General features: G+C 39.2%; 256 protein-coding genes, 1 tRNA gene, 1 pseudogene and 3 riboswitches (2 of these 261 only partly in view). Of the genes and pseudogenes, 222 read left to right on the top strand and 36 right to left on the bottom strand.

Features of this window, described 5'->3' with window-relative positions; translation table 11 throughout:
• The 10 genes from M3196_RS03325 to M3196_RS03280 form a co-directional block, all read left to right on the top strand.
• Positions 1-561, top strand: partial view of a DUF4912 domain-containing protein gene (locus M3196_RS03325; RefSeq protein WP_251320829.1) — the 3' portion only. It extends 81 nt beyond the left edge of the window; only the last 561 of its 642 coding nucleotides appear in the window; the start codon falls outside the window, past its left edge; it ends in the stop codon at positions 559-561.
• An 11-nt stretch (positions 562-572) separates the two neighbouring features.
• The gene (locus tag M3196_RS03320; RefSeq protein ID WP_251320828.1) at positions 573-3,371 is read left to right on the top strand and encodes a 1,4-alpha-glucan branching protein domain-containing protein; all 2,799 of its coding nucleotides are present in this window, start codon (positions 573-575) and stop codon (positions 3,369-3,371) included.
• Positions 3,371-5,782: a sugar phosphate nucleotidyltransferase gene (locus tag M3196_RS03315; RefSeq protein ID WP_251320827.1), complete on the top strand. Its 2,412-nt coding sequence runs from the start codon at positions 3,371-3,373 to the stop codon at positions 5,780-5,782. Before M3196_RS03320 ends, M3196_RS03315 begins: the two co-directional genes overlap by 1 nt.
• A gap of 2 nt (positions 5,783-5,784) precedes the next feature.
• On the top strand, positions 5,785-7,767 hold the full coding sequence (locus M3196_RS03310; RefSeq protein ID WP_251320826.1) for a glycoside hydrolase family 15 protein: 1,983 nt from the start codon (positions 5,785-5,787) through the stop codon (positions 7,765-7,767).
• 100 nt (positions 7,768-7,867) lie between these two features.
• Entirely contained in the window at positions 7,868-8,017 is a 150-nt protein-coding gene (gene rpmG, locus M3196_RS03305; RefSeq protein ID WP_066242361.1) for a 50S ribosomal protein L33, read from the top strand.
• Between the two features lie 161 nt (positions 8,018-8,178).
• Positions 8,179-8,736 carry a 5-formyltetrahydrofolate cyclo-ligase gene (locus tag M3196_RS03300; RefSeq protein WP_251320825.1) on the top strand — a complete coding sequence of 186 codons (558 nt, stop codon included), beginning with the start codon at positions 8,179-8,181 and terminating at the stop codon, positions 8,734-8,736.
• Position 8,737: 1 nt separating this feature from the next.
• Positions 8,738-9,526: a DUF92 domain-containing protein gene (locus tag M3196_RS03295; RefSeq protein WP_251320824.1), complete on the top strand. Its 789-nt coding sequence runs from the start codon at positions 8,738-8,740 to the stop codon at positions 9,524-9,526.
• The gene (locus M3196_RS03290) at positions 9,511-10,131 is read left to right on the top strand and encodes a molybdenum cofactor guanylyltransferase (protein WP_251320823.1); all 621 of its coding nucleotides are present in this window, start codon (positions 9,511-9,513) and stop codon (positions 10,129-10,131) included. The genes M3196_RS03295 and M3196_RS03290 overlap by 16 nt, the downstream gene beginning before the upstream one ends.
• Before the next feature lie 76 nt (positions 10,132-10,207).
• On the top strand, positions 10,208-10,384 hold the full coding sequence (locus M3196_RS03285; protein ID WP_251320822.1) for a hypothetical protein: 177 nt from the start codon (positions 10,208-10,210) through the stop codon (positions 10,382-10,384).
• A 1-nt stretch (position 10,385) separates the two neighbouring features.
• Entirely contained in the window at positions 10,386-11,114 is a 729-nt protein-coding gene (locus M3196_RS03280) for an HAD family hydrolase (RefSeq protein WP_251320821.1), read from the top strand.
• Here M3196_RS03280 and M3196_RS03275 read toward each other — a convergent pair.
• Positions 11,095-11,958: a hypothetical protein gene (locus M3196_RS03275; protein ID WP_251320820.1), complete on the bottom strand. Its 864-nt coding sequence runs from the start codon at positions 11,956-11,958 to the stop codon at positions 11,095-11,097. The two genes, M3196_RS03280 and M3196_RS03275, sit on opposite strands and share 20 nt — an antisense overlap.
• Positions 11,959-12,062: 104 nt before the next feature.
• Between M3196_RS03275 and M3196_RS03270 the strand changes: the two genes are divergently transcribed.
• The 6 genes from M3196_RS03270 to M3196_RS03245 all read left to right on the top strand — a co-directional run bounded on the left by M3196_RS03270 (position 12,063) and on the right by M3196_RS03245 (position 19,578).
• Positions 12,063-13,106 carry a M42 family metallopeptidase gene (locus tag M3196_RS03270; protein ID WP_251320819.1) on the top strand — a complete coding sequence of 348 codons (1,044 nt, stop codon included), beginning with the start codon at positions 12,063-12,065 and terminating at the stop codon, positions 13,104-13,106.
• A 97-nt stretch (positions 13,107-13,203) separates the two neighbouring features.
• On the top strand, positions 13,204-14,667 hold the full coding sequence (locus tag M3196_RS03265; protein ID WP_251320818.1) for a spore germination protein: 1,464 nt from the start codon (positions 13,204-13,206) through the stop codon (positions 14,665-14,667).
• 110 nt (positions 14,668-14,777) lie between these two features.
• Positions 14,778-14,969, top strand: a complete 192-nt coding sequence (locus M3196_RS03260) for a YqgQ family protein (RefSeq protein WP_251320817.1) — start codon at positions 14,778-14,780, stop codon at positions 14,967-14,969.
• A gap of 13 nt (positions 14,970-14,982) precedes the next feature.
• A complete protein-coding gene (locus M3196_RS03255; RefSeq protein ID WP_251320816.1) occupies positions 14,983-15,942 on the top strand; it encodes an ROK family glucokinase in 960 nt (319 codons plus the stop codon).
• A gap of 334 nt (positions 15,943-16,276) precedes the next feature.
• Positions 16,277-18,163, top strand: a complete 1,887-nt coding sequence (locus tag M3196_RS03250; RefSeq protein ID WP_251320815.1) for an LTA synthase family protein — start codon at positions 16,277-16,279, stop codon at positions 18,161-18,163.
• Between the two features lie 221 nt (positions 18,164-18,384).
• Positions 18,385-19,578: a M14 family metallopeptidase gene (locus M3196_RS03245; protein WP_251320814.1), complete on the top strand. Its 1,194-nt coding sequence runs from the start codon at positions 18,385-18,387 to the stop codon at positions 19,576-19,578.
• A 48-nt stretch (positions 19,579-19,626) separates the two neighbouring features.
• Here M3196_RS03245 and M3196_RS03240 read toward each other — a convergent pair whose 3' ends face one another.
• Complete coding sequence (locus tag M3196_RS03240; RefSeq protein WP_066242324.1) at positions 19,627-19,812, bottom strand: DUF2759 domain-containing protein; 186 nt, start codon at positions 19,810-19,812, stop codon at positions 19,627-19,629.
• A gap of 110 nt (positions 19,813-19,922) precedes the next feature.
• Positions 19,923-20,315, bottom strand: coding sequence for a hypothetical protein (locus M3196_RS03235; RefSeq protein ID WP_251320813.1), 393 nt, complete (start codon positions 20,313-20,315; stop codon positions 19,923-19,925).
• Between the two features lie 77 nt (positions 20,316-20,392).
• Here M3196_RS03235 and M3196_RS03230 point away from each other — a divergent pair, with 77 nt between their 5' ends.
• Positions 20,393-21,025, top strand: coding sequence for an MBL fold metallo-hydrolase (locus M3196_RS03230; RefSeq protein WP_251320812.1), 633 nt, complete (start codon positions 20,393-20,395; stop codon positions 21,023-21,025).
• 3 nt (positions 21,026-21,028) lie between these two features.
• Positions 21,029-22,114, top strand: a complete 1,086-nt coding sequence (locus M3196_RS03225) for an SAM-dependent methyltransferase (protein ID WP_251320811.1) — start codon at positions 21,029-21,031, stop codon at positions 22,112-22,114.
• A 40-nt stretch (positions 22,115-22,154) separates the two neighbouring features.
• Here M3196_RS03225 and M3196_RS03220 read toward each other — a convergent pair whose 3' ends face one another.
• A complete protein-coding gene (locus M3196_RS03220) occupies positions 22,155-22,403 on the bottom strand; it encodes a DUF2626 domain-containing protein (RefSeq protein ID WP_066242314.1) in 249 nt (82 codons plus the stop codon).
• Positions 22,404-22,585: 182 nt separating this feature from the next.
• Here M3196_RS03220 and M3196_RS03215 point away from each other — a divergent pair, with 182 nt between their 5' ends.
• A complete protein-coding gene (locus M3196_RS03215; RefSeq protein ID WP_066290907.1) occupies positions 22,586-22,975 on the top strand; it encodes a Spx/MgsR family RNA polymerase-binding regulatory protein in 390 nt (129 codons plus the stop codon).
• A gap of 38 nt (positions 22,976-23,013) precedes the next feature.
• Here the strand turns inward: M3196_RS03215 and M3196_RS03210 are convergent.
• Positions 23,014-23,088: transfer RNA gene (locus M3196_RS03210), tRNA-Gln, on the bottom strand.
• Positions 23,089-23,211: 123 nt separating this feature from the next.
• Here M3196_RS03210 and comGA point away from each other — a divergent pair.
• The 9 genes from comGA to M3196_RS03165 are packed head-to-tail and all read left to right on the top strand — an operon-like array spanning position 23,212 to position 27,931.
• Positions 23,212-24,321, top strand: coding sequence for a competence type IV pilus ATPase ComGA (gene comGA, locus M3196_RS03205; RefSeq protein ID WP_251320810.1), 1,110 nt, complete (start codon positions 23,212-23,214; stop codon positions 24,319-24,321).
• On the top strand, positions 24,269-25,303 hold the full coding sequence (comGB, locus tag M3196_RS03200; protein WP_251320809.1) for a competence type IV pilus assembly protein ComGB: 1,035 nt from the start codon (positions 24,269-24,271) through the stop codon (positions 25,301-25,303). Before comGA ends, comGB begins: the two co-directional genes overlap by 53 nt.
• 13 nt (positions 25,304-25,316) lie before the next feature.
• A complete protein-coding gene (comGC, locus tag M3196_RS03195) occupies positions 25,317-25,631 on the top strand; it encodes a competence type IV pilus major pilin ComGC (protein ID WP_251320808.1) in 315 nt (104 codons plus the stop codon).
• A gap of 28 nt (positions 25,632-25,659) precedes the next feature.
• Positions 25,660-26,070: a competence type IV pilus minor pilin ComGD gene (gene comGD / locus M3196_RS03190; RefSeq protein WP_251320807.1), complete on the top strand. Its 411-nt coding sequence runs from the start codon at positions 25,660-25,662 to the stop codon at positions 26,068-26,070.
• On the top strand, positions 26,054-26,374 hold the full coding sequence (locus M3196_RS03185) for a hypothetical protein (protein ID WP_251320806.1): 321 nt from the start codon (positions 26,054-26,056) through the stop codon (positions 26,372-26,374). The genes comGD and M3196_RS03185 overlap by 17 nt, the downstream gene beginning before the upstream one ends.
• Positions 26,301-26,792 (top strand): ComGF family competence protein, encoded by a 492-nt coding sequence (locus M3196_RS03180; protein ID WP_251320805.1) that lies wholly within the window; start codon positions 26,301-26,303, stop codon positions 26,790-26,792. Before M3196_RS03185 ends, M3196_RS03180 begins: the two co-directional genes overlap by 74 nt.
• Positions 26,792-27,172, top strand: a complete 381-nt coding sequence (gene comGG, locus M3196_RS03175; protein WP_251320804.1) for a competence type IV pilus minor pilin ComGG — start codon at positions 26,792-26,794, stop codon at positions 27,170-27,172. The genes M3196_RS03180 and comGG overlap by 1 nt, the downstream gene beginning before the upstream one ends.
• A gap of 2 nt (positions 27,173-27,174) precedes the next feature.
• Positions 27,175-27,690 carry a shikimate kinase gene (locus tag M3196_RS03170; RefSeq protein ID WP_251320803.1) on the top strand — a complete coding sequence of 172 codons (516 nt, stop codon included), beginning with the start codon at positions 27,175-27,177 and terminating at the stop codon, positions 27,688-27,690.
• 52 nt (positions 27,691-27,742) lie between these two features.
• Positions 27,743-27,931 (top strand): YqzE family protein, encoded by a 189-nt coding sequence (locus M3196_RS03165; RefSeq protein ID WP_251320802.1) that lies wholly within the window; start codon positions 27,743-27,745, stop codon positions 27,929-27,931.
• A gap of 377 nt (positions 27,932-28,308) precedes the next feature.
• Here M3196_RS03165 and M3196_RS03160 read toward each other — a convergent pair whose 3' ends face one another.
• Both M3196_RS03160 and M3196_RS03155 read right to left on the bottom strand, forming a co-directional pair.
• On the bottom strand, positions 28,309-29,085 hold the full coding sequence (locus tag M3196_RS03160; protein ID WP_251320801.1) for a YqhG family protein: 777 nt from the start codon (positions 29,083-29,085) through the stop codon (positions 28,309-28,311).
• Positions 29,054-30,751, bottom strand: a complete 1,698-nt coding sequence (locus M3196_RS03155; RefSeq protein ID WP_251320800.1) for a DEAD/DEAH box helicase — start codon at positions 30,749-30,751, stop codon at positions 29,054-29,056. Before M3196_RS03155 ends, M3196_RS03160 begins: the two co-directional genes overlap by 32 nt.
• 117 nt (positions 30,752-30,868) lie before the next feature.
• Positions 30,869-30,954: riboswitch (glycine riboswitch) on the top strand.
• 174 nt (positions 30,955-31,128) lie between these two features.
• Here M3196_RS03155 and gcvT point away from each other — a divergent pair.
• From gcvT to gcvPB, 3 genes are read left to right on the top strand one after another with little or no spacing between them, the layout of a single operon-like run.
• Positions 31,129-32,229, top strand: coding sequence for a glycine cleavage system aminomethyltransferase GcvT (gcvT, locus tag M3196_RS03150; protein ID WP_251320799.1), 1,101 nt, complete (start codon positions 31,129-31,131; stop codon positions 32,227-32,229).
• Positions 32,230-32,253: 24 nt separating this feature from the next.
• Positions 32,254-33,618: an aminomethyl-transferring glycine dehydrogenase subunit GcvPA gene (gene gcvPA, locus M3196_RS03145; protein WP_251320798.1), complete on the top strand. Its 1,365-nt coding sequence runs from the start codon at positions 32,254-32,256 to the stop codon at positions 33,616-33,618.
• Complete coding sequence (gene gcvPB / locus M3196_RS03140; protein ID WP_251320797.1) at positions 33,594-35,057, top strand: aminomethyl-transferring glycine dehydrogenase subunit GcvPB; 1,464 nt, start codon at positions 33,594-33,596, stop codon at positions 35,055-35,057. The genes gcvPA and gcvPB overlap by 25 nt, the downstream gene beginning before the upstream one ends.
• 44 nt (positions 35,058-35,101) lie before the next feature.
• Here the strand turns inward: gcvPB and M3196_RS03135 are convergent, their stop codons facing one another.
• On the bottom strand, positions 35,102-35,479 hold the full coding sequence (locus M3196_RS03135; protein WP_251320796.1) for a rhodanese-like domain-containing protein: 378 nt from the start codon (positions 35,477-35,479) through the stop codon (positions 35,102-35,104).
• A 149-nt stretch (positions 35,480-35,628) separates the two neighbouring features.
• Between M3196_RS03135 and M3196_RS03130 the strand changes: the two genes are divergently transcribed.
• From M3196_RS03130 to M3196_RS03105, 6 genes and pseudogenes are all read left to right on the top strand, one after another.
• Positions 35,629-36,465 (top strand): lipoate--protein ligase family protein, encoded by an 837-nt coding sequence (locus M3196_RS03130; RefSeq protein ID WP_251320795.1) that lies wholly within the window; start codon positions 35,629-35,631, stop codon positions 36,463-36,465.
• Positions 36,466-36,825: 360 nt separating this feature from the next.
• Positions 36,826-37,614 (top strand): annotated as a pseudogene (locus M3196_RS03125) (ribonucleotide reductase N-terminal alpha domain-containing protein); the annotation flags it as partial.
• Positions 37,615-38,555: 941 nt separating this feature from the next.
• The gene (locus tag M3196_RS03120; protein ID WP_251321713.1) at positions 38,556-40,286 is read left to right on the top strand and encodes a vitamin B12-dependent ribonucleotide reductase; all 1,731 of its coding nucleotides are present in this window, start codon (positions 38,556-38,558) and stop codon (positions 40,284-40,286) included.
• 101 nt (positions 40,287-40,387) lie between these two features.
• Entirely contained in the window at positions 40,388-41,425 is a 1,038-nt protein-coding gene (gene splB / locus M3196_RS03115; RefSeq protein ID WP_251320794.1) for a spore photoproduct lyase, read from the top strand.
• A gap of 110 nt (positions 41,426-41,535) precedes the next feature.
• A complete protein-coding gene (gene mntR / locus M3196_RS03110; protein ID WP_251321712.1) occupies positions 41,536-41,952 on the top strand; it encodes a transcriptional regulator MntR in 417 nt (138 codons plus the stop codon).
• 86 nt (positions 41,953-42,038) lie between these two features.
• Positions 42,039-42,968 carry a patatin-like phospholipase family protein gene (locus M3196_RS03105; protein WP_251320793.1) on the top strand — a complete coding sequence of 310 codons (930 nt, stop codon included), beginning with the start codon at positions 42,039-42,041 and terminating at the stop codon, positions 42,966-42,968.
• Positions 42,969-42,971: 3 nt separating this feature from the next.
• On the opposite strand, the gene M3196_RS03100 is transcribed toward M3196_RS03105, so the two are convergent.
• Complete coding sequence (locus M3196_RS03100) at positions 42,972-43,340, bottom strand: SA1362 family protein (protein ID WP_251320792.1); 369 nt, start codon at positions 43,338-43,340, stop codon at positions 42,972-42,974.
• A 19-nt stretch (positions 43,341-43,359) separates the two neighbouring features.
• Positions 43,360-44,304, bottom strand: coding sequence for a DUF1385 domain-containing protein (locus M3196_RS03095; protein ID WP_251320791.1), 945 nt, complete (start codon positions 44,302-44,304; stop codon positions 43,360-43,362).
• A 191-nt stretch (positions 44,305-44,495) separates the two neighbouring features.
• Between M3196_RS03095 and M3196_RS03090 the strand changes: the two genes are divergently transcribed.
• From M3196_RS03090 to M3196_RS02950, 29 genes are all read left to right on the top strand, one after another.
• Positions 44,496-45,011: a YqhR family membrane protein gene (locus M3196_RS03090; RefSeq protein ID WP_251320790.1), complete on the top strand. Its 516-nt coding sequence runs from the start codon at positions 44,496-44,498 to the stop codon at positions 45,009-45,011.
• Between the two features lie 77 nt (positions 45,012-45,088).
• On the top strand, positions 45,089-45,541 hold the full coding sequence (gene aroQ, locus M3196_RS03085) for a type II 3-dehydroquinate dehydratase (RefSeq protein WP_251320789.1): 453 nt from the start codon (positions 45,089-45,091) through the stop codon (positions 45,539-45,541).
• Positions 45,542-45,543: 2 nt separating this feature from the next.
• Positions 45,544-46,617 carry a M24 family metallopeptidase gene (locus tag M3196_RS03080; RefSeq protein ID WP_251320788.1) on the top strand — a complete coding sequence of 358 codons (1,074 nt, stop codon included), beginning with the start codon at positions 45,544-45,546 and terminating at the stop codon, positions 46,615-46,617.
• A 19-nt stretch (positions 46,618-46,636) separates the two neighbouring features.
• Entirely contained in the window at positions 46,637-47,194 is a 558-nt protein-coding gene (gene efp / locus M3196_RS03075; RefSeq protein ID WP_251320787.1) for an elongation factor P, read from the top strand.
• A gap of 394 nt (positions 47,195-47,588) precedes the next feature.
• On the top strand, positions 47,589-48,518 hold the full coding sequence (gene spoIIIAA, locus M3196_RS03070; protein ID WP_251320786.1) for a stage III sporulation protein AA: 930 nt from the start codon (positions 47,589-47,591) through the stop codon (positions 48,516-48,518).
• Positions 48,518-49,030 carry a stage III sporulation protein SpoIIIAB gene (gene spoIIIAB / locus M3196_RS03065; RefSeq protein ID WP_251321711.1) on the top strand — a complete coding sequence of 171 codons (513 nt, stop codon included), beginning with the start codon at positions 48,518-48,520 and terminating at the stop codon, positions 49,028-49,030. Before spoIIIAA ends, spoIIIAB begins: the two co-directional genes overlap by 1 nt.
• 15 nt (positions 49,031-49,045) lie before the next feature.
• Positions 49,046-49,252, top strand: coding sequence for a stage III sporulation protein AC (gene spoIIIAC, locus M3196_RS03060; RefSeq protein ID WP_066290831.1), 207 nt, complete (start codon positions 49,046-49,048; stop codon positions 49,250-49,252).
• A gap of 13 nt (positions 49,253-49,265) precedes the next feature.
• Positions 49,266-49,655, top strand: a complete 390-nt coding sequence (spoIIIAD, locus tag M3196_RS03055) for a stage III sporulation protein AD (protein ID WP_066290828.1) — start codon at positions 49,266-49,268, stop codon at positions 49,653-49,655.
• 32 nt (positions 49,656-49,687) lie between these two features.
• The gene (gene spoIIIAE, locus M3196_RS03050; RefSeq protein ID WP_251320785.1) at positions 49,688-50,848 is read left to right on the top strand and encodes a stage III sporulation protein AE; all 1,161 of its coding nucleotides are present in this window, start codon (positions 49,688-49,690) and stop codon (positions 50,846-50,848) included.
• Positions 50,849-50,861: 13 nt separating this feature from the next.
• The gene (gene spoIIIAF, locus M3196_RS03045; RefSeq protein ID WP_251320784.1) at positions 50,862-51,485 is read left to right on the top strand and encodes a stage III sporulation protein AF; all 624 of its coding nucleotides are present in this window, start codon (positions 50,862-50,864) and stop codon (positions 51,483-51,485) included.
• Positions 51,482-52,126 carry a stage III sporulation protein AG gene (spoIIIAG, locus tag M3196_RS03040; RefSeq protein ID WP_251320783.1) on the top strand — a complete coding sequence of 215 codons (645 nt, stop codon included), beginning with the start codon at positions 51,482-51,484 and terminating at the stop codon, positions 52,124-52,126. Before spoIIIAF ends, spoIIIAG begins: the two co-directional genes overlap by 4 nt.
• Positions 52,127-52,129: 3 nt before the next feature.
• Positions 52,130-52,642 (top strand): SpoIIIAH-like family protein, encoded by a 513-nt coding sequence (locus tag M3196_RS03035; protein WP_251320782.1) that lies wholly within the window; start codon positions 52,130-52,132, stop codon positions 52,640-52,642.
• Positions 52,643-52,946: 304 nt separating this feature from the next.
• On the top strand, positions 52,947-53,450 hold the full coding sequence (gene accB / locus M3196_RS03030; protein ID WP_251320781.1) for an acetyl-CoA carboxylase biotin carboxyl carrier protein: 504 nt from the start codon (positions 52,947-52,949) through the stop codon (positions 53,448-53,450).
• Positions 53,451-53,462: 12 nt separating this feature from the next.
• Entirely contained in the window at positions 53,463-54,821 is a 1,359-nt protein-coding gene (accC, locus tag M3196_RS03025) for an acetyl-CoA carboxylase biotin carboxylase subunit (protein WP_251320780.1), read from the top strand.
• Positions 54,822-54,838: 17 nt separating this feature from the next.
• Complete coding sequence (locus tag M3196_RS03020) at positions 54,839-55,243, top strand: Asp23/Gls24 family envelope stress response protein (protein WP_251320779.1); 405 nt, start codon at positions 54,839-54,841, stop codon at positions 55,241-55,243.
• 287 nt (positions 55,244-55,530) lie between these two features.
• Positions 55,531-55,926 (top strand): transcription antitermination factor NusB, encoded by a 396-nt coding sequence (gene nusB / locus M3196_RS03015; protein WP_251320778.1) that lies wholly within the window; start codon positions 55,531-55,533, stop codon positions 55,924-55,926.
• 22 nt (positions 55,927-55,948) lie between these two features.
• Entirely contained in the window at positions 55,949-56,812 is an 864-nt protein-coding gene (gene folD, locus M3196_RS03010; protein ID WP_251320777.1) for a bifunctional methylenetetrahydrofolate dehydrogenase/methenyltetrahydrofolate cyclohydrolase FolD, read from the top strand.
• Positions 56,812-58,170: an exodeoxyribonuclease VII large subunit gene (gene xseA, locus M3196_RS03005; RefSeq protein ID WP_251320776.1), complete on the top strand. Its 1,359-nt coding sequence runs from the start codon at positions 56,812-56,814 to the stop codon at positions 58,168-58,170. The genes folD and xseA overlap by 1 nt, the downstream gene beginning before the upstream one ends.
• Positions 58,163-58,405 carry an exodeoxyribonuclease VII small subunit gene (locus M3196_RS03000; RefSeq protein WP_251320775.1) on the top strand — a complete coding sequence of 81 codons (243 nt, stop codon included), beginning with the start codon at positions 58,163-58,165 and terminating at the stop codon, positions 58,403-58,405. Before xseA ends, M3196_RS03000 begins: the two co-directional genes overlap by 8 nt.
• On the top strand, positions 58,402-59,283 hold the full coding sequence (locus M3196_RS02995; RefSeq protein WP_338082922.1) for a polyprenyl synthetase family protein: 882 nt from the start codon (positions 58,402-58,404) through the stop codon (positions 59,281-59,283). Before M3196_RS03000 ends, M3196_RS02995 begins: the two co-directional genes overlap by 4 nt.
• Before the next feature lie 701 nt (positions 59,284-59,984).
• The gene (locus tag M3196_RS02990) at positions 59,985-60,581 is read left to right on the top strand and encodes a hypothetical protein (protein WP_251320774.1); all 597 of its coding nucleotides are present in this window, start codon (positions 59,985-59,987) and stop codon (positions 60,579-60,581) included.
• Between the two features lie 20 nt (positions 60,582-60,601).
• Complete coding sequence (gene dxs / locus M3196_RS02985) at positions 60,602-62,500, top strand: 1-deoxy-D-xylulose-5-phosphate synthase (protein ID WP_251320773.1); 1,899 nt, start codon at positions 60,602-60,604, stop codon at positions 62,498-62,500.
• Positions 62,497-63,315 (top strand): TlyA family RNA methyltransferase, encoded by an 819-nt coding sequence (locus tag M3196_RS02980; RefSeq protein WP_251320772.1) that lies wholly within the window; start codon positions 62,497-62,499, stop codon positions 63,313-63,315. Before dxs ends, M3196_RS02980 begins: the two co-directional genes overlap by 4 nt.
• A gap of 112 nt (positions 63,316-63,427) precedes the next feature.
• Positions 63,428-63,877, top strand: a complete 450-nt coding sequence (gene ahrC, locus M3196_RS02975) for a transcriptional regulator AhrC/ArgR (protein ID WP_251320771.1) — start codon at positions 63,428-63,430, stop codon at positions 63,875-63,877.
• Positions 63,878-63,900: 23 nt separating this feature from the next.
• On the top strand, positions 63,901-65,592 hold the full coding sequence (gene recN / locus M3196_RS02970) for a DNA repair protein RecN (protein WP_251320770.1): 1,692 nt from the start codon (positions 63,901-63,903) through the stop codon (positions 65,590-65,592).
• A gap of 135 nt (positions 65,593-65,727) precedes the next feature.
• Complete coding sequence (gene spoIVB, locus M3196_RS02965) at positions 65,728-67,014, top strand: SpoIVB peptidase (RefSeq protein WP_251320769.1); 1,287 nt, start codon at positions 65,728-65,730, stop codon at positions 67,012-67,014.
• A 279-nt stretch (positions 67,015-67,293) separates the two neighbouring features.
• The gene (spo0A, locus tag M3196_RS02960; protein ID WP_251321709.1) at positions 67,294-68,091 is read left to right on the top strand and encodes a sporulation transcription factor Spo0A; all 798 of its coding nucleotides are present in this window, start codon (positions 67,294-67,296) and stop codon (positions 68,089-68,091) included.
• A 573-nt stretch (positions 68,092-68,664) separates the two neighbouring features.
• A complete protein-coding gene (locus M3196_RS02955; protein ID WP_251320768.1) occupies positions 68,665-68,922 on the top strand; it encodes a hypothetical protein in 258 nt (85 codons plus the stop codon).
• A complete protein-coding gene (locus tag M3196_RS02950; protein ID WP_251320767.1) occupies positions 68,915-70,864 on the top strand; it encodes an insertion element protein in 1,950 nt (649 codons plus the stop codon). Before M3196_RS02955 ends, M3196_RS02950 begins: the two co-directional genes overlap by 8 nt.
• Before the next feature lie 135 nt (positions 70,865-70,999).
• Here M3196_RS02950 and M3196_RS02945 read toward each other — a convergent pair whose 3' ends face one another.
• Positions 71,000-71,581, bottom strand: a complete 582-nt coding sequence (locus M3196_RS02945; RefSeq protein WP_245823605.1) for a TetR/AcrR family transcriptional regulator — start codon at positions 71,579-71,581, stop codon at positions 71,000-71,002.
• Positions 71,582-71,781: 200 nt separating this feature from the next.
• Between M3196_RS02945 and M3196_RS02940 the strand changes: the two genes are divergently transcribed.
• Positions 71,782-72,492 (top strand): SDR family oxidoreductase, encoded by a 711-nt coding sequence (locus M3196_RS02940; protein WP_251320766.1) that lies wholly within the window; start codon positions 71,782-71,784, stop codon positions 72,490-72,492.
• Positions 72,493-72,821: 329 nt separating this feature from the next.
• Here the strand turns inward: M3196_RS02940 and M3196_RS02935 are convergent, their stop codons facing one another.
• Entirely contained in the window at positions 72,822-73,058 is a 237-nt protein-coding gene (locus M3196_RS02935) for a DUF2627 domain-containing protein (protein WP_251320765.1), read from the bottom strand.
• A gap of 203 nt (positions 73,059-73,261) precedes the next feature.
• On the opposite strand from M3196_RS02935, the gene M3196_RS02930 reads away from it, so the two are divergent.
• From M3196_RS02930 to M3196_RS02890, 9 genes are all read left to right on the top strand, one after another.
• Positions 73,262-75,256 carry a sigma-54 interaction domain-containing protein gene (locus M3196_RS02930; protein WP_251321708.1) on the top strand — a complete coding sequence of 665 codons (1,995 nt, stop codon included), beginning with the start codon at positions 73,262-73,264 and terminating at the stop codon, positions 75,254-75,256.
• Positions 75,257-75,385: 129 nt separating this feature from the next.
• Positions 75,386-76,297: a phosphate butyryltransferase gene (yqiS, locus tag M3196_RS02925; RefSeq protein ID WP_251320764.1), complete on the top strand. Its 912-nt coding sequence runs from the start codon at positions 75,386-75,388 to the stop codon at positions 76,295-76,297.
• A 12-nt stretch (positions 76,298-76,309) separates the two neighbouring features.
• Positions 76,310-77,410, top strand: coding sequence for a branched-chain amino acid dehydrogenase (gene bcd / locus M3196_RS02920; protein WP_251320763.1), 1,101 nt, complete (start codon positions 76,310-76,312; stop codon positions 77,408-77,410).
• Positions 77,411-77,437: 27 nt separating this feature from the next.
• On the top strand, positions 77,438-78,550 hold the full coding sequence (buk, locus tag M3196_RS02915; RefSeq protein ID WP_251320762.1) for a butyrate kinase: 1,113 nt from the start codon (positions 77,438-77,440) through the stop codon (positions 78,548-78,550).
• Between the two features lie 21 nt (positions 78,551-78,571).
• Entirely contained in the window at positions 78,572-79,993 is a 1,422-nt protein-coding gene (gene lpdA / locus M3196_RS02910) for a dihydrolipoyl dehydrogenase (protein ID WP_251320761.1), read from the top strand.
• A gap of 13 nt (positions 79,994-80,006) precedes the next feature.
• Complete coding sequence (locus tag M3196_RS02905; protein WP_251320760.1) at positions 80,007-80,999, top strand: thiamine pyrophosphate-dependent dehydrogenase E1 component subunit alpha; 993 nt, start codon at positions 80,007-80,009, stop codon at positions 80,997-80,999.
• A 14-nt stretch (positions 81,000-81,013) separates the two neighbouring features.
• Entirely contained in the window at positions 81,014-81,997 is a 984-nt protein-coding gene (locus M3196_RS02900; RefSeq protein WP_251320759.1) for an alpha-ketoacid dehydrogenase subunit beta, read from the top strand.
• 18 nt (positions 81,998-82,015) lie between these two features.
• Complete coding sequence (locus M3196_RS02895) at positions 82,016-83,332, top strand: dihydrolipoamide acetyltransferase family protein (RefSeq protein ID WP_251320758.1); 1,317 nt, start codon at positions 82,016-82,018, stop codon at positions 83,330-83,332.
• A gap of 164 nt (positions 83,333-83,496) precedes the next feature.
• Entirely contained in the window at positions 83,497-83,934 is a 438-nt protein-coding gene (locus M3196_RS02890) for a BrxA/BrxB family bacilliredoxin (RefSeq protein WP_251320757.1), read from the top strand.
• A 185-nt stretch (positions 83,935-84,119) separates the two neighbouring features.
• Here the strand turns inward: M3196_RS02890 and M3196_RS02885 are convergent, their stop codons facing one another.
• A complete protein-coding gene (locus tag M3196_RS02885; RefSeq protein ID WP_251320756.1) occupies positions 84,120-84,551 on the bottom strand; it encodes an NUDIX domain-containing protein in 432 nt (143 codons plus the stop codon).
• Positions 84,552-84,678: 127 nt separating this feature from the next.
• Between M3196_RS02885 and M3196_RS02880 the strand changes: the two genes are divergently transcribed.
• From M3196_RS02880 to M3196_RS02860, 5 genes are all read left to right on the top strand, one after another.
• Positions 84,679-85,464, top strand: coding sequence for a transporter substrate-binding domain-containing protein (locus M3196_RS02880; protein WP_251320755.1), 786 nt, complete (start codon positions 84,679-84,681; stop codon positions 85,462-85,464).
• A 21-nt stretch (positions 85,465-85,485) separates the two neighbouring features.
• A complete protein-coding gene (locus tag M3196_RS02875) occupies positions 85,486-86,145 on the top strand; it encodes an amino acid ABC transporter permease (protein WP_251320754.1) in 660 nt (219 codons plus the stop codon).
• Positions 86,138-86,851: an amino acid ABC transporter ATP-binding protein gene (locus M3196_RS02870; RefSeq protein ID WP_251320753.1), complete on the top strand. Its 714-nt coding sequence runs from the start codon at positions 86,138-86,140 to the stop codon at positions 86,849-86,851. Before M3196_RS02875 ends, M3196_RS02870 begins: the two co-directional genes overlap by 8 nt.
• Positions 86,852-86,961: 110 nt before the next feature.
• Positions 86,962-87,936 (top strand): aromatic acid exporter family protein, encoded by a 975-nt coding sequence (locus tag M3196_RS02865; protein ID WP_251320752.1) that lies wholly within the window; start codon positions 86,962-86,964, stop codon positions 87,934-87,936.
• A 41-nt stretch (positions 87,937-87,977) separates the two neighbouring features.
• On the top strand, positions 87,978-88,472 hold the full coding sequence (locus tag M3196_RS02860) for a L,D-transpeptidase (RefSeq protein ID WP_425310983.1): 495 nt from the start codon (positions 87,978-87,980) through the stop codon (positions 88,470-88,472).
• Between the two features lie 51 nt (positions 88,473-88,523).
• On the opposite strand, the gene prli42 is transcribed toward M3196_RS02860, so the two are convergent.
• Positions 88,524-88,616, bottom strand: coding sequence for a stressosome-associated protein Prli42 (prli42, locus tag M3196_RS02855; protein ID WP_251320750.1), 93 nt, complete (start codon positions 88,614-88,616; stop codon positions 88,524-88,526).
• A 187-nt stretch (positions 88,617-88,803) separates the two neighbouring features.
• Between prli42 and M3196_RS02850 the strand changes: the two genes are divergently transcribed.
• The 7 genes from M3196_RS02850 (at position 88,804) to M3196_RS02820 (ending at position 96,637) form a co-directional block, all read left to right on the top strand.
• Complete coding sequence (locus M3196_RS02850; protein ID WP_251320749.1) at positions 88,804-90,444, top strand: acyl-CoA mutase large subunit family protein; 1,641 nt, start codon at positions 88,804-88,806, stop codon at positions 90,442-90,444.
• Between the two features lie 22 nt (positions 90,445-90,466).
• Entirely contained in the window at positions 90,467-91,312 is an 846-nt protein-coding gene (mce, locus tag M3196_RS02845) for a methylmalonyl-CoA epimerase (protein ID WP_251320748.1), read from the top strand.
• 2 nt (positions 91,313-91,314) lie between these two features.
• The gene (locus tag M3196_RS02840; RefSeq protein ID WP_251320747.1) at positions 91,315-92,862 is read left to right on the top strand and encodes an acyl-CoA carboxylase subunit beta; all 1,548 of its coding nucleotides are present in this window, start codon (positions 91,315-91,317) and stop codon (positions 92,860-92,862) included.
• 18 nt (positions 92,863-92,880) lie between these two features.
• Positions 92,881-94,014, top strand: a complete 1,134-nt coding sequence (locus M3196_RS02835) for a M20/M25/M40 family metallo-hydrolase (protein WP_251320746.1) — start codon at positions 92,881-92,883, stop codon at positions 94,012-94,014.
• A 193-nt stretch (positions 94,015-94,207) separates the two neighbouring features.
• On the top strand, positions 94,208-94,705 hold the full coding sequence (locus M3196_RS02830; protein ID WP_251320745.1) for a MarR family transcriptional regulator: 498 nt from the start codon (positions 94,208-94,210) through the stop codon (positions 94,703-94,705).
• 82 nt (positions 94,706-94,787) lie between these two features.
• Positions 94,788-95,966, top strand: a complete 1,179-nt coding sequence (locus tag M3196_RS02825) for a DNA polymerase IV (protein WP_251320744.1) — start codon at positions 94,788-94,790, stop codon at positions 95,964-95,966.
• A 17-nt stretch (positions 95,967-95,983) separates the two neighbouring features.
• Entirely contained in the window at positions 95,984-96,637 is a 654-nt protein-coding gene (locus M3196_RS02820) for a phosphatase PAP2 family protein (protein WP_251320743.1), read from the top strand.
• 155 nt (positions 96,638-96,792) lie between these two features.
• On the opposite strand, the gene namA is transcribed toward M3196_RS02820, so the two are convergent.
• The 3 genes from namA to M3196_RS02805 all read right to left on the bottom strand — a co-directional run bounded on the left by namA (position 96,793) and on the right by M3196_RS02805 (position 98,927).
• Positions 96,793-97,818, bottom strand: coding sequence for an NADPH dehydrogenase NamA (namA, locus tag M3196_RS02815; protein ID WP_276531222.1), 1,026 nt, complete (start codon positions 97,816-97,818; stop codon positions 96,793-96,795).
• A gap of 54 nt (positions 97,819-97,872) precedes the next feature.
• Positions 97,873-98,637, bottom strand: a complete 765-nt coding sequence (locus tag M3196_RS02810; protein ID WP_251320742.1) for a glycerophosphodiester phosphodiesterase — start codon at positions 98,635-98,637, stop codon at positions 97,873-97,875.
• Positions 98,638-98,747: 110 nt separating this feature from the next.
• Positions 98,748-98,927 carry a hypothetical protein gene (locus tag M3196_RS02805; protein WP_251320741.1) on the bottom strand — a complete coding sequence of 60 codons (180 nt, stop codon included), beginning with the start codon at positions 98,925-98,927 and terminating at the stop codon, positions 98,748-98,750.
• 137 nt (positions 98,928-99,064) lie between these two features.
• Here M3196_RS02805 and M3196_RS02800 point away from each other — a divergent pair, with 137 nt between their 5' ends.
• Positions 99,065-99,403, top strand: coding sequence for a DUF3889 domain-containing protein (locus M3196_RS02800; protein ID WP_251320740.1), 339 nt, complete (start codon positions 99,065-99,067; stop codon positions 99,401-99,403).
• A gap of 2 nt (positions 99,404-99,405) precedes the next feature.
• Here M3196_RS02800 and proC read toward each other — a convergent pair whose 3' ends face one another.
• Entirely contained in the window at positions 99,406-100,224 is an 819-nt protein-coding gene (gene proC / locus M3196_RS02795; protein WP_425310970.1) for a pyrroline-5-carboxylate reductase, read from the bottom strand.
• A 345-nt stretch (positions 100,225-100,569) separates the two neighbouring features.
• Here proC and M3196_RS02790 point away from each other — a divergent pair, with 345 nt between their 5' ends.
• Both M3196_RS02790 and M3196_RS02785 read left to right on the top strand, forming a co-directional pair.
• Entirely contained in the window at positions 100,570-101,547 is a 978-nt protein-coding gene (locus tag M3196_RS02790) for an MBL fold metallo-hydrolase (protein WP_251320738.1), read from the top strand.
• Positions 101,544-102,335 carry an SDR family NAD(P)-dependent oxidoreductase gene (locus M3196_RS02785; RefSeq protein WP_251320737.1) on the top strand — a complete coding sequence of 264 codons (792 nt, stop codon included), beginning with the start codon at positions 101,544-101,546 and terminating at the stop codon, positions 102,333-102,335. The genes M3196_RS02790 and M3196_RS02785 overlap by 4 nt, the downstream gene beginning before the upstream one ends.
• Before the next feature lie 73 nt (positions 102,336-102,408).
• On the opposite strand, the gene M3196_RS02780 is transcribed toward M3196_RS02785, so the two are convergent.
• Positions 102,409-102,609, bottom strand: coding sequence for a YqzH family protein (locus M3196_RS02780; RefSeq protein WP_251320736.1), 201 nt, complete (start codon positions 102,607-102,609; stop codon positions 102,409-102,411).
• 167 nt (positions 102,610-102,776) lie between these two features.
• Here M3196_RS02780 and M3196_RS02775 point away from each other — a divergent pair, with 167 nt between their 5' ends.
• Both M3196_RS02775 and M3196_RS02770 read left to right on the top strand, forming a co-directional pair.
• Positions 102,777-104,030 carry a DNA polymerase thumb domain-containing protein gene (locus tag M3196_RS02775; protein WP_251320735.1) on the top strand — a complete coding sequence of 418 codons (1,254 nt, stop codon included), beginning with the start codon at positions 102,777-102,779 and terminating at the stop codon, positions 104,028-104,030.
• 12 nt (positions 104,031-104,042) lie between these two features.
• Complete coding sequence (locus M3196_RS02770; RefSeq protein WP_251320734.1) at positions 104,043-104,372, top strand: YolD-like family protein; 330 nt, start codon at positions 104,043-104,045, stop codon at positions 104,370-104,372.
• 45 nt (positions 104,373-104,417) lie between these two features.
• Here M3196_RS02770 and M3196_RS02765 read toward each other — a convergent pair whose 3' ends face one another.
• Positions 104,418-105,149, bottom strand: coding sequence for a ZIP family metal transporter (locus tag M3196_RS02765; RefSeq protein ID WP_251320733.1), 732 nt, complete (start codon positions 105,147-105,149; stop codon positions 104,418-104,420).
• A 127-nt stretch (positions 105,150-105,276) separates the two neighbouring features.
• On the opposite strand from M3196_RS02765, the gene M3196_RS02760 reads away from it, so the two are divergent.
• Complete coding sequence (locus M3196_RS02760) at positions 105,277-106,665, top strand: N-acetylmuramoyl-L-alanine amidase (RefSeq protein WP_425310969.1); 1,389 nt, start codon at positions 105,277-105,279, stop codon at positions 106,663-106,665.
• A 100-nt stretch (positions 106,666-106,765) separates the two neighbouring features.
• Here the strand turns inward: M3196_RS02760 and M3196_RS02755 are convergent, their stop codons facing one another.
• On the bottom strand, positions 106,766-107,014 hold the full coding sequence (locus M3196_RS02755; protein WP_251320731.1) for an HPr family phosphocarrier protein: 249 nt from the start codon (positions 107,012-107,014) through the stop codon (positions 106,766-106,768).
• A gap of 90 nt (positions 107,015-107,104) precedes the next feature.
• Between M3196_RS02755 and M3196_RS02750 the strand changes: the two genes are divergently transcribed.
• Positions 107,105-107,758, top strand: coding sequence for a TVP38/TMEM64 family protein (locus M3196_RS02750; RefSeq protein ID WP_251320730.1), 654 nt, complete (start codon positions 107,105-107,107; stop codon positions 107,756-107,758).
• A gap of 9 nt (positions 107,759-107,767) precedes the next feature.
• Here M3196_RS02750 and M3196_RS02745 read toward each other — a convergent pair whose 3' ends face one another.
• Entirely contained in the window at positions 107,768-108,028 is a 261-nt protein-coding gene (locus tag M3196_RS02745; protein WP_251320729.1) for an HPr family phosphocarrier protein, read from the bottom strand.
• Positions 108,029-108,364: 336 nt separating this feature from the next.
• Between M3196_RS02745 and M3196_RS02740 the strand changes: the two genes are divergently transcribed.
• Complete coding sequence (locus M3196_RS02740; protein ID WP_251320728.1) at positions 108,365-108,703, top strand: iron-sulfur cluster biosynthesis family protein; 339 nt, start codon at positions 108,365-108,367, stop codon at positions 108,701-108,703.
• Between the two features lie 24 nt (positions 108,704-108,727).
• On the opposite strand, the gene M3196_RS02735 is transcribed toward M3196_RS02740, so the two are convergent.
• Positions 108,728-109,633, bottom strand: coding sequence for a hydroxymethylglutaryl-CoA lyase (locus M3196_RS02735; RefSeq protein ID WP_251320727.1), 906 nt, complete (start codon positions 109,631-109,633; stop codon positions 108,728-108,730).
• Positions 109,634-109,779: 146 nt separating this feature from the next.
• Here M3196_RS02735 and M3196_RS02730 point away from each other — a divergent pair, with 146 nt between their 5' ends.
• From M3196_RS02730 to M3196_RS02710, 5 genes are all read left to right on the top strand, one after another.
• Positions 109,780-110,973 carry an acetyl-CoA C-acetyltransferase gene (locus M3196_RS02730; RefSeq protein WP_251320726.1) on the top strand — a complete coding sequence of 398 codons (1,194 nt, stop codon included), beginning with the start codon at positions 109,780-109,782 and terminating at the stop codon, positions 110,971-110,973.
• Positions 110,974-111,116: 143 nt separating this feature from the next.
• Complete coding sequence (locus M3196_RS02725; RefSeq protein WP_251320725.1) at positions 111,117-111,809, top strand: CoA transferase subunit A; 693 nt, start codon at positions 111,117-111,119, stop codon at positions 111,807-111,809.
• Between the two features lie 15 nt (positions 111,810-111,824).
• Complete coding sequence (locus M3196_RS02720) at positions 111,825-112,478, top strand: CoA transferase subunit B (RefSeq protein ID WP_251320724.1); 654 nt, start codon at positions 111,825-111,827, stop codon at positions 112,476-112,478.
• Positions 112,479-112,491: 13 nt separating this feature from the next.
• Positions 112,492-113,808, top strand: coding sequence for a short-chain fatty acid transporter (locus M3196_RS02715; RefSeq protein WP_251320723.1), 1,317 nt, complete (start codon positions 112,492-112,494; stop codon positions 113,806-113,808).
• Between the two features lie 18 nt (positions 113,809-113,826).
• The gene (locus M3196_RS02710; protein ID WP_251320722.1) at positions 113,827-114,999 is read left to right on the top strand and encodes an acetyl-CoA C-acyltransferase; all 1,173 of its coding nucleotides are present in this window, start codon (positions 113,827-113,829) and stop codon (positions 114,997-114,999) included.
• A gap of 198 nt (positions 115,000-115,197) precedes the next feature.
• Here M3196_RS02710 and M3196_RS02705 read toward each other — a convergent pair whose 3' ends face one another.
• Positions 115,198-116,112 carry an aldo/keto reductase gene (locus M3196_RS02705; RefSeq protein ID WP_251321706.1) on the bottom strand — a complete coding sequence of 305 codons (915 nt, stop codon included), beginning with the start codon at positions 116,110-116,112 and terminating at the stop codon, positions 115,198-115,200.
• A gap of 100 nt (positions 116,113-116,212) precedes the next feature.
• A complete protein-coding gene (gene mciZ, locus M3196_RS02700; RefSeq protein WP_251320721.1) occupies positions 116,213-116,347 on the bottom strand; it encodes a Z-ring formation inhibitor MciZ in 135 nt (44 codons plus the stop codon).
• Between the two features lie 96 nt (positions 116,348-116,443).
• On the opposite strand from mciZ, the gene M3196_RS02695 reads away from it, so the two are divergent.
• From M3196_RS02695 to M3196_RS02590, 22 genes are all read left to right on the top strand, one after another.
• Positions 116,444-116,992 carry an NUDIX hydrolase gene (locus tag M3196_RS02695; RefSeq protein WP_251320720.1) on the top strand — a complete coding sequence of 183 codons (549 nt, stop codon included), beginning with the start codon at positions 116,444-116,446 and terminating at the stop codon, positions 116,990-116,992.
• A complete protein-coding gene (locus M3196_RS02690) occupies positions 116,976-118,178 on the top strand; it encodes an endonuclease Q family protein (protein ID WP_251320719.1) in 1,203 nt (400 codons plus the stop codon). The genes M3196_RS02695 and M3196_RS02690 overlap by 17 nt, the downstream gene beginning before the upstream one ends.
• Before the next feature lie 72 nt (positions 118,179-118,250).
• The gene (spoIIM, locus tag M3196_RS02685) at positions 118,251-118,889 is read left to right on the top strand and encodes a stage II sporulation protein M (protein WP_251320718.1); all 639 of its coding nucleotides are present in this window, start codon (positions 118,251-118,253) and stop codon (positions 118,887-118,889) included.
• A 117-nt stretch (positions 118,890-119,006) separates the two neighbouring features.
• A complete protein-coding gene (locus M3196_RS02680) occupies positions 119,007-119,477 on the top strand; it encodes a Fur family transcriptional regulator (protein ID WP_251320717.1) in 471 nt (156 codons plus the stop codon).
• Between the two features lie 277 nt (positions 119,478-119,754).
• Positions 119,755-119,982 carry a YqzK family protein gene (locus M3196_RS02675; RefSeq protein WP_251320716.1) on the top strand — a complete coding sequence of 76 codons (228 nt, stop codon included), beginning with the start codon at positions 119,755-119,757 and terminating at the stop codon, positions 119,980-119,982.
• 11 nt (positions 119,983-119,993) lie between these two features.
• Positions 119,994-120,884: a site-specific tyrosine recombinase XerD gene (xerD, locus tag M3196_RS02670; RefSeq protein ID WP_251320715.1), complete on the top strand. Its 891-nt coding sequence runs from the start codon at positions 119,994-119,996 to the stop codon at positions 120,882-120,884.
• Between the two features lie 113 nt (positions 120,885-120,997).
• On the top strand, positions 120,998-122,182 hold the full coding sequence (gene deoB, locus M3196_RS02665) for a phosphopentomutase (protein WP_251320714.1): 1,185 nt from the start codon (positions 120,998-121,000) through the stop codon (positions 122,180-122,182).
• Between the two features lie 19 nt (positions 122,183-122,201).
• A complete protein-coding gene (locus M3196_RS02660; protein WP_251320713.1) occupies positions 122,202-123,014 on the top strand; it encodes a purine-nucleoside phosphorylase in 813 nt (270 codons plus the stop codon).
• Between the two features lie 100 nt (positions 123,015-123,114).
• On the top strand, positions 123,115-124,419 hold the full coding sequence (locus tag M3196_RS02655; protein ID WP_251320712.1) for a pyrimidine-nucleoside phosphorylase: 1,305 nt from the start codon (positions 123,115-123,117) through the stop codon (positions 124,417-124,419).
• 392 nt (positions 124,420-124,811) lie between these two features.
• Positions 124,812-125,978, top strand: a complete 1,167-nt coding sequence (locus M3196_RS02650; protein WP_251320711.1) for a D-alanyl-D-alanine carboxypeptidase family protein — start codon at positions 124,812-124,814, stop codon at positions 125,976-125,978.
• Positions 125,979-126,093: 115 nt separating this feature from the next.
• Positions 126,094-126,444, top strand: a complete 351-nt coding sequence (gene spoIIAA / locus M3196_RS02645; protein WP_251320710.1) for an anti-sigma F factor antagonist — start codon at positions 126,094-126,096, stop codon at positions 126,442-126,444.
• 1 nt (position 126,445) lies between these two features.
• On the top strand, positions 126,446-126,886 hold the full coding sequence (gene spoIIAB / locus M3196_RS02640) for an anti-sigma F factor (protein WP_251320709.1): 441 nt from the start codon (positions 126,446-126,448) through the stop codon (positions 126,884-126,886).
• A gap of 12 nt (positions 126,887-126,898) precedes the next feature.
• Entirely contained in the window at positions 126,899-127,657 is a 759-nt protein-coding gene (gene sigF / locus M3196_RS02635; protein WP_251320708.1) for an RNA polymerase sporulation sigma factor SigF, read from the top strand.
• 122 nt (positions 127,658-127,779) lie between these two features.
• Positions 127,780-128,400 carry a stage V sporulation protein AA gene (locus M3196_RS02630; protein WP_251320707.1) on the top strand — a complete coding sequence of 207 codons (621 nt, stop codon included), beginning with the start codon at positions 127,780-127,782 and terminating at the stop codon, positions 128,398-128,400.
• Entirely contained in the window at positions 128,390-128,812 is a 423-nt protein-coding gene (locus tag M3196_RS02625; protein WP_251320706.1) for a stage V sporulation protein AB, read from the top strand. Before M3196_RS02630 ends, M3196_RS02625 begins: the two co-directional genes overlap by 11 nt.
• Before the next feature lie 19 nt (positions 128,813-128,831).
• Positions 128,832-129,287, top strand: a complete 456-nt coding sequence (gene spoVAC / locus M3196_RS02620) for a stage V sporulation protein AC (protein ID WP_251320705.1) — start codon at positions 128,832-128,834, stop codon at positions 129,285-129,287.
• Between the two features lie 12 nt (positions 129,288-129,299).
• A complete protein-coding gene (spoVAD, locus tag M3196_RS02615; protein WP_251320704.1) occupies positions 129,300-130,316 on the top strand; it encodes a stage V sporulation protein AD in 1,017 nt (338 codons plus the stop codon).
• A 1-nt stretch (position 130,317) separates the two neighbouring features.
• Complete coding sequence (gene spoVAE, locus M3196_RS02610) at positions 130,318-130,668, top strand: stage V sporulation protein AE (RefSeq protein ID WP_251320703.1); 351 nt, start codon at positions 130,318-130,320, stop codon at positions 130,666-130,668.
• Between the two features lie 2 nt (positions 130,669-130,670).
• Complete coding sequence (locus M3196_RS02605; RefSeq protein WP_276531217.1) at positions 130,671-131,279, top strand: stage V sporulation protein AE; 609 nt, start codon at positions 130,671-130,673, stop codon at positions 131,277-131,279.
• The gene (locus M3196_RS02600; protein ID WP_251320702.1) at positions 131,230-132,708 is read left to right on the top strand and encodes a spore germination protein; all 1,479 of its coding nucleotides are present in this window, start codon (positions 131,230-131,232) and stop codon (positions 132,706-132,708) included. Before M3196_RS02605 ends, M3196_RS02600 begins: the two co-directional genes overlap by 50 nt.
• Positions 132,709-132,776: 68 nt before the next feature.
• Positions 132,777-132,953, top strand: a riboswitch (Lysine riboswitch).
• A gap of 93 nt (positions 132,954-133,046) precedes the next feature.
• On the top strand, positions 133,047-134,369 hold the full coding sequence (lysA, locus tag M3196_RS02595) for a diaminopimelate decarboxylase (protein WP_251320701.1): 1,323 nt from the start codon (positions 133,047-133,049) through the stop codon (positions 134,367-134,369).
• Between the two features lie 68 nt (positions 134,370-134,437).
• Positions 134,438-134,872: a peptidylprolyl isomerase gene (locus M3196_RS02590; protein WP_251320700.1), complete on the top strand. Its 435-nt coding sequence runs from the start codon at positions 134,438-134,440 to the stop codon at positions 134,870-134,872.
• Between the two features lie 153 nt (positions 134,873-135,025).
• Here the strand turns inward: M3196_RS02590 and M3196_RS02585 are convergent, their stop codons facing one another.
• Complete coding sequence (locus M3196_RS02585; RefSeq protein ID WP_251320699.1) at positions 135,026-135,538, bottom strand: DUF309 domain-containing protein; 513 nt, start codon at positions 135,536-135,538, stop codon at positions 135,026-135,028.
• A 134-nt stretch (positions 135,539-135,672) separates the two neighbouring features.
• Here M3196_RS02585 and M3196_RS02580 point away from each other — a divergent pair, with 134 nt between their 5' ends.
• The 17 genes from M3196_RS02580 (at position 135,673) to M3196_RS02500 (ending at position 151,504) form a co-directional block, all read left to right on the top strand.
• Complete coding sequence (locus tag M3196_RS02580) at positions 135,673-136,413, top strand: segregation/condensation protein A (protein WP_251320698.1); 741 nt, start codon at positions 135,673-135,675, stop codon at positions 136,411-136,413.
• 6 nt (positions 136,414-136,419) lie between these two features.
• Positions 136,420-137,013 (top strand): SMC-Scp complex subunit ScpB, encoded by a 594-nt coding sequence (gene scpB, locus M3196_RS02575; RefSeq protein ID WP_251320697.1) that lies wholly within the window; start codon positions 136,420-136,422, stop codon positions 137,011-137,013.
• A gap of 12 nt (positions 137,014-137,025) precedes the next feature.
• Positions 137,026-137,385, top strand: a complete 360-nt coding sequence (locus tag M3196_RS02570; RefSeq protein WP_251320696.1) for a hypothetical protein — start codon at positions 137,026-137,028, stop codon at positions 137,383-137,385.
• Positions 137,386-137,832: 447 nt separating this feature from the next.
• Positions 137,833-138,912 (top strand): type III polyketide synthase, encoded by a 1,080-nt coding sequence (locus M3196_RS02565; RefSeq protein ID WP_251320695.1) that lies wholly within the window; start codon positions 137,833-137,835, stop codon positions 138,910-138,912.
• Between the two features lies 1 nt (position 138,913).
• Complete coding sequence (locus M3196_RS02560) at positions 138,914-139,468, top strand: isoprenylcysteine carboxyl methyltransferase family protein (RefSeq protein WP_251320694.1); 555 nt, start codon at positions 138,914-138,916, stop codon at positions 139,466-139,468.
• 80 nt (positions 139,469-139,548) lie between these two features.
• On the top strand, positions 139,549-140,718 hold the full coding sequence (locus M3196_RS02555) for a D-alanyl-D-alanine carboxypeptidase family protein (RefSeq protein ID WP_251320693.1): 1,170 nt from the start codon (positions 139,549-139,551) through the stop codon (positions 140,716-140,718).
• Complete coding sequence (locus M3196_RS02550) at positions 140,712-141,305, top strand: nucleoside recognition domain-containing protein (RefSeq protein ID WP_251320692.1); 594 nt, start codon at positions 140,712-140,714, stop codon at positions 141,303-141,305. Before M3196_RS02555 ends, M3196_RS02550 begins: the two co-directional genes overlap by 7 nt.
• Positions 141,306-141,839, top strand: a complete 534-nt coding sequence (locus M3196_RS02545) for a spore maturation protein (RefSeq protein WP_251320691.1) — start codon at positions 141,306-141,308, stop codon at positions 141,837-141,839.
• 93 nt (positions 141,840-141,932) lie between these two features.
• The gene (locus M3196_RS02540; RefSeq protein WP_251320690.1) at positions 141,933-142,679 is read left to right on the top strand and encodes a pseudouridine synthase; all 747 of its coding nucleotides are present in this window, start codon (positions 141,933-141,935) and stop codon (positions 142,677-142,679) included.
• A 54-nt stretch (positions 142,680-142,733) separates the two neighbouring features.
• Entirely contained in the window at positions 142,734-143,258 is a 525-nt protein-coding gene (gene resA / locus M3196_RS02535; RefSeq protein ID WP_251320689.1) for a thiol-disulfide oxidoreductase ResA, read from the top strand.
• A 12-nt stretch (positions 143,259-143,270) separates the two neighbouring features.
• Positions 143,271-144,875: a cytochrome c biogenesis protein ResB gene (gene resB, locus M3196_RS02530; RefSeq protein ID WP_251320688.1), complete on the top strand. Its 1,605-nt coding sequence runs from the start codon at positions 143,271-143,273 to the stop codon at positions 144,873-144,875.
• 35 nt (positions 144,876-144,910) lie between these two features.
• Positions 144,911-146,095 (top strand): c-type cytochrome biogenesis protein CcsB, encoded by a 1,185-nt coding sequence (gene ccsB, locus M3196_RS02525; protein ID WP_251320687.1) that lies wholly within the window; start codon positions 144,911-144,913, stop codon positions 146,093-146,095.
• 157 nt (positions 146,096-146,252) lie between these two features.
• Positions 146,253-146,969, top strand: a complete 717-nt coding sequence (locus M3196_RS02520; RefSeq protein WP_251320686.1) for a response regulator transcription factor — start codon at positions 146,253-146,255, stop codon at positions 146,967-146,969.
• The gene (locus tag M3196_RS02515; protein WP_251320685.1) at positions 146,966-148,753 is read left to right on the top strand and encodes an ATP-binding protein; all 1,788 of its coding nucleotides are present in this window, start codon (positions 146,966-146,968) and stop codon (positions 148,751-148,753) included. Before M3196_RS02520 ends, M3196_RS02515 begins: the two co-directional genes overlap by 4 nt.
• A gap of 109 nt (positions 148,754-148,862) precedes the next feature.
• Positions 148,863-149,045: riboswitch (cobalamin riboswitch) on the top strand.
• Between the two features lie 440 nt (positions 149,046-149,485).
• Positions 149,486-149,890 carry a DUF4430 domain-containing protein gene (locus M3196_RS02510; protein ID WP_251320683.1) on the top strand — a complete coding sequence of 135 codons (405 nt, stop codon included), beginning with the start codon at positions 149,486-149,488 and terminating at the stop codon, positions 149,888-149,890.
• Positions 149,862-150,410 (top strand): ECF transporter S component, encoded by a 549-nt coding sequence (locus M3196_RS02505; protein WP_251320682.1) that lies wholly within the window; start codon positions 149,862-149,864, stop codon positions 150,408-150,410. The genes M3196_RS02510 and M3196_RS02505 overlap by 29 nt, the downstream gene beginning before the upstream one ends.
• Before the next feature lie 281 nt (positions 150,411-150,691).
• A complete protein-coding gene (locus M3196_RS02500; RefSeq protein WP_251320680.1) occupies positions 150,692-151,504 on the top strand; it encodes a histidinol-phosphatase in 813 nt (270 codons plus the stop codon).
• 113 nt (positions 151,505-151,617) lie between these two features.
• Here the strand turns inward: M3196_RS02500 and serA are convergent, their stop codons facing one another.
• Together serA and M3196_RS02490 are read right to left on the bottom strand one after the other, a co-directional pair.
• Positions 151,618-153,192: a phosphoglycerate dehydrogenase gene (gene serA / locus M3196_RS02495; RefSeq protein WP_251320678.1), complete on the bottom strand. Its 1,575-nt coding sequence runs from the start codon at positions 153,190-153,192 to the stop codon at positions 151,618-151,620.
• Positions 153,193-153,385: 193 nt separating this feature from the next.
• Positions 153,386-153,634, bottom strand: a complete 249-nt coding sequence (locus M3196_RS02490; RefSeq protein ID WP_251320676.1) for a ferredoxin — start codon at positions 153,632-153,634, stop codon at positions 153,386-153,388.
• Positions 153,635-153,865: 231 nt separating this feature from the next.
• On the opposite strand from M3196_RS02490, the gene M3196_RS02485 reads away from it, so the two are divergent.
• The 5 genes from M3196_RS02485 (at position 153,866) to M3196_RS02465 (ending at position 157,876) form a co-directional block, all read left to right on the top strand.
• Positions 153,866-154,936 (top strand): helix-turn-helix domain-containing protein, encoded by a 1,071-nt coding sequence (locus tag M3196_RS02485; protein ID WP_251320675.1) that lies wholly within the window; start codon positions 153,866-153,868, stop codon positions 154,934-154,936.
• Positions 154,914-156,416: a RecQ family ATP-dependent DNA helicase gene (locus tag M3196_RS02480; RefSeq protein ID WP_251320673.1), complete on the top strand. Its 1,503-nt coding sequence runs from the start codon at positions 154,914-154,916 to the stop codon at positions 156,414-156,416. Before M3196_RS02485 ends, M3196_RS02480 begins: the two co-directional genes overlap by 23 nt.
• The gene (locus tag M3196_RS02475) at positions 156,413-157,015 is read left to right on the top strand and encodes a CPBP family intramembrane glutamic endopeptidase (RefSeq protein ID WP_251320671.1); all 603 of its coding nucleotides are present in this window, start codon (positions 156,413-156,415) and stop codon (positions 157,013-157,015) included. Before M3196_RS02480 ends, M3196_RS02475 begins: the two co-directional genes overlap by 4 nt.
• Positions 157,016-157,021: 6 nt before the next feature.
• Positions 157,022-157,321, top strand: coding sequence for a hypothetical protein (locus M3196_RS02470; protein WP_251320670.1), 300 nt, complete (start codon positions 157,022-157,024; stop codon positions 157,319-157,321).
• A gap of 102 nt (positions 157,322-157,423) precedes the next feature.
• Positions 157,424-157,876: a DUF2663 family protein gene (locus M3196_RS02465; RefSeq protein WP_251320668.1), complete on the top strand. Its 453-nt coding sequence runs from the start codon at positions 157,424-157,426 to the stop codon at positions 157,874-157,876.
• Between the two features lie 2 nt (positions 157,877-157,878).
• On the opposite strand, the gene M3196_RS02460 is transcribed toward M3196_RS02465, so the two are convergent.
• Positions 157,879-158,094 carry a hypothetical protein gene (locus M3196_RS02460; RefSeq protein ID WP_251320667.1) on the bottom strand — a complete coding sequence of 72 codons (216 nt, stop codon included), beginning with the start codon at positions 158,092-158,094 and terminating at the stop codon, positions 157,879-157,881.
• A 175-nt stretch (positions 158,095-158,269) separates the two neighbouring features.
• Here M3196_RS02460 and M3196_RS02455 point away from each other — a divergent pair, with 175 nt between their 5' ends.
• The 6 genes from M3196_RS02455 (at position 158,270) to M3196_RS02430 (ending at position 164,384) form a co-directional block, all read left to right on the top strand.
• Entirely contained in the window at positions 158,270-159,016 is a 747-nt protein-coding gene (locus M3196_RS02455) for a metallophosphoesterase (protein WP_251320666.1), read from the top strand.
• A 68-nt stretch (positions 159,017-159,084) separates the two neighbouring features.
• Positions 159,085-159,996 (top strand): MerR family transcriptional regulator, encoded by a 912-nt coding sequence (locus tag M3196_RS02450; protein ID WP_251320665.1) that lies wholly within the window; start codon positions 159,085-159,087, stop codon positions 159,994-159,996.
• Positions 159,997-160,097: 101 nt separating this feature from the next.
• A complete protein-coding gene (locus M3196_RS02445; RefSeq protein WP_251320664.1) occupies positions 160,098-160,688 on the top strand; it encodes a genetic competence negative regulator in 591 nt (196 codons plus the stop codon).
• A gap of 167 nt (positions 160,689-160,855) precedes the next feature.
• Positions 160,856-161,773 carry a D-alanine--D-alanine ligase family protein gene (locus M3196_RS02440; protein WP_251320662.1) on the top strand — a complete coding sequence of 306 codons (918 nt, stop codon included), beginning with the start codon at positions 160,856-160,858 and terminating at the stop codon, positions 161,771-161,773.
• 241 nt (positions 161,774-162,014) lie between these two features.
• Positions 162,015-163,298 (top strand): Glu/Leu/Phe/Val family dehydrogenase, encoded by a 1,284-nt coding sequence (locus M3196_RS02435; protein ID WP_251320661.1) that lies wholly within the window; start codon positions 162,015-162,017, stop codon positions 163,296-163,298.
• Between the two features lie 99 nt (positions 163,299-163,397).
• Complete coding sequence (locus M3196_RS02430; protein WP_251320659.1) at positions 163,398-164,384, top strand: YpdA family putative bacillithiol disulfide reductase; 987 nt, start codon at positions 163,398-163,400, stop codon at positions 164,382-164,384.
• 166 nt (positions 164,385-164,550) lie between these two features.
• Here the strand turns inward: M3196_RS02430 and M3196_RS02425 are convergent, their stop codons facing one another.
• Positions 164,551-165,519 (bottom strand): asparaginase, encoded by a 969-nt coding sequence (locus M3196_RS02425; RefSeq protein WP_251320658.1) that lies wholly within the window; start codon positions 165,517-165,519, stop codon positions 164,551-164,553.
• Between the two features lie 91 nt (positions 165,520-165,610).
• Here M3196_RS02425 and prsW point away from each other — a divergent pair, with 91 nt between their 5' ends.
• From prsW to M3196_RS02215, 43 genes are all read left to right on the top strand, one after another.
• Positions 165,611-166,291 (top strand): glutamic-type intramembrane protease PrsW, encoded by a 681-nt coding sequence (gene prsW / locus M3196_RS02420; protein ID WP_251320657.1) that lies wholly within the window; start codon positions 165,611-165,613, stop codon positions 166,289-166,291.
• Positions 166,292-166,410: 119 nt separating this feature from the next.
• Positions 166,411-167,244: a spore cortex-lytic enzyme gene (sleB, locus tag M3196_RS02415; protein WP_425310968.1), complete on the top strand. Its 834-nt coding sequence runs from the start codon at positions 166,411-166,413 to the stop codon at positions 167,242-167,244.
• A gap of 20 nt (positions 167,245-167,264) precedes the next feature.
• Positions 167,265-168,614 carry a germination protein YpeB gene (gene ypeB, locus M3196_RS02410; protein WP_251320656.1) on the top strand — a complete coding sequence of 450 codons (1,350 nt, stop codon included), beginning with the start codon at positions 167,265-167,267 and terminating at the stop codon, positions 168,612-168,614.
• 108 nt (positions 168,615-168,722) lie between these two features.
• The gene (locus M3196_RS02405; protein ID WP_251320655.1) at positions 168,723-169,385 is read left to right on the top strand and encodes a flagellar brake protein; all 663 of its coding nucleotides are present in this window, start codon (positions 168,723-168,725) and stop codon (positions 169,383-169,385) included.
• Between the two features lie 42 nt (positions 169,386-169,427).
• Positions 169,428-169,613 (top strand): DUF5359 family protein, encoded by a 186-nt coding sequence (locus M3196_RS22170; protein ID WP_425310967.1) that lies wholly within the window; start codon positions 169,428-169,430, stop codon positions 169,611-169,613.
• A gap of 133 nt (positions 169,614-169,746) precedes the next feature.
• On the top strand, positions 169,747-170,421 hold the full coding sequence (gene cmk, locus M3196_RS02400; protein ID WP_251320654.1) for a (d)CMP kinase: 675 nt from the start codon (positions 169,747-169,749) through the stop codon (positions 170,419-170,421).
• Between the two features lies 1 nt (position 170,422).
• Positions 170,423-171,004 (top strand): lysophospholipid acyltransferase family protein, encoded by a 582-nt coding sequence (locus tag M3196_RS02395; RefSeq protein ID WP_251320653.1) that lies wholly within the window; start codon positions 170,423-170,425, stop codon positions 171,002-171,004.
• A gap of 82 nt (positions 171,005-171,086) precedes the next feature.
• Positions 171,087-172,226 (top strand): 30S ribosomal protein S1, encoded by a 1,140-nt coding sequence (gene rpsA / locus M3196_RS02390; protein WP_251320651.1) that lies wholly within the window; start codon positions 171,087-171,089, stop codon positions 172,224-172,226.
• Positions 172,227-172,319: 93 nt separating this feature from the next.
• Positions 172,320-172,925, top strand: coding sequence for a YphA family membrane protein (locus M3196_RS02385; RefSeq protein ID WP_251320650.1), 606 nt, complete (start codon positions 172,320-172,322; stop codon positions 172,923-172,925).
• A 145-nt stretch (positions 172,926-173,070) separates the two neighbouring features.
• Positions 173,071-174,384, top strand: a complete 1,314-nt coding sequence (der, locus tag M3196_RS02380) for a ribosome biogenesis GTPase Der (protein ID WP_251320649.1) — start codon at positions 173,071-173,073, stop codon at positions 174,382-174,384.
• 9 nt (positions 174,385-174,393) lie between these two features.
• The gene (plsY, locus tag M3196_RS02375) at positions 174,394-174,975 is read left to right on the top strand and encodes a glycerol-3-phosphate 1-O-acyltransferase PlsY (protein WP_251320648.1); all 582 of its coding nucleotides are present in this window, start codon (positions 174,394-174,396) and stop codon (positions 174,973-174,975) included.
• A gap of 20 nt (positions 174,976-174,995) precedes the next feature.
• The gene (locus M3196_RS02370) at positions 174,996-176,021 is read left to right on the top strand and encodes an NAD(P)H-dependent glycerol-3-phosphate dehydrogenase (protein WP_251320647.1); all 1,026 of its coding nucleotides are present in this window, start codon (positions 174,996-174,998) and stop codon (positions 176,019-176,021) included.
• Between the two features lie 111 nt (positions 176,022-176,132).
• On the top strand, positions 176,133-176,393 hold the full coding sequence (locus M3196_RS02365) for a stage VI sporulation protein F (RefSeq protein WP_077364014.1): 261 nt from the start codon (positions 176,133-176,135) through the stop codon (positions 176,391-176,393).
• Between the two features lie 408 nt (positions 176,394-176,801).
• Entirely contained in the window at positions 176,802-177,002 is a 201-nt protein-coding gene (locus M3196_RS02360) for a DUF2768 domain-containing protein (RefSeq protein WP_251320646.1), read from the top strand.
• A gap of 14 nt (positions 177,003-177,016) precedes the next feature.
• Positions 177,017-177,727 (top strand): hypothetical protein, encoded by a 711-nt coding sequence (locus tag M3196_RS02355; protein ID WP_251320644.1) that lies wholly within the window; start codon positions 177,017-177,019, stop codon positions 177,725-177,727.
• Between the two features lie 259 nt (positions 177,728-177,986).
• Positions 177,987-179,465 (top strand): stage IV sporulation protein A, encoded by a 1,479-nt coding sequence (gene spoIVA, locus M3196_RS02350; protein ID WP_251320643.1) that lies wholly within the window; start codon positions 177,987-177,989, stop codon positions 179,463-179,465.
• Positions 179,466-179,787: 322 nt separating this feature from the next.
• On the top strand, positions 179,788-180,060 hold the full coding sequence (locus tag M3196_RS02345) for an HU family DNA-binding protein (RefSeq protein ID WP_066290474.1): 273 nt from the start codon (positions 179,788-179,790) through the stop codon (positions 180,058-180,060).
• Between the two features lie 285 nt (positions 180,061-180,345).
• Positions 180,346-180,912, top strand: a complete 567-nt coding sequence (gene folE / locus M3196_RS02340) for a GTP cyclohydrolase I FolE (protein ID WP_251320641.1) — start codon at positions 180,346-180,348, stop codon at positions 180,910-180,912.
• Positions 180,913-180,927: 15 nt separating this feature from the next.
• Entirely contained in the window at positions 180,928-181,146 is a 219-nt protein-coding gene (gene mtrB, locus M3196_RS02335; RefSeq protein ID WP_188402039.1) for a trp RNA-binding attenuation protein MtrB, read from the top strand.
• 187 nt (positions 181,147-181,333) lie between these two features.
• Positions 181,334-182,041 (top strand): heptaprenyl diphosphate synthase component 1, encoded by a 708-nt coding sequence (locus M3196_RS02330; protein ID WP_251320640.1) that lies wholly within the window; start codon positions 181,334-181,336, stop codon positions 182,039-182,041.
• 4 nt (positions 182,042-182,045) lie between these two features.
• A complete protein-coding gene (locus tag M3196_RS02325; RefSeq protein WP_251320639.1) occupies positions 182,046-182,750 on the top strand; it encodes a demethylmenaquinone methyltransferase in 705 nt (234 codons plus the stop codon).
• A 16-nt stretch (positions 182,751-182,766) separates the two neighbouring features.
• Positions 182,767-183,630 (top strand): UbiA-like polyprenyltransferase, encoded by an 864-nt coding sequence (locus tag M3196_RS02320; RefSeq protein ID WP_338082920.1) that lies wholly within the window; start codon positions 182,767-182,769, stop codon positions 183,628-183,630.
• On the top strand, positions 183,627-184,217 hold the full coding sequence (locus M3196_RS02315; protein WP_251320638.1) for a UbiX family flavin prenyltransferase: 591 nt from the start codon (positions 183,627-183,629) through the stop codon (positions 184,215-184,217). Before M3196_RS02320 ends, M3196_RS02315 begins: the two co-directional genes overlap by 4 nt.
• Before the next feature lie 6 nt (positions 184,218-184,223).
• A complete protein-coding gene (locus M3196_RS02310; RefSeq protein WP_251320637.1) occupies positions 184,224-185,051 on the top strand; it encodes a menaquinone biosynthetic enzyme MqnA/MqnD family protein in 828 nt (275 codons plus the stop codon).
• Between the two features lie 22 nt (positions 185,052-185,073).
• The gene (locus M3196_RS02305; protein WP_251320635.1) at positions 185,074-186,039 is read left to right on the top strand and encodes a polyprenyl synthetase family protein; all 966 of its coding nucleotides are present in this window, start codon (positions 185,074-185,076) and stop codon (positions 186,037-186,039) included.
• Between the two features lie 89 nt (positions 186,040-186,128).
• A complete protein-coding gene (gene ndk / locus M3196_RS02300; RefSeq protein WP_066290459.1) occupies positions 186,129-186,572 on the top strand; it encodes a nucleoside-diphosphate kinase in 444 nt (147 codons plus the stop codon).
• 136 nt (positions 186,573-186,708) lie between these two features.
• Positions 186,709-187,482 carry a CheR family methyltransferase gene (locus tag M3196_RS02295; protein ID WP_251320634.1) on the top strand — a complete coding sequence of 258 codons (774 nt, stop codon included), beginning with the start codon at positions 186,709-186,711 and terminating at the stop codon, positions 187,480-187,482.
• 373 nt (positions 187,483-187,855) lie between these two features.
• The gene (gene trpD / locus M3196_RS02290) at positions 187,856-188,884 is read left to right on the top strand and encodes an anthranilate phosphoribosyltransferase (RefSeq protein ID WP_251320633.1); all 1,029 of its coding nucleotides are present in this window, start codon (positions 187,856-187,858) and stop codon (positions 188,882-188,884) included.
• A complete protein-coding gene (gene trpC, locus M3196_RS02285) occupies positions 188,874-189,650 on the top strand; it encodes an indole-3-glycerol phosphate synthase TrpC (RefSeq protein ID WP_251320632.1) in 777 nt (258 codons plus the stop codon). Before trpD ends, trpC begins: the two co-directional genes overlap by 11 nt.
• Positions 189,634-190,284 carry a phosphoribosylanthranilate isomerase gene (locus M3196_RS02280; RefSeq protein WP_251320631.1) on the top strand — a complete coding sequence of 217 codons (651 nt, stop codon included), beginning with the start codon at positions 189,634-189,636 and terminating at the stop codon, positions 190,282-190,284. The genes trpC and M3196_RS02280 overlap by 17 nt, the downstream gene beginning before the upstream one ends.
• A complete protein-coding gene (gene trpB, locus M3196_RS02275) occupies positions 190,262-191,470 on the top strand; it encodes a tryptophan synthase subunit beta (protein ID WP_251320630.1) in 1,209 nt (402 codons plus the stop codon). Before M3196_RS02280 ends, trpB begins: the two co-directional genes overlap by 23 nt.
• Positions 191,463-192,269, top strand: a complete 807-nt coding sequence (trpA, locus tag M3196_RS02270; RefSeq protein ID WP_251320629.1) for a tryptophan synthase subunit alpha — start codon at positions 191,463-191,465, stop codon at positions 192,267-192,269. Before trpB ends, trpA begins: the two co-directional genes overlap by 8 nt.
• 15 nt (positions 192,270-192,284) lie before the next feature.
• Positions 192,285-193,388 (top strand): histidinol-phosphate transaminase, encoded by a 1,104-nt coding sequence (gene hisC / locus M3196_RS02265; RefSeq protein WP_251320628.1) that lies wholly within the window; start codon positions 192,285-192,287, stop codon positions 193,386-193,388.
• Between the two features lie 243 nt (positions 193,389-193,631).
• Positions 193,632-194,504 (top strand): hypothetical protein, encoded by an 873-nt coding sequence (locus M3196_RS02260; protein WP_251320627.1) that lies wholly within the window; start codon positions 193,632-193,634, stop codon positions 194,502-194,504.
• A gap of 38 nt (positions 194,505-194,542) precedes the next feature.
• Positions 194,543-195,796 (top strand): tetratricopeptide repeat protein, encoded by a 1,254-nt coding sequence (locus tag M3196_RS02255; RefSeq protein WP_251320626.1) that lies wholly within the window; start codon positions 194,543-194,545, stop codon positions 195,794-195,796.
• A gap of 90 nt (positions 195,797-195,886) precedes the next feature.
• On the top strand, positions 195,887-196,438 hold the full coding sequence (locus tag M3196_RS02250; protein WP_251321702.1) for a ReoY family proteolytic degradation factor: 552 nt from the start codon (positions 195,887-195,889) through the stop codon (positions 196,436-196,438).
• A gap of 142 nt (positions 196,439-196,580) precedes the next feature.
• Positions 196,581-197,045: a YpiF family protein gene (locus M3196_RS02245; RefSeq protein ID WP_251320625.1), complete on the top strand. Its 465-nt coding sequence runs from the start codon at positions 196,581-196,583 to the stop codon at positions 197,043-197,045.
• A gap of 120 nt (positions 197,046-197,165) precedes the next feature.
• Positions 197,166-197,669, top strand: coding sequence for a ubiquinol-cytochrome c reductase iron-sulfur subunit (locus M3196_RS02240; protein ID WP_251320624.1), 504 nt, complete (start codon positions 197,166-197,168; stop codon positions 197,667-197,669).
• A 3-nt stretch (positions 197,670-197,672) separates the two neighbouring features.
• Positions 197,673-198,344 carry a menaquinol-cytochrome c reductase cytochrome b subunit gene (gene qcrB, locus M3196_RS02235; RefSeq protein WP_066241815.1) on the top strand — a complete coding sequence of 224 codons (672 nt, stop codon included), beginning with the start codon at positions 197,673-197,675 and terminating at the stop codon, positions 198,342-198,344.
• Between the two features lie 48 nt (positions 198,345-198,392).
• The gene (locus M3196_RS02230; protein ID WP_077364055.1) at positions 198,393-199,160 is read left to right on the top strand and encodes a menaquinol-cytochrome c reductase cytochrome b/c subunit; all 768 of its coding nucleotides are present in this window, start codon (positions 198,393-198,395) and stop codon (positions 199,158-199,160) included.
• Between the two features lie 57 nt (positions 199,161-199,217).
• Positions 199,218-199,784, top strand: a complete 567-nt coding sequence (locus tag M3196_RS02225) for a DUF1405 domain-containing protein (RefSeq protein ID WP_251320623.1) — start codon at positions 199,218-199,220, stop codon at positions 199,782-199,784.
• A gap of 81 nt (positions 199,785-199,865) precedes the next feature.
• Positions 199,866-200,660 carry a sporulation protein YpjB gene (locus tag M3196_RS02220; protein ID WP_251320621.1) on the top strand — a complete coding sequence of 265 codons (795 nt, stop codon included), beginning with the start codon at positions 199,866-199,868 and terminating at the stop codon, positions 200,658-200,660.
• Between the two features lie 84 nt (positions 200,661-200,744).
• The gene (locus tag M3196_RS02215; protein WP_251320620.1) at positions 200,745-201,425 is read left to right on the top strand and encodes a zinc metallopeptidase; all 681 of its coding nucleotides are present in this window, start codon (positions 200,745-200,747) and stop codon (positions 201,423-201,425) included.
• 142 nt (positions 201,426-201,567) lie between these two features.
• Here the strand turns inward: M3196_RS02215 and M3196_RS02210 are convergent, their stop codons facing one another.
• A complete protein-coding gene (locus M3196_RS02210) occupies positions 201,568-202,440 on the bottom strand; it encodes a YitT family protein (protein ID WP_251320619.1) in 873 nt (290 codons plus the stop codon).
• Positions 202,441-202,517: 77 nt separating this feature from the next.
• On the opposite strand from M3196_RS02210, the gene M3196_RS02205 reads away from it, so the two are divergent.
• The 18 genes from M3196_RS02205 (at position 202,518) to M3196_RS02120 (ending at position 218,877) form a co-directional block, all read left to right on the top strand.
• A complete protein-coding gene (locus M3196_RS02205; RefSeq protein WP_425310966.1) occupies positions 202,518-202,931 on the top strand; it encodes a nucleotide pyrophosphohydrolase in 414 nt (137 codons plus the stop codon).
• Entirely contained in the window at positions 202,924-203,727 is an 804-nt protein-coding gene (dapB, locus tag M3196_RS02200; RefSeq protein WP_251320617.1) for a 4-hydroxy-tetrahydrodipicolinate reductase, read from the top strand. Before M3196_RS02205 ends, dapB begins: the two co-directional genes overlap by 8 nt.
• Before the next feature lie 11 nt (positions 203,728-203,738).
• Entirely contained in the window at positions 203,739-204,155 is a 417-nt protein-coding gene (gene mgsA / locus M3196_RS02195; RefSeq protein WP_251320616.1) for a methylglyoxal synthase, read from the top strand.
• A complete protein-coding gene (gene bshB1, locus M3196_RS02190) occupies positions 204,152-204,844 on the top strand; it encodes a bacillithiol biosynthesis deacetylase BshB1 (RefSeq protein WP_251320615.1) in 693 nt (230 codons plus the stop codon). The genes mgsA and bshB1 overlap by 4 nt, the downstream gene beginning before the upstream one ends.
• A gap of 10 nt (positions 204,845-204,854) precedes the next feature.
• Positions 204,855-205,985 (top strand): N-acetyl-alpha-D-glucosaminyl L-malate synthase BshA, encoded by a 1,131-nt coding sequence (gene bshA, locus M3196_RS02185; RefSeq protein ID WP_251320614.1) that lies wholly within the window; start codon positions 204,855-204,857, stop codon positions 205,983-205,985.
• A gap of 5 nt (positions 205,986-205,990) precedes the next feature.
• A complete protein-coding gene (locus M3196_RS02180; protein WP_251320613.1) occupies positions 205,991-207,175 on the top strand; it encodes a CCA tRNA nucleotidyltransferase in 1,185 nt (394 codons plus the stop codon).
• The gene (locus tag M3196_RS02175; RefSeq protein ID WP_251320612.1) at positions 207,172-208,146 is read left to right on the top strand and encodes a biotin--[acetyl-CoA-carboxylase] ligase; all 975 of its coding nucleotides are present in this window, start codon (positions 207,172-207,174) and stop codon (positions 208,144-208,146) included. Before M3196_RS02180 ends, M3196_RS02175 begins: the two co-directional genes overlap by 4 nt.
• A 234-nt stretch (positions 208,147-208,380) precedes the next feature.
• Positions 208,381-209,220 (top strand): 3-methyl-2-oxobutanoate hydroxymethyltransferase, encoded by an 840-nt coding sequence (gene panB, locus M3196_RS02170; RefSeq protein ID WP_251320611.1) that lies wholly within the window; start codon positions 208,381-208,383, stop codon positions 209,218-209,220.
• Positions 209,217-210,101 (top strand): pantoate--beta-alanine ligase, encoded by an 885-nt coding sequence (panC, locus tag M3196_RS02165; RefSeq protein WP_251320610.1) that lies wholly within the window; start codon positions 209,217-209,219, stop codon positions 210,099-210,101. Before panB ends, panC begins: the two co-directional genes overlap by 4 nt.
• The gene (gene panD / locus M3196_RS02160) at positions 210,086-210,469 is read left to right on the top strand and encodes an aspartate 1-decarboxylase (protein WP_251320609.1); all 384 of its coding nucleotides are present in this window, start codon (positions 210,086-210,088) and stop codon (positions 210,467-210,469) included. The genes panC and panD overlap by 16 nt, the downstream gene beginning before the upstream one ends.
• Positions 210,470-210,514: 45 nt before the next feature.
• Positions 210,515-213,331, top strand: a complete 2,817-nt coding sequence (dinG, locus tag M3196_RS02155; protein ID WP_251320608.1) for an ATP-dependent DNA helicase DinG — start codon at positions 210,515-210,517, stop codon at positions 213,329-213,331.
• A 140-nt stretch (positions 213,332-213,471) separates the two neighbouring features.
• Positions 213,472-213,642 (top strand): YpmA family protein, encoded by a 171-nt coding sequence (locus M3196_RS02150; RefSeq protein WP_251320607.1) that lies wholly within the window; start codon positions 213,472-213,474, stop codon positions 213,640-213,642.
• A 12-nt stretch (positions 213,643-213,654) separates the two neighbouring features.
• The gene (locus tag M3196_RS02145; protein ID WP_251320606.1) at positions 213,655-214,140 is read left to right on the top strand and encodes a DUF5590 domain-containing protein; all 486 of its coding nucleotides are present in this window, start codon (positions 213,655-213,657) and stop codon (positions 214,138-214,140) included.
• A gap of 20 nt (positions 214,141-214,160) precedes the next feature.
• On the top strand, positions 214,161-215,351 hold the full coding sequence (locus tag M3196_RS02140; RefSeq protein ID WP_251320605.1) for a pyridoxal phosphate-dependent aminotransferase: 1,191 nt from the start codon (positions 214,161-214,163) through the stop codon (positions 215,349-215,351).
• 69 nt (positions 215,352-215,420) lie between these two features.
• Positions 215,421-216,713: an asparagine--tRNA ligase gene (asnS, locus tag M3196_RS02135; RefSeq protein ID WP_251320604.1), complete on the top strand. Its 1,293-nt coding sequence runs from the start codon at positions 215,421-215,423 to the stop codon at positions 216,711-216,713.
• 156 nt (positions 216,714-216,869) lie between these two features.
• A complete protein-coding gene (locus M3196_RS02130) occupies positions 216,870-217,583 on the top strand; it encodes a DnaD domain-containing protein (RefSeq protein WP_251320603.1) in 714 nt (237 codons plus the stop codon).
• Positions 217,584-217,646: 63 nt separating this feature from the next.
• The gene (nth, locus tag M3196_RS02125; protein WP_251320602.1) at positions 217,647-218,306 is read left to right on the top strand and encodes an endonuclease III; all 660 of its coding nucleotides are present in this window, start codon (positions 217,647-217,649) and stop codon (positions 218,304-218,306) included.
• Positions 218,307-218,520: 214 nt separating this feature from the next.
• Positions 218,521-218,877 carry a YpoC family protein gene (locus tag M3196_RS02120; RefSeq protein WP_251320601.1) on the top strand — a complete coding sequence of 119 codons (357 nt, stop codon included), beginning with the start codon at positions 218,521-218,523 and terminating at the stop codon, positions 218,875-218,877.
• 275 nt (positions 218,878-219,152) lie between these two features.
• On the opposite strand, the gene M3196_RS02115 is transcribed toward M3196_RS02120, so the two are convergent.
• The 3 genes from M3196_RS02115 to M3196_RS02105 form a co-directional block, all read right to left on the bottom strand.
• Positions 219,153-221,726, bottom strand: a complete 2,574-nt coding sequence (locus tag M3196_RS02115) for a transglycosylase domain-containing protein (protein ID WP_251320600.1) — start codon at positions 221,724-221,726, stop codon at positions 219,153-219,155.
• A gap of 75 nt (positions 221,727-221,801) precedes the next feature.
• Positions 221,802-222,425 (bottom strand): Holliday junction resolvase RecU, encoded by a 624-nt coding sequence (recU, locus tag M3196_RS02110; RefSeq protein ID WP_251320599.1) that lies wholly within the window; start codon positions 222,423-222,425, stop codon positions 221,802-221,804.
• 194 nt (positions 222,426-222,619) lie between these two features.
• On the bottom strand, positions 222,620-222,865 hold the full coding sequence (locus tag M3196_RS02105) for a glutaredoxin family protein (protein WP_251320598.1): 246 nt from the start codon (positions 222,863-222,865) through the stop codon (positions 222,620-222,622).
• Positions 222,866-222,993: 128 nt separating this feature from the next.
• On the opposite strand from M3196_RS02105, the gene M3196_RS02100 reads away from it, so the two are divergent.
• The gene (locus M3196_RS02100; RefSeq protein WP_251320597.1) at positions 222,994-223,950 is read left to right on the top strand and encodes a DUF2515 family protein; all 957 of its coding nucleotides are present in this window, start codon (positions 222,994-222,996) and stop codon (positions 223,948-223,950) included.
• A gap of 42 nt (positions 223,951-223,992) precedes the next feature.
• Here the strand turns inward: M3196_RS02100 and M3196_RS21940 are convergent, their stop codons facing one another.
• A complete protein-coding gene (locus tag M3196_RS21940) occupies positions 223,993-224,127 on the bottom strand; it encodes a hypothetical protein (protein ID WP_276531208.1) in 135 nt (44 codons plus the stop codon).
• 215 nt (positions 224,128-224,342) lie between these two features.
• On the opposite strand from M3196_RS21940, the gene M3196_RS02095 reads away from it, so the two are divergent.
• The 4 genes from M3196_RS02095 to M3196_RS02080 all read left to right on the top strand — a co-directional run bounded on the left by M3196_RS02095 (position 224,343) and on the right by M3196_RS02080 (position 227,087).
• Positions 224,343-224,852: a MerR family transcriptional regulator gene (locus M3196_RS02095; protein ID WP_251320596.1), complete on the top strand. Its 510-nt coding sequence runs from the start codon at positions 224,343-224,345 to the stop codon at positions 224,850-224,852.
• Between the two features lie 64 nt (positions 224,853-224,916).
• Positions 224,917-225,282, top strand: coding sequence for a YppE family protein (locus tag M3196_RS02090; protein ID WP_251320595.1), 366 nt, complete (start codon positions 224,917-224,919; stop codon positions 225,280-225,282).
• 51 nt (positions 225,283-225,333) lie between these two features.
• Positions 225,334-225,873 carry a hypothetical protein gene (locus M3196_RS02085; protein ID WP_251320594.1) on the top strand — a complete coding sequence of 180 codons (540 nt, stop codon included), beginning with the start codon at positions 225,334-225,336 and terminating at the stop codon, positions 225,871-225,873.
• Positions 225,870-227,087, top strand: a complete 1,218-nt coding sequence (locus tag M3196_RS02080; protein WP_251320593.1) for a DEAD/DEAH box helicase — start codon at positions 225,870-225,872, stop codon at positions 227,085-227,087. The genes M3196_RS02085 and M3196_RS02080 overlap by 4 nt, the downstream gene beginning before the upstream one ends.
• A 133-nt stretch (positions 227,088-227,220) precedes the next feature.
• Here the strand turns inward: M3196_RS02080 and M3196_RS02075 are convergent, their stop codons facing one another.
• Complete coding sequence (locus M3196_RS02075) at positions 227,221-227,997, bottom strand: LysM peptidoglycan-binding domain-containing protein (protein ID WP_251320592.1); 777 nt, start codon at positions 227,995-227,997, stop codon at positions 227,221-227,223.
• Between the two features lie 236 nt (positions 227,998-228,233).
• Here M3196_RS02075 and M3196_RS02070 point away from each other — a divergent pair, with 236 nt between their 5' ends.
• The 5 genes from M3196_RS02070 to M3196_RS02050 all read left to right on the top strand — a co-directional run.
• On the top strand, positions 228,234-229,151 hold the full coding sequence (locus tag M3196_RS02070; RefSeq protein ID WP_251320591.1) for a rhodanese-related sulfurtransferase: 918 nt from the start codon (positions 228,234-228,236) through the stop codon (positions 229,149-229,151).
• A 64-nt stretch (positions 229,152-229,215) separates the two neighbouring features.
• On the top strand, positions 229,216-229,479 hold the full coding sequence (locus M3196_RS02065; protein ID WP_251320590.1) for a hypothetical protein: 264 nt from the start codon (positions 229,216-229,218) through the stop codon (positions 229,477-229,479).
• Positions 229,476-229,847: a phosphatase PAP2 family protein gene (locus M3196_RS02060; RefSeq protein ID WP_338082935.1), complete on the top strand. Its 372-nt coding sequence runs from the start codon at positions 229,476-229,478 to the stop codon at positions 229,845-229,847. Before M3196_RS02065 ends, M3196_RS02060 begins: the two co-directional genes overlap by 4 nt.
• Before the next feature lie 64 nt (positions 229,848-229,911).
• Positions 229,912-230,100, top strand: coding sequence for a hypothetical protein (locus tag M3196_RS02055; RefSeq protein ID WP_251320589.1), 189 nt, complete (start codon positions 229,912-229,914; stop codon positions 230,098-230,100).
• A 163-nt stretch (positions 230,101-230,263) separates the two neighbouring features.
• A protein-coding gene (locus M3196_RS02050; protein WP_251320588.1) for a metalloregulator ArsR/SmtB family transcription factor crosses the window boundary here: on the top strand, positions 230,264-230,686 show its 5' portion. It continues 360 nt past the right edge of the window; 423 of the gene's 783 nt are visible here — the first part of the coding sequence; its start codon is at positions 230,264-230,266; the stop codon falls past the right edge of the window.

The following is a 230,686-nucleotide window of genomic DNA, read 5'->3' as shown; positions in this document are numbered from 1 at the left end:
AAAGTTCAGTACCGCTGGAATAAATACCGGCAGCAGCAATCACCGCCCTCAGAAATCTTTGCTCCACCAGTAGAAATTAAAAAAGATAAGTGGTCAATGCCTTATGAATATAAGGAAGCTAATGCTTGTCTGATCCCCCACACACATGAAAGCTTGTATGTTTACTGGAGTTTCTCAAACTCTATCAAGAACATGGCAGAACATCATTTCCGCACAAAGTGGGAAGAACTCCCGAACGTTTTAAAACTTTATGATGTTACAGATATCATCTTTTATGGTCATAACGCACACAGAACATTTGAAGTGGACCTTCCTCCAATGACTAACAACTGGTTTATTCATTGTTTAGAACCTGACAGAACATATATTGCAGATATAGGAACTCGTACTTTTGATGGCAGCTTTTTTACGTTGCTTCGTTCTAATCCAGCTGAAACCAGTGCAGCTGAAATGAGTGATACTTACGATGAAAAGTTAGAACGATGGAAACACCAGGAAGTTACTCAGCCTGAGTGGCTTGAGAATTTTTCGACTTATTCATACTATCAAAAAATCAGATAGGAGAGTACACGATGTCTAACGGGTATTTCGCATTAGTTTTGCACGCTCACCTTCCTTATGTGAGACATAAAGAAGCAAATCGATTAGAGGAAAGATGGGTTTTTGAGGCACTGACTGAGACATATATCCCGTTATTATGGGTTCTCGAAGAACAGCCTGAATCTTTATCCTGGACCTTATCTTTTTCCCCTCCACTACTTGAACTGCTGAATGATCCAGTCATTCAAAAAAGATATTTAGAACATCTCGACCTAACATTAAAACTTATCAAAAAAGAAAAAAATCATTCCAAAATCAAACACGAAAAAGAGGTTATCGCTTTTTACGAAGACCGGTTTAAAAAGATCATGCAAACGTACCAGCAGTATGATTGCCAAATGATAAAAGCTTTTAAAACGTATAGGGATGAAGGGAAAATCACTTGTATTACGTCTGCTGCGACACATGCTTTTCTCCCATATGTTCAAACAGAACAAGGATTAAAAGCACAGATACTTGCAGGTATAAATACGTACGAAAGATATTTTGGTGAAAAGCCTACTGGATTTTGGCTTCCGGAATGTGCTTACTCGCCTGGAATAGATAAAGTTTTAGCCGATGCAGGAATCCGCTATACATTTGTAGATGAGCAAACCGTTTTAAAAAGCAAACCCCTTCCACGTAAAGGGATCGGTGCACCCGTTTATTCGCCTCATGGAGTAGCGTTATTCCCGCGAAATCAATTTATTTCAGAAACGATATGGAACTCCTCAGTCGGATATCCGGGTGACAACGATTATCGAGAGTTTTACCGTGATGTTGCTTATGAGCGGGATTATGAATATATTAAAGGATTTATCCACCCTGAAGGGATTCGGATAGACTCCTCCTTGAAATATTGGCGTATTACAGGTGATACCGAGAAAAAAGACTGGTACAACAGAGTACGAGCCGTGGAAAAAGTTAAACTGCATTCCTTTGATTTCAATAATCGCATCGATGAATATTTACATAACAACGAACAATCTTATCCTCCTCAACTAATAACAGCACCTTTTGATGCAGAACTCTTTGGACATTGGTGGTTTGAAGGACCAGAATTTTTAAAGCAAGCCATGGTGGTTTCAAGTGAACAAAACATTAGCTGGATAACACCTCAAGAATTCCTATACAGACATTATCAAGACCTCGAAACCGTCAGACCTGCCTTTTCTACATGGGGCAAAAATGGAACAGGCGAAGTGTGGTTAAATGAAACAAATGCATGGATGTATCGTCACTTGCATTATTGTGAAAAGAAATTAGTTGAACTAGCAGCCAATCTCTCAAAAGAAAAAGTAAACATTGTGATTGAACGGTATGCAAACCAAATGGTAAGAGAATGGATGCTTGCTGCAAGTTCAGACTGGGCGTTTATCGTTGAGGGGAATAGTGCTGCCCATTATGCAAAAGAAAGATTTCAAGAACATATTGAAAGATTTCATGCTTTACGACTGTCCATTCAAAACGGCAGTTTTAACGTTAACGAAATTTCAGATTATGAAAACGAATACCCATTTATCCCAATGGATTTATGGCCATTGTTTAAAAACCAGCATGATCTTTACGTAGAAAATCAGTATAAGAAACAACAAACTAAGGGGAAGAAAATTTTAATACTTTCTTGGGAATTTCCACCGATGGTAGTAGGCGGGCTCTCAAGACATGTTTTTGATCTTTCGCGAAAATTAATAGATTTAGGTCATGAAGTATACGTTTTAACTTCATCAGTTGAGGGTTACCCGGATTATGAAATCAATAATGGCGTACATGTTTACAGAATTGCAGGAAAGCAGCCAGCATTTGATTCTTTTTTCCACTGGACCGGCAGCTTGAATTTTGCAATGGCAGATTATGCTGCTGAACTATCAAAAAAGATACATTTTGATTGTATTCATGCCCATGATTGGCTCGTATCAGTTGCTGCATTAGCTATAAAAAGTGAATTGAATATTCCTTTGATTACAACGATCCATGCAACTGAGCATGGCAGAAATAATGGAATTACCTCCCCGCTTCAATATGAGATCAATCAAAAAGAGTGGGAACTCATGGATGGTTCTGATTCTTTAATCGTTTGCAGTACGTACATGAAACAAGAACTCGTGGAAGTGTTTCAAATACCAGAAGATAAAATCACAATTCTGCCAAATGGAATTGACCCTGATCAGCTTGTGATCAAATCACAGAAAAATATGGACTATCACAATCGTCCGCATAACGAACTCTTATTATTTTCTGTAGGAAGAATCGTAAAAGAAAAGGGCTTTCAGACTATTATTGAAGCTGCAGAGATCTTAAGAAACAAAGGACTTCAAGTTAAATTTGTTATAGCAGGCAAGGGTCCATTACTGGATGAGCTTAGAGAAATGGTTAAACAGAAACAATTAGATAACTATGTATACTTAGCTGGTTTTGTGAGTGATGAAGAGAGAAACGAGTGGTTTGCAAAAGCCGATGCTGCTTTATTTCCAAGTCACTATGAGCCATTTGGAATTGTTGCTTTGGAAGGAATGGCGTCAGGGAAACTAACAATCGTCTCAGATACGGGTGGATTGAAAGAAATAATAGATCATGAGACAACGGGTCTGAAAGTCTATCCTAATGATCCGCATAGTATCGTTTGGGCAGTGGAGTATATGCTTGCTAATCGTGAACACTGCAAAGAAATGGCTAGAAAAGGAGAAGAAACAGCTAAAACTGTGTTTAGCTGGGATTCAATTGCAGAAAGAACGGCTGATCTATACAACAAAATTCACAATAAAACAGCGAAAGTAGGAGGAATGGTGTAATGAAAGGTGTAATCATGGCTGGCGGAAAAGGAACTCGCTTAAGACCTCTTACATGCAACTTGCCAAAACCGATGGTGCCCATGCTTCACAAACCAGTTATGGAATATGGCATCGAGTTATTAAAAAAGTATGGAATAACTGATATTGCTGTTACAGTTCACTATCTTCCTGATGCTATCAAGAATTATTTTGGTGATGGCCGTGATTTTGGTGTAAATCTTCATTATTTTGTTGAAGACACTCCTCTGGGTACTGCGGGGTCGATTAAAAATGCTGAGGAGTTTTTAGATGAGCGGTTTATTGTGATAAGCGGTGATGCTTTGACTGATTTTAACCTTGAAAAAGGCATCCGTTTTCATGAAGAAAAAGAATCTCTTGCAACCATCTTTATGAAACAAGTGGAATCACCTCTCGAATATGGTGTTATCATGACAAACCAGGAAGGAAAGATTATCCGATTCTTAGAAAAGCCAAGCTGGAATGAGGTCTTCAGCGATACCGTAAATACGGGGATCTATGTGCTCGATCCTGAAGTTTTTCAATTTATCGAAAAGGATGTACCTGTAGATTTCAGTAAAGATCTTTTTCCTTTATTAATGAAAGAAAATGAAAATTTGTTCGGATATCAGGCTGAAGGATACTGGTCTGACATCGGAAGTCTACAGCAATACCGGCAGTCTCACTATGATATGCTAAACGGACTTGTCAATCTTCCTATTGCAGGCATGGAGCATGAACCAGGCATCTGGATCGGCGAAAACGTTTTTATTGAAGAAGGAGCAAAGATTGAGGGTCCAGTAAGTATTGCAGATGGAGCTGTGATCCGAAAGGGAGCTCACGTTGGTAAATTATCCGTTGTCGGAAAGAACAGTGTTGTGAGTTCTGGAAGCTCTTTAAAAAAGACTGTACTATGGAATGATGTTTTTGTAGGTGATCAATGCGAGCTGAGAGGTGCAACGATTGCAAATGGAACAAAAGTTGAGAAAGATGCTTCTGTTTTTGAGCATGCAGTAGTCGGTAATCATTGTACGATCGGGAGAAATGCAACGTTAAAACCAGATGTGAAAATTTGGCCGGAAAAAGAAATCTTCGAAGAAGCCCTTGTTCATACATCAATCGTTTGGGGGAAAAAAGCAACGAAATCGTTGTTTGGCTCCCGGGGCGTTTCAGGCATAGCTAATGTTGAAATCACTCCTGATTACATCGCGAGGCTAGCTTCTGCATACGGAGCGGTTCTTCCGTACGGTTCTCAAATTCTGATCGCAAGTGATTCACATGATTTTTCTGTGATGATCAAGCAATCCTTCATACAAGGACTTCATTCTTCAGGTGTGCATACAGTTGATATTAGCCCGACGGTTGCACCAGTTGTCAGATTTTCGATTGAAGAAGAACGGTTGGAAGGCGGGGTTTATGTCCGTTTCTCAAACCGTACAGGCGAAAAACAATTAATGGTTGAGTTTTATGATAAGAAAGGCTTGCCGATTCATTCTGATCTTGAAAGAAAGATTGAAAATGCTTATTGGCAGGAAGATTATAGACGTGCATCGTTTGACCGGATCGGAAAAGGCGCGGTTCAGACAAACAAGCATGAAGATTATATCTCTGCGCTGCTCGAAGAGATTCAGGAAAAAAGAATACAAGAGGCAAAATTCAGAGTAGTCGTTAACTACAATCATCAGCCATATTTAAATTTTATCCCGAATTTATACAATCGTCTTAACTGTGAAATTCTTACGGCCCCTTATCAGACAAAGCCTGAAGAGATGGCTTCATTTGTAAGAGTAACGAACGCAAATATCGGAGTTCTAATCGGTGAGGCAGGGGAAACGCTTCGGCTTATTACAGAAACAGGCGAAGTTTTAGATGAAGAAACAATGCTTGCTCTTTATGTGTTCACGGCATTTTCACAAGGTAAGCAAAAAGAGATGGCTATCCCTGTATATGGTTCTTCTGCATTAGATTCGATCGCAGAACGATTAAAAGGTAAGCTGATTCGTACCAAAGCTAATCCGCGCTCTATTATGGAGGTTGGGGAAGGAGTACTTAATTATCAATACGATGCACAATACGCATTTGTTCATATTCTGGAAGTGATGGCGATGCAGCAAATAACACTATCGGAACTGGTTAAAATGCTTCCAGATGTTCATATACTGAGAGAATATGTTCCTTGTCCGAAAGATAAAAAAGGACGTGTGATGCGCAGATTAATGGAAGATATTCGGGATAATAATGTAGAACTGCTTGATGGAATAAAAGTTTTCCATCCTGAAGGCGGCTGGACACTTATATTACCTGATGTAGAACAACCTGTTTTTACGGTCTATTCTCAAAATACAAACCCTGAACAAGCGAAGCAGGCTGCATCACAGTATATCGAAAAAATACAGTTGTATCAGCAGGTGTAAATATGCCAAGACACTTAGTTTTAGGTAATGGAAATTTACTAATCAACTTAGACCAGTTTTTGCAGATCAGAGACATCTACTTTCCCTATGTTGGTCAGCAAAATCATGTTCAAGGGCATGTAAACCGATTAGGAGCCAGTATAAATGGCTCCTTTTCTTGGCTTTCTTCAAAAGAATGGGTGATAGAACCTGGTTATCACACTGATTCGTTAGTCACTCAATCTTTTGCCAGAAATAAAAATGAAGGCGTTTGCCTTAAGATAGAAGACGCCGTGCACCAGCGCGAGAATATGTTTATGCGACGTATAAGCATCATAAATGAAACGGACGAGGAAAAAAGTATAAAGCTGTTCTTTCATCAGGATCTTTCTATTTATGAAACTGAAGTTGGTGATACGGCTTATTATGATCCACATAAATCTGTCATTATCCATTATAAAAAGAATCGGTATTTTTTATTTCATGCTTCTTTTGATGGGAAAGGGATTGATGAATACACGACGGGGATTAAGCGCTTCTTAAGTGCTGAAGGGACATGGAAAGATGCTGAAGACGGTCATCTTCATGTGAATCCAATCGCACAAGGATCTGTTGACAGTACCTTTTCGGTCACGGGAGTTGTTCCTCCGCATGAAACAAGAAGTGTCTATTATTCATTGACAGTGGGGAAAAGCAGGGAAGAAGTATATTCTTTGTTTGATTATCTGATGGAAATTGGTCCATCGTTAACTCTTGATAAAATAGATGTTTATTGGAGAAGATGGGTTAATAAAACGAAGATTAATCCTTGCAACTTATCTGATGAGCTGCTTGATCTTTACAACCGGAGCCTTCTAATTGTAAGGACACAGACGAATGAGAACGGCTATATTATTGCTGCAAATGACTCAGATATCCAACATTATAATCGGGATCATTACAGCTATATGTGGCCGAGAGACGGTGCATTAATTGCTGCAGCCGTTGCAAAAGCCGGTTTTCATGGAATGGTGAAAAATTTTTACCGTCGCTGCGCAGATGTTTTAACGAAAGAAGGTTATCTCCACCACAAATATAACCCTGACGGTTCGATTGGATCTTCCTGGCATCCGATGATTGATAAAGATGGAACGAGCCAGCTGCCTATACAGGAAGATGAAACGGCACTTGTATTATGGGCATTCTGGGAGCATTATAAAGAAACAGGCGATATTGAATTTGCACAGTCGCTTTACCGTTCCCTTGTGCGGCCGAGTGCCAGATTTTTGCTTCAATACATGCATGAAGAACTCGACCTTCCGCTGCCATCTTATGATCTCTGGGAGGAGCGAAGGGGCATATTTACGTTTACCGCTAGCAGTGTATATGGCGGTTTAATGGCCGCTTATTCATTCGCCACGCTTTTTGGAGAAGATGATCGGGCGGAACGTTATAGAAACGGCGCTGAACGTATAAAAGCAGGGATGGAAAAACATCTTTATGACGAAGGTGCAGGCAGGTTTATCAGGGGGATCTACTTATTAGACGATAACGCCTATAAAAAAGATTTTACGATGGAATCCAGCATGTTTGCTCTTTTTGCGTTCGGTGTATTTGCAGCAGATGATGAAAGGGTAATACGCACGATGCAGCATATGGAAGAGGAATTATGCATCAAAACGAATGTTGGAGGAATAGCAAGGTATACGAATGACTATTATTTTCAGCAAACACACGAAGTTGCAAGCGTTCCGGGAAATCCTTGGCTGATCTGCACGCTTTGGGTTGCAAAATGGTATATTCAAAGTGCCAAATCAATGATTGACTTAGAACGACCTCATGAAATTTTACGGTGGGTTCAGCAGCACAGTTTTTCAACGGGTGTTTTGCCGGAACAGCTCCATCCTTATACGGGTGAAGCATTATCCGTTGCTCCTTTAACTTGGTCCCATGCTACTTATCTCGATGTTTTAAAAGAGTATACGGCTGTGTATCAGAAACTTTCGCAAAACTCTCTTGCTCGTTAGTTAAGAATTTGTTATCATGTTAAAGTATGGTTTAATAGAGAATAATGACTGTTAGTAACCATTAATATGTACTTTGGTAAAGATGTGGAGGGAAACAACAATGCGTGTAAACATTACTTTAGCTTGTACTGAAACTGGTGATCGTAACTACATCACTACTAAAAACAAGCGTACAAATCCAGACCGTTTAGAGCTTAAAAAATACAGCCCGCGTTTAAAGAAATACACAGTTCACCGTGAAACGAAGTAATTTCACATAAGAACGCCTGACTCCCATAAATATGAGGAATCAGGCGTTTTTTCATATATACATATTTTTTTAACCTGATCAATGATCTGCTTATTTTTTTGTGCCAAATAACTCACATGCTATGATGAACGTATAAACTTCAATATCACGAGGTGTTTGAAATGACTAAAACTGAATGGCGAAAGAGGATAAAACAATTATTAATTTCAATGGATGAAAACAACCGAAGAATGAAGAGCGAAAAAATAGCAGCACTTTTATTCAAAACAGAACAGTGGCAAAAATCAAGATGTATTGGAATTACAGTTTCAAGAAATTTTGAACTAGACACTTCACTTATTATTAAAAAGGCATGGGATGAAGGGAAAACGGTCTCGGTTCCAAAGTGCTATTCTGCTGATAAAAAAATGGAGTTCAGAGAAATGAAATCCCATGATGATCTTGAGAATGTATATATGGATCTTTACGAACCCATTCTTGAAAAAACGAAATTAATATCAAAAGACCAAATTGACCTACTTATAGTACCAGGTTTGATTTTTGATAAGAAGGGATACAGAATTGGATACGGAGGCGGCTATTATGACCGCTTTTTACAGGGTTATCAAGGTTCAACCGTATCTATTGCGTTTGAGTTTCAAACTGCAGAGGAATTGCCGCATGAAGATTTTGATATTCCAGTAGATAAAATTATGACTGAAAATGGAAATTTCATTTAAAATGGGAGCGGTAATCATTACGGGAATTGCCTTAATCTGTATACTTTCCGTTATTTACAGGTTCCTTTCCATAAATGGGAGTATAGCAGCTTTTTTTACAGGCGCAGTTATCTGTTACTCATTTCAATGGCAAGGGTTGATTGTATTAGGTTTTTTCTTTCTGACTTCCTCTCTTCTGACGAAATGGAAGAAAGAAAGGAAACAAGACCGTAATGCTTCTTCCGAAGAAAAGAACGGCCGTACTGCAGGTCAAGTTTTTGCAAACGGAGGCGTTGCGCTCCTTGCTGCAATAGGTGATATTTGGTCTGCAGATTCGATCTGGCTAATCATGTTTTGCGCAGCATTCGCAGCCGCTACAGCCGATACGTGGGCATCTGAGTTGGGGATTCTTTCAAGATCAAAACCATTTCATTTAAAAGAATGGAAAAAAGTTGAGCCAGGTCTTTCGGGTGCTGTTTCATTCTTTGGAACATCAGCTGCCATATTAGGAGCAGGATTAATAGGCGCAAGTTATTATTTTCTTTACCCTGCTGCATCCATTCCTGTAACCATTATTATTATCTTTTCTGGTTTTATGGGTAACTTTGCAGATACACTTTTTGGGGCATGGTTTGAGCAGAAGTATTATTGTCATATTTGTAAAACAGAGACTGAGAGCAAATGGCATTGTAAAAACAAAACCGAAAAGATATTCGGTTTGTTTTGGGTGACTAATAATGTTGTAAATTTTAGTTCAACAGCCGTTGGTGCGTTAATTGCAGGAGGATTATACATATGGGTAATAAACTGAATTGTTCAGGGATAATTTTGGCGGGTGGAGAATCCAGACGTTTTGGAAGTCCTAAAGCACTTGCGGAATTTGAAGGCAAAACATTTATTGAACACTCAATTGAAACATTAGCATCCTTTACAGATGAAATTTTAATTGTCACTCGAGAAGAGTTAAAAAAACCTTTAACGAAATTTAGCTCCCATCAAGTACGTATACTAACGGATGCAGATCGATATAAAGGTAAAGGGCCATTAGCGGGAATTTATACAGGGATGATAAACAATAAATCAGAATACTATTTAGTTTCGCCGTGTGATATGCCTTTAATGAATAGCAACATGTATGTCAAATGGCTAGAGGCTGCTCAAAAAAACAACTTTGATTGTGTTATTCCAGTTTTAAACGGCAAGATATATCCGTTAAATGGAGTCTATAAAATAACATGTATGGCTGATATCATTTCTTGTTTGCGTAGTGATGTTTACAAGGTGCTTAAGCTCGTAGAAAGAAAAAAAACAAAATACATGAAAGTTTGCAGAGATGAAGAACCCTATTTTAAAAATGTGAATACACCTAATGAGCTGATCGGTATTAAGGAGGCAGATTGCCCAAGACATGTATAATGAATTTTTTTGCCCGACTTGTTTACGAATAAAATAGCCTCTAAACACAGAAAGTATAAGCAAGGAGGTTTTAAATATGAAAGGATTTATGATTAAAGGATTTCTGATATTCCTTGCTGTCATACTGGGCTATCGAATGCGTTATCGTTTATTAAACATGGCGTTAGGCCAATCGTTTATCAGACGTTTTGTAGTGGGAAGCGCGATGTCATTCCCGGGAATGCGTTCTAAAATGATGGATGAACTAATCTGACATGAGCGTTCTACAAAGAAAAGCTTTCTATTTTGATCTAGACAATACGTTGTTCGATTATGAAGCCTCCTTTAAGCAGGCTTCTTTATTTGCTTTTAAAGCTGTAATTTCTCCTCTTTTAATACAGCCTGTTAACCCTGAATTATGGTATAAGGGATATAAAAAATATTGTGATTTGTATTGGACGGAATATGAAAATGGTTTATTAACACGTCAGGAATATCAAACAAAACGACTTTTTTCTTCATTAATATTAATGAAAATACAATCGTTTGATAACGTTCTAGTGAGTAATTACCAAAAACAATGTGAAGAAAAAATTCCATCCTTTGTAAAACCATTTCCCTGGATAAAAGGTATAGTTGAATCATTATACAAAAATGGTCATGATGTTGGAATTATCTCCAATGGAGGATCTACGCTGCAAAGAAAGAAGCTTAAAATGCTGGGAATACCCTTCCCGCATGAAAGAATTTATATTTCATCAGAAATTTCCTTAGCAAAACCAAATACTGATATATTTAAATACGTTCAAAGACGGTGCAGCAGTAGTGCATTTTACTATATTGGCGATTCATTAAGCTTTGATATAAAGCCGGCAGTAATGGCAGGATGGACAGGGATTTGGTGGAATCCTACCAAACATATGCCGCCTAGTATAGGTGGAAACATATATAGCTGCTCTTCAAGTGAGGAGTTAAGGAATGTACTTATGAAATGTATTGAATAAGCTGTATGTTTTCTCCTGTAGATGTTTGAAAGAGAACAAATAAGTGTGTTTTATCTTTGCTTAATAAAATGAATGGCATGGAGCTTCCTATTGGGCTTACTTTTTGCCCAGATTTCGTTGTAATGTTTATAAAATAATTTTTATAAAGTCCTTCCCAAAGCTTTCCGATAATTTCCTGACTTTTTTGTTGATCAAATCCAGGCAAGGCTTTTTCATTGTAGCCAGTCAGTGATTGAAGCGAAATAATGTGGAAGTTATCCCGGTTTATCTGATAATAATTTGTAAGCTGATTTAATGCGTTTTGAAGGTATTGGTTTGTTTCCTGGTCCAGTGCGTTTTTCAGGCGCCGCTCTGCCGCACTCTTAGGAGTTTTAATACCTGAAAAATAACTATTTATTTTTAAAGTATAGAGTAAGTCGTTACTCATCTTTTGTACGGACCGGTACTTTTCTTCATTTATATGAATTTCGCCTTGATGATAAGTAATAGTCTCCCATAGAGCCGGCTTATTTCCTTTTATATTTTTCTCCAAATCAATCTCTTTTGCAGAAGTCTTCCATTCCGTCATTTTATTTGTAAGTTTACCGTTTTCATAAATCATAGCGATGTCTTGTCTTAAATAAACACTTTCAGAAGACTCGGATTCAACTTCCCACTCCAATTCGTAGCTTGAAGGTGTTCCCTTGTTAAAAGTGAGGGATGTATTTGCTTCTGTAAATGAAAAAGAATTGTCTATCGGGAAAAACGTTATACTTTCCCGGGCTTCTTTTTTAATAAACGGCTGGTAGATGATACCTATTACAAGTATAATTATCAATATATAGATTGAAATTTTCCACTTCATTTCACTGTGCCTCCTCTAGGACAAACTGGTTCCTAAATTGTATGCGCTGTCAGCAAAAATAGAAGATGGAAATATGAAAATCGAAGTGTTGAGAGGAGAAAAAAATGGAAATTCAAACAAATGAAATTGTTGGATTTATTAAAGAACTGGTTCATATTCCAAGTCCTTCAGGAAACACAGAAGCTGCCATCCAATATATGAAGGTGTTCTTTGAAGAGCAAGATGTACCTTACAAACTTACGAAAAAAGGTGCGATTCTAGCTACGATTCAAGGTGAAGATGATTCCAGACACCGATTATTGACAGCTCATGTTGATACACTCGGTGCTATGGTCAAAGAAATTAAAAGTGACGGCCGTTTAAAACTGGATAAAATAGGCGGTTATTATTGGAACACAGTTGAAGGTGAATATTGTACGATACATACTTCAAAAGGGAAAAAATATTCAGGTACAGTGTTGATGCATCAAACAGCTGCACATGTATACAAAGGAATGAATGATCTAAAACGTGATGAAAAAAACATTGAGGTTAGAGTTGATCAAGAGTTACATTCTAAAAAGGATGCAGAAGAGGCAGGAATTTCTGTAGGAGACTTTGTTTCTTTTGCACCTAGATTTGAAGAAACAGAGAGCGGCTTCGTGAAATCACGCCATTTAGACGATAAGGCCAGTGTCGCTATACTGATGCATCTTGTGAAAGAAATTAAAAAGTCGTCTTTACATTTACCTTTTACGACACACTTCTTAATTAGTAATAATGAAGAGATCGGTTATGGTGGAAACTCAAACATTCCAGAGGAGACTGCTGAATATTTGGCAGTGGACATGGGTGCGATCGGAGATGGTCAATCCACTGATGAATATACAGTGAGCATTTGCGCAAAAGATTCTGGCGGCCCGTATCATTTTGGATTGCGCAAGCATCTGGTTGAATTGGCTGAAAAGAATAACGTTGAATATAAGGTTGACATATACCCTTATTACGGCTCGGATGCAACCGCTGCTATAAGAGCAGGAGTAGACGTTGTTCATGGATTGATTGGTCCTGGAATTGACGCTTCACACGCTTTTGAACGTACACATATTAAATCACTGGAACATACAGCAAAACTCATTAAAGCTTATTTGCAGTCACAGCTCGTATAATAAAATTAATCCCGGCCATTCGGCTGGGATTTTCTTATTATACAGGTATGAAAAGAAGGAAGAAAGTGAAGGATGATAGGCAGAGGAGTGGTGAAAAATGTCATATCTGCCTAAAAAACAACCTCTTTCAACCAATTTTGACGAAAATGTGCAATATATGAAGAAACAATTAGGTGTTGATATCAGTTTTGACTGCATCCATCTTGATCTAGAATACGCAGGCAGAAGAATGGCGTTATTCATGGTCGATGGATTTGTAAAAGATGAAATTCTACACTATCTAATGAAACTGCTCGCAGACCTTGAGCCAGAGCAATTAGATCCCGATCCGTTGTTGAGATTGATGAAAACATATATCCCTTATGTTGAAATATCGAAATCAGATGATCTAAACCAGGGGATTGACTGGGTACTCAGCGGACCTACAGTTCTTCTTGTTGAGGGAGTTCCTGAGATTATTCAGATCGACGCAAGAACGTATCCTGTTCGGGGACCAGAAGAACCTGACGTAGAGCGGGTAGTAAGAGGAGCAAGAGACGGTTTTGTTGAAACCATTATATTTAATACCGCTTTGACCAGAAGAAGAGTTCGTGACAGGTCATTGCGCATGGAGTATTTGAGTATCGGAAGGCGTTCTAAAACCGATATTTGTATTTCTTATATTGAAGACATAGCGGATCCGCATATAGTGGGACGCATAAAAGATTCTCTAAAAAAAATTGATACAGACGGTCTCCCGATGGGTGAAAAAACAGTAGAAGAATTTATATGCGGAAGGCATTTGAATCCTTATCCTTTAGTTAGATATACAGAACGGCCTGATACAGCAGCTGTACATCTGTTTGAAGGGCATGTTCTTGTGTTTGTGGATGGTTCACCTTCTGTTCTTATTACTCCAACTACTTTTTGGCATCATCTTCAACATGCAGAAGAGTACCGTCAAAAACCAATCGTTGGCGCATATTTAAGATTTGTCCGATTTCTGGCAGTCTGGATTTCCATTTTTCTTTTGCCCCTTTGGTATTTATTGTCGACTAATAAAGAATTGCTGCCATTCAATTTATCTTTTATTGGACCTGAGGAGATCGGAGTTGTTCCACTCTTTCTGCAGTTTATCATCATCGAATTAGGAATGGATATGCTTCGTATGGCTACAATTCATACGCCGACCTCGGTATCAACAGGACTGGGACTTGTATCTGCTATCGTGATCGGTCAAGTTGCTATAGAAGCAGGTTTGTTTGTGAACGAAGTTGTTTTATATATAGCGATAGCCGCGATAGGAACTTTTGCAACCCCTACTTATGAGCTGAGTTTAGCTAACAGATTATTGCGTCTTGCGCTATTAACGTTAACAGCACTATTAGGGGTTCCGGGGTATATCATCGGATTTACACTCGCCGTTCTTTTCTTTGTATCGTTTAAATCTTTTCATATTCCTTATTTGTGGCCTTTTATCCCGTTTAACTATAAAGCGATCAGAGATGTAATATTCAGAATACCCATGCCATTGAAAAACAGAAGACCAGTTGTCCTGCATCCTAAAGACCCAGATCGTTAATCATTTAAAGCAGCCGGAATAAACCAGGCTGTTTTTTTTATGTATAAAAATATGTGCAAAGGCTTGCATTCAAACCCGGAATATTTGTTATAATGACGTAGGTGATAGAATTGAAAACAATGTATGACATACAGCAGTTATTAAAAAGGTTTGGAACAATTATTTATACAGGAAATCAAGCTGCGGATTTAGAATTAATTCAAGAGGAAGTTCGTGAATTATACAATCAAAAACTGATTGATGTAAACGAATACAAAACGGCAATTCTAATTATTCGTGCAGCACACAATAAATTACAATAGAGGATGAAGCATAATGGAAAAATGGCTGGTAGGTGTAGATTTAGGCGGAACGACAATTAAAATAGCATTTATTACCTTTGATGGACATATTGTTGCTAAGTGGGAGATCCCGACAAATATATCAGAGGATGGTAAACATATCGTTAAAAACATTGCTGAATCTATTTTTGCTAAATTAGAGCAGCTTGCTGAACCGCGCGGAAAATTAGCGGCAATGGGAATGGGAGCCCCTGGCTTTATTGATATGAAAACAGGATTTATCTATCATGCCGTTAATATTGGATGGAGAGACTATGCCTTAAAAGATGAACTTGAAAAAGCTACAGGTCTCACTGTTACTGTCGACAATGACGCAAATATTGCAGCTATAGGTGAAATGTGGCGCGGAGCTGGAGACGGAGAAGGAAACCTTCTTATGGTAACACTAGGAACAGGTGTTGGTGGCGGAATTATTGTTAATGGTCACATTATCCATGGGACGAATGGAATGGCTGGTGAAATTGGTCATATTACATCCATCCCTGAAGGCGGTGCATCGTGTAACTGCGGAAAAACTGGATGTATCGAAACCATCGCTTCTGCTACTGGTATAGCAAGAATTGCAAAAGAAAAAGTTTTACATGATCCATCTTCATCTCTGTATGAAATTTTAAAGAATAAAGGTGAACTGAAAGCAAAGGATGTTGCTGAAGCAGCCGAAAACCGAGATCATGCAGCAATAGACACTCTTAACGAAGTTACATTTCATTTAGGACTCGTAATCGCAAATCTTTCTAACGGTATTAACCCTGGAAAAATTGTTATCGGGGGAGGAGTTTCAAAAGCGGGCAGCACACTAATGTCTAGACTTGAAAAGCAATTTAAGCGATTTGCACTTCCACGAGTGGCAGAGGGAGCAACTCTAACTGTAGCTACTTTAGGCAACGATGCTGGTGTAATCGGAGGAGCTTGGTTAGCAAAACACAACCTTTAATTATTATTTGAAAATAGAGAGCCACCTTTAAGTGGTTCTTTCTTTTTTTGAAACTTTTTCGGCAGAGGTTCGTCTAATTGTTTATGGATTAAAAAAAAGGGTAAAACTAATATAGTTTTGTCGTCCTATTTGTCAGAATCTTGAAATAGTACGTTAGGGTATTGAATTCTTGTGCAAAACGAGTTAATATACTCTTTATGTAATCCTTAAGTTAAGGTTTTGTAAATGGTAATTTACATTCCAGATGGATACAGGCGGATATGAAAGAGTATAAAATAAACATTTCAAAAGTGACAGCACAGAGTTCTTTTTGATTGAGGAGGTCAGAGAACATATGAAAGAAAAAATGAAACAAGCTTTTGCTGACTATAAGTTTTTCTTTATTGCAATGGCTTTATTATGGGCTAAAACGTATATCGTATATAAAACAGCATTTGAATTGCCTATGGACAACAAAATTCAGGAACTGATCCTATTTATTAATCCGATCAGTTCGGTCATCTTATTCTTAGGTATTACCCTTTACTTTAAAGGTAAAGCACATAGAAGAATGATTATTGCCGTTAGTGCAATCATGAGTTTTGTTATGTATGCGAACATGGTATTTTACAGATTCTTTAATGACTTTATTACCATTCCAGTCTTGTTTCAAACAAGCAACATGGGTGATTTAGGTAATAGTGTCTTTGAATTGATTCAGCCAACAGACGTTTTAGTGTTTATTGACATCGTAATTTTAGCCTATTTTATGAGACGTGCTGATTACCGTCCTGCTCGTGCTTCACGCAAACAGATTACACTTACTTTTGCAGCAGCGATCGTATTCTTTATCGTTAACGTTGGAATAGCTGAAACAGAGCGTCCACAGTTATTAACACGTACTTTTGACCGTGAGATGCTGATTAAAAATATTGGTTCATACAACTACCATATTTACGATTCAATTATTCAATCTAAAGCGAAAGCTCAACGTGCTTTTGCTGATGGCAGTGAAATTACAGATATTGAAAACTATGCACGTGCCAATTACAAAGAACCGAACCCTGAAATGTTCGGTAAAGCAAAAGGCAAGAATGTTTTTGTTATCTCTGTAGAATCTACACAAAACTTTGTTATTAATGAATCAGTAAACGGAAAAGAAATCACACCGTTTATGAACGACTTGATTAAAGATAGTTATTACTTCCCGAACTTTTATCACCAAACAGGGCAAGGGAAAACGTCTGATTCTGAATTCTTGCTAGATAATTCATTATATCCGCTTCCAAGTGGAGCAGTTTTCTTTACACATTCTCAAAACCAATATAATGCTACGCCAGAAATCCTGAAAGAGAACGGCTACTATTCATCTGTACAGCATGCCAACAACAAGAGTTTCTGGAACCGTGATATCATGTATGATAATTTCGGCTATGACCGTTATTACTCATTAAAGGATTTTGAAGTCACACCTGAAAATTCTATCGGCTGGGGATTAAAAGATAAAGATTTCTTCAAACAATCCATTCCTCACTTGAAAGAAATGCAGGCGATGAATAAACCATTCTATACAAAGTATATTACTTTAACGAATCACTTCCCTTTCACATTGGAAGAAGAAGATGAAATGATTCCTGAATGGACTTCAAATGACGGGACAGTTAACCGTTACTTTACAACTGTACGATACACGGATGATGCACTTAAAGAGTTCTTTGCTGATGTAAAAGCAGCAGGATTATATGAAGACTCTATCTTTATCATGTATGGTGACCATTATGGTATTTCTGAAAATCACAATGATGCAATGGGTCAATTCTTAGGAAAAGAAATTACTCCATTTGAATCTACTCAACTACAGAAAGTACCATTGATCATTCATATGCCTGGTGAAAAAGGCAAAGTTATGAATACGGTTGGTGGACAAATCGACTTAAAACCAACGATCTTGCACATGCTTGGGATTGACACTAAAGGTGACATACAATTAGGTTCTGACTTATTCTCTAAAGAACGAGAAGATTTCGCAGTACTTCGCGACAATTCCTATATTACGAAGGATAACGTCTTTACAGATGGGAAATGTTACGACAAAGCAACTGGAGAACCAATTGAAGGCGAAGAAAATGCATGTGAACCATATGCTGAACGTGCAAAAACTGAGCTTGATATGTCAGACCGAATTATCTATGGTGATTTGCTTCGTTTTTACGATAAAGACAAAGCAAAAAAGAATAAATAATCATGTAAAAGCACTTAGCTACCGCTAAGTGCTTTTTTTACTTTTAAAAAAGATACTATGTTAACTGCTGAATATACGGAGCAGTAAGAAAGGTTAGGACTAAAGTATAAGTGCAGCATAGGATGAGGGATAAAGGATAACTGTCAGCCGTGTTTTCTTTATGCATATATACAGAGAGGTATCATACATCTTTAAGAGGACGTTTTTAGGGAGGGCTCTAATTGGAAATCATCGTTCGAAATGGGGACTCGCTTTGGTACTATTCCAGACTTTTGTCTATCCCTTATACTTTAATTAAAGATTCAAATCCCAACGTGATGCCTGGGAATATTGAAGCAGGTCAAAAAATTAATATACCTGGAGTCGCTGTTCAGCGCTACAAGATTAAAAAGGGTGACACATTCTTTAAAATCGCTGAGGAAAAAGATATACCGCTTGATACGCTTTATTTATTCAACCCGGAAGTCCATCCAAAGAAAATATTTGTGAATGATGAAATCAATATCCCTTATCTCATACCATTTCCTTGTATAAAAGGAAAGCGAAAATATGATAGTCAAGCGCTGATGCAAGACATGGATCAATTACTGCAAACGTATCCTTTTATCAAAAAACAAACGATAGGCAATTCAGTTCAAGGAAAACCAATTGATATGCTCATCATCGGAAAAGGAAGAAAAAAGGTCCATATTAATGGTTCTTTTCACGGAAATGAATGGATCACAACGGGAATACTCATGAAGTTTATAAACGAATATGCTCAAGCCTTAACCTGCGATGCTTCGATAAATGAAGTTTCTTCAGGCGATCTATACAAAAATACCACTTTGCTTGCCATACCGATGGTTGATCCCGATGGTGTAGACCTCGTTTTAAATGGGCCCCCACCAGATCCTGAATTAAAAGATTTTGTATCAAAATTAAACAACGGAAAAAAAGACTTTTCAGCATGGAAGGCCAATATTAGAGGTGTGGATCTGAATAATCAGTTTCCTGCAAGGTGGGAGCTTGAACAGCCAAGGAAACCTAAACAGCCTGCATCTAGAGATTATCCCGGAAAAGAACCATTAACAGAACCTGAAGCCATTGCAATGGTTCAGGCAACCGAAAATTATAACTTTGATAGGGTGGTAGCTCTTCATACGCAAGGAAAGGAGCTATATTGGGGCTTTGAAGGGGAAGAACCTATGCCACTATCAAAACAAATTGCAGAGGAATTTGAACGTGTCAGTGGATATAAAGCCATTAGGTATGTAGACAGCTACGCCGGATACAAGGATTGGTTTATTCAGGAGTTTAGAAAGCCAGGATTTACGATTGAACTTGGAATCGGAGTAAACCCATTGCCATTAGAACAGTTTGAAGAGATTTATAAAGATACACGGGGTATCTTGCTCGCCAGTTTATATATGTAAGCTCATATAGAAAAACCATCAGAATTTATTCTGATGGTTTTTCGAGTTTTAATGGCCTGTTGATCCGCCGCTGCCAACTAATACGTCAAGTACAGTCATGACTGTAAACCAGCCAAATACAGCAAACGTTAAGAACGCAAAGCCTGCAGCCATTAAGTTTTTAATTTTTAACGAACGTAACAGTCCCAATGCAGCTAAAATAGCTACTAAGCCGAATATAATGGCTAATCCCATTATTCTGTGCCCCCTTGCTTTGGAGTAATCCAATCCTATGTATAACGCTTTCACACAGGTATAACCTTGTATTATTTTACTTGTTTTATCTCTGTTTGTCGAGTGAACATTTACAACAATATGAATTCAATCCCTACTTGATAAGAAGCTGCCCATTTTTGAACGAGAGGTCTATTATGATCACTAACGAAATATATAAACTCTTTATCATGAACTTCAGCAATAAGTTCTTCTTCCAGTTGAAGAAGAAACATATCTATTTGTTTTTCTTCTCCATCCTTAATAGAAAAAGCGAAAATCATATCCAGATATAAATAACATTTCCCACTTTCAGAAAAGAATCCATAATCTTCTAGAAGTATTGTGGTTTTATATGGCTGTATAAATAACAGAGGAATGGCATCCGACAATTCACCTTTAAAATCAGTAATTATAAAATCCCCGTCTTGGTCAATAACAGTAACACCCTCTGCGCAATTTTCTAATCCATGACAAACCTTCATGCTTTTCCTCCGTATTTTTGACTATTTTAGTGTAAGATAGAAAGAAATAAGTTGCAATTGAAATTGGAGGTACAAATATGAGATGGAAGAAACTTACCGTTGGCCCAGTTCAAGAAAATACATATATCCTTTATCATTCAAATAATGAAGCAATTATTATTGATCCGGGCAGTGAAGGCCAAAAAATTATTCAGCACATAGATTCTCTTAAATTAAAACCATTGGCCATTTTACTGACACATGCTCATTTTGACCACATTGGCGCTGTAGATTCAGTTAGAGATAGATACAAGCTTCCCTTATATATTCATAAAAAGGAGCAGGACTGGCTTACTAATACAAAAAAGAACGGATCCATTCATTTTGGGCACCGCATCACGGCAAAACCAGCAAGCCATTTGTTATCGGATAGTGATAAAACCTTAAAAATCGGGTCATTTTCATTTGAAGTTCTCGCTACCCCTGGACACTCTCCAGGGAGTGTTTCGTTTTACTTGAAAGGAGCAGGAGCTGTATTCTCAGGGGACGCGTTGTTTGCGGGAAGTATCGGGAGAACAGATCTATATGGCGGTGACCAGAAAACACTGCTAAATAGTATTCATGAAAAATTGCTGCAGCTTCCAGAAGAGACAGTTGTACTTTCTGGCCATGGTCCTGAAACGACAATTGGGATGGAAATGGACTCGAATCCTTTCTTAGGCGGGTTTTAAAGGGTGGGTATTACAACCATAGTAAAACAATATTTAGAGCAGCATTCGTGGATGACTTTAGAGCAATACATGGAGTATGCTCTCTATCATCCAGAACACGGATATTACATGAAAACAAATGAAAAGATAGGGAAAAACGGCGATTTTTATACAGCCAGTTCTGTTTCAGACGTCTTCGGAAAGATTTGGGCGAATGTATTCGCTAATACGATTTCGAAGTATAGCCTAGACCCTGTGGTTGTGGAATTTGGTGCAGGAAACGGGCGCTTTGCAAAACATGTATTATCAGCGTGGGAAGAAGATCGTGATGAGCACCCTATAACTTATATTATCGTTGAGAGAAGTCCTTATCACCGTCAATTGCTACAGGAAGAATTAGATGGGCATAGTGTAACGGTATTATCTTCATTGGATGATCTTAAAGAAAATTATCCTGAATTTAAAGGTATTATTTTTGCAAATGAGGTTTTGGATGCTTTTCCTTTAAGAATTTTTCAAAACCGAGAGAATGGCTGGTATGAGAAGACAGTCGTTTTTAATAAAAAAGAAAATCAGTTGGAATTTAAATTTAAGAAGATCGAAGACATTTATTTGACGGTGGAGTTAGAAAATCTTTTTGCATCAAGAAAGAATGATTCCGAGCTGGAAGTATCGTTTCAAATGTTAAACTGGCTGAATTCCATTTATGAATGGACCAGAGCAGGCACCGTTTATTACTTTATTGATTATGGCTATAAAAGTGATGAATGGAATAAAGGAAGCTTAAAGAACGGCAGTATTCGCGGATATTACAAACATCAGATCGAGAATGATCCTTTATCTTATCCAGGTGAAATGGATATTACTTATCATGTTAACTGGGGCCAGGTTGAAAATGCTGCAGAAAAACACGGTGTCCAAAAGATAGATTTTAACGTTCAGGGTGAATTTTTGCTTAAAGAAGGTTTACTTTTATACCTTAAAGAATCACAACAAACGGATCCCTTCTCTGTTGAGCATAGGAGGAACAGGGCAATTCGATCTTTTCTTTTAGATAGTACTCTTGCCAATGGCTTTCAAATACTGCAACAAAAAAAACGGTCCGTTTGAAAACGGTCCGTTTTTTTATGAGCTGTTAATACCTTTTTAATTAATGACCTCCGCCAGCTCCAGGAGTCATCATAAATGTTGACCAGTATGTAAAACCGACAAAGAAAACTGTTAAATATGCACCAAAGATATAAATATACATACGTTCAGATAAGTTCAAATAACCTAATGAAACGAACATAATCGTTTGTCCTAAGAACAATAACGCCATGTCCTGCATATCGCCAAGATAAGCCATGACACCAATAATTCCTGTCCAGAAGCCCAAAACCTTATACATTCTTGACATATGTATCCCTCCTTTTTTCGCCAATACTTGTATCCTTTAGTATTATATATGAGTTTCCACTCTCTTGTAAACGACAATTGTAAGCGGATAAAAATCATTTCAATTTTTTTACTTCAAGTAGGCTGATTTTGGTTTATTATGCCTCTTTAAAAGGTAATGTAAACCAAAAGGAGTGAAGTCATATGAATTCAATTACATTCTACACATATCCCAGCTGCACTTCATGCCGAAAGGCCAAAATGTGGCTTAAACAAAATAAAGTATCATTCGAAGAAAGACATTTGTTTAAGGAAACCCCTTCAGTTGAAGAACTCAGGGAATTATTAAAGCTTACGAAGGCTGGAACGGAAGATATACTTGCCAAGCGAAGCCAATCGTTTAAATCTCTCGATGTTGATATCTATGACCTTTCCACGAACGAACTGCTCGAGCTTTTAACAAAGAACCCCAAGCTGCTAAAACGTCCGCTCGTGACAGACGGAGAACAGCTCATTGCTGGGTACAGTCCTGGTGACATGAAAAAATTATGCCATAAAAAAGAAAAAGAACACATTTCAAGTCATGTGTCCTGATTTTAAACACTCTTAAATTGCTAAGAGTGTTATTTTTTTGGCTGGGCTAGCTGGATTCGAACCAACGCATGACGGAGTCAAAGTCCGTTGCCTTACCGCTTGGCTATAGCCCAATGCAACAATAGTAGTATGGGCTTTGTCGAAATTTATATGCACGTTTTTTAAAAAAACTGCAGGAAATCTTCTTTTCATGAAGTAAGTTTTATAACACGAAATAAAAAGGAGGTCGATAGTACTTGCCGATAAAATCATTGGGCAGATCTATTTTACATGAAGCAGCAGCACAAAATGCGTCAGATATTCATTTTATTCCAATTAAAAAAGGAGGCGTTGTTCAATTTAGAATTGATGAAAGATTACTGGAATATAGAACTCTTCAAGCAGAGGAGTACGTTCGTATCATTTCTCACTTCAAATACTTAGCGCGAATGGATATCGGTGAACACCGAAAGCCTCAAAGCGGTGCTATGGATACCATGATTAACAATATCAACCTTCATCTTCGTCTATCTGCCATTCCTTCTGCTTTTAATGAATCTCTTGTAATCCGTATACTCCCTCAGCAAGAAACCTTATCCATTCATGAATTATCTCTTTTTCCTCAAGTCCTTCAAAAACTCATTTTACTCATTAAACGTTCCAACGGTTTGCTCTTATTTACCGGACCAACAGGTTCAGGAAAAACGACAATGCTTTATTCTTTGCTTCAATATCTTCAGTACCACTACAAACGCCAGGTGGTCACACTTGAAGATCCTGTTGAACGCAAAGTAGATTCCCTCTTGCAAATGGAAATCAACGAAAAAGCAGGTGTGACATATGGTGAAGGTTTTAAATCGTTACTGCGCCATGACCCTGATGTAATCATGATAGGGGAAATACGTGATGAAGCTGCAGCAAGGTTAGTGATCCGTGCATCATTAACAGGTCATCTAGTATTGTCTACCATGCATGCAGCAGATTGTATGGGGTGCATCGAACGTCTCAGGGAGTTCGGTATTCGAGAGGCAGAACTGAAACAGACTTTGATGGGAGTTGTATCTCAAAGGCTAATCTCGGTACCTTGCCGATATTGCGGGGATTACTGTGATGATTTCTGTTTTAAATCAAGAACGTTCAGAAGGGCAGGCATATATGAAATTTTAAGCAGCAAAGATTTAGAAACTGCCATCCATACAAACGGTCATCCTGTTATGCCATTTTATAAAAATCTCTCATATTATTTTAATCACGCTTTTGCAGCGGGATTTATGACGAAGGAGAGTTATGAGAAATGGATGGGAGGACAATACCATGTTCAAGAAGAAACGGTGGAAAAGAGCAGAGCAAGGGGCTTTTCTTTATAAACTGGGTATTTTATTAGGCCAGGGATATTCAATAAATAAATGTATTGAGCTCTTAAGATCTCAGTTCCCGCCTAAAAACCAGGTTTTATTGGATAACTTTCTAGATGTATTGTCCTCAGGTAATTCGTTAATAGAAGCATTCTCAAAGCTTAAGCTTCCTGATGAAGTAATAAGTTCTTTATCCATTAACAGTGTGAACGGAAATTTAACGGTTAGCTTAAAGGAAAATGGAACCTTCATGAAAAAGAAAGCTGAGTGGCAGAGCAGACTAAATAAAACATTAAGGTACCCGTTGTTTTTGTTATTTCTTACTGCGTGGATCGGTATCTTATTTTACCATTTCCTTTTTCCGCAATTTACTCTTCTTTTTTCTTCTTTGGAAGTAAAGACCCCCTTATTTACTGAAATTATGCTTTCAATTCTGGCGATGTTTCCATACCTGATCATTGGAGTTTTAATTGTATTGTTAATTAGCTGGATCGTAATCTATTTAGTAAAAAGGAGAGTCAGTTACTCGGACCAAATGAGTTTATTATTGGCGATACCCATATTAAAAAAGTTTATCAAATTAAGGAATTCACACTTTTTCAGCATCAACTTTGGTTCAATGTTAAAAAGCGGACTGCCTGTAACAGACGCCTTAATTGTGATGGAAAAACATATGAGAAAAGGTTTTTTTCAAGAAGAGAGTAAAAGATTGCAAAAAGGATTGATAGATGGAAAACCATTGCATGATCTTTTACTCGATAAACCTTATTATGCGAAAGAGATGTCTGGGGTTGTCCGTTTGGGGCAAGCTCATGGAGAGTTGGGAACAGAATTAATTCAATACGGTGAATGGATCTTTATTGAATTGGAAGAGAAGATTGTATCTGAACTCCAAAAAATACAGCCTATTCTGTTTGCGTTTATAGGAGGGTATGTCCTACTCATGTTTGCCTCTATGTTATTGCCGATGTTTAAACTTATGGATGCTTTATAAAGGAGGTATATGATTGAAGAATGAAGCTGGATTCACATTAATTGAAATGATGATCGTTCTGCTTATCATTTCAGTTTTGATGCTAATTGCATTGCCGAGCATGGCTAAAAATAACGCTATTGTGAAATCCCTTGGATGTGAAGCGACGATAGACCTCGTGCAAGGACAGGTAGGGGCTTATGAAGCTGAACATAATAGATTGCCGACGATTAATGAACTGTATACCAAAGGCTACATCGATACAGAAGAATGTCCCGACAAACAGCCTTTGCTGATTGACAGTGAAGGTAAAGTCAGTATTAGTAAAGAGGAAGAGACTCCTGAATAAAAAATTCAAAAAACAGGCCGGATATCTAATGATCGAGATGATGATTGTTCTTTTAATAATGGGGATAATCGGTTCCGTAGCATATCCAAAATTTGATTCGTTTATGAAAAACAGAAAGACAGAATACTTTTTAAGTTCACTTCAAAAAGACATTATCCATATACAGCAAAAGGCCATTAATGAAAGCAGGGTATACAGTATAACATTCAATAATGATGAACATATCTACAAGATAAGAGCAAATGGTTCAAATAACCATATTAACCGTTCTATTCCCAAACATATTATAGTTGAAGGTCACTCCATGATCTTGTCGATCCAGTTTAACCAATATGGCAACATTAGCAGAGCAGGTACGCTTTATATCTATTCTGAAAAACAATCGTATAAAATGGTATTTCAGATTGGTAAAGGAAAATTTTATGTTACGAAGCAATAAAGGGTACTTGCTCATGGAATCCATGCTAAGTTTATTATTGTTTTCAGCCATTGCCTCGATTTGTTTGCCTTATATCTCTGTATTGAATCAAGAGCAGAAAACGACAGAGCAGTTATTATATGCGATTGAAGAGGCCGACCGATTCTCCGTAAACAAAATTCAAGCAGGGGATAAGGAGTGGGCTAGAAATGGAGCCCGATATAGATTATCAACTGAAAAGGGAGTAACAGATGAATATAAAGTCTGTATTCAGTTTCAAGCTGCAAATCAGAAAGAATATACGGTTTGTTCGAGCTATTACTAGATATACAGTCTATCAAAGCGGGACTACACTAATTGAAACCATCATAGCTTTAACAGTATTGCTCCTGCTTTCCTCACTATTACCACTTTTGTTTATCCCCATCCAAAAACAGCCTGCTATTTCTCAGCTGGAAGAAACGTCCTTATTTTTCACAATGTTAGGAAAAGAAATAAGAGAAGGAGAGATAATAGAGGTGAATAACAATTCTTTATTCATTACACATTCAGATGGAAACGTGATAAGCTTCTCAAAATATCATTCTCTTATTCGTAAACAAGTAAATGGATTAGGACACGAAGTATGGGTACAGAATATTAGTGAGTTGGTGCTGGAAATACAATCAGATGTCCTGCTTACAGTCAAGATTATCGATGATAAAGGACACGTATATCAGCGGCTTTTCAGGAGGGTAGAATAATGAATAATGAAAGAGGTGCTGTCTATCCTCTCGTCCTCACTTTGTGTTTTTTGATCCTTATCTTTTTTGGCTACTTAACCGAAATAGTGTTATCTCAGCGGCAGTTTGTGTATATGCAGGAAGAACAATTAAAACAAATACGTCTTGTCCAGCAAGGAATGGAAAGGGGGATAATTCTCGCAAAGGATCATCGTGAAGTATTTCCTCTTGAATATCAATTAAAATTAAATGAAGGTATGATTCATATAAAGATCAATCCAACCGGGGAAGATGAAAGACAAATAACGGTTGAAGCTGTCACAGATAAGCAGCATACAAAAAAGGCTGAAGTATATTATAATGTAAGCCAGAATAGCGTTGAAAAATGGGTGGAGGGTTAAATTTGAACACCATATATCTAGTAGGTTTTATGGGGTGCGGTAAATCATCAGTAGGAAAACTTCTTTCCAAACGACTGGAAGTTCCGCCATACGATGTAGATACGACGGTTGAAAAACAAAGGGGACAAACGATAAAAGAAATATTCCGTAATGAAGGTGAGGAAGCATTCCGAAATTACGAATCGCTTGCAATTCGGCAGCTGCCGCTTGAGCATGCGGTAGTCATGACTGGAGGAGGTGCCGTCGTCCGGGAAGAAAACCTTTTGTATATGAAAAGCAAAGGAACAGTCGTCTATTTAAAAACTAGCTTTCCAGTATTATGGGATAGATTGATGAAGGAAGAAGAAAAAAAGAAAAGACCGTTATTACTGACAAATTCAAGAGAAGATATTCTCGAGCTATTTAATAAGCGCAGCAAACTTTATGAAAAAAGTGATATCACAATCATAACAGATCATTTAACCACTGAAGAAGTCAGCGAACAAATACTATTGGAGCTGCATCGGTTTAATTCCTGAACAATAAGACAAAACTAAAATAGTGAATGTTATATGATAAGGAGTTTTGTTTATGGCTGCAGGAACTGATGTTGTAAAGTATCTTACACAGAAGATTGTAAAATATTTAGATGAACCAAAAGCGGTAAGAAAAGAAAGAAAACTTACAAAGAAAAACGAAAAAGAACCGCTTCTAACCTATCTGTTCGGAGTTTTGCCAATGGGTTTAGGACTTGCGTTCAGAAAGAAACGAAAAAGGTAATTATGGCTGGAAAAAGGATTAAGCCGGGTGCATAACCTGGCTTTTGTTTTTTAAAAAATACACTTTTATTATAAGCTCATTATGAAAGCTCTTTTTTAAAAGACTGTTGTTTTTGGGTCATTTTGGTAAAGAGCCTTCATTGACAAGTTGATTGAAGTGCAAGGTGCGAGACTCTTGCGGAAGCAGCGTGCCATCTGCCTGATTATTCTTCTTAAGGCATGCGACGAGGAAGCTCGCTTGAACAAAATTTTCTTGTAGACGCAGGAGCAGTACTTCATCTATTTTCGACCAAAGCTCCCCGCACCCCTCGCGGAAAGCGAGTATACTGAAAGGGAAATCAACCACTCAAAAGACAACAAAGGTTACGAAAACAGCCTTTATGAAAGATAAAAGAGCCCCCCGTTTATAATTTCTACAATAATCTTTGGTTCGTATTGCGTACGAAGCGCTTCTTTTTCTACATGATAAGATTCTGGTTTTGTTAATAGATCTTCATAGAAACTTTCTAAAAGATCCAGATCTTCTTTCCAGCGACTCTTAGCATCTTCTGCCCAAGTATGGTCATCCTGGTCGATAATTTCCTGTATTTTGGACTCGAGTCTTTTAATCGCACTTGCTGGTTTAATAAAAGGAGAAAGTGTATAGCAAAAATCAGGAATTCTTTTTGTTAGTAGTAGCTTTTGCAGCCGATTATGAAACTGATCTTCTATTGTGCCGTTTATTAGCTGGATTCCGTAGGATAGAACCCGATCCTTTTTTTGATCACATTGATAAGTAACTTTCACATTTAAACAGAGCCAGGGCTGCAGAGGTACTTGGGCGCCTTGCTGCGGTACGGACTCATAAAGCCGGATAAATGAAGCTAGCTTTTTAGTTGATGCAAATATTTGATGAAGACGTGGAGAACCAAAATGAATAAATTCTCCTTTTCCATCAGGGGATTGCTGTTGTCCGGTTACAAGTGTTAATGTCATAGGATTAGGTGTTCCACCGGTTTTTTCAAGGTAGTGCCAATAGAATGGGCGGTTCATGAGTACTTTATCCAGTTCAATTGTTAGTTGAACCTTCATATAACTAAAGTTCTTCTCGAGAATCCGGCATTCGTTTGCATCAAAATACCGTTCAAGAAATCGATGTATCTCGTGCTGCTGCATGCTCTTCCCATCCTTTCTGTCTGATTCCGCCATCTAAATTAATGAGCGAAGCAAGGTTATCCATCTTCACCCTTATTTCACCCTCACTGTCAGAAGTGCTCAGAATATCTGAAATATGTCGTTCGATATTTTTTATTTCAAACTTTGTTAGTATCTCATCTAGTTCTCCAATAACACTTTCGAACAGATTAATTTTGTTATAAAGCAGGTTTAAAATGTGTTCTTCTATTGTGTTCTGCGTGGCAAAATTATAGATGTGCACATCACCCTGCTGTCCAATCCGGTGGATACGTCCGATGCGCTGTTCGATTCTCATAGGATTCCAAGGGAGATCGTAGTTAATGATATGCTGGCAGAATTGCAGGTTAATTCCCTCACCGCCAGCTTCTGTTGCGATTAAAACTTGAGCACGGGTTTTAAACAAGTGTGTCATCCAGTCTTTTTTGCTTCGTTTAAATCCGCCTCTAAAAGGGACTGAAGATATACCGTGCTGCTGCAGAAACCATTGCAAGTACAATTGTGTTGCACGATATTCTGTGAAAATAATAACCTTAGAATCAATAGATTGGATCAGTTCAAGGGATTTCTGCGCTTTAGTATTCTGATCAACGAGTTCAATTTTCTTCATCAACTCAATAATACGGTTTTCCATGAATGTTGAAGGGACATCCTTTTGAAGCATATTTTTTAATGTTAAAAATACAGCTTCTCTTGAACTGCAGGCTTCACGCTGCAAGGTGACTACAGAAAACTTGCTTCTGTCAAAGTAAGGTTCTCTTTTTAGTTTTGTAATTTCGTCATAAAGATCCCGTTCTGTTTTTGATAATGTAATAGGAATCGTTTTAACAAGCCGCTTTGGCCACTTTAAGCCGGTTTCCTCTCTTCTGTTCCGGACCATTACTTTATTAACCAGCTGCTTCAGCTTCTCTTCGTTCTTCAAAGAATACTTATCTTCCTTAAAATCTTTATCAAAATTTTCTCTGTTGCCTAAATGCCCCGGCTTCAGCAATGAAACAAGATTAAAGATTTCCTCGACTCTATTTTGAACAGGTGTTGCTGTTAAAAGTAAGCAAAACTTCTTTTTCAGCAGCTGTACAAATTCATAGTTTTTTGTTTTTTTATTTTTTAGTTTATGCGCTTCGTCAATAATAATCAGGTCATAATCCTGATTCAGAACAATATCCCGGTGAGGTGCCCGCTTTGCTGTATCAATAGATGACACGACTACGTCACATTGTTCCCAAACATAAGACTTCTTCTGAGCAACTGCAGGTATAAAGAACTTTTGATTAAGCTCATTTGTCCATTGAATGACTAAGGAGGCAGGAACGAGTATCAGGATTTTCTTAGCAAGCCGGCGAATCATGTATTCTTTTAAAATTAATCCAGCTTCGATCGTCTTTCCTAATCCTACCTCATCTGCCAGGATTGCTTTTCCGTTCATTTGTTCAATAACGGTAGTTGCAACGTCCAGCTGATGAGGCAGAAAAGTCATCTGTGGGAGGTGGCCAGGAGCTTGCAGTCCTAAAAATTCAGGTATAGCCAGGTGATGTTCCGCCTCGAGCGCCAAGTTGTACAACTCCCAATTTGCCCATGGTCCATCTTCTTCCACACGCTTTAAAAAGTCATCATGCCAATCTCGCTGAAACTGAACGTCGATTTTCATACTGGATTTCCTTTCCTTAAAAAAGTTCATTGCCATTCCATTTGTAAAAATGATAGGATAATAATGTAGTAAACATAGTAATAGTATGTGCGACCTTGGACAATAACATACTCGCGAATGAAAGTAAGAGGAGAGACTGCTTTAGCGGCGCCGAAGGAGCAAACAATTGTGAAACTCTCAGGCAAAAAGACTCTTGCTAGACGCATCTCTGGAGAGTGCTTTTAAAATAGATGAAAGCCACCAACGAAGAAACTCAAAGTATTTTGAGAAACTTACCGGTTGCAGGACAGAGGATTCCTAATTGAAGGGGTCTCTCTGTCCTTTTTTTGTCCAGAAATGATTGAAAATTTTAAAGTATGAAAAAGGGAGGAATTCACATGGCTACATTATTGCGCACACCGTTATTCGAAATCTACAAAGAACACGGTGGAAAAGTGATTGATTTTGGTGGATGGGAATTGCCGGTTCAATTTTCAAGTATTAAAGAGGAACATGAAGCGGTACGTACTCAAGCAGGGTTGTTTGATGTTTCCCATATGGGAGAGTTTGAAGTAAAAGGTTCGAACGCATTGTCATTCTTGCAATATACCATGACGAATGATGTTTCTAAACTGCAGAACGGACAGGCCCAATATACAGCAATGTGTTATGAAAATGGCGGTACTGTAGATGATCTTTTAGTTTATAAAAGAGATGAAAATGATTATTTGTTAGTTGTGAATGCATCGAACATTGAAAAAGATTTTGAATGGCTGAACAGCCATAAACCAGAAGGTGTAGAGCTAGTAAACGTTTCACCTGAATATGCACAGTTAGCTATTCAAGGGCCAAAAGCAGAAATGATTCTTCAAAAGCTGACAGATACAGATCTTGCTGAAATCGGTTTCTTCCGTTTCAAAGAGGATGTATCGCTGGCGGGAATTCCTTCTTTAGTATCTAGAACAGGTTATACAGGTGAAGATGGATTCGAGATATATTTAAAAACTGGGGATGCCGAAAAGCTATGGAGATCCATTTTAGAAGCAGGTACTGAAGATGGATTGCTTCCAGCAGGATTAGGTGCACGTGACACTCTCCGTTTTGAAGCAAAACTTGCACTTTACGGCCAAGAACTTACAAAAGATATTACACCGATTGAAGCTGGTATCGGTTTTGCAGTGAAAACAGATAAAGAAGCCGACTTTATTGGAAAAGAAGTACTTGCTGAGCAAAAGAAAAATGGGGCATCAAGAAAGCTAGTTGGAATTGAGATGATCGACAAGGGTATCCCGCGTTCTCACTATGAAGTGTTTAATGGTGAGAAAAAAATTGGTGAGGTAACGACGGGTACGCAGTCTCCTTCACTAAAGAAAAACCTTGGACTTGCGCTTCTTGAAAAAGAATATACCGAACTTGGCACAGAAGTAGATGTGCAGATCCGTCAAAAACGCTTAAAAGCAAAAGTTGTATCATCACCATTTTATAAACGAGGAAAATAATTCTTTTATTAAGGAGGAGAAACAATGACGTTCCGCTATTTGCCGATGACAGACCAAGATAAAAAGGAAATGCTTGAGACGATTGGTATTGAAACTACAGAAGAACTTTTTAAAGATATTCCTGAAGAGGTTCGCTTTAAAGGCCGTCTGGAGATCGAAGAAGCTTTATCCGAGCCTCAGCTTGTAAAAGAGATGGGCCGATTGGCTGCGATGAATAAAAACACAAAGGAATATGCTTCATTCTTAGGTGCAGGTGTTTATGATCATTACACACCATCTATCGTAAACCATATGCTGTTACGTTCCGAATTTTACACGGCTTATACACCTTATCAGCCGGAAATCTCCCAAGGTGAGCTTCAGGCGATCTTTGAATTTCAAACCATGATCTGTGAATTAACAGGCATGGATGTAGCAAACTCCTCCATGTATGATGGCGGTACATCACTTGCAGAGGCGGGATTATTGTCAGCTGCACAGACACGCAGAAAGAAAATCATTGTATCAAAATCCGTTCATCCAGAATCTCGTGATGTTCTGAAAACGTACGCAAAAGGCCAGCGCTTGGAAGTCGTTGAAGTAGACGTTGAAAACGGTGTGACTTCTATAAATGAACTGCGTAACGCTGTAAATGAAGAAACAGCTTGTGTAATTGTTCAATACCCTAACTTCTTTGGACAGATTGAACCGTTAAAAGAGATTGAAGAGATCATTCACGAGAATAAAGGCATGTTCGTTGTTTCTTCCAACCCATTAGCTTTAGGTGCATTAACTCCTCCTGGCAAGTTTGGCGCTGACATCGTTGTTGGTGATGCACAGCCTTTTGGTATCGCTCAAGGCTTTGGTGGACCTCACTGCGGATACTTTGCTGTAACAAGCAAACTTATGCGTAAAGTTCCGGGACGCTTAGTTGGCCAGACGGTTGATGAAGACGGCAAGCGTGGATTTGTTTTAACATTGCAAGCAAGAGAACAGCATATCAGACGTGATAAAGCGACAAGCAACATCTGTTCCAACCAGGCATTGAATGCCCTTGCTGCATCGATTGCCATGACTGCCTTTGGTAAAAAAGGTGTTAAAGAGGTAGCTCATCAAAATATTCAAAAAGCACAATATGCAAAAAAGGTACTTGAAGATAAAGGCTTACGATCAGCTTTCACAGGACCGTTCTTTAATGAGTTTGTAATCGAACTTAAATGCTCAGCTAAAGAAGTTAATCAAACACTAATAGAATCAGGTATTATTGGAGGCTACGACCTTGGGCTTTCTTATCCTGAACTGAAAAACCATATGCTTATTGCGGTAACTGAAATGCGTACAAAAGAAGAAATCGATCAGCTTGCAAATGTATTGGAGGGGTTATCATGCGTACAGAACATCAGTCACTAATTTTTGAATTATCAAAGCCGGGCAGAGTTGGCTATTCTATTCCGGATCTTGATGTACCAGAAGTAAATGTGGAGTCTATTATTCCTTCCGATTATTTACGCACAGAAGAACCTGAGCTTCCAGAAGTTTCTGAACTGCAGATCGTTCGTCACTATACAGCGTTATCGAATCGTAACCATGGTGTAGATTCTGGATTTTATCCATTAGGTTCTTGTACGATGAAATACAACCCAAAAATTAATGAAGACGTAGCACGTTTTCCTGGATTTGCTCATATTCATCCGCTTCAAGATGAAGAGACAGTTCAAGGTGCTATGGAAATGATGTATCGTCTTCAAACTTCATTAGCCGAAATTACTGGCATGGATGAAGTGACGCTGCAGCCTGCTGCAGGAGCTCATGGTGAGTGGACAGGTCTTATGATGATCCGTGCCTATCATGAAGCAAACGGTGACTTTAATCGAACAAAAGTAATCGTACCTGACTCAGCTCACGGAACAAACCCTGCTTCTGCAACAGTAGCCGGATTTGAGTCGATCACAGTTAAATCAGACGAACGCGGTCTTGTTGATCTTGAAGATTTAAAACGTGTTGTGGATCAGGACGTAGCTGCACTTATGCTTACAAACCCAAATACACTTGGTCTGTTTGAAGAGCATATTTTAGAAATGGCTAAGATTGTGCATGAAGCGGGCGGAAAGCTTTATTATGACGGCGCAAATGCGAATGCTATTTTAGGATTTGCAAGGCCTGGTGACATGGGCTTTGACGTTGTTCACCTTAATTTGCATAAAACATTTACTGGCCCGCATGGCGGTGGTGGTCCAGGATCAGGACCAGTTGGTGTAAAAGCTGAACTCATCCCGTTTTTACCAAAACCAGTACTTGTGAAAGAAGACGATGTATATAAGTTTGAATATAACAGACCGCAATCTATCGGCCGTGTAAAACCATTTTACGGAAACTTTGGAATCAACGTTCGTGCGTTCACGTACATTATGACGATGGGTCCTGATGGTTTACATCAGGTTTCAGAAAATGCGGTATTAAACGCAAACTATATGATGCGCCGATTAGAGCTACACTTTGATCTGCCATTTACACAGCATTGTAAGCATGAATTTGTATTATCAGGACGCCGTCAGAAGAAGTTAGGTGTAAGAACGCTTGACATTGCAAAACGACTGCTTGATTTCGGTTACCATCCTCCTACAATCTACTTCCCGTTAAGTGTAGAAGAGGCGATCATGATCGAGCCGACTGAAACAGAATCAAAAGAAACGCTTGATGAATTCATCGAAAAGATGATTCAAATCGCAAAAGAAGCAGAAGAAACTCCAGAATTGGTGCAAGAAGCGCCTCATACAACAGTTGTAAAACGACTGGATGAAGCAACTGCTGCAAGAAAACCTGTATTAAAATATAGCAAACAAGCTTGAATCACCAAACAAAAAAGCAGCCTGTAATGGGCTGCTTTGTTTTTTTAATTTGATTTGACACGGCCTGTCCATTTGCGGAATCCGCCTTGCAAATGATGAAGGTTTCCGTATTTTCTCTTTTTTAAGAAATTAGCTGCACGAGCACTTCTTAATCCGCTTTCGCAGTAAAGGTAAACAGGCTGATCATTTCTAACTTCCTTTAACCGCTGTCTCATCTGAGATAACGGAATATTACGAGCGCCCAGAATGTGTCCTTTTTTAAATTCTTCTGGCTCCCGTACATCAATCAGCTGAGCTTTGCGGTAACCTGCTTTAAATTCATCTTCAGTTAGAGTCTTTAAGAATTTTTTCTGATATAACCCCATACCAACAACATAAACCAATAATGCTACTACAACACCTATTAAAATAATCCATACCATAACGCTAGCACTCCTTTAAACAATCTACCCCAATTATAGCGGTGAGCCGCTCTATAGGCAAAGAAAAATATAGAATAAAGCGATTGTTTTTGACACGACCTCCGAATTTGGTACACTAGTTACGAAAGAATGGCAGGGAGACGAAAAACATGCAAAAAGAAAATTGGTATTATATTGATTCAGGAAATTGTGAACCAGCTATAAATATGGCGATGGATGAAGCTTTGTTAACATGGCATAGTGAAGGGAAAATCCCTCCTGTTATCCGTTTCTATGGATGGGATCCAGCAACATTATCGATTGGTTATTTTCAAAAAGTAGAAAAAGAGATAAACCTTGATGCAGTAAAAAAATATAATTTAGGTTTTGTAAGGCGCCCGACTGGGGGGCGTGGTGTTCTTCACGATCAAGAACTGACATACAGCGTTATCGTTTCAGAAGATCATGAGGCAATGCCGCAATCAGTAACGGAAGCATACCGGGTAATATCTGAAGGAATTAAAGAAGGATTTCAAGGTTTAGGTCTTGATGCCTATTTTGCAGTTCCAAAAACCGAAGAAGAACGCGAGGGATTAAAAAATCCTAGATCGGCCGTATGTTTTGATGCACCATCCTGGTATGAATTGGTTGTTGAAGGCAGAAAGGTTGCTGGCAGCGCCCAAACAAGACAAAAAGGCGTTATTCTGCAGCATGGCTCTATTCTATTAGATTTAGACGAAGATAAACTCTTTGATTTATTTAAGTATTCAAGCAACAGATTGCGAGATAGAATGCAGGATGCGTTTAAGAAGAAGGCCGTAGCCATAAATGATCTTCTTGATTCCCCAGTTACGATCGACGATGCGAAAATAGCATTCAAAAAAGGATTTGAAGATGGCTTGAACATCAATTTACTTCCTTATTCCTTAACCGAAGAACAATGGACTGAAGTAGAACGAATTGCGGACACAAGATATAGAAATGACGAATGGACTTTTAGACGCTAACAAATGAAAATCGAAACCTCCAAAAGGTGTCGATTTTTTTCTTTTGGGAGAAGAAGTGAATAAAAAAGAAGTCAAGATATTAATTTTTTTTATGAAAAAGAAGGAATTTGTTAAAAACATTGTCTTAAATAGGTTCTTGTAGTTTCCAAATAATACAAATCTAGTATTCAGCCAAATTTCTGATAAAACCATGTAAAATAATCTTTTCTCTACGTTATTCTAAATAATACTCTTGATTTCAAGTTTGACAATTTTTTTTCTTTGACATGGTGTTTACGTATATATAGTATAGGGGTAGAAGATATACATACAAGATATAGACATTCATCATGTGTGAGAATATGAAAAAGGAGGAAAAATATGGACACAGTTGCAACTGTTAAAAAGGGTATCAACTACGAAGCCCTTAATCAAGATATAGCACAATTCCCTCAAGTACATCCCGTTTCGTCCACTATGAAAACGACTCATAAAGGTGTTTCACGACTGGTGATGCTTGATCGATACAGTTTTAAAGACACAGAAAAGAAAACACTCAAACCGGGTGATTTTGTTGTTTTAACCGTAAAAGAAGATCCAAAATTTCCTGCGAGGGGACTTGGATACATTCAATCTGTCAACTGGGACGATAAAAATGCAGTGGTTTTGGTTGAAGATGAATTTAAAGCAGTGCTCGAAAAGCCGGAAGAGGCAGAAACAGGCTTGATAACACGATCACTCGATGTAATGGACAAGCCGTTAGAAGTTTTCTACGAGCAGATTGCACTAAGAAATGCTACAGGGCTAGCATCCGTTGAAACGACAGAGGAAAAACGCCAGGAATCGTTCGAGAAATTCTATAAAGAGCTTTCTGAAATGAACTTCGTACCGGCAGGTCGAGTTCTTTACGGGGCCGGTGCTGAAACGGATGTAACGTACTTTAACTGTTACGTTATGCCTTATGTAAAAGATTCACGTGAAGGAATCTCAGATCATCGCAAGCAAGTGATGGAGATCATGAGCCGTGGCGGTGGTGTTGGAACGAACGGATCAACACTAAGACCAAAAAATGCACTGGCACGAGGCGTAAACGGAAAATCATCAGGTTCCGTATCCTGGCTGGATGATATTGCGAAGCTTACTCATCTGGTTGAGCAGGGCGGTAGTCGTTAACACCATGGCGACTTAATCTCGTGAATTGCTGGAACACCCTAAAGCTTTAGGAGCTACAACGTGGCTGGCGACGGCGAACGTGAACGCTTAAAAATTCTAAAGATAGTATAATGGGCAATCAGCAGCGAAGCGTCTTTGGAAACAGAGATGAACGTTCAACGACTATTGAAAGTTCCTAACGTAAAACCATTTTCAAGTAGAGGTAACTATGGAACGAGTAAACCATAATCATCGGCAACGAGGTTACGGGGCACGAGACAAGGAAGAATTGATAAATCAAATTATATCGCTACATGAGAAAGGAATAGATCATATCAGAGTTTATTGCAGAAAGGCTATCGTAAAGTAAAAGTTGGATTTACTATTTCTTACTTTATGTTAGAAGCAGTCAGCAAAGATATATAAACTCCCTTATCTTAGTGGCGACATAAAACTGATTAGAGTGTATAAAAAAATTTCTTCTTTCTTGATGATATAGTCTGATCTTACATGAAAGTGTAAGAGGGTGGCAGAAATGTCCATCCCCTCATTTATGAGAGTAACAATAAGCGTGGCGCACAAATGATTATGCTGGCGGATTAAATAAATGTATAGTCCGCGTCGTTCAGAAAATGAGCGACTAGAAAATCGGGTGAATTGCTGGAACCCCCTTAGAGCCAACCTGCTAAGACGTGACCGGAAACGGTGGACGAAATGCTTGAAAAGTGGTTGGATTGGGCAATCAGCAGCCAAGCCTCTAAGTCCATAGTGATATGAGGAAGGTTCAACGACTATCGAAAATTTACGAAGGTAAAGAAGTAGAGTAGGGAGATTTTTCTTCCGAAGTGCCCGGCTCCTAACAGGTAAAGCTGAGGATGATGATATAGTCTAGTCCCGATTGACTTTTATAAGTCATGAGAAATATCTCTAAAGAGAGGGTATAAACGTGGCATCCAGACATTATTGACTTTATTATTTCTAAAATGCAAAATCCTCGTATTTTGCGCTACTTGATTGAAAACACAAACGACGAGAAGATTAAACAAGTTGCTCAAGATAAGCTGAAGTTCACACCGCTAACACCAGCTCAGAAGGCAATGTACGAAGGAATACTTCGCTACAAAGATATTCCTGGAACGGGCGGATTTGATTCGGATGTATTACGAGATGCAGAAACAATGCTTCGAGATGGCGGTACTTACAGTGTTCATAATTCTGAGTTCCTAACAGGAGCTAATATCTCCGTAACGATTACTAAAGAATTTATGGAAGCTGTTGAGAATGATACAGATTACATGCTGCGTTTCCCGAGTGTTGAGTCCTACACACCAGATGAAATGGAAGCTTACAACAACGAATGGCATCAAATTGGTGATGTTCGTGTTTGGGAAGAAAAAGGCTACGGCATCCGTGTTTACAAGCGTATTAAAGCGCGTGAATTATGGAACCTGATAAATATTTGCGCAACATACTCTGCAGAACCTGGAATTTTCTTTATTGATAACGCCAATGACATGACGAACGCTACAGCATATGGACAGAAAGTAGTGGCAACTAACCCATGTGGAGAACAACCACTTGCACCATACAGTGTCTGTAACTTGGCTGCTGTAAACCTTGGCAACATGGCAGATAAAGAAAACAAAAAAGTTGATTTTGAAAAGCTGAAACAAACCGTTGAAATCGGTGTACGCATGCAAGACAACGTCATCGACGCGACACCTTATTTCTTAGAGCCAAACCGCGTACAAGCCTTAGGTGAGCGCCGTGTCGGTCTAGGAGTTATGGGACTTCATGACCTGTTGATCTATTGCGAAACAGTTTACGGATCCGAAGAAGGAAATAAACTTGTTGATGAAATTTTTGAAACGATTGCGGTTACGGCTTACCGAACTTCAATCGAACTTGCAAAAGAGAAGGGAAGCTTCCCGTTCTTGGAAAGCGAGACAGAAGAAGCTACAAATGAACTTCGCAGGCGTTTCATAGAAACAGGATATATGAAAAAGCTTCCTGAAGACGTGCGTGAAAATATCTTAAAATATGGTATCCGTAACTCACACTTGTTAACGGTGGCGCCAACTGGATCCACAGGGACCATGGTTGGAGTATCCACAGGATTAGAGCCTTACTTCTCATTCTCATACTTCCGAAGCGGACGTCTTGGGAAATTTATTGAAGTAAAAGCGGATATCGTAAAAGAATATCTTGATAATCATCCGGAAGCGAACGAAAACGAGCTTCCTGAATGGTTCGTTGCTGCGATGGAGCTGACACCAGAAGCACATGCTGATACTCAATGTGTTATCCAGCGCTGGGTAGACAGTTCAATTTCCAAAACGGTAAACGCTCCTAAAGGATATACAGTTGATCAAGTTCAAAAGGTATATGAGCGTCTTTATAAAGGCGGAGCAAAAGGCGGAACAGTATATGTAGATGGCAGCCGTGATGCTCAAGTTCTGACGCTAAAAGCTGAAGAAACATTTGAACAAACGGAGATCGACCTTGGAATAGAGGAAGAAAAGAAAAAAGTTGTTATTCTTGATACGATTACCGATCTTCGTTCAACAGATGTTACAATCGGAAACGAAGTAGGCAACACATGTCCTGTCTGCCGAAAGGGAAAAGTTAAAGAAATCGGCGGATGTAATACTTGTACGAACTGTAATGCTCAGTTAAAATGCGGATTATAATTTTAATGACTAGAAGGGACTGGAAAAGGTTCCTTCTTTTCTTTTGCCAAAATTAACACATACTAACTCCATCATTTGTGAAAAAATTGGGGGGTATGTATATGGCTGGTGCTAATAAACCGTTCATGCCGCAGCTGATATATTTTGAACCGCGAGCGCTTGAATATCCTTTAGGGAAAGAATTATTCGAGAAGTTCAGCAATTTAGAAGTGGAAATCCGAGAGACAACTTCTCATAACCAAATTCGTGACTTACCTGGGGAAAATGATTTTCAAAAATACCGAACTGCGAAATCTACACTTGTTGTCGGAATTCGTAAAACTTTAAAGTTCGATACTTCAAAGCCTTCTGCTGAATATGCGATTCCGCTTGCAACCGGCTGCATGGGTCATTGTCATTATTGTTACTTGCAAACCACACTTGGAAGCAAACCTTATTTAAGAACGTATGTCAACACAGATGAAATTTTTGCTCAGGCTGAAAAGTATATACAGGAAAGAGCACCAGAGATCACAAGATTTGAAGCATCATGTACGTCTGATATCGTTGGAATCGACCATCTCACTCATAATTTAAAAAAAGCGATTGAGTTTTTTGGTAATACAGATCTAGGCAGGCTTAGATTTACAACGAAATATCATCATGTTGATCATCTTCTTGATGCAAAGCATCAGGGCCGGACACGATTTAGATTTAGTGTGAATTCACAATACGTTATCAAAAATTTCGAACTTGGTACTAGCCCCTTAGAAGAAAGAATTAATGCTGCAATTAAGGTGGCTGAAGCAGGGTATCCACTAGGTTTTATTGTAGCGCCTCTTTATCTGCATAAAGAATGGGAAGAAGGATACAAGGAACTTTTTGATACATTAGAAGCAAAGCTCCCAAAACATTTAATAAACGATTTAACCTTTGAACTGATTCAGCATCGGTTCACAAAACCTGCAAAGCGGATCATTGAAAAAAACTATCCGAAATCGAAACTTGAAATGAACGAGGAAGAGCGCAAATACAAATGGGGTCGTTATGGAATCGGGAAATATGTGTATCAGGATGATCAAGCTGCCCGGTTGCGAGAAACCGTTGAAAAATATATCCAAACGATGTTTCCGAATGCGAAAATTGAGTATTTTACGTAAATTCCGGTAAAGGGTATTCCCTTGTCACTCTAACATTTCTATAGTATCCTTTTTATAGAGACCAATCGGTTTTAGTATAGGGAGGGAACATTTTGCCGCCAACCCCAAGTATGGAAGACTATATCGAACGAATCTACGCCCTAATTGAAGAGAAAGGTTATGCAAGGGTATCAGACCTCGCAGAAAACCTGGAAGTACATCCCTCTTCTGTGACCAAGATGATTCAAAAACTCGACAAAGGCAAGTATGTCGTTTATGAAAAATACAGAGGCTTTGTTTTAACACCAAACGGAAAAAAACTAGGCAAGCGTTTAGTATACAGACATGAATTATTAGAAGAATTTCTGAAGGTAATCGGGGTAGATGAGGAAAACATCTTTCAAGATGTTGAAGGAATTGAGCATCACTTAAGCTGGAATGCTATTGACCGAATAGGTGATCTTGTGCAGTTTTTTGAAGAAAACAAAGATCGTATAAATGAATTAAGGGAAGTACAAGCAAAGAATGAAGAACAAGGACAATCATAACTATTTATGGTTGTTTTTTTACTTTGCAAAAAAATAGTTATAAAGGACATCTTCTGTCGATTAGGATAGTAGTGGAGGAGATGGCCATGCGAATAGACGGCGTATTTTCAGGCGGCGGGATCAAGGCTCTTACTTTGATTGGGGCTGTTGAGGCGGCAGAACACAGAGGTCTTACTTTTGAGAGGGTAGCGGGGACGAGTGCGGGTGCATTAATGGCTGCTTTGATTAAAGCCGGATACAAAGCAGATGAAATGAAGACCATTATTGAAGGATTAGATTTTAAAAAGTTCCTGGATACGAGTAAAACAATTGTTCCGATCCCTTTTATGAACTGGCTGAAACTATACTGGAAGTTAGGTCTGTTTAAAGGAGATTATTTAGAAAACTGGGTGGCAACGCTTTTGGCTAACCGAGGGATTGTTACGTTTGCAGATATTCCTTATGGAAGTTTAAAGATTATTGCATCTGATATAACAAGGGGAAGGCTCATTGTTCTTCCTGATGATCTTGAGGAGTATGGCTTACTTCCTGAACGGTTTCCGATTGCCCGGGCGGTTCGTATGAGCTGCAGCCTTCCATATTTCTTTTATCCAATCAAACTGTTTAATCGGGTTGGACAGAAAAGTTATATTGTAGATGGAGGGGTTCTTAGTAATTTTCCAATGTGGCTTTTTCAACGAAAAGACCGAGTTCCAGTTCGGCCTGTTTTAGGTTTTCAGCTTAGCTCATATATTAATGATCACATACCGGAACATCAGGTGAATAATGCTGTACAGCTTTTTAAAGCATTGTTTGAAACGATGATGCAAGCCCATGACAACCGCTATATCGATTCCCATGATGCCAGAGATATTATTTTTATGCCTGTTAAGCATGTATCTGTTATTGATTTTCAGTTATCGACCGATGCGAAAAATGAACTCTACCAGGTTGGCTATGACAGAGCTGAACAATTTTTACAAGGCTGGATTACAGGAAAATCATATCCTTATCCCGCATACAAAAATCGAGCCTGATCCTTAAAAGGAGGCTCGATTTTTTTTCTTGTTCTTTTTCCCTTCGATTACAGTCAAGTGATGCTCTCTAGCCCGTTTTTTTTGTGTGGTACTTTTCACTTTCTTGTTCGAAAATAACGGTGATGTTTTTGAGGGTTTTTGATTGGAGCCATACCGTTTCTTAGATTGTTTTACTGCTTTTTTATATTTGCCGTTTACTCCTGCTGAAGTCCTGCGAAATATAAAGTAAAAAACGGCGACCACTGCTGCTCCGATCAGAAGGGTTGTAAACAGTTGGCGAGGTGAAGTGATCAGTTGATAAAGGATTCCGACAACAGCCAGTGAAATGACAAACCAAATGATAGGATGCAATCTTCTGCTATTCTGTTGCAACAGTTTCACCTCCTTAGTATTAAACAATTTGACTTGCGTTTTTCTCTCTTTCATAGGATGCGTCACGCTTAAGCATTTCATTAAAAGATAGGATAGAAACTTCTATTTGTTTTTCGTCAGGTTCTTTTGTAGTAAGTAATTGAAGCCAAAGTCCTGGATATCCTAAAAATCGAAGGAAGGGAACATCGCGGAGTTTGTTTGTTAGCTGTAATACTTCAAAAGATACCCCTAATACGACAGGTATAAGCGCCAGTCTGCATAAAATTCTCAGCCAAAGCGGGTCAGAAGGAAAGAAATAATAAATGACCATTCCAACTAGTACTGTAAATAAGATAAAACTACTGCCGCAGCGGTAATGAAGTCTGGAGTGACGTTTAACATTTTCTACCGTAAGCTCATCACCAGCTTCAAAAGTGTTGATCACTTTGTGCTCTGCTCCGTGGTACATAAATACTCTTTTTATAGCCGGAGTTAAAGATACAAAGTAAATGTAGCTTAATAAAAAGATAAACTTAAACAAACCTTCTAAAAGATTTTGACCTAGATGACCGGGTACAATAAAGCGAAAAGCTTCAGCCAAAAAGACTGGAACCAGTGTGAAAACAAACTTTCCAAATAAAAACGATAGAATCCCGATAATGGCTAAGCTGAAGAAAAAGGTAAACTTCGATGGTTTTTCATCTTCTTCTACTTGTTCTTCACCAGGATTAACTCCAAACCGTTCTGCTGAAAAGTTCAGGTGCTGTGTACCGTTCATACTTGCCTCGATAATAGCGATAAATCCTCTAACAAAGGGAATTTTCTTTAGCTTTGTTAAAACAGGAGCGGGTTTCTTTTTTAGCTCAAAATACTCAATTGAATCATCATTTCTTCTTATTGCCGTTACATACGTATGCTTTCCCGCAAACATAACCCCTTCAAGTACGGCTTGACCGCCGTATACGGGCTTTTTCTCTTTTGTCATGTTGGACCCCCAGCCTAATATTTTGTAGGTACTTTCTATTCTACAGTAAAGCTGGATATTCCTCCAGAAGGTATGATTTATTTGTATTTTTCCCATTTTATACTGGTTTTACACTGATTATGAATGAATGGGCTAGAGAAGTTTGGGCAGGTATTTTGTGGACATACTAGAGATGTTGGAGGTGTTCGTAAATGGACGATAAAAACTTAGAACAAAATAAACAAGAAACTCAAACTTCTTTCATGAGCCGGGTTGTTGGTGTAGGATTTTTTGGAGGACTTATATGGTCTACGTTTGGGTTCATTGCCTATTATTTAAATTTTTCGAAGGTAGGACCCGCGCTCGTTTTGGCACCATGGGCATTAGGAAAATGGAAATCACAATGGATCGGACAGCTTATCAGTATACTTATTATTGCCTTGCTTTCGATCTTAGTTGCGATCGGATATCGTTACGCGTTTGCTAAAATAAATTCGATGTGGTGCGGAATTGTATTTGGAGCTGCATTGTGGGGAATCGTTTTTTATTTGTTGCATCCGATCTTTCCAGGACTGGAACCCATGGATACAATCGGTAAAAATACGATTACTACAACACTCTGTATTTATATATTATATGGTGTTTTTATAGGGTATTCTATTTCATTTGAATATAGAGAACGATTTGGCGAGGCCCACGAAAAGAAGCAGTCAGCACAAAGTTCGTAACTATCCAAAAGAACAAACGCTATGATAGAATGTTGTAAGAACATTCTATTTTTTTGTGTAAAGGCTTGGTGACGTTAATGGAATACAGAAAGTCTATCCTGGTTATCAACGGACCTAATTTAAATCGTTTAGGAAAACGCGAGCCAGGTATTTACGGGGAAAAAACATTGGACGATCTGCAGGTCGAGCTGGAAAGAGCAGCCTCTAAGCTTTTCTTAGATGTCACTTTTAGACAAAGTAACATTGAGGGAGAAATCATTGATTATATCCACGATTCTTCCGATGCCTTTGAGGGAATTGTTTTAAACGCAGGGGCTTATACTCATTATAGTTATGCGATTAGAGATGCAATTGCCAGTGTAGTTGTCCCGGTTATTGAAGTTCATATATCAAATGTTCACGCCAGAGAAGAATTTAGGCGGGAATCTGTGATCGCTCCTGTTACGATCGGACAAATCTCTGGGTTTGGATTTGATAGCTATAAACTGGCGCTTCAATTTTTTGGAAACGATTTGAAAATGGGGGAATGAAAATGGAACGTGTAGAAAGAGCAAGGCAATTATTTGAAAGCTTTGATATTGATGCAATGTTAGTGACATCTTCTTCAAATCGTTTTTACTTAAGCGGTTTTAAAGGAAGTTCAGGTGTACTTCTGATTACGAAAGATGAAGCTATTTTGGTGACTGACTTTAGGTATAAGACTCAAGCAGCTGAACAAGCACAGGGATATCGTGTAGTTATGCATACTTCTCCTATTCCTGAAGAAATTGCTAAACTAACAAAAGAACTATCTATTAATAAACTAGGTTTTGAACAAGATGATTTAACATTCTCTGCCTATCGTACATATGATAACCATTTAAAATCTGCTAGTACAGAGCTGGTTCCGCTTTCAGGGCTCGTGGAAAAGTTGCGCTTGATTAAGGATGAATCAGAGATTAAGATAGTAAAGGATGCAGCATCCATTGCTGATGCTGCTTTTTCACATATTATCAATTTTATTCGTCCGGGATTAACAGAACGGGAAGTTTCGAATGAACTAGAGTTTTTTATGAGAAAAAATGGAGCAACTTCTTCATCATTTGATATCATTGTGGCTTCGGGTTATCGATCAGCGCTTCCACATGGTGTGGCATCTGATAAAGTTATCGAAACTGGTGAATTAGTAACCTTAGATTTTGGTGCATACTACAAAGGTTATTGTTCAGATATTACACGTACTGTAGCGATCGGAAATGTCTCGGATGAACTCAAAGAAATTTATCAGATTGTTTATGATGCACAAATGCTGGGCATGAAAGGCATTAAACCAGGAATGACTGGTAAGGAAGCAGATGCTTTAACCCGGGATTATATTGCTTCAAAAGGTTATGGAGATTATTTTGGTCATTCAACAGGACATGGTATCGGTTTAGATGTTCATGAAGGACCTGCTTTGTCTGTAAAGTCTGATACCGTACTTGAGCCAGGGATGCTCGTGACGGTTGAACCGGGGATCTATGTTGCTGGTCTTGGCGGAGTTCGGATTGAAGATGATGCCCTTATTACAAAGGACGGAAATGAATCACTTACCCACTCTACAAAATCTCTTATAACGATAAGTTAAGCATTCAGGAGGAAAAAACATGATTTCAGTAAACGATTTTAAAACAGGATTAACGATTGAAGTTGACGGAGGAATTTGGCAAGTATTAGAATTCCAGCATGTTAAGCCAGGAAAAGGGGCAGCATTCGTTCGTTCAAAGCTTCGAAACTTGCGAACTGGTGGAATTCAAGAAAAAACATTCCGCGGTGGTGAAAAAGTTTCAAAAGCACATATTGAAAATCGCCGTATGCAATATCTTTATGCTTCTGGTGATACTCACACATTCATGGATAACGAAACTTACGAACAAATCGAACTGCCTGCATCTCAAATTGAGTATGAGTTGAAATACCTTCTTGAGAACATGACAGTTCATATTATGACATACCAAGGCGAAACGATCGGTGTTGAGCTTCCGAATACAGTTGAATTAGTAGTAGCTGAAACAGAGCCTGGAATAAAAGGTGATACTGCATCAGGCGGAACAAAACCTGCTACGCTTGAAACAGGATTAATTGTACAAGTCCCTTTCTTTGTAAACCAAGGAGACAAGCTTGTTATTGACACTAGAAATGCAGCTTACGTTTCACGCGCATAATTAAGATAGAAAAGTCTTATTCCTTTGTGGAATAAGGCTTTTTTGTTTCTTTTCAGAAAATGGATGTCCTGGTTTTGTCGAAAATTCGATATTTTCTCTTTTTCGTGGGATTATTTAAAATAATGTGTGGGATTAATCTGGATATCGTGGGATTAATCTGGATATCGCGGGATTAATTCAAATAACGTGGGAGTATCACAAACAGATAAATATAGCAGGTTTTTACGTCTATGATTTAGTTATGAAACCTGCTTTTTGTATTTTACAACTTCAAATGTATATACTTTATCATTTTTCTCATCTAATCCTCTCTTCTAAACCTCTCATTATTGGCATAAAGCATAAGGATAAGCCATACGTTTATAGTACGAGTCTTTAAAAGGAGACATTGGCTATGGACAAAATTTTTAGATTGTTTCCTGATGAAATTCAGCAACTTTTAAGAGATCTCCCTGCTTCCATTATTCAATCTGTTGAAGAAATAAGGGTCCGCATCGAACAGCCAATTGAAATAGTGTGTTCAGGAAAACCGATCTATCCATCTGAAAGACCGGTTTCTGCAGAAGAAGCACAAGTTCTCCTGAATCGTTTGAGTCAGCACTCCCTGTATGCGTTAGAAGAGGAACTGAAACGAGGATATATAACAATCTCTGGCGGTCATCGCGTTGGACTGGCTGGAAAAGTAATAACCGAGCATGGATTTGTAAAAGCCATAAAAGAAATCAGTTCTTTTAACGTTAGGATTGCTAGACAAAAAATCGGCATTGCAGAACCCCTAATTCCGTACCTTTTTCAAAAAAATTGGCATAATACGTTGCTGATTGGTCCTCCGCAAACCGGGAAAACAACACTTTTAAGAGATATAGCAAGACTGGTCAGCTGTGGTGTGAAACAAAGAAATATTCCTTCTTATAAAGTTGGAATCGTGGATGAGCGTTCTGAGATAGCAGGAGCCATAAAAGGAATTCCTCAGCATTCACTTGGGAAACGAGTAGATGTACTTGATGCCTGTCCAAAAGCTGAAGGCATGATGATGCTTATACGTTCAATGAGTCCGCAAGTATTAATAGTGGATGAAATCGGGAGGAAAGAAGATGGAGAGGCCATTCTGGAAGCCATGCATGCAGGTGTTCAGATGATTTTTACTGCGCATGGAAGAAGTTTGGAGGATGCACTGAAAAGACCGGTAATGAAGCCTTTATCTGGTCTTTCGTTGTTTCAAAGATATGTAATTTTAAGCCGCGACAAAGGACCGGGTACAATACAGCGTATTTATGACGGTTCATTTAAAGAGATATACCGCTTGTCAGGGTGTACAGCATGATGAGTTGGTTAGGTGCTATAGCAATATTGTCGGCAACCACTTTATTTGGATTTGAATGGGCAAAACGTATCAGGGAAAGACCTAAGCAGCTAAGAGAACTTAAAGTCACTCTTCAGGCATTAGAAGCAGAGATCATGTACGGATCTACTCCATTATATGAAGCATTTCAGCATATTGGAAGACCGTTAAAAGAACCTCTTTCTTCATTCTTTCTCCATATTTCTGTTCTTTTGGATCAAGGAGAGCACTCTGTTCAAGAGGCCTGGGAGAGCGAGCTGACTGTATTAGCGAAGGAGACATCATTCAAGAGCGGGGAGATCGAAGTGCTTCGCCAGTTTGGAACGACACTAGGCAGACATGACAAAGAACATCAGCAAAAACAGATTCAATTGACTTTGGCTCATCTGAATCGCGAAGAAAAAGAAGCAAGAGATATCCAGGAACGTTATGAAAAAATGTGCAAAAGTCTCGGAGTGCTGATGGGGCTTTTAATCGTAATCCTTTTATTGTAACAGGGGGAACTCTACATGGGACTTGATGTTAACGCAGTGTTTCAGATTGCAGGTTTAGGAATTATTGTTGCGATGCTTCATACCGTTCTTAAAATGATCGGGAAGGAAGATTATGCACACTGGGTAACCTTATTGGGATTTGTTGTCGCTTTATTTATGGTTATCACATTGCTTGATGACTTGTTCCAGAAAGTAAAAGGAGTCTTTTTGTTCCAGAACTAAGGAGGGGGACCGATTGGAGATTATCCAAATAGTTGGTTTTGGACTGGTCGCTGCTTTCTTAGCTTTAGTCCTGAAAGAACAGAAGGCAAACTTTGCTTTTTTGATAACCCTTATGGTAGGGGCAGGAATTTTTTTATTTCTGATCGATAAAATCGGACAAGTTATAACCATGCTCCAAAGATTAGCGGTAAATGCAAATGTGAATATGGTCTATGTTGAAACCCTCTTAAAGATAATAGGGATCGCCTATATTGCCGAATTTGGAGCTCAGATTACAAGGGATGCAGGCCAGGGAGCTATCGCCTCAAAAATAGAGCTTGGCGGAAAGATTCTAATTTTAGTGATGGCGATTCCCATTTTAACGGTAATTATTGAAACGGTGCTGACGCTGATCCCCAAATAAGAAAGCGGGTCATAAGAATGAGGACAAATAGGATGCGGATAAGTTTTTTTTTACTAGTATTCTTCACTTTCGGCAGCCAGACTTCTGCTTCTGCAGCATCTATTACATCAGAGATGGTAGAGCATCAAATCTCATCTATGCAGCTTGATGAAATTAAAGATTTTTGGGACAGCATTTCAAACGAATATGGAGGCTTTTTGCCAGAAAGCCAAAAAGGTACGTTTCTGGAATTTGTAAAAGGGGACAAGGAGTTTTCTTTTAAAGCATACATGATGGGTCTTTTTAAGTTTATGTTTCATGAAATGGCTGTGCACGGGAAACTACTTGGGACTTTAATTCTTTTAACTGTTTTCAGTATGCTTTTACAGTCCATTCAAAATGCGTTCGATCGCTCTGCTATTTCAAAAGTAGCTTATGCCATCATATATTTGGTTTTGATCATATTGGCCCTTAATAGCTTTCATGTTGCCATTTCATATGCAGTTGAAGCAATAGACACGATGCTTAGCTTCATGATTGCACTCATCCCTTTGCTTCTGGCTTTGATGGCGACTGTAGGAAGCATCGCATCTGTCGCTTTTTTTCATCCAGTCATTTTATTTTTAGTTAACACAAGCGGACTTCTTATAAAAAACTTTGTACTTCCCCTATTATTTTTATCTGCTCTATTAAGTATCGTTTCTACCATGTCAGAACATCATAAAGTGACTCAGCTAGCCAAACTTCTTCGGAATATAGGTGTTGGTACGCTGGCCTTTTTCTTTACAGTGTTTCTTGGTGTTATGAGTGTTCAGGGCGCAACTGCTGCAGTTGCTGATGGAATTACGATTAAGACGGCTAAATTTATTACTGGAAATTTCATCCCGGTGGTTGGCAGAATGTTTACTGATGCAACAGATACGGTAATGAGTGCATCGATTCTCTTAAAAAACTCTGTTGGAATTATTGGTGCTGCTCTATTATTGCTTATTGCTATATTCCCGGCTATTAAAGTACTAATCTTAGCTTTCATTTATAGTATGGCGTCTGCATTGCTGCAGCCGCTCGGCGGAGGCCCGATCGTAGAATGTCTAGGGATTATCGGTAAAAGTGTCATGTTTATCTTTGCAGCTCTTATGACAGTGTCTATTATGTTTTTCCTGGCCATTACAATTATTATTGCAGCTGGGAATGTAACGATGATGGTTCGGTAGGGAGGCGTTCGAATTGGGCTTTTTAACAGAATGGATCACGAACATCATTGTATTAGTTCTTCTTGCAGGAGTAATTGAGCTCTTGCTGCCTGGAAATCAGTTTCAGAGCTATATCAAAATGGTAATCGGGTTGCTTATTTTGCTAGCTATGCTTTCCCCTCTCTTTAAACTATTAAATTCTGATATGGATCAAGTGTTTCAAGCTATGGAGTTGCCGGCAGCTGCGAAAGAAAATGAAATAAAAAATTCGATAGAAAAAAATAAAAGTGAAATACAAGGCGCCCAACGTGCATATATATTAGAGCAAATGGCTGTCCCAATGAAAAAACAAGTTCAGGAGGAGTTGAACAAGACGTATGAATTAGAAATTGTCGATCTTCAAATCCAAACGAATAGCGGTACAGATCCTTTAAAGCCTGAAGACATTACAGGTGCAAAAGTAGTACTAGCTAAACATCATGAACAAGCTGGTATTTCTGAGGTGTCAGAGGTAGATATAAACATTTCTGATGCAGGTAACCAAGCTGAAAAAAATGAGGTTCCTGAAGAGATTGTGCATTTCTTGGCCAGCCAATGGCAGCTAGATTCACAGCAAGTAGAAGCAGAAATGGAAGGGGGAGAGGAGTCATCCCAATGAAACACTCATTTTGGGAACAGATAAAAAAATGGCTGCAGCTCAGTGATAAAGCAGGGAATAAACAAAAGTACTTACTTGTACTGCTTCTATTGGGAATCGCTCTTATGTTTATAAGTAAAATGGTTGACTCCCCTGCTAAAAAAGGCTCCATTGAAGCATTTTCAAATGATACACAACCAAATGAATCAGAAGCGGTATTCAAAGATACGAAAGAAGTTACCAACAAAAATATCAGAACATATGAAGACAGATATGCAAATCAGTTAAAAGAACTGCTTGAACAGATCCAAGGGGTGGAGAGTGCTTCTGTCTATGTAGAACTTGAAACAACAGAAAGTAAAAATTATGCAACTGACGAGAACATTCAAAGGCAAACGACATCAGAAACAGATAAAAGTGGCGGAAAAAGAACGATTGAAGATCAAAAAACAGAAGAAAAGGTCGTCATTATTCAAAACGATGGCAAAGAAGAACCCATTGTCATTACAACAGAAAAGCCTAGAATCAGGGGAATAGCGGTTGTGGCTCAAGGTGCAGAAAATCTGCAAACAAAAGCAATGATCATCGATGTGATAACAAAAGTATTTGATATCGGCAGCCACAATGTATCTGTGGTTCCAAAAAAATACGAGGGGGATTAACGAATGTTATTGAAAAAACAAACCGTTTGGCTTTTAACGATGCTTAGCTTAATTATTGTATTATCTGTGTATTACATCACAGCACCTGGAGGAACTGATGATCTTGCCTACTTAGAAACAGGAAAAAAATCTGGTAAAGATGCTACAGTTTCAGGTGTAGCGAATGATGATATGTTTACAGCGCTTCGTTTAGAGCGCGATGAAGTCCGTGATGAAATGAGTGCAGACTATGTGACTGTAGCAGGTTCTGAGGATGCATCCGCAGAAGTTCAGGCTGAAGCGTGGGCTAAGATGACAGAACTTCAGTCGCTTACGATGAAAGAAGCAACACTTGAAACGCTGATCAAATCGATGGGCTTTAAAGATGCTCTTGTCAGCACGATGAATAATGAGATTAAAGTCATTGTGAAAGCAGATAAACTATCTAAAAAAGAAGTTGTTGAGATTATGAATTTAGCAAACGAGCACTTAGGAAGCAGTAAAACCGTCGCAGTTGAATATCATGCAGCAAAATAGAAGGAAGCCGGAGCAATTCCGGCTTTTTTTGTTTTCGTGTTTCACATGTTATATTTAAAAAAATAATCATAGTTTATTTATCGGTTTGTTTTTATTCAATAACGGCAAAAATAGAATAATCAGCCTTCCAAAGGGGCAAACGCTTACAATCTTGAGGTGAATCGTGTAGTATTAATGTGTACATGAAACTTTTGTATTCATGAAATGAGAAATATGGTATATTACTTGTGTTAAGACCTAGTCACAATAGAAGGTGCTAAATAAAATAAACCTGGATAGAATTGTTTAAAGGAGTCGAGATCTTATGCTAAAAATACAAGAAATCCGAGAACTGATTAAACTTATCGACAAATCAAGTATTAACGAATTCAAATATGAAAATGACGGTTCAAAAATCGTTCTTAAAAAGAATGCAGGAGCAGCCGTTTCTTACCAGACAGAAGAAAATCCAGTTCAACCTGTAGTTCATCAAGCACCTCCTGTAAGAGAGCAAGCTCCCGCAGCAGAGCCTGTTAAAGTCAGCCCTGAAGTTAAACAGGAACAAAAAGCTGCAGAAGAAGATTCAACTCTACATAAAGTTGTTTCACCGATGGTTGGTACATTCTATGCAGCTTCATCTCCAGAAGATGATCCTTTCGTTAAACCAGGGGACCAAGTATCAAAAGACAGTATCGTTTGTATTATTGAAGCTATGAAATTATTTAATGAAATTGAATCAGAAGTAAATGGTGAGATTGTTAAAGTATTAGTGGAGAACGGACAACTAGTAGAATATGGACAACCTCTGTTCCTCGTGAAAGCAGAATAGGAGGGTATGTCGATGATTAATAAGCTATTAGTAGCAAACCGTGGTGAAATTGCAGTACGGATTATTCGAGCATGCAAAGAACTTGGTGTTGAAACGGTAGCCGTTTATTCTGAAGCTGACAAGGATGCGTTGCATGTTCGGTTAGCGGACGAAGCCTATTGTATCGGACCCACTGCTTCAAAGGACAGTTATTTAAATTTCACTAATATTATGAGTGTAGCAACATTAACAGGTTCTGATGCTATTCACCCTGGTTATGGATTTTTAGCAGAAAATGCCGATTTTGCTGAACTTTGTAGAGAATGCAAGGTCACGTTCGTAGGGCCAAGTGCTGAAGCAATCAACAAAATGGGTATTAAAGATGTTGCCAGAGCAACGATGGCAGATGCCGGAGTTCCAATCGTTCCGGGTTCTGACGGAATTATCAGAGACAAGGAAGAAGCCATTGAACTCAGTAATAAAATTGGGTATCCTGTAATTATTAAAGCGACTGCCGGCGGAGGCGGAAAAGGTATCCGTGTTGCAAAAAACGAAGCTGAACTATTAAAGGGGATCGCTATCACTCAGCAGGAAGCGGCGACTGCTTTCGGGAATCCTGGTGTTTATATCGAAAAATACATTGAAGATTTCCGTCATGTAGAAATTCAAATCCTTGCAGATAATTATGGACATGTCATCCATCTTGGAGAAAGAGACTGCAGCATCCAAAGAAGATTGCAGAAGCTTTTAGAAGAAACACCATCTCCTGCTATTTCTCCGGCAAAACGTCAAGAAATGGGAGAAGCTGCTGTAAAAGCGGCAGAGGCTGTTCAATATTCCGGTGCAGGTACAGTTGAGTTTATTTTTGACCATAATACCGGAGAGTTTTATTTCATGGAAATGAACACCCGGATTCAAGTTGAACACCCTGTTACAGAAATGGTTACAGGAATTGATCTCATAAAGGAACAGATTAAAGTAGCTTCTGGTGAAAAATTAAGATATAAGCAGGAAGATGTTGAATTTAACGGTTGGTCGATCGAATGCAGAATTAATGCTGAGAACCCGGAAAAGAATTTTATGCCTTCTGCGGGTAAGATTGAGATGTATCTCCCGCCAGGCGGTCTAGGAGTCCGAATTGACTCAGCTGTTTATCCTGGATATACGATACCGCCTTTCTATGATTCTATGATTGCCAAAGTGATCACATATGGAAACACGAGACAAGAAGCTATCGATCGCATGAAACGGGCGCTTAGCGAATTTGTTATTGAAGGAGTTCATACAACCATTCCTTTCCATCTGCGTCTGTTAAACCATGAAACGTTTGTGAATGGTGACTTTAATACAAAGTTCTTAGAAAATCATGATTTAACTTCAAAAAGTGAATAACCGTGGAGGTGCATAAGATGAATGAACTATCATTTGAAATGGAGAGCTATTCATCAGAGTTAGGGAAAGTTGAAATTTCTCCTGAAGTAATTGAAGTGATTGCAAGCATTGCAGCTTCCGACGTTGAAGGAGTAGCGTCAATGAGAGGGAGCTTTGCAAGCGGAGTTGTAGAGCGTCTTGGAAAGAAAACGCACGGTAAAGGCGTTAAAGTAGAACTTACAGAAGCAGGTATTTCAATCGATATTTATGTATCTATGAAATACGGCGTTGCCATCCCTGATGTTGCACAAAGAATTCAAGATCATGTCAGGCAGGCATTAATTGATATGACTGCACTAGAAGCAACTGATATTAACGTTTTTGTTGTAGGCGTTCAATTTGATTCCAAAGAAAAACAGTATGAAGCACCAGAAGTAGATTGATGCAGAAATCAAAGGGGGATTGTTATTCCTCCTTTGATTTTTTTCTTGTTCATTGATAATCATCGAACCTATTCGTTAACTGTGATTTTGCGGTACTCACGATTAATACGGTCCGTTCCTCAAATCTTTGTTTCCTCAGCCTTCTTGCTTTTAAATAAACAAGTTATCAGGTAAAAAACTGAATGTTTTGAAGGGTTTTAGTATTTATTGTTCGGATTGTAACCTCTCAGCTTATTATGGTATTATGCTAGATAGAAATTGTTCGCAAATAGAAAGGAAGTCGGATTATGAAACGTAGACTTGCCAGAGAAAAAGCTTTTCAATCGCTTTTTCAAATTGAAGTCAGCGACATTAGTGTCAGTGATGCGATGGAGCATGTATTAGAGGAAGAACCATCAGATGATTTCCTTATAGAAATCGTTAATGGAACCGTTGAAAAGAAAGAAGAAATAGAGCGTTTCCTAACTCCCTATTTAGAAAAATGGAGTTTTTCAAGACTTGCAAATGTAGAACGTGTTGTTCTGCAAATGGCAGCTTATGAATGGCTTTACATGGATGAAGTTCCTAAGAATGTAACTCTTAACGAAGCCATTGAAACAGCTAAAATATTTGGCGGTGAAGAAGCTGGGCGCTTCGTAAACGGTGTACTAGGAAAAATAATCACAGATATCCGCAAAAAATAATTATTTTTGAGGGGGACCTAGAATGACTGTATTAGATGGAAAGCAAATTGCGAAAGAGATAAGAGAGCAACTGGCAGAAGAGATACAGGCGCTAAAGCAAGAAGGCAATGTTCCTGGACTGGCTGTTATTCTTGTAGGCGATCACCCGGCATCACGTTCATATGTTCTTGCAAAAGAGAGAACTTGCAAAGAACTTGGTATGCACTCGGTATTGACTGAACTTCCTGAGTCCATTTCAGAAAATGATTTATTGGACTGCATTCAATCTTTTAACAATGATGAACAAATCGACGGTATACTTGTTCAGCTCCCCTTGCCCTCACATATAAGGGAATCAAAAGTTATTGAAACCATTCTGCCTGAAAAAGATGTCGATGGCTTTCACCCAATAAATATTGGTAAAATGCATGCTGGTGATGAACATGCTTTTATTCCATGTACGCCACTTGGCATTTTAGAGATGGTAAAACAAACAGGTGAAGATATCACAGGCAAGCATGTTGTTGTGGTAGGCAGAAGCAACTTAGTAGGGAAGCCTGTTGGACAGCTGTTCCTGCAGGAAAATGCAACAGTAACGTTTTGTCATTCCAGAACAAAAAACATCGCAGAACACACACTGCAGGCCGATATACTAATTGCAGCAGTAGGTAAACCTAATATCATAACCGAGGATATGGTAAAGCCTGGAGCTATTGTTATTGATGTAGGTGTAAACCGTCTTGAGAACGGTAAATTGTGTGGAGATGTTGATTTTGAAGCATTAAAAACTAAAGCTAAACATATTACGCCTGTTCCTGGTGGTGTTGGTCCTATGACTATTACAATGCTGATGAATAATACTGTGCTTGCATCAAAGTGGAGAAAGAAGATAAAGGAAGTTCATTAATGCAAAACGATCGTTATGTTCCAATCTCTGCTGTCACTCGGTATATTAAACGATTATTTGAAAATGACGGCAATCTGCAGGATGTATGGGTTAAAGGTGAATTATCAAATGTAAAGCTGCATAGCAGAGGTCATTTGTATTTTACGCTAAAAGATGCAAACAGCAGAGTTAGTGCAGTGATGTTTGCCGGAAACAATAAATATTTAAACTTCAAGCCGGAAGAAGGCATGAATGTATTAATTCAAGGGTCCTTTTCAGTTTATGAACCCCAAGGTCAATATCAGCTTTATGCAAGAACAATGCAGCAGGATGGTGTAGGTAATCTGTTCTTGGCTTATGAAACATTGAAAAACAAGCTGGAGAGTGAAGGGCTTTTTGAGTCTTCCAGTAAAAAAATGCTGCCTAAGTTTCCTGGCAGGATAGGTGTGGTCACATCGCCGACAGGTGCAGCAGTTAGAGATATTTTTACTACAATAAAACGCCGTTTTCCGTTAGCCTCAGTTACTTTATATCCCGTTCTTGTTCAAGGGCCAGGAGCAGCTCCATCTATCGTTAAAGCAATTGAGCAAGCGAACAGTTTAAGTAAAGCTGATGTTTTAATTGTTGGACGTGGAGGGGGCTCTATAGAAGAACTATGGGCATTTAATGAAGAAATTGTTGCCCGGGCTATTCATTTGTCACGGATTCCTGTCATTTCTGCGGTTGGGCACGAAACAGATTTTACGATTGCTGATTTTGTAGCAGACTTAAGAGCACCTACTCCGACTGCAGCAGCAGAGTTAGCGGTTCCGCATCTCGCTGAACTTGGGGACAGGCTGCACCAGAGAAGTGTAAGACTAAAAAGGGTAATGAATGATTTTTTAGCGGGGCATAAGCATCATTTGAACCGTCTGCAAAAATCATATGCATTTAAGTACCCTACCCAGCTCGTTAAACAAAAAGAGCAAGAACTGGATAGAAATATGGATAAACTCAAAAGGACTGCAGAAAGTTTCATTGGTGATCATCAGAAGCGGTTGACACAAATGCAGCGTCAGTTATCCCTTTTCTCACCTGCTGGCCAGCTGCAAAAAGCAAGTGAAAAAGTGAATTTGCTTCATAAGAATTTGCTGAAAGAGACAAACCGGCATATGAGGCAGCATCAAACGAACTTTTCAAATAAAATTTCAAGGCTGTCTTCATTAAATCCGTTAGCGATAATGGATAGAGGATATAGTTTAACGTATAAAAAGGGCTTGAATGAACTTGTTAAGTCAGTAGAACAGGTTAAGGCTGGAGATGCGTTGACTATAAAGCTTAAAGACGGACAGATCGATTGTCACATCACTGGAACGGAGGGGTCTTTAACAAATGGCTGAAAAAACCGGTAAAAAATTAACATTTGAAGAAGCGATGGTACAGCTTGAAGAAATCGTAGAGAAGCTGGAACAAGGAGATGTACCACTCGAAGAAAGTATCGATCTATATCAGCAAGGGATGAAGCTTTCAAAGCTTTGTCATACAAAACTAAAAAATGTTGAGAAAAAAATGGATACAATTATGCACGAAGATGGAAAGGAAGAGCCTTTCGTTATCCAGGAGGAAGATCATTGATTGCTTTTGAACAATATCTTCGTGATAAGAAGAAAATAGTTGAAGATAGAATGATCAATTACCTGAATGGGCTAAATGCTCCGGCTACACTAAAGGAGTCTATGCTTTATTCGATCTCAGCAGGGGGTAAAAGATTGCGTCCCATTCTTGCGCTTGCTGTCGTGGAGTCTTTTCAAAAAGACCCTCAAACTGTTCTAGATGCCGCTTGTGCCATCGAATTTGTACATACGTATTCACTTATTCATGATGACCTTCCATCTATGGATAATGATGATTACAGAAGAGGTAAGCCGACCTCTCACAAAGTGTTCGGAGAAGCTCAAGCCATCTTGGCAGGAGATGCACTTTTAACAGAAAGTATTGCACTTATAACAGATAATAAATATCTTGATGCGGATCAAAAAGTAAGACTGCTTTCTGTATTATCACGTGCTGCTGGTGCAGAAGGAATGGTTGGCGGACAGGTAGAAGATCTTGAAGGTGAAAACAAGGATCTTTCTTTTAAGGATCTGGAGAGTATCCATGAAAAGAAAACCGGAAAAATGCTGGAATGCTCCGTACTTTCAGGCGGAATTGCAGCTGGAGCGTCCGAAGAGGAACTTTTGTCTCTCCAGCTTTATGCCCAGCATATAGGGATCGCTTTTCAAATTCAGGATGATATTCTAGATATTACTGGCAGCCAGGCTCAGCTTGGTAAACCAATTGGCAGTGATGAAGCTAATCATAAAACAACATATCCTAAATTGCTGGGTCTTGAGGGTGCACAAAAAGAAATGGAGAACCACATTGAAATTTCTTTGGAACATTTAGGTAAAATCAACAGAAATACAGGTATATTAGCTTCTATTGCTGACTACATTATAAAAAGAAATCATTAACACATTGTTGCGTAATGGGAAGTATGATATGATATTATTTGCTTTGGAGTGGTGCAGTATTCTAGTCAGTCCCCCGTTCCTGAAGGCGGGCCTAAAAATCCGCCAAAGGGCACATCGATGAAGTTCCTTGTGTTGGCTTGAGGCGCCCAGCCTTGGGTTAACGCTGGGAGTTAAGGTTGAAGGGCGATCCACAATGGCATGTGGGCGATGACCCTTCTTCCGCGGAGGCCCCCATATTTGCGGTTTGTGTCCAAAAGACCTTACTGCGAAATGGGGTTTGAACCTGCTTTGCCGCTTTTCTTGATTTTCAGGAAAAGAAAAGGCGAGCAGCGTAGCCTGCCTTGAGTGGAGCTTGAGGGGATTATGGCGTGAAAAGCCTGTATCGGTTGGCCGCTGATTTTGAGCTTTATGCCATATGAAATCTTCTCTGCAAAAGAGGCTAGGGAATGTGCGAAGGGCTGTTGAGGAAAACTCCTAGACTGTTCTAATATTTTGACACCTGTTAGGGATTATAGTGCGGACTAAGTGGTAATCTAGTCTAACGTTTGGCGACAGCGTTAAGAAGAGAGTAAAGGGAAACCGCGAATATGGCGACATTTCGTACTCTTCTGGGAAAACCTACTGGACCTAAGCCGCAGTCTTTACTTAATAAGGTGACCACTCCTTATTACATAAAGTTACCAGAAAAGAAGGAGTTATGCATGAAGCATTCCTTTTCTAAAACACTTAAATGGAGTACAAGCATTGCCGTTATCACTCTTGTGTTAGCGGCTATTTTTACAGTTGTATCATCCTTTTTCCTGAATGGTGTTTCATGGGCTATCGGGATGGGAATCGTTTTTTTAATTGTATTAACCGGTGTTATCTTTGATGTTATAGGGGTGGCATCCACTGCCGTGCAAGAAGTTCCATTTCATGCGATGGCTTCTGAAAGAGTACCGGGTGCCAGACATGCTATACTTATTACAAGAAACGCTGACCGGGTAGCAAATTTTTGTAACGATGTAATTGGAGATATATCAGGTATCGTCAGCGGTACAGCATCGGCAGCAGTAGTTGTCGAACTTGCGTTATCCATGGGAGAACGTTCAGGCTCCAACCTCGAATATATCATAACAATCACCTTTACAAGTGTTGTAGCTGCACTTACAGTTGGCGGAAAAGCACTAGGGAAATCTTACGCGATCAATCACTCAACCTTTATTATTTTTCAGGTTGGGCGTTTATTATATTTTATAGAGGAAAAATTAAGAATTAAACTGCTATCGCCTGCTAAGAAAGAGAAAAAAAGGCGTTAATGGAAAGAGAGGCTTATTCCATGAACCTGGAAGATATTCAGAATCCTCATTTTTTAAAAACTTATAGTACCGAACAATTAAATAAATTAGCCGGTGATATCCGTTCCTTTTTGATTGAGAAGCTTTCTGTCAGAGGAGGTCATTTAGGACCAAATTTAGGTGTAGTGGAATTAACACTCGCTATGCATAAAGTGTTTGACAGCCCGAAAGATAAATTTATTTGGGATGTCGGCCATCAGGCATATGTCCATAAAATTCTTACTGGCAGAGCATCTCAGTTCGATACACTCCGCCAACATAAAGGGTTATGCGGATTTCCAAAAAGAATCGAAAGCGAACATGATGTATGGGAAACAGGCCATAGTTCGACTTCCCTTTCAGCTGCTATGGGTATGGCAATTGCAAGAGATTTGAAAAAGACAGATGACAAGGTAGTTGCAGTTATCGGAGACGGTGCTTTAACAGGCGGAATGGCGTTAGAAGCACTTAATCATATCGGACATGAAAAGAAAGACTTAATCGTGATCCTTAATGATAACGAGATGTCTATTGCACCAAATGTCGGTGCCCTTCATAACGTTCTTGGACGTATGCGGACTGCCAGAAAGTATAATAAAGCAAAAGATGAACTAGAGGCATTAATCCGTAAGATTCCTGCTTTTGGTGGCAAGCTTGCTGCAACTGCTGAACGGGTAAAAGACAGTTTAAAATACTTATTGGTTTCAGGCATGTTTTTTGAAGAACTCGGCTATACCTACTTAGGACCTGTTGACGGGCATGATGTAGAGGACCTGATCGAAAATCTGACTTATGCCAAGAAAACAAATGGTCCTGTGATTATTCATGTTCTTACGAAAAAGGGTAAAGGCTATGAACCAGCCGAGAGCGATAAAAATGACAGCTGGCATGGAGTAGGCCCTTATAAAATTGAGTCAGGAGAACAGATCAAACCTCAGCAGGCTGGTCCATCATACAGTGGAGTTGTAAGTAAAACACTTGAAAGGCTATCACATAAAGATGAACGCATTACAGTGATCACCCCTGCCATGACTATTGGTTCAAAGCTTGTTGACTATGGGAAGGCCTTTCCTGACCGCCTTTTTGATGTAGGGATTGCTGAACAGCACGCAACGACAATGGCCGCAGGACTCGCAACACAAAATATGAAGCCTGTGCTTTCTATATACTCTACGTTCTTGCAGCGCGGCTACGATCAGGTTGTACATGACGTTGCAAGGCAAAACTTAAATGTTCTATTTACGATTGACCGTTCAGGATTAGTCGGAGCAGATGGGGAAACACATCAGGGTGTATTTGATATTGCTTTCCTTCGCCATATACCTAATATGGTCCTCATGATGGGTAAAGACGAGAACGAGCTGCAGCATATGGTGTATTCTGCATTGAAATATGAAGATGGTCCCATCGCTATCCGTTTTCCAAGAGGGAACGGTACAGGTGTGCAAATGGACAAAGAATTTGAGGACATTCCTATCGGATCTTGGGAAGTTCTTAAAGAGGGCGATGATGTTGCCATCCTGACTTTCGGAACAACGATTCCAATGGCGCTCGAAGCTTGGGAAATTCTTGCAAAATCAGGTGTTTCTGCGCGTGTGATCAACGCACGTTTTATTAAGCCTCTCGATTTCAAAATGCTTAATGAAATATATGATCAAAATATGCCGATTCTTACACTTGAAGAAGCAGTGCTTCAGGGTGGGTTCGGAAGTGCTGTACTCGAACATGCTTCAGAAACCCAAGCGAATATCATGATCGACAGAATGGGGATACCTGACTGTTTTATAGAACATGGAAGTGTAACAAAACTTCTAGAAGAGATTGGGTTAACTACCCCGGATCTTGTTGAACGTGTTAAAAAACTGGTTAAGAGAAATGCAGAAAAGGGTCTTTTTACATGAAAAAAGAACGTGTAGATGTACTGCTTGTAAACCGCGGGTTGTGTGAAACAAGAGAAAAAGCGAAAAGGTCTGTAATGGCAGGCCTTGTTTTTTCGGGTACAACCCGTATGGACAAGCCTGGAGAAAAAATAGAATCAGACGCACCATTACATGTAAAAGGCGATGTTATTCCCTATGTTGGGAGAGGCGGCTTAAAGCTTGAAAAAGCTTTAAAAGTATTCTCTTTTGACGTGAAAGACAAAGTGGGAATGGACATTGGTGCTTCAACCGGCGGCTTTACAGATTGTGCGCTACAGAATGGTGCGAAATATATATATGCCATCGATGTAGGCTATAATCAGTTAGCCTGGAAGCTTCGGAACGATTCACGCGTTGCTGTTATGGAAAGGACGAATTTTCGTTATGTAACCCCTGATCAGCTAGAAAACGGAATTCCTGATTTTGCTACGATTGATGTTTCATTTATCTCATTAAGAATTATCCTACCAGTTCTCGCTCAGCTGATGGATAATGGTGAAGTGATTGCTCTCATTAAACCACAGTTTGAAGCAGGCAGAGAAGAAGTAGGCAAAAAAGGAATTGTACGTGATCCTAAAGTTCACGAAAGAGTTATTAGTGAAATTATTGAATTTGCTAAAAAAACCGGAATTAATCCTGTGGATCTATCCTACTCACCGATTACAGGCGGAGACGGAAATATAGAGTTTCTTCTTTATGGAGAAGTGAATAAAAAAGATAAACCAGCTATGTCAGACAACAGGATTACAGAGATCGTCAAAGAAGCGCATAATACCTTTAAGAAAGAGCGGGAATAGCCAAAACCTGCTCTTTTTCTTTTATATAATTAATGAAAAATTTACATCCTATCCACAATAGTATAAGATAAAGGCAGAATGTGACAGTGTAAAAATAGAGGTGGATTTACTAGTGAACAAAGGACAGCGACATATAAAAATTCGTGAAATGATAAGTAATCATGATATTGAAACACAAGATGATCTGGTGGAACTTTTGAAAAAAGCCAACTTTAATGTTACACAGGCTACAGTATCTCGTGATATTAAAGAACTTCACCTTGTCAAAGTTCCAATGAATGACGGACGCTATAAATATAGTCTTCCTGCAGACCAGAGGTTCAACCCTCTTCAGAAGCTTAGAAGAACATTAACAGACAGCTTTATCAGTATTGATCATGCAGACCATTTGATTATAATGAAGACACTTCCTGGAAACGCCAATGCAATAGGTGCATTAATCGATAAATTGGACTGGGAAGATCTTATGGGAACCATTTGCGGCGATGATACGATATTAATTATTTGCCGTTCAAAAGATGTTAGTGCAGATATTTCTCAGCGTTTTTTAGATATGCTGTAAATTTTTAATAAGGTGTGATGTATTTGCTGGCAGAATTGAGTATTCGTAATTTTGCTATAATCGATTCTTTAAGTGTTTCTTTTAAAAAGGGGCTTACCGTATTAACCGGTGAAACAGGAGCTGGAAAATCCATTATCATTGATGCTATTGGTCTGTTGATCGGCGGACGTGGTTCCACCGAGTTTGTGCGCTACGGAACACAAAAGGCAGAGATTGAAGGCTTATTTTATATTCATGATGGCCACCGGGTTTATGAGAAGTGTGAAGAAGTAGGAATTACCATCACAGATGAGATGGTAGTGCTTAAACGAGATATAACAGACAGCGGTAAAAGTATCTGCAGAGTAAATGGGAAGCTTGTCACACTTTCTGTATTAAAAGAAATTGGACAGGCTTTAGTTGATATTCATGGTCAGCATGAAACCCAATACTTAATGCAGCCTGATAAGCACCTCTTTCTGTTAGACAGCTTTGGTGATAAGGATTTTAAAAAAGAGCTTATCACATATGAAGATGCATTTAAAGAGTATAAAGAAATAAGTAAGCAGCTTTCAGAACTTTCCAGAAATGAACAGGAAATTGCTCAGCGCATTGACTTATTAGAATACCAATATGAAGAGATTTCAGGAGCAAACTTGCTTGAGGATGAAGATATTAAGCTTGAAGAAGAAAAAAGAATGCTTGGCAACTTTGAAAAGATTCATGGACATCTTCAAGATGCTTACCACAGTTTATATGGAGAGGGCAAAGGTCTTGAACTTATATCCCGAGCCATGGATGATTTTTCACAGGTTGCAGCATTGGATGAAACACTCAAAGCTGATGAAGAACAGTTCGGCAGCAGTTTTTATGTACTTGAAGAACTCACATATAAAATCCGCGATATGTTTGATTCATTAGAGTACAACCCTGAAAGATTAAACAGTATCGAGCATCGTCTCGACGAAATAAGCAAATTAAAACGTAAATACGGTTCTTCGGTAAAAGAAATCTTAAATTACGGAGAAAAGATCAAGGAAGAACTTGAACTGATCCAAAACAAAGATAATCATATTGAAGACCTGAAAAAGAAGCAATTTAAAATTGTTTCTAAATTAGAGAACTCTGGAAAGAAACTGACTAAAAAACGGTTAGAAACAGCAAAATCATTAAAAAAAGCTATTCAGCAGCAGCTTAAAGAACTGTATATGGAAAAAACGAAATTTGAAGTAATGATGGAACGTATAGAAGATAATCAGTTCTTGAAGACCGGCATGGATTCTGTTGAATTTTTCATATCTCCCAATCAGGGTGAGCCACTGAAGCCTCTATCTAAAGTTGCATCTGGCGGGGAATTGTCCAGAATCATCTTAGCTTTAAAAACCATTTTTTCTGAAAATCAAGGGATTACAGCTATTATTTTCGATGAAGTGGATACAGGTGTGTCAGGACGTGTAGCCCAGGCAATTGCTGAGAAGATCTATCGTGTTTCGGTCGGATCTCAAGTTTTATGTATTAGTCACCTTCCACAAGTTGCGGCAATGGCTGATACTCATCTTCATATTTCAAAAGCAACACTTCAAGGAAGAACGGTTACTAAAGTTCTTTCGTTAAAAATGGATGAAAAAGTAAACGAAATTGGCCGTATGATTTCCGGGGTAGAAATTACAGACTTAACCAAACAGCATGCACAAGAATTATTGGAACTTGCTGAATCCATAAAAAAATCATCTTAAGCAATTATGCATGAAAAAGCTATCCAAATAAGGAATAGCTTTTTCTTTTTTGCCGGTTATAATCTCAGGCTCCGTAGGCTAAATTAAAGGTACAGCCATGGTGAGGGTGTGAGCTAGGAGCGAGGAGAGTGAAAGATGTTTAATGATTTACTTCGGCGAATGATCGGCGTTATTCTCCTTGGAAGTTTAGTGGGAATCGGTTTTTTGTCTCCTGTGCGTGATTATGTGAAACTGCCTGAATCAATTACCATTTTTGAAGGACAAAATTTAATTCAGTCAATTCCTGTAGGAACTTCTATCCAACAGGAAGAGAATGAAATCTATACAACCGCAATGGAAAGCGAAAAGATCGTTTCGATACAAGCCAAAACAAACGGTGATAAAATGGCCACTCTCGAAGCAGCAAGTTTTCCCATTAAAAAGATGGATGTAAGAGTATTGTCCGACTTGAAGGTTGTACCGGGCGGACAATCAATAGGTGTAAAATTAAATACACTCGGAGTACTAATTGTTGGTCATCATTTAGTTAATACGAATTCAGGTAAACAATCTCCTGGGGAAATTGCCGATATTCAGGTAGGAGATATTATTACCAAAATTAATGGAAAAGATATAAAAAAGATGGGTGATGTAAGCCCTTTTGTTAAAGAATCCGGTGAATCGCAAAAGCCGATGGATGTTACAATCATCAGAGACGGCAAATCGATGCATAGAACGCTTAAGCCGCTTCAAGATAAAAATAATCAGTCGTATCGTATTGGATTATATATTAGAGATTCCGCTGCTGGAGTGGGAACACTGACCTTTTATGATCCGACATCATTTAAATATGGAGCTTTAGGACATGTTATTTCAGACATGGATACAAAAAAGCCCATAAAGGTAAACAATGGGGAAATTCTGGGTTCGACTGTTACATCAATTGAAAAAGGTTCAAACGGACATCCAGGGGAAAAGTTAGCACGTTTTTCAAATGACCAGAGAGTATTAGGGGATATTTCTAAAAACAGTCCATTTGGGATTTTTGGAAAATTGAACGAAAAGATTTCAAACGGCAGCTGGAACCAGCCTATGCCAATTGCACTTTCTGATCAAGTTAAAGAAGGTCCAGCAAAAATTCTTACTGTAGTAAACGGTTCAAAGGTTCGAGAATTCGAAGTTGATGTGATCAGTTCTGTTCCACAAAAGTTTCCAGCTACTAAAGGCATGGTAATAAAAATTACAGATCCAGAACTGTTAAAAATCACGGGCGGTATCGTACAGGGAATGAGCGGCAGCCCTATCATACAAAATGGTCGAATTATTGGTGCAGTAACACATGTATTTGTAAATGATCCAACTTCTGGATATGGCGTTCATATCGAATGGATGCTTGATGAAGCTGGTATAAATATATACGAAGAAAGAAAACAGGCGAGCTGATATCAGTTGCCTGTTTTTATTTGGAAAAGGTTTTCTTAATTCTTTAGACATTCATAAGAAAATTTTGTATAATGAATTTTGTAAAGAAAATTCGACAAAGTTAATCGTTTACATACTAATAACTGTCGAAATTCGAAGTAAATTGAAGAAAACGGCTTTTTCTACAATAAAATTAAAATAATTTTAAAAAATTTAAAACTAAATAAAGGGATTTAAGATTTTTTGTTGAAATCTTACATTGGGAAAAACAAGAAATTGCTGGATGGGGAGGAAATAATGGTGCAAAAAGTTAAAGTGTGTCTAGCTGATGATAATCGTGAATTAATTAGTCTCTTGAGGGAATATCTTTCAGGTCAAGATGACATGGAAGTTATCGGTGTAGCTTATAACGGTCAAGAATGTCTTTCCGTTTTAGAAAATAAAAATCCTGATGTACTCGTTCTCGATATTATCATGCCGCATTTAGATGGATTAGCTGTTTTAGAAAAAATCAGATCAAGTGACGATCTGCCTCAGCCTAATGTAATCATGCTGACAGCATTCGGACAAGAAGATGTAACGAAGAAAGCTGTAGATCTTGGCGCTTCATATTTTATCTTAAAACCGTTCGATATGGAAAATTTGGCTAGCCAGATCCGCCAAATCTGCGGATCGGAAAAAACGACAGTTCAGCGTGCATCCGGTAATGCCCGAAACAATTTCCAAACGATAAATAAACCGCGTAATTTGGATGCCAGCATTACAAGCATCATTCATGAAATTGGAGTTCCTGCTCATATTAAGGGCTATATGTACTTAAGAGAAGCAATTTCTATGGTATACAATGATATTGAACTTTTAGGCTCTATCACGAAAGTATTGTATCCGGATATCGCGAAAAAATTTAATACAACATCAAGCCGTGTTGAACGTGCGATCCGTCATGCGATTGAAGTTGCTTGGAGCCGTGGGAACATCGACAGCATCTCTTCCTTGTTCGGCTATACAGTTTCCATGTCAAAAGCGAAACCAACCAATTCAGAATTCATTGCGATGGTCGCTGATAAGCTAAGAATCGAACATAAAGCTATGGCATAGTGTTTTGGTAAGTGCCTAACCCAACCAATACTTTGTGTTTATACTCAAACTTCGGATATTATACCTATAAACTCTTACCATCTCACCCAATAAATCACTTTGATTTATTGGGTTTTGTATTTGTTGGGATGGGGAGGTTAAGTAATGAAATTATCTGAGTTAGAGTTTAAAGCTGGATAAAAATAGAATACATTTAATAAAAACCTCAGTCCTTCGACTGAGGTTTTTGTGTGTTATTAAAATTAAAATAACCAGCTGACTCTTTAAAATAACGGGTTCGGTTGAGAGGGAGAAAACATTAAATAACATAGCTTTCGGAGGTGCGAATTAGCAAACTAATTCGCACCTTCTTTTGTTATTGATATACCAAAGTTTTTTAGTGAAAACATGTACTTTAACATGCCAATTAGCACCCTATTTAGTATACTGATTCGCAAGCGTACAAAAAATATTGTACTTCTGCTAAAAGGTAAACTATTTAGGGTGTTAATTTTGTTGATAATTTTAGTGTTAAAACCCATGTTAAATGGTTATGCTGAGTAAAAAATAGGACATTAAGGAGTGGTTTTAGTAATGGAATTTATAGAACCCAGAAATATTAATGCTGATAAAGTAGATTGGCTTATTTCAGAACGTGTTAGAGCTATCGTCTCTTACTACGCGGAATACACAGAGTACACGGAAAGCGATGTAGTGGATAAACTGCTGCTTAATATACTGGATGACGATAAATTTATAGAGTGGATAAAAGCCAAAAGAAACAACAAGCGGATAATCAAGCAAGTAAACATAGAACATTTAATAGAGGAAAAGGAAGAGAAAGTTGGCTAAGCTCAAAAAACTACTCTCAAAGGACGATGTTGTATTAGAAGTCACATACCCTGTTTCGGAAGAGGAATTAGAAAATAGACATAAGGATTATAATGTCTTATCTCCAAAACAATTTGGAACAAAGTACAGAAACTTATTGTTTAAGCCCATTGAGTTTAACCTCTTTAATAAGAGTTATTTGTTTCAATACAACTTTTGTACCAATCCCTACTGTAAGTGGCAAGGGCTACAACAAAAGAAATTTGATGTAAAGGGGAAACCAGACCGATATAGATTAGATGCTGCTAATCATGAACAAAAACAGATAAAATGTAATCCTGACCCAATACAGCAAAATAAAGGGGCCGAATTTAATTGCAAGTCCGTTGCATTATCTAATTGGTCTATTGCTGAAGAAATACATAGGTTGATTCGAATAAATAGCGTAATGGATGATGAACCTGTTTACAACTTTCATAAGGAAGGATGTCCCCAACAAGAGCAAACTCCCTTTGAATCACCATCATTATTTTACAGACAAGGGAAAAGTAGCAGTACGGGAGCTCAGCAATGGCAATGTAGGGCATGTAGGAAAAAGACAACGCTTAGACCAGGTAGCAAACAATCCGTTGTATATAAACAGAAGCGCAGTGAGATTAACCTATTATTTACTAAATTATTGCTTAACAAAGAACCTATAACTAGAGCTTGCGAAGTATTGGGAATTGCAGATGGCACGTATTATGATAAATTAGAGTTTGTTTACCGTAGATGCCTTGAATTTTTAGAAAGAAACGAAACTAAACCATTGCAAGATAAAGAGTTTAAAGAAATGTGGATCAACACAGATAAGATGACTTATTATCTAAACAATGTACGCAAGAAAGGAATGGGCGGAAGTAAATATAATGATGTTGAAGATTCTGTTTTCCCTACTAATGTCGTTATCAGTGCTGATGCCATCTCCAGATATGTATTTCGTAGTGACGTATCTTATGATTGGGATGTTACTCTTGATGAAATTCAGGAAGACACAATACAATATAAAGATGATCATGTAGGAATATACGCGAGGAAAAATGCAAGGTTTACAAAGTTTTCTTATTACCCTCAACCGCCTTCAGCAAAGGATACTCAAACAAAAACAGAGTATAATCATGATCTATCCAGAGTGGAGAGAAGAACAAAATATACAGAAGGATTACATGTCAACTCGACTTACACAAGTATTGCTCATTATTGGCTTATTAAAGAACTGGTAAATGCTTCAGAATGGCGTTTTATAACAGATGAAGACAGCTCGCTTATCACGGCTATTTTTCGAGTGTTTGCGAAAGAAATCCGTTTGAGTGATGGACACCACTTCCTTTGTCAATCCGACAAAACTAAGTCAAGGAAACAAGCTCGCCAGGAGTTTGCAGAAGTGCAAAGTGAGCTGTTAGAATGGGCGGATTTTAATGGTATTAAAACTAAAAAACTAAGAGACATAGCTAAACTGAAACTAGAAAAACTCTTTGAAACCCACCATTTTCATAAAGAAGTTAAAACTTCTACTGGTACTCATTTAGAGTACGCTGATAACCCGATAGAACACCCTCTGGCTACAATTGATAGGGGGTATCGTTCTGTAGATTGCACAACCAACTTATCGTCGCTAGAACCAAAGGATATTGCTGAACTAATGTTAAATGTGAACGACAACGCATCAAATTCCTTTATTCAGCAAATTAGAAGAAGACTGTCGATACTCGAGAGGCCATTAACAGCCGCTCGAGGAGATCAAAAGAGTTACATCTATGCAAACTTTAATCCAAAATACGCTCAAATGGCCATAACAATACTGAGGACGTACTATAACTTTTGTTTGCCTTATAAGACAGGAAAAGTAAATAAGACTCCTTCTCAACGATTAGGTATCGTTGAGAAGGTTTTTGAACTGAAAGATATCTTATATTTAAGGTGATTGATGCATATCTAAAAACACGTAAAAGGGAGCTTGGATTTCCAAGCCCCTTACTTTTTTATTATTTTTTTTAGTGAACTAACGCACCCTTTAGTTCAATAAAACTATTCGGAAGCTACAACCATATTAATAAATTTAGGAGTTTATGTTATTCCTTTCAAACAATGTCCAAACTTGATCTGCCATATATTCGGGTGGATGCGGCATTTGGTTCATAATCCACCATTCTAAAGTTCCTACAAAAGCCGTTGCAGTAAACTGTATAATTAATTCCTTGTCCATCCCTTGATTAATACCTTGCATATCGATCTTTTCTTGAATACTAGAAGTAAGGGTTTTTTGTATACGTTCTCTGAATACTGAAGTTTTTTGACTAGAGAGCATCGAAGAAAAGAATAGAAAATTCTCCTGAATATAATTAAATAAAGATTTCAGAGCCTCTATAGCCTCATTCTCTTCAACTTTTTCCTGTATAAACTTAGTTAACGTGCAAGAAGAAATCATTTTGTCCAAGTGATCATCTATACACCTATTAAGTAGGTCATATTTATCCGTATAGTGAAGATAAATGGTTCCTCGATTTACATTTGCTCGTTCAGAAATATCATTTATAGTGATTCGATCAAATTCCTTCTCAGAAAAAACTTCAAGAAACGCCCTGTTTATGGCTTCTTTTGTTCTAAGAATTCGTCTATCAGTTTTATTTCCAATAGCCATATTTAATTTACCTCCGTTTTTCATCAACAAAATTCATACGTTTGTTGTATATCACACAAAAGAGTGATTATTAGCGATTGTAATAACTTTTCTTCTCTCTATAATAATAATCAACGGCCGCATTATAAACAACGCGTATTGAATAAAATATGTTTTGAATACGGAAATAACATTGAAATTACTTAAAGGAGCGATAACAATTGGAAAACTTGAAATCTAAGGTAATCATTATAACAGGAGCATCGAGTGGAATTGGAGAAGCAACCGCTAAGTTTTTAGCCCAAAACGGTGCAAAAGTAGTATTGGCTGCCAGAAGAGAAGAACTTCTCAAAACAATCGTGAACGAAATTAATAAGGAAGATGGAAAGGCTGTTTATATGCAAGCCAATGTGACTTCGGTGGAAGACATGCAAAAACTCGCCCAGTTTGCTGTGGAACAGTATGGTCGTATTGATGTACTTATTAATAGTGCTGGAATCATGCCGAATTCTCCTCTAAATGAACTTAAAATCTATGATTGGGATCGAATGATCGATGTGAACATTAAAGGTGTGCTGTATAGCATTGCATCGGTTTTGCCAACGATGAGGAACCAGCAATCAGGACATATTATCAATATATCTTCTCTTATGGGACACAAAGTAATTCCAAGTACAACTGTATACAGTGCGACCAAATTTGCCGTACGTGCTATTACGGAAGGTCTTCGTCAAGAAGAGTCTCCTACCTCTCATATTCGTTCAACGAACATCTCACCGGGAATGACAGCAACAGGAGTTCTTGATGAGTATCAAGATTATCCTAGCATTTCTCCTTACAGTGTGGCTAGAGCAATTGCATTTGCTATAAATGAACCAGATGATGCTGGAGTTAATGAGATTATCATCCGGCCTACGCTACAATCAATCTGATCTAACGATATTACTAGAATGACTGCCCTTGCATGTTATCATGAAGGGCTTTTTTTATTCAATTCTAACAACATTTGCTCCTTTTTAAACTAAACTGCCCTTTAGTTTAAGTGCACCTCTTCACATTCTTACTTCATTTTATCACTAAATGGTAAGCCTTTACCAAAAAAGCAAGAAAAAAGCAGACCTGATTATTTGGTCTGCCGATTTCCTTGATAATTTAAGTGTTAATTTACAATTTAATCTCCTATTAGAAAGGATGTTATTTTTGTTGCTAATTAGAATTTTCTCCCTATCAACCGAACCCGTTACTCTTTAAAGAGGCCTGGTTATTTTTTTTTGAATTTAAGCTGTACTTTATTTCTTTTCCGGTCTCTATAAAAGATGAATCCCCCGACAAAGGCTAGTCCTGCTGAAAAGCTAATAAAACCAGCTAAAAATTGCAGCCACAACGCCGGGAAGGGAAACTGCAGTACTCCAAACAATGTATCTCTCATCCATTTAATGCCCATTACAGCCATGATTCCAGGAATTAAAACAATAACTAACGCTGCGTACCTGCTCATGAATGTCCTCACTCCTCTAATTGTATTGTACATAAAGTTTATTTCATTGTCGATGAAATTAGAGTTTGCAAACCCTTTCATGCTACGGTATGATAAATGTGTGAAAAAAATTGCACATCCATTTTACATAGAATGTGGAGGGGTAATGTTTGCAAAATGTATTATTATTAACCGCTCCTGAAGAAACACAACATTTACTCAGGATGCTGAGATCTTCTGAAACCTTTAAAGCAATTGGTGTAATTGTGTTTGATATGAATAATAAAAAAGTGCAGGAAGATGTGCCAGTATTTTGTTACACATCGCCCCCCAATATTGAAGCGGATTATTTGATTTACTCATCTTCGTTCAGAAAAGAGGCTGGTAAGCTGCAGAATGATATGTATTCTGAGTCAATCCTGATTTCAGATACTCAATTTTCTGCATTAGCTGAACAGCTTAAAGAAACGAAGTCCGCTGAAGAAAATCTCAAGCAATTAAAAACTATTTTAGATAACACGCATGACGGTATGATTGTTATAGATCAGAGGCTGAACATTACAATCTTTAATAAAAGTGCAGAAAAAATGACTGGGCTTTCAAGAAATGAAGCTGTAGGAAAATCAATTTTGGAAGTTATGCCGAACAGTCAGCTACCGAGAGTTCTAAATACAGGTGTTGAGGAAGTAAACCAGGAGCAAATCCTTGCAAATGGGACTAAAATTTATACCACGAGAACTCCTATTTTAGATAAAACGGGGCGTAAGCTCGGTGCTTTTGCTGTCTTTAAAGACATTACAGAGATCGTAGACTTAGCTGAAGAAGTGACAAACTTAAAGAGTATCCAAATTATGCTTAGGTCAATTATTCATTCTTCTGAAGAGGCTATATCAGTTGTAGATGAAGAAGGAAAAGGTATAATGATTAATCCTGCTTACACAAAGCTTACCGGTTATACAGCAGAGCAGGTAATCGGTAAACCCGCTACAACAGACATTTCTGAGGGTGAAAGTATTCATATGCAAGTGCTGAAAACCAGAAAACCTGTTAGAGGAGCGCGCTTGCGTGTAGGACCTAAAAGAAAAGATGTCATAGTTAATGTAGCACCTATTATCGTAGACGGGCTTCTTAAAGGCAGTGTGGGAGTCATTCATGATGTTTCAGAAATAAAAGGATTAACAGAAGAACTGAATCGGGCAAGACAAATCATACGTACACTTGAGGCTAAATATTCTTTTGAAGATATTGTAGGTGAGTCTGATGAGATGAAGTTTGCAGTTGATCAAGCAAAGCTGGCAGCCTCAACGCCTGCTACCGTTCTGCTCCGAGGTGAGTCTGGTACAGGGAAAGAATTATTCGCACATGCCATTCATAATGCGAGCGATAGGAAATTCAACAAGTTTATCCGAGTAAACTGTGCCGCTTTATCAGAAACTTTGTTAGAAAGTGAACTCTTCGGTTATGTAGAAGGAGCCTTTTCAGGTGCTTTAAGAGGCGGTAAAAGAGGACTTTTTGAAGAAGCGAACGGCGGAAGTATATTCCTGGACGAAGTCGGAGAGCTCTCTCAGAATACACAGGCTAAACTCCTTCGTGTTCTTCAGGAAAATGAAATTAGAAGGGTTGGCGGAACAAAAGCCATTCCTATAAATGTAAGGGTAATTGCTGCTACTAATGTCAATCTTGAAAAAATGATAGCAGATGGAACTTTTAGGCAGGATTTATATTACCGGTTAAATCGCATGCCGATTTATATCCCGCCTCTCAGAGCTAGAAACAGTGACATATTACTCCTGGCAAACCACCTTTTGCAAAAATTGAATCAGGATTATGGAAGAAACATTGAAGTAATCAGCAAAGATACTGAAGAATTCCTGTTATCTTATCATTGGCCAGGAAATGTCCGAGAACTTGAAAACATATTAGGCCGGGCTATTATTCATATGAGCCATAATGATACACAGATAAATAGGGATCATATTTCATTGCTCTCTCAAAATAACAATAGGTCCGAATCGGATTCTGAAAAGTCACTACATGCTGACTTTGAAGAAATCACTTTATCAGAACAAATGGATAAGTTTGAAAAGGCTATTTTGACAGATGCTATAGAAAAATGTAAAGGCAATAAAACAAAAACAGCAAAAGCCTTAGGAATCTCACTTCGTAATTTTTATTATAAGCTAGAAAAATACGGCTTAGATGAAAAAGCACGCAAATAATTTCATGCAAAAAAATGCATTGTGTATGCAAAAAATTGCTAAAAATGTGAAGTGAAACATAAAAATCGTATTTTTAAGTTTGGCACGGAACTTGCATAAATATAAAAGTGTTAAACAAGGGGGGATTACATGCGTTTGGAGCACTTGGTTAGCCAAGCCAAAAACCAGCAAGTGAAACCAGTCATCGCAGTGGCAGAAGCAGGCGATCAAGAAGTGATGGAAAGTGTTTTTAAAGCTTATAAAGAGGGCATTGCTCATTTTATATTATTTGGAAATGGCGATAAAATTTCTGACTGGCTAAAAAAGAATACAAACGGCTCAACACCCGGAATTGAAATTGTTTCAACGGATACTGCATCAGCTGCAATAGGTGCTGTAAAAGCTGTGCATGAAGGAAAAGCAGACATCCTTATGAAAGGCCTTGTTTCAACTTCAGTGTTATTGAAAGCCGTACTAAACAAAGAATTTGGTCTGAGAACAGGCAAAGTACTGTCCCATGTAGCTGCATTTGAAATTAAAGGCTTTGACAGGCTGATCTTTGTTACCGATGCAGCAATGAATATCGATCCTGATCTTCATCAAAAGGCTCAGATCTTACAAAATGCTATAGATTTTGTTCTGCAGACAGGAGTTGAACAGCCTAAAGCTGCAGTATTGGCTGCAGTTGAAAATGTAAACCCTGCCATGCAAGCAACATTGGACGCGGCAAGCCTGACGGTTATGAATTTAAGAAAACAAATTACCGGAGGATTGGTTGAAGGTCCTTTAGCACTCGATAATGCTATTTCAAAGGAAGCGGCAGTTCATAAAGGTATTTCAGGAAACGTTGCAGGAGAAGCAGATATTCTTCTTGTTCCGACAATTGAGACGGGCAATGTTTTATACAAGTCACTCATTTACTTTGCCCGCGCAAAAGTTGGTGCTGTAATTTGCGGTGCAAAAGCGCCAATCGTTTTAACTTCAAGAGCCGATTCTTCTGAGAGTAAATATCTCTCAATAGCATTGGCTGTAAAATCTGTCATCACTGATAAGAAACTCTAGGAGGAAAACAAAATGGAAATTTTCAAATATATGGAGACTTACGATTACGAACAAATGGTAATCTGCCAAGATAAACAATCTGGATTAAAAGCGATCATCTGTATTCATGACACAACATTAGGACCAGCTTTAGGCGGAACAAGAATGTGGACATATGAGAATGAAGATGCTGCTATTGAAGATGCATTAAGACTTGCAAGGGGAATGACTTATAAGAATGCTGCGGCTGGTTTAAACCTTGGCGGAGGTAAAACAGTAATCATTGGAGACCCTAAAAAAGATAAAAATGAAGAAATGTTCCGCGCATTCGGACGTTATATTCAAGGTCTTAACGGCCGTTACATCACAGCAGAAGATGTTGGTACAACGGTTGAAGATATGGACTTGATCTATCAGGAAACACCTTTTGTTACAGGGGTTTCTCCAGCATTTGGTTCTAGCGGAAATCCTTCTCCTGTTACTGCATATGGTGTATACCGCGGTATGAAAGCTGCAGCGATGGAAGCATTCGGAACAGATTCATTAGAAGGTAAAGTAATCGCTGTCCAAGGTGTTGGCCATGTTGCATATACACTTTGTAAACACCTTCATGAAGAAGGAGCTTCATTGATCGTTACTGATATTAATAAAGAAGCGGTTCAGCGTGCAGTTGATGATTTCGGTGCAAAAGCTGTAGATATCGATGATATTTACAGTGTTGACTGTGATATTTTTGCACCATGTGCACTTGGTGCAATCATCAATGATGATACAATTTCAAAAATTAAAGCAAAAGTTGTTGCGGGTGCTGCAAACAACCAGCTTAAAGAAACAAGACATGGTGACGCACTTCATGAGATGGGAATCGTGTATGCACCTGACTATGTAATTAATGCCGGCGGAGTAATCAATGTGGCTGATGAGCTTAATGGCTATAATCGTGAAAGAGCACTTAAGAAGGTTGAAACGATTTATGATAATATCGCGAGTGTAATTGAAATTTCTAAACGTGATAACATTCCGACTTACCTTGCGGCTGACCGTCTTGCAGAAGAACGCATTGAGCGTATAAGAAAATCCAGAAGCCAGTTTTTATTAAATGAACGACACATTCTATCTAACCGAACTCGATAATAGTTTGTGCTAATGGAGGTTTGAAACGTGCATCAAAAAGAATTCCGCATATTAGTGATTAATCCGGGCTCAACCTCTACCAAGATTGGTATTTTTGATAACGAAAGGCCTGTGTTCGAAAAAACCATTAGGCATGATATCGAAACATTAAATCAATTCGAGTCGGTTATTGACCAATACTCATTCCGGAAAGAAACGATTCTAGAAGCATTGGATTATGAGGGAATAAATATTTCTAAATTAAGCTGTGTGGTCGGCCGTGGCGGTCTTTTAAGACCAATTAAAGGCGGAACCTATAGTGTGAATGAACCAATGCTTCAGGATCTGAAAACGGGATATGCAGGTGAACATGCGTCTAACCTTGGTGGTATTCTCGCTTACGAGATTGCAGAAGGATTAAATATTCCTTCGTTTATTGTAGACCCTGTGGTTGTAGATGAAATGGACGAAATAGCGCGTATATCGGGTGTTCCTGAAATTGAACGTAAAAGTATATTTCATGCATTAAATCAAAAAGCGGTTGCAAGAAGAGTCGCAAAAATGCTTGGCAAATCCTACGAGTCGCTTCGTCTTATTGTGGTTCATATGGGTGGCGGTATTACAGTAGGTGTTCATAAAGATGGCCGTGTTATTGATGTAAACAATGGGCTGCATGGAGAAGGACCATTTTCTCCAGAACGTGCAGGTACAGTTCCGATCGGTGATTTAGTATCTCTTTGTTTTTCAGGAGAATATTACGCCGACGAAGTGATGAAAAAATTAGTGGGACAAGGCGGGCTTGTTGCTTATCTTGGAACAAATGATGCAAGAATAGTGGAAGAAAAGATAGAGAACGGCGATGAAAGAGCTGCGGTTGTTTACGATGCGATGGCTTATCAGGTTGCAAAAGAGATCGGTTCAGCAAGTACAGTGCTGCACGGTCAGGTAGATGCGATCATTCTTACTGGCGGACTGGCTTTTGGTAAAGAGTTCGTAAAAAATATTACAGACCGTGTCGAATGGATTTCAGACTGTATTATTCAGCCTGGAGAGAATGAACTTCAAGCGTTAGCAGAGGGCGGACTTCGTGTTTTAAGAAATGAAGAGCAGGCGAAGGAATATCCTGGAGGGAAAACTCCTGCAGAACTGCCTTTGGATTAACAGCAAAAGGAGATATGAGCGATGTCAAAAGATTTTGATTTGGTCATATTGGGCGGAGGAACGGGCGGCTATGTAGCCGCCATCCGTGCTGCTCAATTAGGAAAAACAGTAGCGGTTGTAGAAAAAGGAAAGCTTGGCGGGACTTGCTTACATAGAGGCTGTATCCCTAGTAAAGCATTGCTTAGAAGTGCTGAAGTTTATAAGACTGCTAAAAAAGCTGCGGACTTTGGTGTGGATATTGAAGGGTTAGGCCTAAACTTTGCAAAAATGCAGGAACGTAAACAATCAATTGTTAATCAGCTTCATATGGGTGTTCAAAGCCTCATGAAGAAAGGAAAAATTGAAGTATACGAGGGAACTGGACGCATTCTCGGTCCATCCATTTTTTCACCTATGCCAGGGACAGTATCTGTTGAATTTAATGATGGCACTGAAAATGAAATTTTAATCCCGCAAAATGTAATCGTTGCCACGGGTTCAAGACCTCGTTCATTGCCAGGTCTAGAGATTGACGGTAAATATGTTATGTCAAGTGATGAAGCTCTTGAAATGGAAACATTGCCCGTTTCCATTTTAATCGTTGGCGGCGGTGTAATTGGGATTGAGTGGGCATCCATGCTTAATGATCTAGGTGTAGAAGTGACGGTACTGGAATATGCGGACCGAATTGTACCGACTGAAGACGAAGAAATTTCTAAAGAAGCAGCTCGTGTTTTAAAGAAAAAAGGTATAAAACTCGTTACATCAGCTAAAGTTCTTCCAGATACATTAGAAAAAGGCAAAGAAGTTATGATTTCTGCGGAGCATAAAGGGGAAACAAAACAGTTTTCGGCTGAAAAAATGCTTGTGTCTGTTGGCCGTCAAGCAAATACAGAAGGTATCGGCTTAGAGAACACCACCATAAAGGTTGAAAACGGATACATTTTAACGAATGAATTTTTCCAGACGGCAGAAAGCCATATTTATGCGATTGGTGATGTGATTGGCGGTCTTCAGCTTGCGCACGTTGCATCTCATGAGGGAATAACGGCCGTAGAACATTTATGCAACCTAAAACCTGAACCGATAAATTACGACAACATTTCAAAATGTATCTACTCCAGCCCAGAAATGGCAAGTGTAGGACTTACTGAAAAACAAGCCAAAGAACAAGGCTTCAATGTTAAAGTTGGAAAGTTTCCATTTAAAGCAATCGGTAAAGCACTAGTGTATGGTGAGAGTGACGGCTTTGTAAAAATTGTAGCGAACAAGGATAATGATGATCTATTAGGTGTTCATATGATTGGTCCTCATGTAACAGATATGATATCTGAAGCCGGACTTGCAAAAGTATTAGATGCAACACCATGGGAAATGGCACATACCATTCACCCTCATCCATCTTTATCTGAAGTTTTTGGTGAAGCTGGATTAGCAGTTGAAGGAAAAGCAATTCATTTTTAAGGGGGTAAAACCAATGGCAGAAATACGTCATGAACAATTGGGTTTAACAAACGAAGATGTTCTTCATATGTATAAAACAATGCTATTAGCAAGAAAAATTGATGAGCGTATGTGGCTTTTAAACCGTGCAGGTAAAATTCCTTTTGTTATCTCCTGCCAAGGCCAGGAGGCAGCACAAGTAGGTGCAGCTATGGCACTTGATAATGAAAAAGATTATGTATTGCCTTACTACCGCGATATGGGGGTTGTCTTACAATTTGGAATGACTGCAAAAGAATTAATGCTTTCAGGTTTTGCCAAAGCGGAAGATCCAAACAGCGGCGGTCGTCAGATGCCTGGACACTTTGGATCTAAAAGGCTGCGCATCGTAACTGGATCCTCTCCTGTTACAACGCAAGTTCCGCATGCAGTAGGAATTGCACTAGGCGGCAGAATGGAAGGAAACGATATTGTAACGTTCACTACATTTGGTGAAGGATCATCTAACCAAGGAGATTTCCACGAAGGTGCAAACTTTGCTTCCGTTCATAAGCTACCTGTGATCTTTATGTGTGAAAACAATAAGTATGCGATCTCAGTTCCTATTTCCAAACAGCTTGCTTGCAAAAACGTATCTGATCGTGCGATTGGCTATGGTATGCCTGGTGTTACAGTAGATGGAAATGATCCTCTGGCTGTATATGAAGCTGTTAAAGAAGCTGCAGATCGCGGACGGCGCGGAGAAGGTCCAACACTAATTGAAACAGTTGCTTATCGCTTAACGCCTCACTCTTCTGACGACGACGACAGAGCTTACAGAACACGTGAAGAAGTTGAAGAAGCAAAAGCGAAAGATCCTATCTACACGTTTACGGTTTACTTGAAAGAAAATGGCGTTCTAACGGATGAATTAGAGAAGCAAATTACAGAAGAAATTCAAAAAGAAGTGGATGAAGCTACAGAGTACGCAGAAAACGCTAAATATGCAGATGCTGAAAGCGCACTTCTTCACGTATACGCAGAGTAAAGGGGGAAAACAAGATGCCGATAATATCATATATTGATGCTGTCACTCAAGCGATCCGAGAAGAGATGCAGCGTGATAAGCGAGTTTTTGTTGTTGGAGAAGATGTTGGTGTACGCGGAGGAGTTTTCCGTGCAACTACAGGATTAATCGAAGAGTTTGGTGAGCAAAGAGTTATAGATGCTCCGCTTGCAGAATCTGCCATTGCGGGAGTAGGTATCGGTGCTGCTATGTATGGCATGCGTCCAATTGCTGAGATGCAATTTGCTGATTTTATTATGCCAGCTGTTAACCAAATCGTATCAGAAGCTGCAAAAATCCGTTATCGTTCAAACAATGACTGGTCTTGCCCGATTACGATTCGTGCTCCATACGGCGGCGGTGTACACGGTGCATTGTATCATTCACAATCAGTGGAAGCTTTGTTTGCTAATGTTCCAGGTTTGAAGATCGTTATGCCTTCCACTCCTTATGATGTAAAAGGTCTTTTGAAATCTGCTATTCGCGATGAAGATCCTGTTTTATTCTTTGAACATAAGCGAGCTTACCGATTAATTAAAGGAGAAGTTCCTGAAGAAGAATACACATTGCCTATCGGAAAAGCGGATGTTAAACGTGAAGGGGAAGACATTACCGTTATTACATACGGACTTTGTGTTCACTTTGCTCTTCAAGCGGCTGAGAAACTAGAGAAGGACGGAATATCTGCTCACGTACTTGATCTCCGTACCGTTTATCCACTGGACAAGGAAGCAATAATTGAAGCAGCTTCTAAAACGGGTAAAGTGCTTCTTGTTACGGAAGACAATAAAGAAGGAAGCATTATGAGTGAAGTTGCAGCAATCATTGCTGAAAACTGTCTGTTTGAACTAGATGCTCCTATTCAGCGTCTTGCTGGACCTGATGTACCTGCAATGCCTTATGCGCCGACGATGGAAAAACACTTTATGGTGAATCCTGATAAGGTAGAAAAAGCCATGAGAGAACTTGCGGCATTTTAACAAAAGGAGGGAACTTAAATGGCTACAGAACAAATTACAATGCCTCAGCTAGGGGAAAGTGTAACAGAAGGAACCATTAGTAAATGGCTTGTACAGCCAGGTGATACGGTAAAGAAATATGACCCATTAGCTGAAGTAATGACTGATAAAGTAAACGCAGAAGTCCCATCATCATTCAGTGGTACAATTAAAGAACTTGTTGCGGGAGAAGGAGACACGCTTTCTGTAGGAGAATTGATCTGCTACATCGATACAGAGGAGAGCGGCAGTGATACAGAACCTGCTTCTGTAAAAAATGAAGAAAAAACTTCTGATACACGTTCTGTCCCTGCAAGCAATGCAGCAGCGGCTCCTAAAAAAGATACAGCAGCAAGAGGGCGTTATTCGCCAGCTGTTGTCCGTATAGCTTCTGAGCACGGAATTGACTTAAACCAAGTTGAAGGAACAGGTCAAAGCGGGAGAATAACAAGAAAAGATCTGCAAAAAATTATTGATTCAGGTCAGATTCCAACTGCAGAAAGCCAACCAGCAGTTACACCTGCTCCAGCAGTATCTGAAATTAAGCAAGAAGCGGCTGCTCAACCAAAAGAAACTGCTTCTGGTATAAAACCAATTGCGGTTGAATCAATGCCAGGCGATATAGAGATTCCTGTTACAGGTATCCGTAAAGCGATCGCGCAAAACATGGTCCGTTCAAAACATGAAGCTCCTCATGCTTGGACGATGGTTGAAGTGGATGTGACAAATCTTGTTGAATACCGAAATTCTGTAAAAGGTGACTTTAAATCAAAAGAAGGCTATAACATTACTTTCTTGCCATTCTTTATTAAAGCAGTAGTAGAATCATTAAAAGAGTTCCCACAATTGAATTCTATGTGGGCTGGAGATAAGATCATTCAGAAGAAGGATATCAATATCTCGATCGCTGTAGCAACAGATGATGCGCTATATGTGCCTGTAATCAAGAATGCAGATGAGAAGTCGATCAAAGGAATAGCTCGTGATGTTAAAGAGCTAGCTGACAAAGTAAGAACAAATAAATTAGCAGGCGATGATATGAAAGGCGGCACATTTACAGTAAACAACACAGGTTCTTTTGGATCTGTTATGTCAACGCCGATTATTAACTATCCACAGGCTGCCATTCTTTCTGTTGAATCGATCGTAAAACGTCCTGTTGTTATGAATAACGGAATGATTGCGGTTCGTGATATGGTAAACCTATGTCTGTCACTTGATCATCGTGTACTTGATGGACTTGTATGCGGACGTTTCCTGGCACGTGTAAAAGAACGACTTGAAAGCATGACGAAAGAAAATACATCAATTTATTAAAAAAATTACAAAAAAGGGTTTATGCTGGTTTAAAACGGGGTAGAGATTAACATCAACACCTCCAAACCCCATAACCCCCTAAGAAAAGTGCCGTATATGTTACGGCATTTTTCTTTTTTATATTCCTTTTATTGAGTACAATAAGAAAGAAAGGAGCTGATGTAATGAATTTTCAATTTAATTTATTTAATGATGCAGTAGAAACGGCTCGTAAAGAAATGGCTGAAGCTGGCTATACACAGCTTTTTAAGCCGGAAGACGTAGAAGAAGCATTTAGTAAAGAAGGTACAACACTTGTTATGATTAACTCCGTTTGCGGATGTGCAGGAGGAATCGCCCGTCCAGCGGCTTCATATTCTGTAAAACAAGATTTGCGGCCTGATCATCTCGTTACAGTTTTTGCTGGGCAGGATAAAGAAGCAACAGAAATAGCGCGATCTTATTTTACAGGTTATCCGCCGTCCTCTCCTTCTTTTGCTTTATTAAAAGATGGTGAAATCAAAATGATGGTTGAACGTCATGAAATCGAAGGACACGAACCGATGGAAGTTGTAAATAAATTAAGAAGTGCTTTTGAAGAGTATTGTAAAAAAGAAGCATAAAAAGATATACAGCTGCCTGAATCTGGTTTTTCATCCAGACTGAAGGCGGTTTTTTTTGTTTCAAAAAGATTTACAGGTCTTCAAAAATATTTATAAGTCCTCAAAATTTTTTATAAGTCTTCAAAAATATTTATAAGTCCTCAATAAAATTTATAAGTCTTTACTTTTTTCGTGCTAATTTCCTATTACTTTTCACGAGTCATGGCTGTTTTTACAGCCCAGAAGTATGATTCATGAAAAAGGATTCGTTTCGCTTCATCAAGATTCATCCATACAAGTTCATGATCAACCTCTACTGGAGGTTTTACATATTCTCCAAAACAACATGCATAAAAATACCCATTATTCATTATGTACTCATTTTGTCTTGACTGAAAATATTGTTTTGCATTTCCAATATAACGTTCAATATTTATTCGAAAACCTGTTTCTTCAACGCATTCCCTCATAAGACACAACTTTTGTTCTTCAGTTTCCTTCATTCCTCCACCTGGCAGAAAGCCTCTTCCGTTCTGTACCATAATGGCAACTTTTTCTTTCTCACCATCCCAAATGACGGCATAAACGGCGTCTCTTTTACGATAGGCGGCCCCAGGTATTACCTCACCAAACTCCATAAACCCACATCCTTCTATGAATAAAAATACATTCAGAATTATTAAAATACTTAATTTTGCATATTTATGTGTTAATATTCATTTTAACGAATAAATATAACTACTTTTAGATAGGGGATACGCAAAAATGAAACGCAATTTCTTAAGCATTTATTTTATCATAATCATCGCCATTTTAGCTGGGTGCGGTGCAGTGGAAGAAAAAAGTACTTCTGAAACAGGAAGTGAATCGTCAGGGGAAAAATTAATCATGGCTACATCCGCAGATTATCCGCCATATGAATTTGTTGATACGGCTAAAGGCGGGGATATCGTTGGTTTTGATATTGATGTAGCTGATCATATTGCAAAAGAATTAGGATATGAAATCGAGATCAAAGATATGGATTTTAATGGTCTTATTCCAGCACTGGACAGCGGAAAGGCTGACTTTGTGATCGCAGGAATGACACCTAACGAAGAGCGTAAAAAAACAGTAGATTTTTCAGATGAATATTATGCAGCTCAACAGTTAATCGTTACAAAAGATAAAGCAATCAAGTCGGCAGATGACCTCGAAGGAAAAACATTAGGGGTTCAACTGGCTTCTATTCAGGAAAAGGAAGCGGATAAGCTGTTAAAAGAACATTCGTTCAAGGTTGTTCAACGCAATAAAGTAACTGAGTTGGTTCAAGAAATGAAATCAAACCGTGTCGATGCAGCCATTATTGAGGATGCAGTAGCTTATGAGTTTCTAAAGAAAAATAAAGAACTTTCATCATTCGCTTTGCCGAACACAGACGCTGCGGGATCTGCCATTGCATTTCCCAAAGACAGCGAACTTACAAGTGAATTCAACAAAGAGTTAAATAAAATGAAAGAAGACGGCACGTTGGACAAGCTTGTAGAAAAATGGTTCGGAGTGAATAAATAGAAGAGAAAGAGAGTGATAGGCATGAACTTGGATTTTGCCCAGCTTGTGCCTTCTATTCCTTATATAACGTATGGAATATGGGTAACGTTGCAGTTTGTGGCTGTATCTTTAGTACTTGGTTTTTTATGGGGAACAGTACTTTCCCTTTTTAAGATAGGCAAGATAGCAATTTTACGGTGGTTTGCTGATGCATATACCTCCGTATTTAGAGGAACACCACTAATTTTACAGATGCTTATCATCTATTATGCAGTTCCGCAGCTAACAGGGATGGATATCGGGGCTTTTGCGGCAGGTGTACTCACATTTGCGCTTAATTCCGCAGCATATATTTCGGAAATCATACGTGCTGGGATCAATGCTGTTGATAAAGGACAAAAAGAAGCAGCTCTTGCATTAGGCATACCATATCAGACTATGATGCTGAAGATTATCCTGCCTCAAGCGATGAAAAATATTTTGCCGGCACTTATGAATGAATTCATTACACTCACAAAAGAATCAGCTATCGTTTCTGTTATTGGTGCGCTTGATATTATGAGACGTGCTCAAATTGTTGGAGCAAGCAACTATCGATTCTTTGAACCACTTCTACTTGCAGGTTTGATCTATTATCTGCTTGTTATGCTCTTGACATTAGCAGGGCGTATGATGGAGAGGAGGCTCGCGAAAAGTGATTGATGTTACTGGATTAAAAAAAAGCTTTGGAAGCAACGAAGTATTAAAAGGCATCACAACAAAAATCAACAAAGGTGAAGTCATCGCTGTAATCGGGCCATCAGGGTCTGGAAAATCAACGTTCCTCCGCTGTTTAAATCTGCTTGAAACTCATAATGGGGGTTCAATCAAATTAGATGGCAAAGAGACCGGACAGCTAGAAAACCACCTGCGCAAAAAGGTCGGAATGGTATTTCAGCACTTTAATCTATTTCCTCATTTAACGGTTTTAGAAAACATTACATTTGCTCCGCAGCAAGTACTGAAAATAAAGAAAAAAGAAGCTGAAAAAGAGGCTCTTGAATTACTAAATGCAGTAGGACTTGCAGACAAGGCGGATGCCTATCCATCAAGACTCTCCGGCGGACAAAAACAGCGTGTAGCCATTGCAAGGGCACTTGCTATGAAACCGGAAATTATGCTGTTTGACGAACCGACTTCAGCACTTGATCCAGAGATGGTAAAAGAAGTGCTTCAAGTTATGAAGAACCTGGTTAAGACAGGAATGACTATGGTTATCGTTACGCATGAGATGGGTTTTGCAAAAGAAGTAGCAGACCGTATACTTTTTATGGATGATGGAAGATTGGTAGAAGATGAAAAGCCAGCTGTGTTTTTTGAGAATCCGAAAACAGAGAGAGCACAAGTTTTCTTAGAAAAAGTGCTATAATGAACAACAAGGACTTCATGCGAGGTCCTTTTTTTGGTTCTTAAAGGGTAATTAAAGTTATTGAATATGGGAAAAGATGAAGAAAGTACTCAGAAAGAAGGCGTCAAGTCATGAAATTTACGATTGGATATCGGACGTTGAAAACAGCCATTGGTGCTGGTCTTGCTATTGCGATTGCGGAATGGCTAAAGCTCGACTTTTATACATCAGCCGGTATATTAACTATTCTATGTATTAAGGTTACGAAAAAACGCTCAGTCATTAGTTCATGGGAGCGGTTTGCCGCATGCCTCCTCGGTATTGTTTTTGCTGCTGTATTTTTCACGCTGATCGGACATCAATTTTATGCACTAACATTATTACTGCTCTTATTTATTCCGACATTGGTCGCATTTAATCTTAAAGAAGGAATTATCACATCCTCTGTTATCATTCTGCATTTTTATATGCTTCAAAAACTTTCATGGTCGATTGTTTTGAATGAAGTAAGTATAATTGTGATCGGAATCGGCATGGGTCTAATCATGAATTTGTATATGCCTTCAATGGAGAAGACATTGTTAAACATGCAAAAAGAAATGGAGAACAAATATAAAAAAATATTTTATGAGTTCCATCTTTACCTTGCGCATAACCGTCATGAATGGGATGGAAGGGAAATAACGGAATGTGCTGAATTAATCGCGAAAGCCAAAAGTCTTGCGTTTCGAGATGTTGAAAATCATTTCTTGCGTTATGAAAATCAGTATTATCATTATTTTAAAATGAGAGAAAAACAGTTTGAGATCATTCAGCGGATGCTTCCGATCATTTCATCTATTGATAAATCATATATTCAAGGAGAAAAATTAGGCGAATTTTTCGGGCGTTTAGGAGCAGCAGTGCACCCGGGAAATACGGCAGCACTATTTTTAGATGAACTTCAAAAAATGAGACAGGAATTCCGGGAAATGCACCTGCCGAAAGACAGACAGGAATTTGAGACACGATCTAAATTGTATCAGCTTCTTCAAGATATTGAGGATTATCTGCTTATAAAAAAGAAATTTAAAAAACATGACGATTCAGCTTATGAGTCACCCTGAAATATCAAATACTAAGAAAAAAGAACAGGGTGAATGCCATGATAAACATCAAAGTTGTTTTTCTTCTGCTTTTATCACCTATGTGGCCGTTAGGAAATGCCGAAGAGCTTGGAGATCCATACATTATCGTTAACAAAGCAAATAACAAATTGGCATATATTGAAGAAGGAAAAATTTCAGAAGTCTATAAAGTAGCCACTGGCAAATCGAATGATTTAACCCCTGAAGGAGAATTCACAATAACTGTAAAAGCAGTGGATCCTTATTATCGAAAAAAGGACATCCCAGGTGGAGATAAATCAAACCCGCTCGGGACACGCTGGATTGGATTTGATGCTAATAACACAGATGGACGTACATTTGGAATTCATGGAAACAACAATCCTTCAGCTATCGGAAGATTTGTGACAGCAGGCTGTATCAGAATGTATGAAAAAGATGTTCAGAAGTTATATAACAAGATTAGGATAGGAACTAAGATAAAAGTAGTTAGAACACAAAAAAGTTTTCAGGAATATGCAGCAGAAGGTGAATAATGAAAAACCCCAGTCGACCGGAAGACTGGGGTTTTCGTTTAAATTCTTTAATTATAAAAATAATGCAACTCCAGTTAACAGACTGCTTAATACAAGAGAAATAATCATAATATATACAATCGTTTTCATCATTTTTTGAGACACAGCAAATTCCCCTCCTATAGCTTTTCCTCTTTAATTGTAACGTGTTTATTCGGCATAAACAAGAATTCCATTAAGCAGCGCCTTGCAATTTTCGTCGAAAATTTGTGGATACAAGCAGGAAAAAGCGCTTTCAAAACGAAAGATGTTATGTTGAGAATATTTTTCTTTGTTAAACAGGAGGCCTCTAATGGATAAACAACAGCGATTAAAGAACTGGGAAGAAAAAACAGAGCAGTCAATGAATAGATTTCCTGAACGAAAAGAACGGTTTCATACATCTTCGGATATTGAAATTCAGCGCCTTTATGGTGCCGAGCAAGAAAACTACCCTTTTGAATCTTTAGGACTTCCGGGAGAATATCCATACACAAGGGGTTCTCAGCCTACGATGTATAGAGCCAGGTTCTGGACGATGAGACAATATGCAGGCTTTGGTTCTGCAGAAGAGACGAATAAACGTTTTCGCTATTTATTAGAGCAAGGTCAAACCGGTCTCTCTGTTGCTTTTGATCTTCCGACACAGATCGGATATGACTCGGATCATCCTATGGCCCGGGGGGAAGTTGGGAAAGTTGGAGTCGCTATAGATTCATTAGAAGACATGGAAGCTCTTTTAAAGGATATCCCGCTCGATAAAGTCAGTACATCAATGACAATCAATGCACCTGCTTCCGTACTTCTGGCCATGTATATTGCAGTTGCTGAAAAGCAGGGAATAGGAGCAGAAAAGCTTTCTGGTACGATTCAAAATGATATTTTGAAAGAATACATCGCCCGCGGCACATATATCTTTCCGCCAAAGCCATCCATGCGCTTAATTACTGACATTTTTGCCTATTGTCAGTCACATGTACCAAAATGGAACACCATTAGTATATCTGGCTATCATATTAGAGAAGCAGGAGCCAATGCGGCTCAGGAACTGGCTTTTACAATCGCTAATGGACTGGCATATGTGGATGCAGCAATTGAAGCAGGTTTGAACATCGATGATTTTGCACCCCGATTAGCATTCTTCTTTAATGCTCATAACCAATTCTTTGAAGAGGTTGCTAAGTTCAGAGCAGCAAGAAGAATGTGGGCTAAATTAATGAAAGAACATTATGGTGCCGTCAATCCAAAATCCTGGCAGCTTCGTTTTCATACACAAACAGGCGGATCAACGCTTACTGCACAGCAGCCGGATAATAATATTGTCAGAGTTACAACACAGGCATTGTCTGCGGTTCTGGGAGGAACACAAAGCCTCCATACGAACTCAAGAGATGAAGCACTTGCGCTTCCAACAGAAGATTCTGCAAGAATAGCTCTACGTACCCAGCAGATTCTGGCTCACGAAACAGGTGTAGCGGATACGGTAGACCCTCTTGCAGGTTCTTATTACGTAGAAAACCTTACGGATGAGCTTGAGAGAAAAGCGAACGAATACATTGAGAAAATAAAGCAGATGGGCGGAGCAGTTTCGGCTGTTGAACAAGGATATATGCAGCGTGAAATTCACCATACTTCTTATGAAACCCAAAAGAGAATCGAAAGCGGTCAGGAAATTATCGTTGGTATGAACAAATTTACAATGGATAATGAACCGCAGCCTGAACTTTTAAGAGTTGATCCAGAGCTGGGAGAAAAACAGAAAGAGAAACTGAAATTGTTAAAGTCTGATAGAGATCAAAACCGAGTGAGCGCTCAGTTAGAAATGCTTAGATCGGCAGCCAAAGGACCGGGAAATTTAATGCCTGTCATTTTAGAATGTGTGAAATCCTATTGTACAGTGGGAGAAATATGTGGTGTGCTTCGTGAAGAATTTGGAGAATACACCGGCGTCTAAGAAATAGGAGGAGTGGAGAGAGATGAAAAAAACAATTCGTGTTTTAATTGCTAAGCCAGGACTTGATGGTCATGACCGGGGAGCACTCGTAATTTCTCAAGCTTTAAGAGATTATGGCATGGAGGTCATCTATACAGGATTAAGGCAGACACCCGAACAGATTGCAGCTGCTGCTGTTCAGGAAGATGTAGATGCGATTGGCTTATCCTGTCTTTCAGGTGCTCATAATGAGCTTTTCCCAGAAGTCATGCGGCTGCTTCTGGAAAGAGGCGCAGAAGATATTATTGTCGTTGGGGGTGGAGTGATTCCATGGGAAGACATCCCTTTCTTAGAGTCAAAGGGAATAAAAAAAGTATTCACACCGGGAACGCCGACGATCGAAACGGCTAAATTTATTGAGAAAGCAGTTTATGAACGCGATGGGATCTCTTCAGCAACATCGAAAGCAACTCCACCCGAAAGAATCGATCATATCGGTATCGCTGTATCATCACTTGATGAATCATTGCCATTTTACGTGAACCAGCTGGGATTGACTCTTGAAGCAATCGAGGAAGTTCCTTCGCAAAAAGTAAAAGTTGCTTTTCTAAAAATTGGGGATACAAGGCTCGAGTTGCTAGAAGCTATGTCAGTAGACAGTCCGATCGCTCAATTCATTGAGAAGCGGGGTCATGGCGTCCACCATGTTGCTTTAGGCGTTACAAATATTCAAGAACGGATCAACGAATTAAAAGCCGGCGGCATTAAAATGATTCAAGAAACACCTGTGATCGGTGCAGGCGGTGCTCAAGTTGCATTTATGCATCCTTCATCTACCCATAAAGTGCTGTTTGAACTTTGTGAGAAGAGTAAAAAGGAGGAAGCTTAAAAATGGACATCTATGAAAAAATTAACGAACTCTACGAAAAAAAGACAGAGATTGAATTAGGCGGCGGAGATGACCGCATTGATAAGCAGCATGATCGTGGAAAGCTGACTGCACGAGAACGTATTGATCTATTATTGGATGAAGGAACGTTTGTTGAACTGAATCCTTTTATGGAACACCGCACTCATGACTTCGGGCTTTCTGGGATGAAAGCACCTGGAGAAGGAGTTGTGACAGGCTATGGAAAAATTCATGGCCGTCCTGTTTACTTATTTGCACAGGATTTCACAGTGTTTGGCGGTGCGCTAGGTGAGATGCACGCCAAAAAAATTGCTGCCGTCATGGATCTTGCAGCTAAGAACGGCACTCCTTTTATCGGTCTGAATGATTCAGGAGGAGCACGTATCCAGGAAGGTGTTATGTCACTCGATGGGTACGGACACATCTTTTACAGAAACAGCATCTATTCAGGTGTAATTCCACAAATTTCAGTTATTATGGGGCCTTGTGCCGGAGGGGCAGTCTATTCCCCTGCTATTACCGATTTTGTTTTTATGGTGGAAAAGACGAGTCAGATGTTTATCACAGGACCAAAAGTAATTGAGACCGTGACAGGTGAGAAAATTTCATCTGAAGATTTAGGCGGTGCAGAAGTACACGGATCTAAAAGCGGTAATGCCCATTTTACTGCACCTTCTGAAGCTGAAGTGCTAGAAGATGTTAGAAGATTAATTTCATATCTTCCGCAGAATAATAAAGAGAAAACACCTGTTTTACCTTGGGGTGATGAACAGGATGACCGTCCGGAATTAACGGAGATCATTCCGTTTGATTCAACGAGACCGTATGATGTTCGAACGGTAATTAACGAAGTAGTCGATAAAGGCTCATTTATGGAAGTACACGCCCAATTTGCAAGAAATATTGTTGTAGGTTTTGCAAGAATCAAGGGTGAAGTGATAGGATTAGTATGTAATCAGCCAAAAGTCATGGCTGGAGGACTTGATATTGATTCATCTGATAAAGCATCCCGTTTTATACGGCTATGTGATTCATTTAACATTCCTATTATCACATTTGAAGATGTAACTGGATTTTTCCCTGGCGTTAAACAAGAACACGGTGGGATTATCCGGCACGGAGCTAAAATTTTATATGCGTACTCGGAAGCTACCGTGCCTAAAATCACGATTATTCTTCGTAAAGCCTATGGCGGAGCATATGTTGCACTTAATAGTAAATCAATCGGTGCAGACCTCGTTTTCGCGTGGCCAAACGCGGAAATTGCAGTAATGGGGCCTCAAGGAGCTGCTAATATTATCTTCGCAAGAGAAATTGAGAACAGTGAAGACCCTGAAAAAACGAGAGCTGCTAAGATAGAAGAGTACCGTACGAAATTTGCTAATCCTTACATTGCAGCTGCAAATGGAATGGTTGATGATGTGATTGATCCGAGAGAAACAAGAATCAAGTGTATTCAGGCGTTGGACATGCTGCGCAACAAGAGTGAACACCGACCATACAAAAAGCATGGAAATATACCACTATAAGAAACGAGGGAATACATAATGGTAAACGCGGACCGTTTATTAAACGAGTTTTTGGAGCTCGTTCAAATTGATTCTGAAACAAGATACGAAAAAGAAATTTCTATTGTACTCAAGAAAAAGTTTGAAGAGCTTGGGTTAGAAGTTTATGAAGATGATGCAGAATCTAAGACAGAGCACGCAGCTGGAAATCTGATCTGTACGCTAAAAGGAAACAAAGAGGGAGCAGATACGATCTATTTTACTTCCCATATGGATACAGTCACTCCAGGTAATGGAATAAAGCCTTCTATTAAAGATGGCTATGTTGTAACAGATGGTACAACTATACTTGGCGCTGATGATAAAGCAGGTCTTGCTGCCATGTTTGAAGCGATTAAAGTTCTAAAGGAACAAAATATTTCTCATGGCGATATTCAGTTCATCATCACGGTCGGAGAAGAATCAGGATTAGTTGGCGCCAAGGCAATGGATACTTCTAAAATCACAGCAAAATATGGCTTCGCACTAGACAGTGATGGACCTGTCGGCGATATTATTGTAGCAGCTCCAACACAGGCAAAAGTAAGAGCAAAGATCTTTGGTAAGTCTGCGCATGCTGGTGTTGCCCCTGAAAAGGGTGTATCTGCTATTACCATTGCTGCTAAAGCGATTTCCCGAATGCCTCTTGGCAGAATTGATGAAGAGACGACAGCAAATATTGGTCATTTTCATGGCGGAGGACACGGAGAACAAACAAACATCGTTTGCGACACGGTGTTCGTTTTGGCAGAAGCACGTTCTTTAATTCATGAAAAAATGGAAGCACAAACTCAGAAGATGAAAGAAGCTTATGAATCTGCGGCTGCTGAAATGGGTGGACGTGCAGATGTGCAAATTGAAGTCATGTATCCCGGATTTAAATTTAGTGACGGAGATCATGTTGTTGAGGTTGCCAAAAAAGCAGCAGAGAAAATCGGCCGCCCTCACAAGCTTCTTCACAGCGGCGGCGGAAGCGATGCAAATATTATCGCTGGCCATGGCATCCCAACGGTTAATCTCGCTGTTGGATATGAAGAGATTCATACTACGAATGAAAGAATGCCAATAGAAGAACTGACTAAAACGGCAGAGATGGTGCTTGCAGTTATTGACGTTGCTTCAGGAAATGAATAGGGATGACGAAACTTGGCGAAAAATCGCCAAGTTTTTGTTTTTATATAGGTCATGCTGCCTGTTTTTGTCATAAAAATTAACAAATTGAGGTTTTAAAGTTGACAGTCTATTTAAGCTTTATGTAAGATATTTTTATCGCATAAAAGAAAATATTGGAAATTATTTAAAATCTTATTTCGGGGGAGGAAATGGGATGAGTCAATTATCGGATACGCATATGATGATTAATTATATGCGTGGAGTGTATAAAGTTTTGGAAGAAGATTGGCAAAAATCAGCCAAAACGATCGGATTAACACAAGCAGAACAGCATATTCTATGGATTGTTTCTCTTGAAGAGGATATTACGATCTCTAAGATTGCATACTACGGATTATGGGATGTTTCAACTGTTATGCAAGTTATCAAAAGGTTAAAAGACAAAGGTCTCGTAAAATTAGAGAAAAAGAACGACGACCGCCGTATCTCTTATGTTTACTTAACTGAAAAAGGGATTGAGAAACATAAGGACTCTAAAAGCTTTAATTGCCAAATATATAATTTCCTTCAAGAGTGGCTTGAAGATGGAAACAAACAAGAATTTTATAAAGATCTTATTCAATTACATAAAGATTTAAACAAGCATTTTCACGGTGAAGAATTTGTGGACTGGGTTGAAGATACGGGTAAGAGGCTTCATGAGGCAAGGTAGATACCTTGTCTTTTTCTTTTGTTTTTAAAGCGCGTCCGCTAACATATACTAATAAACATAGTTTCAGAAAAAAGGAGTTTTCATGTTGTTTCAATCTCCTGTGTCTAAAAGAAGAATCATATTCCACGTTGACATGAACAGCTTCTATGCGTCTGTTGAAATGGCTGAAAATCCTGACCTGCGAGGAAAACCTCTAGCTGTAGCAGGGAATGTGGAAGAGCGGAAAGGCATTATCGTAACGTGCAGTTATGAAGCGAGAGAAAAAGGTGTAAAGACCACAATGCCTTTATGGCAGGCCAGGAAGCTTTGTCCAAATTTAATCGTAGTTCCTCCCGACTTTGAAACCTATAAAATTTATTCTGTCCGCATGTTTCAGCTATTACAGGAATATACAGGATGGGTGGAACCAGTTTCCATTGATGAAGGTTATATGGATGTGACTGAATGTAAAGAACCGCTGAAGATTGCCGCAGAGATCCAAAAGAGGCTGCTCCTTGAGTTGAAACTGCCTTGTTCGATTGGAATTGGACCAAATAAATTTTTGGCAAAGATGGCTTCTGATATGAAAAAACCGATGGGCATCACCGTCTTAAGAAAAAGAGATCTTTCTCAAAAACTATGGCCGTTAAAAGTAGGAGAACTGCATGGGATCGGGAAGAAAACAGAAGAGAAGCTAAATAAATATGGAATTATTACGGTTAAAGATTTAGCAGAGGCGGCTGATTATGAGCTTAAGCAGCGTTTTGGCATCAATGGCTTAAAAATGAAGGAAAGAGCTAATGGGATCGATCCGCGCCCGGTAGACCCCAGCTCTGCAAGTGATTACCGGTCCATCGGTAGTTCTACAACACTCAGTGAGGATATTATAAGTTCAAGTGAAGCAGAGCCCGTTTTTAAAAGACTTGCTGATAAAGTTACCAGCCGTCTGAAAACGAAAGGATATGTGGCTTTGACGATAGCAATCACAATAAGATACAGCGACAGAAAAACGATAACAAGAAGCAAAATGCTTGCGAATGCTACTCAAGAGCCGAAAGAGATTTATCAAAATGCAATAAAACTCTTTAATCAGCACTGGAACAAGGAGCCGGTACGGCTGCTTGGAATTACTGCAACAGAGGTTATGGAAAAGGAGAACGCTACCTATCAGCTTGATTTATTCTCTGTTGAAAAAAATGAAAAAGAAGCACTGCTGCATGATGTTCTCTCTTCAATTGAAAGAAAACATGGTGAAGGAATAATTAAAAGGGGAAAAAATTAACAGGAGCGGGATTTATAATGATCCATAAAAATAATGTGGCAAGGACGGGCATTTTAATTATCGTTTTTATGGTATTCTTTTTTCTGTTTGCTTTTCTGTATAAGAAGCCATTTATTGAAGTTGTGGATGTTTGGTCAATGAAGAATGTGTCTGACTTGCATCAATCAGGATTGAACTCGTTCTTTATATTCATCACCAATTCAGCTTCCCGACCCTATCAATATGGAATTCTCATTTTCTTTTCGATAATTTGGCTTCTGGCCGAAAAAAAATGGAAAGAGCCATTGGTTTTGTGGGTATGTTTGATTGGGGTAAGATACGGAAATCATTGGTTTAAAATATCATTTGAGAGAATCAGACCCGAATTTGAACGGGTAATTGAAATAAACGGCTACAGCTTTCCGAGCGGCCACGCCATGATCTCGATAGCTTTTTTTGGGATGCTGTCTTATTTACTCGTTCAAAATTATAAAATCCTGCATTCGTATAAGGAACTCGTCTATGGCCTTACCGTTTTATTCGTTTTTCTTGTGGGATTCAGCCGTGTATATTTAGGTGTTCATTATCCTACTGATGTATTAGGAGGATATCTTGCGGGAGGGACATGGCTGCTTTTATGTGTGTTGCTTTATGAATTGTTAAAGACCAGATGGACGGATAAAGAATCATAGCCGTTTGCCGGATTTTGTCGACTTGTGGTTATCTTGTGTTTTTTCGTGGGATTATGGTTATTTCCCGTGGGATTATCATCAATCATAAAAAAAGCTGGCATCACATCCTAGAAGTTCGGTGTAGATGCCAGTTTTTTATCTTTTTTATCTCATTATTACCAGCCACGCTCATACTGTTTCGGGCTTTGTATGTCTATTCCTAAATCTTCAGCGGCTGATCGCGGCCAATATGGATCTTTTAAAAACTCCCTGCCAATAAAAATCAGATCCGCTCTTTCATTTTGCAGAATTTCTTCTGCTTGGCGTCCTGTTGTGATTAATCCGACTGCTGCTGTGGCGATATCTGCAGAATTCCTGATCTTGTCTGCGAAAGGCACCTGGTAGCCAGGGTAAACGTTAATTTTTGCCGGTACAACTGCTCCAGAACTGCAGTCGATTAAATCTACTCCGTCTTCTTTCATCCATGAAGCATAAGTTACATAGTCTTCTGGAGTGTTTCCTTCTGGATGGTAATCATTTGCTGAAATTCTTACAAATAACGGTCCATCCCATTCAAGTCTGACGGCAGCAATGATTTCTTGTAGGAACCGGTATCTTTTTTGCTGATTCCCTCCATAGGAGTCTGTTCTTCTATTAGATAGCGGAGATAAGAATTCATTAATCAGATATCCATGTGCTCCATGGATTTCAATAATATCAAAGCCGGCAGATTTTGCTCTTTTAGCAGCAGCTCTAAATTGATTCACTGTTTCTTCAATCTGCTCTAGAGTCATTTCTTCCGGAGTTTTCATTTTATCTGAAAACGCAATGGTGGATGGCGCGATAATCGGTCCGTCAATCATGGCTTTCCGGCCAGCATGCGCAATTTGTATAGCAGCTTTCGAGCCGTTATCCTGAATAGATTTTACGAGAGCTGACAGGCCATCGATATGGCTGTCGTCCCAGATGCCGAGATCTTCCGGACTTATTCTTCCTTGAGGACTTACCGCTGCTGCTTCAGTCATGATTAATCCGGTTTGTCCGACTGCTCTGGACGTATAATGAGTCAGATGCCACGGTGTTACTATTCCATCTTGTTCGTAGCATGAATACATGCACATAGGGGACATAACAATTCGGTTTTTTAAAGTAACTCCCCGAATCGTAAACGGTTCAAATAATAACGGTTGAATAATAAACATCTCCTTTATCTTTTTAACAAAGAAAAGCTAAGTTCAATTTCATTGTAAAACGAATTACCGCCATTTTTGAAGAAATCTGCCTTTAGGCGGAGGACCGTCACCATGCCGAACTTTTCTGGCGACTATTGGATAGTCGGTAATAATGGCTTCGATGCCCCACTCAAAAAAGTAAGCCATCCACTTTTGGCTGTTCACAGTGTAAGGACGTATCGGTATATTATGGCGTTTAAATCCTTCCAAAATGTAGGGATGCAGTGATTTGTAATTTGGATGAGCGGATTGTGAGCATACGGCCTTTACATACTCCCAGGGCTCAAAAAGACCTGAAGAGTAAAGTGGTGCCGTTTCTATGTACGGGTTCATCTTCCGGATTTTAACTAGGCTGTAATGATTAAAAGATGAAATGACCGTCCGTTTCTCCATGCCATATTGATGAAGGAGCTGCAATGTTTTTTCTTCAAGACCGCCATATTCAATTACGTTATTTTTCAACTCAATATTAAGAAGCATCGGAAGAGGAGCAATCCATTCTAAAAACATTTGCAGCGATGGTATAGGTTCGCGGCAAAACTTCTTTGAAAACCAGCTTCCTGCATCGATCTTTGCAAGTTCTTCATATGTATATGAAAAAACATTTCCTTTTGCATTGGTTGTACGGTCCAGTTTTTCATCATGGATAATAACAGGAACGCCATCTTTAGAAAGCTGTACATCCAATTCAATGCCGTCTGCGCCGTCATCATTTGCTTTTCTAAATGCAGCCATCGTGTTCTCAGGACAATCTTTGCTAGAGCCTCTATGGGCAAAAATATATGTCATATAAATGAGCTCCTTCCTGAACCGTTCATACAGTTTTATAGATAGTATAGGTGAAAATAATCGGGAAGGGAAATGAAAGAAACCCCTCCTTACGCAAGGAGGGGCGGAGATTATTTTCGTCGTTTTAGCCGTTTCTTTTTTTCTGAAGGTTTATGTTCTTCTACGTTGGCGCCTTTTTCGGTTAACCAGCGGATAAAAACAAGCTCTTTTTCTGTAAGAGAGCGTTTCGTGAATTTTTCAAACTGAACACGCAATTCAAGGTATCTTTGGGAAATTTCCGTTTGTGTCAAATAAATCCCTCCCTAAATCTAGCTCTTCATTAAATGATAAAAGCCTAGGCCAGGACTTGTCAATTTTTTCTAATCGCCAATTTTTGCAGAAAAAACAAGGTTTTTGGAGCAAAATAAACAAAAGGAGCTGGTTGAAAATGAAAATTTTCCTTAAATTAAGTCCGCTGCTGTTAACAGGTTTTCTTTTAACTACATTTGTCCCACCTGCTGTGGAGGCGGCTTACCCTGACATGCAGGAGCCCGCTTATGCAAAGTGGGGGAGACTGGCTGTTTTTGAAACGGGAAAACGGTACCCAGATTACGATATTGTTGATTATTTATATACGGGTCGAAATTTGGCTCAAAATGAAGATATTGTCGAAAAGTTTAAGCTGTTGCTAAAAAAAGGTTCATCTGAAAAAGGAGTTATTGTCACAATTACGCTGACTCCAAGCGGTGTATTTAAAAATATTTCCTTTCAAGAAACTGATCAATGAACCTATTTTATGTTTCCTAATTCTTCAGAACGTTTTACAGCTTTTTTAATACACGCTAAAAAAGCATCATGGACCTGATATTGATCAAGCTTGCCAATACCAGCCTCGGTAGTTCCGCCAGGGCTTGTTACTTTTCTTCTAAGTTCAACTGGAGATTCTGATGTGTTTTTCAGCATCAGTGAAGCACCCAGTAATGTTTGAGAAATTAATGTTTTTGCTTCTTCTTGTGAAAGGCTTAATTCTTCAGCTGCTTTTTGCATCGCTTCTGCAATGTAATAAATGTAAGCTGGACCGCTGCCAGACAGACCTGTAACAATATGAAGTTTATCTTCTGGAACAAGCGTGACTGTCCCGATCGTCTCAAACAGCTCAACTGCTTTTTGTACATGTGAAGCTGAAGCAAAAGCACCCTTGGAAAGGGCAGTTGCGGAATAACCGATGGAGGCTGATGTATTAGGCATCGCACGAAGTACTGGATTTTCTTTTTTTGTCCATTCTGTAATTTTTTCTGTTGGTATTCCTGCCATAACTGAAATAACGAGCTGTTCTTTTTTTATAAAGGGTTCCAGATTTTTAACGGCTTGGGAGGCATCTTTCGGTTTAACGGCCAAAAAAATGATATCAGCCTCTGATAATGCTTCTTTTATAGTTGCGGCAGGGATTACACCATATTTATTCTGAAGCTCATTAAGCCTCTCAGCGTTGTTGCGGTTTTTAATCGTGATAAGATCTGCTTGCCATTTATTTGTTTTGATTAGTCCTTCCATAATTGCCTCTGCCATTGCACCTGCACCAATAAACGTAATTTTTTCTTTTTTCACGACAGATCCCTCCTCCATTTGAGTATAAAAAAACTCCCAGTCCTAAAATTAAAGGACGGATGGGAGTGATCCGTGGTACCACCTTCATTGGCATAAAGTGCTTGCCCGCTCATATCGTCTGTATCGCAGAACTGCGCTGGATTTCTCCAGACTGCTCCAGGGCAGGTTCAGCATCTCCTTTCCGGTGAAATCTTGCAGCCTGCGGACTTCACTCTCTAATACGGGGGAAGAATGCTTACTGATCCCTTTCCATGCAAATTATATTATCAAAATCTTTTATATTTTAAAAAACATTATGCTATGATTTCTATATGCATGTCAACAAGTATTTATATGGAGGAAATGATGACAAAAGCTGCAACTATAATTCCTATTACACTGCCTACTCCGTTCGATGTAGGCCCAGTCAATTGCTGCCTCCTAAAAGGTGATGCGGTTACTCTTATCGATTCTGGACCGCGGACAGATGAAGCGAGAGAGATTCTTCTTGCTTTATTAAAAGAAAACGGACTCTCTTTTAAAGATTTGGATCAGTATATTTGTACACACTATCATCCTGATCATGCTGGCCTTTCTTATGAGGTTCAGCAAGCAGGTACACAGACGCTGATGCTTAAAGAAGCTGTTCCTTATGTAAGCGGAGACAGTGATTTTATAAAATGGACAGAATCATTTTATACAAATTTGTACAGTTCTTTTGGTGTGCCGGATTCGTTAGGAAAGCTGGAACTGCTGAAACTAAGGAAGTACCGTACGTTTACAACACCCTTTACGCCGGATCTCAAACCATTGTCAGGAGAAAGCGTTCCGGGTCATGAAGGTTTTATCTTTTTAAAAACTCCGGGACATGCGCCTGATCATTTATCTCTTTATCATGAGGAGCATGGTGTTTTTATTGGCGGAGATGTTCTTTTACCGCATATTTCGTCCAATGCTCTTCTAGAGCCGCCGGCAATTCATAAGGCTGAACGTCCAAAAACATTGCTGCAGTACCGCGAGACACTTCAAACTCTTTTAAGCTTAAATTTGAAGACGGTTTACCCGGGGCATGGAAAACCTTTTGCAAATGCACATGAATTAATTCATAAAAGATTTCAGGATCAGAATGATCGGGCTAAGGTTATTGAAAACCTGCTCAGTGGCGAACCATTAACGGTATTTGAATTGTGTGTCCGCCTGTTTCCAAAGTTATATGAAAAACAGCTTGGCTTAGTTGTATCGGAAGTGGCGGGCCATCTTGATCTGCTTCAGGCAGAGGGAAGGATTACAAAAGCCGAAGAAGAAGGACTATATTATTTTAGTCAAACAGGAGTGGTTCGATGAGTGCACTCAAAAATAAAGTGGTTGTGATTACGGGTGCTTCAGGTGGCCTTGGTGCCCACTTGGCGATGGATGCAGCGAAAAAGGGGGCATTTCCTGTTCTGCTCGCAAGAAGGGAAGACCAGCTGAAAATCGTTCAAAAAACGATTTTGAAAGAGACTGGGGTTCATGCTCCTTTCTATATATTGGATGTTTCGAATCCGGACGGTGTGGATCAAGTCTTCAGCCAAGTATTAAGCGATCAGCAAAACATACATATACTAGTTAACAATGCGGGTTACGGGATCTTTGAAGAATTTGCAGAAGCTTCCTGGCAGAACATTGAAGGCATGTTCTCTACAAATGTCTTAGGGTTGATGGCATGTACGCGTGCTGTTTTGCCGCATATGCTCTATAGAGGCAACGGGCACATCATCAATATCGCTTCACAGGCTGGAAAGATTTCAACGCCAAAATCGAGTGTCTATGCCGCAACAAAACACGCTGTTCTCGGATTTTCAAACGGCCTGCGCCTCGAAGTAGCACATAAAGGAGTTCATGTAACAACTGTTAATCCTGGACCGATCGCTACAGATTTCTTTACGCTTGCTGATAAGTCAGGCAATTATGTGAAAAATGTCCAGAAGCTGATGCTCCAGCCTTCTCATGTTTCAGAAAAAATTATTAATGCTATGGAACGTCCTGTACGGGAGCTTAACCTGCCGTGGTGGATGAATGTCGGAAGTACGGTGTATCAGGTTATGCCAAAATTAGTTGAAAAACTCGGCGGAAAATCATTTCGCCAAAAATAATTCACCATAATTATATTATGTAAACTAAAATAATTGTTAAGAGGCAGGTTCTGTTTTTATGAATAGAACCTGTTTATTTATTTGTAAAATAATCATAAACAACGTCCTGTATGATAGCGTAAATGGCCTCTTCCTGGTTTTCTTCTTTTATCTGTTCCAGTATCTTCGTTTCCAGCTGAACCCATTCCTGATCTGTCAGCATACAATCCTCTTCATCCCATAGATAATCCTTTAATGCACCTGAAATCATTTTTCTTAACAGCACACGATTCATTTTTTTCACCTTTCTTTCCTTATAAATCCTAGACTTTTGAACTAAAAACGTCAATCTGCAAAAAATGCTGAAAAAATTACCATTGTTATAAGAACATACATTCGGTTAAAATGGGTATACATATAAAGAACAGATGTTCGTAAAAAATAAGGGGGTTTGTATGACAAATGAACTATGAGGATATGCCGAGGCGCACCATTTTGTGTATGGATATGAAAAGTTTTTATGCCAGCTGTGCTGCTGTCCGTTTAGGGTTAAACCCGCTTACGTGCTACTTAGCAGTGGTCGGAGATACAGAACGGCAGGGAAGTGTCGTTCTTGCTGCCTCACCGCGGCTGAAAGCAGATTTCGGAATCCGGACTGGCAACCGCCTGTTTGAGATTCCGAAGAATAAAAACATTATTGTTGTGAACGCTCAAATGGCGTTTTTTCTTGAGAGATCAATGGAAATCACAAAGCTGCTGCACCGTTATGTCCCGCCTGAATCCATCCACACGTACAGTGTAGATGAAAGCTTTCTTCAAGCAGACGGAACAGAAAAATTATGGGGAAGCGCTCAGGAATTAGCTGAGAAAATCCGCCGGGATATTTGGAGGGAATTCGGATTGCCATGTGCGATCGGAATCGGCCCGAACATGCTGATGTCAAAACTTTGTTTGGATCTGGAAGCGAAGAAAAAAGGCGTAGCCGAATGGAAATATGAAGATGTAGCAACGAAATTATGGCCACTGTCCCCTTTAAGCAAAATGTGGGGAATCGGTTCACGGGTGGAACGGACACTAAACAGGATGGGTATCGTAACAGTCGGTGACCTGGCACATTATCCGCTCGAACTTTTAGAGAAAAAATTCGGCATCATGGGAAACCAGCTTTACTATCATGCATGGGGAATTGACTTGTCCGAAATTGGTGCACCCATCATGCAAGGGCAGATCAGCTATGGAAAAAGCCAGATCTTGCTTAGAGACTATACGGATATTACGGAGATTAAACACGTCATTTTAGAAATGTGTGAAGAGGTGGCAAGGCGTACGAGAAGAGCTGGAAAAGCAGGCCGAACGATAAGCTTTGGCGTAGGGTACAGCAAGGATGAAGGAGGAGGCTTTTACAGGTCTAAAACGATTGATCAGCCGTCTAATATTACGATGGAGCTTTATGAAGTTTGTCTGGAATTGTTTCGAACCTTTTATCAGGGACAGACCGTACGCAAAATCTCAATCGCCTTGTCAAACGTCTGTGAAGATACGGAAACACAGCTGACTCTCTTTTCGTTAGATCATCCGAAAAAAAGGAAAATTGGCTATGTTATGGACGATATCAGGCAAAAATACGGTTCGAACTCTCTCTTACGGGCTGTTTCTTATACAAAAGGAGGAACCGCTCTATACAGAAGCCGTCTTTTAGGCGGCCATAAAGCATAAGGAGGGAGAACGGTGATTCGTGACAGAGGAACAATAAAATGGACGGCGATGATGCTTCCGGAGCACGTAAAAATGCTGAGGGAGCATCAGGGTATTTTGGATTATGGAAGAAAACCAGAGCTTGACGAACAAAAATATGAAGAATTTAATGAAACAATCTGTGTCGCGATGGAGGAGAACCGAAAACTGAAATTCATGTATTTTCAAAATGGAAGGGAAAAAGAGCTTACCGGCCATGTTCATTATGTAGATGAAATAAAAAAAGAATTGCGTGTGGTAGATGAGGCGGACATGATGCATATTCTAAAAGTGACAGATATTGTGGATATCGACTACACATAAAAAGGCTGATACACCTCTTGGGTGTCAGCCTTTTGTCTGCTGCTATCAGCCAAAAATCTGTGTTAAATAGATCATGATTAAAAGTCCGGCAATAAATGATAAGGTTGCTGACCGGGCATGTCCGTCACCGTGACTTTCCGGAATAAGTTCTTTATAAACGATAAACAGCATGGCCCCGGCAGCAAACGAAAGTCCATACGGCACAAGATTTTCTACATAGGAGGTCAGAACATAACCGATCATAGCTGTTACAATCTCCACAGCTCCTGTTAGAGTAGCGATGATAAAGGCTTTTAGCCTGTTCATCTTTTGATGTATTAAAAAGAGTGCGACAAGCAATCCTTCAGGAGCATTCTGCAGGCCGATCGCAAATGCGATCAATCCGCCAAGTCCCGTGTTATCGCTCGCATAGCTGACGCCTACTGAAAGACCTTCAGGCAGATTATGCAGGGTAATGGCAGCGATGACTAAAGCAGCTTTAGCATCAATGCCTTTAAGAATTCTAGTGTGGTCCAAGTCCAGATGGGGAACAAATCTCTCTAAAAGCATGAGTGTCAGAGTACCGAGAGTAATACCAATCGTAAGAACCGTCAAGTTTGATAGTTTAAGAGCTTGAGGAATTAAACTAAAAGTTGATGCTGCGACCATAATCCCGGCTGTAAGAGCAAGCAATATGTCGCGGAACCGGTGTGTTACCTGAGACCAAAAGAGAACAGGCAGAGCACCAAAACCGGTAGCTAATGCAGATAAAACACTTCCAAATAAAGCAGCTTCCATTCAGTTACCCACCTTAGTCAAATATCCATTTTTGATGAAAATAGTTATATGGCTCTTTTAGTATACCTTCTTTTCGTTTTTAATAGAAGTAAGCGCATCTTAGCGTTTTTAAATGGATTAAAAGAAGGTGACACGTTTGAAAGTCATTATCATAGATCCGGGCCATGGAGGAAATGATCCAGGCGCGGTAAACAAGGGCAGTTTTGAAAAAAATTATAACCTGATACTCGCAAAAAAAATCCAATCTTATCTGCAGAACAACTATGAGGTAAAGGTATTGCTGACTCGCAGCTCAGATACAACTGTTTCATTGGATGCGAGGACAGATTTTGCTAACAAAGAAAAAGCAGATTTCTATTTATCTATTCACCAAAACAGCGGTGGAGGAGAAGGATTTGAAAGTTATGTATATATAAATGTCGGGGCTGAAACAAAGAAGATACAAAATGCCATACACACACGTACAACAGAAGTTATGAATAAATATGGTGCACGCAATCGAGGACAAAAACAGGCGAATTTTCATGTTTTAAGAGAAACGAAGATGCCTGCTGTATTACTGGAAGTTTTGTTTATTGATAACGAGAAGAACCTCGCTCTTTTAAACCGGGGAGATTTCCAAAATGAAGTATCGGCTGCCATTGCATCCGGAACAGCAACGGCGCTTTCATTAAAACAGAAACAGCCGGATCCAAAAGAGCTTTTTGTTACGCTAGCAGGAGCATTTGAACAAAAAAAGAATGCAGATGAAAGAGTGCAATTTTTAGCTGGTAAAAAAATTTCTTCGTATATAGATGAAGTAACGATAAGTAATAAAAAATACTACAGAGTACAAGCTGGAGCATTTCAAAAACGAGAGAACGCTGAAGCTCATGTAGTGAAGATACGCGCTTTAGGAATAAAGGATGCGTATGTAATGGTAAAAGGGGAAGAAGGAACAAAGACTCCTGAGCCCGAACCGCCAAAACCAGAACCTCCTGCTGGTTTAACGATACAAGGCAAAACGGTTCTTACAGCAGAGGAAATGGAGAGGTTTGTCAAAAGGGTAAATCCTGACGCCCCATCTTTAGCTTTATTATATGTTCAGATTGGACAGGTTTATGGAATTAGAGCAGATGCAGCATATGCCCAGGCTATACATGAAACAGGGTATTTTCGCTTTCAGGGCAGTGTGAAGGCTTCTCAAAATAACTATGCAGGAATTGGAGCAACTGGAAAGGGAGAGTCAGCGGTATTTAATACACCGCAAGAAGGCGTTCTGGCTCATATTCAGCATTTGTATGCGTATAGTTCAACAGAGCCTCTTCCTCCGCAATACCCGTTAGCAGATCCAAGGTTTGAACTCGTTCAGCGGGGGAGTGCCAAGACTTGGAATCAGCTGAATGGTAAGTGGGCAGTACCAGGGACAACTTACAGCACTATGATTCTTGAAATTTACAAACAGATGCTGAACGAATCAAAAGCACCTTTGCAAGAAAGAATAAATTTGATTGACGAGCAAATAAAAGAAATTTAAAGCCGGAGATGTTCTTCCGGCTTTTTTTAAATCTTTTAAGGAAAAATTAGCCAAACGGTAGGATAGAATATATAATATATAGTGCTGTATTCCGCAGAAACTAAGATTTACAGCAAGCGAATAACCCTGATGATAATATCTTTTCTTTGAGGAGAGTGCTTGGGGGCTCACAGATGATTTCAATTGGATCATCAGGATATATGGAAAGTGCGATAATACCTAAAAAGCTTTTTCCATCCGCAGTCCGGTCCCCTTTTTTGATGTAAATGGATTCAGTAAAACTGCCTGTAAGTTCCACAAGTTTTGCAGCACGCTCTGCATAAATAGGTGCTGTTGCTTTTACAATCACAATATAACCTCCTTTGCCAATCACACTATGTATGGATATGTGCAGAAGAAGGAAAAATGCCTACAAAATAGATTTTTTCATGGAGGATTTATGAAAATCATAAGAAAATGGCTGGCCATTATGTTAGGGGCGGCTATTTTAATCATATTGGTTTTATGGCTGCAAAAAAACTATAAAGGATTTAGTCCTGAAGAATTCAGGAATTGGATAACGCAATGGGGATTGCTGGCACCGTTTCTTTTTATATTGCTTTACACGCTAAGACCATTCGTTTTATTTCCGTCATCTATATTTGCTATAACAAGCGGACTTTCTTTTGGGTTTTACTGGGGTTGTTTATTTACATATCTCGGTTCGCTTGGAGGAGGGCTTATAACGTATTACGCGATTAACCGTTTAGACCGTTTTAATAAAAGTGAACAATGGAAGAATGAAAGGTATAAAAAAATACGCAGCAATATTGAAAGAGAAGGCTTTCGTTATGTATTGCTGCTGAGGCTGCTTCCTGTATTAAATTATGACCTGGTAAGCTACTTGACTTCCATGACCAAAGTGAAATTTAAAGATTATGCGATTGCAACAGCTATTGGGATAATCCCTGGAACGATTGCTTATACGTATCTAGGCACTTCCATGACATCGGGAAGCAAACAAGTCGTTTTTATTGGAACCACCTTGCTTTTTGTAATAGTGGGATTACCCCTTATTTTTAAAAAGAAAATGAAAGCAAGAATTGGCTTGTAGGCAGCAATCTTAATAAGCTGTTTCTTTTGAAATAAGATTCAGGGCTGTTTCAGCATCGGCACCTTCCACAATATAAAGAAATGAATCGCCTTCTTTTAAAGTCAGAAAGAATGATACAAGCTGGGACAGTCCTGATGCGTGGACAGTAATGCCATCTTTGGCCAAAAAAAGCTGGCTGTTAATCTTTTTAGCAGACTGCATAATTTCAAGAGCTTTATTTACGGTATATTTAGCTGTCACTTTTACTTTTTTTGAACAAATCTGTTTCATTTTAATGGCCTCCTGTAAGATGTGAATTGCTGATATATTTCCCACTAATATAAGAAGTGAAACGGGTCTATAGTCCTAAACGTGATATTTTTAATAAAAATAAAAGTATTATGACTCATATAAATTGAACAGCTACTCGAATGGATGCTGTATAAGCCTGTAAATGTTCCTAAGCTAAAGGATGCTCTGAATGGCAGGACGAACATTTTCCGGAAGGCAGTTATAAAGAAAATGAACTCGGAGAATATTTAACGAGTGAATTTGGAATTCGCTACATGGAAAGCTGGTTATCATTGGGCAATCAACGTGCTCCAAAAGAAAGGTGAGTTTTAATTAATGGAATTGATGTTTACAGATGCGGCGTTAGAGCGTCTCTATAAAAAAATGCAGGGTAAAAAAGGATACTTGAAACTGAAACATGATACAGAAGGCTGCGGGTGTGTAGTGAGCGGGGTTGCAGCACTATGGCTGGTTGATAAACCAGAGGCCAATGATACGAAAATCCTGACCAACGGACCTGACCTTTACATGGATTATAATACAGAAGTTTTTTTTGATGAAAAGATGAAGATCGATGCACCGGCAGGCAATCATTTTTCATTAAAAAGTCCAGGAGAAATGTTAAATCCTGCGATGAAATATTACGATAAAACAGAACAAAACACGGGCGAATAATGCCCGTGTTTTTATTTTTTCTATTTATAGCTGAGCAACATTTTTCAGCAGACCGAACTGCTTGCTTGATACTGGCTTAGAAAGAAGAGGTGAGATATAAGCTGCTGCTTCTAAAAGTTTATCGAGCTGAATTCCTGTAGAGATTCCCATCTGAGAAAGCATATAGACAACATCTTCAGAGGCAACGTTTCCTGACGCACCGGGTGCGAAGGGACATCCTCCAAGTCCTCCTGCTGAAGTGTCAAAACGGTCAATCCCAGCCTGCATACTTGCGAAAATATTTGCCAGAGCCATACCGCGAGTATCATGGAAATGACCTGTAAGCAGGGTAGTAGAACGCAAATGATGCTTTAATAAACTGAACAGCTCAAAGCACTCAACAGGATTCGCCATCCCGATCGTATCGGCTACACTAAGCTCATCGACGCCCATCTCCTCAAAATCCTGGCAAACCTTTAAAACAGCGTGCTCCTCAATTTTTCCTTCAAATGGACAATAAAAGCTGGTGGAAATACATGCTCTAACAAAATATCCTTTGCGTTTCAGATCCTCAACGAGCGGTCTTAACTCGAGCATGCTTTCTTCGGTGGTTTTGTTAATATTTTTTTGGTTGAATGAATCACTTACACCAACAAACACAGCTACATGCTTTACACCGGCCTCCATGGCCATATCGATTCCTTTTTTGTTGGGTGCGAGAACAAAGTTGCGCATATCATCTAAACAACTTTCAATGACTGTACCGGCGTCCTGCATTTGCGGCACCCACTTTGGAGAAACGAAAGAGGTGAGTTCCATTTCCTGAAAACCTGCATTTTTTAATAAGGAGATAAATTCAATCTTATTCTTTGTTGGAATAAAATTCTTTTCGTTCTGAAGTCCGTCTCTTGGGCCAACTTCGATCAGGGTGACTCTTTCAGGTAATTCCACTGTTTATATACTCCTCCTTGAAACCGTTTTCTAAATATTATTTTACCTGTAAAAAATCGTTGGTTGCAATACATTTGATTGATTATGGTATGATAAAAAGGAATTTTCAGAAATTTTCACAGTATTAAAGAGGAGGAGACTACAAAATGGTTTCAAGAGAGAGAGAAGCTGTCATTGTAAGCGCTGTCAGAACCCCGATTGGAAGTTTTATGGGGAGTTTAAAGTCGTTAGCGGCCACAGATTTAGGAGCAATTGCGATCAAAGACTCGTTAAAAAAAGCAGGGATTCCACTTGATGCTGTAGATGAAGTGATCATGGGAAATGTTCTTCAAGCTGGCTTGGGGCAGAACCCTGCCCGTCAGGCGGCGATTAAAGCTGGCCTTCCTATCGGTGTATCAAGCATGACGATCAACAAAGTTTGTGGTTCTGGTTTAAAAGCCCTTCATCTCGCATGCCAGGCAATCTGGCTCGATGAAGCAGATGTAATCGTCTGCGGAGGAATGGAAAATATGAGTCAGGCTCCGTACTTGCTGAGCGGTGCAAGAGATGGACTTAGAATGGGGAACGCACCTATGGTCGATTCCATGATTCATGATGGATTATGGTGTGCTTTCGGCGATTATCATATGGGAATTACAGCCGAAAACCTTTGTGAAACACATGCGCTCTCTCGTGAAGAATTGGATGAATTTGCCGCAGAGAGCCAGAGAAAATGTGCTGAAGCTCAAGAACAAGGGAAATTTAATGATGAAATTATACCCGTGGAGATCCCTCAGAGAAAAGGAGATCCATTGATTGTAGATAAAGATGAATATCCGAAAGCTGGTTCTACCAGTGAAAAGCTTGCCCGTTTACGGCCTGCCTTTAAAAAAGACGGAATGGTTACAGCAGGGAACGCTTCAGGTATCAATGACGGTGCTGCAGCACTTGTTGTAATGAGCAGAAAGAAAGCAGAAGAGCTCGGCTTAAGGCCGCTGGCTTCAGTAAAAGCGAATGCAAGTGCAGGTGTAGCGCCTGAAGTAATGGGAATCGGACCTGTTGAAGCGGTGCGAAAAGTATTAAAGAAAACAAATATGAAAATGGATGATATTGATCTAGTAGAGGCGAACGAAGCTTTTGCAAGCCAGTCACTTGCTGTTGGCAAAGATCTTGGATTTGATAAAGAAAAATTAAACGTAAACGGCGGTGCAATCGCACTTGGACATCCGATCGGAGCGAGCGGTGCAAGAATTGTTGTTACGCTGCTTCATGAGATGAAGCGAAGAAAATCAAAAAGCGGTCTAGCAACGCTTTGTATCGGCGGAGGCCAGGGAGTAGCCTCGATCTTTGAAAACGAATAAAAAAATTAATGTTTTAGAAGCAAGAAGGTCGAGAAATGGAGTTCTGAGGAACAGAGTGTAGTACTCTCTACATGAGTACCGGAAGAACGATATTGAGGAAGAGATTCGACTCTTATAAAACATTAAAAAAGGAGAGATAGATTATGAAACCAGTATTGAATTCAGCACTAGAAGCGGTAGCGAATATTAAAGATGGATCAACCCTTTTAGTAGGCGGTTTTGGATTAGTCGGCATCCCGGAAAATTTAATTCTTGCCCTAGTGGAAAAAGGAACAAAAGATCTGACGGTTATTTCAAACAATTGCGGAGTGGATGATTGGGGACTTGGTCTGCTTCTGAAAAATAAACAGATAAAAAAAATGGTAGGATCATATGTTGGTGAGAATAAAGAGTTTGAAAGACAAGTTTTATCAGGTGAAATCGAAGTTGAGCTTATCCCGCAAGGAACGCTTGCAGAAAGAATTCGTGCCGGCGGTGCTGGAATTCCAGCGTTCTATACACCAGCAGGAGTTGGAACGCCGATCGCTGAAGGCAAAGAGACACGCACATTCAACGGAAAAGAATATTTGCTTGAAGAGGGAATCGTTGGAGATTTCAGCTTAATCCGTGCTGCAAAAGGAGACAAAGCAGGAAATCTTATTTATAACAAAACAGCCCGTAACTTCAATCCAATGATCGCAGCTGCCGGAAAGGTAACAATTGCAGAGGTAGAAGAGCTTGTTGAAATCGGTGATCTTCATCCGGATCACATACATACACCTGGTGTGTACGTGCAAAAAATGATCGTTGGAGCACAGGAAAAACGCATTGAACGTTTAACAGTAAAACAAGGTTAAGGGGAGGGGACCGTTATGAATATCAGAGAAAGAATTGCGAAACGTGCAGAAAAAGAAATTGAATCAGGCTTTTATGTAAATCTAGGAATCGGAATGCCAACAAAGGTAGCTAACTTCATTTCGGATAATAAAGAGGTTGTATTGCAGTCAGAGAACGGACTGCTCGGGATCGGACCATACCCTCTTGAAAGCGAAGTAGACCCTGATCTGATCAATGCTGGTAAAGAAACCGTAACAGCTATTAAAGGTGCTTCTTATTTTGACAGCTCTGAATCATTTGCCATGATCCGCGGAGGACATATCGACATAGCCATTCTCGGGGGAATGGAAGTTTCAGAGAATGGCGACCTTGCAAACTGGATGATTCCAGGCAAGATGATCAAAGGTATGGGCGGTGCGATGGATCTAGTTCATGGTGCTAAAAAAATCATTGTCATCATGGAACACGTAAATAAAGCTGGAGAAAGCAAAATATTAAAAAGCTGTCAGCTTCCTCTCACTGGTAAAGGTGTTGTTGAGCGGATCATTACAGACCGGGCGGTTATGGATGTGTCAGAAAACGGCCTTATCCTAAGAGAAGTAGCAGAAGGCTATAGTGTTGACGATGTATTAAATTCAACTGAAGCTAAACTCACAGTCTCCGATGATATTAAACTAAACGCTTATTAAAGGAGGGGATTCTATGTTTCAAGCATTGACACGCGCCTCAAATAAATTGATGCAAAGGTACTTACCCGACCCTTTTATTTTTGTCATCTTATTAACAGGAGTGGTATTTATACTCGGGCTGATCATCACTGGTCAGTCCCCTGTGAAAATGGTTTCTTTCTGGGGAGACGGGTTTTGGAAGCTTCTCGAATTTTCCATGCAGATGGTGCTTATTTTAGTAACGGGATACGTGCTGGCAAGTTCACCATTCTTTAAAAAGATGTTAAGAAAACTTGCCTCATTCGCTCGTACACCAGGCCAGGCTATTATCAGTGTCACACTAGTTGCACTAATAGCAAGCTGGATAAACTGGGGGTTCGGCTTAGTAATCGGAGCCATTTTTTCAAAAGAGCTTGCACGCCAGGTAAAGAACACAGATTATCGTCTCCTGATTGCTAGTGCCTACAGCGGATTCGTTGTATGGCATGCTGGGTTATCAGGTTCGATCCCGCTGACGATCGCAACACCGGGACACTTTATGGAAGAAACGATGGGCATCATTTCAACGAGTGAAACGTTATTCTCTCCTTTTAATCTGTTTATCGTTGGAGCATTGTTTATCATTTTACCGGTTACAAACAGGCTCATGATGAATAAAGATGAAACCTATCAAATCGACCCATCACTTCTTGATGACAGTGTCGAAGCTGCGACTTTAGCCGAAGCGGATACGCCTGCAGAAAAGCTGGAAAACAGCATGTGGCTTTCAATGATCATCGGAATTTTAGGCCTTGCTTATATGGTTTACTTCTTTGCAACGAGCGGGTTTAACTTGAACATCAACTTTGTAAACTTTATCTTCTTATTTTTAGGAATCCTTCTTCATAAAACACCAAGAAACTATATTAATAGTGTGGCAGAAGCCGTTAAAGGGGCAAGTGGAATTATCATTCAGTTTCCTTTCTATGCTGGAATCATGGGCATGATGGTTGGTTCAGGTCTTGTTACCGAGATGTCAGAATGGTTTGTTGCCATTTCAAATGAATATACACTTCCTTTATTTACGTTTTTAAGTGCTGGAATTGTTAATATTTTTGTGCCGTCTGGCGGAGGACAGTGGGCTGTTCAGGCACATGTAGTATTGGACGCGGCAGATGCGCTGGGTGTATCATACGCCAAAACAGCTATGGCTGTTGCATGGGGTGATGCATGGACAAATTTGATTCAGCCATTCTGGGCGCTGCCGGCGCTCGCTATAGCTGGATTGAAGGCAAAGGATATCATGGGCTTTTGTCTAATCGTTCTGTTCGTTAGCGGTATTGTCATAAGTGCTGGATTCTTAATCTTTTAAAAGAGGTGCATCATTGACATGAGTATTTATTTAATAGACGGTGCCAGAACAGCGTTTGGTTCATTTGGAAAATCGTTGACTGATGTAACCCCGACACAGCTTGGGGAGGTAACAGCAATTGAAGCAATGAAACGTTCAAATGTTTCTTCAGACGATATAACTGATGTGGTATACGGCAATGTGATTCATTCAAGCAAGAATGCTGCATATGTAGCCCGTCATACCGCTTTAAAAGCAGGCGTTCCTGCAAGTGTTCCAGCCATGCTTGTCAACAGGCTGTGCGGTTCAGGTATGCAAGCGGCCGTTTCTGCCATCCAGAATCTTCGCGATCAAGGAGAAGGAATCGCTTTATGCGGTGGTATTGAAAATATGTCACAGTCCCCTCATGCTTCCTTTACACATCGGTTTCATAATCAAAAATTTGGAGCGATCGCTTTCGAGGATATGCTGCTGCAAACATTAAGTGACGAATATATAGGATGCGGCATGGGGATAACGGCTGAGAATCTAGCAAAGCAGTATAACATCTCCAGAGAAGAACAAGACGAATTTGCCAGCTATAGCCACCAAAGAGCTGCAGAAGCGCGTGAAAGCGGAAGGTTTAAAGATGAAATCGTGTCTTTCACTTTGAAAAACGGCGAGCTTTTTTCAGAAGATGAAGGTATAAAGCCTCAAACAACTTCATCAAAGCTCGGACAGCTTCGTCCTTCATTTCAAAAAGACGGAACAGTAACGGCAGGAAATTCTTCTTCTATTAATGATGGGGCAGTTTCATTAATCCTTGCTCATGAGAAAGATGTACAGCAGAAGAAACTTAATCCGCTTGTTGAGATTGTTTCATGGGCTGTTACAGGAGTTGATCCTTCTGTAATGGGGATTGGTCCGGTTCCAGCAGTAAAAAGAGCGCTTGATAGAGCAAAGCTTACCATGGACGATATCGGATTATTTGAAATTAATGAAGCCTTCAGTTCTCAATATCTAGCTGTTGAAAGAGAGCTAAAACTTGAACGAAGCCGTACGAATGTAAATGGAGGAGCTATTGCATTAGGACACCCTGTGGGAGCGAGCGGAGCAAGAGTTCTTTTAACACTCGCGTATGAAATGAAAAAACGAAATGAAACATATGGTGCAGCGAGTCTTTGCATTGGTGGAGGGCAAGGAATTGCGATGATAGTGAAACTAGCCCAATAAACAAAAAGGGATAATCCAAACAGATCTTTGGTGTCATCCCTTTTTGCTATTCTTTTAAGTGGACAGATAATTTGTGTAATTGGACAGATTATCTTAGAAAACCGACAGATTCTTTTAAAAAGTGGACAGATTAATTATCAAAATGGACAGAAAAAGTAATATAAATGAATTTAGCCAGTCAAATCATAAATCATTTAATTACGCCCTGTGTGACTCATAAATCTCTGCTGGAAACAATGACTCCAGTTCTTTTCGTTCACATTCTGTTAAATCCGGTGTATTAAAGGCACCTATATTTTCTAAAAGCTGCTCCGTTGAACTTGCTCCAGCGGCTGCTGTCGCCACAACACGGTGACTAAGAACAAACTTTAATGCTGTATGAGTCAGTTTCTCATCCAACTGTATGTCAGTCTTTATTTTATCTAATTTTGCTTGAATATCCATTCCTTTAAATGATAAAAAGCTGTCATCAGGTTTTTTTTGATAAGCTTTTTCACTTAACCAGCCTTTAGCAACAGACCCTCTTGCCACGACACTGATCTTTTTGGATTCCAGATATGGAAAAAGTTCTTCTGGCCTTCTGTCCAAAAGACTGTACTGCATCATAACACTTTGGATATTTGAGTGCTCGGCATAGTACTTGATCGTGTTCGGACGGATAGAAGAGATGCCGTAATAACGGATCAAACCTTCAGCTGCAAGCTCTTCAAAAGCTTCAATCGTTTCATCCATCGGATCATCTATAGTCCCTCCATGCAGCTGATACAGGTCGATATAATCCGTTTGTAAACGACGCAGACTTTCTTTTAGAGCAGATTTTATGTATTTTTTGGTAGGGTTCCAGTTCCAGCCTTCTATAGCGTCATGCCAATCGTTTCCGCCCTTTGTTGCAAGAATGATATCTTTCCTTACTTCTTTTAAAAACTTTCCAACTAATTCTTCATTCCAGCCAAAGTTATATAGATCTGCTGTGTCAAAATAGTTGATCCCCTGCTCAAGAGCGGTTTTTACGATGCGTTCATTTTCACTTCCGAGATCCGGAGAAAGTGACATGCAGCCGAGTCCAAGCTCACTTGCATAAAGTTCAGATGTACCGATTCTTCTTTTTCTAATCATTTCAGCCACCTCCACAAAAACTATCATACCTGAATTTAATTTTTTTAAAACGTATCACAATAATAGACAAAATAAAAACTTCCCGTTTTAAGGGAAGCTACTTTTTAGGTGCTGTTGCATCGATCCAATCCTTAACAAGCTCATGCTGGCGCATATAGTTTTTTAGCATATATTTAATCTGCCACGCTTTTCCTACTAAAGTGATTCCGTTTGGCTGTAAATAGATTTTCATCCTAATGCCTCCTTACCCTGCTTGTAATAGAAGTATTCCAATGTATGATAGACTTTATGTAGTGAAAGAATTAAATAGACCATCGGAGTGTGAAAAATGGAAAACTTAACGGAAAAAACAATAAGCAAAAAACAAATTTACAGCGGAAAAATTATAGATTTATTTGTAGAGGAAGTTGAGCTTCCAAATAAAAAGACAGGTAAACGGGAGATTGTGAAGCACCCTGGTGCAGTAGCAGTACTTGCGGTTACAGAAGAGGGGAAAATATTAATGGTTGAACAATATCGAAAACCTCTTGAAAAAACAATTATAGAAATTCCTGCAGGAAAGCTTGAAAGTGGCGAAAATCCGCTTGAATGCGCGAAAAGGGAATTGCTTGAAGAAACAGGATATAGCTGTAAAAAGTTAGAGCCGATTGGTTCTTTTTATACATCCCCTGGTTTTGCTGATGAACTGATCCATCTTTTCTTTACCGATTCACTAGTGAAACAAGGTGGTCAAATGACAGATGAAGATGAATTTTTAAATGTAATGGAAGTTAGTGTTGATGAAGCGAGACAAATGGTGAGCGACGAGAGAATTCATGATGCGAAAACAGCCTACAGTGTGCTGTATATGGAGCTGGCACGTGCAGCAGGAAAATAATCTTCGCCCTTTTTTTGCCGATATGCATATCCATATCGGTGCATCCAGAACAGGAAAACCTATTAAAATAACAGGTTCTCGTACTTTAACACTATCGAACATTTTGTATGAAGCAAAATACAAAAAAGGTATGGATATCATCGGAATTATTGATTGTCATGCTCCTGAAGTTTTAGAAGAATTAAATGAGATGAAAAATGCAGGAAAGATAACCGAACACACAGGCGGAGGATTAATTGCTGATGGAATTACATTAATTCCAGGAACAGAAATAGAGATAAATGATGAGAATTGTCTTGGGCCGATTCATGTTCTTGTATATATGCCAAATCTAAAAAAAATGGAAGCACTGAGCACATGGCTGTCAGCACGAGTGAAGAACATTCATTTAAGCTCCCAGCGAATGTACGGAAGTGCAAAAGAACTGCAGCATTTTATTAAGAAGCTAGGCGGTTTATTTATCCCGGCACATATTTTTACACCATTTAAAAGTTTATATGGAAAAGGTGTTCACACTTCCATCTATGAAGTTTTAGAACCGGAATTAATAGACGCTGTGGAGCTCGGGCTTAGTGCCAACACAGAAATGGCGAATCTATTAAGTGAATTGTCATCCTATCCGTTTTTATCAAACTCTGACGCTCACTCTCTTGAAAAAATTGCACGTGAGTATCAAATGGTCGCTTTAAATGAACCATCATTTGAAGAATTTAGAATGGCTCTACAGGATGAAAATGAAAGAGGAATTATTGCCAACTACGGACTGAATCCTTATTTAGGAAAGTATTATAACTCTGTGTGTGAAAAATGTTTGGATACTTTTGATTATAAGAATGTTAAAACTTGCAAGAGATGCGGGAGCCGCAAGTTTATTAAAGGAGTTCATGACAGAATACAAGAGTTGAAAAGCCATGAAAAACAAAAGTCAGTAAAGCGTCCGCCATATATCCACCAAATTCCTTTAGAGTTTATACCGGGACTCGGTCCTAAAACGCTTATGAAATTGCGTGAAAGATTTGGAACAGACATGGATATTATTCACGCTGCACCTCCGGATCAGTTAAAAATGATAATTAGACCAGCGATTGCAGATCACATACTCTCTGCCCGGTCAGGGAAACTTTCTATACAGATGGGCGGAGGCGGAACTTACGGCAAGGTAGTCTCCAACAAACCTATCAAATGATAAAAAAATGACATACCTCCTCTGCTGATTCATAGAATAGAAATAAGAGTTTTGGCAGAGGAGGTAAGGCATATGGACAACCTGCGTTATTACATGAACCAGCACTTGCAAGAAAATAAAACGCTTTATGCTTTTGTCGGTGTTTTATTTTTAATGGGAGTAATTTTTGGCGCGATCATTGTCAATTCATTGAGCCTTAATCAAAAGCAAGATTTGTATACGTACCTTTCCCGCTTTTTTATCCAGGCAGCTGAAGGCGGTTTTACGAGTAGATCAGATATGTTCTTTCAAAGCTTTGGGCATTACTTAAAATATATGGGCCTTATGTGGCTGCTGGGTTTATCTGTTATCGGTCTCCCTGTTATATTAATCATGCTGTTCCTTAAAGGGGTTGTAATTGGATTTACGGTCGGCTTTTTAGTTAATCAAATGGGTTGGTACGGTTTCCTGCTTTCTTTTGTTTCAGTGCTTCCGCAAAACATTCTGTTGATCCCGGCATTTATCATTGTATCCGCGGCTGCCATTGCGTTTTCGATTAAAATGATACGCCAGTTGGCATTTAAAAAGCATCATGTGCCCTTTTTACCCCAATTAGTTAGGTATACACTCTTGGTTGCCGGAGTAGGAATCATGGTATTTTTTGCCTCAACACTGGAAGCGTTTTTTACTCCTGCATTAATGGAACAAGTAATAAAATGGTCAGTTCATTAGGTAATAATAATTTTCTTTTTGGAATAAGTTTAAATCGTTAATTAAAATGACTTTAAATTGACATCTTTTTTCTCCATGCTTATAATTGTCTTGTGTATACATAAGGAGGAAACGGGTATGGAAAGCAGAATCGACCGTATCAAAAAACAGCTGCATTCACAAAGTTATAAGCTGACTCCACAGCGTGAGGCGACCGTGAGAGTCCTCCTCGAAAATGAAGAAGATCATTTAAGTGCGGAAGATGTTTATTTGCTTGTTAAAGAAAAGGCGCCAGAAATTGGCCTTGCTACTGTTTACCGTACACTAGAACTTTTAACAGAATTAAAAGTAGTAGATAAAATAAACTTTGGTGATGGCGTTTCTCGTTATGATCTTAGAACGGAAGGTGCCGATCACTTTCATCACCACTTGGTATGTATCGAATGTGGAGCAGTTGATGAAATACAAGAAGACCTTCTTGGCGATGTGGAAAAAGTTGTTGAAGAAGGCTGGAACTTTAAAATTAAAGATCACAGACTGACATTTCACGGAATCTGTCACAGATGTCACCCCGAAGAAAATAATGATGGCAAAGGAAGCGGAGAGTAGCGCTTCCTTTTTTACACTTAAATAAAAGTATAACTTGTAATTGATTTAATACAGTGCATTGACAAGTTTAGGTTTAAAGAATAAGTCAACGAACGCAGACGGATAAAGCTTGGTGTCAGCCAAATTTTCTTCTAATTGTGCAAACGCATTAATTGGAAAGAAATATTTACAAAAAGTTAATAATGGGGTAACGTATGAGTTGTAGTTTCAACTTTTACGTATAATCTGGGAGCATATGGGCATAACCTGTACTATAAGAGGGACAGGGGTGGACGTGATGATTTCCTGGATGAAAATCGTTTGGAATACAACAAAAGTGTTCTTGGCTTTTTCTTTATGCACACTGGTTTTCTATTTTGGTCTGCTTTGGATCAACCAGGAATACGAAAATTACCATAGATATGATGAACCTAAAGGAAAAGCGGTTAAAGTTTTTAACCTAAGTTCAGATAAAGATTCTAACATTATTAAGAGGCTTTTTTATTTCTATCAGACCGGTGAATAAGGAGGGGTATAATGAACGATCATGTTCAGGATTTTCTTCAATATATTATTGTTGAACGAGCCCTTTCAAAAAACACGATAGACTCTTACCGAAGAGACTTAACTCAATATGTGCGTTTTCTGGAAAAAGTAGAATCCATTGAAACCATAGATCGGATTGAACGTAATAACATTATGGGATATCTTTTATTTTTAAAAGAAAATGGTAAGGCTTCCACAACGCTTGCACGCAACATTGCTTCGATACGATCTTTTCATCAATTTTTGTTCCGGGAGAAGGTTTCTCTGCAGGATCCTTCAGTACATATTGAAACACCAAAAACAGAAAGAAAGCTGCCAAAAGTCCTGTCACCTCAAGAGGTTGAAGCCTTACTGGAAACACCTGCTTCAAATGATCCTTTTACACAAAGAGACAAGGCTATGCTAGAACTCCTTTATGCGACTGGAATACGTGTATCAGAACTCGTACAGTTAAACATAAGTGATATACACCTTGATATGGGATTTATCCGCTGCATCGGGAAGGGAAGCAAGGAAAGAATAATTCCGCTTGGAAAAATGGCACAGTCTGCGATTGAACGATACATATATAATGGACGTTCTGCTATGTTAAAAGGAAGAAAGACAGAAGCACTGTTCTTGAACCACCATGGCAACCGGTTATCCAGACAAGGCTTTTGGAAAATATTGAAACAGCTTGCTAAAAAGGCTAATATAGAAAAAGAATTGACACCGCACACACTTCGCCATTCTTTTGCTACGCATTTATTAGAGAATGGAGCGGACTTGCGCGCTGTTCAAGAAATGTTGGGACATGCCGATATTTCGACAACTCAGATCTATACTCATGTATCTAAAACAAGATTAAAAGATGTATACTCCGCCTTTCATCCGAGGGCGTGAGTTATCTTTTTGATTTTAGTTGTCAGACTTCCGACATCGTAGGTAATTTGTTTGTTGTGTGTATTAAAAGGCAATAGTAAATAGAGTGAAGTTATGAATTGCAGGAGGAAAAAATGAAACAGTCACGTTTTAAACGCACTTTTTTAATCGTTATGGATTCTGTAGGAATTGGTGAGGCACCTGACGCAGAAAAATTTGGTGATAAAGGTGCCCATACATTAGGGCACATTGCAGAACATATGAATGGACTTCAGGTTCCAAATCTAGAAAAAATGGGTCTAGGAAACATTGATTCCAAGATGAAAGGAATTGAACAAAAAGAAAATCCGATGGCTCATTATGCCAAACTGCCTGAGCTATCAAATGGTAAGGATACAATGACAGGGCATTGGGAGATCATGGGTCTGCATATTCAAGAACCTTTCCAAACGTTTCCTGATGGATTTCCTGATGAATTGATCAACATGCTTACCGAAAAGTGGGGAAGGGGCATCTTAGGAAACAAAGCAGCTTCAGGAACTGAAATTATTTCAGAGCTTGGAGAAGAACATATGAACACTGGAAAGCTTATTGTATATACTTCAGCTGATTCTGTTCTTCAGATTGCAGCTCACGAGGATGTTGTTCCAATTGAAGAATTATATGAAATTTGTAAAACTGCCAGAGAGATGACACGCGAAGGCAAGTATATGCTTGGCCGTATCATCGCCCGACCTTTTACAGGAAAACCTGGTGCGTTTGAAAGAACGGCAAACCGCCATGACTATGCGTTAAAACCGTTTGGAAGAACTGTAATGAACGAACTTCAGGACAGCGGTTATGACAGCATTGCTCTTGGGAAAATTTCGGACATCTTTGATGGTGAAGGTGTTACAAAAGCAATTCGAACAAAATCCAACATGGACGGTATGGATAAGCTTGTTCAATCAATGGACGATGATTTTACTGGTCTTAACTTCCTGAACTTGGTAGATTTTGATGCGCATTATGGCCACAGAAGAGATCCTCAAGGATATGGAGAAGCGCTGCAGGAGTTTGATCTTCGTTTGCCAGAAGTCTTGGATAAACTAAAAGATGATGATCTTCTCATTATTACAGCTGATCATGGAAACGATCCTGTCCACCATGGGACAGATCATACACGTGAATATGTGCCATTGTTGGTTTATCACATTGGGATAAAAAACGGCAAAGAATTAAATGTAGGAAATACATTTGCAGATATTGGAGCAACTATCGCAGAAATTTATGATGTAAAGAAACCGGAAATTGGAAAAAGCTTTTTAAGCCAGCTTTAGGTTAAGGGGGAAAAATAACATGTCAACTCAATTGCAGACTTCTGCAGCATTTATTCAATCAAAATTAGAATCTACACCAAAAATCGGACTTATCCTTGGGTCAGGGTTAGGAATCCTGGCTGAAGAAATCGAGAATCCTGTTGTCATTCCATATTCAGAAATTCCTGAGTTTCCTGTATCAACCGTCGAGGGGCATGCTGGGCAGCTTGTGATTGGTGAGCTTGCCGGTAAACAAGTGGTAGCAATGCAAGGCCGTTTTCATTACTATGAAGGCTACTCAATGGAAAAAGTAACGTTTCCTATTCGAGTGATGAAGTTGATCGGAGTTGAAACAATCGTTGTTACGAATGCTGCAGGAGGAGTTAATAAAGACTTTGAAGCTGGCGATTTAATGCTGATTACTGATCATATCAACAACATGGGAGATAATCCTCTAATAGGAGCAAATGATAATTCGTTTGGTGTTCGTTTTCCTGATATGAGTGAAGCGTATACATTATCGTTGCAGGAAGTAGCTCGAAAAGTTTCCAGTGAACTTGGGATTTCTTTAAAAGAAGGAGTTTATGCGGGCAATACGGGTCCTTCTTATGAGACACCTGCCGAAGTAAGAATGCTTCGTGTTCTTGGTGCAGATGCGGTTGGAATGTCTACAGTGCCAGAAGTTATCATCGCTCGTCATGCAGGAATGAAGGTATTGGGCATTTCCTGTATATCAAATATGGCTGCGGGTATTTTGGACCAGCCGTTGACACACGATGAAGTAATGGAAACAACAGAAATGGTTAAAGCGAACTTTCTTTCATTAGTAAAAGGAATCGTAAAAGAAATTTAAAGGGGAGCTGCTTCGTACTTTTGACGGAGACGTCTTGGAATGTCAACAATCCCAGAAGTTATCGTAGCAGGCCATATGAGTAGAAAGTGGTGTATTTAATATGAGAATGGTTGACTTAATACAAAAAAAACGTGATGGAAAAGAATTGTCTAAAGCAGAGATCAATCACATTATTCAAAACTATACAAAGGGCGAAATTCCTGATTATCAAATGTCGGCTTTCGCTATGGCTGTATATTTTCAAGATATGACAACGGAAGAACGTGCGAATTTTACAATGGCAATGGTAGAGTCTGGTGACCAGATTGACCTGTCCGCAATTGAAGGAATTAAAGTAGATAAACACTCCACTGGCGGTGTTGGTGATACTACGACACTTGTTCTTGCACCATTAGTAGCAGCGCTAGGTGTTCCAGTTGCCAAGATGTCCGGACGTGGATTGGGACATACGGGCGGGACGATCGATAAGCTGGAAGCAGTCCCAGGATTCCACGTTGAAATTGATAACGAACAATTCATAGAACTAGTAAATAAAAATAAGCTTGCTGTAATCGGCCAAAGCGGAAATCTTACTCCAGCAGATAAAAAGCTGTATGGTTTGCGTGATGTAACTGCAACTGTAAACTCAATCCCGCTTATCGCGAGCTCTATTATGAGCAAAAAGATTGCTGCCGGCGCTGATGCTATTGTTCTTGATGTTAAAACAGGTGCGGGAGCATTCATGAAAACTCCTGAAGAAGCAGAAGAACTGGCAAATGCAATGGTGAAGATCGGAAATGCAGTTGGCAGAAACACAATGGCTGTAATTTCCGACATGAGCCAGCCGCTCGGACTTGCGATCGGTAATGCACTTGAAATCAAGGAAGCGATTGATACTCTTAACGGAAATGGACCTAAAGATCTTGAAGAACTTTGTTTAACTCTAGGATCTCATATGGTTTACCTGGCCAAGAAAGCTGATTCCCTTGAAGATGCAAGAGAAATGTTAAGAGAAGCCATCTCTTCAGGAAAAGCACTTGAAACATTAAAAGTATTCTTGAAAGCACAGGGTGGAGATGATTCTGTCGTTGATAACCCGGAAAAACTTCCTCAAGCTGCACATACATTCGAATTGACGGCTGATGAAGATGGATATGTTTCTGAGATTATCGCAGATGAAATCGGAACTGCAGCTATGATTTTAGGTGCAGGAAGAGCTACTAAAGAATCTGAGATCGACTTGGCTGTAGGATTAATGTTAAACAAAAAAGTCGGAGATCAAGTTTCAAAAGGCGATTCTCTTGTAACCATCTACAGCAATACTGAAAATCTAGAAGATGTAAAATCAAGAATCCGCAGTGCTTATACGATCTCTAAAGATGCGGTTGACGCACCACCATTAATTTATAAAGAAATTAAACAATAATTTTGCAAAGAGGCTGGCTTAAAGGATAAAACCTTTGAGTTTAAGCCTCTTTTCTTGTTCTTAAAGGATAGATTGCAAATTTGTATAACAGATGTTTTTTCAAGATGGAAAATTTGAGGTTTTGTTTGTACCATTTGTACACTGTTGCTTTAATAAAGAGTTTAATATCTATAATCCCACATTAATTTTAATAATCCCACGTTATTAAGAATAATCCCACGTTAATCTAAAAAATCGTTAATTTAAATATATCGAACTTACGACAAAAACTGACATTAACCCCATGTATTGCGACTAACCCCAGATACCTATAACCATAAAAGTAGATGGTAAATACGGTATAAAGTGAAAAAATATGGAAAAAATAAAGCTATATGAATGGAGGGAAAAGTATGAAAGCCGTTATTTCGGGTTTATTAAGTGTGTGTCTGCTAGCGTCGTTTTCCATTCCAAAAGTGGAAGCAGCAGAAAAAGAAAAAGTAAAATTAGCTGAAAAAAGCCATTCTGCTATTTTAATGGAACAGGACAGCGGAAGTGTTTTATATGAAAAAAACAGCCATGAAAAACTTCCGCCAGCAAGTATGACGAAAATTATGACGCTCATTTTAATCATGGAAGCAATCGACAAGGGGAAAATCAGCTGGAATGATAAGATCCGTGTAAGCGAATATGCGGCAAGCATGGGAGGATCCCAGATCTTTCTTGAACCAGGAGAAGAGATGCGCGTAGAGGACATGGTCAAAGGCATTGCAATCGGCAGTGCAAATGATGCATCCGTTGCGATGGCAGAGCATATTGCAGGATCAAATGACTCTTTTGTGAATATGATGAACAGCAAAGCAAAGAAATTAGGATTGAAAGATACCTTCTTCAAGAATGCTACCGGGCTCCCTGCTGCTGGTCATTATACATCTGCCCATGATATGGCGATAATGGGAAAAGAGCTTCTTAAACATGAAGAAGTAACAAAGTATACAGGTCAATATGAAGATTATTTGCGTGAAGATACAGAAAAGAAATTCTGGCTTGTTAATACAAACCGTCTTGTGAAGTTCTATCCAGGAGTGGATGGCTTAAAAACTGGTTTTACAAATGAAGCTAAATATTGTTTAACGGCAACTGCGAACAAAGATGGAATGAGGGTTATTGCGGTGGTAATGGGTGCACCGACACCAAAAGAAAGAAATGCCCAGATCACGTCAATGCTCGACTATGCATTCACTCAGTTCTCTACAAAAAAATTATACGACCGCCATGAAATAGTAAAAGAAGTAAAAGTTCAAAAAGCGGATAAATCAAAGCTTCCAGTTGTAACTTCTGAGAACATCTCTCTTTTATTGAAAAAAGGGGAAACGGCAAAGAAGATAAAAACAGAAGTCTTAGTAGATCAAGATCTAAAAATGCCAGTTAAAAAAGGACAGCAGATAGGATCCTTAAAGATTTGGAACGGTAAAGATCTGATTACGGAAAGTCCCGTATTAGCTTCAGAGACAATAAAGAAAGCATCCTGGTGGAAATTGTTTAAACGTACAGCAGGACAAATGTCAAAATCCTCGTAATGATTCAGTATTCTTGACATTTATAGGCGAATTCCCACTAGTTTTGTCATCAGTGAAGGAATTCGTCTATTTTTTATAGAACTTCACGTTATCCAAAAAAGAAGGAGAGGATAGCGTGGGATTAGCTGTCAATCTGGAACTTAAACACACCGTATTGTGTATCCGTTTAGACGGAGAACTTGATCACCATACAGCAGACTTGCTAAGGAATCAAGTTGAAGATTATTTGAAAAAGCATACCGTAAAACATATCGTTTTAAATTTAGAAGGTTTAAGTTTTATGGATAGCTCTGGTCTTGGTGTTATTTTAGGACGTTATAAACAAATTAAAAATCAAGATGGTGAAATGGTTGTCTGTGCGATTTCACCAGCTGTAAAAAGACTGTTTGAAATGTCCGGTTTGTTTAAAATAATCAGACTTGAAGAAGATGAAGAGCTTGCACTGCAGGCCCTGGGGGTGGCTTAATATGAGAAATGAAATGAAAATTCAGTTTTCAGCATTAAGTCAAAATGAATCCTTTGCCCGTGTTACGGTTGCAGCATTTATCGCTCAGATTGATCCAACTGTAGATGAATTAACAGAGATTAAAACAGTAGTTTCAGAAGCCGTTACAAATGCTATCATCCATGGATATGAAAATAAGGCTACAGGCATGGTCTATATTGAGGCTGCAATAGAAGAGGATACCATCCACCTTACGATTCGTGACGAAGGAATGGGAATACCTGACCTTGATCAAGCGAGACAGCCTCTTTACACATCAAAGCCTGAGCTTGAACGCTCAGGAATGGGCTTTACGATCATGGAGAATTTTATGGATGAAGTCGAAGTCATCTCAGAACCGTCATTCGGAACTACGATTCACTTGACAAAATACTTAACCAAAAATAAAGCAATGTGTAATTAAGGGAGTATGCCTATGGATGTCGAGGTGAAAGGCAGCAAAAGTGAACCGTTTCTTAAGGATGAAGAGATAAAATTATTAATCAAACAGAGTCAGGAAGGAGATCAGCATGCCCGTGATACGATTGTTGAAAAAAATATGCGGCTTGTCTGGTCTGTGGTTCAGCGCTTTTTAAACAGAGGTTATGAAGCAGATGACCTTTTTCAAATCGGCAGTATCGGTTTATTAAAGTCAGTTGATAAATTTGACTTGTCTTATGATGTCAGGTTCTCTACGTATGCCGTACCTATGATAATCGGTGAGATACAGCGTTTTATCCGGGATGACGGTACAGTAAAAGTGAGCCGCTCTTTAAAAGAGACGGGCAACAAAGTACGAAAAGCGAAAGATGAGCTATCCAAATCTCTTGGACGAACACCTACTATTAATGAAGTGGCACAGTTCTTGGATGTGGCAGTGGAAGATGTTATCATGGCGCAGGATGCTGTAAGAGCCCCCCAGTCCATCCATGAAACCGTCTATGAGAATGATGGTGATCCAATAACTCTTCTTGACCAGATCTCAGACCATTCGGAAAGCAAATGGTTTGATAAGATCGCATTAAAAGACATAATGGACAAGCTGGATGAACGTGAAAGACTTATTGTGTATTTACGGTATTTTAAAGACCAGACACAATCAGAGGTAGCAGAACGCCTTGCTATTTCACAGGTTCAAGTATCCAGACTCGAAAAGAAAATATTATTGTTTATGAAAAACCAGATGGAGACTTAACAAGTCCTGTCTGGTTTTATTTTTTTGTGGTAGTTTTTGGATGTTTTCTGTTCCTAAGCATGATTAGAAAAGTCGAATCGCATACTAAACACAAATGCGCTGAAGAAAAGAGGCGAAGCAGTTTGGATAGAGTGATATATCTTCGTATGCGGCAACGTGTTCAAGTCCTTCAGCATCAAAAAGTAACGATTGGCGAGGTAGCGCAAATCGTCGCATCTGATGAAAATGAAAGGAATATCAAAGGATATATTATCCATGAAGTAACCCCTGAAGATAAGCATCTGATCGTAATCGATGTTATGAGAGTCATTGGCACCATCCAAAAAAAGAATCCGGGAATGGATGTCCAGACTATCGGACCGGCCCAGACTATTTTGGAAATCCAGATGAAACAAAAAACGTTAGCACCCGTTTATTTTGTTCTCGTCTGGCTATTGCTCTTTACTGGTTCTGCACTTGCCATAATGAATTTTCATGAGGACGTCAGCATGCAGCTTGTTCATCAGAAAATTTATTACATGATTACTGGGCATTATAAAGAACAGCCTCTGCTGCTTCAGGTTCCTTACTCATTTGGCTTAGGACTTGGAATGATTCTCTTTTTTAATCATCTGTTTCGAAAAAGGCTTAATGAAGAACCAAGTCCTCTTGAAGTAGAAATGTTTAATTATCAGCAAGACCTCGACCAGTATGTCATCGTCCATGAAAATAAAGAAACAGAGAAGAAAATCAATGGGAATTAAAGTTTTGCTCATTGCTTTTATTGGCTTTGGCGGCGGAATAACGGTTGGTTCAGGTCTGGTGGCATTGATTACGGTACTTGGTATCGTTCCTAGACTTATGCAGCTTTCGAAAACATACCGCTTTATCAGAAGTTACGAGATCAGCATTATACTTGGTGCTGTTCTTGGGGGATGGATGAATTTAAGAAATGTAGCTTTTTCATTTCCGGAGGTCATTCTTGCTCCTATTGGCCTTCTGGCGGGTGTCTTTGTTGGAATGCTTGCTGCAGCTTTAACCGAAGTGTTAAATGTTCTTCCCATTTTAGCAAAGCGAGTAGGCTTCGGGAAAAAAATTATCATTATATTAATGGCAATCGTATTTGGGAAAATTACAGGATCGTTATTTCATTGGATTTATTACATCAACCATTAAGAAAGTGAAGTGAATGTAAATGGCAACAAAAGAAGAACAACAAGCGTACGCAGAGAAAATTAAACCAATACAGCCAAAACCGCCTTACATTATTAATTGTTTAAAAGCATTTTTGATCGGGGGCTTAATCTGTTTAATCGGCCAGGCCATACAAAACTTTTATATGGCGTTCTTTAACTTTTCAGAGGAAACGGCAGGGAACCCGACAGTTGCGACCCTTATTTTAATTGCTGCATTGCTTACAGGCCTAGGTGTATATGATAAAATCGGCCAGTTTGCAGGTGCGGGTTCCATTGTGCCGGTTACAGGTTTTTCCAATGCTTGTACAAGTGCAGCTTTGGAGCACAAAAGTGAAGGGCTAGTTTTAGGAGTAGCCACAAACCTGTTTAAACTGGCTGGAGCTGTAATTGTTTTTGGAGCTGTCGCCGCTTATGTGTTTGGCATGATCAGATATATATTTCAGCAAATGATGTAAGGAGTGGAAGAATTGAATTTATTAGGCAGGCAGACGTGGAAATTTGGAAACAACATATACTTGAATACAGCTGGAACGGCTGTTGGTCCGATGGAAAGTGATGGCCCTTTAGGAACTTATTTTGATAAAACTTACAGCAATCTTCACTGTGATCAAAAAAATTGGGAGCTTGCAGAAAGACAATTGATGGAAGATGCCATTCATGCATGTTTACAAAAAGCACAGCTGAAGCCGGAAGATATTAACTTTTTGCTGGCAGGTGACCTGTTAAACCAAATTGTATCTGCAAACTACACAGCAAGAGGAAACGGCATCCCTTTCTTAGGTGTTTTTGGAGCTTGTTCAACTTCAATGGAATCGTTAGCATTAGGTGCCGCATTAGTAGATGGAGGTTATGCTAACCGGGTGATCGCGGCTGTCAGTTCTCATAATGCTACTGCGGAGAGACAGTTCAGATATCCAACAGAATACGGCGGGCAAAAACCGGATACTGCTACTTTTACTGTAACAGGTGCAGGTGCTGCCCTCGTAAGTAAAGAGATTTCTGATATCAAAATCACATCAGCAACGGTTGGCAAGGTGGTCGACTTGGGGATTACCGATCCTTTTGACATGGGTTCTGCCATGGCACCAGCAGCTGCTGATACGATTGCTGCTCACTTTAAAGAAATGAATGTGTCTCCTGATGAATACGATCTTATCGCGACTGGAGACTTGTCAGGTGTTGGAGCCCCAATCGTAAAAATGTTATTAAAAGAACAAGGATATGATATATCCGATAATCATCGTGATTGCGGATTGATGGTGTATCGACCGGATCAGGAAGTTTTTGCTGGAGGAAGCGGCTGTGCTTGTTCGGCAGTCGTAACGTACGGCTATATACTGGATGAAATCCGAAAAGGGAATTTAAAAAAGGTATTTATAGTAGCTACGGGTGCACTCTTAAACCCTGTAATGGTTCAGCAAAAAGAAACAATTCCAACGATTGCTCACGGTGTTGTACTAGAACGGGCGGAAGGAGGGAATTAAGATGGAATTTTTTTGGGCGTTCGTTGTGGGCGGTGCAATCTGTGTAGTAGGTCAATTAATGATGGATATCTTTAAATTAACACCAGCTCATGTTACGAGCTCATTTGTTGTTTTAGGTGCACTTCTGGATGCTTTCGGAATATATGATAACTTGATTGAATTTGCAGGTGCAGGGGCGACAGTTCCCATAACCAGTTTTGGTCATTCATTGCTGCATGGTGCAATGGCAGCTGCAGATGAACATGGATTTATTGGTATTGCGATGGGAATTTTTGAGTTAACATCTGCTGGTATATCTTCTGCTATTCTTTTTGGCTTTTTAGTTGCAGTAATCTTTGAACCAAAAGGGTGATAATGGTGAAAAAACGGGTCATTTTTATAACGGATGGCGATCTTTATGCACTGCGTGTTGTAGAACATGCTGCCAGTATGATTGGCGGCCGCTGCATTTCGCAGTCTTGGGGCAACCCATCGAAAAAAAGCGGAGAAGAACTTGCTGAGATGATCCGGAATACACCTCATGATCCAGTACTAGTAATGTTTGATGATTGCGGCTTTAGAGGGGAAGGTCCGGGAGAACATGCGATGAGATACATTCATAAACAAAATGATATAGATGTAATCGGAGCTGTCGCCGTTGCTTCAAAGACTCATTTTGCGGAATGGACAAAAGTCCATTGTTCGATCGACCGCTATGGAGAGCTGACAGAGTTTGGCATCGATAAAAGCGGTTTGCCTGATTTGGAAACAGGAAGAATCAACGGGGATACGGTTTATATTCTTGATGAATTGAACCTCCCTTTTGTGATTGGTATAGGAGATATCGGTAAAATGGCCGGTTTTGATTCGGTTGAAAAAGGGGCTCCGATAACAGTAATGGCTATCAAACTCATTTTAGAAAGGAGCGACTTCAATGAATCGAACAAAAGAGAAAGAAAAAACGCCGATAAGCAAAAAAATTAAAGAGAATGAAGAATTATTAACAGATAGGCTGGGGATTGGGGTAACCTTTGATGTCGGTGTACGAAAACTGTCGTTACTGAAAAAGGAAGTTCACATTTATTATTTAAATGGACATTGTGAAACATTATTCATTGTGGAAATCATGAGAGAGCTAATGGATATGGACCACGGTCACAGGGCCACTTCCAATGTGAAAGAAATTATTCAAAACCATCTTACTCATCCTCAAGTAGAAGTAACAAAATACATGAACGAATCAATTGACAAGCTGCTTTCAGGTTTGATCACCATTTTTGTGGAAGGTGAAGACGAAGCGTTTATCGTGGACGTCCGAAGTTATCCTGGCAGACAACCGGAAGAGCCGGATACCGAGAAGGTGGTTCGGGGTTCAAGAGATGGTTTTGTAGAAAATATTATTATGAATACATCATTAATACGGAGAAGAATAAGAGACGAACGGTTACGAAATGAAATGATGCAAGTTGGTGTGCGATCGAAGACGGATATTTGTGTATCCTACATACAGGATGTAGCAGATCCCGGACTAGTGAAATTAATCAAAGAGGAATTAAATAGCATTGAGATTGACGGTGTCCCTATGACGGATAAAACAATTGAGGAATTTATCTTCAAACAAGGATTTAATCCATTTCCGCTTGTGCGTTATACAGAAAGACCGGACGTAGCCTCACAACACTTAATGGAAGGTCATGTCTTAATTATCGTTGATACATCTCCAAGTATCATGATTGCGCCTACTACCTTTTTTCACCATGTGCAGCATGCGGAAGAATACCGCCAAACTCCTGTTATTGGTGCTTTTTTACGGTGGATTCGTTTTGCCGGCATGCTCGCTTCTGTCATTTTGCTCCCGATTTGGCTTCTCTATGTCATTGACCCTGATTTGCTGCCAAAGGAAATTGATTATATTGGTCCAAATAAAAATGCGAATGTACCGATTTATATTCAAATCATGTTAGCAGAATTCGGTATCTATTTATTACGATTGGCATCGATTCATACACCGAACTCGCTAGCCATATCCATGGGTCTGATCGCCGCTGTGTTAATTGGACAAATTGCGATCGATGTAGGCTTGTTTGTACCTGAAGTCATTTTGTACGTGGCAATGTCGGCCATCGGTTCGTTCGTAACGCCAAGCTTTGAGCTAAGTTCAGTAAATATTCTGATGCGATTAGTACTGCTTACTCTTGTTATAATTTTTAAAGTGCCCGGTCTTGTCATAGGCCTTACTTTGTTTATTCTATATATGGCGAGCTTAAAAAATATAAATACTCCTTATTTATGGCCGTTTTTACCGTTTAACGGGAAAGCTTTATTTCAGGTACTGGTTAGAGTGGCGGTTCCATTTTCGAAGATTCGTCCAAGCATCGTACATCCGCAGAATAGAAAAAAGCAGCCAAACTAATGTATCTGTCCCTTGTGGATTAAGAAATATTATGCTAAAATTCATAATTAATTCAATATATATGCCTCATTTGAGGTAGAGGCGCAAAACGAAAAAGTAGCATATGGAGTTCATGGAAGACGATGAAATATGTCGAAAGGTCAATTTGCCGAAGTGTATAAAGAGTTCCATCTCTTTTTATGCTGGGCCGATGCTGAACAAGCAGCGGACTGTCACTACAACAGTAGTGGAGAGCTATTCCGACATGAGGGCACGGTTATGACAGCCTGCCTTAATTGCGGCTGTCTTTTGTTTTTGTCGGGATTGAATGCTCCATCAACATGGAGAGGGGATTAATTGTGAATCTACATGGTACAGCTAAAATAGGAGAAAACAATCATCTATGGGTAGGTGGAAGAGATACCGTTGAACTTGCAAAAAAGTACGGCACACCGCTTTATCTGTATGATGTCGCTTTAATAAGAAAAAGAGCGAGAGGCTTTAAAAAAGCATTTGAAGAAAAAGGTGTAGGTTATCAGGTCGCTTATGCCAGCAAAGCCTTTTCATCGATTGCTATCATCCAGCTCATGGAACAGGAAGGCTTAAGCCTTGATGTTGTTTCAGGAGGAGAACTCTATACAGCACTGCAAGCGGAATTTCCTGCTGAAAGAATTCATTTCCATGGCAACAATAAGAGCCCTGAGGAATTGGAATATGCACTTGCCTCAGGTGTAGGGTGTATTGTGGTAGACAATTTTTACGAAATAAATCTGTTAAAAATCCTTTGCAGAAAGCTCAACCAAAAAGTAAAAATCTTGCTACGTATGACGCCAGGCATCGAAGCACATACACATGATTACATCATCACAGGACAGGAAGATTCTAAATTTGGTTTTGACCTTGGAAACGGGCAAGCAGATAAAGCTTTAAAGGAAGTGCTTGATTTTGAGCTTTTTCAAGTCCTAGGTGTCCACTGTCACATTGGGTCTCAGATCTTTGAAACAGAAGGGTTTACTTTAGCAATAGATAAGCTGTTCAGCCACTTTAAGGTTTGGGAAGACAGCCATGGTTATTTCCCAGAGGTAGTGAATCTTGGTGGTGGATTCGGTATTCAGTATACATCTGAAGATACACCGCTTGAGCCCGAACAATATGTCATGGCTATGATTGATGAGGTAAGCCGTAAAATGGGTCAGTTCGAAGGAAGAACCATGCCCGAATTATGGATTGAACCGGGAAGATCACTTGTTGGTGATGCTGGTACGACAATCTATTCGATCGGATCACAAAAAGAGATTGAAGGCGTAAGACATTATGTTTCCGTTGACGGAGGTATGACAGATAATATCCGTCCTGCTCTTTATCAAGCGAAGTATGACGCTTATACGGCGAACAAAATGAATGAAAAGCCGTCCCAAACAGTTTCGATTGCTGGCAAGTGCTGCGAGAGCGGAGACATGCTTATTTGGGACTTGGAGCTGCCTGAAGTAACTGATCAAGATTACTTGGCAGTGTCTTGTACCGGTGCTTACGGATACAGTATGGCTAACAATTATAACCGTATCCAGCGTCCAGCTGTTGTTTTTGTAGAGAACAGCGAAGAACAGCTTGTTGTTAAGCGCGAAACGTATGAAGATTTAGTAAGACAGGATTTACCGTTAAAAACAAAGGTTTTTGTGTAAATTAGTTTACTGGGCTTTCATTTCGCCGTACAATGGTAGGTGAATGAAAGATAAGGAGGCCTATTTTAATGAAAAAAGGTTCAATTGAATTCGAAAATGGCGAAAAGATTTTATTTGATCTATACCAGGAAGATGCACCTGGAACAGTAGAAAACTTTGAAAAGCTTGCAAACGAGGGATTTTATAATGGTGTTACTTTCCACCGTGTAATTCCTGGTTTCGTGGCACAAGGTGGAGACCCAACTGGAACAGGAGCTGGTGGTCCTGGTTACTCTATCCCTTGTGAAACAGAAGGAAATCCTCATAAGCACGTTGCAGGATCATTATCCATGGCACACGCTGGCCGTGACACGGGAGGAAGCCAGTTCTTTATCGTACATGAGCCGCAGCCGCATTTAAATGGCGTTCACACTGTTTTCGGACAAGTTACAGAAGGAATGGACACTGTTCTTCGAATTAATCAAGGTGATGTAATGAAAGAAGTTAAGGTGTGGGAAGAGTAATCTTTCTAAACAAAATAATGAAAGCTCCGGTATTTCCGGAGCTTTTTTTGTTCGTTTATTAACACGGTTTTGTCGAAAATTCGATATAATGTAGGTTTTTCTCCTCTTAACGTGGGATAAATAATTTTTACCCGTTTATTCTACATCAGAAGTTTAAAGAATCCTCTTCTTTTGAAGTTTTTGTTTTTCTCTCTCCTCGATAACAGAAGTACGGTCTCTTAATCTATGTTTATGGATGATCTGATCGTCTGGATTAGCTTTTGTACTCCAATCCTTTCCCGTTCTTTCAGCTTCTATAAGGCAAGCTTCTTGCAATGATGGAGATAACGGCAGGGAAATTGACGAAAAAATTTTCTGTTGTTCAATTTCAATTTTTCTTTTTTCTAACAAGTGAAAGAGAATGTCCGTTTCAAGTCCTAATACATGGAGCGCTTCTTTTTCTGTTAACAGTTTTTGAATGCCGCTCGATATCATTCTTTTAGCGCCGTTTATGTTCCCGCGTCTTTGGTGATAAAGCGCTACAGCGATCTGGATTAGTCCGGGCCAAAGATTCCCCTTCATGCCTTCGTTCTTCCAATGCTCTTCAAGCACTTCATGACACTCAAAAAAGTCTTGATCCGCATGGAAATAGATTAAATAGTCAATCCAAGCTTCCGGATATTTCAACTTGTGTCCACACCCCTTTACTATTCCGTTCTAAGTTTACCATACGGCTTAGTGTATTAAAAATACAGCTTCTGTAAGCTGAAAATATGATATAATTTTATAATACAAAAAACGAGAAAAACTGGGGAAATGTTATGCAATATAGTGTGAAGCTTGATGGATTTGAAGGTCCGCTTGATTTACTGCTTCATTTAATTCAAACATACGAAGTAGATATATACGATATTCCGGTAGCCATTATCACCGAACAATACCTGCAATATATACATACGATGAAAGAGCTTAAGCTTGATGTGGCAAGTGAATATTTAGTAATGGCTGCAACTTTGCTTGCCATAAAAAGTAAAATGCTTCTGCCAAAGCATGAAGAGGATTTTCTGGATCAGCAGATGGAATTGGATATGGAAGAAGATCCAAGGGATGAGCTGGTAAGAAGGCTGATTGAATATAGAAAGTATAAGTACGCAGCAGACGAACTAAAAGAAAGAGAAGCTGCCAGAAGCCTGATCTATACACGTGAGCCGCTGGATCTCAGCCAGTTCGAGAAAGAAGAAACTGCTCAGCAGGTAACAAATGTAACGCTTTATGACATGCTTCAGGCTATGCAGAAAGTGTTTCAGGAAAAAGTCACACGGGCACCAAGGCAAACGACGATAGAACGTCAGGAAATTCCGATCGAGACCAGAATGGAACAGATAAAACAATCCCTTTCAGTAGGAGGAAAGAAAAGATTTACTGACCTTTTTGATAAAAGCTCAAAAGAACACGTAGTAGTCACTTTCCTTGCTATTTTGGAATTAATGAAAGTGAAAAGCATCAATTGTGAACAGCAAGACCATTTTAGTGAAATTTATATTACCATGATAGAGGAGTAAAAAGATTTGGAACGAAATGAAATAAAAGCAGTAATTGAAGGATTGCTCTTTGTCAGTGGAGATGAAGGTATCGAACGAAAACAAATCGCGCAGGTGCTTGAAAAAGACAGCAGTGAAATAGATGTTTATATTGATGAGCTTAAAGAAATCTATCTTTCACCGGATAGGGGAATGACCATAGTTGAATATGCAGGATCACTTCAGTTCGTCACGAAACCCGATCATGCGGTGTATTTCGAACGTCTTGTCCAAACCCCCAGTCATTCTACACTTTCACAAGCAGCACTTGAAACACTTGCAATAATTGCTTACAAGCAGCCTATAACAAGATCAGAAATTGAAGAAGTCAGAGGGGTAAAAACAGAAAAGCCGCTGCAGACTTTATCTGCTAAAGGACTTGTAAAAGAAGTAGGCAGAGCTGAAGGGACAGGAAGGGCGATTCTATACGGTACTACAAAAGCATTTTTGGATCATTTTGGACTGCAGTCAATCAAAGAACTGCCTCCTCTTCCAGATAACATTCAGGAAGAGAGCGTTGAACAAGAAGCAGATTTATTCTTTTCAAAGTTTCAAGAATCCATATCTTTAGAAGATAACTAAGGGGGAAACGCTTTGCTGATTCATCATATAGATGGAATTGAATTAGAAAAAGAAAAACCAAATACATCAGAGGATTTCTTTAACCGTTCAGAAGCATCGTACGAATTAAATGGTGAAAAACATACTTTTCATCTTCTGTATGTACGCTACTTTGAAGAACAGCTGGAGGATGAATTAAAACAGCATGACTTCTGGAAGCACTATCTGCAGAAGTATAAGATTCGTGAATTAGCAGCATTAACGGCACTTAGTAAAAATGATTCATATTTAAAAAGAAAAAGAGTTTATATTAATGATTTTGAAGAATTTAAGCGTCTTTTTCTTAATCCCGATGAAAAATCATTAAACAATCTTTTAAAACCATTTCAATAAAATTGATTAAAGCAGTCATGTGATTGGCTGCTTTTTTATTTTTGGCGTTTTTCTTTTTGGGTCGTTTTTTTGTGAAGACCCTTCGTTGACAAATTGATTGGAGCGGAAGGTACGAGACTACGGCTAGGAGCAGCGTGCCAGCTACCTGAGTAATCTTCTCGCAAGGCATGCGACGAGGAAGCTCGCTTCGCTGTTGTTTTTCTTGTAGACACAGGAGCAGCAGCTACCCCTGATTATTCTTCTCGACAAACATGCGACGAGGAAGCTGACTTCGGCAGAATTTTCTTGTAGACGCAGGAGCAGCACTTCACATCTTTCCCCGTGGCTCACCTTAACCCCTCCCGGAAAGCGAGCACGTGTGAGCGGAAATCAACCGTGTTCTGTTTTAAATGAAGGGTTAAGGGTAAATTAACAAATAAGTAAATCGAGTTGAAGGAGAGAATTCTTTTGCCGAGAATAGCATCAGTGGAAACCGTTAATCCGCCCCATAAACTTTCGCAAAAAGAAACAATGGAGTTTGCAAGAAACTTATTTAAAGATGCTTTTTCAGACATAGAACGTTTATTAAAAGTTTTTCAGAATGGAGAGATTTCTTCCAGATATTTTGTTATGCCAATTGAATGGTTTAAAGAGAAAAGAAGTTTTCAGGAAAAAAATGATTTATACATAGACTTTGCTACAAACCTTGGCGCTGAATGCATTGAGAAAGTGATGGGAACTTCGGAAAGCCCTTTAATACCATATGAAAATATTGACGCTATCTTTTTTATTTCGAGTTCTGGGATATCTACACCAAGCATCGAAGCGAGAATCATGAATGTGCTTCCTTTTTCATCTCACACAAAACGTATTCCAATCTGGGGTTTAGGATGTGCAGGCGGTGCTTCCGGCTTTTCAAGGGCGTTTGATTATTGCAAAGCATATCCGAAATCAAATGTGCTTGTACTGAGTGTAGAGCTTTGCAGTTTAACCTTTCAGCATGAAGACTTATCAAAAAGCAATTTGGTTGGAACGTCATTATTTGCTGATGGAGTTGCCTGCGCTCTTATTTGCGGAGACGAATCCGATGTCAGCATGTCAACAGCACTAAGTCCCTATATTACGGATACGATGTCGACTTTAAAACCTCATTCAGAGGATGTAATGGGCTGGGAATTAAAAGATACAGGTCTTTATGTGGTCTTTTCACGTGATATTCCGAATGTAATTCGTACATGGCTGAAACCTAACGTGGATGAGTTTTTAAACCGAAATCAATTAACAAGTGAACAGATCAAACATTTTATCGCACACCCCGGCGGAAAAAAAGTCCTTCAAGCATATGTTGAGGCTCTTGGTTTGCCTCTTTGCAAAACCGATATTTCAAAGGACGTTCTGATGTCTAACGGCAACATGTCATCAGCCACCGTTTTTTATGTTCTAAAAAAATTTATGGAAACAGAACAAAATGAAGGAGATCTAGGAATCATGGCTGCTCTTGGACCTGGTTTTTCTTCAGAGCTTTTACTGGTGGAATGGAGGAAATAAAGTGAAGTGGTTTCTCATTTTTTGGTTTTTTTTAGTGGTTCAGAGGCTTGCTGAAGTGAAAATTGCTAAAAAGAATGAGGAAACTCTCCGGACCAAAGGAGCGGTAGAGGCGGGAGGGAGTCATTATAAATGGATGGTGATGATGCATGTTTCCTTTTTTATCGCTCTGTTTCTTGAAGTTATAGTATTTGGTGCTTCCTCGCCGAATTGGTGGATTGTTCCTTTTGTTTTATTTTTGGCGGCACAGGTAGTACGTGTATGGGCGATTACGTCACTCGGTGTGTATTGGAATACTAAGATCATTTTACTTCCAGGAGCTAAGGTAGTGGCGAAAGGGCCGTATCGTTTTATCAGACATCCAAATTATTTAGTCGTTTCATTAGAAATTTTCGTTATTCCCCTGATTTTTGGAGCTTACATAACAGCGATCCTTTTTACACTATTAAATATACTGATGCTTCGTGTAAGGATTCCAGCGGAAGAGAAAGCACTTATGGAGCTTACAGATTATGAAAACAGCCATGGCCAAAAACAGCGTTTCTTTCCGAGTCAATGAACGGGCGGAAGTAAATCCCATTCATAACCTGTCCTTGTTTGCATAAACTTTTACAAAACACCTAAAGGGCGGGATTGTGAATGAAACAGATCATTGCACCTATCATTTATATTGTAATTTGCTCGCTTGTACTTGCAGTTTTCCCGCAAGAGGCAAAAGCTGAACCTGGTGTATCAGCCAAAGCAGCCATATTAATGGAACAATCTTCAGGCAGAGTGCTTTATGGACGCAATGAGCATCGTCCCATGAGGATTGCAAGTATTACAAAGATCATGACAGCTATCCTTGCAATTGAATCTGGAAAAATGCAGGATACTGTAACAATAACTGAGCATGCCGCAAGAACAGAAGGATCTTCTCTTTATTTAAAGCCAGGTGAAAAGATTCCCCTTACAGATTTAGTCTACGGCCTGATGCTGCGTTCCGGAAATGATTCAGCGGTGGCGATTGCAGAGCATGTTGGAGGCAGTTTAGAGGGATTTGCCTATCTCATGAATCAAAAGGCAGAGGAGATCGGAATGAAGCATACACGCTTTCGAAATCCTCATGGACTTGATACACATGAAGATCATTATTCGACTGCATATGATATGGCCCTCTTGACAAAGTATGCAATGAACAATGATACGTTTAAAGATATTTCTGCTACTAAAGTGTTTCGTTCAGAACAGACCGGTGAAAAGTGGGACAGAGTCTGGCGCAACAAAAATAAAATGCTGAAGCTGTATGAGAATTCAACCGGGGGAAAAACGGGCTATACCAAACGAGCCAAAAGAACACTTGTTTCAACAGCAGAAAAGGATGGAATGGAGTTAATTGCCGTAACATTAAATGATCCAGATGATTGGGAGGATCATCGGAATATGTTTGAATGGGCCTTTCAGTCCTTTAAAATGACAGAGCTTATAAAAGAGGGAAATGTTAAAAGCATTAAAGATAAAGGATATAAAGGCAAAGTCGAAGCTAACCGCTCATTCTCCTATCCACTACTCAAAGAAGAGATGAATCAGATCTCTTCTTCCATTCATTTGTATAAACTGCCAAAATCGGGTGAATGGAAAGATGATGATATACCTAAGCCTGTTGGAAGGTATTTTATAGATTTAGATGGTACAAGAATAGCAGATATTCCCCTTTATTATGATGGGAAGGCTTTGATCAACCCCCATAAAGACGGGCTATGGACTTCATTTAAAAACATGCTGACCAAGCTGTTTTTTATCGCAAAGGAGCATGGCGGCTCATGGTAAATTATATTTGGGTAGGTATGATGGTAATCGGATTTGTCGTTGCTGCAGTAAATGGCAATATGGATAAAGTGAACGAGGCTATCTTTACAAGTGCAAAGGAAGCTGTAACCTTAAGTTTTGCTATGATTAGTATTCTCGTTTTCTGGCTTGGCATTATGAGAATAGCAGAGAAAGGCGGATTACTGGAAGTTCTGGCTTATCTCTTTCGTCCGATTGTAAAATGGCTGTTTCCTGATATTCCAAAAGACCATCCTGCTCAAGGATACATTTTATCAAACATGGCAGCAAACCTGCTGGGACTTGGAAATGCAGCAACACCGATGGGGATTAAAGCGATGGAACAGCTAAAAATTTTAAATGGCGGAAAAAACGAAGCGAGCCGATCCATGATTACCCTGCTCGCGATTAATACATCCAGTATCACATTGATCCCAACGACCATTATTGCAATCCGGATGAGCTATAATTCACAATCGCCCACAGATATTGTTGCGCCAACCCTTTTAGCAACCGCGGTTGCAACCATAGGTGCCATATTGATCGATAGATATTATTATTACCGCTCCTTGCAAAAGGAGGGGAAATAAATGGCTTTTGTACAATCGTTTTCGATATGGTTTATTCCTTTCTTGATCGGGTTCATTCTATTGTATGGAACATATAAAAAAGTACCGACTTATGAAACATTTGTTGAAGGCGGCAAAGAAGGATTTTCAATCGCAATTAATATTATTCCCTTTTTAGTCGGAATGCTTGTTGCGATATCTGTTTTTAGGGCTTCTGGTGCGTTAGATTATGTAATGATGGCTATGCGTCCGCTATTTTCATTGTTTCATATTCCAGCAGAAGTCGTTCCGCTTGGACTGATGAGAACCATTTCAGGTACTGGAGCCCTTGGCATGACAAGTGATTTGATTGCAACTCATGGACCAGATTCTTTCATCGGAAGATTAGCTTCAACGATACAAGGAAGTACAGATACGACCTTTTATGTACTAACTGTATATTTTGGAGCAGTTGGAATAAAGAAAATGAAGTATGCCTTGAAAGTTGGTCTCTTGGCGGATTTAATCGGCTTTTTAGCATCAATTGCAGCCATTACTCTCTTGTTTTATTCATAAAACGAACAAAAAGAGCCACAGAGGCTCTTTTTTACGTTTATCAAGGTTGAGAATTACGAATAATGAAGGTATGATGAGACATGAGGTGAAATGATGGAACGATTGCAAAAAGTGATTGCCCAAAGCGGTATTACATCCCGGCGAAAAGCTGAGGAACTAATCCGTGAAGGTAAAGTGAAAGTAAACGGAAATGTTGTAACGGAACTAGGCACAAAGGTAGGAACGAAAGATAAAATTGAAGTGAACGAAATTCAAATTCAACGGGAACAGCCCGTTTATTTTTTGATGTACAAACCTTCTGGAGTGATAACAGCAGTATCTGATGACAAAGGGAGAAAAGTAGTTGCCGACTATTTTAAAGATATGATTGAGCAGCGTGTTTTTCCTGTTGGAAGGTTAGATTATGACACAACAGGTGTCCTTATCATGACTAATGACGGAGAATTTGCAAACGTGTTGATGCATCCGCGCTATCAGCTGGATAAAGTTTACATTGCAAAAGTAAAAGGAATTCCGCCACGTGAAAAGATAAAGCAGCTTGAAAGAGGAATCCGCCTTGAAGATGGAATGACAGCACCAGCTAAAGCAAAAGTTACGTCTATCGATAAGAAAAAAGGAACTGCAATTGTGGAACTAACGATTCACGAAGGCAAGAACCGCCAAGTAAAACGTATGTTAGAAGCAATTGGCTGCCCGGTAATGAAGTTAAAGCGCGAGAGATATGGGTTCCTTGATCTTAAAGGATTGAATCCAGGCGAATTTAGAGAGTTAACACCACATGAAATTAAACAGCTGAGAAATATGGCTGTCACACAAACGTCAAAAAAAAGCCGTAGATAGGCTTTTTTTTCAAGTTATAGTAAAATGGAAGCGGCTTAAAGGAGCGGATAACTTTTGAAAAAGAAAAGATTCTGGTTTCGCTCTGCTTTGCTTGCCATATTAGTTATTGCGATCGGTTATACAATTTATAACAGTATCTACGAGGATAGTGGTACTTACATAAAAAAGGGAGATAAGGCTCCTAACTTTGTACTTACTGATCTTAATGGCAATCGGGTAGAACTAGAGGATTACCGTGGCAAAGGTGTTTTCCTTAATTTTTGGGGCACATGGTGCAAGCCTTGTGAACGGGAAATGCCATATATGCAGAGACAATATGAAACCTATAAGAAACAAGGGGTAGAAATCCTTGCAGTAAATGTAAGTGAAACAAATGTGTCTGTTAAGAATTTTGCAGACCGTTATCGTTTATCCTTCCCAATTCCGATGGATAAGCAAAGAGAAGTGACGAAAGCATATGGTATTGGTCCGATCCCAACTACTATTCTCATTGACAAAAATGGGAAAGTTGTTGGAAGAACAAGTGAATCGCTTTCTGAAGAAAAAATTATTTCCTTTATGGAAAAAATCAAGCCGTAACGGGGTGAAAAGATGCAAACGATAACATGTGAATGCGGCCACTCCAATCCGTACGGTACAAGTCTTTGCCAAGCTTGCGGAAAACCGCTCGAAAATGACGTTGAAGTACTCTCAAGCATGCGTTATGAAGGAAGCGCCAGAAGATCTCAAACGTATAAAAAGACAATTGTTGATCACATTTGGAATTTCTTTTCGTCTGTAAGAGTCGGGGTCTGGCTTATTGTCATCATATTGGTGGCAGCTGCAATCGGGACCATATTTCCTCAAGAGACATTTATCCCGCCAAATGTTGATCCAGCCTCTCATTATGAAAGCGAATACGGAACTTTAGGACTTATCTATTATTTATTGGGATTTCATAATCTTTATGGCTCTTGGTGGTTTATTATTCTGCTTGGAATGCTGGGACTGTCCATAATTATAGCCAGTCTTGACCGCGGAATTCCTTTATATAAAGCTTTAAAAACACAAAGAGTTACAAGACATGATCAATTCATGAAAAATCAGCGTTTGTTCTCTGTGAGCAAAGAAGTTGAAATCGAAGAAGTTAAATATACACTTGAATCCCTGCGTTATAAAGTCCGTGAAGAAAACGGTAATCTATTTGCAGAGAAAGGCCGTTTCTCTAGATGGGGAGCATATGTAAATCACGTGGGACTGATCATTTTCTTAACTGGAGGAATGCTAAGGTTCTTTCCGGGGATGTATGTAGATGACGTCCTGTGGGTAAGAGAAGGCGAGAAGGCTTCTATACCAGGCACGAAGAGTGATGAAGGACAATATTACTTAGAAAACAATGAATTTATTCTTGAGATGTATGATAAGGAAGAAAAGAAGTTTAATAGTGCACTTAGTTCAGTAGATGGTGAAGTAGCTAAAAACTATCAAAGCAACGTAACACTTTATAAAACCGAACCTAATCACACGATTGGCGAGGAGCCTGAACTAATAAAAGTAAAAGACGGTGAAATCCGTGTAAATGAACCGTTTAAATTTGACTCATTTGCACTCTACCAAACTGATTTTAAGTTAAATGAATTTAACAAAATGAGTTTTGAATTAGAAGAAAAGTCAACCGGGAAGAAATTCGGCAAACTGACTGTTGATTTACATGAACCTGAAAAGAAGTATGATTTAGGAAATGGCTATAGAGTTGAGATCGAAGAGTACTTTCCGAATTTTATTCTTAACGAACAAAAACAGCCTTCGACTATAAATAACTTGCCGGATAACCCTGCTTTTGTATTTTCCATGTATTCTCCACAAACGCCTAAAGGAGAAAAAGCATTTGTAGGAATTCAAAAGAATATTGAAGCCGGTGAGAATAAGTTTAAAATGTCATTTGCAGGAATTGAAACAAAAGATTTAACGGCATTAACCGTAAGAAAAGATCATACTCTTTGGATCATTGCACTTGGCGGCATTATCTTTATGATCGGTGTTACACAAGGGCTGTATTGGAATTACAGAAGAATTTGGATCAAACAAAATCAAGAAGAAGTATGGGCTGCAGCTCATACGAATAAGAACTGGTACGGTCTGAAGAAAGATTTAGAGTTCTTGGCTGACAAGTCAAATCTAATGCCGTTGGCCGACAAGGAAGTAAACTCTAAATAACCGATAACCGTACAGTTCAAGCAGGAGGGTTTAGGATGGCTCAAATAAGCAGCACGCTTTTATATAGCGCATTCATGATTTATTTATTTTCTACCCTTTTCTTTGCAATGTCTATTTCTGATAAAAAACGTTCAGAAGCAGCACATACAAAAAAATGGGGTAAAATTGGCTTCATTAGTGCTTGTATTGGATTTGCAGCTCAGCTTGGTTATTTCATTACGAGATGGATTGCAAGCGGACATGCACCAGTGAGCAACTTATTCGAATTTACTACATTCTTTGGAATGATGATGGTACTTGCGTTTATCATCTTATATGCGATCTATCGTATGAACGGTTTAGGTGTATTCGCAATGCCTGTTGCATTGCTTGTCATTGCCTATGCGAGTATGTTTCCAAGAGATATCTCTCCGCTTATTCCAGCTCTGCAAAGCGACTGGCTTAAAATTCACGTAACAACAGCAGCTTTAGGCGAGGGAATTCTGGCTATTTCGTTTGTGTCTGGTCTTATCTATTTGATTCGTACAGTTGATCAATCCGTTTCCACTAAAAAAACAAAATGGCTAGAAGTTATCCTATACAGTTTAATAAGTATTGTTGGATTTATAATTGTTTCCATGGCTTTTAATGGGGCTGGATATGAAGCAAAATATGAAATCATGAATGAGAAAAACCAGGCTGTTGAGGTCGTATACGAAATGCCGGCAATTGCAGGGCCAGCTAATGGTGCAAAGCTTGATGATGCATTTGGTCCATTGTTTTCCACACCATCATGGATGAATGGTGTAGATGCTTCCAAAAAATTAAATACATTTATCTGGTCTCTTTTGGCAGGCGCTATTCTATACGGACTGCTTCGATTAATCCTAAGAAAAAGAATCGCCGCTGCGCTTCAGCCAAAAGTGAATATGAATTCTGACCTTCTTGATGAAATCAGTTATCGTGCTGTTGCAATCGGATTTCCGATCTTCACTTTAGGCGCCTTAGTTTTTGCTATGATCTGGGCTCAGCAGGCTTGGTCTAGATTCTGGGGCTGGGATCCTAAAGAAGTTTGGGCGCTAATCACTTTCTTGTTTTATGCAGCCTTTCTTCACTTAAGACTATCAAGAGGGTGGCATGGCGAAAAGTCTGCATGGCTCTGCGTATTAGGATTCTGGATTATTACATTCAACCTTATTGCAGTCAATCTTGTACTAGTCGGATTGCATTCATACGCATAACAGAAGTTTCATAAAAGTCTCTCTTTAACAAGAGGGGCTTTTTTATAAGTAAATAGAAAAGTGTCCTGTTTGTTCCAAAAGGTTGACTTCATGTATGATAGAAACAGGATATATCAGGAATAATTTTTTCACTATGATTTCATGTGGAGGATTGAAAATGGATACAGAAGCTAAGATTTTAGTTGTTGATGATGAAGAACGTATTCGCAAGCTATTAACCATGTACTTAGAAAGAGAAAACTATGAAGTGCATGAAGCAGAAAATGGGGAAGAAGCACTGCAAATGGCTGTTTCCATAAATTTTGATCTGATTTTACTGGACTTAATGCTTCCGGGTATGGACGGAATCGAAGTTTGTGAAAAGCTAAGAGAAAAGAAAGCGACACCTGTTATTATGCTTACGGCAAAAGGTGAGGAATTAAATAGGATACAAGGCTTTGAAGCCGGAACGGATGACTATATTGCAAAACCGTTCAGCCCAAGAGAAGTTATATTGCGTGTTAAGGCACTTTTAAGAAGGTCATCTCCTACAAAGTTTCTTCAAACGGAAACGGTTGCTAAAAATATAGTTGTTTTTAAGCATTTAACCATTGATCATGATGCCCATCGTGTGACAGCCGGAGGGAAAGAAGTGAATTTAACTCCAAAAGAATATGAACTGCTCTATTATTTAGCAAAAACGCCTGACAAAGTATACGCACGGGAACAGCTTTTAAAAGATGTTTGGAATTACGAGTTTTTTGGAGATTTAAGAACAGTAGATACTCATGTAAAAAGGCTGCGAGAAAAACTAAACAAAGTCTCTCCAGATGCTGCCTCTATGATTGCGACCGTTTGGGGAGTAGGATATAAATTCGAGGCGGGTAATGAATGATCTGGAGAAGTGTTGTAGGCAAACTTTCGGTAACCATTTTGTTGCTGGTATTGGTCGTATTGACGGTGCTGACAATATTGCTTACCCAGTTCTTCGAAAATTTCTATGATAATCAGGCCAGAGAACAATTAACAAAAATGGCTGACAGGCTCGTTCTTATTATGGAAAATGATCAAAATAAAGAAGAGGCTATACGGATCACAAGTGAAATGGCTGAAGCTTATTCAATGTCAATTATGATTATTGATGAAAACCAGGAATCATTTATCTCCACTAAATCTTTTAGTGATGCACCATACATCCCTGTTTCAGTTTTTAGCGATCATGAAAAATTATTGTCAGTTGTGGAAGACGGAAAAAAGATTTATATGAATGGTGATTTTCCTGTTCTCTCTGAAGGCAAAGAATCAGCACATACCATGATTATTTATGGAGAACCTTACGAAACCGGAAATGGTAAAGGCGGCGTGTACGTTTACCAATCGATAGAAAACATTACAAAGACTACAAACCATACGAAATATCTTATCTTTTTAGCAGCTGGCATCGCCATTATACTGACCATCATATTTGCTTTCTTTTTATCAACACGAATTACGGCTCCTCTCAGAAAGATGAGAGAAGCGGCCACATCTGTCGCAAAAGGTGAATTTGATATGAAAGTACCGATCTTAACACATGATGAGATCGGTGAACTCGGAATGACATTTAACCGCATGGGTCGTCAGCTCAAAAATAACATTACTGCATTAAACCAGGAAAAGGAACAGCTGACGAGTATCTTGAGTTCAATGGCAGATGGAGTTATTACCTTTGACAGAAAGATGAATATTCTAGTTACTAATCCGCCAGCAGACCGCTTTTTACAAGCTTTTTATTACGAATCTGGTATGAAGAGTGAAGTAAAAGGCAATGTCCCGAAAGAGGTAACTCAGCTTTTTCAGCAGGTTGTTTCCCTTGAAAGTGAGCAGCTGACTGAGATTGATATACAGGGAAGATCATGGGTGATCGTTATGACACCTTTATATGACCAATCTGTAATTCGAGGTGCTGTAGCTGTTTTACGTGACATGACAGAAGAGCGGAGAATGGACAAGTTAAGAGAAGATTTCGTTGCCAATGTTTCACATGAGTTAAAGACTCCAATCGCAATGCTTCAAGGGTATAGTGAAGCAATTGTAGACGATGTTGCAGAATCAGAAGAAGAAAAAAAGGAACTCGCAGGAATTATTTTAGATGAATCAAAAAGAATGGGCAGACTTGTCAACGAATTGCTGGACCTTGCCAGACTGGAAGCTGGTCATATGAAGCTTCATCTTGCGAATATCGCTATTCCTCCTTTTGCAGAACGCATTGTCCGTAAGTTTCAGGGACCTGCTAAAGAAAGGGATATACAGCTGACGCTTCAAATGTCCGGAGTTCACAAAGAGATGGCAATAGATCCTGACCGTATAGAACAAGTACTAACGAATTTGATAGATAATGCAATCCGTCATACTTCGCATGGTGGATTCGTTCAGCTCTCCATCGAATCAAGCGAAAAAGCAGTTAAGTTTTTCATAAGAGATAATGGTTCGGGCATTAAAGAAGAGGATCTTCCTTTTGTTTTTGAACGTTTTTATAAAGGCGATAAAGCAAGAACGAGGGGAAAATCTGGCGGAACTGGACTAGGGCTTGCCATTGCAAGAAACATTGTTGAAGCGCATGGGGGACAAATTAATGTTCATAGCAAGAACAATGAAGGTACGACATTCTCGTTTGTAATACCTCGAACTGTGAAGTAAATTATCAATCTTTCCCGATTAATCTTGTTTCATAAGGAACATATAAGGAAAGGTAAAAAAGATTTCACAATTTTCTCCATTAAGATATAATATAATTTGTAATTAGAATTTCATAAGTATTTAAACAGGTGCTGTCCATAACGGACAAGCATAATAGGGAAAACGGTTAAATTCCGTTGCGGTCCCGCCACTGTAATTGTGAGAAACCTAATGATTAGCCACTGTTAAATCGGGAAGGCGTTAGGGGACGATGATCAAGAGCCAGGAGACCTGCCTGTATTGTACAAGACATGACCTACGAGGATAGGGGGGGTGTTAAACAGTGCCAGCAATGGGCAGCTGTTTTCTGCCTGTATACCATAATTCCAATCTCCTTCGTAGACGACGAAGGGGATTTTTTTTGGTGAATTAAAAGAAAGGCTCTTCTCTAAAAGATTGTTGCTTTTGGGTCTCTCTTCATTGGCAAGTTGATTGGAGAGCAAGGTGCGTGCCCGCAACCTGATATACTTCATGCAAGGCATGCGACGAGGAACAAGCTTCGACTGTTTTGCTTTCAGACGCAGGAGCACATTTCCTGGAAGGTGAGACTCCTAAGGGTGCAAAGCCGAGGAGGCACACCGCACGCCCCGCGGAAAGCGAGCATCCTGGAGCGGAAATCAGCCCCTTTCAAGAGCAACAAAGTTTGCGAAAACAGCCAAAAGAAAAAACAGATCAATGACTAGGAAGAGGTTTATGATGAAAAAACTGATTTTAGTATTTGCTGCAATTATGCTGATGATGACTGGCTGTGGAACAACTGAGAAACAAAAATCTTCTGACCAGCCGAAAACAGAAGAAACCAAAAAAGAACAAGTTACCGTTCAAATTACAAAAGATAATGGCAAAGAGAAGGTAACAGAAAAGAAAGTTGACATTGCGGAAGAAACAACCGTAATGGATGTAATGAAAGATAACTTTGAGATCGAAACTCAATTTGATGATTCTTTTATCAGCAGTATTGAAGGTATTGCAGGAAACGAGCAGGATAAAACATCTTGGTTCTTTTCTGTTAATGGTGAAGAAGCGATGAAAGGTGCAAAAGAAATCACACTGAAACCAGGTGATACTGTTGAATTCGATTTCCACAAGTATGAATAAACTTACGATTAGGAGAATTACAATCATTGCTTTGCTTGCAGCCATTTTAACTGTGGGCCGCATCGCGTTTACAATGATACCTAACGTACAGCCTAACACAACGATAATAATATTGGCTTCATTTGTACTTGGTCCTGTTCAAGGCCTTATCTTAGCTATATTAAGCACCTTAACTACTAACTTATTCCTGGGACATGGCCTATGGTCATTCGGCCAGATGGCTGCTTGGGGACTAATCGCAGTCTTAAGCGGTATACTCGGAAAATACCGACATAAACTGCCGTGGTGGATCCTGAGTTTTTACGCGGGTTTTTGCGGTTTTCTTTTCGGATTCATCATGTCGGCTATAATGGGTGGAATCATCATGCAGAAATTTTGGCCGTATTATTTGGCAGGTCTCCCGTTTGATTTAAACCATGCTGTTGGAAATGTTGTATTCTTTTTGGTATTATACAAACCGCTGCTTTATATTATGGAACAGCAGATTAATAACGATTTAAACAAAAGAGCTGCCTATTAGGCAGCTCTTTTGTTTTCGTTCATTCCTGTTAAACGTTTTATCGATTTTAATTTTGAAATAGTAGTTCAAAACTTAGTTCTTCTGAATAGGATAGTAAAGTTGATTCTAATAACTTAGGAGGACAAAATGAGAGACTATCTAAACCGATTTTTTGCCGTGCTGTTTTTAACACTTTGCATTAGTGTTCTTTTTATAGGCGGAAAACTAGGAGCATAAATGCTTGATTGAAAGTGATATTCGTGTTACATATGGTAAAACGTTTTTTAAAAAAGGAGACCAATATGCTAACGGATTACCATGCACATCTTGAAAAGGGTACCTTGTCTATCGATTATTTATCAAAATTTGTTGAGACAGCAAAGCAACAAGGTATCCAGGAATTCGGAATATCTGAACACGCCTATCATTTTTATGAAACGAAAAACATTGTATCAAAGCCATGGATGGAAGAAAGACGGTATTATGCAATGGATGACTATGTGGACTTATTTAAGAAAGCGGACCGTCTCGGAATGGACGTGAGAATGTCTATCGAAATGGACTATACACCCGGCAGCCATAAAGAGATGGAATCATTCATTTCTTCTTATCCGTTTGATTACGTGATCGGCTCTGTTCACTGGGTCGGCGATTTTGGAATTGATCTTGCGGAATACAGAAAAGAATGGGACCGCAGGGATTTATATGAGACATATAGAGCTTATTACGACCAAATCGTAACACTTGCTGAATCGAACCTTTTTGATATTGTCGGACATCTTGACCTTGTGAAAATCTTTAACTATATCCCTAAGGACGAAGAGTTTTTAATGGAACAATATGAGCGGGTAACAGATGCATTGAAAAATTCTAAAACATGTGTAGAAATTTCATCTGCTGGTCTGCGAAAACCTGTCGGAATTCTGTATCCTGCTCCAGAATTGTTAACACTTTGCTATAAAAAAGGAATCCCCATCGTACTTTCTTCTGATGCACATGAGCCGCATCAGGTGGGAGAAAACTATGAAGCTTCTATTGATCTTGCTAAAAAAACAGGCTATACAACTTTGATGACGTTCAGAGGCGGAGAGCGGAAAGAAGTAGAGTTAGGCTAATAAAAAGCTCTGCACTTCATTAAGTGCAGAGCTTAATTTTATAATCTCTCTTGTATTTGTAAGGAATTCCACAGTAAATGGCAATTAAACCCACGGTTTGACAGGTTTCTCTTTTACAGATCCAGCGGTTTACATACAAGCAGATCTTCTATCCCTGACAGTTCTTTTTGAATCGTTTCAGGAAGCTGTGTATCAAATGTAAGAACCATCATAGCTTCGCCGCCTGCAGATTTTCTTCCTACATGCATCGTAGCAATGTTAATATTCCGTTCTCCTAAAAAGGCTCCAACCTTACCAATAATCCCTGGGATATCTCTATGTTCGATATATAATAAAGATCCTTGAGGAACAAAATCCACATTGTAACCATTCAATTGAATAATTCGTCCCCCAAACCCTTTAACTAAAGTAGCAGACAGTGTAAAGGTTTGGTTTTGTCCGGTTACTTTTACATGAATGATGTTAGGATAACCGTAATCATCTGTACCTCGTTTTTCCCCAACGACGATTCCGCGTTCATTTGCGGCTACCATACTGTTTACATCATTAACAGGTCTGTCAAGTCTGGTTTTCAAGAAGCCGCAAAGAAAGCTTCTTGTTAGGGAAGTGGTATCTGTTTCTGAAAGTGAACCCCCATAACCTATTGAAATTTCGGTGACAGGTTCTTTAAAAAATTGAGTTGTAAACGAGCCGAGTATATGGGAGAAATCATAATACGCAATTAGTTTTTCGTACGTATCTTTGGATAATGATGGAAAGTTCACTGCATGTTTTAAAGGTTTATTTAAAATGAATGATTTAATCTCATCGCTCGCCATGTAGGCTACGTTTTTTTGTGCCTGTACGGTAGAAGCAGCGATGTGGGGAGTGACGATAACATTTGGGTGATCAATTAAAGAACGGTTGACAGGCGGTTCTTGCTCAAAAACATCCAATGCACATCCTGATAAGTGACCGTTATCCAGGTAGTGCAGCAGAGCCTCCTCATCAATAATTCCGCCACGTGCACAGTTCAGGATGAAAGCACCTTTTTTAGTATCTTTCAGATTATCGTGATTTAAGAGTTTGCGAGTGTCTTTCGTTAGCGGGGTATGAACAGTAATAACATCACTTTGCTGAATAAGTGTATCCAAGTCAACAGAAGTTACGGACAATTCTTTTTGCTTTTCTAAAGAAAAATAGGGATCGAAAACTAAAACATTCATCGAAAAACTTTTTGCACGTTTTGCAAGTTCAGTACCGATTCGCCCCATCCCGATAATTCCAAGTGTTTTCTGGTATAGCTCTTGGCCGGTATATTTTTTTCTGTTCCATTCACCGGTTTTTACAGATTGGTTGGCTTGAGGGATATTACGAACTAACGACATCATCATTGCCCAAGTATGTTCGGCAGTCGAGATCGTATTGCCTTCAGGAGCATTGACGACAAGAACACCTTTTTTGGTAGCTGCAGTAAGATCGATATTATCTACTCCAACACCAGCACGGGCAATAATTCTTAAATCCGGGAACTTTTCTAGCACTTCTTCTGTAATTTTGGTTGCACTTCTTACCATAATTCCAGTAATCATCTCAGGATGCTCGATTTCATCGATTTTTCCAAAGATAAGTTCAACCCCTTCAAGTTTTAGTAAAGGTTCAATACCTTCACTTGTTATTCCATCACAAATCAATATGGCTGCTGTCACGTTTCCACCCCTCAATGTCTTTATAAGTAATATCAATATTTTGATAATTTATCACATTATGAAAGAGGGTACAACCATGATTTTTAAGATAGCGGTTTCATTTCTCAAAGAAAACTAATTGACAATGAGAATCATCCTTAATAAAATAAATAAAAAACCCTCTTAAATGAAGAGGGCTTTCTAAAATGAAATACTATTCAAATTTTAATGCATCTCCATCAAAAGGCTCATCTGCAACTTTAATCGAATCAGTTGGGCAGCCTTCAAATGCATCTTGCATATCTTCTAACAATACATCTGGAATTTCAACGATTCCTTGGTTATCGTCTAGAGTTACAAATGCAATTCCTTCATCGTCATAATCGTAAATGTCTGGTGCTGCAGCTCCGCATGCTCCACATGCGATACAAGTTTCTTTGTCAACAATCGTATACTTTGGCATAAATGAATTACCTCCTAAGGAATTGAAAACGATCCGGTCATAAAAATTTAACCATTTTTTAATTAAAGGGTCTTCTAATCATATTGTAATAAGTATCCCTCTATATTTCAATAGAAAATTAGTATCGTTATCTCATCTTTTATTCCCATCTTTCCTCAAAATATAACACTTTTACTCTAAAATCCCTGTAATCTGATAAAATAGATTTAAGATATAGTGTGGTGATATAGTATGGATGTTTATTATGCCATTATTGCGGATGTGCTGCAAAAAATAAAGGGCAGCCGAAGAAGCTCAGGTATTTATTACATATTAACAGGAAAAAAAACATCACAATCATTGTCCGATAGCCAATGGTTTCAAATTGAGAATTATTATGCAGCATTAAAAGGGATGTCTATTAACCAATTTAATCAGGCTCTGGATACACTATGCTCGATGGAAATAATCGAGCTTAAAAATGAAAATATATTTATTGTCACAAAACAAGGTGAACGATTTCTTGCTGAACGAAAGGAGCATTTTTCATTTTTAGAGAAATTAAATGGATTAAAATATTCTTCCATCGAGCATGAATGCTGGCAGGTTATAACCTTATATGTCCAGGCTCTTTCTAATTCTCTTTATGATAACTATGATTATCCCCCGGTTATTAGAGATCGTGATGCGGCTGATAAGGTAAAGATTCTTTATCCAAGATCTGAGCAGCAAAGAAAAAAGACTGCCTCAAAACTATATAATGAACTTTTATCAATTTTGAAGGATTTTGATTCAGAGTCCAACGAAATTTTTGTGAAGAAGCTTTCTGGCTTTAATAGGGTAGGCAATACGTTTGAACAGTCTGCAAGAGAAAGAGGCTTAAGCAAAATAGAGACGGTTTTACGGTTCAGGGCTGTTCTGCACCAACTGTTTAAAACAGCTGATAATAAGCCTGAAGAGTTTGCGGTATTAAACTCTCTTATAGGTGATTTTATCGAAGTACCCGCTTTAACCAAATCAGCCTTGATAACGCATCAAATGCTGCAAAGAGGTAAAAACATACAAGAAGTTATGAAATTGAGAAACTTAAAATCAAGTACGATGGAAGATCATCTTGTTGAGATCGCACGTGAAATACCGGAGTTTTCTCTTCACCCATATATTGATGAAAAGCAAAAAGATAGGGTCATCGATTTTTATAATAAAACAAAAGAAAATAAATTAAGACCGATCAAAGAAGCTTTTCCTCATTTAACATACCTGCAAATTAGACTGGTTCTGGCAAAAGAAGGTGGTAAACATGCAACTGGAAGCCGCGCTTAAACAGTATTATGGTTTTGATGCTTTTAGAGAAGGACAAAAAGAAATATTAACAGACATTATTTCCGGTCACGATGTATTAGGCATGCTCCCGACGGGAACTGGCAAAACACTTATCTACCAGATGGCAGCTGTTTTATTAAAAGGAAGGGCCTTAATCGTATCTCCGCTTGTCTCTTTGATGCAGGATCAGGTAGATCAGTTTAAACAAGCAGGGTTTAAGAAAACAGTCGCACTAAACAGTTTTTTAGACCGTTCTGATAAACAATCAATCATTACCCATCTAAAAGATTACCAGTTCGTTTTTGTCAGTCCTGAAATTATTCAGAATAAATTTGTTCGTGCAGCTTTATTATCGATTAAGTGGTCCCTCTTTGTGGTGGATGAAGCTCATTGTATTTCTCAATGGGGCCATGAATTCCGGCCGCATTATCTGGATTTGGCTCTGATGAAACAGGAGATGGGGAATCCTGTATGCCTTGCTTTAACGGCAACTGCTACAAAAAAGGTACAGAATGATATTCAAAGCTATTTGGAAATGAAAGATCCAAAGGTTCATATACATAGTGTGAATCGGCCAAATATCTCCATTTTTGTAGAACTGTATTCAGATGCGGAACAAAAACAAGAGAGAGCGATCGAACTGATCCGTAAATTGAAGGGTCCGGGAATTCTTTATACAAATACTCGAAAAGGAGCTGAACAGCTCGTTTCTGTTCTTCATGAAAGAGGGATGTCTGATGTTTGTTTCTACCATGGGGGCATGGAACAGGATGAAAGATTGCTCGTACAAAAGCAGTTTCTAAATTCTCAGCTTCAATTAATCGTATGTACGAATGCCTTTGGAATGGGAATAAATAAACCGGATATCCGGTATGTCATTCACTTTCATACACCTGCAACGATCGAGGGATATGTTCAGGAAATTGGGAGAGCAGGAAGGGATATGGAATCATCAGCTGCCATATTGCTTTACCATCCTTCGGATTTAGAGATCCCTTTTCATTTTATTGAAAGTGAACTTCCGGATGATAATCAGATAGATTATATCCTTTCAGATCCCGAGGTGCTGTCTGATCAAACTTTAAAAGACAGGCTTGAGCTGGCTGGCATATCTGAAACGGGTCAAAAATTTTTAGAATACCACCTTCATAAGGCGGGAGTATTATTAGAAAAAGATGTGACGAAAACGAAAAAGGCAATTTTAGCGAAAAAGCTAAAGACAATCATTGAGGGTAGAAAAAGAGAAAAATTAAACTCATTGAGAGTGATCGAAAAATGGATCACTGGAGATGAGTGTAAACGCAATATGCTGCTTAGATACTTTGGTGAGAATGGAACATCAAAAAAGGATGCTTGCTGCAGCAGCTGCCAAGATGATCTTTCACGCTTTTTTGGAGGAATGGAAGAAAATAAATCGGACTTATACTGGGAAGATGAGCTTAGACGATTATTTAGACAGGAAGTGGATCAGAAAGTATGAATAGTCCTACAGAAGGTAACTGGGTGAGTGAATTCACTTCAAAGCAGCTGCTGTTAAATGTATACTTTTCACAAGGGTTATTCATAGGATTCGCAATGATAATTTCTTTTTTCTTTGATGTTCCATTTCCTTGGAATTTAAATGATGAAATAACAATAACCCATTTTCTGTTAGCGATAGGAACAGGGCTGTTTTTGCCTTTTTTATCGATCGAACTTAAAAAAAGGCTGCCTGCTGACTCATTGGATGATGGTGGTATGAATGAAAAGATTTTCGGTTCACTTTCCTATCTTCACATTTTTGTTTTAACAGGGATTATAGCGTTTGCAGAGGAATGGCTATTTAGAGGAGTCTTACAATCGTTGTTAGGTTTAGTACTTACAAGTATGCTTTTTTCACTGCTCCATGTCAGATATATTAAGAAACCATTGTTATTCGGCATAGTCACAACTTTAAGCTTTTGGCTTGGTATATTATACGAAATAACAGGTACGATATGGGTTCCTTTTTTAGCGCACTTCTTAATTGATTTTCTTTCGGGCAGCTGGATTGCAAGAGAACAAAAAAGAGAAATGAAAGACAGTGATAATGGGGTGTGAAATGAAGTGGGAAAAGATCAGGCGGAACATCTAAGGGAAAAAGCGGTTGAAGTTAGCAGAAATCAAATCGAAACATTACCTTCAAGAAGTGAAGTGCACGGAAGGAAAAGAAGTGATCTAAAAAAGAAAGAAAAAGACAAGAAAGAAGCAAGAAAGTCTGTCTTTTGGCTAACGAGGCTTCTGCTTTGTACTTTTATCCTGTTGATCGGACTGACTGTAACCTACAAGTATTGGTCGGGAAAAGTATCTGTTCCTGTTCACAGTGAGGACAAAAAGGGAGTTGAACAGGTAAAAATCGAACGATAAAAACCGTCAGGAGATGGCATGATCCTGGCGGTCTTTCTTTGTTTTATATGAAAGCATGAATCTGCTTGTATAGGCATAGTTATACTACAGGAGGTTTTGTATATGAATGCATTGAATCATTGGAAGATAAAGCCTTTTGTAAATGAACTGACAAGCATAGTACTAGCTCAGCTGGTCGAGAAAAAAGCTGAAAAAGACAGATGGAAAAAAACCATGAATCAGTGGGGACTATCAATGATCTTCGTTGTTATAGCCACGTTGGTATATCTTTATTTCTATAAACTCCCTGACACAGCACCTTATGTTAATCCTCTTACCGTGTTATTTGGTGATGAAATGGTTTGGATTTGTACAGTTTTTGTTATTTTCTCTAGTTTTCATATGATTTGGATGAAGAAGAAATACAAGAAAGCAGACGATGAATTCGAAGCAATTCGTTCAGATTTTATTAATCGAAATGAAGAATGGTGGAGTGATGAGGAGCAATGGAATAAGAGGCATATTGTGTACGAATTTATGAAAAAAGAATACAACATTAATATCTTCCATAAATGATTTTATTGGCAGGGACAGCCGAAAAACAAACAAGAATTTCTATCGTGACGCTGACCTTGAATGATTACTGTCATCTCACAGAAATGATCAATCCTTCCAAATGCGATGGTTTGATGTTTTTCAGGACAGTATACTTCAATTGGCAGGCCAAGGCGCATGCTATATGATAAGTCCAGATCAGTCACGAGAGATTTATTTTTCAATTTAGTTAATGTCATGATGTTATTCCTCTCTAATTTTTTTGTTCTTCATGTAAATTAATCATACGTTAAATTTACAAATTTTTCAACAAATACTTTTTAAATATTCAAAAAATTAAAGGTGAACAAACGCTTTTTTATGACCATACACGCTTTTGTGGTATGATCGCCTAAACATTTTCAGGAGGGAATAATGATTTATATTTTTCTTATATTAGCTGCGATCATTCTCTTACTATATATGTATACCGAAGCGCATCGGAATCGTGTTAGTTTTGAAGTGATAAAAATGGACAAACTCCCCGCTTCTTTTAAGAATTTTAAAATCTTCTTCATCTCAGATTTACACAAACGGGTAGTAACGGATATCGTTCTCAACCAAGCTGGGAAAGCAGATATTGTAATCATCGGAGGAGATTTGGTTGAAAGAGGAGTTCAGATGGACCGGGTGGAAGCTAACATAAGAATGCTGTCTGAAATTGGTCCGGTTTATTTTGTTTGGGGAAATAATGACTATGATGTAGATACCAATCTTTTAAAACAGACTCTTACGGATAATGGTGTTTCGATCCTGGACAACTCGTGTATCAGTCTTGAAAGAGAAGATGAAATGGTCGATATTGCTGGTGTGAATGACCTTTCTTTTCGAAAAGATAATGTAGAAGATGCACTGATGAATTGCCGTTCTTCATGCAGGATCCTAATCAGTCATAATCCTGATATTTCAAGAAAAATAAAGCCGGATTATCAAATTCGATTAGTGTTGTCAGGACATACTCACGGCGGTCAGATTCGATTAGGTCCCTTAGGCATCGCCAAAAAAGGCGGCTGGTATGATGAAGGTTATTATTTGTTATTAGTTAGCAATGGGTTTGGCGCCACACATCTGCCGCTTCGTTTTGGAGCTCCATGTGAAGCACATTTAATTACACTCAACTAGGCAAAAAGTTTACAGTACAATGTTTTTTCAGATATACTCTTCTTAACTTATTTTTTGGAGGAAGTGCGATGTCTTGTGAAGGAAAGTACAACATAAAAGCGGTCTCCAAAATGCTCGGCATACAAGCGGGTACATTGAGAGCTTGGGAAAGACGCTATTCTATCGTCCAGCCTCACCGAAATGAAGCTGGTCATCGCTTATATACCGATGAACAAGTATACATATTAAAATGGCTCGTGAATAAAGTTAATCAAGGCTTTACAATAAGCCAGGCGGTTGACGTAGCCCAAAATGGGGAACTTTATAAAGAATCTGTACCGTTTTCAAATGAAAATACAGATCGTGCTGCTGAAGTGTCAAATATGATTCTTGATGCTTTACTTGCATTTGAAGAAAAGAAAGCTAACGATCTATTGAGTCAGGCATTCAGTATGTATAATTTGGAAAAAGTCATAATAGATATTTTGGGTACATTATTAGTACAGGTAGGCCATCTTTGGGAAGAACAAAAAATTACTGTCGCACACGAACACTTTACTTCTTCCTTTTTAAGGACTAAAATTGGACAACTTATGCAGTGGCTTCCTTCTGACCCATACTTGCCAAAAGTGATTGCGGGCTGTGGAATAGAAGAAGAACATGAATTAGGGCTTCTGATGTTTACGCTGTTTTTAAGGCGTAAAGGTTTTGAGGTTATCTACTTAGGTCACGGTATTCCTGAAGCGGACTTTGAGACGGTGATAAAAGAAGTTGAACCACGGATGGTGTTTCTATCGTGTACGATAGTGGAACCAGCAATAAAGACACTCAAATGGGCTGAACGTCTTTATCAAAAGTTCCCGGAAACAGCTTTTGGTGTCGGAGGTTCAGCAGTCACTCATTTATCTTCGGAAGTTCAAGAGAATTACAGCGACCTTTTAATAGGCCATACAAAAGCGGAATGGGAAGGCTGGATTTCCAAAAGGCTAAAAAATAAATAAAGATGGTTATGCTATTTGGCTTGTTTGTTAATCACCAACTTTTCACAAACTCATATATTGTTATTAAGACATAATAGCGCCGATCGTAAGGGGGACCAGAGATGCGGGTAGAACGGTTAACCTATAATAAAATAAAAATCTTCCTAACTTTTGATGACCTGAATGAACGTGGTATTTCAAAGGAAGAAATATGGCAGGACATTCCGAAAGTACATCAGCTTTTCCGTGATATGATGACTGAAGCTGATGATGAGGTTGGGTTTAAAGCTGACGGTCCTATTGCGGTTGAAGTTTTTTCGCTTCCTGCTCAAGGTATGGTTGTTATTGTTACGAAAGGCATTAATGAGTATGACCTTGAAGAAGATTATGATGAAGATTATATAGAGATGCAAGTAACCCTTGACGAGAATGATGAGATATTTTATGAATTTACATCATTTGAGGATGTTATTCTTTTAGCAAAACGTCTTCACTCGTTAGACATTACGGGTGGCAGATTGTTCTCTTTTAATAATCATTTTTACTTAAAGTTTGAAGAGGAAGAAGTTAAACCGCTAGATCTAGACTTATTTATTGCAGTTCTCGCTGAATTTGGCAGTTCGTCAACAATAACAAGCTACAGAGTAGTCGAATATGGAAAAGAACTGATGAAAACGGAAGCGATAAAAGAGCTGTACCGTTATTTTAAATAACAAATCAAAAGGAGGGCGCAAAATTCTGCGTCCTCATTTATATTTATTCTTACTGAATTGAGAAAAAACGTGTTATGATTAGTAATATTTTTTTATCAGGCTGAACCGTAAAACCGGTACAGAATATAATAAATACATAACCTTTTGGGCTAGGAGTGACCATAAAAATGAAAATTGCAGTTTTATTTGGCGGAGTATCTGCTGAAAGAGAAGTATCACTATCTACTGGAAAACAAATTATCGCTGCCCTAGAAAGCAAAGGACATGAGGTAATCGGAATTGACTTCCATCCATCACGGTTACATGAGCTGCTAGATCTGGAAGCAGATGTGGTTTTCTTAGGACTTCATGGGAAGTATGGTGAGGACGGACGTCTTCAGGGACTTCTGGATATGCTGAATATTCCTTATGTAGGATCCGGAGCTCTTGCCTCTGGAATAGCAATGGATAAAGCTAAATCAAAGCAGTTCTTTAAAGAAGCAGGCATTAATATCGCTAAGGAAAAAGTATTATATAGAAAGTCGTACAACGAAGATCAGACTGACCTATCATTTGATTTTCCAGCCGTAGTAAAGCCAAACCGGGAAGGTTCAACAATAGGGTTAACAATTGCGCAAAATAGGGAAGAGCTTCTAAAAGGGATCGCTGAAGCATTTATGCATGATGACACGATTCTTGTTGAGCAGTTTGTGAGCGGGAAAGAAGTCACCGTTGCTGTTATGGGTGAGCATGGCCAAATGAAGGCTTTGCCGGTCGTTGAGATTGAGCCAAAGAATGCTTATTATGACTATGAATCCAAATATGCAGAAGGTGGAAGCATCCACTACGTTCCTGCAAGACTGGATGAGAAAACTACAGCATTATTGCAAAAACAAGCAGTAGCTGCCCATGAAGTTTTAGGGTGCGAAGTCTATTCGCGTGTGGATTTCATCGTTCCTCACGATGGTTCCGAGCCTGTAATATTAGAAGTGAACACACTGCCGGGTATGACACCGACAAGTCTTTTTCCAGATGCAGCAAAAGAGGTTGGAATGGATTACCCTACAATGATCGAAAAATTAATAGAACTTTCTCTTAAGAAATAAAGCACTGCTTTTGCCTCATCTTTTTATAGGGTGGGGTTGTTTTCCATAAGAAACAGGACAAACTCAAGGTTTAGGTATATTGGCAGAATATTAGGTATTTTCGTAACAGTATGTGATTAAGAAAGCGTTTTCTTTTTAGGTGAAATTCACTAAATTTTTCTTCTCAATAGTCTTGCAAAGGTGTATACTGTCACTGAAGCTTGACTAAACTTTAGAGGTGACAAATATGGGAGGTAAACAAATGACAGCCCAAAATACAACAGACCAAAAATCCGACAATCATCATGAAAATGACAATGTGCTCAAATCCACGCAATCCGTTATAGCGGATGCGCTCGATAAATTAGGATATTCTTCCGAAGTTTATGAGTTGCTTAAAGAGCCGATCCGTATGCTAACTGTTCGTATACCGGTGAAAATGGATGATGGAAGCACTACAATTTTTACAGGATATCGTGCCCAGCACAATGATGCTGTTGGTCCAACAAAGGGCGGCGTTCGTTTTCATCCGAATGTATCAGAAACAGAAGTAAAAGCGCTATCAATTTGGATGAGTTTAAAAGCAGGAATTGTAGATCTGCCATACGGCGGCGGTAAAGGCGGGATCATCTGTGATCCGCGTACGATGTCTTTCAGAGAGCTTGAAAGGTTGAGCCGCGGATATGTACGAGCTATCAGTCAGCTTGTAGGACCTACAAAAGATATCCCTGCTCCAGATGTATTTACTAATTCGCAGATTATGGCTTGGATGATGGATGAATACAGCAGAATCAGGGAGTTTGATTCACCTGGATTCATCACTGGTAAACCTCTTGTTCTTGGTGGCTCTCACGGACGTGAAACGGCTACAGCAAAAGGTGTTACGATTTGTATTAGAGAAGCTGCTGCTAAACGAGGCATTCAGCTGGAAGGTGCTCGTGTAGTTGTACAAGGATTTGGTAATGCAGGAAGCTTCCTTGCTAAATTCATGCACGATGCTGGAGCTAAAGTAATTGCGATTTCAGATGCATACGGCGGTCTGCATGATCCTGAAGGGCTTGATATCGATTACTTGCTTGAACGCAGAGACAGCTTTGGTACAGTAACGAAATTATTTAAAGATACCATTACAAATCAAGAACTGTTAGAACTTGATTGTGATATTCTAGTTCCTGCTGCGATTGAAAATCAGATTACAGAGAAAAACGCACACCAGATTAAAGCAACGATCGTTGTCGAAGCAGCTAACGGGCCGACGACTCTTGAAGCGACAAGAATCTTGTCAGAACGAGGAATTCTCCTTGTGCCTGACGTATTAGCGAGTGCGGGCGGAGTAACAGTTTCTTACTTCGAGTGGGTTCAAAACAATCAAGGTTACTACTGGACAGAAGAAGAAGTAGAAACAAAGCTTGAAAAAGTGATGGTTAAATCGTTTGAAACGGTTTATACAACTGCTATGAACAGAAAAGTTAACATGAGACTAGCCGCTTATATGGTTGGTGTTCGTAAAATGGCTGAAGCATCACGTTTCAGAGGCTGGATTTAATATTTTGCAATCCAAATACAAATCTCCTATCATATGATGATAGGAGATTTTTTATTTGGCAGTATAAAGACATGATGAGTATTTTGGAGTGGTGAAGAAGTGAATGTAGATGTTTGTATAATAGGAGGCGGACCATGCGGCTTGGCTGCTGCAGTGGCGCTTCAAAAAATAGGTATATCGTATTGTGTGATCGAAAAAGGAAACGTTGTTAATACCATTTATCAATACCCGACACATCAAACGTTTTTTAGTTCAAGTGAAAAGCTGGAAATTGGCGGTTTTCCTTTTGTTTATGAACAAAGAAAACCAAAGAGAATTCATGCATTGACTTACTATAGAGAAGTTGTAAAAAGAAACGAGATTAAAATCCGTACTTTTGAAAAAGCTGAATCTGTAATAAAAAAAGATGATGGAACGTTTACGATTAAAACGGTTAACCAGAAAAAAGAAGAAACCTGCTATGAGGCAAAGTACGTTATTATCGCAACGGGTTATTATGATAACCCGAACATGATGAACATTAAGGGAGAAGACCAGCCTCATGTACATCATTATTTTAAAGAAGGACACCCTTACTATGGTTTGGATGTAGCCGTAATCGGAGGCAAGAATTCCGCGATTGATGCGGCTTTGGAGCTGCAGAAAGCAGGAGCGCGTCCTCACGTTTTTTATAGGGGCAGTGATTACTCTCCCAGCATTAAACCGTGGGTTCTGCCTGAATTTGAAGCGTGTGTAAAGGCAGGAACCATAAAAATGACGTTTGAAGCATGTGCCAAAGAGATCACTGAAGACGGGATTATTGTTGAAGTAAACGATGAAGAAGCTTACTTTCCGGTTCATGCTGTATTTGCTATGACCGGCTACCATCCCGATCACGATTTTATCTCAAATATGGGTGTTAACATAGATAAGGAAACCGGACGGCCGTATTTTTCTGAAGGAACAATGGAAACAAATGTGGAAGGACTGTTTATTGCAGGTGTGATTGCCGCAGGAAACAATGCTAACGAAATCTTTATTGAAAATGGAAGATTTCATGGGGACATAATCGCAAATACGATACTTGAACGAGAAAAAAGCCGTTAATCCAATTAAGGATTACGGCTTTTTGCTTATGGAAAAATTTCTGTATCTAATTTTATACATTTTCCTTATTTAGAAAATTTATAACTAATTCTGAGGTTTATTCCTATTTAGCATGCTTTGCACTGAATTATGGATTTTAGAGACGGATATGTTCAGTCATCTGCTGCTATTCCAGAAACAGCTGCTGTAATTTTTCTGATGAATTCTTATTCTCAAGTGCAATCATCAGTTTTAATCTAGCTTTTTGTCCGTTTAAACCGTTCGAAAAGATTACGCCGAGCTCCTTTAAATGTTTTCCGCCGCCTTCGTATGAATAGATATCCTGTGCAATTCCGTTGAAGCATCTCGATACGAGAACAACTGGAATCTGGTGGGAGATAAGCTCCTTGATGGCAGGAACTGTTGCTGGAGGCATATTGCCTTGTCCAAGGGCTTCGATCACAACGCCATCTGCAGCTTTTGCTGCAGCTTTAATCAATTCTCCATCCATTCCAGCATAAGCTTTTAATAAAATTACATTTTTGGAGAATTGCTTTACGTGAAAACGGCTCGATTGAAGAGGAGTATGGTGAAAAAGCACACCTCTTTTTGTTACGATACCGATCGGCCCGTATTGCGGGCTTTGGAAAGTCGCGATGTTGCTCGTATGTGTTTTTGTTACGTTTTTTGCAGCATGTATCTCGTCATTGAATACCACTAAGACACCTTTATCCAAGGATTGGTGTTCACATGCGACCCTTACAGATGAAATTAGATTGTAGGGTCCGTCAGAGCCATGTTCATTGCTAGAACGCATGGCACCTGTAACTATAACAGGCATAGGGATTTCTAATATAAGATCCAGTACATAAGCTGTTTCTTCTAATGTATCTGTCCCGTGTGTGATTACGATACCATCGTATTGATCAACGCTGATCTGCTCGTTAATAAAAGCTGCAAGCTCAAGCATATGAACAGGTGTGATATGAGGAGAAGGCAGGTTCACGTAATTTTTTACAACAATTTCAGCGATATCGGACATTTCTGAAATTGTTGCCTCCAGCGGGTGAGTTTCTTTCGTGTTTACTCCGCCTGTGTTTTTATTTTCTTCCATTGCTATCGTTCCGCCAGTATGAATCAGTAATATTTTTTTCAATATTGCCGCCCTCCTTATTCTTATTGTTCTCTATTCCACTTCTTAAAATATCATGTTACGATAGAAAAAAACAGTAGAAAAGAGGCAGGACATGCTGGCTGTAATTTCTGCAGCGGTGGCTCCGGCTATTGCTCTATTATCATTTTTTTACCTGAAAGATAAATATGAAACTGAACCTTTATCTTTAGTGGTAAAGGTCTATATATTTGGGGTTCTTCTCGTATTTCCTGTTATGGTCCTTCAGTATGGATTCAAGGAAGAGATGAACATCCCTTTATTTGCTGATGCATTTTTAGTTAGCGGTTCACTTGAGGAATTTTTAAAATGGTTCTTAATTTTTTATGGTGCATATCTTCATGAAGAGTTTAACGAGCCTTATGATGGAATTGTATATGCTACAGCATTATCACTAGGATTTGCATCGCTCGAAAACATTTTTTATCTATATACGTTTGGTATAGAAGAAGCTTTGATCCGTGCCCTGCTTCCAGTAAGCGGCCATGCATTGTTCGGAGTAATCATGGGCTTTTATCTCGGAAAAGGAAAGTTTTCATTTGGAAGGAAAAAAGCTGTCTATATAAGTCTTTCACTAATTGTTCCCGTTCTGTTACATGGAACATTTAACTTTTTGCTCCTATCAAGTACAAAATATATTTTCTTCTATATGTTCCCATTCATGATTTTCTTGTGGTGGTTCGCACTTCGAAAAGTAAGACTTGCGAATTCCTCATTAGCTCCATATCGTAACGCTGACGCTAAGACCGGTATCTAACCGGTCTTTTTTTGTTTTATCAACAATGAGACTTTGAAATTGAATAAAAATAACCGGATTACAAATGATACATGTATAACAAGAAATGGAGATTAAAATTACAGGAGGCTAACTTTCTCATGAAAAGAAATTCAGCTTACATAAAGGGAATGTTTTGTATAATCGCCCTTTGTTTCGGGCTATTTGCTGGATTTGGTCAAAACAATGCACATGCGTTTTCAAACCAAGTCATACAACAAGGAGCAACGGGAGAAGACGTAGTCGAATTACAGTCCCGGCTACAATATTTAGGTTTTTATACAGGCCCGATTGACGGTGTTTTTGGATGGCGAACCTACTGGGCTTTAAGAAACTTTCAATATGAGTTTGGCATGAAAATTGATGGTTTAGCAGGAGGTACAACAAAGCAAAAGCTTGTAAAAGCTTCTAAGTATGATAAAGCTTGGGTAAATAAACAGATCAAAGAAGGAAAAAAGTTTACACACTATGGCGGCGTTCCAAAGAGTAAACAGTCAAAAGCTGGACCTGCAAAAGGCGGGGGACAAGCTGCGGCTAAACCGGCACAAGTAAAGCCTGCGAAAAATATTCCTGATGGATACTCGCAAAATGATATTAATTTAATGGCCAATGCTGTATATGGTGAAGCAAGGGGCGAGCCATATATCGGACAAGTAGCAGTTGCGGCAGTAATTATTAACCGTGTGGCGGATTCTCGATTTCCTAAAACGGTTTCTGGAGTAATCTTTGAACCACGTGCTTTTACGGCAGTTGCGGACGGGCAAATTTACTTAACGCCGAATCAGCAGGCGAGAAAAGCTGTTATGGATGCATTAAATGGCTGGGATCCAACAGGTGAAGCTATTTATTACTTTAATCCTGATACTGCAACATCTGGCTGGATTTGGGGCCGTCCTCAAATCAAAAAAATCGGAAAGCATATTTTTTGCAACTAAAAAAGGGGTGAATATATAAAATGATACGCACAATCCTTATCGTACTGTTGTTCGTTGCTGTAGCAGGAACCGGTTATTGGGGCTATACAGAGCACCAAGACAAAAATGCTATTCTCTTACAAGCAGAAAATAACTACCAACGGGCTTTCCATGATCTGAATTTCCATGTTGATGCGCTTCATGACAAAATCGGAGAAACGCTGGCTATGAACTCAAGAAACCAGCTTTCACCGGCATTAGCTCAAGTTTGGAGATTAACATCTGAAGCTCATAATGATGTTGGCCAGCTTCCATTAGCTCTCCTTCCTTTTACTAAAACAGAACAATTTTTATCTAAGATGGGAGAGTTCAGTTACAGAACAGCAGTTCGGGATCTAGATAAAAAACCACTTAGTGATAAAGAATATAAAACATTGAAAGATCTATACGCAAATGCATCAGAAATTCAAAATGAGCTCAGGAAAACAGAATCATTGGCTCAAAAGAACAATTTGCGCTGGATGGATGTTGAGATGGCTCTCGCTACAAATAAAACAAATGAAGATAATACAATAATTGATGGGTTTAAAACTGTTGATAAAACGGTTGAAGGATACTCAGAGGTTGATTTTGGACCTGAAGTATCCAACATGATGAAGATGCAAAACCGTAATCTCAGCCAGCTAAAAGGAAAAGAAATTACAAAAGAAGAAGCTAAGAATATTGCGATTGATTTTTTCGATCTTAAGAAAAACGTTAAGATAACAGTTGAAAAATCAGGCAAAGGTGCAAAATATGATGCGTATTCGCTAACTCTTTACAACCCTGATACAAAAGGCACAACGTATATGGACTTAACAAAAAAAGGCGGCTACCCGCTTTGGGTACTTTATGACCGAAATGTGGGTAAAGCGAAAATATCCTTAAATGATGCGATGTTCCAGGCTGAAGACTTTCTGAAAAAACATATGGACAGCAAGATGGAAATGGTATCGAGTGATCAATATGAGAATATTGCTGTTTTCACATACGCACGACTGCAAGATGATGTAAGAATCTATCCTGAAGTTGTTACTATAAAAGTTGCCCTCGACAACGGAGATATTATGGGTTATGAAGGTACTGACTTCCTGCTGGCGCATCAAGATAGACGAATTCCTACATTCAAAATTTCGGAAAAAGAAGCAAGGACAAATTTGAATCCAAAGTTTGAAGTGAAAGAAGTAAGCAAGGCATTAATCAAAAATGATATAAATGAAGAAGTGTTCTGCTACGAATTCCTTGGAGTACTTGGAAATGAAACATATCAAGTGTTTATTAATGCAGAAAATGGAAATGAAGAAGAAGTGAAAAAACTCAAAGAAGCGGAACCTTCTTATAATGAAATCTAAAAATACACAAGCAAAATTTCGCTTTTTGAAATTTTGCTTTTTCTTTTTTTTAATAACTGTCATAATAAGGTAAAGCTATAGAAATGCAATTTTTTGGAGGAAAGATTTATGATTGCTGTAGGTGAACCTTTATATTTGGAACCGTTATTTTCCGATAAAAAAGATAAGTACAGATGCAAAATATGTGAAGTGAAAGGTGACAAACTTTATATTGATTATCCAAGCAATGAGGCGACCAACAGGACTGAGTATTTTTTTGATGGAACACAGTTCAAAGCCTCTTATGTTGACAAAGAAAAAAATGTATTCACTTTCCGTACCGAACTGCTTGGCAGGAAAATCGAAAAGATTCCTGTATTGATCATTACTTTACCTAAAGAAGAAGAAATACATAAAATTCAGCGAAGAGAGTTTGTAAGGGTAGAAACGCTGCTCGACACAGCCGTAAAAAATTCAGATGACTTGTATCCTCCATTTAATTCAGTGGTACTTGATCTAAGTGCAGGGGGAATGCTGCTGTCTTTGCCTCTTAAGCACACTGTTTCAAAGGGAGATATGCTGGAATGTTTAACCGTTCTGCCTATGCAATCCGGTGAAAAAATTTACCTCGACCTTACATGTAATGTTTTGAGGATTTTGGATGGGCATGCAAAAGACAGACAAAGAGCACCGCTTCAGTTTGAAAATATTGATCAAAAAGCAAGACAGCATATTATTAGATTTTGTTTTGAACAGCAGCTTCTAATGAAAAAGAAGGAAAAACAAATCTAGAATAGTTATCTTTTTAATGGGAAAACTACACCCGAAAAGAAGGTGACTATTATTAAACGTCTAGAACGTATATTAATTCAGCTTGCTATTGTTCATTTTATTCTTTTAATCTTATCTCAGGTTTTCTTGGAGATCCCTTCCTTTAAAATGTATACAAACAAAAGCATATATTATGAAGGAGTTATTAATGGCGAAAGAGAGCCTGCTTTGGAAACGATAGACCGTTAAGAAAGAAATGTGGTAAGATAGATATAGATTTAATCTGTCATTTTCAGATTATGTACAGAGAAAAAAGCAGGGGATTTCTACCTGCTTTTTATTGCTATGTTTACATGGTCATAGGTATGGGGTAGGAGGAAACATGAAAAAATTATTATCGATTGCCATTGATGGCCCTGCTGGAGCAGGAAAAAGCACGGTAGCAAAGCAAGTCGCTGAGCGCCTTTCTTTTATTTATATTGATACTGGTGCCATGTACAGGGCATTAACCTATAAAGCTCTTTCATTAGGAGCGGATTTAAATAACGGAAAGGTTCTCGAATCTGTCCTTGAAACAACTGAAATCGAGCTTGTTAAAACAGAAGAAGGACAAGCTGTCTATTTAGATGGAAAGGACGTTTCCAAAGAGATTCGATCAGCAGAAGTTACGAATAACGTTTCATTTGTTGCACGACAAAAAGAAGTGCGGATCGAAATGGTCAAAAGACAGCAGCTGCTTGCCGAATCAGGCGGAGTCGTTATGGATGGCCGTGATATAGGGACGCATGTAATGCCAAATGCAGAGTTAAAAATTTTCTTAATCGCATCAGTGGAAGAACGCGCACGCAGAAGATATGAAGAGAACGTTGCAAAAGGCTTCCCGGCAGATTTTGAGCTATTAAAAAGCGAAATATCGCTTAGAGATAAACGGGACAGTGAACGGGAAACTGCTCCATTAAGAAAAGCAGAAGATGCTATTGAACTGGATACAACAAGCATGACCATCGATGAAGTAGTTTCAAGCATTCTTCACTATGCAGAGGAAAGGGCACGTTAATATGAAGCTTTATTCTTTCGGAAAATGGCTTTGCGGTACCTATTTAAAGAGCACTTATAAACCTGAAATCGTCGGAGCAGAGAATATGCCTGAAGCTGGAGGCGTGCTTCTTTGCACAAATCATATTCATAACTATGATCCTCCTCTAGTTGGTGTAGCTTCACCAAGAGAAGTACACTTCATGGCAAAGGCTGAGCTTTTTTCAGTACCAGTTTTAAAACATATACTGCCAAAGATTAATGCATTCCCTGTTAAGAGGGGAATGAGTGACAAAACTGCATTAAAGACGGGCATGAACCTTTTAAAAGAAGGAAAAGTAGTAGGACTCTTTCCTGAAGGGACTAGAAGCAAAACGGGTGAAATTGGAGAAGGTTTAGCTGGCGCAGGATTCTTTGCACTTAAATCTGAAGCCCATATTGTCCCATGTGCCATTGTTGGCCAGTATAATAAGGGCGAAAAGCTGAAGATTGTCTTTGGAAAGCCGATAGACTTTACACATCTACGGGAGCAAAAAGCTTCCGCTAAAGAAGCTACAGAGCTTATAATGGAACATATAAGACAATTAAAGATAAATAACGAATAACAGCGATTCTTGATTATGTTAATGTTCTTTCGTAGAGAAAGTTCAATAAATTAATTTTTAATTTTTTGAGGAGGGCACGAACATGACAGAGGAAATGAGCGCAAGTTTAACAAATGCTACCCAAGCCGAAACAGGCAAAATCGTTACAGGTACGGTTTTAAAAGTAGAAGACAAACACGCGTTAGTTGATATCAGCGCTAAACAAGACGCATTTTTACCAATTAATGAGGTTTCAAGTCTTTTTATTGAAAAGGTAAGTGACGTGTTAAATGAGGGAGATCAAATCACTGTTAAAGTACTTTCTCATACAGAGGACAAGCTTCTTGTATCTAAAAAAGCAGTAGATACTGAAAAGTCCTGGTCTGAGCTGCAAGAAAAATATGAGGCAAAAGAAACTTTCGAGGTTACTGTACATGACGTTGTTAAGGGCGGACTTGTTGTAGACTTAGGTGTTCGTGCTTTTATCCCTGCATCTATGGTTGAGTCTCATTTTGTAGAAGACTTTTCCGATTATAAAGGTAAAAAACTATCCGTTAAAATTGTAGAACTGGATGCTGAAAAAGGCCGTGTCATTTTATCACATCGTGCCGTATCCGAAGAGGAAGAGGCTGGAAGAAAACAAGAGATATTGGATCGATTAGCTCCCGGAGAGATTATTGAAGGTAAAGTTCAACGATTGACGGATTTTGGTGCATTCGTTGATATCGGCGGAGTAGACGGATTAGTCCATGTTTCACAGCTTTCACATAACCGTATTAATAACCCGGCAGAGGTATTAAGTGAAGGAGAAACAGTTAAAGTTAAGGTACTTTCTGTTGACCGCGACAACGACCGTATTTCACTTTCCATAAAGGAAACACAGCCTGGACCATGGGAAGAAGCGAGTTCTTCTATTAAGCCGGGAAGCGTTATTGAGGGTACAGTAAAACGAATTGTTACATTTGGAGCTTTCGTAGAAGTGGCACCTGGAATTGAAGGCCTCGTGCATATTTCAGAGATGGCAAACCGCCATATTGGTAATCCAAGTGAAGTGGTCAAAGAAGGTCAGAAAGTGTCTGTTAAAGTACTTGATGTGAACAGCAAAGAAAAAAGAATGAGCTTAAGCATGAAAGCTGTTCAAGATGAGAAAGAAAAAGAGAACCTGAAAAATAACCTGCCAAAAGAAGAAAAAGGTTTCTCGTTAGCAGAAATGATTGGCGACCAGCTGAAAGAATACAAGTAAAATCAGATTGCAGCTCCCGTATTTTATTCGGGAGCTTTTTTATGCGGTTAAGGTTTGCCTGGAAGTGGCATAATGCTACCGAGGTGACAATGCATGAATGATGGTATACTTTTTTATTGGTTCATGTGGATGGGATGGACAGCAGCGACATTTCTATTTGAAAAAAATCAAAAAAGAAATGTGATCGTATTTATTCTTTTGCCAGGAATCATTTTGTCCGGTTATTTCATTCCTTTTTCTAATGGATCTGTAAATGCTGCGCTTATCTATTTTTTGTGTACGGGACTTGTTTATGTTATTTCCAACGCAAAAAATCTTTTCTATTATTTAATTGTCAGTTTTATAATCGCAACAAGCTACGTGACGCTACATGTATTTGCCCTTTATGATCCTGCGAAACTATTCATAGAAAAGAAATATCTGTTTATCATTGTATTGGCTGCTATAACATTTCTATTATGCAAAAGGACGAATGACTTATTCTTTCTGCCCTTAATCGGTTTTTTTATAGGAGAAACATTATTTCAGCTCTTGATATACAGACTTAGCGGTCAAATAGAAATAGGTTCCATGTTTGTACTGGATTTGCTAGCTTCAACTACAATGATGATGTTTTGTATGGTAATATTGACAGATATGTTCAAAACATTTAAACGTGTCCCTTACAAGAGGGTCAATCCGGCCAAACAAATTTCATAAACGGATATAATTATTAAGTTGTCTAAAACATGAAGAATTTGCTAAAATAAGTGGAATTGTCTAATTTATTGTGACTAACAATTGATGATGAACGCATAAAGAATAATGATGATTGAATTGATCAGGAAAAAAGGGAAGTGTCAACATGTCTAAACCAGTTTTAGCTATAGTAGGGAGACCGAATGTTGGGAAATCTACTATTTTTAACAGAATTGCGGGTGACCGTATTTCAATCGTAGAAGATATGCCAGGTGTAACCCGGGACCGCATTTATAGTTCAGCAGAATGGCTGAACACAGAATTCAACTTAATTGATACAGGCGGAATCGAAATAAGTGATGCTCCGTTCATGAGCCAGATGAAAGAACAAGCTGAACTCGCAATTGAGGAAGCAGATGTTATTTTATTTTTAGTGGATGGCATGAATGGTATTACTGCCGCTGATGAAGAAGTGGCAAAAATGCTATTCCGTTCTAAAAAGCCAGTCGTTTTAGGTGTTAATAAAATTGATAATCCGGAAAGAAAAGAGCTCTTATATGAGTTTTACAGTTTAGGAATGGGAGAACCAATCGGGGTATCAGGAACGCACGGTATCGGCCTCGGAGATCTGCTTGATCAGGTTGTCAGCCACTTTCCTGAGCGTCCAGAGGAAGAGAAAGATGAAGATACCATCTACTTCTCCTTAATCGGAAGACCGAATGTGGGAAAATCATCCTTAGTAAATGCAATATTAGGAAAAGAACGAGTAATTGTAAGTAATATTGCCGGTACAACAAGAGATGCTATTGATTCCAGTTTCGAGCGTGAAGATCAAAAATACGTGATTATCGATACGGCTGGAATGCGCAAGCGCGGGAAAGTTTACGAGACGACTGAAAAATACAGCGTGATGCGAGCGATGAAAGCGATCGAACGTTCCGATGTTGTCCTTATGGTAATTGATGCAGAAGAAGGCATCATTGAGCAAGATAAGAAAGTGGCAGGTTTTGCACACGAAGCTGGTAAAGCTGTTGTGATCGTCGTTAATAAATGGGATGCGATTGAAAAAGATGACAAAACGATGCAAAAGTTTGAACAGAAGATTCGTGATCATTTCCTTTATTTGTCTTATGCACCGATCGTTTTTGTTTCTGCAAAAACAAAGCAAAGACTTCACCAGCTGTTCCCGGTAATTAATCAAGTTGCAGAAAACCATTCGCTGCGAGTTCAAACAAACATTTTGAATGAAGTTATTATGGATGCCGTTGCGATGAATCCTGCACCTATGGATAATGGAAAACGTCTAAAAATTAACTATGCTACACAAGTTGCATCAAAACCGCCGACATTTGTCATCTTTGTTAACGATCCTGAGCTTTTCCATTTTTCATATAAGAGATTTTTGGAGAATAGAATCCGGGAAACTTTTGGTTTTGTCGGTACACCAATAAAAATATTTGCCAGAAAGAAAAACGATTAAGGTAGCAATATGATGTGGATGATCCTCATCTTATTATCTTATTGCTTAGGTTCTGTCAGTTTTAGTTATTTGCTGACAAAAGTGATGAGAAATGAAGATATCAGAAAACATGGAAGCGGTAATGCAGGTGCCACCAACACACTTAGAGTTCTTGGCAAGGGACCTGCCATCGCGGTCCTGCTGCTTGACTGTTTAAAAGGAATATTATCTGTTTCTGTGCCATTTTGGCTTGGATATGGACCGTTTATTGCAGTGCTCTGCGGATTTGCTGCGGTAATCGGCCACAATTATCCGGTCTTCTTTGGATTTAAAGGCGGCAAAGGGGTGGCGACTACAATTGGTGTTTTTGCTGCAGTATCTTTTTTTCCTTCTTTTATAGCAGGTGTTATTGCTATTTTGACGATTTGGATCACACGTTTTGTTTCTTTAGGGTCGATTGTCTTTTTAGTCTTGACTCCTTTTTTTATGCTGTATCATTACAGCCTTCCTGTTTCCGCTATTATTGCTGGAGGCTGGATTTCGATTGTTTCGGTTTGGCGGCATAGGGGAAATATTCAAAGGCTGCTAAATGGGACCGAGCGAAAAATTTAATAACTTGGAGTGTGACATAAATGGATAATGTTGCTGTATTAGGTGCTGGAAGCTGGGGAACCGCTCTTGCTATCGTATTAGCTGATAATGGTCATAATGTCCGCTTATGGGGACGCAGAGAAGAACAAGTTTTAGAGATCAATGAAGAGCATCGTAATGAGAAATACTTGCCTGGTGTTGTTCTTCCTGAAAACTTAAAAGCATCTGTTAAGCTTGAAGAATGTATAGAAGGCGCAGATATCCTCGTTCTCGTAACCCCTACAAAAGCGATGAGAGATGTACTCGGCCAGCTTAAAGATTCTTTAACACGCAAAGTCACTATTGTTCATGCCAGCAAAGGTATTGAACCAGGTACATATAAACGAATTTCAGAAATCATTGAAGAAGAGCTGCCGTCATCCCTTTTGGAAGCGGTAGTTGTACTATCAGGACCAAGCCATGCGGAGGAAGTTTCGTTAAGACAGCCAACAACTGTTACTGTCTCATCTGAAAATACAGAAGTTGCAGAAAAGGTCCAGGATCTGTTTATCAACCAAAATTTCCGTGTATACACAAACCCGGATGTAATTGGTGTTGAACTTGGCGGCGCGTTAAAAAATATTATTGCTTTAGGTGCGGGACTTTCTGACGGATTAGGATATGGGGATAATGCAAAAGCGGCATTGATCACGAGAGGCCTCGCGGAAATCGCTCGTCTTGGTACACATATGGGTGCAAACCCGCTAACTTTTTCTGGTTTAACAGGAATTGGGGATTTAATCGTGACTTGTACGAGCGTACATAGCAGGAACTGGCGCGCAGGTAATATGCTTGGCAAAGGAATGGCGCTCAATGATGTTCTCGAAAACATGGGTATGGTTGTGGAAGGAGTAAGAACAACACAAGCTGCTTATGAACTTAGCAAGAGAGAACAAGTTGAAATGCCCATAACACAAGTGCTTTACGATGTCCTTTTTAACAATAAAGCAGCAAAACAGGCTGTAGATGATCTGATGCAGCGCTCCCGAACACATGAAGTCGAAGATGTTTCTTCCTTAAAAAGCTGATAATCAATAGGCGAGTGTCTAGAAAAATTTAGGCAATCGCCTTTTTTCTTTTCACCCTTCTTTACTTATTGCATACGATAGGGTGAAAAGGAAGTGGGAGGAGGACTTCAGGTGGAACGTGAACAACAATTTTTTGACAAGATTGAAAAGAAAACAAGTGTTAAAAAGGATGATATTTTCAAACTTGCACAATCCGTAAGCGGATCAAATCTACGTGATGAGCGCACGATTCGAATGCTGATTTCCCAAGTATCTTCTATGGCTGGGGTAGCTGTCACGAAACAGAAGGAAGACCAGATCGTTCAGGCTGTATTAAACAATAATATCCCGTTAGATCTGGCAACTCTATCCAAGATGTTCGACGGAAAATAAACAATTAATGTTGGGATTAATTGGGGAGATAAGGGAGTATTTAGTCAAACACCCGGTTGGAGCCGGGTGTTTTTTTGGTGGGGTTACCGGGTATCCGAACGGCGAAATTTGTCAGAATGGGTCGACTCGTGGTTATTTTGCAATCAACGTGGATTTATTTCAACTAACGCGAGAAAAAAGTGAACTAACGTGGGATTAATACGATTACCGTGGGAATCATTGCTCTAATACCTTGTGGGGTATTAATAAAACGACTTTTTCGTTCGTCGAAACTGGAACTGGATTGACTTACGACAGCTAATCCTGACACAAGGAGATGGGTTAGCAGAGTTTTATTCTTATACGAAATGAAGATTAAAGAAACATAACAAATTATGCTATAATGTACGATGGACAAGGAGGATACATATGAGTGAAGGTTTATTGAAAATGTGGGTGGCGTTATCTGCCATCGGTCTAATGTTTATTGCTGTTTTTTCAATCATGTTCAGCCGTTCCAAGCTAACTGGCATATTTCAGGGAATCGTTTCTTTCTTTGCATGGATCTGTATGATAGTGGCTGGAATACTAATTCTAATCGTCGTTTTTAGCGGACCTGTACAAGGGTAAAGGAGGATATTAATTTGCAAAAAAAATGGCTGATTCTCTCACTACTTATCCTTTTTACTCTCTCAGGATGCTTATACCCGGAAGAAAGAAAGACGCAAAACCGCATGCCTTACCAAGATCAGATTACAGCAGTTCAGACAGCTGTAGAAAACTTTCAGAAGGATACCGGTGTTCTGCCTATTAAAACAAAAGAAGCAGACACGGATATCTATCAAAAATACTTGATTGATTTTAATAAGCTAGTGCCAAAATATATGCAAGAACCGCCTGGCAACTCTTTTGAAAAAGGTGGTACTTTTCAATATGTATTGATCAATGTTGAAACAAAACCTACAGTTAAACTGGCAGATCTCGTTTTAACAGATAAGGTTCAGGATGTTCAGGTTGCGTTAAATATCTATATGGCAAAACACCAGTACCCCCCATTTAAGAAGATTGAGGCACAAGGAAGATATACTCTTGATTATAAAAAATTAGGATTTAAAGAAGATCCGTTCGTAAAGAGTCCTTTTACTGGCAAGAAACTGCCCTTAATGGTAAATGGTGACGCGAAAATTTTTATAGATTATAGAAAAGACTTAAATCCTGCGATCGAAAGCTATAAAGATGAATTGCACAAGCATGAAGATATCCGTCATCTGCTAGCGGAGCATTCCTTTTTTGTACCCATCTATTCCGTTCCATATCAAGCAGAAAACAACAAGCCTGTTTTTTTAATAAAATAGGCATGAACTCTCCCTTTTTCTAATACATTCATAGAAAAGGCGGAGAGATTTTTTTTGGAAATCCTTTTAACGAAACAAGCTTCATAGTTTCATCGGTAGGCACTGTAGTGCGCCCTCCCGTTTTAATGGAACTATACAACAGAGAAAAGAGGTTCCAATAAAAATTTCCGTTCCTTTGTCATAATCAGTAGGACAAAATCATACGATGTATTGTCCAAGACTAGCATCCGGAACTTTATTTGGATCGGGAGGGAAACGAATGGAAAAAATCGATATTTTTAAAGATATCGCCGAAAGGACGGGCGGAGATATCTACTTAGGCGTAGTAGGAGCAGTAAGAACGGGTAAATCCACATTCATTAAGAAATTCATGGAGCTTGTAGTTCTGCCGAACATTGAAAATGAAGCAGAACGTCAACGCGCTCAGGATGAATTGCCGCAAAGTGCAGCTGGACGTACCATTATGACCACTGAGCCCAAATTTGTTCCTAACAATGCGGTAAAGATTAATGTAGGTGAAGGGCTTGATGTAAACGTTCGGCTTGTCGACAGTGTAGGTTATGCTGTTCCAAGCGCAAAAGGCTACGAAGATGAAAACGGGCCGAGAATGATTCATACACCTTGGTATGATGAGCCGATCCCGTTTCATGAAGCTGCAGAAATTGGAACAAGAAAAGTTATACAAGAACATTCAACACTTGGTGTGGTAGTAACTACGGATGGCTCGATTGGAGAGATCCCCAGATACGATTATGTGGAATCAGAAGAACGTGTTGTTGCTGAGTTAAAAGAAGTTGGAAAACCATTCATCATGCTGATTAACTCTACTCATCCGCACCATCCAGATACACAGCAGCTTCGTACTGAACTTTGCGAAAAATATGATATCCCTGTACTTGCAATGAGTGTTGAAGGCATGACAGAACACGATATCAATAATGTTCTTCGTGAAGCTTTATATGAGTTCCCTGTATTAGAAGTCAATGTAAATCTCCCTAGCTGGGTTATGGTGCTTAGAGAGAATCATTGGCTGCGGGAAAGCTATGAGGAAGCAGTCAGAGAAACAGTGCAGGACATTAAACGTCTGCGTGATGTAGATAAAGTAGTCGGTTTCTTCGCAAACTATGATTTTATTGATGATGCGAGACTTGCGGGTATTGAGATGGGTCAAGGGATCGCTGAGATCGATTTGTTCGCTCCGGATTATTTGTACGATCAAATCTTAAAAGAAGTAGTTGGAGTAGAGATTCGAGGAAAAGATCATTTGCTTCAGCTGATGCAGGAATTTGCATATGCAAAAACAGAATATGATCAAGTGGCAGACGCACTAAGAATGGTAAAGCAGACGGGTTATGGAATTGCTGCTCCTGCTATCACGGACATGAGCTTGGATGAGCCGGAAATTATTCGCCAGGGATCAAGATTTGGTGTCCGGTTAAAGGCGATTGCTCCATCGATTCATATGATTAAAGTTGATGTAGAATCTGAATTCGCCCCAATCATCGGCACAGAAAAACAAAGTGAGGAAATGCTCAGATATTTAATGCAGGACTTTGAAGAAGATCCATTGTCAATCTGGAATTCAGATATCTTTGGAAGGTCATTAAATTCTATCGTAAGAGAAGGAATTCAAGGGAAGATTTCTCTAATGCCGGAAAATGCCAGATATAAATTAAAAGAGACACTTGAACGTATTATAAATGAGGGTTCAGGCGGTTTAATTGCCATTATTTTATAACTGGAAGACTCCTATAACCGGGAGTCTTTTTTTTGCTTTTTAACAGATAAATAGTAAAAAAGATTTGCGGTACAAGGGAGACTTTTCTACCTGTTCTACCATGAATTTTGTAAAAAAAGGTCTAAAAATAAGGAATTTTAAGGGTTGAAACGCCAAAAACGTCGAAAAAAGATTGAATTCTTTAAACGAATCGTATAATATAAGGCTTGTCAAAGATAAAATTAGTAAAATCCTGTATATTACATAAGAAATCAATGCTTTTAAAAAAAAGATTTCACTACCGATATTTCTATAGAGAATTCCTTGAGAGGAGGTGAATGGAATGAACAAGACTGATCTTATCAATGCAGTATCTGAGCAAGCTCAGCTTTCTAAGAAAGATGCATCTAAAGCAGTTGACGCTGTTTTCGAAGCGATCACTGGCACTCTTCAAAGTGGAAGCAAGGTACAGCTTATCGGTTTTGGTAACTTTGAAGTTCGTGAGCGTGCAGCTCGTAAAGGCCGCAACCCGCAAACTGGACAAGAAATCGAAATCTCTGCAAGCAAAGTTCCTGCTTTCAAACCAGGGAAAGCCCTTAAGGACGCTGTTAAATAATCTATACATAGGGCAAAAAGACCGTGTTTCTTTCGCGGTCTTTTTTTATTTTGCTTTTAAACGGTTTGGGTCGAAGAGGCTGAATCCTAAATCAACGAAAATCTAGTTTTATCACCAAACCCACTATTTTTAGCAATCCTGCTCCTAATCCATGATGCATGCTTTCTATAATTAATCATCTTTCAATTTTTCATCTTGTTCTGTAAGGGGTTTCTCCTTTTGCTATTCTCCTTGCAGTATGCTAAAATTTTGCTATTGTGTTATTGGAATTGGAGGACAAAGAGCGTGGCAGAAGTTCAACGTGAGAAAATTGAAACCGCAGTAAAAATGATACTTGAAGCTATTGGGGAAGACCCTGAAAGAGAGGGTTTAATAGATACACCGAAACGAGTGGCAAAAATGTATGAAGAAGTCTTTCAAGGCTTGAATCAAGATCCCAAAGAGCATTTTGCTACTATTTTCGGAGAAGATCATGAAGAGTTAGTATTGGTGAAAGATATACCGTTTTATTCAATGTGTGAACATCACTTAGTGCCTTTCTTTGGCAAAGCGCATATTGGCTACATACCAAAGGGCGGCAAAGTTACAGGACTCAGTAAACTAGCCAGAGCAGTGGAAGCTGTAACTAAGAGACCGCAGCTCCAGGAGAGAATTACGTCTACCATTGCAAACAGCTTGCTTGAAACCCTCGAACCGCATGGCGTAATTGTTGTGATTGAAGCAGAGCATATGTGTATGACGATGCGCGGTGTGAAAAAGCCTGGATCTATGACGGTTACATCAGCAGTTCGCGGAGTGTTCGAGAAAGATCCAGCGGCAAGAGCAGAGGTTTTAAGTTTAATTCGAAATTAAGGAGGGTTTCCAGCAATGAAATCAGATTTTGACTTTTTTGTTATAAAAGCTAAAGAAAATGGTGTAAATGTGATTGGATTAACCCGAGGAACAGAAACAAGATTTCATCATTCCGAAAAGTTGGATAAAGGTGAAGTCATGATCGCTCAATTTACCGAGCATACTTCTGCTGTGAAAGTTAGAGGGAAAGCTGTGATCTATACGAAACATGGTGAAGTGGATACAGAATCTTAAGCGGGAGTTTCAGCAAAGAAACAACTAACCGTCGTGCAGCAAAATGTTTGTTTTCATAAATGCCGATGGAAGGGCTAGGCGGTCAGCCTAGTTTTCTTTATGTCCGAAATAACGATTGAAACCGTCATTACTTGGCGACTATGTTATAATAATGAGGCGCATTTCGCTGTATCTTTGGAGGTATATGATGAACACCATGGAACAAATTCAACGTTTAAAACAGCATACACTTTTACTGATGCAGCACAGTTATGTGGATAAGTATTTGCAGCCTCCGGTGTTCGATGAAGCGAAAGTGTTTATTACATACTGTCTGCTCCGTGAACTCCAATTGGATGAAGCAGTTGAGGCAGAATATTTCAGTTCAATCCTTTTAATTCAGTCTGCTCTTGATCGTCATGACGATATTCTGGAAGAAGAAGTTGTTTCGAATAAGAAGAAAAGGCAGCTTGTTGTTTTATCAGGTGATTATTTCAGCAGCCTTTATTATCTGTTATTAGCACGCTGCGAGAATCTGGATCTGATTTCTAAATTGTCAGATGCTGTGCAAAAAATTAATGAACATAAAACGTTTTTGCATGATTTTCATCAGATGAAAAATAACAGTGTTGATTACATAAGCACTGTTGGAAAGATTGAGAGCTTGCTCTATACAAAGGCAGCGGAATCTTTCGGTCTGCAAAAATATATTCCCTTTATTGAGCGTTATCTTCTCATTTCCAGCTATCAGAAGAGAGAAATGAGGATAACCTTGCAAAAGGATCAGTTAACTTACTTGATAACATGTGAAACTGACCTCAGAGAAAAAAAAGTAGAGATGCCTTCAGTTTTTCACAGGGAAGACTGCGCCATTTATAAAAGCACCGAAAATGACTTAATGTTAGGAGAGGGTTAATCCGATGTTGAGCAAAGAAGAACGGGTTCACTCTGTATTTGAGAAGATCTCTGATCAGTATGACTATATGAACGACCTGATCAGTTTCAAACAGCACACCAGATGGCGCAATGATACGATGAAGCGGATCAGTGTCAAACCAGGCGATAAATGTCTAGATGTTTGCTGCGGAACGGGTGAGTGGACATTTGCACTTGCTGAAGCTGCAGGAGAGAACGGACAGGTTACAGGTTTAGATTTTAGTGAGAATATGCTTAAGGTCGGACGTGAAAAATTAAAGAAGCGTTTTCTGCCGCAAGTTACTTTTATTCATGGAAATGCAATGGAACTGCCGTTTGAAGATCATTCGTTTGATGTGGTTACGATCGGGTTCGGCCTTAGAAATGTACCTGATTATTTGCAGGCACTTAAAGAGATGGCGAGAGTTGTAAAGCCTGGCGGAAGAGTTGTGTGTCTTGAAACATCGCATCCGACTGTTCCAGTATTTAAACAGGTATTCAAACTTTATTTTACGCACATTATGCCTGTCTTCGGAAAGCTGTTTGCGAAAAGCTACCAGGAGTATTCATGGCTGCAAGAATCAACCGAAGCTTTTTTAACGAAAGAAGAGCTGAAGGAGCTTTTTCAAAAGTCAGGACTTATTGATATTGAAGTGAAATCGTATGCAATGGGTGCTGCCGCTATGCATACAGGTAAAAAACCGCAATAGAAGAGAGCGTTGAAGTGTGTGGAAAAAAATTAAAATTATTTTAGAAATGATTAAGTTTGAACATACTATTTTTGCTCTGCCGTTTGCCTTTTTAGGAGCAATCATGGGGAGCCTGGTTGAAGAGGGATCCATGCCTTCATTATCTGAATGGTTATGGATAACGCTTGCTATGGTTGGTGCAAGAAGTTCCGCTATGGCACTAAACCGTGCGATAGATTCAGAGATTGATGGTGCGAATCCAAGAACAAAGACCCGCGCTATTCCAGCAAAGCTAATAAATAGAGGGGAAGTATACTTATTTATAGCGGCATCATTGGCATTATTGTTTGTCAGTGCCTATCAGCTGAACGCGCTTTCTGTAAAATTGCTCCCGCTTGCCGTTTTCTTTCTTGTTATTTATTCGTACACGAAGCGTTTTACTTATCTTTGCCACATTGTTCTTGGTATTACGATTGCGATCGCCCCTCTTGGCGGTTGGGTAGGTGCGACAGGAACATTGAGTCAAGAAGCCTTTCTGTTATTCTTCGGAGTTCTTTTTTGGACTGCCGGATTTGATGTGATCTACGCGACACAGGATGCAGAATATGACAAGTCACACGGACTGTATTCCATTCCGTCCGCTTTCGGTATTGGAAATGGACTAGTGATTGCTAGATTGCTGCATGCTGCTAGTTTCATAGCTTTTATCACATTGGGTGTTGTTTCTGGAATGGGCTGGATCTACTACCTTGGAGTGTTAATCTCGGGTGCGATCATGGTCTATGAGCATTCACTTGTAAAACCTCATGATCTTTCTAAGCTTGATGTTGCATTCTTTACGATGAACGGTATTTTAAGTGTTGTTATGTTTATTTTTTCAATAGGGGACCTTTTATTATGAAAACTTTTACAATAGGGATTACAGGTGCGAGCGGAGCTGTTTACGGCATCAGACTCGTACAGGAAATCCTGAAGAACGGACACAAGGTGCATCTTGTGGTGACAGAAGCCGGATGGCAAGTATTCAAGGAAGAGCTTCTATGGGATACTGGTAACAGAGAAGCTTGTTTGGAAGAGCATTTTGCAATTTTTGGCAAAAAGCGTTTCCATTACCACACATTGCGTGATTTTAATGCACCAATCGCGAGCGGTTCTTATCAGAATGACGGCATGGTGATCATCCCTTGTTCGATGGGGACGTTATCTGGAATTGCTCACGGCGCTTCTGGCAACCTGTTAGAACGGACTGCAGATGTGATGCTGAAAGAGAGCCGAAAACTTATATTAGTACCTAGGGAAACACCGCTTCATAAGATACATCTTGAAAATATGATAAAAGTTACAGAAGCTGGAGGAAAAATTGTTCCGGCAATGCCTGGGTTTTATCATCTGCCTAAGTCGATGGATGATCTCGTTAACTTCTTAGTAGGGAAAGTTCTGGATAACTTAGGTGTTCACCATGAATTGTTTACGCGCTGGGGAGACTGATAGATTATGAACATTGGGGAAATCAGCTATACGAACATCATACCCCTCTATTATTATTTAGACAGAGAACGATTGAAGGTGAACGGGGTAACCATAACCGATGCCGTCCCTTCCAGAATTAACAGGTTAATGGAAGAGCAAAAAGTTGATATTGGAGGTATTTCCTCTTTTTCTTTTGGGAAAAATGCGGACCGGTATAGCCTGATTCCAGATTTATCTGTCTCTTCCTTTGGAAAAGTGAATTCGATCTTTTTGTTCTCTAAATATAAAATAGAAGAGTTAAATGGCAAAAAGATAGCTTTAACTTCAAGCTCTGAAACATCCGTTGCTTTATTAAAGATTATCCTTCAGCAATTTTATAGAATTGAAGCTTTTTTCCAGACTGAAACACCGAACCTTGAAATGATGATGGAGCAATATGATGCATGTCTTTTAATAGGAGACGATGCCATAACATCAAAAAGAAAAAGCGGCAGCTATTTTGTATTTGACTTGGGTGAAATCTGGTATAAAGAAACGGGACTTCCGATGACCTTTGCTGTAATGGCATACCGCAAAGAGATGGAAACAGAGAAGAAAGACCTCCTTTCTTATGTAGGAAAAAGCATGACAGAAAGTAAAGAACGCTGTCTCCGTGAACATTTCGCACCTGTAATAGAACGGGTAATCAGAGAGCATGGGGGCACATTTGCTTTTTGGCAATCATATTTTAATGGGTTAAATTATGGATTTAATGGCGAACATGAAAAAGGACTAAACGTATATTTTCAGCTTGCTAAAGAGTGCGGATTGTTGCATACAATACCCTCTATCTTAAAGTTTTCGTATAAGTAACGGGCGATAGGGTGAAATAAAAGTGAAGTTAAAGGACTTATATTCTTTTTTAAAAAAAGATTTACAGCAAATAGAAGATCAGCTTATTCGATCCGTTAGCTCTGATCAGCCGGTGATTCAGACGGCAGGTATGGAGTTATTAAAGGCAGGGGGAAAACGAATCCGCCCTGTATTTGTTCTGCTTTCTGCCCAGTTTGGTACATATAACATACATCAGGTGAAAAAACCTGCAGCGGCACTGGAGTTAATCCATATGGCCTCTCTTGTACATGATGATGTGGTTGATGATGCTGATACGAGAAGGGGAAGAGAAACGGTTAAAGCAAAGTATGACAGCAAAATCGCCATGTATACCGGGGATTATATTTTTGCTTCTGCTTTAAAGTTAATGACGGATATCGATGTACCGAGAGCACACCAGATTCTTGCTCAAGGAATGAAAGAAATGTGCCTCGGCGAAATCGAACAGATCAACGAGCAATATGACACCGATCAGAATATAAGAAAATATTTCAAGCGGATCAAACGCAAGACAGCTCTATTGATCGCTTTGAGTTGCCAATTAGGTGCGATTACATCAAAAGCAGATGTATCCCTTCAAAAGATCCTCTATGAATTTGGGTATTGTGTAGGTATGGCGTTTCAGATTACTGATGATATTTTAGATTTTACGGCATCAGAGAAGCAGTTAGGAAAGCCGGCCGGCAGTGACTTGAAGCAAGGGAATATAACACTTCCTGCATTATTCACGATCTATCAGTATCCTGAAGTAAAAGAAAAACTGAATCTTTATTATGAAAGTAAAGATTCCGCACTGCTTGCAGAACTGTTAAGGGATATTAAACGACTTGGCGGAATTGAATATGCTTCTGGAATTTCTGAAAAATATTTAAACCGTGCAAAAAAAGCTGCACATTCATTGCCTGATAATGATGCGAGGGACAGCTTGTTGAAAGTGGCAGATTTTATTGCAGGACGGAAATTTTGAGTCATTGCTAATTTTTAAAATTTTTGGTACGATTTCTCTGGGGAACTTGTCCCATATATACTATACATAGATGATAGGAGAGGGAATACATGGAAAAAACGTTTTTAATGGTTAAACCAGATGGCGTTCAACGTGCGTTAATCGGAGAAATCGTATCCCGTTTTGAAAAGAAAGGTTTTCAGCTTGTTGGTGCGAAATTAATGAATATTTCTGAAGATCTTGCAAAAGAACATTATGGTGAGCACAAAGAGCGTCCGTTCTTCGGCGAACTTGTAGACTTTATTACTTCTGGACCTGTATTTGCAATGGTTTGGGAAGGAAAAGATGTTATTCTGACTGCTCGCAACATGATGGGCAAGACGAACCCTGCAGAAGCAGCTCCAGGTTCAATCCGCGGTGACTATGCCGTTCAAGTAAGCAACAACATCATCCATGGGTCAGATTCTGCTGAAAGTGCAGAGCGCGAAATCGGCTTATTCTTTAAAGAAGAAGAACTAGTTTCTTACGATAAAGCTGTTTCTGTTTGGATCTAATCTTTTTATAAGAAAATGAAAGCGTTTTAGCCGGCCCTTGTGCCGGCTTTTTTAATGAAGAAAGTTTGAAGGCAGCCGATATATAGAAATAAGATTAGAGAAAACATACAGCATGCGTAAAACGGGAGAGACATAAATGGATAAGGATTATGAAGTTTTTAAGAAGAGTATATATGAAAAGACAGGGATTGATCTTTCTCTATATAAAGAAGCCCAGATGAAACGCCGCTTGATCGCTTTACGGGATAAAAGGTCATTCGGCTCATTTTCTGATTATTATCAGTCACTTTCAAAAGAAAAAGCTCTGTTAGATGAATTTTTGGACCGAATGACAATCAATGTTTCGGAATTCTATAGAAATCCTTCGCGCTGGGAGGTCCTTGAAAAGAACATTCTGCGATACCTTTTATCAGGGCGTTCTTCCTTAAAAGTTTGGAGTGCAGCTTGTTCTACTGGAGAAGAGCCATATACTCTCTCAATGTTGTTATCGGAGTATAAAGGGCTTACTGATTTTTCTATATTAGCAACTGATTTGGATGAACAAGTCTTAAACCGGGCGAAGAAAGGCTTTTACTTTGAAAGAGCCATACAGGGCGTTCCTGAAAAAAAGAAGGAACGATATTTTTCAAAACAGGAGCTGGGGTTCAGTGTGGCAGAGTCTATTAAAAAACCAGTTCTGTTCCGAAAACAAAACCTTCTTTCCGATCCATTTGGTTCAGATTTTGATCTGATCGTTTGCCGGAATGTTATGATCTATTTTACGGAAGAAGCAAAAGTTGTTCTGTATAAAAAGTTCAGTCAGGCTTTGCGTCCTGGCGGCGTATTGTTTGTCGGCAGTACAGAACAAATTTTTAATCCAGGCTTGTATGGATTAGAATCTGAAGAACCGTTTTTCTACAAGAAGAAATAATATAATATTTTATTTTGTTATGGTTGACAGATTAATGACTATGGTTTAATCTTACTGATAAGTTTAGAGCAATCGTTTAGTAAATTAGTTTAGTGTAATTAAGAGCTTAGTTGAGACAAGTTGAGAGAGTTTGAGTGGAGCAGAGCCGAGAATGGGAATGTACATATGCCATGCGGGTTTATTCTGCATGGCTTTTTTGTATCTTTTTTTGAAATTTAAGTACATGTTCCAAAACAATCGTCCTCTTATTAACCCCCTCATTCTCCGTATTCTACGGAGGTGTACTTTTATGATTTTTACCTATCAAATTCCGCCTTGAACGTTTGTTGTATTCACAGATGAACCATTCAAAAACGTTTAAAGGGGTGTTCTTATGATTCCGTTATTAAATAAAAAATTAATGAACAACGAAACGATGACAGAAAATGAGGCATTTTATTTTATGGAAGGCCTGGTAACTGGGCGTGTTTCCGACGTAGAAGCAAGTTCAGTTCTAACCATTATGAGTTATAGAGGAGAAACTCCTGAAGAAATTGTTGGTTTTGTTAAAGCGATCCGTAAACTTTCAAAACAGGTCAGCCATACATCTCGAGATGAAATCATGGATACTTGCGGAACAGGAGGTGACGGGGCCTCAACGTTTAATATTTCAACGGCCGTAAGCATCATCTTATCCTCACTCGGAATAAAAGTAGCAAAGCACGGCAATAAAGCTGTCACATCAAAAAGCGGTAGCTCTGATGTTTTAGAGGCATTGGGGATTAAGGTAGCCAGCAATAGTTATGATGCCGATTCACAGCTGAATAAACATGATATTGCCTTTTTGCATGCACCGTTTTTTCATCCGGCACTGAAGAAAGTTGCTCACCTGAGACAGAAGATGCCGTTTCGAACGATCTTTAATATAGCAGGCCCTTTAGTAAACCCAATGTCGCCATCTTATCAGCTCATTGGTGTGAGCAATGAAAAAACGGCAGCTTCAATGGCAGAAGCAATTAACATGCTTGGAGTTAAAAAAGCTTTATTAGTAACAGGGAATGACGGTTTGGACGAGTGCTCGATCACAGATGAAACAAGAATGTATCTAGTTGAAAATGGCACGATTAATTCATTCACTTACACCCCTGAAGAAGCCGGACTGAAAAGAGGCTCATTAAAGGATATTACCGTTAACGATAAAAAGGAAAGTGCAGAACTCATCACTTCTATACTAAGAGGTAAAGGAAACGACTCTGCCAAAAACATCGTTGTTTTAAATGCTGCAGCTGCCTTATTTGCATCTAACCGTGTTCCTAGTATCAGGGATGGGGTCGGGATCATTGAAGATTGCCTGCAGTCAGGTACAGCCTATAGCCATCTGATAAAAATTTCTAAAGAGGAGGAGCAGGCTCTTGTTAACTAAAATAATGAAGCAAAAAGAAAGAGAAATTGAACTTCTTCCTCTAATCAAAGAAACTTCCGGTATAGGTTCTGTTGAAAAAGACCATCGTCCTTTCGCTTTAAATCTCCTGAAATCAGAAAATAAACCTTCATTGATCGCTGAAGTGAAAAAAGCATCACCATCCAAAGGAGTTATTAAGGAAGACTTTGATCCGGTGAAAATTGCGATGGAATATGAGGAAGCAGGAGCTGCTTGTTTGTCTGTTTTAACGGATGAAACATTTTTTCAGGGAAGTCTTCACTTTTTAAAAGAAATACGAAAGCATGTATCACTCCCTTTGCTGAGAAAAGATTTTATACTGGATGAAAGACAAATCATCGAGAGTGTAGAATTTGGTGCAGATGCAATTTTGCTGATCGCAGCGTGCTTAACGCAGGAAAGGTATAAAGAGCTCCATAAATTTGCTTTAACGTGCGGTCTTGAATGTTTAGTAGAAGTTCATTCACGTGAAGAGATCGAAAAAGTGTATGAAGTGAGTAAACCAGCCATGATCGGCATAAACAATCGCGATCTAAAAAACTTTACAACAAGCATTGATCATACGTTTTCATTGCTTTCCTATTTAAAAAAAGAAACACTCATCATCAGTGAAAGCGGAATTAAGACCGATTCTGATGTGAAAAGTCTATCTGAGCGTGGTGTAAATGGCATGCTGATCGGCGAAACACTGATGCGTGCAGAATCGATAAAACATAAAATAGAAGAGCTTTATGGCTATGTTCGTTAAATACTGCGGATGCCGGACGGAGGATGACTACAGACTGCTTTCCTCATCTAAAGCAGATATTATCGGATTTGTTTTTGCCGATAGCAAAAGAAAAGTTACACCTGAAGAAGTATCGGCATGGGTTGCTTCACGAGGAAGACAAAAGCAATTAGCCGGAGTCTTTCAAAATCATTCAATAGAAGAGATCGTTTCAGCCGCTATGCAAGTGCCATTAGATATTATACAGTGCCATGGAAATGAGTCGGTTCAAACGATTAAAGAACTTAAAAAACAAACAAAAAAGCAAGTATTTAAAGCCCTTCCTTATAGCGAGGCCATTGATGAGCAAATGGCTCTATACGCTGATTGTTCAGATGCCATCTTAGTAGATTCGGTATCAAAAGGCCAATTTGGCGGGACAGGAGTATCGTTTGACTGGTCTGAAGTACCAGCGTTATTATCGGCAGCTGAACAGTATGGAATTTCCGTATTCATTGCTGGAGGAATTAAACCGGATAACATAAGTGCATTGCTTCCGTATAAGCCTTATGGAATAGACCTGAGCGGAGGCATTGAACAAGAGGGAAAAAAATGCAAAGAAAAAATCACCGAAATAGAAAGGAAGATTTCATATGTCAGCAGCAATCGTACCTGACCACCGAGGAAGATATGGTGATTTTGGCGGGAAATATGTACCTGAAACCATCATGTTTGCATTAGAAGAACTTGAAAAGGCATTTGAAGAAGCGATGAAGAATAATGATTTTAAAAAGCTGTTTCAGAAAGAGCTTGCTGTCTATTCAGGAAGACCAACCCCGCTGACGTTGGCAGATCGTTTAAGCGAGACAAATGGCGGTGCAAAGATCTATTTGAAGCGGGAAGATCTCAATCATACAGGCGCGCATAAAATTAACAATGCAATCGGACAAGCGCTGTTAGCAGTACGAATGGGGAAGAAAAAAATCATCGCAGAAACTGGCGCTGGACAGCATGGCGTTGCGGCTGCGACTGTTGCGGCGAAATATGGGCTGTCGTGCAAAGTATATATGGGAAAAGAGGATATAAGAAGACAGGCGTTGAATGTTTTTCGTATGAAACTCTTAGGTGCAGAGGTAGTCGAAGTAACGAGCGGGAGTCAGACGCTGAAAGATGCTACAAATGAAGCGATCCGGGATTGGGTGGCATCTGTTGAAGATACCTTTTATCTTATAGGGTCAGCTGTAGGTCCACACCCTTATCCTAAAATGGTGAAAAATTTTCAGCAGGTGATCGGGCTGGAAACGATGGATCAGTTTTCTAGTGAAAGCGGAGGGGATTTACCAGATGCAGTAGTAGCGTGTGTAGGAGGCGGAAGCAATGCGATTGGCATGTTCGCACCATTTATTGAAAAAGAGGTTCCATTGTATGGAGTTGAAGCTGCAGGTAAAGGTGTGGAAACAGATAAGCATGCTGCAACTTTATCAAAAGGATCGAATGGCGTGATACATGGCTCTTTAACTAAACTGCTCCAAACAGATGAAGGGCAGATTACAGAGCCTTATTCAATATCAGCTGGGCTGGATTATCCAGGAATAGGACCTGAACACGCGTATCTTCATGAAAAAGGAAGAGTGAAGTATGAAGCCGTAACCGATCAGGAGTCTTTAGATGCATTAAAACTTTTATGCCTTAATGAAGGGATATTATGTGCTCTTGAAAGTGCTCATGCCGTAGCCTACAGTCTTAAACTTGCGAAGACTATGGACAAAGATAAGACGATAGTTGTCTGTCTGTCAGGCAGAGGAGATAAAGATGTTCATACACTCATGGAACAAGCAGAAGGAGGGATCACACATGAATAAAAGATGGACAGATTTTAAGAATTCTGCTGACTACCGTTTCGTTCCTTATATCATGGCTGGCGATCCATGTGAAGACGCAACGATTGAACTTTCTTTAGCCCTTGAAGAGTGCGGCGCAGCAGCTTTAGAGCTTGGAGTTCCCTATTCAGATCCGCTTGCTGACGGTCCAGTTATACAAAGAGCTGGCATCAGGGGATTAAAGCAGAAAATGAACCTGGAAAAAACAATAAAGCTAGTTTCAAAGCTTCGAGAAAGAGGTCTAAAGATTCCCGTAATCATTTTTACTTATTATAATCTTTTGTTACAATTAGGAGAAAATCGCTTCATATCTCTAGCTGAAGAAAATGGTGTGGACGGTATCCTCGTTCCGGATCTGCCTTTTGAGGAGAGCACCTATCTAAAAGAAATGTGTTCAGCTCATCACCTCGCATTGATCTCGCTTGTAGCTCCGACTACACATAAAGAAAAACTTCATAAACTTGCAAAGGAAGCTGAAGGGTTTCTTTACTGTATATCTTCTCTTGGAGTGACTGGAATAAGAAACGAGTTCAGAGATGGTTTGAACGACTTTTTAAAAGCGGCTAAAGAAAACGCCGCCGTTCCGGTTTTAGTAGGATTTGGTTTGTCCAATAGAGAACAAATACTGCAATTCGAAGGAACAAGTGATGGATTTATAGTAGGAAGCGCAATTGTTAAAAAGATTGAAGCGATGGAAAAAGAGCTTATTTCTGACAGGGAAGAAGCGGTTAAAGAGTTTAAACATTTTGTAGAATCAATGCTGCCTGTTTATAGCCGTTAAAAAAGGAGTGGGAAAATGCAGCCGAAAGAACAGTTGTTATCATTAAAGCCATACAAACCAGGAAAACCGGTGGAAGAAGTTAAACGTGAGCTAGGGTTAGAAAAAATCGTCAAACTTGCTTCTAATGAGAATCCGTACGGATGTTCCAAGTTAGCAAAAGATAGAATAGTAGCAGAGCTTGCCAGCCTTCAAGTTTATCCTGATGGGTATGCTGCAGAACTCAGAGAAAAACTTTCAGGATACCTGGGGGTGAAGCAGGAACAGCTCATCTTTGGAAATGGTTCAGATGAAGTAGTTCAAATTCTTTGCCGAGCTTATTTATCGCCTGAAACGAATACAGTGATGGCTGCACCCACTTTTCCTCAATACCGACACAATGCCGTTATTGAAGGAGCAGAAATTAGAGAAGTTCAGCTGATTAATGGAAATCATGATTTAAGTGCAATGCTTAGGGCCATAGACAAACAAACCAAGATCGTCTGGCTATGTAATCCGAATAATCCAACCGGGAACTATATTCCAGAAAATGATTTTGTTCAATTTATGAAAAAGGTACCTTCGGATGTCATCGTTGTGAGTGATGAAGCTTATTTCGAATATGTCAGTGCAAGTGATTATCCTGAAACGATTAACTATTTAGTTGATTTTCCTAATCTAGTAATTTTGCGTACGTTCTCTAAGGCGCATGGACTCGCAGCGCTGCGCATCGGATATGGAATTGCAGACAGCTCCATTATACAAGCGATAGAGCCTGCAAGAGAGCCGTTTAACACGTCAAGGCTTGCACAGGCTGCAGCTATTGGCGCTCTTGATGATGAGCATTTTATTTTAGAATGCAAACAAAAAAACAGAGATAGCCTGGAACTTTTCTATACTTTCTGTGAAAAGAAAGGGCTGTTATATTACCCGTCGGAGGCAAACTTTATCTTGATTGATGTACAATCAGATGCGGACTCGGCATTTGATTATCTAATGAAGAAGGGTTACATTGTACGATCTGGCAGTGCACTCGGTTTCCCAACTATGATTCGCATCACTGTCGGTGAAGAGGAACATAACAAGGAAATAATCGAACATTTAGAAGCTTATATTGGATCTCTTGTTGAAAGAGTAAACTAATCATTGATAGCCTGGGTTTATTTATGGGAACTCGGGCTATTTTCATAATTTTCAAAAAAGTGTTGCATTTTAATAATCCACTCTTTATAATGTAGTTAATATGGTTTCTCTCCACTCCTATCCATATTATTCTTTCCTGACAACGCTTACATGTCAGGACTTTTTTTGTTTACTTTTATCTTTTATCATATATTTGCCGCTAGAATCATAGCTTGTCTTAAGAGATGTAAAAGGAGGCGAGCTATGCGATATATAATTGAGCGGCCTTTAGAATCACTTGGTACAGATACAGTCCTATCCTATCTTATTGATTCTCAAAAAATATCATATGTATCACAAGGGCCTCTTAAAATGAAAGTTATGAGAATGTCAATGAATGGACTTAAGATGATTCCAGGTCATATCACCCCGTTGATGTCATTAAATAAAATGACAGTTGATTGTGTAAAGAAAAAGCTGACTGAAAAAATAAAAAGCGGTACAACCACACTATTAACTTCAGCCAGGATCGACTATTTGCATGACGCTGAGCACGAATTGAAAAGAACGCGTCATCTGCTTATTTCAAGTTCCATTGATTATTGCATAGGTCTATCCCTGTCTCCAGAAAAAATTACTCCAAATATCATCCGTTTTTGCAAAAAGAAGAAGATCCCTTTTATAGAGCTGATCTGCAATGATTTTAGTCAGCTGACAAGTGTCATCTGGGAACGGATCAGAGAAGCCAATTTCCCTTATAGCACAGTCATCTTTCCAACGTTTCCAGCAGATACTGAAGAAAAGATGAGAAAGCTGTGGCAAAAAAAATGGAACGATCTTTCTGGAAAGATGCAAATTCCTACTCTTTATAAGGGATTAAATGAAGATGAACTGATTCCACTTCCCTTTTTAAAACTCCTCGGCATATATCCCTGTAAAGGGGGACTTTTCTCAGGAAGTGACGCAGATTATTGTCTGCTGTCTGCCTCAGAGTTTTGTGAAAAGCCGAAAGCTGTAGTCGTAAGAGGAACCATTGTTTATTCAGATAACCAGCCGGAAATGAAGCAAGGCTATGGAAAAGAAATAACGGTCATCCAGCCCCGTCGTTTTGGAGAATCTCTTGTTTCTCGTGTATAATAAGCACAAGAAAACATGGGATAAGGGAGTTTTATGTATTGAATACAATCCAAGACGCGATTAGACTTGTAGAACATGGAGACGTAGAAAAAGGCATGTCTCTTTTGGAGGAATTAACCAAAAAAGCGACCGATGCAGAACAATTTGAAATTGCAGAAGTTTATTTGGATTGGGGACATACGTCAAAAGCGATGACATTGTTTAATAAACTACTGAAAAAATACCCTGGCGAGGGAGAACTGCTCGTTTCTATCGCCGAATGCTGTCTAGATGAAGGCATGGATGAAGAAGCGATCAGCTATTTAGAGCAGGTTGAAAAGCATGACGAAGAATATTTAAGGGCATTAATTCTTCAAGCAGACCTTTATGAGGGTCTAGGATTAACTGAGGTTGCAGAACGGAAGCTCAAGGATGCCCATGAGCAGGATAAGGATCATCCAATATTGGCATATGCTTTAGGTGATTTTTATTTAAGGCAGGGAAAGTTTGACTCAAGTCTGCCTTTATTCCAAAAAGCCATTGACGGGAAGGCAGAGATTGAAGACCTTCCATTGCGGTATGCTGAAGCTTTAAGCCGTGCAGGTAAATTTGAAGAAGCCCTACCATTTTACAGAAAAGGACTGGATCATCATAAAGAGCTATACAGTCTCTTTGGTCACGGAGTTACTGCATTTAAAGCGGGTGAATTTAAAGAAGCGATCTCTGCTCTTGAAGAATTAAGAGATATGGATCCGGATTATACAACACTATACAGTATTCTTTCAGAGTCATATGAGGAAGAAGGCGCACTGGATGAAGCTTATCAAATCGTTCAGGATGGCTTGAAACGAGATGAACATAATGAAAATATTTATCTTCAGGCTGCAAGACTTGCCTATAAATTGCATAATCCTAAACAAGGTGAAGAGTGGGTAATGAGAGCATTGGAGTTAAACCCTGCCCGTATAGAACCGCTCCTGCGTTTAGGTGATCAATATGTACGAGAAGAACGATTTGAAGATTTGTTAAGCATTTACAAACCCCTGACAGAATCTAAGGAAGAAATTCCTCTTATGTATTGGCATCTTGCGACAGCTAATAAAGAAACAGAAAATTATAAGGAATCAGCTGTATGGTATGAAAAAGCAGCCGAACTCTTTAAGGAAGATCCCGTGTTTTTAGAAGAATATGCTTTTTTCCTTTTAGAAGAAGGTAAGCAGGAAGAAGCGAAGAAGACCCTATTATTATTGCTTCAAATCAGTCCGGAGAGAACGGATATTGAGGATGTTTTAGGCAGATTGGAAGAATTTTAAAACTTTCTTAGGCAAAGAAGGATTTTAAGAGCAATGAGAGAATATAATTATTATAAAAATGACGTGTTTTTGAATGATGGGGGGATTGCAATGAGCAGCACCGTTTCGGTCCTTGAGAAGAAGGATTTTATCAAATGGTTCCTTAATCATTATCAGTTAAAGAAGCGCGAATGTGTTTGGCTATTAAATTATTTAGTAAGTGATGACCAGCTTATGGAAAAGGTACATTTCGTTGAGAAAGCAGAATACTGCCCAAAGGCAATTATCATGTCCACTCAATGTACAGATGGTGTTCCATTCCGTTTTTACAAACAAAATGTTTTAACAACTGATGCAGAAAAGTCGTTTCATGACATCCGGTTAAATCAGGATGAAGAGATTTACTTGGAGCTTAACTTCAATGCTTCACGGCTGACGCCCGAGTATGCTTCAGTATTGGAAGAGAACCCTCACTTGCCTCAAAATATGTCAATGGACAAAAAATATGGCATATGGGCTGAAATGGTCTTGGAAAAATCTATTGAAACTTACCGGAAAAATGATATTATGGCGAAGATTGATGAGGCCTTAGACCAAAAAGACTTTGATAGTTTTACGAAATGGACGAACGAACTGAAAAATCTAGAAAAGCAGCCGTCTTAATATGAAGGATGACTCTCCAGTGAGTCATCCTTTTTTATTTTTACGTGCATTAAAGCCCTGTCCCTTTTTTAAGAGCAAGACGATAATCCCATCAGAATTATGGTACGATAAAGAGCAGTACAACGGATAAGGAGACTTAATTATGAGATGGAAGACAAATGATGCAGACGTATTTTTAAAGTCAGGAGAATATGTAGACAGTCTTTTAATTCCTTTAACACCAGTAGATTTTAAACAAGATTTTAAAAGCAGTGTAACCATGGGAGAATACACAGAGATGCTCTGCAGTGAAATGGAGCGCCAGCTGCACGGAAGGCTTTTTTTAGCTCCTAATTTTACATATGTAAAAGATCAGGCTCCTATTGATCAATTAAGAAGTTTGCTAGAACATGTTACAAATTCAGGACACTTTAAACACATCTTTTTAATGACGAGTGATGTGTATTGGAAGGAAATTGAACATACTATTACAGGGCAGCTGTTTTGGGTTCCTGCACTGCCTCTTGAAAGCATGGATGAAAAATATAGACTTGAAGTTGTTAAAGAACAGGTAAAACCGCTTTTTCAGCTCATCTTTAATGAATGGCAGCGCGGGATAAATTCGTAATAATTACGTCATGTTCATATTGACAGTAAAAGACAACTTAAGCTATCATGTTTATGTCCTAGTAATATGTGTGTAAAAGTCCGGAGGGACCGTTATTTACAGCATAAGGGGGGGAAAACAATGTCAAAGGAAGATATTTCAAGACGTCAGTTCTTAAACTACACATTAACTGGCGTTGGCGGATTTATGGCTGCCGGCATGCTTATGCCAATGGTCCGTTTCGCCCTTGATCCGATTTTAAAAGAGGGTTCTGATCAAAAAATGGTAGCGGTTACGAGTATAGAAGAGCTATCGAACGAACCGAAGCGTTTCGACTTTAAAATCAAACAAAAAGATGGCTGGTACGAGTCAGATGTTACTCAATCTGCCTGGGTTTATAAAGCGAAGAATGGTGATATTATCGCACTTTCTCCAATCTGTAAACACTTAGGCTGTACGGTAGACTGGAACACAGATCCATCTCACCCGAATCAGTTTTTCTGTCCATGCCACTTAGGCCGTTATACCAAGGATGGAACAAACGTAAAGGGTACGGCACCTCTTGCACCGCTTGATGTATATGACAGCCAGGTGAAAGATGGGAAGCTTTACTTAGGAAAGGCAAAACCAAGAAAGGGGGCGTAATGAATGCTACAAAAGATTTATGACTGGGTAGATGAGCGCCTGGATATTACGCCGCTTTGGAGAGATGTTGCAGACCATGAGGTACCAGAACACGTAAACCCCGCACACCATTTCTCTGCGTTTGTTTACTGTTTTGGCGGATTGACTTTCTTTATCACGGTTATTCAAATTCTTTCGGGTATGTTCTTAACCATGTATTATGTGCCTGATATCGTGAACGCATGGGAATCCGTATATTACCTGCAAAATGAAGTGGCATTTGGAGTTATCGTACGCGGAATGCACCACTGGGGCGCGAGCCTTGTAATCGTAATGATGTTCTTACATACATTGCGCGTATTCTTCCAGGGAGCTTATAAAAAGCCAAGAGAATTAAACTGGGTTGTCGGAGTACTTATTTTCTTTGTTATGTTAGGTTTAGGTTTTACAGGTTATCTATTGCCTTGGGATATGAAAGCGCTATTTGCGACAAAAGTAGGGATTGAGATCGCTATGACTATTCCTGTCGTTGGTCCAATCGCTAAAACATTCCTTGCCGGCGGAGAGATTATCGGAGCACAGACGCTTACGCGATTCTTTGCGATTCACGTATTCTTCCTTCCTGCAGCTTTGTTAGGCTTAATGGGTGCCCACTTCTTAATGATCCGTAAACAAGGTATTTCCGGACCGTTGTAAAAACCAGCAATGATTTAAAAGTTTCATGAGAGCAAAGGAGGGAAATATATGCATCGCGGTAAAGGAATGAAGTTTGTCGGAGACTCTCGTGTTCCTGCTGAACGTAAACCGAACATTCCAAAAGATTATTCGGAGTTCCCGGGAAAAACGGAAGCATTCTGGCCAAACTTTCTTTTAAAAGAATGGATGGTTGGTGCCGTTTTCTTAATCGGCTACCTGGTTTTGACCATCGTTCATGAATCTCCTTTGGAGAAAAAAGCTGATCCTACCGATGCCGGATATATTCCTCTACCAGACTGGTACTTCCTATTCTTATACCAGCTTCTGAAGTACAAGTATGCGGCAGGGGATTATGTTCTTATTGGTACTGTTATTATACCTGGACTAGCATTTGGAGCTTTAATGCTGGCGCCTTTCCTTGATACTGGATTGGAAAGACGTCCTTCTAAACGTCCGATTGCAACTGGGTTAATGCTATTAGGTTTGATTTCAGTTACATATTTAACATGGGAATCCGTTGTGACTCATGACTGGGAAAAAGCGAAGACTCAAGGTAAGATCGTTGATGTAAGCTTTGACCAGAATGATCCTGGATATCAGATCTACCAAAAACAGAGCTGTGTAGGCTGTCACGGCAACACTCTAACTGGTGGAGCTTCTGGTCCATCATTGATCGGAACAGGTTTAAAGCCTGAAGAAATCATGAAAATCGCTAAAGAAGGTAAGCCGCCAGGCATGCCGCCAAACGCGTTTAAAGGATCAGATGAAGAGCTGAAGCAGTTAGCAGAATTCATCTCAAAACTTGAAAAGAAATAAGTAAAAAGCCGGCTCGGTATGGGCCGGCTTTTTTTCTAAAAGTAAAGGAGCATAAAAATGTCGTTGATTCTCACAATCATCAAGGAACGATGGTTTCTAATGACTCTTCTGCTGATTAACATCCTTGGAACCATATATGGTTATTATTGGTACTATTATCAATTAAAAGATACTCCGTGGTATTTTTTGCCCTTTGTTCCAGACAGCCCGACTGCATCTTTATTTTTTGTTTTTGTGATCCTTGGATTTTTGGCGAAGAAACAATCGGGACTGATCGAAGCACTCGCGGCTGCCTCATTATTTAAATATGGTATATGGGCAGTTGGGATGAACTTAGGGGGTGCCATTGTTGGAACTCCTTTAGATTTTGTAAATTACATGCTGATTTTCTCTCATCTTGGAATGGCTGTTCAAGGTCTTTTATATGCTCCGTTTTATAAAATAAAATTGTGGCACATTGGTGCTGCAGCATTATGGCTGTTCCACAATGAGATCATAGACTATGTGTTCGGAATGATGCCGCGTTACCCTGTTTTAGCTCCTTATCAAGATTTAATCGGTTATCTTACTTTCTGGCTGTCAGCAGTTTCGATTATGATTGTATTAAGAATGAGAAAAGCTTAAGCTTTTCTATTTCCCTTATTTAGGTCTATCCTTGTCCAAGCTCTCATACTTTTTAGTATAAGGGTACAGGAGGGACAACGGATGAGAAGGTTAGGTTTTGCTGTTTCAATTCTTTGTATTTTATTTTTAACCGCGATGCCAGTGTATGCATCGAATCATACAGAAGTTAAAGAGTGGTCAGAGATTAATGAGCTTACAAGCGAGATCTGGGAACTAGGTAAAATAGAACGTTACAATGAAGCCGCAGATGTGCTGGAATTCACATCACAGAATATCAGCCATATTGAGGAAGTGCTTTCTTTAAGACCTGATCAGCAGCGCCTTGTGGAATATACATTTGCCGATGCTGTAACATCTCTTCAAAATCCTGAATGGTCAAAAGAGAAAAAATTGAACAAGCTGACAGAAGTCCGTTTATTGGTTGATGCACTTCAAACAAATTACGAGCCGCTCTGGAAAAAAACTGGTTTGATGATGCTTGAACCGTTTATTACAATGAAAAAAGGAATTGATGAAAAGGATACAGCCGCATTCCATCAGGCAGCAAATCTTCTTCTTGAACGATACGAAACGGTAAGACCGGCACTAATGGTAGATATTCGTTCAGATGAAATTGAAAAATTAGATGAACATGTCTCATATGTAGATTCCAACAGAAGTAGAATTCTTACCGATATCGAACATCAAAAACATCTTGAAACAGCGGCAGCAGATTTTGAAGCTCTCTTCTTCGCCAAAAAAGATAATTCAGAACCTTCATTGTTCTGGCTCATCTTTTCTATCGGAGGTATTATTTCATCAACATTATTTTACGTAGGCTGGAGAAAATATAAAGGAGATAAAGAAGAGGAGCTGCGTGTACCTGGAAAACGATAGCGATTATGCGTATCCTTTGACAAAGGAAGGCATATAACCGTAAACTATTTGTAATAAAAGTTTTTTTATGGAGGAATGCAAACGATGGGTGGATTTATAATCTACTTCGCAATTTTGCTCATTGTTCCCCTTTGGGCACAGATGAGGGTAAAAAGTACGTACAAGAAGTATTCAAAAGTAGCAAACAGCACTGGTAAAACAGGTGCAGAAGTTGCAAGACAAATTTTAGACGAAAATGGTTTGTATAATGTTCAAGTAGAGCCTGTAAGAGGAAAGCTTTCTGATCATTATGATCCTCGAAGCAAAGTAGTCCGTTTATCTGAAGATAACTATTATGGAAATTCGATAGCTGGTGCTGCGGTTGCAGCCCACGAAGTTGGCCACGCGATTCAAGATGCTGAGGGTTATGCGTTCTTGCGTTTCAGGCACGCACTTGTACCAGTGGCAAACATCGGATCGAACTTTTCTTTCTTTTTAATCTTAGGCGGGATTTTCTTTCAAGCAACTAACCTGTTCTTACTGGGAATCATCTTCATGTCAGCCGCTGTATTGTTCCAATTCGTGACATTGCCGGTTGAGTTTAATGCCAGCTCACGTGCTATGGATCAGATTGTATCTACTGGTATGATACGCAATAATGAAGAACGCGGAGCTCGCAAAGTATTAAACGCTGCCGCATTAACATATGTTGCAGGAGCTCTTGTAGCACTTCTTGAATTAGCACGTTTTATCTTTATGTTCCTTGGAATGAACCAGGACGACTAAAAGACAAAAATAAAACCTCCCGAATTTTCGGGAGGTTTTTTTCACTATGAATGATCATTTGAATGACAAAGCGTTTAATCAAGATGAAACAAGTTTAGGTTTTTAGTAGGTTCAACTAAGGCTGACATTAAGCCAAGTTTTCTTATCTACCTATAGGGTTTTTATCTTCATCGAGAGTAAAACCTTCGCCGATTACTTCATGTACATCATTTACGGTCACAAAGGCATGGGGATCAATTCTTTCAATGACTTGTTTTAAGCGGACGATCTCATTTTTTGCTATAACACAATACAGAACTTCGCGAAGCTGGCCGGTAAATGTTCCTTTACCGTTTAAAAGGGTTGCGCCGCGATCCAGTTCTTTCATAATATTTGCTGCAATTTCTGCATTTTTCTCTGAAACGACCATCACCGCTTTTCCGGCGTAAGCCCCTTCTTGCATGAAGTCGATGACACGTGCTCCGATAAATACAGCTACAAGAGTATACATAGCTTCCCGATAGTTTAAATAAACAAGTGAGATAGTGATAACCATAAAGTCAAAGATAAACATCGTCTTACCCATGCTCCATCCTAAGAATTTATGGCCCAGTCTCGCGATAATGTCTACCCCGCCTGTCGTTCCTCCGTACCGGAAGATGATCCCAAGACCAACTCCGATAAATACACCTGCGAACAAGGCGGCGAGAGTCATGTCTTCTTTAAGATCAATGGTAATGGATGAATAGCGCTGAAAGATAAATAAGAAAACCGATACAGCGACAGTCCCAATTATGGTATAGATAAATGCATTTCTGCCAAGCAGTTTCCAGCCAACAAAGAATAATGGGATGTTCAAGGCAAGGTTAGAATAGGAAGGATCAATGGAAAATAAAAAATAAAGGATTAGTGTGATCCCAGTAAAACCGCCTTCTGCTAAGTTATTCGTCATATTAAAATGAACGATCCCAAATGAAAAAATAGCAGAGCCAAACAGAATGAAAAAAATATTTTTTAGTTTGATAGGATAAATCATAGGATGCCTCTTTTCTATCTAAATCGAGTTGCTGTTTCCATTCACGCCTTCCTATTATAATCAAAATTTCATGAAATTTGTCAAACAGAAAAAATACCGATAACATAAAGGTGGAACTAATAAGGATGAGGAGTGTCAGCAACATGGCCAATCGTACTTTAAAAGAAAGTCAGGACGTCGTAGATCAATACATATCACAATTTAAAGAAGGCTACTTCAGCCCCCTCGCTATGATTGCCAGACTTACGGAAGAGCTGGGAGAACTGGCTCGAGAAGTAAATCACCATTATGGTGAAAAACCGAAAAAAACATCAGAAGATGCGAAAACAGTTGAAGAAGAACTAGGAGATATGTTCTTTGTATTAATATGCCTTGCAAATTCTCTTAATATAAATTTAGATGAAGCATTAAGTACGGTAATGAATAAATTTCAGACAAGGGATAAAGACAGATGGACTCGAATGGATGAAGGAGAGACAAACCATGAATAAAATAAAAATTATATTAGCAGGCCCCCGCGGAAAGATGGGTACAGAAGCGTTAAAGATGATTGAGGCAACACCTCATTTTGAACTAATAGCGGCAGTTGATTCTAAGAATGATGGCATGCAAGTAAAAGACCTTCCTGGAGCCCCTGTTTCGTTGGAAGGACCTGTTTATGATGACTTAGAACGCTGCATACAGGCAGTAGATGCTGATGTTTTGATCGATCTTACGCGTCCTGACATCGGCAAAAAACACCTTGAAACTGCATTAGATTATGGTATTAGAACTGTCATCGGAACGACGGGTTTTTCAAACGAAGATCTCGAGCGTCTAACCGAGCTCGCCCAAGAAAAAGAGACAGGTGCCATTATTGCGCCGAACTTTGCGATCGGAGCTATTCTAATGATGAAATTTTCTCAGATGGCAGCGAAATATCTGCCAGATATTGAGATCATCGAAAAGCATCATGATCAAAAGCTGGATGCACCATCAGGAACAGCACTAAAAACAGCTCAGCTTATCACGGAAGTTCGTGAGGAAAAAAGCCAGGGTCATCCGGACGAGATAGAGGATCTTGAAGGGGCAAGAGGGGCAGAACTTCAGGGCATACGTATTCATAGTGTGAGACTTCCGGGATTAGTTGCTCATCAAGAAGTGATGTTCGGGGGAGAAGGACAGTTATTAACGATCCGTCATGATTCAATGAACAGAGCATCCTTCATGCCAGGAGTCAAAATGGCTGTTGAAAGTGTCATGAACATTGAAGGCCTCGTTTATGGCCTTGAAAATATTATGGAATAAGAGGGATGAACATGAAAATAGCTCTTATTGCGCACGATAAAAAGAAAAACGATATGATCAATTTCACTGTGGCATATGCACCAATCTTAAAAGACCATACGCTTTATGCTACAGGAACGACGGGCTCAAAAATTAATGAAGCTACAAATCTGCCCATTAACCGGTTTCAGTCAGGACCTTTAGGCGGTGACCAGCAGATCGGAGCATTAATTGCTGAAAATGAACTGGATCTTGTTCTGTTTTTCAGAGACCCATTAACTGCACAACCCCATGAACCAGATGTATCAGCTTTAATGCGTCTGTGTGATGTATATCAAATTCCGCTGGCGACGAACCTCGCTTCTGCAGAACTTTTTATCAGGTCGCTTGAACGCGGTGATTTGGATTGGCGTAAAATCATTGATGAAAGAGAGTCCGAAAACAAATGAGTCTTCAGAATTGGCTGGCTTTTGGTGCACATGCTGATGATGTTGAAATAGGGATGGCGGCAACGATTAAAAAAGAAACGCACCGCGGCCGTGGAGTTGCGATTTGTGATCTGACAGAAGCAGAACGATCATCTAATGGCACCGTTGAGATCAGAAAAAAAGAAGCTAAGAAAGCCGCTGATATCATAGGTGTTGAACATCGATTAAACCTTCAGTTTCCTGACAGAGGCTTGTTTGTGAAGGAAGATTATATCTTAAAGATGGTTTCAGTTATCCGGAAAGTCAGACCACAATATGTGTTTGCACCTTATTGGATCGACCGGCACCCTGACCATGGCAATTGCGCTAAACTTGTCAAGGAAGCCGTCTTCTCATCCGGAATAAAAAATATAAAAGATCCTGATAATCTACCTCCACATAAAGTGAAAAATATATTTTACTATTTGATCAACAGCACAGAAAAACCTACCCTTTTTCTGGATGTCAGCGATGTCTATTCCTATAAGATTGAAGCATTAAAAGCATATCCGTCTCAGTTTATTAAATCAGCAGAAAGTGTGGATACACCACTTACAAACGGATATATCGAACGCGTTGAAGCAAGAGACAAACTGTTTGGACTTGAAGCGAGTACAAGATATGCAGAAGGCTTTATACCAGAACAAACGTTTGTAACCAACAATTTATAAGGAGAAAGTCATGAAGTTAAAAATCGGCATCACTTGCTATCCTTCTGTCGGCGGATCAGGAGTGGTTGCAACTGAACTTGGAAAACTGCTTGCTGAAAGAGGACACGAGATTCATTTCATCACATCAAGCATCCCTTTTCGCTTAGGGAAATTTTATCCGAACATCTTTTTTCATGAAGTGGAAGTAAACCAATATTCAGTTTTTAAATACCCTCCATATGACTTAGCGCTTGCAAGCAAGATGGCAGAAGTGGCAAAAAGAGAAAAATTAGATCTGCTCCACGTGCATTATGCAGTTCCGCACGCAGTATGCGCTGTTCTAGCCAAGCAGATGCTAAATGACAACATCAAAATCGTTACCACTCTGCACGGCACAGACATTACCGTATTAGGCTATGATCCATCGCTGAGTGAAATGATTAAGTTCGGCATCGATAAATCAGATGTAGTAACAGCGGTCTCTCACCAATTGAAAGAAGATACCGAACAGGTGCTCAAGATTCAAAATGAAATTATTCCTGTACATAACTTTGTAGATGAAAGAGTTTACTACAGACGTAAAAATAATGCTGAGCTTAAAAAAACATATGGAATCCAGGAAGATGAAAAAGTAATCGTACATATTTCTAATTTCAGACCGGTTAAACGGATTCAAGATGTGATTAAAGCTTTTTCAATGATCAGAAAAGAGATGCCCTCCAAACTACTGTTGATCGGAAACGGTCCTGAATTAACGGTAGCATGTGAGCTTGTCAGTGAACTTAACATCGAGGAAGATGTATTGTTCCTAGGAAAGCAGGAAAATGTAGGGGAACTGTTCTCCATTTGCGACCTAAAGCTTCTGTTATCGGAAAAAGAAAGTTTCGGACTTGTTCTTTTAGAGGCAATGGCGTGCGGTGTGCCTGTTATTGGAACGCGAATCGGCGGTATTCCTGAAGTGATCGTAGATAACGAAACCGGATTTATGGTAGAAGTGGGCGATACTGAATCAGTAGCAGAAAAAGCGGTCTCTCTGTTAAGTGACATAGAAAAACATAGCCGTTTCAGACAAAATTCTGTTCAGCATGTAAGAGAACACTTCCTGTCTGAAAAAATAGTAAGCATTTATGAAGAAATCTATAACTCTTTAGTAAAGGGTTGAGGTTCATGAACCATTTGTTTGAAGAAGCTTCTTATGTGTTAGAAAAAATCGAGGAAAACGGCTATAAAGCATATTTTGTTGGCGGCTGTGTCCGTGATTATTGTTTGAATCGTCCGATAAAGGACATCGATATCGCTTCAAGTGCAAAACCTGAAGCTATTCAAAAAATCTTCCCGAAAACGATACCTGTCGGAATTGAACATGGTACCGTTATCGTCAGGCATAATCATGTATCCTATGAGGTAACAACATTTCGGAAGGAAGACAAGTATGAAGATTATCGAAGACCTTCAAAAGTCTGGTTTGTTTCTGAATTAGAAGAAGATCTGTCCAGAAGAGATTTTACATGTAATGCGATGGCTATGGACAGGAATTTTAAGCTGATCGATCCGTTCCAGGGAAGGGAAGATCTAAAAAAACATCAGATCAGAACAGTTGGAGACCCTGATAAGCGGTTTTCTGAAGATCCGCTCCGCCTCATGAGAGCATTTCGTTTTAAAAGTGTTTACAGCATGGCTATTGAAACGAATACAGAGGCAGCCATTATTACTCATTCTGCATTGCTAAAGAAGATTTCAACAGAAAGAATAACAGCAGAATTTATAAAACTATTAGCAGGCGAGCAAGCTGGAGATGCGCTGGCAAGGATGAAATCTTGCGGTATTTTCCCTTATTTGCCTTATCCGTTAGAGGAAAAAAATAAAGGAACCTTCCTCTCTTTTAATTGGAATACACTTAAAAGCGAGGAACAAAGATGGGCAGCTGTTATTGTTCTGTCCAAGGTGGAAGATGCAAGAGAGTTTTTGAAAAAATGGAAGCTTCCGAACAGGGTTATTCATTCTGTCCTGGACATACTATCAGCTTTTCATATCGAACATTGGACAAGGATGGATTTATACCGTTCAGGGTTAAACACAGCGCTCTCAGGACTTTTATTAAAGTGTCTTGTATACAGTGAATCTTACAGGGAACAAGCTTTTAACCTGAAACAGCTTGCAGCCGGGATTCCGATAGCTTCCAGAGAGGATATTCCATTAAACGGTGAGGAAGTATTAAGGATAAAGCAAGCAGCTCCAGGTGTGTGGGTTGGGCAGCTTTTTAAAGAGATGGAAGAGGCAATCGTTGAAGGAACACTGTCTCTTTCTGAACAAGAGATCAACGATTGGGTAAGAAGGTGGGAACAGAAATGAAAGAAGCGTTATTGCACATGCTGACAGAAAATGAAGGTGAATTTGTGTCAGGCCAGCAGATTAGTGAAAATCTGAACTGTTCGCGTACAGCTATCTGGAAGCACATTTCAGAGCTTAGAAATGCTGGTTATTCAATAGAAGCTGTACAAAAGAGAGGATACCGCCTTTTAACATCTCCGGACCTCGTAACAGCGGAGGAAGTTTCGCTGTACACAGGAAAAGGAAACTTTGGGAAAAAGATTACATACAAAACCTCTGTTAAAAGTACACAGGAAATCGCTCATTCTTTAGCTAGAGATGGGGCTGAGGAAGGGAGCATTGTACTTGCGGATGAACAGACAGGCGGAAGAGGAAGGCTAGGAAGAGCTTGGCAATCTCCGTCTGGAACAGGGATCTGGATGAGTCTTATTCTGCGTCCGGAAATCCCTCTGCAAAAAGCTCCGCAGCTTACGTTGCTCATCGCAGTAGCGGCATCAAGAGCCATTGAGAACGTTACTGGGATCGAAGCTGCCATAAAGTGGCCGAACGATCTATTAATAAACGGTAAAAAGGTTGCTGGAATTTTAACAGAATTACAGGCTGAAGCAGATTCTATCCATTCTGTCATTGTAGGAATCGGCATGAACGTGAATCAGGAAAAGAAGCACTTTACTGAAGAAATCGCTGAAATTGCAACTAGCCTTACGATCGAAGGTGGCAAGACATATAAGAGGGCAGAGATTGTCGGAGCCATTTTGCAAGAGATCGAAAGCTTGTATAGAAGCTATCTTGATAAAGGTTTTGCTGTAATTAAGCTTCTGTGGGAGGCACGTGCATACAGTTTAGGAAAAAGAATTACAGCAAGGTCGGTAACAGGTTCCATTACAGGCTATGCAAAAGGAATCACGGATGAAGGTGTTCTGCTGCTTGAAGATGATAACGGAAAGATACATTCGATATATTCAGCTGATATCGAATTTCCTTCTCACTAAGTAAAGTACGTGATAAAATGTTTGTAATAGGCGGTATCCATTCAGCGGAACTGCACTAGCACTGCAAATCTTTGAAACCACAAATCATATATCTGCCTAGATCCAAAACCAGGACCGGGACAGAGGGAGCAAACAATTAAACGTATAGGGATTATTCCTATGCCTTCTTCCTCTTTAGGGAAGAAGGCTTTTTTGCACTCTGGCCCTGTTAAAAAACAGGGAGGCTACAAAGGTATGAAAACGACTAAAAGTTTTCTCAAGATGAAAAGAGACGGTGAAAAAATTTCGATGGTAACAGCCTATGATTATCCTTCTGCTGTTATCTGCGAAAAAGCGGGGATGGATCTCTTATTAGTAGGAGATTCTCTTGGAATGGTTGTTCTAGGGTATGAATCTACCATTCCAGTTACGATCGACGATATGATCCATCATTCAAAAGCAGTAAAACGCGGAGCACCAAATACGTTTATTGTTACAGATATGCCATTCATGACGTATCATGGTTCTATTGACGAGACCTTAAAAAATGCAAGAAGAATTCTTCAAGAAAGCGGTGCTTCAGCCGTTAAGCTTGAAGGCGGCAAACAAGTGATATCTACAATAGAAACGCTGACGAATGCTGGAGTTCCGGTTATGGGCCATCTTGGGCTGACTCCTCAGATGGTCGGTGTCATGGGTGGATACAGTGTGCAAGCAAAAGAAGAAGAAGATGCGAACACTCTTATAGAAGAATGTCTTTTGTTAGAAAAGGCAGGAGCTTTTGCAATCGTACTTGAGTGTGTTCCGCAGCAGCTTGCCGAAATTGCAGCAAAAAGACTGTCTATCCCCGTGATCGGAATCGGTGCAGGCAAGCATATAGATGGTCAGGTTTTGGTCTATCACGATATGATCGGTTACGGATTCCATCATGTACCTAAATTTGTAAAGTCATATGGAAATGTGAAAGATATGATGATAGAAGGACTACAGAAGTATAAAGAAGATGTGCAGCAGATGAAATTTCCTGACGAAGAACACAGCTTCAACATGAAAACAGAGACGATTGACCGTTTGTATGGGGGCGTAAAGTCATGAAAATAGTGAAAAGCATCCATGATATGCAAAATGTTATCAAACAAGAAAAAATAAATGGCAAAATAATTGGCTTCGTACCGACGATGGGTTATTTGCATGACGGTCACCTTTCGCTGATCAAACGTGCTAGAGAAGAGTCTGAAATCGTCGTAGTAAGCATTTTTGTCAATCCGCTTCAATTTGGACCAAATGAAGATTTTGACCGCTATCCGCGCGATTTTGAGCGTGATAAGAAGCTCGCCGAAGAAGCAGGTGCAGATGTTCTGTTCTGTCCTGAAACAACAGACATGTATCCGGATAAACCGGTCGTAACGGTGTCTGTTAACAGAAGAACTGATGCGCTTTGCGGAAAAAGCCGTATCGGACATTTTGACGGTGTTGCTACCGTCCTTACTAAATTATTTAATATCATTTCTCCTGATAAAGCATTTTTTGGTTTGAAGGACGCCCAACAGGTTGCTGTTGTGAAAGGGCTTGTCGATGATTTTAATTTTCCTGTGACCATCATAGGGTGTGAAACAAAACGCGAACAGGACGGACTGGCGATGAGCTCGAGAAATATGTATCTTACAGAAGAAGAGAGAAAAGAAGCTCATCACCTATACCAATCATTACAAAAAGCGCAAGATTGGCTCTTAGACTGCGATAGTGGTGAGACGGAAGAAAAAATGATAAAATACTTGGAGGAACAAACGGACGGAATTGTTGAATATTGTAAAATTCTCTCTTACCCTGAACTTCTGCCTCCTGAGACAGATGACGAAAAGCTGATTATTGCTGTAAGTGTGAGATTCAGCAAAGCTCGTTTAATTGATAACGTCATTATTGACAACATTTTTGAGAAAAAAGGAAGCGGGGAAGAAAAATGTTCCGTACATTAATGAAAGCAAAAATACACCGTGCAACAGTAACAGAATCAAACTTAAACTATGTGGGCAGCATCACGATTGATGAAGATATTTTGGATGCAGTCGATATGATTGCGAACGAAAAAGTTCAAATTGTAAATAATAATAATGGAGCACGTTTTGAGACTTATATTATTCCTGGAAAAAGAGGAAGCGGTGTGATGTGCCTTAATGGCGCAGCTGCAAGGCTTGTTCAGGAAGGTGATACAATTATAGTGATCTCCTATTGCCTTTATGATGAAGCAGAAGCAAAGAATCATCAGCCGAAAGTGGCGATCATGGACAAGAATAATATGATACAAGAAATGCTAGGTGTTGAACCTGAGGCTACAGTCTATTAATTTCTAAAAATAAGTATAGCCACAGGGGAATGAGGTGAAAAGGCTATGACACGGCGATTTGTCGTTATCGATTTTGAAACAACAGGAAATTCAGCAGCAAAAGGAGACCGGATAATTCAGATCGGTGCGGTCGCCGTTGAGGCAGGACAGATAACGGACAGATTTTCTACGTTCATCCAGCCAGGCGTTCCCATCCCCCCTTTTATTGAACAATTAACGGGCATCAATGATGAAATGGTCAATGATGCTCCGTTGTTTGAAGAAGTGGCGCCAAAGCTCCTTCAGATGTTAGAAGGAGCTTATTTTGTTGCGCATAATGTGATGTTTGATTATTCCTTTTTACAAGGAGAACTCGATCGATGCGGATATTCTCCTCTTTCTATGCCTCTTATTGATACGGTAGAAATGTCTAGACTTCTTCTCTTAGGAGCAGATGGCTATCAGCTCGGCATGCTTGCTGAATATTTGGGGCTGGAACATGAAAATCCACATCAGGCGGACAGTGACGCAGAAGTAACGGCTAGACTTCTCATGCATCTTTTAGATAAGCTTGAGAGCTTGCCGTTATTGACGTTAGAGCGATTGACTCCGTTTTTGAAAAAACTGCAAAGCTCATTGGAAAGTATTGTTAGCGATATAATCAGCGAGAAGTCTGTATTTTTAGCAGATGAGCAAACCTATGATTTTTACCGTAAGCTTGCCCTTAAAAAGTCGTTACATCCAGATCCAGATCAAGTTATAGAAGAGTATAAAGAAGAGCAGATTGAGACTGCTGATCTCGAGCAAAAGCTGAAAACTCATATGAAACATTATGAGATCAGGGAAAGCCAGCAGAAGATGGCTGCACTTGTGGATGAAGCTCTTCATACGAATCAGCATCTTGTGATTGAAGCGGGTACCGGAGTCGGAAAATCACTCGGTTATCTCATCCCAGGGGTTCGTTTTGCAAAAGAAATGGACCGGCCGCTCGTTGTTTCAACGCACACGGTTCAACTGCAGCAGCAGCTGTTAGAACGTGATGTTCCGTTGTTAAAGAAGATCATGCCATTTGATTTCACTGCAACTCTTTTAAAAGGGCGCAACCATTATTTATGTTTGCGAAAGTTTGAACATACCCTACAGGATCATCATGAAGATAACTACGATATGAACTTTACAAAAGCCCAATTGATCATTTGGCTTACGGAAACAGAACAAGGGGATGTGGAAGAACTTTCAATGGCTTCTGGTGGAAAGCTTTTCTGGAATACCGTAAAAAGCGATGCGAATTCCTGCTTGAACCATCGCTGTCCATGGTTTTCAAGATGCTATTATCATAAGCAAAGGCGAAGAGCTCATGAATCTGATTTGGTCATTACAAACCATGCTTTATTGTTTACGGATCTAAAATCTGATTCCCAGCTGCTGCCTTCCTATAGAGAAGCTGTACTTGATGAAGCCCATCATGTTGAAGAAGTAGTCAGTGATCATTTTGGTAAAGAAACGGATTATTTTTCATTCCTAAAGCTCCTGGACAGGCTTGCTTCTACAGAAGGTGAAGGGATGATGAATACGCTAAGAGAGCTCTCTGACCATTTGGAAATTCCAAAGTATGAGGCGCACCTGTCAAAATGGGACAGTTTGTTCATGGATGTGAAAAATGAACTTGATGATTTATTTAAACTTATAAAAACGATATGTATAACAAAAGCGAAATCATCTCGTTCTGCTGAACTAACAAAGCTGACACTTCGCTACACGCTTGAAGATATAGAGTCGACCCGCTGGGAGCCCGTTCTGGAAATGGAAGAGCGGGCCCGGCAGTTAATTTCTGATCTCGTAAAACCGGTTAAACGCTTATTAAAGAGTTTTGATCAATTCGAAGAACATCTCACGGTAAAACAAAAAGGATTTCTAGTGGATTTAGAAGGTCTGCTGAACGATCTGCAAGATGAAGCGGCAGATCTCCACCATCTCCTTTCTTGCCCACTATCTCAGGAAGTCTATTGGATGGAGGCCGAATCAAAAGGACCTCGGCACGCAGTAACTCTTTTTGCGAAACCTGTTGAGATCGATCATATACTGGCTGATGAGTTCTTTGGCAAAAAGAACAGTGTTGTATTAACTTCAGCGACGATGAGCGTTAAAAAATCGTTCCGTTATATGTCAGAGCGGCTTGGACTGCTGGACTTTGGTCCGTTGAACGCGCAGCTGCCATCGCCATTTCAATATGAACAACAAGCAAAGCTGATGGTTCCAACCGATATACCTCTCATTAACGAGGTGGACCAAAAAACATTTGTAAATAAGATCTCTTCTTCATTATACGAGATTGCAAAAGTGACAAAGGGGCGCATGCTCGTTCTGTTTACTTCGTATGAGATGTTAAAAGAAACACATACTGCTTTTAAAGGACTGATGACTCAGGAAGAGTTTGTTCTGATTGCACAAGGTGTCGACAGCGGAAGCAGAGCAAGACTGACAAAGAACTTCCAGCGTTTTGATAACTCTATTCTTTTCGGTACGAACAGTTTTTGGGAAGGTATAGATATCCCCGGAGACGATCTTTCGTGCCTTGTAATTATCAGGCTTCCGTTCACTCCTCCAGACCAGCCGGTAATGGCTGCGAAGAGCGAGAAATTAAAAGCGGAAGGCGGAAACCCATTCTACGATCTTTCGCTGCCTCAGGCCATTATCCGTTTTAAACAAGGTTTTGGCCGCCTTGTCAGAAGCAGCAGGGATAAAGGAGCGGTCTTTGTTTTTGACCGCAGGATGATCGAAACACGCTACGGTAAATCATTCATTCAGTCATTGCCGAAGCTGCCAGTTTCCATTAAGCCTGTTAACGAGCTCGTAGATGAACTTCGTGACTGGATGGACTAGAAAAGGAGAAGGTATAATCTTCTCCTTTTTTCATTGAAAACAACAGAATCCGCTGATTTTTAGGCATTCTAAAGTACCACTTTAAAAGAATTTCTGCTATAGTAAACAGGGATAAGTTTCAAAGTATAGGAGGAAGAACAATGGAAAGTAAAATAGAAGTTCTTTCTACAGTAAAAGTCGATAAATCCAGTGACTTGTATAAAGTGGTTTCAGAATTGAACAAAACCTTAAAGCAACAGGATCTGATGTTTGGACTGGCGTTAGATGATGAAAATAAAAACAAGATGATATTCACAATCTATCGCACATAGAGAGGCTTAAATATGGGAAAAAAGTGGATACTGATTATTGTTGGCATTATGATACTAGCAAGCTGGCAAGCATATTACCTGTACAGCGGGGTTCATGCTAAGCCGCAAAAAGCGGAAATGGAAGCAGTCGAACTTGCAAAAAAGGAAAAAAATCTTGTTTCAGTTGCTAATGTGGAACACTTTTTTAAGAATGAGACCTATTATGTAGTAGAAGGAAAGAACGAACATGGAACAGACATGGTCGTCTGGGTCGGAAAAGACAAAGAAATATATTCTGAATTCGCCAAAAAAGGGTTGTCTGAAAAACAGATCATTGATTACGTAAAAAAGAACCACAATGCTGAAGAAATTATTGACAGCCGTTTAGGCATGGAAGACGAAATTCCTTTATGGGAAGTAGTATACATTGATGATCAAGGACGCTATACGTACTATTATGGCTATTTCGAAACAGGGAAACGCTATGAAATCTATCGTCTTAAAGAATCAGAACAATAAATAGTGGAGGGATCTATTAAATGAAGCTTGCAAAAAGAGTGGAGGCACTAACACCTTCAACAACATTGGCAATCACAGCAAAGGCAAATGCATTAAAAGCAGAAGGTCACAATGTAATCGCCCTGGGTGCAGGAGAGCCTGATTTTAATACACCGATACATATTATTGAAGCTGCTTATCAGTCTATGAAAGAGGGACATACAAAATATACAGCTTCAGGCGGTCTTGTAACACTTAAGAAAGCAATCGCAAACAAATTAAAGGAAGATCAAGGATTAACCTACGAAACTTCTGAGATTATTGTGAGTACTGGGGCAAAACATTCCTTGTATTCCTTGTTTCAAGCTATCATAGATGAAGGAGACGAAGTCATCATCCCAATTCCATATTGGGTGAGTTACCCGGAACAAGTGAAACTTGCTGGGGGAACACCTGTATATGTTGAAGGAAAAGAAGAGAACGAGTTTAAGATTACAGCAGAAGATTTAAAGAAATCTATTACTAGACAAACAAAAGCACTTATCTTAAATTCACCAAGCAATCCAACAGGTTCTTTGTATTCAGAAGAGGAACTAAAAGCGATAGGTGAAGTTTGTCTAGAAAAAGATGTTCTCATCGTATCTGATGAAATCTATGAAAAACTCGTCTATGAGGGAGTGAAACACACTTCGATTGCGGAGCTCTCTCCTGAATTAAAAGAACAAACGATCATCATCAATGGTCTGTCAAAATCACATGCGATGACTGGATGGAGAATTGGATTTGCTGCAGGAAATGCTAAAGTCATTAAAGCGATGACGAACTTAGACAGCCACAGCACATCTAATCCTACTACTACTTCACAGCATGGTGCACTAGCTGCCTACAACGGAACACAAGAACCGGTTGAAGAGATGCGCCAGGCGTTTGAAGAGCGTTTGAACAAAGTATATGAGCGTCTGATTACTCTGCCAGGCATCACCTGTGTGAAACCAAACGGTGCCTTCTATCTGTTCCCGAATGCAAAAGAAGCGGTTAACATGACTGGATTCTCATCAGTAGATGAGTGGGTTGAGGCGATCTTAGAAGAAGAGAAAGTAGCTCTTGTTCCTGGTTCTGGTTTTGGTGCACCTGACAATGTAAGACTTTCCTATGCAACTTCATTAGATACAATCATGGAAGCACTGGACAGAATAGAACGTTTTATCGCCCGTCATTCAAAGAAAGATTGATTTTTGATCAGCGGTCATTCATAATTTTTTGATAGAGATAGATTTTTAGAAACAGTGGAGGTACATTTTGTGAAAACGACTATTAAAAAGCTAAGTGAACACGTTGGTAAGACGGTAACCATTGGAGCATGGCTTTCCAACAAACGTTCTTCCGGTAAGATCGCTTTTCTTCAGCTCCGTGACGGTACAGGATTTGTTCAAGGTGTTGTGGTAAAAAGCGAGGTTGGTGAAGAAACTTTTGCAAAAGCTAAAGGGCTGACACAAGAATCAAGTCTTTACGTAACAGGAACGGTTAAAGAAGACGATCGTTCACAGCTCGGTGTTGAACTTGAAGTTACAGATGTTGAAGTGCTTCATCAATCAGTAGATTATCCGATCACTCCAAAAGAGCATGGAACTGAATTTTTGATGGATCACCGTCATCTTTGGATTCGTTCCAAGCGTCAGCACAGCATCTTAAAGATCCGCAACGAGATCATTCATGCTGTAAATGAATTTTTCTATAACAATGATTTTGTAAAAGTAGACCCTCCGATTCTTACAGGAAGCTCTGCTGAAGGTACAACATCATTGTTCCATACAAAATACTTTGAAGAAGATGCTTATCTTTCTCAAAGCGGACAGCTTTACATGGAAGCTGCAGCGATGGCACTAGGAAAAGTATACTCGTTCGGACCGACATTCCGTGCAGAGAAGTCTAAAACGCGACGTCATTTGATCGAGTTCTGGATGATCGAACCGGAGATGGCGTTTGTTGAACATGAAGAATCTCTTGAAATTCAAGAGCAGTTCATCTCTCATATCGTACAGTCCGTTATTAAACGCTGTGAAAACGAGCTGAAAACACTTGGACGAGATGTATCAAAGCTGGAGAACGTTAAAGCGCCATTCCCTCGCGTTTCATATGATGATGCCATTAAAATGCTGAAAGAAAAAGGTTTTGATGATATCGAATGGGGCGATGATTTTGGTGCACCTCACGAAACGGCTATCGCTGAAAGCTTTGATAAGCCGGTATTCATTACAAATTATCCGAAAGACATTAAAGCCTTCTATATGAAACCAGATCCGAACCGCGATGATGTTGTTTTATGTGCAGATTTGATCGCTCCAGAAGGATATGGTGAAATTATCGGAGGTAGCCAGCGTATCGATGATCTTGCTTTAATGGAACAGCGTTATGAAGAGCACGGACTTACAGATGATGCGTATAAATGGTATTTGGAGCTGAGAAAATACGGCAGCGTGCCGCATTCTGGATTTGGACTTGGACTAGAGCGTACAGTAGCCTGGATCACAGGTGCAGAACACGTTCGCGAAACGATTCCATTCCCTCGTTTGCTGAACCGTTTATACCCTTAATAAAACCTTAAATCTCCCTTTATCCAGGGAGATTTTTTCTTTCACTTTAAGAAAATATAGCTGGGTCTACATATTGGCGTCAGCTAAGGTTTTCTTTATTTTTACAAAAAGGAAAGTGAAGTTCTTATGCTATAATGGTACAAGAGGTGTTGCAATATGAACGGAATGTTATTTGAAAAATGGATGTCAGAAGGATCGGTCAGCATTCCTAATATGCTGCTAAAGCATTATAAAAAGATAGGGTTAACAGATACGGAATGCATGTTGTTCATACAGCTACACGTCTATATTGAATCCGGAAACTATTTTCCCACCCCGCTTGAATTGGCTGAGAGGATGACAGCTTCTTACAATGAGATATCTTCGATGCTCCGTTCTTTGATCGGCAGAGGACTGCTCGGAATGGACCAATATGAGGATAAGGAAAAAGGCGTGTATTTCGAAGCTTATACCTTACAGCCATTATGGAATCAGCTGATGAACAGCCTCAAAGAAGAAGAGCAGATTCAAAAAGAGTCCATGAAAGAAAAACAGGAACAAAATGTATTCGTTTTGTTTGAGAAAGAATTCGGCCGTCCGCTTTCACCAATGGAACTCGAAACATTAAAGATCTGGATGGATGAAGATCAGCAATCGCCAGAACTGATTCTGACCGCTTTAAAAGAGTCCGTATTGTCCGGAAAGCTTAATTTTAGGTACATTGACCGTATACTTTTTGAATGGAAGAAAAACGGAATCCGGAGCCCTGAAGCTGCCAAGATGTACGGTGAAAAGTTCCGGGTAAGGCAGCTGCAAAAATCAGGTCAGCATGATGTGCCGAGAAAAGACAGCGGATTAAAAAGACCTGCTTACAATTGGCTTGAATCATAAATTTTAATGCAAACAGACCCTTTGATACCGGGTCTTCTTTTTCATTACAGGGGGAGTGCAATCGTGTTAAACAAAGCTCAGATTCAATTTTGTCTGGAACAGATTGAGGATATGTTTCCAGATGCTCACTGTGAGCTTCATCATTCCAATCCGTTCGAGCTGACGATAGCCGTACTGTTATCGGCTCAATGTACAGATGCGCTTGTAAACAAAGTAACGCCAAAACTATTTGCAAAATATAAAAAACCCCAGGATTACCTGGATGTTCCTCTGGAAGAGCTGCAAGATGATATCCGTTCGATCGGACTTTACCGCAACAAGGCGAAGAACATTCAAAAACTGAGTGAGCTGCTTCTGAACGAATACGGCGGAGAAATCCCCAGTGACCGTGATGAGCTGACGAAGCTTCCTGGTGTTGGAAGAAAAACAGCAAACGTAGTCGTTTCAGTGGCATATGATGTGCCTGCGATCGCAGTAGACACCCATGTGGAACGCGTCTCAAAAAGGCTTGGAATCTGCAGGTGGAAGGATTCTGTACTGCAAGTTGAAGAAACGTTGATGAAAAAGATTCCAAGAGAACTATGGGGAGCAACGCATCATCGTCTTATTTTCTTTGGGAGATACCATTGCAAAGCACAAAACCCGAACTGCTCGGAATGTCCGCTTCTTTCGATATGCCGAGAAGGCAAGAAACGGATGAATCAAAAAGTGAAGAAGAAGTAATTGTAAGACTGACTGAAACGGAGTGTGAGATGCACCTGATGAGGTCAGTTTTTTTAAAATAGAATCAGATATTGTCTTTCTCCGATATACAAGTATAGGATTAATGGAATCCTTTCAAGAATTAAGGCAATTTTTTAAAGGGTTAAAGCTAGTTTTTATAGGATTATCCTGGTTTGTAAGTGATCGTGTTTTTTTAGAAAGGAGAGTAGTTTAATTGGAATTAAAAAATGAATTATTGGTAGAGATATTCAATGAATGGAAAGAAAAAAGCCCTTCAATTGCGGCATCTTTTAAAGAGCGGAACAGAAAACAAGCAAAAGAGCCGATGGTTTATTTCTTTAGACGATTTTTACAGGCTTTGTTTAACGGAAATGAAATAATGGCGGATGAGAAAGACTTATTCAATTGGAAAGAGAAAATAAAGGAGCTTCCTCATCTCCCAGTAAATGCGGCTGAGCGTCTTTCATTTATCGAAGAACAGCCAGATCATTATCAATCCTTTATCCAATTAAGCGAACTATTTTTAGAATGGAAAAAGAAAAGTGTCATATATTCAAGGCGAAAAACATAAGGACAAGACTTTTGCAATGATGAAAGCACGAGGTGTTTCAAGGAGGGAATATCATACAGATTCAAGTGGTGAAGAGGGGAGATTCGCTTTCACAGTATTATCATCTGCCATGGCAGGAGCTTCCTGTTGCATGAAGACAAAAATTGACGTTATTGATCAATACAGTTTGCAGGGGTAAGCCTTTTTGATTATCCTGTATTTTGGAACGAACTTAATTGATCGGTTGTTATAAATTAAAAATGCACCAGCTTCTTAAAGCTGGTGCATTTTTTGTATTACTGATTTAATGGAGGGAACTGTATGCCCCCGCCGCCTTCATCTTCTTCATCTCCACCGCCTTGACCAGGGGGAGGGGTGCCAGGTTCTTGTCCCGGAGGAGGTTCAGTACCAGGTTCTTCACCCGAAGGAGGCGGTGTGCCCGGTGTACCAGGTTCTCCTTGACCTGGAGGCTGAGTACCTGGTTCACCTTCACCTTCACCAGGTGGCTGAGGTCCTTCGCTTTCTGGTGCTTCAATCGTGATAGATGTTTCAGCCGGCTCGCTTTCCGTGTTGTTTTCACTGTCGACTGCTATCACTTGGAACGTGTATTTACCCGGAGCAGGGGTTGGGACTACAAATTTCGTATCGTTGATCGTTGCTCTTTCCTGCATCGGTCCATCGTTGTAGCTTGCGAGGACCTTAAAGGTAACACCTTCTCTTTTCTCGTACTTCCATTTTACATCGATTTCATTTTTCTTCTCATCGAACTTAGCTTCAAGTCCTTGAATTCCAGAAGGTTTTTCAAACTTGTCGCTTACATCAGGAAGCTTGGATCCTTTAACGAAAAGTTCAATGATCTTTTCAGAATCTGGTGTAAACTCACTTGCACGTTTTCCAGTTCCTTTTTCTATCGGAACTTCAGTGACCGACTTTGGTTTCTTAAAGTCTGTGTTCTTATGTTTCAACTGGCTCATGATATCTTTAAAGATCTGTTTTGAATAGTCGTCTTTTGTATTATCCAGATACAATGCATCACCATTATCATCTTGGTAAGAATCATATCCGGTCCATACAGCTGCTGTATACGTAGTCGTGTAACCAGCCATCCAAGCATCTTTGGTGGCATCACTAGGCATACCAAATTTATCTCTCAGCTCTTTATCGAAGTTTGTTGTACCTGTTTTTCCTGCTAAATGAAGCCCGCTCACATTGGCTTGTTGACCTGTACCTCGGTCCATAACATCTTTCAGCATATCGGTAATCATGTAAGCCGTGTAGTCTTTCATTGCAGCTTTTGGTTCAGGATCAACTTCTATGATTCTTCCGTCAGGGAACTCGATTTTACGGATCGTTGTCGGCTTGGTATATACACCGCCGTTCCCAAATGCCTGATAGGCACCTGCAAGGGTAAGCGGCGAGATCCCTTTTTCAAATCCGCCGATCGCATAGGACGGATAAGTTGTATCTGGATCTAAATCGAATCCGAGTTTATTGGCAAAATCAGTAGCTTCTTCTGGTCCGATTTCTTGGAACGTCTTAACAGCAGTCGTATTTTTAGACTCAACGAGTGCCTGGCGCATCGTAATATCCCCAACATTTTTCTTGTTGAAGTTATTGATCGTTACATCGCCGATCTTAACTGGTTCATCGTTCAACATATGAGCCGTGCTCCATTTTTTATTTTCGATGGCAGGACCATAATCTAGAATTGGCTTGATCGTTGAACCTGGCTGGCGGTTAATTCTTGTTGAATATTGGTTGCTTAGTTCGTTTCCTCGGCCGCTGCCCACAGCGCGGATAGCACCCGTTTTAGTATCGACAACCGCAACACCTGACTGGAGTTTTTTATGTTCGGCTTCTAATTTCGCCTTTAAGACATCTTCTGTTACTTGCTGGGCTTTTGTATCAAGATTCGTATAGATCTTCAGCCCGGAAGAGAAGATGTCAGCTTCTTCAAGTCCTTCAATATCTTTTACATCATCCATTACTTGTTTGATATATGCATCATAAGGGCGTGTTTCTGTTTTAAGTTTACCAGGGTTAATCGTATCTTTTACAGAAACACTCTTTGCCTTTTCTGCTTCTTCTTTAGAAATGAATTTATGCTGTGCCATCAAGTTTAGGACAACATTGCGTCGATGTTCAGCTTCTTTCGGATTTTGAGTCGGATCATAATAGCTTGGTGCTTTAGGTAAACCTGCCAATAAAGCAGCCTCGTGTACTTCTAAATCTTTTACATCTTTATTGAAATAGGTTTTTGCAGCCGTTGCTATACCGTAGGCTCCATTACCAAAATAGATCTTATTTAAATACATTTCCAAAATCTGATCCTTTGAATATTTCTGTTCTAGCTGAACAGATAAGTATGCCTCACGAATCTTTCTTGTGAGTGACTTTTCATCAGTGAGGATCGTATTTTTAATAACCTGCTGAGAGATCGTACTTGCACCTTCAGCACCAAATCCTTCAGTTACGTTTGCGAATGCTGCACCGAAGATACGTCTTACGTCAACACCGCTATGTTTACGGAAACGTACGTCTTCTGTTGCAATAAACGCGTTTTGAACAGGCACTGGAATCTCATTTATCTTAACCCTGATCCTTGTTTCTTGCCCTGAAACAAGAGAGACCTCTTTATCGTTCATATCTAGAATTTTAGATGATACAGGTGTTTCCAGTTTCTTAGGATCGAGTTTTGGAGAAGTAGCTGCGATCACACCTACTGTTAATAATCCTAATAATCCTAAAATAACGGCAAGCAAGAGGAGCGTTTTCTTCCAATTGCGTCTTGGCTTTTTTGTTTTCTTTGCCGGTTTGGAACCATCACTGGATTGCCTTCTTTCCACCCGGCTTCGGTAATCTTTTGACATAGTTTTACCAACCTTTCAACTTATAAAAAAACTAACATTATCAATATTCGTGACCAATTTCAAGTTTATGAACAATCAATGTGAAGGTGAGAAATAGACACGATCTACTACTTGTAAATAATTTAGCCTAGGTTGATACCCGATAGTAATAGAATGTCCTTTATCAATGATTTCACCCTTTGGAATCGATTTTCGGCCGATGGTTTGTTCTCTCCAGTAGTGAATGAGATGGGAGCTGTCCAATAGATAGCTTTCATCTGTAGAGGAGAACCTTAGGATGATAAATGATATTCCGCCATGATCCAAGATCTGCTGCATATGATGGATCTGATGCTCATGAAAATTCTTAAGTGGAAAACTTGTTTTGTTCTTTGTTTCTTTTGCTTCAAAGTCTATATATCTTCCTTTATATACACCGTTATAATCGGTAGTTGAAGCGAGTTTAAAGTATGCTTCACGAATGACGGCTGCAGACCTTTTCGGGTATTCCACATTCACGATTTGAACAGGTGTAGGCTTTTTGTGAATGATTGCTTTATCCGTTAATAGATAAAATTGATTGCTTTGATTGATATCATCTTCCAATGACATCCCTCTGTTACTGTACGAAATATCCTTTTTTATAGAAGATGAGGAAGAGGATTTTGTTTTAATGACAGAAGTCACTTTCTTTCCATTTGGATAATGAAAGGTTCCCATAGTTCATCTCCTTTTTGTACTTTAAGAAATGAAAACTTGTTAACTGTAGTTTAACGACGAAAATCAAACTCGTTTAAGAATAAAGTATAAGTGCAACTAGGGTGACAATCAGGCTTGGAGTCAGCCTAGTTTTCTTTAATGAAAGATGGCTATGCGCATTATTAGAAAAATAGATACACATAGCCCATTTATGTTTACTTTTTTAACAATTGAGAGAGTTTATCTTCTTTAAAGCCCATAATAACTTCTTTTCCTTCTTCACCGGTTATTACCGTAACAGGAGTAGCAGAAGCGCCCAAGTCCATAACTTCTTTCATGTAGTTTTGGTTTTTTCGTATATCGCGTTCTTCAAATTCAATGTTATTTGCTTTTAGCCACTCTTTTTCAGCGAAGCATGGAGGGCACGTTTCCTGTGTGTAGATGATTACTTTCTTCTCCAATTTTTATGCCTCCTCTTTCCATTTGCATCTTTCATAAAGATTAGTTTACTCCTTTTTCGAATGCGATACAAATATTTTATAGTCTTGAAGAGAACGATAAAAAAAGGACAAAACATGGGAGGCACTGTGTGAAGGAGTGGTATCAGGAAATCCTAAACCGTATATCAAGAAAAACGATTTCACATAATCGCGATAATATTTCACGTACCGTAAGCTATGCTGCTTTCTACAAACAAAACCCTGAGATAAGATGGGCGATGCTTGCCAGTCTTGTTTCGCGCAACGCCGGCTATAGCATGTGTGATCTTGCTGGAAGCTGGATGCCGCGGATGTTAACCGAAGATACAAGAAAACATTTATTTTTGACATATGAACGGGCAAATTGGCTGATCTTTCAGGACGCTTATCCTCAGCTTCTTCTTTACGAATACTCCAAGCAAGAGGGAGTCCCGTTGTTCCATCTGCTTGACTATTTTAATGTGTCGCAGTTTATGAAAACAGAATGGTTTCGATTCTGGGATGAAAAGGATTTGAAACGGTTATGTACATCTTTGATCATCAATGAACAGCATGTGATTGAGAAACCTGTGATCAGGCATTCCTTTTATCGGAAGCGTATTTTTTCGGGCATTCCTTTTTTGCTGCAGGACTACATGCATTTTAGTACGGTGCTCTTTCCTGTGCTGTCAGGTGAGGTATATGGAATTTCTGTACACGGATTTAAAGCAGTTAAGAACAGAATTGAAACGGGGAAGATGCTTTATTCTATTTTATTTGAATCGAAATGGAGTAAACAAATTATTCAGTTTTCGAATGTAGTAACGCACACTGGTTCCCGGTATGATTTTGAAAGGTATGTTTATCCAGAAAAGCGCCGCGAAACCCCTCTGTTGCGCTTGGTATATCCGATTGTAAATCATTCAATTGAGCAGCAGACCGACTGGTATCAGAAGGGCTTGCAAACGGAGAGGTTTTATCAGCCTATAAAAAAAATTCATAAACCTTGTCTCACAGACTGGTACAAGCAAAAACAAAGACAGATAAAAATAGGCATTCTTCTAAAAGAATGGATACAAAATGCATAATAACAAAAAGACGGCAGAACAAACGCCGTCTTTTCATTCGTTTTATGTGCTTGGAATATCCGGGCCATCCAGTTTTTTATCACCATAACCAGTATTTTGCTTTTGTTCGGTTCTTTTGTTTCCGTCCTGCTGTGAGTATTGGTCTTGATTTCTTTGCTGTTTGCTGTCTTCGCTCATCTTGTGACACCTCCTTTTACGAACATGAACTGATATTAGTTTTGCGGTTGAAGCGACTGAATATACAAACAATCAACAATTAGATGTCGAATTTCTGATATATACGTATATATTCACTTTCTTTGCCGAATAAAAACTAGTTTTGTCACGTGTGAAGGGGATAGGATGAGTCTGCTCGAAATTAATAATCACAAGAAAACGGGGAGGGATTCATAATGGAAATGATATTGAAGACCAAAACTGTCTCTGAGGAACTTGGGGTGAATCCGACAACGGTTCAGCGCTGGGTTAGACATTTCAACATCCAATGTGATAAGAATGAGCATGGTCATTATTTATTCAAACAAGACGACATCGAACAGTTAAGAGAGATAAAATCTCAGCTGGACAATGGATTGTTGATGAGTGATATTCAGATTCAGTCATTTCAGACGGCCGAGAAATCCGTGGAACTGCCAACCCAATTCGAAGAGAAGTTTGACCGGCTGAATGCAGCCATCAGAGCATTAGAGAAAAAGGTTGAAGAGAAAGCCGATGCTGTAGTTTCTTATCAAATGCTGCAGCATGCTTCAGAGCTTGAAGAGCTCATCAAAAAAATGGAGAACATGGAAGCTCGCCTTCAGGATCTGGAGGTAGCACTATTAAAAAACAACTATCCAGAAGAAAAGCTCTATGTGAAGGAAAAGCCGAAAAAGAACTGGTTTGTAAGCCTGTTTACACTATAACGAAAATGAAAAGTGTAAGTCTCTTCATTCTTTGGTACGATATAAAGAATGGAGGGACTTTTTTATGAGCAATTTGTACGAAATGACAACACAGTTAATCATTGATATAAATGAAGCGTTTCATATATATAAAACAGAAACGAAAACAAGGGAAACGGAAGCAGATTTTTACACCGAGGTAAAACCATTCGCTGACCGCATCCATTCCAGAGTTCAAGAGTGGGAGCCTGCAGCACGTGATTGGGTGATCGCGAACAAGCCGAAATATCTTTATCCGATCCAGATCAAGACTGCAGCTGAAAATATTGGTTATCTTGGAGTATATGTGTTTCAAAAAAACATGAAAGACAAACGGATCACAGAAATGGTAAAATCAGTTCTTTATGTTTTGAATCAAATGAAAGAACAATTATCTTCAGACGGTACATAAAATTTCACGTACCGTACACAAAATATATTTTTAAATTAAGGAGCGAGCAAGATGTATCATCCATCGGTTTATGATAATCTAAAGGTTGTGCTTGAAGGTGCCGTATATGATTTAGATTTTGCTGGCGCGATTGAAATTATAGATCGAAAAGATTTAGTAGATCTTGCAGTTGTAGGGAGAAGCTATTCCATAGATTTTTATGTTTCAGGAATCAGCCAGTCTTTTATCGGCAATCTTACGTTAAATACAAATCTTGAAAATTACGCAACTGAAAAACTGAAAGAGAATCCTGAAGGAGCTGGGAGCAAGGTATCTATTTACATCGATGCTCCTGTTTATGAAATTGAAACAGATTGTAAACAGCTTCAATCCATCTTAAAAAAGTGGTCAGAAGGTGATTTAAAAGGGGAAATTCAGCAAAAACTTACCTATATATATGGAGAATCAAGAAACGTATTTAACAACACCATCTCCATACACTTGCAAAAGCCCTTTTCTGAAGAAGAGCCAGAACGATTTTCGATCGTGCTAGAACAAGTTATTGCAACAATAAAAGATATGAATGAATATTTTAAGGGGTATAAAAAATGACAGAGCAGATACATAGTTTTCCGGAATATATCCAAACCGCTTGGAACAAAAGCGGATTCACATCACTGACCGACATACAGGAGCGGGCTATTCCTAAACTTTTAGAGAACAAAGACATTGTTATCGAATCACCAACCGGTACAGGAAAAACATTAGCGTATGTTTTGCCTGCCCTTGCAAAGCTTGATCCAGAAATTAAGAATGCTCAAGCAGTATTTCTTGCGCCTACAAGAGAACTTGCTATGCAGATCTATGATGTGTGCCAAAAGTTTACCGAAAACAGCGGTCTCAGCGGCGCTTCCCTTATTGGGGGAGCAAACATGCAAAGACAGCTAGATAAATTGAAGAAGAAACCTCAATTTATTGTGGGAACTCCAGGACGGGTAAAAGAACTGATACAAAATAAAAAATTAAAGATGCATGAAGTAAAGACGATCGTTATTGACGAGGCCGATCACATTATAGAAGCAGGTTTTAATGGAGATGTGGAACAGGTTATAGCAGCCACATTAAAAGACCGTCAGCTTGTTTTTGTTTCAGCAACAATTAATAAAAAGACAGAAGACTGGTCTAAAAAGTTTGCTGTTGAACCCGCAGTCATTAAAGTTGAAAAACAAGCTGAGGCGAACCAGGTAAAACATACATTCATGGTCTCTGATTACCGTGATAAGGTAGATAATCTTCGTAAACTGATCAGGCATACACCAGGCATTAAAGCAATTGTCTTCATAAACAGTTCCATGAAGATGGATGAATTTGCTTCAAAGCTTGAGTACAAGAAGATAAAACTTGGTGTTTTGGCAGGTAACTCCACCAAACAAGAACGGCAAAAAGTATTGAATGATTTTAAAAAAGGAAAAATCCCGGTTCTTTTAACAACAGATGTTGCAACACGCGGTCTTGATATACCGGATGTTACACATGTCGTTCATTTTGAGCTCCCTGAAGATGTTAAGCAATACGTTCACCGTTCAGGAAGAACAGGCCGTATGGGCAAAGAAGGAACAGTTGTATCACTTGTTACCAAGGCTGAATTATCTTCTATCAAGAAGTGGACAACAAATATGAATGTTCCGCTCCATAAACAGCATCTTGAAAGAGGAAATATTGTGATTGAAGATATTCAAAAGGAAACGGAAAAGAAAAAAGCTGCACCAAATAATGGACAACTACAAAATAGAAAAACGAACGGGATTAAGAAGAAAAGAGATTAAAAAGGATTTATTTTAATGAGTCAAGAAATCATGACAGGTGAATGTTTCTATTCCGAGTATGGCTTCTAAAAAAATAAAAAGCATGCGCCCTATTGGCTGCATGCTTTTTTAGTGGAAGTCGGTTGGAAGTCCCTTATTTTTTGAAAAGCTGTACCCAAGCACCTTGATAATAAGCAACTCCGATTGAGTCATAATTAGTGCTTAAAATGTTTTGGCGGTGACCTGGGCTATTCATCCAATCATTCATAACCGCTTGTGGAGAGGTTTGTCCTTTTGCGATGTTCTCGCCAGCAGCTGTGTAATCGATTCCAAAGCTGCGCATCATATCAAAAGGTGAACCGTATGTTGGTGAATTGTGGTCGAAGTAATTTTTAGCAATCATATCTTTTGCTTTTGCCAAAGCAACGTTGCTTAATTCAGCATCAAGTGTTAATGGGGCAAGGCCAGCTTTTTGACGCTCTTGGTTCACAAGCTGTGATACTTGAGTTGCATATGCACCAACAGAAGGTTGAGTTGGAGCAGGTGCAGGTGCAGCAGGTTTTTGTGCTGCAGCAGCTGGCAGATCTAATACTTGTCCAGGATAAACCCAGTTGATTTGTTTTACTTGCGGGTTTAACTGTTGAATTGCCCATAAACTAACATTTGACGCCGAAGCGATTTTATATAAAGTGTCTCCATATTTAACAGTATATTGTTTTGAAGATGATGGAACATAAAGTGTTTGTCCAGCAAAGATTAATGAACTGCTCAAACGGTTCATTCCGATTACTGTCTTCAAACTAACATTTTTCTTTTGTGCAATACTCCAAAGAGTGTCGTTTTGTTGAACAGTATAAGGTGTTGCTGCATAAGTTGCAGACCCCATCAAAAGAAAAGCTGAAATACTTAAAGAAGCAATTTTTAAACGCATAATATCCCCCGATATCACAGTTCCTCCAACGAATCCCACTAATTAAATATTCACACAATGAAAGCGCTGAAACAACTGGGAATGGCAGAGAATTTTTGTAAATAAATGTATAGTAATAAAGGGAAACTATGTTTATACTAAAATCAAAAAATACAGGGCAGCCTGTATTTTTCTTTATTTCATAATTTGTTATTATATACAGGGTAGTTTTTTAAGAAATAGAAGTAGGTGGAAATATGCAATATCGCGTACTGTTGTACTACAAATATGTAACAATAGATGATCCTGAAACGTTTAAAGAAGAGCACCTCGGCTTTTGTATGGAAATTGGTCTAAAAGGACGAATTCTTGTTGCACAAGAAGGGATTAATGGAACTGTTTCGGGAACGATTGAACAAACGCAAAGATATATGGATTATATGAAAAGTGATCCGAGGTTTAAAGATACTGTATTTAAAATTGAAGCTTCAGAAGGTCATGCATTTAAAAAAATGAAGGTAAGAGTAAGACCTGAACTTGTCCACTTAAGCCTTGAAGATGATGTGAACCCGAACGAAGTAACCGGCAAGCATCTTTCCCCAAAAGAGTGGCTTGAAACTATGCAGCAAGAAGATGTTGTAATCCTTGACGCACGAAACACATATGAGTATGACCTTGGTCATTTCAAAAATGCGATCAGACCTGATGTGGAGACATTTAGAGAACTCCCTCAATGGGTTAGAGAAAACTTCAGCCATTTCAAAGATAAAAAGGTACTCACATATTGTACTGGTGGAATCCGATGCGAAAAGTTCTCAGGTTTCCTGTTAAAAGAGGGCTTTAAAGATGTTTCTCAGCTTGAAGGCGGAATAATAAGCTATGGTTATGACGAAGACGCTAAAGGGAAACTTTGGGATGGTAAGTGTTATGTGTTTGATGAAAGAATCTCTGTTCCCATTAACCGAAGCGGAGAAGAAACAGTTGTCGGCAAATGCTATCATTGCGGGAATCCAGAAGAACGTTATGTGAAATGCGGGAATCCTGATTGTAATGCGCATCTGTTAATGTGTGAGGAATGTGAGAAAGAACATAAACGATCATGCAGCAAAGAATGTCTGGAACATCCCTGGAATCGCTATATAAAAGAACATGAAAGTGAAAGCTCTCCGAACTAGGAGGCTTTTTTTCTCCTATTTATTGGTTTCATCACGTAAAATAAAAATAGGGGGAATGAGAAAGATGAAAAAATTTAATATTTTGATGAGTTTATGTGTTTTCGTTTTTACAGGTTTTATATTTTACGACACTCGCATAATACGGGGTTTTGATGATGCAATAAGGGAATTCGTTCTGAGTTTAAGGAACAGCTCATTAAATGAAATTGTTTTTGTCTTTACATATGCTGGCGATGCGAAAGTTCTGGGATCCCTATGCATTGCTGGTGTGATCGGTTTATTCTTTTCAAGAAAATGGCTGAGCGGTGTTCTGCTTCTTGAAGTATAGGAATATCATATGGTCTGAATCTTGGACTAAAAAGTGCGTTTGGCCGAGAACGCCCCTTAGAAAATCGTTTATTAGAAGAAGACGGATTCAGTTTTCCGAGCGGAAATGCTATGGTAGGAACAACCTTTTACTTGTTTGCAGCGTTTTTACTCTATCAAAGATTCCAAAAGTCATGGATTCTTTGGCTTGGGGTGCTTCTTCCATTTCTCTTAAGCCTTAGCCGTGTTTATGTAGGAGTTCATTACCCTTCAGACATCCTTGCTGGCTTTAGTTTTGGAATGGCACTTTGTTTGGGTTTAATAGTTGTTTATAAATCATTAAACAATAGAGGCACGAAGATTCAAAAGAACAAAAATACTGCTGTATAGATTTTCAATTGGTTTTCTTTTTTGTTATAATTAAGCGTAATGTTTACCGAAAGGGTGCAAAGAAATGCTTCCAATTGTTTTTCCTGAGAATAAACTAGAGTATATTCCTGCTTTTATCACACTCGCTATTTTTACACTCTTCGCTTGGCGGACAGTTGTATTTTTTAAAAAACATTCCGCAAAAGAATTAAAAAGAGCTCAATTAGTAGAAGAAGATTTATTGAGCAAAGAGCCGGCAAACAAGGACATATAACAAAGTTAATTCAGCAACCTACTTGTAAGAAAAAAACTGGGATTCGTCCCGGTTTTTTTTATGTAGACAACACTATCACCATAATGTTACTATTTAGTCACATATTAAATGTTACCAATTGGGCACATGTAAAATAAAGAGAAGGAGGGTGGTATCTAACGAAATGGTTAATCAAGATCTTGTTGACGTATTTAAAGCGTTATCACATCCGATTCGAATTGATATTTTGGACGAATTAACGAAACAGCCGCTTTCTACAGGTGAGATAAGTGAAAAGTATGATGTTTCAAGGTATGCCATCATGAAACATCTTGGTGTACTAGTTGATGCTAACCTCGTACTTATCCGGAGAAAAGGCAGAGTACGTCTTAACTATTTAAATGTGATCCCCCTTCAGGAGCTTTATAACAGATGGGTCAGCAAATATGAAGCAGCAAATGCCAGAGGATTGTTTCAACTAAAAAACTTAGTAGAAGGAAGGGAAGAGGAGAAAATGGAACAAACAACTGAAAGAAAAGTAGATTCATTCCAGATTGAACAGGAGATTGTTATTCAAGCAAAAAAAGAAACAGTATTTACAGCGTTA

Source organism: Fictibacillus nanhaiensis (genome assembly GCF_023715445.1).
GTDB lineage: Bacteria > Bacillota > Bacilli > Bacillales > Fictibacillaceae > Fictibacillus > Fictibacillus nanhaiensis_D.
The sequence above is the reverse complement of the archived record's forward strand: the minus strand, read 5'-3'. Positions and strand labels throughout refer to the sequence as shown.

What these genes read in the sequence shown, in the direction of transcription:
- M3196_RS02090 (WP_251320595.1), top strand. Translation starts at nt 224,917, where the DNA reads ATGAGCAATTTGTACGAAATGACAACACAGTTAATCATTGATATAAAT.
- M3196_RS02885 (WP_251320756.1), bottom strand. Translation starts at nt 84,551, where the DNA reads ATGGAGTTTGGTGAGGTAATACCTGGGGCCGCCTATCGTAAAAGAGAC.
- M3196_RS02230 (WP_077364055.1), top strand. Translation starts at nt 198,393, where the DNA reads ATGCATCGCGGTAAAGGAATGAAGTTTGTCGGAGACTCTCGTGTTCCT.
- nusB (WP_251320778.1), top strand. Translation starts at nt 55,531, where the DNA reads ATGAAACGTAGACTTGCCAGAGAAAAAGCTTTTCAATCGCTTTTTCAA.
- M3196_RS02095 (WP_251320596.1), top strand. Translation starts at nt 224,343, where the DNA reads ATGGAAATGATATTGAAGACCAAAACTGTCTCTGAGGAACTTGGGGTG.
- M3196_RS02625 (WP_251320706.1), top strand. Translation starts at nt 128,390, where the DNA reads ATGGGAATTAAAGTTTTGCTCATTGCTTTTATTGGCTTTGGCGGCGGA.
- namA (WP_276531222.1), bottom strand. Translation starts at nt 97,818, where the DNA reads ATGTTTATTATTCAACCGTTATTATTTGAACCGTTTACGATTCGGGGA.
- M3196_RS02935 (WP_251320765.1), bottom strand. Translation starts at nt 73,058, where the DNA reads ATGAGCAGGTACGCAGCGTTAGTTATTGTTTTAATTCCTGGAATCATG.
- M3196_RS02450 (WP_251320665.1), top strand. Translation starts at nt 159,085, where the DNA reads ATGTCTTGTGAAGGAAAGTACAACATAAAAGCGGTCTCCAAAATGCTC.
- M3196_RS02780 (WP_251320736.1), bottom strand. Translation starts at nt 102,609, where the DNA reads ATGAATCGTGTGCTGTTAAGAAAAATGATTTCAGGTGCATTAAAGGAT.
- rpmG (WP_066242361.1), top strand. Translation starts at nt 7,868, where the DNA reads ATGCGTGTAAACATTACTTTAGCTTGTACTGAAACTGGTGATCGTAAC.
- spoIVB (WP_251320769.1), top strand. Translation starts at nt 65,728, where the DNA reads ATGTTTAATGATTTACTTCGGCGAATGATCGGCGTTATTCTCCTTGGA.
- M3196_RS03230 (WP_251320812.1), top strand. Translation starts at nt 20,393, where the DNA reads ATGAGATGGAAGAAACTTACCGTTGGCCCAGTTCAAGAAAATACATAT.
- spoIVA (WP_251320643.1), top strand. Translation starts at nt 177,987, where the DNA reads ATGGAAAAAATCGATATTTTTAAAGATATCGCCGAAAGGACGGGCGGA.
- M3196_RS02850 (WP_251320749.1), top strand. Translation starts at nt 88,804, where the DNA reads ATGGATAAACAACAGCGATTAAAGAACTGGGAAGAAAAAACAGAGCAG.
- M3196_RS02605 (WP_276531217.1), top strand. Translation starts at nt 130,671, where the DNA reads ATGGTGAAAAAACGGGTCATTTTTATAACGGATGGCGATCTTTATGCA.
- M3196_RS02715 (WP_251320723.1), top strand. Translation starts at nt 112,492, where the DNA reads ATGTTTCAAGCATTGACACGCGCCTCAAATAAATTGATGCAAAGGTAC.
- splB (WP_251320794.1), top strand. Translation starts at nt 40,388, where the DNA reads ATGGCTGGTGCTAATAAACCGTTCATGCCGCAGCTGATATATTTTGAA.
- M3196_RS02180 (WP_251320613.1), top strand. Translation starts at nt 205,991, where the DNA reads ATGAACCATTTGTTTGAAGAAGCTTCTTATGTGTTAGAAAAAATCGAG.
- M3196_RS03250 (WP_251320815.1), top strand. Translation starts at nt 16,277, where the DNA reads ATGAAAGAAAAAATGAAACAAGCTTTTGCTGACTATAAGTTTTTCTTT.
- rpsA (WP_251320651.1), top strand. Translation starts at nt 171,087, where the DNA reads ATGACAGAGGAAATGAGCGCAAGTTTAACAAATGCTACCCAAGCCGAA.
- cmk (WP_251320654.1), top strand. Translation starts at nt 169,747, where the DNA reads ATGAAAAAATTATTATCGATTGCCATTGATGGCCCTGCTGGAGCAGGA.
- M3196_RS02260 (WP_251320627.1), top strand. Translation starts at nt 193,632, where the DNA reads ATGCGATATATAATTGAGCGGCCTTTAGAATCACTTGGTACAGATACA.
- sleB (WP_425310968.1), top strand. Translation starts at nt 166,411, where the DNA reads ATGAAAAGAAATTCAGCTTACATAAAGGGAATGTTTTGTATAATCGCC.
- M3196_RS02810 (WP_251320742.1), bottom strand. Translation starts at nt 98,637, where the DNA reads ATGACATATATTTTTGCCCATAGAGGCTCTAGCAAAGATTGTCCTGAG.
- M3196_RS03080 (WP_251320788.1), top strand. Translation starts at nt 45,544, where the DNA reads ATGGAACGTGTAGAAAGAGCAAGGCAATTATTTGAAAGCTTTGATATT.
- M3196_RS02680 (WP_251320717.1), top strand. Translation starts at nt 119,007, where the DNA reads ATGGAAAGCAGAATCGACCGTATCAAAAAACAGCTGCATTCACAAAGT.
- M3196_RS03315 (WP_251320827.1), top strand. Translation starts at nt 3,371, where the DNA reads ATGAAAGGTGTAATCATGGCTGGCGGAAAAGGAACTCGCTTAAGACCT.
- M3196_RS03300 (WP_251320825.1), top strand. Translation starts at nt 8,179, where the DNA reads ATGACTAAAACTGAATGGCGAAAGAGGATAAAACAATTATTAATTTCA.
- M3196_RS02325 (WP_251320639.1), top strand. Translation starts at nt 182,046, where the DNA reads ATGTTGAGCAAAGAAGAACGGGTTCACTCTGTATTTGAGAAGATCTCT.
- M3196_RS02600 (WP_251320702.1), top strand. Translation starts at nt 131,230, where the DNA reads ATGAATCGAACAAAAGAGAAAGAAAAAACGCCGATAAGCAAAAAAATT.
- bshA (WP_251320614.1), top strand. Translation starts at nt 204,855, where the DNA reads ATGAAGTTAAAAATCGGCATCACTTGCTATCCTTCTGTCGGCGGATCA.
- M3196_RS02650 (WP_251320711.1), top strand. Translation starts at nt 124,812, where the DNA reads ATGAAAGCCGTTATTTCGGGTTTATTAAGTGTGTGTCTGCTAGCGTCG.
- deoB (WP_251320714.1), top strand. Translation starts at nt 120,998, where the DNA reads ATGAAACAGTCACGTTTTAAACGCACTTTTTTAATCGTTATGGATTCT.
- gcvT (WP_251320799.1), top strand. Translation starts at nt 31,129, where the DNA reads ATGGCTACATTATTGCGCACACCGTTATTCGAAATCTACAAAGAACAC.
- panB (WP_251320611.1), top strand. Translation starts at nt 208,381, where the DNA reads ATGAAAACGACTAAAAGTTTTCTCAAGATGAAAAGAGACGGTGAAAAA.
- M3196_RS02330 (WP_251320640.1), top strand. Translation starts at nt 181,334, where the DNA reads ATGAACACCATGGAACAAATTCAACGTTTAAAACAGCATACACTTTTA.
- M3196_RS03105 (WP_251320793.1), top strand. Translation starts at nt 42,039, where the DNA reads ATGCGAATAGACGGCGTATTTTCAGGCGGCGGGATCAAGGCTCTTACT.
- M3196_RS02150 (WP_251320607.1), top strand. Translation starts at nt 213,472, where the DNA reads ATGGAAAGTAAAATAGAAGTTCTTTCTACAGTAAAAGTCGATAAATCC.
- ndk (WP_066290459.1), top strand. Translation starts at nt 186,129, where the DNA reads ATGGAAAAAACGTTTTTAATGGTTAAACCAGATGGCGTTCAACGTGCG.
- M3196_RS02875 (WP_251320754.1), top strand. Translation starts at nt 85,486, where the DNA reads ATGAACTTGGATTTTGCCCAGCTTGTGCCTTCTATTCCTTATATAACG.
- M3196_RS02220 (WP_251320621.1), top strand. Translation starts at nt 199,866, where the DNA reads ATGAGAAGGTTAGGTTTTGCTGTTTCAATTCTTTGTATTTTATTTTTA.
- M3196_RS02435 (WP_251320661.1), top strand. Translation starts at nt 162,015, where the DNA reads ATGACAGCCCAAAATACAACAGACCAAAAATCCGACAATCATCATGAA.
- M3196_RS02245 (WP_251320625.1), top strand. Translation starts at nt 196,581, where the DNA reads ATGAGATGGAAGACAAATGATGCAGACGTATTTTTAAAGTCAGGAGAA.
- M3196_RS02590 (WP_251320700.1), top strand. Translation starts at nt 134,438, where the DNA reads ATGAAAAAAGGTTCAATTGAATTCGAAAATGGCGAAAAGATTTTATTT.
- spoIIIAC (WP_066290831.1), top strand. Translation starts at nt 49,046, where the DNA reads ATGGGACTTGATGTTAACGCAGTGTTTCAGATTGCAGGTTTAGGAATT.
- M3196_RS02905 (WP_251320760.1), top strand. Translation starts at nt 80,007, where the DNA reads ATGGCAGAAATACGTCATGAACAATTGGGTTTAACAAACGAAGATGTT.
- M3196_RS02145 (WP_251320606.1), top strand. Translation starts at nt 213,655, where the DNA reads ATGGGAAAAAAGTGGATACTGATTATTGTTGGCATTATGATACTAGCA.
- M3196_RS02075 (WP_251320592.1), bottom strand. Translation starts at nt 227,997, where the DNA reads ATGCGTTTAAAAATTGCTTCTTTAAGTATTTCAGCTTTTCTTTTGATG.
- M3196_RS02695 (WP_251320720.1), top strand. Translation starts at nt 116,444, where the DNA reads ATGGAAAACTTAACGGAAAAAACAATAAGCAAAAAACAAATTTACAGC.
- dapB (WP_251320617.1), top strand. Translation starts at nt 202,924, where the DNA reads ATGAATAAAATAAAAATTATATTAGCAGGCCCCCGCGGAAAGATGGGT.
- accB (WP_251320781.1), top strand. Translation starts at nt 52,947, where the DNA reads ATGCTAAAAATACAAGAAATCCGAGAACTGATTAAACTTATCGACAAA.
- M3196_RS02465 (WP_251320668.1), top strand. Translation starts at nt 157,424, where the DNA reads ATGAATGCATTGAATCATTGGAAGATAAAGCCTTTTGTAAATGAACTG.
- M3196_RS02520 (WP_251320686.1), top strand. Translation starts at nt 146,253, where the DNA reads ATGGATACAGAAGCTAAGATTTTAGTTGTTGATGATGAAGAACGTATT.
- M3196_RS03185 (WP_251320806.1), top strand. Translation starts at nt 26,054, where the DNA reads ATGTTACGAAGCAATAAAGGGTACTTGCTCATGGAATCCATGCTAAGT.
- prsW (WP_251320657.1), top strand. Translation starts at nt 165,611, where the DNA reads ATGCTGGCTGTAATTTCTGCAGCGGTGGCTCCGGCTATTGCTCTATTA.
- M3196_RS03220 (WP_066242314.1), bottom strand. Translation starts at nt 22,403, where the DNA reads ATGTCAAGAATGTATAAGGTTTTGGGCTTCTGGACAGGAATTATTGGT.
- M3196_RS03020 (WP_251320779.1), top strand. Translation starts at nt 54,839, where the DNA reads ATGAATGAACTATCATTTGAAATGGAGAGCTATTCATCAGAGTTAGGG.
- spoVAE (WP_251320703.1), top strand. Translation starts at nt 130,318, where the DNA reads ATGGAATTTTTTTGGGCGTTCGTTGTGGGCGGTGCAATCTGTGTAGTA.
- trpD (WP_251320633.1), top strand. Translation starts at nt 187,856, where the DNA reads ATGATTCCGTTATTAAATAAAAAATTAATGAACAACGAAACGATGACA.
- M3196_RS02055 (WP_251320589.1), top strand. Translation starts at nt 229,912, where the DNA reads ATGCTTCCAATTGTTTTTCCTGAGAATAAACTAGAGTATATTCCTGCT.
- ypeB (WP_251320656.1), top strand. Translation starts at nt 167,265, where the DNA reads ATGATACGCACAATCCTTATCGTACTGTTGTTCGTTGCTGTAGCAGGA.
- comGD (WP_251320807.1), top strand. Translation starts at nt 25,660, where the DNA reads ATGATCGAGATGATGATTGTTCTTTTAATAATGGGGATAATCGGTTCC.
- M3196_RS02580 (WP_251320698.1), top strand. Translation starts at nt 135,673, where the DNA reads ATGCAATATAGTGTGAAGCTTGATGGATTTGAAGGTCCGCTTGATTTA.
- gcvPB (WP_251320797.1), top strand. Translation starts at nt 33,594, where the DNA reads ATGCGTACAGAACATCAGTCACTAATTTTTGAATTATCAAAGCCGGGC.
- M3196_RS02945 (WP_245823605.1), bottom strand. Translation starts at nt 71,581, where the DNA reads ATGGCTATTGGAAATAAAACTGATAGACGAATTCTTAGAACAAAAGAA.
- bcd (WP_251320763.1), top strand. Translation starts at nt 76,310, where the DNA reads ATGGAAATTTTCAAATATATGGAGACTTACGATTACGAACAAATGGTA.
- M3196_RS02370 (WP_251320647.1), top strand. Translation starts at nt 174,996, where the DNA reads ATGGATAATGTTGCTGTATTAGGTGCTGGAAGCTGGGGAACCGCTCTT.
- M3196_RS02085 (WP_251320594.1), top strand. Translation starts at nt 225,334, where the DNA reads ATGTATCATCCATCGGTTTATGATAATCTAAAGGTTGTGCTTGAAGGT.
- accC (WP_251320780.1), top strand. Translation starts at nt 53,463, where the DNA reads ATGATTAATAAGCTATTAGTAGCAAACCGTGGTGAAATTGCAGTACGG.
- recU (WP_251320599.1), bottom strand. Translation starts at nt 222,425, where the DNA reads ATGGGAACCTTTCATTATCCAAATGGAAAGAAAGTGACTTCTGTCATT.
- mce (WP_251320748.1), top strand. Translation starts at nt 90,467, where the DNA reads ATGAAAAAAACAATTCGTGTTTTAATTGCTAAGCCAGGACTTGATGGT.
- spoIIM (WP_251320718.1), top strand. Translation starts at nt 118,251, where the DNA reads ATGGACAACCTGCGTTATTACATGAACCAGCACTTGCAAGAAAATAAA.
- M3196_RS02835 (WP_251320746.1), top strand. Translation starts at nt 92,881, where the DNA reads ATGGTAAACGCGGACCGTTTATTAAACGAGTTTTTGGAGCTCGTTCAA.
- ccsB (WP_251320687.1), top strand. Translation starts at nt 144,911, where the DNA reads ATGGCTCAAATAAGCAGCACGCTTTTATATAGCGCATTCATGATTTAT.
- spoIIIAG (WP_251320783.1), top strand. Translation starts at nt 51,482, where the DNA reads ATGAAACACTCATTTTGGGAACAGATAAAAAAATGGCTGCAGCTCAGT.
- M3196_RS02080 (WP_251320593.1), top strand. Translation starts at nt 225,870, where the DNA reads ATGACAGAGCAGATACATAGTTTTCCGGAATATATCCAAACCGCTTGG.
- M3196_RS02460 (WP_251320667.1), bottom strand. Translation starts at nt 158,094, where the DNA reads ATGACATTAACTAAATTGAAAAATAAATCTCTCGTGACTGATCTGGAC.
- M3196_RS02725 (WP_251320725.1), top strand. Translation starts at nt 111,117, where the DNA reads ATGAAACCAGTATTGAATTCAGCACTAGAAGCGGTAGCGAATATTAAA.
- M3196_RS03295 (WP_251320824.1), top strand. Translation starts at nt 8,738, where the DNA reads ATGGGAGCGGTAATCATTACGGGAATTGCCTTAATCTGTATACTTTCC.
- M3196_RS03130 (WP_251320795.1), top strand. Translation starts at nt 35,629, where the DNA reads ATGCAAAAAGAAAATTGGTATTATATTGATTCAGGAAATTGTGAACCA.
- M3196_RS02930 (WP_251321708.1), top strand. Translation starts at nt 73,262, where the DNA reads ATGCTGAGATCTTCTGAAACCTTTAAAGCAATTGGTGTAATTGTGTTT.
- panD (WP_251320609.1), top strand. Translation starts at nt 210,086, where the DNA reads ATGTTCCGTACATTAATGAAAGCAAAAATACACCGTGCAACAGTAACA.
- M3196_RS02440 (WP_251320662.1), top strand. Translation starts at nt 160,856, where the DNA reads ATGAAAATTGCAGTTTTATTTGGCGGAGTATCTGCTGAAAGAGAAGTA.
- lpdA (WP_251320761.1), top strand. Translation starts at nt 78,572, where the DNA reads ATGTCAAAAGATTTTGATTTGGTCATATTGGGCGGAGGAACGGGCGGC.
- gcvPA (WP_251320798.1), top strand. Translation starts at nt 32,254, where the DNA reads ATGACGTTCCGCTATTTGCCGATGACAGACCAAGATAAAAAGGAAATG.
- M3196_RS02895 (WP_251320758.1), top strand. Translation starts at nt 82,016, where the DNA reads ATGGCTACAGAACAAATTACAATGCCTCAGCTAGGGGAAAGTGTAACA.
- M3196_RS02315 (WP_251320638.1), top strand. Translation starts at nt 183,627, where the DNA reads ATGAAAACTTTTACAATAGGGATTACAGGTGCGAGCGGAGCTGTTTAC.
- folD (WP_251320777.1), top strand. Translation starts at nt 55,949, where the DNA reads ATGACTGTATTAGATGGAAAGCAAATTGCGAAAGAGATAAGAGAGCAA.
- yqiS (WP_251320764.1), top strand. Translation starts at nt 75,386, where the DNA reads ATGCGTTTGGAGCACTTGGTTAGCCAAGCCAAAAACCAGCAAGTGAAA.
- hisC (WP_251320628.1), top strand. Translation starts at nt 192,285, where the DNA reads ATGCAGCCGAAAGAACAGTTGTTATCATTAAAGCCATACAAACCAGGA.
- spoIIIAA (WP_251320786.1), top strand. Translation starts at nt 47,589, where the DNA reads ATGGACAAAATTTTTAGATTGTTTCCTGATGAAATTCAGCAACTTTTA.
- spoIIAB (WP_251320709.1), top strand. Translation starts at nt 126,446, where the DNA reads ATGAGAAATGAAATGAAAATTCAGTTTTCAGCATTAAGTCAAAATGAA.
- M3196_RS02280 (WP_251320631.1), top strand. Translation starts at nt 189,634, where the DNA reads ATGGCTATGTTCGTTAAATACTGCGGATGCCGGACGGAGGATGACTAC.
- mciZ (WP_251320721.1), bottom strand. Translation starts at nt 116,347, where the DNA reads ATGAAAATCTATTTACAGCCAAACGGAATCACTTTAGTAGGAAAAGCG.
- resB (WP_251320688.1), top strand. Translation starts at nt 143,271, where the DNA reads ATGCAAACGATAACATGTGAATGCGGCCACTCCAATCCGTACGGTACA.
- M3196_RS02540 (WP_251320690.1), top strand. Translation starts at nt 141,933, where the DNA reads ATGGAACGATTGCAAAAAGTGATTGCCCAAAGCGGTATTACATCCCGG.
- efp (WP_251320787.1), top strand. Translation starts at nt 46,637, where the DNA reads ATGATTTCAGTAAACGATTTTAAAACAGGATTAACGATTGAAGTTGAC.
- M3196_RS02455 (WP_251320666.1), top strand. Translation starts at nt 158,270, where the DNA reads ATGATTTATATTTTTCTTATATTAGCTGCGATCATTCTCTTACTATAT.
- aroQ (WP_251320789.1), top strand. Translation starts at nt 45,089, where the DNA reads ATGGAATACAGAAAGTCTATCCTGGTTATCAACGGACCTAATTTAAAT.
- M3196_RS02955 (WP_251320768.1), top strand. Translation starts at nt 68,665, where the DNA reads ATGGAATTTATAGAACCCAGAAATATTAATGCTGATAAAGTAGATTGG.
- M3196_RS02175 (WP_251320612.1), top strand. Translation starts at nt 207,172, where the DNA reads ATGAAAGAAGCGTTATTGCACATGCTGACAGAAAATGAAGGTGAATTT.
- M3196_RS02800 (WP_251320740.1), top strand. Translation starts at nt 99,065, where the DNA reads ATGAAAATTTTCCTTAAATTAAGTCCGCTGCTGTTAACAGGTTTTCTT.
- M3196_RS02675 (WP_251320716.1), top strand. Translation starts at nt 119,755, where the DNA reads ATGATTTCCTGGATGAAAATCGTTTGGAATACAACAAAAGTGTTCTTG.
- M3196_RS03320 (WP_251320828.1), top strand. Translation starts at nt 573, where the DNA reads ATGTCTAACGGGTATTTCGCATTAGTTTTGCACGCTCACCTTCCTTAT.
- M3196_RS02820 (WP_251320743.1), top strand. Translation starts at nt 95,984, where the DNA reads ATGATCCATAAAAATAATGTGGCAAGGACGGGCATTTTAATTATCGTT.
- M3196_RS02740 (WP_251320728.1), top strand. Translation starts at nt 108,365, where the DNA reads ATGGAATTGATGTTTACAGATGCGGCGTTAGAGCGTCTCTATAAAAAA.
- panC (WP_251320610.1), top strand. Translation starts at nt 209,217, where the DNA reads ATGAAAATAGTGAAAAGCATCCATGATATGCAAAATGTTATCAAACAA.
- M3196_RS02655 (WP_251320712.1), top strand. Translation starts at nt 123,115, where the DNA reads ATGAGAATGGTTGACTTAATACAAAAAAAACGTGATGGAAAAGAATTG.
- M3196_RS02745 (WP_251320729.1), bottom strand. Translation starts at nt 108,028, where the DNA reads ATGAAACAGATTTGTTCAAAAAAAGTAAAAGTGACAGCTAAATATACC.
- M3196_RS02240 (WP_251320624.1), top strand. Translation starts at nt 197,166, where the DNA reads ATGTCAAAGGAAGATATTTCAAGACGTCAGTTCTTAAACTACACATTA.
- M3196_RS02405 (WP_251320655.1), top strand. Translation starts at nt 168,723, where the DNA reads ATGATTGCTGTAGGTGAACCTTTATATTTGGAACCGTTATTTTCCGAT.
- M3196_RS02840 (WP_251320747.1), top strand. Translation starts at nt 91,315, where the DNA reads ATGGACATCTATGAAAAAATTAACGAACTCTACGAAAAAAAGACAGAG.
- M3196_RS02485 (WP_251320675.1), top strand. Translation starts at nt 153,866, where the DNA reads ATGGATGTTTATTATGCCATTATTGCGGATGTGCTGCAAAAAATAAAG.
- M3196_RS02790 (WP_251320738.1), top strand. Translation starts at nt 100,570, where the DNA reads ATGACAAAAGCTGCAACTATAATTCCTATTACACTGCCTACTCCGTTC.
- M3196_RS02475 (WP_251320671.1), top strand. Translation starts at nt 156,413, where the DNA reads ATGAATAGTCCTACAGAAGGTAACTGGGTGAGTGAATTCACTTCAAAG.
- M3196_RS03235 (WP_251320813.1), bottom strand. Translation starts at nt 20,315, where the DNA reads ATGAAGGTTTGTCATGGATTAGAAAATTGCGCAGAGGGTGTTACTGTT.
- M3196_RS02115 (WP_251320600.1), bottom strand. Translation starts at nt 221,726, where the DNA reads ATGTCAAAAGATTACCGAAGCCGGGTGGAAAGAAGGCAATCCAGTGAT.
- trpA (WP_251320629.1), top strand. Translation starts at nt 191,463, where the DNA reads ATGAATAAAAGATGGACAGATTTTAAGAATTCTGCTGACTACCGTTTC.
- M3196_RS02130 (WP_251320603.1), top strand. Translation starts at nt 216,870, where the DNA reads ATGAACGGAATGTTATTTGAAAAATGGATGTCAGAAGGATCGGTCAGC.
- xseA (WP_251320776.1), top strand. Translation starts at nt 56,812, where the DNA reads ATGCAAAACGATCGTTATGTTCCAATCTCTGCTGTCACTCGGTATATT.
- M3196_RS02250 (WP_251321702.1), top strand. Translation starts at nt 195,887, where the DNA reads ATGAGCAGCACCGTTTCGGTCCTTGAGAAGAAGGATTTTATCAAATGG.
- sigF (WP_251320708.1), top strand. Translation starts at nt 126,899, where the DNA reads ATGGATGTCGAGGTGAAAGGCAGCAAAAGTGAACCGTTTCTTAAGGAT.
- M3196_RS02360 (WP_251320646.1), top strand. Translation starts at nt 176,802, where the DNA reads ATGAGTGAAGGTTTATTGAAAATGTGGGTGGCGTTATCTGCCATCGGT.
- qcrB (WP_066241815.1), top strand. Translation starts at nt 197,673, where the DNA reads ATGCTACAAAAGATTTATGACTGGGTAGATGAGCGCCTGGATATTACG.
- M3196_RS02660 (WP_251320713.1), top strand. Translation starts at nt 122,202, where the DNA reads ATGTCAACTCAATTGCAGACTTCTGCAGCATTTATTCAATCAAAATTA.
- M3196_RS02710 (WP_251320722.1), top strand. Translation starts at nt 113,827, where the DNA reads ATGAGTATTTATTTAATAGACGGTGCCAGAACAGCGTTTGGTTCATTT.
- M3196_RS02830 (WP_251320745.1), top strand. Translation starts at nt 94,208, where the DNA reads ATGAGTCAATTATCGGATACGCATATGATGATTAATTATATGCGTGGA.
- M3196_RS02880 (WP_251320755.1), top strand. Translation starts at nt 84,679, where the DNA reads ATGAAACGCAATTTCTTAAGCATTTATTTTATCATAATCATCGCCATT.
- M3196_RS03090 (WP_251320790.1), top strand. Translation starts at nt 44,496, where the DNA reads ATGGACGATAAAAACTTAGAACAAAATAAACAAGAAACTCAAACTTCT.
- M3196_RS02215 (WP_251320620.1), top strand. Translation starts at nt 200,745, where the DNA reads ATGGGTGGATTTATAATCTACTTCGCAATTTTGCTCATTGTTCCCCTT.
- M3196_RS03095 (WP_251320791.1), bottom strand. Translation starts at nt 44,304, where the DNA reads ATGACAAAAGAGAAAAAGCCCGTATACGGCGGTCAAGCCGTACTTGAA.
- comGB (WP_251320809.1), top strand. Translation starts at nt 24,269, where the DNA reads ATGTTCAAGAAGAAACGGTGGAAAAGAGCAGAGCAAGGGGCTTTTCTT.
- M3196_RS02070 (WP_251320591.1), top strand. Translation starts at nt 228,234, where the DNA reads ATGCAATATCGCGTACTGTTGTACTACAAATATGTAACAATAGATGAT.
- M3196_RS03165 (WP_251320802.1), top strand. Translation starts at nt 27,743, where the DNA reads ATGGCTGCAGGAACTGATGTTGTAAAGTATCTTACACAGAAGATTGTA.
- M3196_RS02720 (WP_251320724.1), top strand. Translation starts at nt 111,825, where the DNA reads ATGAATATCAGAGAAAGAATTGCGAAACGTGCAGAAAAAGAAATTGAA.
- M3196_RS02225 (WP_251320623.1), top strand. Translation starts at nt 199,218, where the DNA reads ATGTCGTTGATTCTCACAATCATCAAGGAACGATGGTTTCTAATGACT.
- M3196_RS02545 (WP_251320691.1), top strand. Translation starts at nt 141,306, where the DNA reads ATGGCTTTTGTACAATCGTTTTCGATATGGTTTATTCCTTTCTTGATC.
- M3196_RS03240 (WP_066242324.1), bottom strand. Translation starts at nt 19,812, where the DNA reads ATGGGATTAGCCATTATATTCGGCTTAGTAGCTATTTTAGCTGCATTG.
- plsY (WP_251320648.1), top strand. Translation starts at nt 174,394, where the DNA reads ATGATGTGGATGATCCTCATCTTATTATCTTATTGCTTAGGTTCTGTC.
- M3196_RS03265 (WP_251320818.1), top strand. Translation starts at nt 13,204, where the DNA reads ATGTCATATCTGCCTAAAAAACAACCTCTTTCAACCAATTTTGACGAA.
- M3196_RS02865 (WP_251320752.1), top strand. Translation starts at nt 86,962, where the DNA reads ATGAAATTTACGATTGGATATCGGACGTTGAAAACAGCCATTGGTGCT.
- M3196_RS02990 (WP_251320774.1), top strand. Translation starts at nt 59,985, where the DNA reads ATGAAGCATTCCTTTTCTAAAACACTTAAATGGAGTACAAGCATTGCC.
- spoIIIAE (WP_251320785.1), top strand. Translation starts at nt 49,688, where the DNA reads ATGCGGATAAGTTTTTTTTTACTAGTATTCTTCACTTTCGGCAGCCAG.
- M3196_RS02480 (WP_251320673.1), top strand. Translation starts at nt 154,914, where the DNA reads ATGCAACTGGAAGCCGCGCTTAAACAGTATTATGGTTTTGATGCTTTT.
- mntR (WP_251321712.1), top strand. Translation starts at nt 41,536, where the DNA reads ATGGAAGACTATATCGAACGAATCTACGCCCTAATTGAAGAGAAAGGT.
- trpB (WP_251320630.1), top strand. Translation starts at nt 190,262, where the DNA reads ATGTCAGCAGCAATCGTACCTGACCACCGAGGAAGATATGGTGATTTT.
- dxs (WP_251320773.1), top strand. Translation starts at nt 60,602, where the DNA reads ATGAACCTGGAAGATATTCAGAATCCTCATTTTTTAAAAACTTATAGT.
- M3196_RS03270 (WP_251320819.1), top strand. Translation starts at nt 12,063, where the DNA reads ATGGAAATTCAAACAAATGAAATTGTTGGATTTATTAAAGAACTGGTT.
- dinG (WP_251320608.1), top strand. Translation starts at nt 210,515, where the DNA reads ATGACACGGCGATTTGTCGTTATCGATTTTGAAACAACAGGAAATTCA.
- M3196_RS03255 (WP_251320816.1), top strand. Translation starts at nt 14,983, where the DNA reads ATGGAAAAATGGCTGGTAGGTGTAGATTTAGGCGGAACGACAATTAAA.
- M3196_RS02890 (WP_251320757.1), top strand. Translation starts at nt 83,497, where the DNA reads ATGAATTTTCAATTTAATTTATTTAATGATGCAGTAGAAACGGCTCGT.
- M3196_RS21940 (WP_276531208.1), bottom strand. Translation starts at nt 224,127, where the DNA reads ATGAGCGAAGACAGCAAACAGCAAAGAAATCAAGACCAATACTCACAG.
- M3196_RS02210 (WP_251320619.1), bottom strand. Translation starts at nt 202,440, where the DNA reads ATGATTTATCCTATCAAACTAAAAAATATTTTTTTCATTCTGTTTGGC.
- M3196_RS02295 (WP_251320634.1), top strand. Translation starts at nt 186,709, where the DNA reads ATGGATAAGGATTATGAAGTTTTTAAGAAGAGTATATATGAAAAGACA.
- M3196_RS02550 (WP_251320692.1), top strand. Translation starts at nt 140,712, where the DNA reads ATGGTAAATTATATTTGGGTAGGTATGATGGTAATCGGATTTGTCGTT.
- M3196_RS03280 (WP_251320821.1), top strand. Translation starts at nt 10,386, where the DNA reads ATGAGCGTTCTACAAAGAAAAGCTTTCTATTTTGATCTAGACAATACG.
- spoVAC (WP_251320705.1), top strand. Translation starts at nt 128,832, where the DNA reads ATGGCAACAAAAGAAGAACAACAAGCGTACGCAGAGAAAATTAAACCA.
- M3196_RS02490 (WP_251320676.1), bottom strand. Translation starts at nt 153,634, where the DNA reads ATGCCAAAGTATACGATTGTTGACAAAGAAACTTGTATCGCATGTGGA.
- M3196_RS03215 (WP_066290907.1), top strand. Translation starts at nt 22,586, where the DNA reads ATGAATTCAATTACATTCTACACATATCCCAGCTGCACTTCATGCCGA.
- M3196_RS02900 (WP_251320759.1), top strand. Translation starts at nt 81,014, where the DNA reads ATGCCGATAATATCATATATTGATGCTGTCACTCAAGCGATCCGAGAA.
- M3196_RS03000 (WP_251320775.1), top strand. Translation starts at nt 58,163, where the DNA reads ATGGCTGAAAAAACCGGTAAAAAATTAACATTTGAAGAAGCGATGGTA.
- M3196_RS03035 (WP_251320782.1), top strand. Translation starts at nt 52,130, where the DNA reads ATGTTATTGAAAAAACAAACCGTTTGGCTTTTAACGATGCTTAGCTTA.
- M3196_RS03135 (WP_251320796.1), bottom strand. Translation starts at nt 35,479, where the DNA reads ATGGTATGGATTATTTTAATAGGTGTTGTAGTAGCATTATTGGTTTAT.
- M3196_RS03275 (WP_251320820.1), bottom strand. Translation starts at nt 11,958, where the DNA reads ATGAAGTGGAAAATTTCAATCTATATATTGATAATTATACTTGTAATA.
- M3196_RS02785 (WP_251320737.1), top strand. Translation starts at nt 101,544, where the DNA reads ATGAGTGCACTCAAAAATAAAGTGGTTGTGATTACGGGTGCTTCAGGT.
- M3196_RS03155 (WP_251320800.1), bottom strand. Translation starts at nt 30,751, where the DNA reads ATGAAAATCGACGTTCAGTTTCAGCGAGATTGGCATGATGACTTTTTA.
- M3196_RS02510 (WP_251320683.1), top strand. Translation starts at nt 149,486, where the DNA reads ATGATGAAAAAACTGATTTTAGTATTTGCTGCAATTATGCTGATGATG.
- M3196_RS02395 (WP_251320653.1), top strand. Translation starts at nt 170,423, where the DNA reads ATGAAGCTTTATTCTTTCGGAAAATGGCTTTGCGGTACCTATTTAAAG.
- M3196_RS03310 (WP_251320826.1), top strand. Translation starts at nt 5,785, where the DNA reads ATGCCAAGACACTTAGTTTTAGGTAATGGAAATTTACTAATCAACTTA.
- M3196_RS02310 (WP_251320637.1), top strand. Translation starts at nt 184,224, where the DNA reads ATGAACATTGGGGAAATCAGCTATACGAACATCATACCCCTCTATTAT.
- M3196_RS02775 (WP_251320735.1), top strand. Translation starts at nt 102,777, where the DNA reads ATGAACTATGAGGATATGCCGAGGCGCACCATTTTGTGTATGGATATG.
- M3196_RS03180 (WP_251320805.1), top strand. Translation starts at nt 26,301, where the DNA reads ATGAATATAAAGTCTGTATTCAGTTTCAAGCTGCAAATCAGAAAGAAT.
- mtrB (WP_188402039.1), top strand. Translation starts at nt 180,928, where the DNA reads ATGAAATCAGATTTTGACTTTTTTGTTATAAAAGCTAAAGAAAATGGT.
- bshB1 (WP_251320615.1), top strand. Translation starts at nt 204,152, where the DNA reads ATGAGTCTTCAGAATTGGCTGGCTTTTGGTGCACATGCTGATGATGTT.
- M3196_RS02385 (WP_251320650.1), top strand. Translation starts at nt 172,320, where the DNA reads ATGAATGATGGTATACTTTTTTATTGGTTCATGTGGATGGGATGGACA.
- M3196_RS02065 (WP_251320590.1), top strand. Translation starts at nt 229,216, where the DNA reads ATGAAAAAATTTAATATTTTGATGAGTTTATGTGTTTTCGTTTTTACA.
- M3196_RS02140 (WP_251320605.1), top strand. Translation starts at nt 214,161, where the DNA reads ATGAAGCTTGCAAAAAGAGTGGAGGCACTAACACCTTCAACAACATTG.
- xerD (WP_251320715.1), top strand. Translation starts at nt 119,994, where the DNA reads ATGAACGATCATGTTCAGGATTTTCTTCAATATATTATTGTTGAACGA.
- der (WP_251320649.1), top strand. Translation starts at nt 173,071, where the DNA reads ATGTCTAAACCAGTTTTAGCTATAGTAGGGAGACCGAATGTTGGGAAA.
- M3196_RS02515 (WP_251320685.1), top strand. Translation starts at nt 146,966, where the DNA reads ATGATCTGGAGAAGTGTTGTAGGCAAACTTTCGGTAACCATTTTGTTG.
- M3196_RS02445 (WP_251320664.1), top strand. Translation starts at nt 160,098, where the DNA reads ATGCGGGTAGAACGGTTAACCTATAATAAAATAAAAATCTTCCTAACT.
- spoIIIAB (WP_251321711.1), top strand. Translation starts at nt 48,518, where the DNA reads ATGAGTTGGTTAGGTGCTATAGCAATATTGTCGGCAACCACTTTATTT.
- comGG (WP_251320804.1), top strand. Translation starts at nt 26,792, where the DNA reads ATGAATAATGAAAGAGGTGCTGTCTATCCTCTCGTCCTCACTTTGTGT.
- M3196_RS02825 (WP_251320744.1), top strand. Translation starts at nt 94,788, where the DNA reads ATGTTGTTTCAATCTCCTGTGTCTAAAAGAAGAATCATATTCCACGTT.
- M3196_RS02765 (WP_251320733.1), bottom strand. Translation starts at nt 105,149, where the DNA reads ATGGAAGCTGCTTTATTTGGAAGTGTTTTATCTGCATTAGCTACCGGT.
- M3196_RS02730 (WP_251320726.1), top strand. Translation starts at nt 109,780, where the DNA reads ATGGTTTCAAGAGAGAGAGAAGCTGTCATTGTAAGCGCTGTCAGAACC.
- M3196_RS02980 (WP_251320772.1), top strand. Translation starts at nt 62,497, where the DNA reads ATGAAAAAAGAACGTGTAGATGTACTGCTTGTAAACCGCGGGTTGTGT.
- M3196_RS03285 (WP_251320822.1), top strand. Translation starts at nt 10,208, where the DNA reads ATGAAAGGATTTATGATTAAAGGATTTCTGATATTCCTTGCTGTCATA.
- M3196_RS03160 (WP_251320801.1), bottom strand. Translation starts at nt 29,085, where the DNA reads ATGCAGCAGCACGAGATACATCGATTTCTTGAACGGTATTTTGATGCA.
- M3196_RS02555 (WP_251320693.1), top strand. Translation starts at nt 139,549, where the DNA reads ATGAAACAGATCATTGCACCTATCATTTATATTGTAATTTGCTCGCTT.
- M3196_RS02750 (WP_251320730.1), top strand. Translation starts at nt 107,105, where the DNA reads ATGAAAATCATAAGAAAATGGCTGGCCATTATGTTAGGGGCGGCTATT.
- M3196_RS02345 (WP_066290474.1), top strand. Translation starts at nt 179,788, where the DNA reads ATGAACAAGACTGATCTTATCAATGCAGTATCTGAGCAAGCTCAGCTT.
- M3196_RS02500 (WP_251320680.1), top strand. Translation starts at nt 150,692, where the DNA reads ATGCTAACGGATTACCATGCACATCTTGAAAAGGGTACCTTGTCTATC.
- M3196_RS03290 (WP_251320823.1), top strand. Translation starts at nt 9,511, where the DNA reads ATGGGTAATAAACTGAATTGTTCAGGGATAATTTTGGCGGGTGGAGAA.
- mgsA (WP_251320616.1), top strand. Translation starts at nt 203,739, where the DNA reads ATGAAAATAGCTCTTATTGCGCACGATAAAAAGAAAAACGATATGATC.